This window comes from Streptococcus cristatus, assembly GCF_003943505.1.
Lineage (GTDB): Bacteria > Bacillota > Bacilli > Lactobacillales > Streptococcaceae > Streptococcus > Streptococcus cristatus_E.
The window spans coordinates 1-175,718 of sequence record NZ_RJPS01000005.1; the positions used below are offsets into that span (position 1 = coordinate 1).

General features: G+C 41.4%; 167 protein-coding genes, 2 tRNA genes, 1 pseudogene, 1 riboswitch and 1 other annotated feature. Of the genes and pseudogenes, 24 read left to right on the forward strand and 146 right to left on the reverse strand.

All coding sequences use genetic code 11. The annotated features are described in order from the left end of the window. The 4 genes from D8792_RS05375 to D8792_RS05390 form a co-directional block, all read right to left on the reverse strand. On the reverse strand, positions 1-827 hold an 827-nt coding region (locus D8792_RS05375), incomplete at its 3' end, for a type I pullulanase (RefSeq protein ID WP_312023817.1). A 14-nt stretch (positions 828-841) separates the two neighbouring features. Beyond that, complete coding sequence (locus D8792_RS05380) at positions 842-1,801, reverse strand: diacylglycerol kinase family lipid kinase (protein WP_125373208.1); 960 nt, start codon at positions 1,799-1,801, stop codon at positions 842-844. An 8-nt stretch (positions 1,802-1,809) separates the two neighbouring features. Next, a complete protein-coding gene (ligA, locus tag D8792_RS05385; protein WP_125373209.1) occupies positions 1,810-3,768 on the reverse strand; it encodes an NAD-dependent DNA ligase LigA in 1,959 nt (652 codons plus the stop codon). A gap of 101 nt (positions 3,769-3,869) precedes the next feature. Further along, positions 3,870-4,385: a QueT transporter family protein gene (locus tag D8792_RS05390; protein ID WP_125373210.1), complete on the reverse strand. Its 516-nt coding sequence runs from the start codon at positions 4,383-4,385 to the stop codon at positions 3,870-3,872. After that, positions 4,383-4,505: riboswitch (PreQ1 riboswitch) on the reverse strand. It overlaps the preceding gene by 3 nt. A gap of 28 nt (positions 4,506-4,533) precedes the next feature. Between D8792_RS05390 and D8792_RS05395 the strand changes: the two genes are divergently transcribed. Then, positions 4,534-4,974, forward strand: a complete 441-nt coding sequence (locus D8792_RS05395) for a GtrA family protein (RefSeq protein WP_125373211.1) — start codon at positions 4,534-4,536, stop codon at positions 4,972-4,974. Between the two features lie 70 nt (positions 4,975-5,044). Here the strand turns inward: D8792_RS05395 and D8792_RS05400 are convergent, their stop codons facing one another. The 17 genes from D8792_RS05400 to D8792_RS05480 form a co-directional block, all read right to left on the reverse strand. Next, the gene (locus D8792_RS05400; RefSeq protein ID WP_125373212.1) at positions 5,045-5,752 is read right to left on the reverse strand and encodes a B3/B4 domain-containing protein; all 708 of its coding nucleotides are present in this window, start codon (positions 5,750-5,752) and stop codon (positions 5,045-5,047) included. Between the two features lie 8 nt (positions 5,753-5,760). Then, on the reverse strand, positions 5,761-6,210 hold the full coding sequence (locus tag D8792_RS05405; RefSeq protein ID WP_125373213.1) for a MarR family winged helix-turn-helix transcriptional regulator: 450 nt from the start codon (positions 6,208-6,210) through the stop codon (positions 5,761-5,763). A gap of 418 nt (positions 6,211-6,628) precedes the next feature. Then, positions 6,629-7,453 carry a hypothetical protein gene (locus D8792_RS05410; RefSeq protein WP_125373214.1) on the reverse strand — a complete coding sequence of 275 codons (825 nt, stop codon included), beginning with the start codon at positions 7,451-7,453 and terminating at the stop codon, positions 6,629-6,631. A 78-nt stretch (positions 7,454-7,531) separates the two neighbouring features. Next, entirely contained in the window at positions 7,532-8,602 is a 1,071-nt protein-coding gene (locus D8792_RS05415; protein ID WP_125373215.1) for a hypothetical protein, read from the reverse strand. A 330-nt stretch (positions 8,603-8,932) separates the two neighbouring features. Continuing rightward, positions 8,933-9,853: a YihY/virulence factor BrkB family protein gene (locus tag D8792_RS05420; protein ID WP_125373216.1), complete on the reverse strand. Its 921-nt coding sequence runs from the start codon at positions 9,851-9,853 to the stop codon at positions 8,933-8,935. Positions 9,854-9,900: 47 nt separating this feature from the next. Further along, positions 9,901-10,758: a methionyl aminopeptidase gene (locus D8792_RS05425; protein ID WP_015604495.1), complete on the reverse strand. Its 858-nt coding sequence runs from the start codon at positions 10,756-10,758 to the stop codon at positions 9,901-9,903. Between the two features lie 14 nt (positions 10,759-10,772). Beyond that, positions 10,773-12,050 carry a CBS-HotDog domain-containing transcription factor SpxR gene (spxR, locus tag D8792_RS05430; RefSeq protein ID WP_125373217.1) on the reverse strand — a complete coding sequence of 426 codons (1,278 nt, stop codon included), beginning with the start codon at positions 12,048-12,050 and terminating at the stop codon, positions 10,773-10,775. Beyond that, the gene (locus D8792_RS05435; protein WP_125373218.1) at positions 12,043-12,594 is read right to left on the reverse strand and encodes a GNAT family N-acetyltransferase; all 552 of its coding nucleotides are present in this window, start codon (positions 12,592-12,594) and stop codon (positions 12,043-12,045) included. Before D8792_RS05435 ends, spxR begins: the two co-directional genes overlap by 8 nt. 33 nt (positions 12,595-12,627) lie before the next feature. Further along, positions 12,628-13,887 (reverse strand): UDP-N-acetylglucosamine 1-carboxyvinyltransferase, encoded by a 1,260-nt coding sequence (gene murA / locus D8792_RS05440; protein ID WP_125373219.1) that lies wholly within the window; start codon positions 13,885-13,887, stop codon positions 12,628-12,630. A 103-nt stretch (positions 13,888-13,990) separates the two neighbouring features. Then, on the reverse strand, positions 13,991-15,181 hold the full coding sequence (metK, locus tag D8792_RS05445) for a methionine adenosyltransferase (RefSeq protein ID WP_125373220.1): 1,191 nt from the start codon (positions 15,179-15,181) through the stop codon (positions 13,991-13,993). Positions 15,182-15,356: 175 nt separating this feature from the next. Further along, entirely contained in the window at positions 15,357-15,971 is a 615-nt protein-coding gene (locus D8792_RS05450) for a tetratricopeptide repeat protein (RefSeq protein ID WP_125373221.1), read from the reverse strand. 33 nt (positions 15,972-16,004) lie between these two features. Then, positions 16,005-16,472, reverse strand: a complete 468-nt coding sequence (locus D8792_RS05455) for a deoxycytidylate deaminase (protein ID WP_125373337.1) — start codon at positions 16,470-16,472, stop codon at positions 16,005-16,007. Positions 16,473-16,583: 111 nt separating this feature from the next. Next, positions 16,584-16,943 (reverse strand): 50S ribosomal protein L20, encoded by a 360-nt coding sequence (gene rplT, locus D8792_RS05460; RefSeq protein ID WP_003003310.1) that lies wholly within the window; start codon positions 16,941-16,943, stop codon positions 16,584-16,586. Between the two features lie 46 nt (positions 16,944-16,989). Next, a complete protein-coding gene (gene rpmI, locus D8792_RS05465; protein ID WP_015604488.1) occupies positions 16,990-17,190 on the reverse strand; it encodes a 50S ribosomal protein L35 in 201 nt (66 codons plus the stop codon). A 33-nt stretch (positions 17,191-17,223) separates the two neighbouring features. Next, positions 17,224-17,754, reverse strand: a complete 531-nt coding sequence (gene infC / locus D8792_RS05470) for a translation initiation factor IF-3 (protein WP_125373222.1) — start codon at positions 17,752-17,754, stop codon at positions 17,224-17,226. 16 nt (positions 17,755-17,770) lie between these two features. Next, positions 17,771-17,901, reverse strand: a sequence feature (ribosomal protein L20 leader region). A gap of 26 nt (positions 17,902-17,927) precedes the next feature. Next, on the reverse strand, positions 17,928-18,605 hold the full coding sequence (gene cmk, locus D8792_RS05475) for a (d)CMP kinase (RefSeq protein WP_125373223.1): 678 nt from the start codon (positions 18,603-18,605) through the stop codon (positions 17,928-17,930). Positions 18,606-18,614: 9 nt separating this feature from the next. Further along, positions 18,615-19,073, reverse strand: a complete 459-nt coding sequence (locus tag D8792_RS05480; protein ID WP_125373224.1) for an SAG1386/EF1546 family surface-associated protein — start codon at positions 19,071-19,073, stop codon at positions 18,615-18,617. Between the two features lie 45 nt (positions 19,074-19,118). Between D8792_RS05480 and D8792_RS05485 the strand changes: the two genes are divergently transcribed. Next, positions 19,119-19,316 (forward strand): ferredoxin, encoded by a 198-nt coding sequence (locus tag D8792_RS05485; RefSeq protein WP_306452468.1) that lies wholly within the window; start codon positions 19,119-19,121, stop codon positions 19,314-19,316. Here D8792_RS05485 and D8792_RS05490 read toward each other — a convergent pair. From D8792_RS05490 to pcrA, 20 genes are all read right to left on the reverse strand, one after another. After that, positions 19,313-19,801: an EbsA family protein gene (locus D8792_RS05490; RefSeq protein ID WP_045499491.1), complete on the reverse strand. Its 489-nt coding sequence runs from the start codon at positions 19,799-19,801 to the stop codon at positions 19,313-19,315. The two genes, D8792_RS05485 and D8792_RS05490, sit on opposite strands and share 4 nt — an antisense overlap. A gap of 70 nt (positions 19,802-19,871) precedes the next feature. Further along, a complete protein-coding gene (locus D8792_RS05495; protein WP_185758410.1) occupies positions 19,872-22,328 on the reverse strand; it encodes an LTA synthase family protein in 2,457 nt (818 codons plus the stop codon). Between the two features lie 12 nt (positions 22,329-22,340). Further along, a complete protein-coding gene (locus D8792_RS05500) occupies positions 22,341-24,137 on the reverse strand; it encodes a rhamnan synthesis F family protein (protein WP_125373226.1) in 1,797 nt (598 codons plus the stop codon). Further along, positions 24,134-25,168 (reverse strand): glycosyltransferase family 2 protein, encoded by a 1,035-nt coding sequence (locus D8792_RS05505; RefSeq protein ID WP_125373227.1) that lies wholly within the window; start codon positions 25,166-25,168, stop codon positions 24,134-24,136. Before D8792_RS05505 ends, D8792_RS05500 begins: the two co-directional genes overlap by 4 nt. 19 nt (positions 25,169-25,187) lie before the next feature. Further along, positions 25,188-26,390, reverse strand: a complete 1,203-nt coding sequence (locus tag D8792_RS05510) for an ABC transporter ATP-binding protein (protein WP_125373228.1) — start codon at positions 26,388-26,390, stop codon at positions 25,188-25,190. Continuing rightward, entirely contained in the window at positions 26,390-27,199 is an 810-nt protein-coding gene (locus D8792_RS05515) for an ABC transporter permease (protein WP_125373229.1), read from the reverse strand. The genes D8792_RS05510 and D8792_RS05515 overlap by 1 nt, the downstream gene beginning before the upstream one ends. A gap of 5 nt (positions 27,200-27,204) precedes the next feature. Continuing rightward, the gene (locus tag D8792_RS05520; protein WP_125373230.1) at positions 27,205-28,140 is read right to left on the reverse strand and encodes a glycosyltransferase family 2 protein; all 936 of its coding nucleotides are present in this window, start codon (positions 28,138-28,140) and stop codon (positions 27,205-27,207) included. Then, complete coding sequence (gene cps2T / locus D8792_RS05525) at positions 28,137-29,285, reverse strand: beta 1-4 rhamnosyltransferase Cps2T (protein ID WP_125373231.1); 1,149 nt, start codon at positions 29,283-29,285, stop codon at positions 28,137-28,139. The genes D8792_RS05520 and cps2T overlap by 4 nt, the downstream gene beginning before the upstream one ends. Positions 29,286-29,422: 137 nt before the next feature. Further along, positions 29,423-30,277 (reverse strand): dTDP-4-dehydrorhamnose reductase, encoded by an 855-nt coding sequence (rfbD, locus tag D8792_RS05530; protein ID WP_125373232.1) that lies wholly within the window; start codon positions 30,275-30,277, stop codon positions 29,423-29,425. A 72-nt stretch (positions 30,278-30,349) separates the two neighbouring features. Continuing rightward, complete coding sequence (locus D8792_RS05535) at positions 30,350-31,276, reverse strand: glycosyltransferase family 2 protein (RefSeq protein ID WP_125373233.1); 927 nt, start codon at positions 31,274-31,276, stop codon at positions 30,350-30,352. A gap of 37 nt (positions 31,277-31,313) precedes the next feature. Then, the gene (locus D8792_RS05540) at positions 31,314-31,982 is read right to left on the reverse strand and encodes an excalibur calcium-binding domain-containing protein (protein WP_125373234.1); all 669 of its coding nucleotides are present in this window, start codon (positions 31,980-31,982) and stop codon (positions 31,314-31,316) included. 14 nt (positions 31,983-31,996) lie between these two features. Next, positions 31,997-33,538 (reverse strand): DUF2142 domain-containing protein, encoded by a 1,542-nt coding sequence (locus D8792_RS05545; protein WP_260470231.1) that lies wholly within the window; start codon positions 33,536-33,538, stop codon positions 31,997-31,999. A gap of 22 nt (positions 33,539-33,560) precedes the next feature. Then, positions 33,561-34,565 carry a glycosyltransferase family 2 protein gene (locus tag D8792_RS05550; protein ID WP_125373236.1) on the reverse strand — a complete coding sequence of 335 codons (1,005 nt, stop codon included), beginning with the start codon at positions 34,563-34,565 and terminating at the stop codon, positions 33,561-33,563. Next, complete coding sequence (locus tag D8792_RS05555; RefSeq protein WP_125373237.1) at positions 34,555-35,838, reverse strand: lipopolysaccharide biosynthesis protein; 1,284 nt, start codon at positions 35,836-35,838, stop codon at positions 34,555-34,557. Before D8792_RS05555 ends, D8792_RS05550 begins: the two co-directional genes overlap by 11 nt. Continuing rightward, positions 35,822-36,163, reverse strand: coding sequence for a DUF2304 domain-containing protein (locus D8792_RS05560; protein ID WP_005590613.1), 342 nt, complete (start codon positions 36,161-36,163; stop codon positions 35,822-35,824). The genes D8792_RS05555 and D8792_RS05560 overlap by 17 nt, the downstream gene beginning before the upstream one ends. 4 nt (positions 36,164-36,167) lie before the next feature. Then, the gene (locus D8792_RS05565) at positions 36,168-36,863 is read right to left on the reverse strand and encodes a glycosyltransferase family 2 protein (protein ID WP_005590614.1); all 696 of its coding nucleotides are present in this window, start codon (positions 36,861-36,863) and stop codon (positions 36,168-36,170) included. A 257-nt stretch (positions 36,864-37,120) separates the two neighbouring features. After that, positions 37,121-38,140 carry a UDP-glucose 4-epimerase GalE gene (gene galE / locus D8792_RS05570; RefSeq protein ID WP_005590615.1) on the reverse strand — a complete coding sequence of 340 codons (1,020 nt, stop codon included), beginning with the start codon at positions 38,138-38,140 and terminating at the stop codon, positions 37,121-37,123. A gap of 123 nt (positions 38,141-38,263) precedes the next feature. Further along, positions 38,264-39,544, reverse strand: a complete 1,281-nt coding sequence (locus D8792_RS05575; RefSeq protein WP_048791636.1) for an O-acetylhomoserine aminocarboxypropyltransferase/cysteine synthase family protein — start codon at positions 39,542-39,544, stop codon at positions 38,264-38,266. A gap of 98 nt (positions 39,545-39,642) precedes the next feature. After that, positions 39,643-40,041, reverse strand: coding sequence for an NUDIX hydrolase (locus tag D8792_RS05580; protein ID WP_125373238.1), 399 nt, complete (start codon positions 40,039-40,041; stop codon positions 39,643-39,645). Then, positions 40,038-42,326 (reverse strand): DNA helicase PcrA, encoded by a 2,289-nt coding sequence (gene pcrA / locus D8792_RS05585; RefSeq protein ID WP_005590619.1) that lies wholly within the window; start codon positions 42,324-42,326, stop codon positions 40,038-40,040. The genes D8792_RS05580 and pcrA overlap by 4 nt, the downstream gene beginning before the upstream one ends. A 147-nt stretch (positions 42,327-42,473) precedes the next feature. Between pcrA and D8792_RS05590 the strand changes: the two genes are divergently transcribed. Continuing rightward, positions 42,474-43,676: a cation diffusion facilitator family transporter gene (locus tag D8792_RS05590; protein WP_125373239.1), complete on the forward strand. Its 1,203-nt coding sequence runs from the start codon at positions 42,474-42,476 to the stop codon at positions 43,674-43,676. Here the strand turns inward: D8792_RS05590 and D8792_RS05595 are convergent. The 10 genes from D8792_RS05595 to D8792_RS05640 form a co-directional block, all read right to left on the reverse strand. Next, complete coding sequence (locus tag D8792_RS05595; RefSeq protein WP_125373240.1) at positions 43,673-44,521, reverse strand: amino acid ABC transporter substrate-binding protein; 849 nt, start codon at positions 44,519-44,521, stop codon at positions 43,673-43,675. The two genes, D8792_RS05590 and D8792_RS05595, sit on opposite strands and share 4 nt — an antisense overlap. An 11-nt stretch (positions 44,522-44,532) precedes the next feature. Further along, complete coding sequence (locus D8792_RS05600) at positions 44,533-45,162, reverse strand: amino acid ABC transporter ATP-binding protein (protein ID WP_125373241.1); 630 nt, start codon at positions 45,160-45,162, stop codon at positions 44,533-44,535. Between the two features lie 8 nt (positions 45,163-45,170). Continuing rightward, on the reverse strand, positions 45,171-45,812 hold the full coding sequence (locus D8792_RS05605) for an amino acid ABC transporter permease (protein WP_125373242.1): 642 nt from the start codon (positions 45,810-45,812) through the stop codon (positions 45,171-45,173). Positions 45,813-45,998: 186 nt separating this feature from the next. Beyond that, positions 45,999-46,070: transfer RNA gene (locus D8792_RS05610), tRNA-Arg, on the reverse strand. Positions 46,071-46,110: 40 nt separating this feature from the next. Continuing rightward, entirely contained in the window at positions 46,111-46,458 is a 348-nt protein-coding gene (rplS, locus tag D8792_RS05615; protein WP_005590628.1) for a 50S ribosomal protein L19, read from the reverse strand. A 118-nt stretch (positions 46,459-46,576) separates the two neighbouring features. Continuing rightward, positions 46,577-46,903, reverse strand: a complete 327-nt coding sequence (gene crcB, locus D8792_RS05620; protein WP_185758406.1) for a fluoride efflux transporter CrcB — start codon at positions 46,901-46,903, stop codon at positions 46,577-46,579. Next, positions 46,900-47,274, reverse strand: a complete 375-nt coding sequence (gene crcB, locus D8792_RS05625) for a fluoride efflux transporter CrcB (protein ID WP_125373244.1) — start codon at positions 47,272-47,274, stop codon at positions 46,900-46,902. The genes crcB (D8792_RS05620) and crcB (D8792_RS05625) overlap by 4 nt, the downstream gene beginning before the upstream one ends. Then, complete coding sequence (locus D8792_RS05630; protein WP_125373245.1) at positions 47,271-47,537, reverse strand: chorismate mutase; 267 nt, start codon at positions 47,535-47,537, stop codon at positions 47,271-47,273. The genes crcB (D8792_RS05625) and D8792_RS05630 overlap by 4 nt, the downstream gene beginning before the upstream one ends. Positions 47,538-47,691: 154 nt before the next feature. After that, the gene (gene sufB / locus D8792_RS05635) at positions 47,692-49,074 is read right to left on the reverse strand and encodes a Fe-S cluster assembly protein SufB (RefSeq protein WP_125373246.1); all 1,383 of its coding nucleotides are present in this window, start codon (positions 49,072-49,074) and stop codon (positions 47,692-47,694) included. A 123-nt stretch (positions 49,075-49,197) separates the two neighbouring features. Further along, positions 49,198-49,638, reverse strand: coding sequence for a flavodoxin (locus D8792_RS05640; protein WP_037586414.1), 441 nt, complete (start codon positions 49,636-49,638; stop codon positions 49,198-49,200). Between the two features lie 105 nt (positions 49,639-49,743). On the opposite strand from D8792_RS05640, the gene D8792_RS05645 reads away from it, so the two are divergent. Next, positions 49,744-50,679 (forward strand): DHH family phosphoesterase, encoded by a 936-nt coding sequence (locus D8792_RS05645; protein ID WP_125373247.1) that lies wholly within the window; start codon positions 49,744-49,746, stop codon positions 50,677-50,679. Positions 50,680-50,784: 105 nt separating this feature from the next. After that, positions 50,785-51,027 (forward strand): type B 50S ribosomal protein L31, encoded by a 243-nt coding sequence (locus D8792_RS05650; RefSeq protein WP_048763695.1) that lies wholly within the window; start codon positions 50,785-50,787, stop codon positions 51,025-51,027. Between the two features lie 156 nt (positions 51,028-51,183). Here the strand turns inward: D8792_RS05650 and D8792_RS05655 are convergent, their stop codons facing one another. From D8792_RS05655 to cdaA, 6 genes are all read right to left on the reverse strand, one after another. Next, a complete protein-coding gene (locus D8792_RS05655) occupies positions 51,184-51,339 on the reverse strand; it encodes a hypothetical protein (RefSeq protein WP_045499399.1) in 156 nt (51 codons plus the stop codon). A gap of 11 nt (positions 51,340-51,350) precedes the next feature. Beyond that, a complete protein-coding gene (obgE, locus tag D8792_RS05660) occupies positions 51,351-52,661 on the reverse strand; it encodes a GTPase ObgE (RefSeq protein ID WP_125373248.1) in 1,311 nt (436 codons plus the stop codon). A 52-nt stretch (positions 52,662-52,713) separates the two neighbouring features. Beyond that, positions 52,714-52,842: a DUF4044 domain-containing protein gene (locus tag D8792_RS05665; RefSeq protein ID WP_065426516.1), complete on the reverse strand. Its 129-nt coding sequence runs from the start codon at positions 52,840-52,842 to the stop codon at positions 52,714-52,716. 195 nt (positions 52,843-53,037) lie between these two features. Further along, a complete protein-coding gene (gene glmM, locus D8792_RS05670) occupies positions 53,038-54,390 on the reverse strand; it encodes a phosphoglucosamine mutase (protein WP_125373249.1) in 1,353 nt (450 codons plus the stop codon). 29 nt (positions 54,391-54,419) lie between these two features. Beyond that, positions 54,420-55,169 carry a CdaR family protein gene (locus tag D8792_RS05675; RefSeq protein WP_125373250.1) on the reverse strand — a complete coding sequence of 250 codons (750 nt, stop codon included), beginning with the start codon at positions 55,167-55,169 and terminating at the stop codon, positions 54,420-54,422. Next, entirely contained in the window at positions 55,156-56,013 is an 858-nt protein-coding gene (gene cdaA, locus D8792_RS05680) for a diadenylate cyclase CdaA (protein ID WP_125373251.1), read from the reverse strand. The genes D8792_RS05675 and cdaA overlap by 14 nt, the downstream gene beginning before the upstream one ends. Positions 56,014-56,120: 107 nt before the next feature. Here cdaA and murT point away from each other — a divergent pair, with 107 nt between their 5' ends. From murT to D8792_RS05695, 3 genes are read left to right on the forward strand one after another with little or no spacing between them, the layout of a single operon-like run. Beyond that, positions 56,121-57,464, forward strand: coding sequence for a lipid II isoglutaminyl synthase subunit MurT (murT, locus tag D8792_RS05685; protein WP_125373252.1), 1,344 nt, complete (start codon positions 56,121-56,123; stop codon positions 57,462-57,464). Beyond that, positions 57,464-58,249, forward strand: a complete 786-nt coding sequence (gene gatD / locus D8792_RS05690) for a lipid II isoglutaminyl synthase subunit GatD (protein ID WP_125373253.1) — start codon at positions 57,464-57,466, stop codon at positions 58,247-58,249. The genes murT and gatD overlap by 1 nt, the downstream gene beginning before the upstream one ends. 14 nt (positions 58,250-58,263) lie before the next feature. Beyond that, on the forward strand, positions 58,264-58,521 hold the full coding sequence (locus tag D8792_RS05695) for a LapA family protein (RefSeq protein ID WP_125373254.1): 258 nt from the start codon (positions 58,264-58,266) through the stop codon (positions 58,519-58,521). Positions 58,522-58,547: 26 nt separating this feature from the next. Here the strand turns inward: D8792_RS05695 and lepB are convergent, their stop codons facing one another. From lepB to D8792_RS05775, 16 genes are all read right to left on the reverse strand, one after another. Next, positions 58,548-59,105: a signal peptidase I gene (gene lepB / locus D8792_RS05700; RefSeq protein ID WP_125373255.1), complete on the reverse strand. Its 558-nt coding sequence runs from the start codon at positions 59,103-59,105 to the stop codon at positions 58,548-58,550. Positions 59,106-59,257: 152 nt separating this feature from the next. Continuing rightward, complete coding sequence (gene thrS / locus D8792_RS05705) at positions 59,258-61,207, reverse strand: threonine--tRNA ligase (RefSeq protein ID WP_125373256.1); 1,950 nt, start codon at positions 61,205-61,207, stop codon at positions 59,258-59,260. Further along, on the reverse strand, positions 61,200-61,844 hold the full coding sequence (locus D8792_RS05710) for a nucleoside/nucleotide kinase family protein (protein WP_125373257.1): 645 nt from the start codon (positions 61,842-61,844) through the stop codon (positions 61,200-61,202). Before D8792_RS05710 ends, thrS begins: the two co-directional genes overlap by 8 nt. A gap of 266 nt (positions 61,845-62,110) precedes the next feature. Beyond that, on the reverse strand, positions 62,111-62,476 hold the full coding sequence (locus D8792_RS05715) for a hypothetical protein (protein ID WP_125373258.1): 366 nt from the start codon (positions 62,474-62,476) through the stop codon (positions 62,111-62,113). Positions 62,477-62,512: 36 nt separating this feature from the next. Beyond that, positions 62,513-63,826 carry a glycosyltransferase family 4 protein gene (locus tag D8792_RS05720; protein WP_125373259.1) on the reverse strand — a complete coding sequence of 438 codons (1,314 nt, stop codon included), beginning with the start codon at positions 63,824-63,826 and terminating at the stop codon, positions 62,513-62,515. A 1-nt stretch (position 63,827) separates the two neighbouring features. After that, on the reverse strand, positions 63,828-64,826 hold the full coding sequence (locus D8792_RS05725; protein WP_125373260.1) for an LTA glycolipid anchor biosynthesis glycosyltransferase, IagA/BgsA family: 999 nt from the start codon (positions 64,824-64,826) through the stop codon (positions 63,828-63,830). Positions 64,827-64,965: 139 nt separating this feature from the next. After that, the gene (gene addA, locus D8792_RS05730) at positions 64,966-68,637 is read right to left on the reverse strand and encodes a helicase-exonuclease AddAB subunit AddA (protein ID WP_125373261.1); all 3,672 of its coding nucleotides are present in this window, start codon (positions 68,635-68,637) and stop codon (positions 64,966-64,968) included. Beyond that, positions 68,634-71,918, reverse strand: a complete 3,285-nt coding sequence (gene rexB / locus D8792_RS05735; protein WP_125373262.1) for an ATP-dependent nuclease subunit B — start codon at positions 71,916-71,918, stop codon at positions 68,634-68,636. Before rexB ends, addA begins: the two co-directional genes overlap by 4 nt. Positions 71,919-72,060: 142 nt before the next feature. Further along, positions 72,061-73,257, reverse strand: coding sequence for an elongation factor Tu (gene tuf / locus D8792_RS05740; protein ID WP_005590656.1), 1,197 nt, complete (start codon positions 73,255-73,257; stop codon positions 72,061-72,063). A 122-nt stretch (positions 73,258-73,379) separates the two neighbouring features. After that, positions 73,380-74,378, reverse strand: a complete 999-nt coding sequence (locus D8792_RS05745) for an anti sigma factor C-terminal domain-containing protein (RefSeq protein WP_125373263.1) — start codon at positions 74,376-74,378, stop codon at positions 73,380-73,382. Beyond that, positions 74,365-74,835: an RNA polymerase sigma factor gene (locus tag D8792_RS05750; protein WP_185758412.1), complete on the reverse strand. Its 471-nt coding sequence runs from the start codon at positions 74,833-74,835 to the stop codon at positions 74,365-74,367. Before D8792_RS05750 ends, D8792_RS05745 begins: the two co-directional genes overlap by 14 nt. Before the next feature lie 279 nt (positions 74,836-75,114). Then, complete coding sequence (locus tag D8792_RS05755) at positions 75,115-76,059, reverse strand: DUF805 domain-containing protein (protein WP_125373265.1); 945 nt, start codon at positions 76,057-76,059, stop codon at positions 75,115-75,117. A 106-nt stretch (positions 76,060-76,165) separates the two neighbouring features. Beyond that, positions 76,166-78,406: a DNA internalization-related competence protein ComEC/Rec2 gene (locus D8792_RS05760; RefSeq protein WP_125373266.1), complete on the reverse strand. Its 2,241-nt coding sequence runs from the start codon at positions 78,404-78,406 to the stop codon at positions 76,166-76,168. Further along, a complete protein-coding gene (locus D8792_RS05765) occupies positions 78,387-79,082 on the reverse strand; it encodes a helix-hairpin-helix domain-containing protein (protein WP_125373267.1) in 696 nt (231 codons plus the stop codon). The genes D8792_RS05760 and D8792_RS05765 overlap by 20 nt, the downstream gene beginning before the upstream one ends. A gap of 147 nt (positions 79,083-79,229) precedes the next feature. Then, a complete protein-coding gene (locus tag D8792_RS05770) occupies positions 79,230-79,778 on the reverse strand; it encodes an HXXEE domain-containing protein (protein WP_185758407.1) in 549 nt (182 codons plus the stop codon). A 73-nt stretch (positions 79,779-79,851) separates the two neighbouring features. Then, entirely contained in the window at positions 79,852-80,592 is a 741-nt protein-coding gene (locus tag D8792_RS05775; RefSeq protein ID WP_125373269.1) for a lysophospholipid acyltransferase family protein, read from the reverse strand. A 157-nt stretch (positions 80,593-80,749) separates the two neighbouring features. Between D8792_RS05775 and D8792_RS05780 the strand changes: the two genes are divergently transcribed. The 3 genes from D8792_RS05780 to D8792_RS05790 all read left to right on the forward strand — a co-directional run bounded on the left by D8792_RS05780 (position 80,750) and on the right by D8792_RS05790 (position 84,181). Further along, positions 80,750-83,089, forward strand: a complete 2,340-nt coding sequence (locus D8792_RS05780; protein ID WP_125373270.1) for a cation-translocating P-type ATPase — start codon at positions 80,750-80,752, stop codon at positions 83,087-83,089. A 92-nt stretch (positions 83,090-83,181) separates the two neighbouring features. After that, on the forward strand, positions 83,182-83,928 hold the full coding sequence (locus tag D8792_RS05785; protein WP_125373271.1) for a tRNA1(Val) (adenine(37)-N6)-methyltransferase: 747 nt from the start codon (positions 83,182-83,184) through the stop codon (positions 83,926-83,928). Then, on the forward strand, positions 83,918-84,181 hold the full coding sequence (locus tag D8792_RS05790) for a GIY-YIG nuclease family protein (protein WP_125373272.1): 264 nt from the start codon (positions 83,918-83,920) through the stop codon (positions 84,179-84,181). Before D8792_RS05785 ends, D8792_RS05790 begins: the two co-directional genes overlap by 11 nt. 34 nt (positions 84,182-84,215) lie before the next feature. Here D8792_RS05790 and lacD read toward each other — a convergent pair whose 3' ends face one another. The 10 genes from lacD to cshA form a co-directional block, all read right to left on the reverse strand. Beyond that, on the reverse strand, positions 84,216-85,196 hold the full coding sequence (gene lacD / locus D8792_RS05795; RefSeq protein WP_125373273.1) for a tagatose-bisphosphate aldolase: 981 nt from the start codon (positions 85,194-85,196) through the stop codon (positions 84,216-84,218). A 1-nt stretch (position 85,197) separates the two neighbouring features. Beyond that, complete coding sequence (locus D8792_RS05800; RefSeq protein ID WP_125373274.1) at positions 85,198-86,127, reverse strand: tagatose-6-phosphate kinase; 930 nt, start codon at positions 86,125-86,127, stop codon at positions 85,198-85,200. A 10-nt stretch (positions 86,128-86,137) separates the two neighbouring features. Then, positions 86,138-86,653: a galactose-6-phosphate isomerase subunit LacB gene (gene lacB / locus D8792_RS05805; RefSeq protein ID WP_001216921.1), complete on the reverse strand. Its 516-nt coding sequence runs from the start codon at positions 86,651-86,653 to the stop codon at positions 86,138-86,140. Positions 86,654-86,683: 30 nt separating this feature from the next. After that, positions 86,684-87,109, reverse strand: a complete 426-nt coding sequence (gene lacA, locus D8792_RS05810) for a galactose-6-phosphate isomerase subunit LacA (protein ID WP_125373275.1) — start codon at positions 87,107-87,109, stop codon at positions 86,684-86,686. Positions 87,110-87,254: 145 nt separating this feature from the next. Further along, entirely contained in the window at positions 87,255-88,151 is an 897-nt protein-coding gene (locus D8792_RS05815; protein WP_125373276.1) for an aldose 1-epimerase family protein, read from the reverse strand. 164 nt (positions 88,152-88,315) lie between these two features. Further along, a complete protein-coding gene (locus tag D8792_RS05820; protein WP_125373277.1) occupies positions 88,316-89,791 on the reverse strand; it encodes a PTS galactitol transporter subunit IIC in 1,476 nt (491 codons plus the stop codon). 52 nt (positions 89,792-89,843) lie between these two features. After that, positions 89,844-90,149 (reverse strand): PTS sugar transporter subunit IIB, encoded by a 306-nt coding sequence (locus tag D8792_RS05825; protein WP_005590672.1) that lies wholly within the window; start codon positions 90,147-90,149, stop codon positions 89,844-89,846. A gap of 20 nt (positions 90,150-90,169) precedes the next feature. Then, positions 90,170-90,646, reverse strand: coding sequence for a PTS sugar transporter subunit IIA (locus D8792_RS05830; RefSeq protein ID WP_048791647.1), 477 nt, complete (start codon positions 90,644-90,646; stop codon positions 90,170-90,172). A 326-nt stretch (positions 90,647-90,972) separates the two neighbouring features. Next, entirely contained in the window at positions 90,973-91,719 is a 747-nt protein-coding gene (locus D8792_RS05835) for a DeoR/GlpR family DNA-binding transcription regulator (protein WP_048791648.1), read from the reverse strand. Between the two features lie 283 nt (positions 91,720-92,002). Beyond that, entirely contained in the window at positions 92,003-93,577 is a 1,575-nt protein-coding gene (cshA, locus tag D8792_RS05840) for a degradosome RNA helicase CshA (RefSeq protein WP_125373278.1), read from the reverse strand. Between the two features lie 356 nt (positions 93,578-93,933). On the opposite strand from cshA, the gene D8792_RS05855 reads away from it, so the two are divergent. Then, positions 93,934-94,314, forward strand: coding sequence for a hypothetical protein (locus tag D8792_RS05855; RefSeq protein WP_125373279.1), 381 nt, complete (start codon positions 93,934-93,936; stop codon positions 94,312-94,314). A 96-nt stretch (positions 94,315-94,410) separates the two neighbouring features. On the opposite strand, the gene pyk is transcribed toward D8792_RS05855, so the two are convergent. The 6 genes from pyk to ftsW all read right to left on the reverse strand — a co-directional run bounded on the left by pyk (position 94,411) and on the right by ftsW (position 105,862). Beyond that, positions 94,411-95,916 (reverse strand): pyruvate kinase, encoded by a 1,506-nt coding sequence (pyk, locus tag D8792_RS05860; protein WP_125373280.1) that lies wholly within the window; start codon positions 95,914-95,916, stop codon positions 94,411-94,413. A gap of 52 nt (positions 95,917-95,968) precedes the next feature. Then, positions 95,969-96,979 (reverse strand): 6-phosphofructokinase, encoded by a 1,011-nt coding sequence (gene pfkA, locus D8792_RS05865; RefSeq protein ID WP_125373281.1) that lies wholly within the window; start codon positions 96,977-96,979, stop codon positions 95,969-95,971. A gap of 85 nt (positions 96,980-97,064) precedes the next feature. Further along, a complete protein-coding gene (locus tag D8792_RS05870) occupies positions 97,065-100,175 on the reverse strand; it encodes a DNA polymerase III subunit alpha (protein WP_125373282.1) in 3,111 nt (1,036 codons plus the stop codon). A 324-nt stretch (positions 100,176-100,499) separates the two neighbouring features. After that, on the reverse strand, positions 100,500-101,504 hold the full coding sequence (gene ccpA, locus D8792_RS05875; RefSeq protein ID WP_005590686.1) for a catabolite control protein A: 1,005 nt from the start codon (positions 101,502-101,504) through the stop codon (positions 100,500-100,502). A gap of 249 nt (positions 101,505-101,753) precedes the next feature. After that, complete coding sequence (ppc, locus tag D8792_RS05880) at positions 101,754-104,600, reverse strand: phosphoenolpyruvate carboxylase (RefSeq protein ID WP_125373283.1); 2,847 nt, start codon at positions 104,598-104,600, stop codon at positions 101,754-101,756. A 47-nt stretch (positions 104,601-104,647) separates the two neighbouring features. Further along, on the reverse strand, positions 104,648-105,862 hold the full coding sequence (ftsW, locus tag D8792_RS05885; protein WP_125373284.1) for a cell division peptidoglycan polymerase FtsW: 1,215 nt from the start codon (positions 105,860-105,862) through the stop codon (positions 104,648-104,650). A 228-nt stretch (positions 105,863-106,090) separates the two neighbouring features. Here ftsW and D8792_RS05890 point away from each other — a divergent pair, with 228 nt between their 5' ends. The 5 genes from D8792_RS05890 to lysS all read left to right on the forward strand — a co-directional run bounded on the left by D8792_RS05890 (position 106,091) and on the right by lysS (position 110,647). Continuing rightward, positions 106,091-106,936: a glycoside hydrolase family 25 protein gene (locus D8792_RS05890; protein ID WP_125373285.1), complete on the forward strand. Its 846-nt coding sequence runs from the start codon at positions 106,091-106,093 to the stop codon at positions 106,934-106,936. Positions 106,937-107,069: 133 nt separating this feature from the next. Beyond that, the gene (locus D8792_RS05895; RefSeq protein ID WP_125373286.1) at positions 107,070-107,912 is read left to right on the forward strand and encodes a DUF368 domain-containing protein; all 843 of its coding nucleotides are present in this window, start codon (positions 107,070-107,072) and stop codon (positions 107,910-107,912) included. Next, on the forward strand, positions 107,912-108,388 hold the full coding sequence (locus D8792_RS05900) for an aminoacyl-tRNA deacylase (protein ID WP_125373287.1): 477 nt from the start codon (positions 107,912-107,914) through the stop codon (positions 108,386-108,388). The genes D8792_RS05895 and D8792_RS05900 overlap by 1 nt, the downstream gene beginning before the upstream one ends. A 34-nt stretch (positions 108,389-108,422) precedes the next feature. Continuing rightward, positions 108,423-109,064, forward strand: a complete 642-nt coding sequence (locus tag D8792_RS05905; RefSeq protein WP_125373288.1) for a histidine phosphatase family protein — start codon at positions 108,423-108,425, stop codon at positions 109,062-109,064. 92 nt (positions 109,065-109,156) lie between these two features. Beyond that, positions 109,157-110,647 carry a lysine--tRNA ligase gene (gene lysS / locus D8792_RS05910; protein ID WP_125373289.1) on the forward strand — a complete coding sequence of 497 codons (1,491 nt, stop codon included), beginning with the start codon at positions 109,157-109,159 and terminating at the stop codon, positions 110,645-110,647. 96 nt (positions 110,648-110,743) lie between these two features. Here lysS and D8792_RS05915 read toward each other — a convergent pair whose 3' ends face one another. Genes D8792_RS05915 through D8792_RS05925 form a run of 3 tightly spaced genes read right to left on the reverse strand, consistent with a single transcriptional unit; the run spans position 110,744 to position 113,833 of the window. Then, positions 110,744-112,000 (reverse strand): ABC transporter permease, encoded by a 1,257-nt coding sequence (locus tag D8792_RS05915; protein WP_005590694.1) that lies wholly within the window; start codon positions 111,998-112,000, stop codon positions 110,744-110,746. Further along, on the reverse strand, positions 112,000-112,698 hold the full coding sequence (locus tag D8792_RS05920; RefSeq protein ID WP_125373290.1) for an ABC transporter ATP-binding protein: 699 nt from the start codon (positions 112,696-112,698) through the stop codon (positions 112,000-112,002). The genes D8792_RS05915 and D8792_RS05920 overlap by 1 nt, the downstream gene beginning before the upstream one ends. Beyond that, entirely contained in the window at positions 112,682-113,833 is a 1,152-nt protein-coding gene (locus D8792_RS05925; RefSeq protein WP_125373291.1) for an efflux RND transporter periplasmic adaptor subunit, read from the reverse strand. Before D8792_RS05925 ends, D8792_RS05920 begins: the two co-directional genes overlap by 17 nt. 212 nt (positions 113,834-114,045) lie before the next feature. Here D8792_RS05925 and gorA point away from each other — a divergent pair, with 212 nt between their 5' ends. Together gorA and D8792_RS05935 are read left to right on the forward strand one after the other, a co-directional pair. Further along, positions 114,046-115,395 carry a glutathione-disulfide reductase gene (gene gorA / locus D8792_RS05930; RefSeq protein ID WP_125373292.1) on the forward strand — a complete coding sequence of 450 codons (1,350 nt, stop codon included), beginning with the start codon at positions 114,046-114,048 and terminating at the stop codon, positions 115,393-115,395. A 644-nt stretch (positions 115,396-116,039) separates the two neighbouring features. Further along, a complete protein-coding gene (locus D8792_RS05935) occupies positions 116,040-116,585 on the forward strand; it encodes a biotin transporter BioY (RefSeq protein WP_125373293.1) in 546 nt (181 codons plus the stop codon). 20 nt (positions 116,586-116,605) lie between these two features. Here the strand turns inward: D8792_RS05935 and D8792_RS05940 are convergent, their stop codons facing one another. Beyond that, a complete protein-coding gene (locus tag D8792_RS05940; RefSeq protein ID WP_005590703.1) occupies positions 116,606-116,821 on the reverse strand; it encodes a YdbC family protein in 216 nt (71 codons plus the stop codon). 89 nt (positions 116,822-116,910) lie between these two features. On the opposite strand from D8792_RS05940, the gene D8792_RS05945 reads away from it, so the two are divergent. Next, the gene (locus tag D8792_RS05945; RefSeq protein ID WP_125373294.1) at positions 116,911-117,267 is read left to right on the forward strand and encodes a hypothetical protein; all 357 of its coding nucleotides are present in this window, start codon (positions 116,911-116,913) and stop codon (positions 117,265-117,267) included. A 146-nt stretch (positions 117,268-117,413) separates the two neighbouring features. On the opposite strand, the gene D8792_RS05950 is transcribed toward D8792_RS05945, so the two are convergent. The 23 genes from D8792_RS05950 to D8792_RS06070 all read right to left on the reverse strand — a co-directional run bounded on the left by D8792_RS05950 (position 117,414) and on the right by D8792_RS06070 (position 141,805). Further along, positions 117,414-118,700, reverse strand: coding sequence for a peptidase U32 family protein (locus D8792_RS05950; RefSeq protein WP_125373295.1), 1,287 nt, complete (start codon positions 118,698-118,700; stop codon positions 117,414-117,416). Positions 118,701-118,908: 208 nt separating this feature from the next. Continuing rightward, on the reverse strand, positions 118,909-120,615 hold the full coding sequence (locus tag D8792_RS05955; RefSeq protein WP_125373296.1) for a C69 family dipeptidase: 1,707 nt from the start codon (positions 120,613-120,615) through the stop codon (positions 118,909-118,911). A gap of 324 nt (positions 120,616-120,939) precedes the next feature. After that, positions 120,940-121,803 carry an SAM-dependent methyltransferase TehB gene (gene tehB, locus D8792_RS05960; protein ID WP_125373297.1) on the reverse strand — a complete coding sequence of 288 codons (864 nt, stop codon included), beginning with the start codon at positions 121,801-121,803 and terminating at the stop codon, positions 120,940-120,942. 193 nt (positions 121,804-121,996) lie between these two features. After that, positions 121,997-123,163 (reverse strand): hypothetical protein, encoded by a 1,167-nt coding sequence (locus D8792_RS05965; RefSeq protein ID WP_260470239.1) that lies wholly within the window; start codon positions 123,161-123,163, stop codon positions 121,997-121,999. Then, positions 123,069-124,031: a hypothetical protein gene (locus D8792_RS05970; protein WP_125373299.1), complete on the reverse strand. Its 963-nt coding sequence runs from the start codon at positions 124,029-124,031 to the stop codon at positions 123,069-123,071. Before D8792_RS05970 ends, D8792_RS05965 begins: the two co-directional genes overlap by 95 nt. Before the next feature lie 176 nt (positions 124,032-124,207). Then, positions 124,208-124,675: an SsrA-binding protein SmpB gene (gene smpB / locus D8792_RS05980; RefSeq protein ID WP_125373300.1), complete on the reverse strand. Its 468-nt coding sequence runs from the start codon at positions 124,673-124,675 to the stop codon at positions 124,208-124,210. Then, complete coding sequence (gene rnr / locus D8792_RS05985; protein ID WP_125373301.1) at positions 124,638-126,986, reverse strand: ribonuclease R; 2,349 nt, start codon at positions 126,984-126,986, stop codon at positions 124,638-124,640. Before rnr ends, smpB begins: the two co-directional genes overlap by 38 nt. 83 nt (positions 126,987-127,069) lie before the next feature. Further along, on the reverse strand, positions 127,070-127,303 hold the full coding sequence (gene secG / locus D8792_RS05990; RefSeq protein ID WP_005590722.1) for a preprotein translocase subunit SecG: 234 nt from the start codon (positions 127,301-127,303) through the stop codon (positions 127,070-127,072). 41 nt (positions 127,304-127,344) lie between these two features. Beyond that, positions 127,345-127,494: a 50S ribosomal protein L33 gene (rpmG, locus tag D8792_RS05995; RefSeq protein ID WP_005590723.1), complete on the reverse strand. Its 150-nt coding sequence runs from the start codon at positions 127,492-127,494 to the stop codon at positions 127,345-127,347. Further along, positions 127,494-128,696 carry a multidrug efflux MFS transporter gene (locus D8792_RS06000; protein ID WP_185758413.1) on the reverse strand — a complete coding sequence of 401 codons (1,203 nt, stop codon included), beginning with the start codon at positions 128,694-128,696 and terminating at the stop codon, positions 127,494-127,496. Before D8792_RS06000 ends, rpmG begins: the two co-directional genes overlap by 1 nt. A gap of 4 nt (positions 128,697-128,700) precedes the next feature. Further along, on the reverse strand, positions 128,701-129,294 hold the full coding sequence (gene coaE, locus D8792_RS06005; protein WP_125373303.1) for a dephospho-CoA kinase: 594 nt from the start codon (positions 129,292-129,294) through the stop codon (positions 128,701-128,703). A 5-nt stretch (positions 129,295-129,299) separates the two neighbouring features. After that, complete coding sequence (gene mutM / locus D8792_RS06010) at positions 129,300-130,124, reverse strand: DNA-formamidopyrimidine glycosylase (protein ID WP_125373304.1); 825 nt, start codon at positions 130,122-130,124, stop codon at positions 129,300-129,302. A 24-nt stretch (positions 130,125-130,148) separates the two neighbouring features. After that, entirely contained in the window at positions 130,149-130,298 is a 150-nt protein-coding gene (locus tag D8792_RS06015; RefSeq protein WP_125373338.1) for a helix-turn-helix domain-containing protein, read from the reverse strand. Between the two features lie 2 nt (positions 130,299-130,300). Further along, positions 130,301-133,258, reverse strand: coding sequence for a type I restriction endonuclease subunit R (locus D8792_RS06020; RefSeq protein WP_125373305.1), 2,958 nt, complete (start codon positions 133,256-133,258; stop codon positions 130,301-130,303). 9 nt (positions 133,259-133,267) lie between these two features. Further along, entirely contained in the window at positions 133,268-134,173 is a 906-nt protein-coding gene (locus D8792_RS06025; RefSeq protein WP_125373306.1) for a Fic family protein, read from the reverse strand. 641 nt (positions 134,174-134,814) lie between these two features. After that, positions 134,815-135,660, reverse strand: a complete 846-nt coding sequence (locus D8792_RS06035) for a DUF6731 family protein (RefSeq protein WP_125373307.1) — start codon at positions 135,658-135,660, stop codon at positions 134,815-134,817. Next, positions 135,661-136,917: a restriction endonuclease subunit S gene (locus tag D8792_RS06040; protein WP_185758408.1), complete on the reverse strand. Its 1,257-nt coding sequence runs from the start codon at positions 136,915-136,917 to the stop codon at positions 135,661-135,663. Further along, a complete protein-coding gene (locus tag D8792_RS06045) occupies positions 136,910-139,018 on the reverse strand; it encodes a type I restriction-modification system subunit M (protein ID WP_125373309.1) in 2,109 nt (702 codons plus the stop codon). Before D8792_RS06045 ends, D8792_RS06040 begins: the two co-directional genes overlap by 8 nt. A gap of 159 nt (positions 139,019-139,177) precedes the next feature. Continuing rightward, positions 139,178-140,077 (reverse strand): GTPase Era, encoded by a 900-nt coding sequence (era, locus tag D8792_RS06050; protein WP_125373310.1) that lies wholly within the window; start codon positions 140,075-140,077, stop codon positions 139,178-139,180. Positions 140,078-140,092: 15 nt separating this feature from the next. Continuing rightward, positions 140,093-140,497, reverse strand: coding sequence for a diacylglycerol kinase family protein (locus tag D8792_RS11705; protein ID WP_125373311.1), 405 nt, complete (start codon positions 140,495-140,497; stop codon positions 140,093-140,095). Further along, the gene (ybeY, locus tag D8792_RS06060; protein WP_125373312.1) at positions 140,478-140,975 is read right to left on the reverse strand and encodes an rRNA maturation RNase YbeY; all 498 of its coding nucleotides are present in this window, start codon (positions 140,973-140,975) and stop codon (positions 140,478-140,480) included. Before ybeY ends, D8792_RS11705 begins: the two co-directional genes overlap by 20 nt. A gap of 138 nt (positions 140,976-141,113) precedes the next feature. Further along, positions 141,114-141,186: transfer RNA gene (locus tag D8792_RS06065), tRNA-Thr, on the reverse strand. 49 nt (positions 141,187-141,235) lie between these two features. Continuing rightward, complete coding sequence (locus D8792_RS06070; RefSeq protein ID WP_125373313.1) at positions 141,236-141,805, reverse strand: GNAT family N-acetyltransferase; 570 nt, start codon at positions 141,803-141,805, stop codon at positions 141,236-141,238. Positions 141,806-141,980: 175 nt separating this feature from the next. Between D8792_RS06070 and ald the strand changes: the two genes are divergently transcribed. After that, the gene (ald, locus tag D8792_RS06075; protein ID WP_125373314.1) at positions 141,981-143,093 is read left to right on the forward strand and encodes an alanine dehydrogenase; all 1,113 of its coding nucleotides are present in this window, start codon (positions 141,981-141,983) and stop codon (positions 143,091-143,093) included. 188 nt (positions 143,094-143,281) lie between these two features. Here the strand turns inward: ald and D8792_RS06080 are convergent, their stop codons facing one another. The 17 genes from D8792_RS06080 to nagB all read right to left on the reverse strand — a co-directional run bounded on the left by D8792_RS06080 (position 143,282) and on the right by nagB (position 159,162). Next, positions 143,282-143,842, reverse strand: coding sequence for a DUF3267 domain-containing protein (locus D8792_RS06080; protein WP_125373315.1), 561 nt, complete (start codon positions 143,840-143,842; stop codon positions 143,282-143,284). Positions 143,843-143,855: 13 nt separating this feature from the next. Next, positions 143,856-144,548 carry an ABC transporter permease gene (locus D8792_RS06085; RefSeq protein ID WP_125373316.1) on the reverse strand — a complete coding sequence of 231 codons (693 nt, stop codon included), beginning with the start codon at positions 144,546-144,548 and terminating at the stop codon, positions 143,856-143,858. Continuing rightward, positions 144,541-145,374: an ABC transporter ATP-binding protein gene (locus D8792_RS06090; protein WP_125373317.1), complete on the reverse strand. Its 834-nt coding sequence runs from the start codon at positions 145,372-145,374 to the stop codon at positions 144,541-144,543. The genes D8792_RS06085 and D8792_RS06090 overlap by 8 nt, the downstream gene beginning before the upstream one ends. A 19-nt stretch (positions 145,375-145,393) precedes the next feature. Continuing rightward, entirely contained in the window at positions 145,394-145,555 is a 162-nt protein-coding gene (locus D8792_RS06095) for a hypothetical protein (RefSeq protein WP_260470241.1), read from the reverse strand. 28 nt (positions 145,556-145,583) lie between these two features. Continuing rightward, entirely contained in the window at positions 145,584-146,327 is a 744-nt protein-coding gene (locus D8792_RS06100) for a DUF3169 family protein (protein ID WP_125373318.1), read from the reverse strand. A 15-nt stretch (positions 146,328-146,342) separates the two neighbouring features. Further along, complete coding sequence (locus D8792_RS06105; protein WP_125373319.1) at positions 146,343-146,696, reverse strand: PspC domain-containing protein; 354 nt, start codon at positions 146,694-146,696, stop codon at positions 146,343-146,345. 168 nt (positions 146,697-146,864) lie between these two features. After that, entirely contained in the window at positions 146,865-147,071 is a 207-nt protein-coding gene (locus D8792_RS06110) for a helix-turn-helix transcriptional regulator (protein WP_005590740.1), read from the reverse strand. 11 nt (positions 147,072-147,082) lie between these two features. Then, on the reverse strand, positions 147,083-147,277 hold the full coding sequence (locus D8792_RS11710) for an aspartyl-tRNA synthetase (protein WP_231089324.1): 195 nt from the start codon (positions 147,275-147,277) through the stop codon (positions 147,083-147,085). A 296-nt stretch (positions 147,278-147,573) separates the two neighbouring features. Then, entirely contained in the window at positions 147,574-150,192 is a 2,619-nt protein-coding gene (gene alaS / locus D8792_RS06120) for an alanine--tRNA ligase (protein WP_125373321.1), read from the reverse strand. Between the two features lie 35 nt (positions 150,193-150,227). Then, the gene (locus tag D8792_RS06125) at positions 150,228-150,809 is read right to left on the reverse strand and encodes an LURP-one-related/scramblase family protein (RefSeq protein ID WP_185758409.1); all 582 of its coding nucleotides are present in this window, start codon (positions 150,807-150,809) and stop codon (positions 150,228-150,230) included. A 138-nt stretch (positions 150,810-150,947) separates the two neighbouring features. After that, complete coding sequence (prsA, locus tag D8792_RS06130) at positions 150,948-152,024, reverse strand: peptidylprolyl isomerase PrsA (protein ID WP_125373322.1); 1,077 nt, start codon at positions 152,022-152,024, stop codon at positions 150,948-150,950. Positions 152,025-152,134: 110 nt separating this feature from the next. Further along, entirely contained in the window at positions 152,135-152,818 is a 684-nt protein-coding gene (locus tag D8792_RS06135) for an O-methyltransferase (protein ID WP_125373323.1), read from the reverse strand. 1 nt (position 152,819) lies between these two features. Beyond that, complete coding sequence (pepF, locus tag D8792_RS06140; protein ID WP_125373324.1) at positions 152,820-154,622, reverse strand: oligoendopeptidase F; 1,803 nt, start codon at positions 154,620-154,622, stop codon at positions 152,820-152,822. Positions 154,623-154,642: 20 nt separating this feature from the next. Continuing rightward, positions 154,643-155,602 carry a competence protein CoiA gene (locus D8792_RS06145; protein ID WP_125373325.1) on the reverse strand — a complete coding sequence of 320 codons (960 nt, stop codon included), beginning with the start codon at positions 155,600-155,602 and terminating at the stop codon, positions 154,643-154,645. A 158-nt stretch (positions 155,603-155,760) separates the two neighbouring features. Further along, positions 155,761-156,927, reverse strand: a complete 1,167-nt coding sequence (locus D8792_RS06150) for an MFS transporter (protein ID WP_185758414.1) — start codon at positions 156,925-156,927, stop codon at positions 155,761-155,763. A gap of 87 nt (positions 156,928-157,014) precedes the next feature. Then, entirely contained in the window at positions 157,015-158,349 is a 1,335-nt protein-coding gene (locus D8792_RS06155; RefSeq protein WP_125373327.1) for a D-alanyl-D-alanine carboxypeptidase, read from the reverse strand. 105 nt (positions 158,350-158,454) lie between these two features. Beyond that, positions 158,455-159,162, reverse strand: a complete 708-nt coding sequence (gene nagB, locus D8792_RS06160; protein ID WP_125373328.1) for a glucosamine-6-phosphate deaminase — start codon at positions 159,160-159,162, stop codon at positions 158,455-158,457. 317 nt (positions 159,163-159,479) lie between these two features. On the opposite strand from nagB, the gene queA reads away from it, so the two are divergent. Further along, on the forward strand, positions 159,480-160,508 hold the full coding sequence (queA, locus tag D8792_RS06165) for a tRNA preQ1(34) S-adenosylmethionine ribosyltransferase-isomerase QueA (RefSeq protein WP_048764477.1): 1,029 nt from the start codon (positions 159,480-159,482) through the stop codon (positions 160,506-160,508). A 13-nt stretch (positions 160,509-160,521) separates the two neighbouring features. Further along, the gene (locus tag D8792_RS06170) at positions 160,522-160,992 is read left to right on the forward strand and encodes an arginine repressor (RefSeq protein ID WP_005590761.1); all 471 of its coding nucleotides are present in this window, start codon (positions 160,522-160,524) and stop codon (positions 160,990-160,992) included. 90 nt (positions 160,993-161,082) lie between these two features. On the opposite strand, the gene D8792_RS06175 is transcribed toward D8792_RS06170, so the two are convergent. From D8792_RS06175 to D8792_RS06230, 12 genes are all read right to left on the reverse strand, one after another. Then, a complete protein-coding gene (locus tag D8792_RS06175; RefSeq protein WP_125373329.1) occupies positions 161,083-162,417 on the reverse strand; it encodes a dipeptidase in 1,335 nt (444 codons plus the stop codon). Between the two features lie 20 nt (positions 162,418-162,437). Beyond that, on the reverse strand, positions 162,438-163,952 hold the full coding sequence (locus tag D8792_RS06180; RefSeq protein WP_125373330.1) for a YfcC family protein: 1,515 nt from the start codon (positions 163,950-163,952) through the stop codon (positions 162,438-162,440). Positions 163,953-164,164: 212 nt separating this feature from the next. Continuing rightward, positions 164,165-165,112, reverse strand: a complete 948-nt coding sequence (arcC, locus tag D8792_RS06185) for a carbamate kinase (protein WP_045499180.1) — start codon at positions 165,110-165,112, stop codon at positions 164,165-164,167. A gap of 159 nt (positions 165,113-165,271) precedes the next feature. Next, positions 165,272-166,288 carry an ornithine carbamoyltransferase gene (gene argF, locus D8792_RS06190; RefSeq protein ID WP_005590765.1) on the reverse strand — a complete coding sequence of 339 codons (1,017 nt, stop codon included), beginning with the start codon at positions 166,286-166,288 and terminating at the stop codon, positions 165,272-165,274. Between the two features lie 57 nt (positions 166,289-166,345). Beyond that, positions 166,346-167,575, reverse strand: coding sequence for an arginine deiminase (arcA, locus tag D8792_RS06195; RefSeq protein WP_005590767.1), 1,230 nt, complete (start codon positions 167,573-167,575; stop codon positions 166,346-166,348). Between the two features lie 304 nt (positions 167,576-167,879). After that, the gene (locus tag D8792_RS06200) at positions 167,880-168,566 is read right to left on the reverse strand and encodes a Crp/Fnr family transcriptional regulator (protein ID WP_125373331.1); all 687 of its coding nucleotides are present in this window, start codon (positions 168,564-168,566) and stop codon (positions 167,880-167,882) included. Between the two features lie 296 nt (positions 168,567-168,862). Next, a complete protein-coding gene (locus D8792_RS06205; protein ID WP_125373332.1) occupies positions 168,863-169,642 on the reverse strand; it encodes a YhfC family intramembrane metalloprotease in 780 nt (259 codons plus the stop codon). Between the two features lie 195 nt (positions 169,643-169,837). After that, a complete protein-coding gene (locus D8792_RS06210) occupies positions 169,838-170,890 on the reverse strand; it encodes a serine hydrolase (RefSeq protein ID WP_125373333.1) in 1,053 nt (350 codons plus the stop codon). Between the two features lie 113 nt (positions 170,891-171,003). Further along, positions 171,004-171,609 carry a superoxide dismutase SodA gene (gene sodA / locus D8792_RS06215; RefSeq protein WP_125373334.1) on the reverse strand — a complete coding sequence of 202 codons (606 nt, stop codon included), beginning with the start codon at positions 171,607-171,609 and terminating at the stop codon, positions 171,004-171,006. 91 nt (positions 171,610-171,700) lie between these two features. Continuing rightward, complete coding sequence (gene holA / locus D8792_RS06220) at positions 171,701-172,738, reverse strand: DNA polymerase III subunit delta (RefSeq protein WP_125373335.1); 1,038 nt, start codon at positions 172,736-172,738, stop codon at positions 171,701-171,703. Positions 172,739-172,844: 106 nt separating this feature from the next. Continuing rightward, positions 172,845-173,021, reverse strand: a complete 177-nt coding sequence (locus D8792_RS06225; protein WP_125373336.1) for an XRE family transcriptional regulator — start codon at positions 173,019-173,021, stop codon at positions 172,845-172,847. Between the two features lie 70 nt (positions 173,022-173,091). Next, positions 173,092-173,568, reverse strand: coding sequence for a glycosyltransferase family protein (locus tag D8792_RS06230; protein ID WP_514132994.1), 477 nt, complete (start codon positions 173,566-173,568; stop codon positions 173,092-173,094). A 79-nt stretch (positions 173,569-173,647) separates the two neighbouring features. On the opposite strand from D8792_RS06230, the pseudogene D8792_RS06235 reads away from it, so the two are divergent. After that, positions 173,648-174,205: pseudogene (locus D8792_RS06235) on the forward strand (transposase); the annotation flags it as partial. Positions 174,206-174,481: 276 nt separating this feature from the next. Here the strand turns inward: D8792_RS06235 and D8792_RS06240 are convergent. Then, a partial coding sequence (locus D8792_RS06240) for an LPXTG cell wall anchor domain-containing protein (RefSeq protein ID WP_312023816.1) occupies positions 174,482-175,718 on the reverse strand: 1,237 nt, incomplete at its 5' end.

The window sequence follows — 175,718 nt, forward strand, 5'->3', positions numbered from 1 at the left end:
CGGATATGCATCTCATAGATGACAGCCTGATTTGGGTTATCTAAACGCCAGGTTGCCTCCTTGCCTTGACATACCTTAAAACCAGCAACAGTCTTGTCCTGTTCGGCAACAATAGCTGAGCGCTTGCCATCTGGACTGGTAGCGATTGTATAAGGATCGCGCGTCAAAAAATGCTGGTTTTCAAAATGAACATGATACTGGTAGGCCTTGCCAGCTAAATCTTCTGGCACTTCCACCGACCAAACTCCGATTGTATTTTTAGCATGATCGTGCGAGTAAATCTCTCCCTTTTCCATAGGGAATTCTTTATAAACAGCTGCTTGATTATCGGAAGTTTCATAGACTAGCAATTCAACTTTTTTGGCTGTCGGAGCCCAAACTTTAAACTCATTTACTTGCCCCCGCAGACGATGCCCAAGCCAACCTTGGTAGCCCCAGCATTCATCAAAATAATCCGACCGCATGGCCACATCGAAATTATGAGGACGTCGCCGCGAATATTGGTGGCTCGTCGTCGCCGCTTGCAAGGAATAGTAGACCTGATGATCTCCTTCAATCAACCACACCTCTGTAGGCAAATGAACTGGTAATAAATCAATGTGATAATCGCAAGATTGGCTGGACCAGTCTGAACGCTTGACAATCACATGAGCCTGACTGAGAGGCTCCCAACTTTCAAAAGATAATTCTCCCTGAATACCAAAATAATCAAGTTTGGAAAAAGGAGCTTCTTTTCCCCACTGATCTGTCTGCCACTGCCACAAATCATAAGAAAAGTAATCTCCCTTAGGATTGTGGTAATGGACAATGACTTTATAGTCTAGCATTTTCATTTATCTCTTCATTCTAATTTTTCTAAGGAAAGAGCGCTCTCATCGATTTCATCTATATTGGCGAAAAACTCCAGATGATTGTGCAAAACTTCCAATTCTACTGGTGTATCTCCTCCGTACTCACCGTCCAGATTCAACATAAAGGGTGCTTTTTTATCCAATACTTCTAGCTTCAATTTGCTGGTTTTCAGATATTCAACATTGGCATCCGTCACATGTTGGCCACCATTAATTGCCTGTATGATGAGACTAAGCATATCAAACAACTTAGCCGTTTTTACAAGAATCAAGGTGAAATTTCCATCATCCAGTTTGGTATCTGGTGCTAGCTTTTCAAAGCCTCCGATAGAATTGGTCAAGGCCGCAAAGACAAGCGAAATCTTACCCTCAAAAACACCATGGTCATGCTCAATCCGTACCTTACGCGATTTGGAGCGTGGCAGCATTTTGGCTCCTTCGGCTACATAAGCCAGATAGCCTAGACGGGTCTTGACTTCACTAGGGACACTATAAGTCAGCTCAGTCAGCGTACCTGCCGCCGCAATATTGATAAAGTATTTGCTGCCATAAGCCCGGCCGATATCCATCTGAATCGTCTGGTTCTTTTCTATAATGCGGGCTGCCGCTACAGGATCTCCCATGGGAATCTTCAGAGCACGCGCATAATCATTGGTTGTACCAGTTGGGATGAAAGCCAGCTTAGGGCGCACATCTAGGCCCGCAACCCCGTTCACTACTTCATTGATAGTCCCATCTCCACCGGCTGCTATGACCAAATCAAAACCTGCTCTTGCTGCTCTTTCAGCTTCTCGCTGAGCAGAGAAAGGCTCTGGAGTCGTCTGGTAAGCACTGGTCTCATAGCCAACATCTTCCAAGACATCCAAGACTTCGGCAATATTTTTTTTGATAATTTCCTGCCCAGAAGTTGGGTTATAAATCAATCTTGCTTTTTTTATATTATTTTCCATACTCAGCCTCACAAGCTATCTAGCCAGTCCTCGTCCCGAATCTCGATTCCAAGTTCTTGGGCTTTGGTCAATTTGCTGCCTGCGTCGCTGCCTGCCACCACCAAATCTGTCTTTTTAGACACACTTCCAGCGACATTTGCACCCAAGCTCAGCAATTTTTCTTTAGCTTGATTCCGTGTTAATTTTTGTAATTTTCCGGTCAATACGACTGTTTTGCCAGCGAGAGCGGCATCAGCTGCCACTTTCTCCCCTAGATAGTCTAGGTTGACGCCAGCTTCTTGCAATTCCCGCAAGAGAAGCTGACTGCCTTCCTGCTCAAAGTAAGAATGCAGACTCTGAGCGATAACTGCACCCAAGCTGTCAATAGAAGAAATTTCCTCTTGACTGGCCTGAGACAGCTTGATCATATCGTGGAATTTCTCCATCAAAATCCGACTAGCCTTGCTTCCCACATGACGGATTCCCAGACCAAAAAGCAATTTCTCTGCTGAGTTTTCCTTGGAAGCTTGAATGGCAGTATACAATTTATTCGCTGATTTTTCCTTAAAGCCGTCCAAGGTCAGCAAATCTTCTACAGAAAGTCGGTAAATTCCAGCCACATCCTTGACCAAGGCCTTATCAAAGACCTTTTCGACCACTGCTGGACCAAGACCAGTAATATTCATGGCATCTCGGCTGGCAAAGTGAATCAAGCCCTCCTTGATCTGGGCTGGACAGAGGGGATTGATGCAGCGCAGAGCCACTTCGTCCTCGAAATGCACCAGCTCACTCTCACAGCTCGGACAGTGACTTGGTATTTCCAGAGTCTCCTCCGAGACACGCTTGGACTCAACCACTCGCAAGACAGCAGGAATAATATCCCCCGCCTTATAGACGATAACGGTGTCTTTCTGACGAATATCTTTCTCCGCAATATAATCCACATTGTGCAAGGTTGCTCGGCTAACGGTCGTTCCCGCTAGCTGAACTGGTGTCAGATTGGCTGTCGGAGTCACAACTCCTGTCCGACCCACTGTCCAGTCAACAGACAGAAGCTGGGCTTCCTTTTCCTCAGCAGGAAACTTATAGGCAATGGCCCACTTGGGAGCCTTGACAGTAAATCCAAGCTCCTCTTGCACAGCCAAGTCATTAACCTTGATGACAATACCGTCAATCTCATAAGGCAGACTGTCCCGCTCCTGAGCAATCTTTTCGATAAACTTCCAAACGCCATCAATCGAATCGGCTAGAAAATGAATCGGATTGACTGAGAAGCCCAAAGCCGCTAGCTTATTCAAAACTGCCTCCTGGCTGCCAGCCTGAGTCGGACTGGCTTCTTGATAGAGGAAGGTTGCTAGATTACGCTTGGCCACAACTGCTGTATCCAACTGCCGCAAGGTTCCTGCTGCCGCATTTCGAGGATTGGCAAACTCAGGCTCACCATTCTCCTGCCGCAGCTGATTGACCGCATCAAAGGAAGCCTTGGGCATGTAGCACTCTCCGCGAACCGTAATATCCAGCGGCTCTTTCAAGGTCAGAGGAATATCCTTGACTCGCTTAAGGTTTTCCGTGATATTTTCACCGACAGAACCGTCCCCCCGAGTCGCCCCTGCTACCAAGATTCCCTTTTCATAGGTCAGGGAAATAGAAAGCCCATCAATCTTGAGTTCACAAATATAGGAAACCTGAGGAAATTCCTTGCGGATTCGCTGGTCAAAAGCCATTAATTCTTCACGTGAAAAAGCATCCTGCAAACTAAAGAGAGGATACTGGTGTGGATATTTTTCAAATCCTTCTAAAATCTTCCCACCCACCCGATGGGTCGGGCTATCAGGCAGGATATCAGTTGGATACTTTTCTTCTAATTCCACTAACTCGCGATAGAGTCTGTCATACTCGCTGTCCGATACACTTGGCCTGTCTGCCGTATAGTATTCATGAGCATATCGGTTGAGCAATTTTACTAATTCTGACATTCTTTCTTTCATACTTCTATTTTATCACAAATACACAAAATCTTCCTCTATTTGTCCCGAATTCTCACTAAAAAAGAGGACATAAAAAGAGCGAAATTCCGCTCTCTGCTGTCTTATTTTGTCAAATCAATCCTTTTCGCAATCTGGTTAATAATGATAGCTCCAACTATCAAGGAAGCAAATTCTCCAATAGCCGTTGTGAACCAAGTCAGGAAGAATGGCAAGCCCTGTAAAAAATACAACTCTGCTGCAATCGTCACCATCGAAATTGAGAAGAAAATGGCAAAATAGAAGTGATCCAAGCGAAGCAAATCTTTAATCAGGTATTGATCCTTATAGCGACTGAAAAGGTAGACACCTAATGATAGGAAGACTAAAGTTGACCAACCGCCGACAAAGACGTCAATGATTCCAAAGCTATATAGATTGGCAATCATACAGCCGATGGTCACTCCCAGGATGTATTTACGATTGTAAAAGGCCATAAAGTTCATCATTTCAGAAATTCTGAACTGGTAAGCACCATAGCTGATAGCATTTAAAGGGGGCGTAATCGTAAGGGCCACATAAATAGCAGCAACAATGGCAATGTGTGTCAAATCACGAACTGATAAGTTTTCTTGTTTCATGTTTTCTCCTTTAGCGCATGAGCGCGTGTAATATGCTTGGCGAAAGAAGTTAAGCGCCAAGGGTTGCCTCAGACGGAAAAGCTATCTCCTTCAAATCGACAACCTCACTAGTATAGCATAAATCCTAGAAATGTGATAGACTATGCTTATGAAAACTTTGATTAAAAAATTCTTTGACAATGAAGTCCTATCCTACCTCTTCTTTGGTGTCGCCACAACTGTCGTCTCCGTTGTCAGTCGGATGCTCTGCTATGAATTAACGGGCAAGGAACTACTGGCTACGATAATTGGTGATATTCTGGGAATTCTCTTTGCCTTTGTGACCAACGATACCATCGTTTTCAAGCAAAAGAGACAGGGCTGGCCAGTNAGATTGGTCAAATTTTTCACAGCCCGCCTGGCTACTATGGCCTTGAATTTACTGCTAACTTTTGTCTTTGTCACTAGCTTCCCGCAGATTATCGGTCAATTCGTCCACAACGATATTAAGATGGTCAACACCATTGAAACTTTGATTGCTCAAGTGCTGATTATCGTTCTCAACTACATCTTTAGCAAGATTTTTGTCTTTAAAAACAAGGCAAAATAAGAATAGAACAGCCTATTTCCCCAAACAAAAACATCTGGACCAGATATTTCTGATCCAGATATTTTTATTTTTAGACTTCCAAGCTGGGATTTTCAGCTGTCAGGTGGGTAATATCACCCTTAACCCCAAAATAGTCCTCAATCAGAGTCTGAAGTTCTGTCATGGCTGCTTGGGCACGTGCAGCCTGCTCTCCATTGATGGCCTCAATGACCAAGATGGCGTCCTTGGTCTCTTCTGTCAGCATGGTTCGTTGCGCTTCTCGCCAGTTAAGGCAACGGCAGACCGCCCCCTCATCATCATAGTAGATGATTTCTTCCGGTAAAGCTGGTGCATCAGTCTCAGCTCCTAGTGGGAAAAATGCTTCGCCGCCCTTGGCTTTTCCTAGATAAAGACCACCGACAATCTTGTCNAAATCCTCACCGCCACAAGGAACAGCATAAGAGAGGGAAACACTATTATAAATATCGACTAAAGGATTGATTGGGTTGAATTCCCGCCCCTGACTAACCCGCTTGAGTAGGGCTTCGATAGAGGAACGCGCTCCTTTTTTGGTCTTGAATTGGCTGAAAGCCTGCCGCCACTCCTGAATGACCTCATTCTGAGTGAAATTCTCATCTGGAATAAAGTCTGCTGCTCGCTTTGCGCCCTTATCCAGCAGGGATTTGAAATAAGGATCCTTACTTTCATCCACACTATTATCCAGCCCCTTGACCACTAAAACACTAATCTGAGCTTCTGGAAACAAAGTCCAAAATTCATTTTCAACTGTAACTTTCATGTTCTACCTCAATAATTTCTTTTCTGGCCTTTTTTGACCAGCTCCCAGTCCTTGGTAATATTCTTTCGGACGCGAACCAGCAACTTCTCTAACTCTTTCCGCTCGTTTTCTGAAAATTTTTCCAACGAAACCTGCTCCGAATATTCGTTTTCCGCTATGATAAAAGGATAAAGTGTTACCCCCTTCTCAGTGACGAACCATTCCTTGTTCTTGCGGTTATTGGCAGCTGGCCGCTGTTCCACTAAGCCTTTACTTTCTAGCTTCTTGACTGAACGAGCCACCGTTGAGCGATCCACCTTGAGCAAATCAGACAGCTCCTCCTGGATAATCCCAGGATTCTCCGCAATCCGCACCAGATAGAGATACTGCCCCCGCGCCAAATCTATGTCACGAAACTCAATATTAGCGATGGAGTCCAAAGCCCGAGCAATGATTCCAATCTCACGTAAAATTGACATACCTCCTCCTTCTGAAGATAGTATAACAGAATTTTATTGCAAATGCAATAAAATTATTTAAAAATACTTATCTTAGAAAAATTCTGTGAAGAATTAAAGCTTCACATAAAGTTCTTTCCTCATTTCCCTTATCTGCACCATCCAAATAAGAGGCTATGAAAAAGTCTTAGCCTCAATTTTTGTTAGAAATAGATACTGGGAAGGTTAGCCGATTGCTTGTTAAGCAACCTCTTGATATATTTTGATAAAGGTCAGTACAATCGCTAGCTAGATTCTCTCGAGTATAGTCTTCACCTTTAAAATCCATTAGCGCAGCCTTATTGCTCACATCATGTAATCCTACCATATCAAATCGGCATGAGAAGAGCATAGATAAACCACCTGAAGGCAACTCAGGTGGAAAGCTTGGGATAGATATTTATTTACTAATGCCACGTTGCTTCTTAACATGTTCCTTGTACATTTTTGACTTTTTCCCGTACCATTCTTCAATGGTATAACCATATTCTTCACGGTATTTCTCTTGGTTTTTATTGACTGCATTCAAGTTCTCTAGCGTTACTAAATAGGATTTAAGAAATGAAACCATAAAAAGGCCAAATAAAATAGGTGAAATTGGCAATAAAGCAAGCAAGAGGTGCGCTAGGAAATGATTAAGCCCGTGGGTAAAGAGGTTGATTCCATACATCAACAACCATAAGAATAAAATAACATTCAAAAATTTTTTAATATTTAGAGAAGCAAAAAAGTCTTTTCTAGCGCGCTGCTTTGTTACAAAAATATAGATAAAGTAAATCAGTGATAAGACAAAACCTATCCAGTAAACGATACGAATTACAACTAGAGGGATAAAATACAAGTTGGCTATAAACCAACTATAATAAAAAATCACAAATAGAATCAACTGAAGAATCTGAGTCAATAAATAAGCTTTAATGCGATTTCTTTTGGAAATAATATAAAAACTAATAAAACAGAGCAAACTAAACAAGAATAGAAAACCAAAGAAACTATCTGGGGGAATGAGCCCTTTTTCCACTGATGTTAACTGTGTAACCATTGAGGTCAGTGGTATAGCTGGGTCATGCCCAGCTTCACTAGCCAATCGGAGCACTCCCTTTGGAAAGTATGAGCCCCAAATAAGCAAAAACACATACAAAGGCATTTCGAAAATCATTAATAATGGATTCCATTTACGTGTTGTTTCTAGTGCATCATTAATATCTTTTTGTATCTTATCCATTTATTTTCTCCCATAGGTATTTCATTTGGTAAGAATCCTCCTTTATTTGACTTTGAAAGGATAGAGATGGTCATCCTCTTATTCTCCTTTTTCAACCAATATTCTACGTTGTTTGTTCAGTTCGCGGTCTTTAGCAACATCGTAATACAAGTCAAACTCTTCTTTGCTATTAACTGAATGCTCTTGATCATCCTTACTGAGTTCAGCTGGAATCGTCAGCCCTTCGTAAAGATTCGTATTGTCTGGGACAAAAAGCTGATACAAATCAAGAAACTGTGGAACATCTCCATAAACCTCATAGTTATATATCTTGGAATCAATTAAGAGATAAAACTGTGAATCTTTCTCACTTAATAATTGATAAACTTTTGGCGCAACTGTCTCCAAAACGCTTCCCTGCAATGCATCCTGATGAAAGGAAAGTTGATTTTGATAAAACTTATCGAATACAGTAGTTGTTCCAAACATTATTGTCATTTCTTCCATTTTGTCCTTTAAAGGACCTAAATCTACCGACGGCGATTTAGGAAACTGTTGTATTTTTGCATCTTCCCAATCAATTTGCTTGGTTTCTAAATTCAGCCATAATTGTTTTTTCTGTGATAGCTCCCATCCTCGTTTGTATACTTGTAACGCTATATAATCCTTACCATCCTTTTCGATAATACCACCAGTTTTCTCAGGTATATAATCAGGGTTATAGTCCTCTACAAGTTTATAAATATCGAGCTGACTCCCTTCCAATTTTCGATCACCTATTCGATAAATGGACATGGCATAATAAACGTCAGGATCCTCTTTAGGTAATTTTTGTGTTCCTCTATAGGTAGAATTATGGAAATAATCACGAACAATATAGCGTTGATTGGAGGCCCCATGAACGCCTAAAAAATTCTCAGCCACCTCTGGATTGTATTTGGCAAACAACCGGTCTTCTTCTGGATTCAGCGACTTCCAATGAACGGCAACTCCCCTGCCATCCTCTAAAAACTCATAAGAATCAATTTCCCATTTTCCTGTATAGTAACCCATATTTTCATATTTTTCGCGTTCTTGCTTGGCCTGCTCTGATTGTTGATAACTATGATAGCCCCATAGAAGCAGAACACCCAGCAAGACAGATCCAACTATTGTTAGTACTTTTTTCATTTTTCCCCCCTTATTTACCATATTGCTGTTCGAAATACTTTTGAAAGTCTGTTAATGAATTACTTCCCTTAACATGATTAAGACTATTAGTAAGTTTTTGAATTTGTTTTGGAATTATTATCAAACCTATTCAAAAGAAAAATGTCATTATCCCATTATACCACAAAAAAAGAGAGCGTCTTTCGCTCCCCTTACTCCTCTGGTCATTCCAATTTGAAACTCATATCTGTCTTCTGCAACACCCCCTAAACAGCTAATAGAAAGGCTAGGCTATTATCAGATGGAGAATAGAAATGTATAAATTATACTTTAATTCTCCTCTTTCACCTATTATACATCTGTATCCTTATCTGCTTGTCCTTCGTCATCAAATCTCAAAATAAACTCACCACTACGGCTTTCAAAGTGCGATACGAAACGACTTTGGATGCTTGCATTGAGGACAGCACCGACGATTAGCACCTTGGCAATCAGGATAAACCAAAACATGATAATCACAACCACCACTGAGCCGACAAAACGCACATCTAAAAAGCGATCTAGGTAAGCTTCAATATAAACAGTAAAAAGGTTCATGAGGCTATAAATGATGACAAGAACCAAGGTAGCACCTGGTAGCACATAGCGGATTTTGGGAATTTTAACATTGGGTAAAGAAAAATAAAGCAGAATCAGCGAAAGAAAGAGCATCAGATAAATCGTAGGCTCTGTCATGGTCAGCAACTGCTGGTAGAGGCCACGGTCAAACTGCCAGTAATTATAAAGAATCCCAACCAGCATTCGACCGAATAGGGTCAAACCGAGCGACAAGCCTAGTAGGACTTGCAAACCTAGACTCATGATAAAAGCAAAGATCCGCTCCCAGATAAGACCCCTCCCTTGCTTCGTACCATAACATTTATTAAAAGCCTTTTGCAGAAAAGTCATACTCTGGGAAAAAGTCCAGAGGGCAGATAGGATAGAAATACTCAGCAAACCTGTCGATGGCTTGGTCAGCACATCTCGGACAACCTTGGCGATCGTCAGATACAATGACTCCGGCAGTAAGTCTTTCAGCACAACTAAAAGCTCATCTGGCCGAATCTGAAAATAGGGCAGAATATTTGCCGCAATCAATAACAAGGGAAAAATCGAAATCAGAAAATAATAGGCCACAGCAATACTGGTAATATCTGCCTCCGACGCCTGATAAAAATGGAAAAAAGCTCTGAGAAATTCATTTTCTCTCATCTTCTTGATGAATCCTGTCACATCTCTCTCCTATTCAAAAAGGCTGGGACAAGCCCAGCCCTCTATGCTTAATAAGTCCCTTCTTCTCCCTGGCTGGTTAGAATCACAGGACCATCTTTGGTAATGACAAATTGGTGCTCATATTGGCAAGAAAGACCGCCATCTAGGGTTTTATGCGCCCATCCTGTTTCAAAGTCCGTGTCAATTTCCCATGTACCTGTATTGATCATTGGCTCGACAGTCAGAACCATTCCCTCTCGCAGGCGCAAACCGCGTCCTGCACGGCCATAATGTGGTACCATTGGCTCTTCATGCATGGTTGGGCCAACTCCGTGACCAACTAAATCACGCACCACTCCGTAGCCATGGCTTTCAGCGTATTCTTGAATAGCTGCACCAATGTCTCCAATGCGATTGCCAACTTTTGCAGCTGCAATTCCTCGGTAGAGACATTCCTTGGTCACATCCATGAGCTGCTGCGCTTCTGGACTAATCTGACCAACTGCATAAGCCCAGCAAGAATCTGCGACACCGCCACGGAAGTTTTCTGTGTATTGCTTCATCTGCTCAACATTGTCAAAGTCCAACTTAGAGACATCCAGCTCAGCCTTGTCTACTAAACCGACAACCATGTCAACACTAATGATATCACCCTCGACTAACTTTTGATGGCGAGGAAAGGCATGGGCCACCTCATCATTGAGGGAACAACAAGTCGCATAAGGATAATCCATAACGCTGCCCTCTACGCCAATCTGAAGGGGCAAAGCATTGTCTTCTTTACAGCGCTTGCGGACATATTCTTCAATGTCCCACATGTCAATACCTGGCTTGATCAAGTCTCTCAGACCGATATGAACAGAAGCCAGAAAATCTCCGCTCTTGTCCATTAAATCAATTTCACGTTGTGATTTTATAGTAATCATTATTAACCTCTTTACTAAGTAATTTTTACAGTAATCGTTGCTTTGGCAACGATGAGCGAATCTAAGTAGATATCATAGTCAATCACTGCTGTCCGCCGCGTCTGATGAATAATATGTGGCCGAATCTGCAGGACATCATCAATCTGAACAGCCTGAAAGAAATGAATCATCATCTGATCGACGATTAAGCTCTGACTATTCGTCGTCATCAACTGCTGCGTAATCCGAGTGATAATTTCCGTCAGGACGCCATTAGCTAAGACCCTGTTTTGCTCCAGCATGAAAGGCTCGACAGTGAAAGAAAAAATATCCTCTTGGCGATGAAGCTTCTGGCCTACCTGCTCACTGAAGGTCGGTAGACTGGAAATCTGTGAGCGGCTCATTTTTTCCATAATATCCCGACGTGTAATCACTCCAAGGAGAGTCTGATTGCCACGCACTACCGGAATCATCTCAAAATCCTCTGCAATCATGCGCTGACTGATATTGGCAATATTTGCTGAAAGACCAGTCATGAAGATTTTGCGAGTCATCACCTTGTCCAAGGTGGTCAAAGGAGATTTATCTCCCGCATCCCGCATCGTCACGACACCAACCAGCATTTGATGCTGATTGACGACTGGAAAACGACTGGTGCGATTACGACGAACCAAGTCCAGATAGTCACGAACGGTATCTGTGTCATGCAAGAAACCATATTCGTGACTGGCTCTATAAACCTGCTCTACCGTCAAAATATCAGTTTTAATCTGGATATTGGACAGGGCGCGGTTAATCATGGTCGCCACGGTATAGGTATCGTGCTTGGTCCTTAGGACGGGAATTTCAATACGATTGGCCAGTTTTAAAACCTCTGGATCAACTTCAAAACCTCCCGTTACCAGCACGGCATTCTCATTTTCAAGAGCCAAAATCTGAATCTGCGTCCGATCTCCGACAATCAGAAGACCGCCTTCGTTTAAGTAACGTAGGATATTTTGCTCGGTCATAGCTCCGATTGAGAACTTGTTAAATTCTTTTTCTAGTCCTTTTTCNCCGGCAAGCACCTCTGAGCCAGTAATATCCGCAATTTCCTTGTAGGTCAGNTGCTCTAAAACAACNTTTTTCGACTTCACNCGGANAGTCCCACTTCTGGGTCTNGTNTCGACAATTCCTCTATTTTCAGCTTCCTTNATCGCTCGGTAGGCAGTTCCGTCGCTGACNCCCAAGTAATTTGAAATACTCCGAACNCTGACNCGCTTGCCAATTGGAAGATCTTCAAGATAAGCCAAAATTTCCTGGTGTTTACTCATTGAAATCTCCTTTTTCGTAGCGATATTCGGTGTAATCTCTCATCTTTCTCGTATAGCGGTCGCTCCCCTTAAACTGGCGGAAGAGCTTAAAACCAGCTTTCAGTGCAACTTTCTGACTAGCCAGATTCTCTTCATGCGTAATGATAGTCAGACGATTAAAATCGAATTTCGTAAAGGAAAGAAAAACCAATTCGCGGACAACTTCAGTCATCAAGCCCTGTCCCCAGTAGTCTTTCCTCAAAAAATATCCTAGTTCAGCTTCTTTTTTTATTTCGTCCATTTTCTCAAATTTAATGGAACCAATCATTTCATTCGTTTCCTTATCGCAAATTGCCCAAATTCCCAAAGGATTTTTCATAAAATAATTGGCGATGACATATTCACTTTCCTGTAAGCTACTTTCAGTCGGAAAAATAAACTCGGTATTATCCGGATTGGAAGCAATTTTATAAAGGGATTTTGCATCTCCAAAAAGAATCGGGCGTAAAAACGAATGCTCCGTTTCAATAAAAGAAAAAGCTGCTAACTGTGTCCACAAATTCATATGCTTCCTCTATAAAAAATAAGCGATGAACGCTTATTCTTCGATGAGCTGGATGTCAGCACCCAGACTTCTTAATTTTTCAATAATATTGGAATAACCGCGTAAAATAAATTCAATATTGGTAATCTCTGTTCGACCTTGAGCCATCAGACCAGCAATCACCAAGGCTGCACCTGCACGCAAATCCGTTGCTTTGACAGAAGCACCTTGAAGCTGATTGGGTCCTTCATAGACGATTTGATTGCTAGTGGTTGAGATTTTACCAGCCATTTTTGCCAATTCAGCGACATGGTTGACTCGTTTCTCATAGATGGTATCAACGATTTTTCCATGACCATGAGCGGTCAGCAAGAGCGGAGTGATCGGCTGCTGCAAATCAGTGGCAAAACCAGGATAAGGAGAAGTCTTGATGTTAATAGCCTTTAAATCCTTCTGCCCTTCTACAAAGATGCTGTCTTCTGAAATGGTCATGCGCACACCCATTTCTTCTAGCTTAGCAATGAAACTTTCCAAATGTTCATAAAGAACATTATTGATCTGGACACCTTGTCCAATGGCTGCCGCCAAAGAAATATAGGTCCCAGCTTCAATCCGATCTGGAATAACCTGATGGCGTGTGCCATGAAGGCTGTCTACACCTTCAATCGTGATAATGTCAGTCCCAGCCCCACGAATATGAGCTCCCATATTATTAAGCAGGGTAGCTACATCGATGATTTCTGGCTCACGTGCCGCATTTTCAATCACCGTCCGCCCCTCAGCCTTGACTGCTGCCAACATCGTATTAATCGTGGCACCGACACTAACGGTATCCATGTAGATACTAGCTCCAGCCAAGCGCTTGCCACCCGTTGACAATTTCATATAATTGCCTTCCATGGTCATATGAGCTCCCATCGCTTCAAAAGCCTTGAGATGGAGATCAATCGGACGAGGACCAAGGTCACAGCCCCCAGGAAGGCCAACTGTCGCTTCTCCAAAGCGGCCTAGCAAACTTCCATAGAAATAGTAAGACGCTCGTAGACTATTGATTTTACCAGATGGCATCGGCATATTATTGATGTTTCTAGGATCAACTTCTAAGCAATCGCCAGACCGCTTGATAGTCGCTCCCATGATTTCCATGATTTCGATGAGGCTATCAACATCCGAAATCGCCGGTACACCATCTAAAGTAACAATATTATCAGCTAAAATAATAGCTGGGATAAGGGCCACAACACTATTTTTAGCACCATTAATAGTCACCTCTCCTTTTAAAGGGCGACCACCATTAATTACAATTTTTTTCATGTTTTAAAATTTAGCTCTTTCACGGTATTACTCTTTATTATATCATAGTTTTATCCATTTTCCTAGACAAAAAAGCCCTCAGTTTAAACCGAGAGCTANTATTTTATTGCAAAGCCGCTTGGAGAGCAGCTACCTTGTCTGTGCGTTCCCAAGGAAGATCGATGTCTGTTCGACCCATATGGCCGTAAGCAGCAGTTTGCCGATAGATTGGTCGTTTCAAATCCAACATTTGGATAATACCTGCCGGACGCAAATCAAAGATTTGGCGGACAGCATTCTGAAGTCTGCTTTCAGAAACTAAGCCAGTTCCAAAAGTATCAATGCGAACTGAAACTGGATGAGCAACTCCAATAGCATAGGCCAACTGCACTTCTACTTTTTTAGCCAAGCCAGCAGCTACAATATTTTTAGCAATATAACGCGCCGCGTAAGAGGCAGAGCGATCGACCTTGGTTGCATCCTTACCAGAGAAGGCGCCACCTCCATGGCGAGAATAGCCACCATAGGTATCCACAATAATCTTACGGCCTGTCAAGCCAGAGTCTCCTTGAGGACCACCGATAACAAAGCGTCCAGTAGGATTGATAAAGACCTTAGTCTGACCATCCAAGTATTCACTTGGAATCACTTGAGCAATGACCTTTTGGATGACATCCTGATGAATCTGTTCATTGCTGACTTCAGGATCATGCTGGGTAGAAATAACTACTGTATCCACACGCAATGGACGGTCATTTTCATCATATTCGACCGTAACCTGAGATTTGGCATCTGGTCGCAGATAAGACAATTCACCTGATTTGCGCAGTTCTGCCAAACGACGCACCAGTTTGTGACTGAGAGAAATAGGCAATGGCATGAGCTCTGGCGTTTCATCCACCGCAAAGCCAAACATAAGGCCTTGGTCACCCGCCCCAATCAAATCCAGCGGATCTTTTTGAGCATTTCCTCGAACCTCAAATGCTTCATTGACCCCTTGAGCAATATCTGGTGACTGTTCCACCAAAGATGGATGGACGCCAACTGTCTCTGCAGAAAAGCCATACTCTGTATTGGTGTAGCCAATCTCTGCAATGGTATCACGAACCACCCGATTGATATCTACATAGGCTGTAGTGGAAATTTCTCCAAAAACATGCACGGATCCTGTATAAACAGCCGTTTCAGCAGCCACATGGGCATCTGGATCCTGACTCAAGACAGCATCCAAAATAGCATCGGAAATTTGGTCTGCAATCTTATCGGGATGTCCCTCCGATACAGATTCAGACGTGAAAAGTTTACGTTCTGACATAGAAATGTCCCCCCTTAAATAAATTGTTATAGAGTTACAAAGCACTGATAGAAATAACTACCACCTTATCGGGACTATATAACTTTCTCATTATACCACTTTTCCCCAAAAAATTCAGAATTTTTTTAATAGAAAAAGCTATAATCAGAAACTATAGCTTTATTGCAATGATAAACTATGGGCAGCTTACTAACAACTCTTCAACTTCCGCCTTACCGGTAGCATCACCAGCTTGGTCAAAAAGTCTGATAGCAGCCTCAAAGTTGGATCTTGCTGCTTGTAGATTTCCCAAAGCTTGAGCAATTTCACCCAAGCCTCGGCAACTACATGCATGATTTACCACATCATCCGACTCCATAGAATAGATATGTGACTTTTTCATAAAATCCTGAGCTTGAGCCAACCTGCCTAATTTAAGATTTAGATAGCCTAGCTCATAGAGATTAACTGATTGACGATAATGGTCATCTGGGAAATACTTCGCTAGGAAAGCAGCTTCTTTTTCAATCCACTCTAAAGCTTGACAAAAATCTCCCGCAGATCTAGCAACATAACCTAGCTGATGATAAGCGATATGCTCATTTTCTCTATCACTTTCTTCCTGAGCCTGAATCAGATAAGCCTCTAAATTTGCAAAAGCGTTCTGATAATCCTGCCTTTCTACAGCTAGATAGGTCCGTAAATTCCAGCGGCTAAAGGAATCTTTTTCCAGCTGCTGCTCTAGTTCTTCGGCCTTATTTAACTGTCCTTCAAAGAAATATTGCCAAGCGGCTGCCAATTTATCATTCATCTACCTTCTCCTTTTACTTCCAGAACTTCTCGCCTATACCAACTCCGTCTGAGCAATGGCCTCTTTCACATCTTCTATCGGCAAATGTACCAGTTCCACTTGTTTTTCCTTGTAAAGGTACTGAGCATAATCATCTATCCGATATTGGTTGATGTAGACCACGCGCTTACAGCCAACCTGAAGCAGTTGCTTGGTACAGTTTAAACAGGGAAAATGAGTCACATAAGCCGTAAATCCCTTAGGAACGCCCCTCTCAGCTCCCTGCAAAATAGCATTGACCTCTGCATGCAAGGTTCGCACGCAATGACCATCGATGACCAAACACTCATGATCAATACAGTGCTCTGTTCCTGAAACGGAGCCATTGTAGCCGGTCGATATGACCTTATTATCCTTGACTAAGACAGCTCCGACCTTGGCGCGTTTGCAAGTCGAACGATTGGCAATCAAAAGTGCCTGTGCCGCAAAATATTCATCCCAAGCTAACCGATTTGACATCATCATTCACTCCTCCATCCATTCTCACTATATTATACTAATTATACTAAAACACTTGGAGATTGTCATCCTGACAAGAAAAAAGTTGAAACGATGTTTCAACTTTTTGTATTCTTATTTAGCAAGTTTAGCTTTAGCTGCATCTGCAAGAGCTGTGAAAGCTGCTGCATCATTAACAGCCAAGTCAGCAAGCATTTTACGGTTAACTTCGATCTCAGCCAATTTCAAACCATGCATCAATTGTGAGTATGAAAGTCCGTTCATACGAGCTGCCGCATTGATACGAGTGATCCACAATTTGCGGAAGTCACGTTTTTTCTGACGACGGTCACGGTATGCATAGTAGTAAGAGTTCATTACTTGCTCTTTTGCAGTACGGAACAAGATGTGTTTTGCTCCATAGTAACCTTTAGCTAATTTTAAAATACGTTTACGACGTTTGCGTGATACAACGCCACCTTTAACACGTGCCATGTTTTATTTCCTCCAAATATTTCCTAGATAATTGTCACAAAATCTCTTATTTAAGACCTGTAAGCATTGCTTTGATACGTTTGAAATCTCCTGCAGAAACCATTGATGCTTTACGAAGATGACGACGTTGTTTCTTAGTTTTTCCGTGGAAACGGTGAGAAGTGTAAGCACGGAAACGCTTCAAGCCACCAGAACCTGTACGTTTGAAACGTTTAGCTGATGCGCGGTGTGTTTTTTGTTTTGGCATGATAAAATCTCCTTTTTCTAACTTTTTGACAGTTTATTTTTTGTCACTAATCGGTGCCATTTGCATGAACATTTGACGTCCATCCATCTTAGGCTTTTGCTCAATGATTGCAACATCTTGAGTTGCTTCAGCAAAGTCTGCCAAGACCTTAGCCCCGATTTCTTTGTGGGTAATCATCCGGCCTTTAAAGCGAATGGATACCTTAACTTTATTTCCTTTTTCAAGGAACTTGCGTGCGTTACGAAGTTTTGTATCAAAGTCCCCTTTATCAATGGTAGGACTGAGACGTACTTCTTTCACAGTGACAACGCTTTGTTTTTTACGTTGTTCTTTCTGCTTTTTCTGATACTCAAACTTGAACTTGCCATAGTCCATAATTTTCGCAACAGGTGGTTTAGCTTGTGGCTGAATCAGGACCAAATCGACATTCGCTTTATCCGCAAGAGATTGCGCTTCGCTAAGCGGTTTAATACCTAATTGTTCGCCGTCAAGACCGATCAACCGAACTTCACGCACACGAATTTCATCATTGATGAATAAGTCTTGTTTTGCTATGGTTTTCACCTCTTTTTTTATTTTTCGAGAAAAACAAGTGCGGACCTGCTAACGCAAACCCGCACTACATGATAGTATTTCATCACTGAAACTGAATCCTGTAGAGCCAGACAACGTTAGTCGCAAGGCGAGAAGTTCTCACTTCTGCTTTTCTCAACTCTACTATCATACCAAGTTTCTTTTTATTTGTCAATGATTTTTTTCGCTTTTTCTTCAATAAATTTGACAACTTCTACAATTCCAATGCCTGTCGTATCAAAATGAATGGAGTCAGCCGCTGGCTTCAAGGGTGATACTTCGCGATGACTATCCTTGTAGTCCCGCTCCGCTATTTCCTTTTTGAGAGTTTCCAAATCAGCTGGAATCCCTTTTTCAAGATTCTCCTTGTAGCGGCGCTCTGCTCTTTCCTCAACCGAAGCCACTAGAAAAATTTTCAGTTCCGCATTGGGCAAAACGACGGTTCCAATATCCCGTCCATCCATAACGATACCGCCTTGCGCGGCAATCAACTGCTGGAGGGCCACTAATTTTTCCCGAACCTGCGGAATAGCAGCAACCCAAGAAACATTGTTGGTCACTTCATTTTCTCGAATCGGATGAGTAACATCAACATCTCCTACAAACACTAGCTGCTCACCATTTTCAGAACGACCAAAACTAATCGAATAAGTCTCGAGCAAGGCTACGATCTCATCTACATCATTTTCAGTCAGATGATTTCGCAGAGCCAGATAAGTGGCTGCGCGGTACATGGCACCCGTATCCAAATAGGTATAATTAAAATCTTTGGCAATAATCTTTGCAACAGTGGATTTTCCACTTGAAGCAGGTCCATCAATCGCAATCTGAATCTGTTTCATAACCCGCTCCTACTGAATCTTAACAATATCACCTGGGTTAGCATACCAAGAACCAGTAGACATGTGCGACGGATTTAATTGCTCCAATTTTGCAATAGAGATACCTGCACGCGCTGCAATCGCAGCCTCTCCTTCACCAGGCTGAACAGTCAAGGTACCTTCTGAAGACTGAGTTGGCTTTTCTTCTGATTCACTTGGTTGCTCTGATGGAGCTGGTTGTTCCGCACTACTACTTGAAGATGCAGCTGCATTAGAAGTACCATAAAATCCATCCATAACGGTCTTTTTATTACTTCCGCCAGTAGAGAGGTAGGCGAAAAATAGTGCCATAGCAATGACCATCACTAGAAAAACAGCTGCTATTATTGTCAGCCAGCGATCAACTTTACTCGCCTGACTTTTCTTTCTGCGATTCAATTTCTCTGCTCCATTATCATATACATCTGCTTCCCATGGTTCTTTTTCCATGACTTCCTCCTTGAGTTTTTCTAAAAATCTTATTACAATATGAGTATGAAAGTTACACTCATTCCCGAACGTTGCATTGCTTGCGGACTCTGCCAGACCTACTCAGATCTCTTTGATTATCATGATAATGGCATTGTCAAATTTTATCAAGACGACCAGCTCTTAGAAAAAGAGGTTGAGAGTCAGCCTGAGATTCTCGAGGCTATCAAAAACTGTCCAACCCGAGCTTTACTAAAAGACTAATTTTTCTTAGATTGGTCACCATAGTAGACCTCAAAATAATCTAGAAGAGTCAGATTATCTACTAATTCCACTTCGCCTTTAAAATGCTCATTTAAAGCTAGGGCGTTAACAAAATATTTTTTTGGCCACTTCCGCATACAGAAAGTTCTGCTGCGACTCTTCCCTGTAAAATGAAGGGTGATAGACGTTTTTGTAACTTCTAGCTTCTCAATCGTTGAAATATCAATCTTAATTGGCGTGAAAGGATTTGCCGTAATAATGCGCAAAATACCGTCATCATAAATCGTGAAATATCTATGCACACCGATAGCCAGTAAGACCATAAACAAAAAGAATGAAAAGAGGACAAGAGTCGGAACACTGGAGCTTTCGTACATCAAGGCCAGTCCTATAAAAATTGGAATGACTGACAAAGACCAATAAATCACCAACACCGACATTTCTGGTTGCCAATGATAGCGTACTTTCCCAAAAATCTTTATCATATCTTCACCCCCTTACTACTAGTTTAGCATAAAATAATAAAAAATAGAATTGGTAAACCTATTCTATTTTTTATTTTGCTGGTACAGCAAAGAAATCCTTCGAAAGATATCCTTTCCCACCAATCATATCATATTCGATCAATTTCAAATCATCTGCAATTTCCTGAGCTGATGAATCCAGTGCCTTCTTGTCCACACTAGCCTTATGAAGAACCTCCGTCAATAAAGCGTAGTAAGGAGATACTTTCGAATTGGTCTGCTCAAGTAGCAAGGCTGAAAAATCACTAGAATTGACCAAAGGATAGTTCAATTTAGGTGTCTCATAATTGCTCCAGATAAAGTAATCCGTCAAATATTGATTTTCAGGATGATCCTTAAAAGCTGATTGAGGATATAGACCTGGCAAGTGATCACCATAAAAGACTACTGTTATCTTTTTATCAATTTTAGAAAGCTTATCTAGAAACTCCTTGGTCGCATTGTCTGTGTGGTAGAGCAAGCGAGTATAGTTTATTAACTTGTTATTCTCATTGGCTGTAAAGCCCTCCCCTTGTGCCATAAGATTTGAGGGCTCGCTTTCTGACCAAGGTGCATGATTCTGCATTGTTATGACTGAAAAAAACTGATTTTGTTCTTTCTTTAAGTTATCTATCACTAGCTGATAAGTAGAAGCATCGCTATAATTCTCTCCTTGTCTATAAACAGATAATCCACTAGTTCCTAAAGAAATAAATTTATCATATCCTAATGTCTTATAAATAATATCTCTAGAGTAATTCGTTGGAGCAGCTAAATGTATGGCAATACGATTCTTCGATTCAAATTGATCACTAATTGCAGGAAATACATTCATTCTAGGAACAATTTCTGTATAGAGAACCGATATACTTGGTGAAAGATTATAGTATGGAAGTCCTGAAATTGTTTGAAACTCCATATTTGCAGTTCTGCCACCATAACCGTCTGATTGCATCAAACCACTTGTCGTTCGTGACTTGACATCACGAATATTTGGAATCGGATTTGTTGTAATTGATATGCCTGAAAGCCTTTCAGGATCAGAAAAACTCTCACTCAAAACATAAACTACAGTTTGCTCGCTTATTAGGTTTGACCTAGTAGTATTTATTGAATCTGCTAATTGTTTATACTTTTCTTCCACAGAACGAATCTTAGACTGACTATAACCATTCGGCTGTGTCATCACATTTTCTGACATCTGCGAGAACCATACGAATGACAATGATCGTAATTGAGAATTAATCGTATTGCCATACCAAGTTAGATCATGGTAATTATTCAAAATAGAAATCACAGGGATATTTTCTGCAACTCTTCCATCTTTTTTAGACGAAAAGATTCCTGTAACTGTAGCAAAAAAACTGCAGATTAGTAAAATTAAAGCCAGTCTATGTTTGAAATTCTGGATTAATTTATTTGGTAAAATATATTTTCTAACAGCAAGATAGAATATTGTTACTATAGAAACGCTAAGTAAAATATACATTCCATAATGTCCATCTGCATAGCTTAGCAAGGTTCTCGGTGTCTTCAACCAAGCTAAGTCACTAGGAAGAATTGGCTCCTGCCTAAATTGAAATTTCAAACTATTTGCAATAGTTGTAACAACTCCCAAAAATATACAAATGATTGTCGGGAATAAAAAACTATTACAAATTAAATAAATTAATAAAAATAAAGCAAAAAAGATAATAATCTGAAAAAGTGTTGCTCCTGTAAATAAGCGTAAATCTAATATGATTACATCAGCTTTGAGACTATCTTGAATTGTGTAATTGAAGATAAGCGCAAAAAGTGCACTAAATGTAAATGCTACTGAAAAACTAGAACGATTGTTAATAACATCTCTCATACCTTTCACAAGTACGAAGCTTGGAATTGTAGAGACTAGCACAATGTAGATAACAAAACCAATTAATCGAAAAATATATTGCTCACTATTTGTATTCGTAAATTCTAAGAATAATGAAAGCTTATCCATTACCGCTGGCAATTTAGAATCTGTTAAACACATTATAATAAATAACTGGGAAACGACTAATGTCTCCATAAAACTTAAGTTCTGATAATTAATATTAAAAGTTTTAAATGGTTCCTGCTTACCTTTTTTCAGAATATATTTGTTAATAATTCCAAAAGCTAGTATGGGAATTATTAAATATAAACTATTAGTTTGCCATAAATGATTCTTGTCAATATCCCATATTTTATAAGAAAAATCGTTCAAGTTTCTTGTGATTTCTAACAGATAAGAAAACAGTATGTAGATAAAAAAGACAACTACAATAGCGATAAATGTTTCTTTTCGTAGAAATTTTGAAATATAGCGTCCTAGCAACCAGCATGCAATTCCACTAATAATCATTTCAAAAATTAGGAACGGGGAATTGATAGTAAATATTCTAAAAGCTGAGGAGACATTAATATTAACAACTGTCACATCTAAGATTAAACAACTAATTAAAATAAAACAAATCTGTTCATAATAGTCACCTAAAAATTTCAGTTCTTTTTTCAACTAACTTCTTCCCTCTTTATCTGATAAATTATTTCTTGTTCCATTTATCTTTATTAATATTTTTTTTATAATATACTTTATCGCACTACCTGGCCCTCGATAAATATATTTTAAGGCGCCTTTGATTCCCCCGATATTATCAAAGTTAATATAAGTATTAGGTAAAGTATCTGGACGAATATTTAAAACAGTGTTATCTACAAATGGTGTGATATAAATATCATTTTTAGAAATAGCATAATCAAACCTTTGTGACCAAGCTAAATAAACAAGAATTCTCTCGATAGAATGTAAAATAGTATGTTGCGGAAGAGGTTCCGAAGGAATATCCTCATCTTGTAGATTTAAATCAAAGAGTGGTTTCAAGGCATCATACTTGAACCAAATGAATGTTCCATAACTCATAATAAAGGTATTTAATTTATTGAAGTCAATGGAACGATTAATGTTCATTCTCTCCCAAAGAATATTCATATCGTCAGCAAATTTATTTTCATTCCATGGATCCACAATCTTAGTATATCGGAAAAAAGTCGGGATATCTGCAATCACTAATCCTAAACGCTCATCATTTTCCAAACTAGCCATGATCAAATCAGCCGGTTTTAGTAACATGTCAAATAGCTCATTTCTCCATGAATCTCCTACCCAGTATGGATATTCTGGAGATTTTTTAGTATGGAAATGCCCGATATAATCATAGGTACTCAATTCTTCTCTCAATTTAAGCATTGGGATAATATCTCGACCTTTATTTCCAGTAATATATACTTTCCCTGGTTGATTACGTTTTGATAAAACAGTTTCAATTTCTAATTTTTTCTTTTCTGAATCCGTAGTTAGGAAGAGGTCATAAGTAAAGTGAAAATTTTCAAATTGCTTTAAAAAGTCTTCTAGTAAGTCAACATAGTAGGTATGAAGATGTACAGCAATTTTTTTAGTGTCTGAATATGTCTGTGAACTTTCCTCAATAACTTTGCGATCAAGTAAATAAGGTGGAGTTGGTAAACTCATATCTGACATGTGAGATAAGATAAATTCTACTGGATAGTTCGTTCTTTTCTCGATTTCCTTAAGCAAATAAGGAGCTAGATGCTGAGTTAAATCAAATGTTTTAACCTTGATGAACGGCACTCCTGCATCAAGCAAAACATGGGGATAATGAATAGTGAAATTGCTATGGAAAAACTTGTCATTTAATGGAATCGTATTGAGAATAGATTCATAGTTAAATCCAGCATCCATGAATTTCTTGGTATAAAGAGTTTCATAATTATCAATTACCTTTTGAACATCTTCGAAACTCTCAACTGATTTCCAGAATTTTTGGAAAACACTAGATTCAACTAAGCGTTTTTTAAATGAAATAAAGTAAGATTGCAAATGTTCATGAATATAAATATCACCGGCTTTGATTCCTTGATGATTAGTCATACCCCAAAAATCTACATTGGGGTTTGATTCATAGTTATCATAGATCGGTGCCATGTCCCAGAGTGGACCAAAACAAGTGTCATTCATAACAGTGACAGAATCATACTGTTTTAAGTTATCAAATCCAACAAATTTCATACCATCATGCCAAGCAGCAAAATCGTAACCTTTATTCTCACGTTGGATAAAATCATCAATCAGGTGTTTATCACGAAGTTTTTGTACTTCACTTTCACTAAGAAGACTATTTGAAATAAAAACTAATTTATCAAACAATGGTCTCATATGTTCAAGTTGATAAAATACATGCCGACTAATATGATCATATTTATTAAAATGAACATAAAGCAATAGACGTTTCATTTACTTCTCCTAAAGAAATTAATAATTTTAGTTAGTATTGTCCATCTTCTCGAAGTAACAACACTGTTATATTGGTTTTGTAAGTCATCATATAAAATCTGTAAACGATTCAACTCATTTTGAAACTCTTGACTCTCTTTCTTCAAAACTTCAATATACTCATTTTGATCATGAGAAATTCGCGACACCTGATTCAGTCTTAAATCTAAGTCTTCTATCTGACGATCTTTTTTAAAAACTAAGACATCCAAATCACGATCCTTAACAAGCGCTAAGTGTGAGATTCTTTGAATATCCTGATCTGGATACTTGTTGAGATATTTAATTTGAGAATCCAAGATACCTGTGAACCGCTTTTCAGCAGTCTCCAATGTCATAGGTTTTGAATCGGACCCTAAATTCATACGATACACAGTGGTGGAATCACTCAAAAAAGAAATTTTAGTGCGTTTGAATAATTCAAGTTGTAACTCAAATGTATCGTCTGCGGCTGTATCGCTAATTTGAGCAGATACATCTTGCATAAGTGCGGTATCAACCAACCAGGTTGAAGCCATCGTCATACCTTTCATAACAAGCATCTCTTCATAGGAATCAATCAAAGGAAGCGCCTTATTAGCAAAGGCATTTTTTTGGATAAGATTCCCGTCTAAGTCTACCATATCAAATTCAGTATTTGACCAAAGTGAATCAATTGAAGCATCCAACAAATCAACTTGCTTTTGAAGTTTTAATGGGTCAATCCAAAAATCATCACTATCACATCTTGCGATATATTGACCTTCAGCTTCTCGGCAAATTTTTTTCCAAGTTTTAGTAATGCCAAGGTTCACTTCATTACGAAAAGTTCTAACTTTTTCAGGAAACTTATTTTGATATTCTTGAATAATCTCATACGAATGATCTGTTGAAGCATCATCAATGATAATAATCTCGAAATCAAAATTTGTTTTCTGATTGAGAAAGCTATCTATAGCCTCTCGTACCCAATCCCCCTTATTATAATTGGTACAAATAATTGATACTTTCATTCAAACTTCCCTTTTTCTCTTAAGAAAAACTCCACTTCCCATTTCTTTGAATAATACCAGTTGCAGAATCTTTAGCTGACTCATCATCTTCATCAATATCATCCCTATTTAGAACAATAACTGGAATCTCATCAGTCGGAAGAAAGGCTAAAACTTGATTATTCTCATCCCTCACAGTAATTTCAAGTTTTAACTTAATATCGTTTAGTCCTGCTAGTGAACACTGATAGTTTACCTTAACATCACCCTTACCACTTGTTAAATTATCCATCGTATTATCATTATAAATCCAAATATTACGATCAATATCTGTAAATGAGATAGCAATATAAGTTGGCACAGCTTCTAGCAAGGTATACGTAAAATCAAATGAAATTGGTTCATTTGGTGTAGCTCTTTTAGAAGACAATAGTGATAACTTCAAATTTTCAACAACTGAACCACTTCTTTCAATTCCCGGTTGATCTGAAGTGATTACTTGTTCTGTATTATCAAAGCTATATTGATTGGCAACATCTCTAGGCTCACCTTTGGCTTTAATGTAACCATCTTCAATTAAAATAGCCTTATTACAATATTTCTTGACAGCTCCCATATCATGGGTAACCAGAATAGTTGTTTTACCAGAATTCTTTCTTTCTAAGAAATAATCATTACACTTACGCTGAAAGGCTTCGTCCCCCACAGCCAGAACCTCATCCAAAATCAGAATATCCCCTTGAGCCTTGATTGCAACTGAAAAGGCCAAGCGAACCTGCATCCCGCTAGAATAATTTTTGAGTTTTTGATTCATAAACTCACCCAGCTCAGCAAATTCTACGATGTCGTCATACATGGCATCTACTTCTTCAGTTGAGAAGCCTAGCATGGCACCATTCATGTAGACATTTTCACGACCGGTCAGTTCTGGATTAAAGCCAACACCTAACTCAATAAAGGAAACCAACTTGCCATCAATGGTCACTGTCCCCTTTTCGGGAATATAAATCTCTGAAATGATTTTCAAAAGGGTTGATTTTCCTGAACCATTACGGCCGACAATTCCATAAAAATCTCCCTTTTCCACTTCAAAGGAAATATCCTTTAGGACATGTTGTTCTTTGTAACCTTTGATTCCTCGAAAGCGGTTAACTAGGCTTGTTCTTAAACTTTGTGTTGACTCTGTTGGCAGTTTAAAAAACTTACTGACATGGTCAACTTTTACTGCAATATTATTTGACATTATAGAATCTCCGCAAATCTCTTAGCATTTTTATTAAAGATATAATATCCAAGTCCAAATATCACTACTGGCAATAAATAAGGAATCAGACCAATCCATGGATTTTCAATCAAATCCCATCCTCGCATGCTCCCTGAATAAATTGCAAAGTGTCGTAAATCTTGAATAATTTGTGCAATAGGATTTAGCATCATTAATTTTGCAAAAGTAACTTGTCCTCTCTGAAGAATAAAAGTTAATGAATAAATGATTGGTGTCGCATACAGGCCTGCCTGCAAAACTACTTCCCAAATTGGACCAATATCGCGATATTTTACAAAGAGCGTAGAGAGCATAAAGGCAAAACCAGCCGACATTAAAACCAGCTCTAAAAATAAAGGAATGATGACTAACCATCCAAAACTAAATGAGACACCATTAATCAACGCAAAAACAAAAACCACCAATAAATTAATTGCATAGTTTATTGCCGCACCTGCAATAGCAGAATAGACAATAATCGACTTAGAAAAATTCAACTTTCGTAACAAGTCCCCTCTAGACACAATAGACATCATGCCCATATTGGTTGCTTCTGAGAAAAAGTTCCACGTCACCATCCCTAAGAGAAGCGATACCGCGTAATGAGGGGTACCATCATCGAAACGTAAAAAACGTACAAAAACTAAATACATAACTGTAAATAGCAGTAGAGGTTTCAAAATAGACCATAAGTGGCCAATAAGAGAGCCTTGATAACGTAATTTAAAATCTGTTTTAATCATCTCTCTCAAGAGAATCCAGTTTTTTTGGCTAAAATAATCTAGCATGCATATTACTCCTTATAAGCAAATTTTGTGAGAATGAGTGTCGTGAAAACCAAAGTATGAAAGGCACGATTTTTTCTGTAGCCATACTTTCGAATGCGTCGCAGTCGCTCTGCAAAAGGGGCTTCCATGATTGTCACAAAATTTTCAATAATTTCTCTATTTTCAGTTGTCAGAGGCTGGCTGAGAAGGTTGCGAGCCTGAGTCTGACTGTCTTTTATCAATTTCCAATATTTAGCAAATAGACGGCTAGGATGAATCCAGTTCTTCATTCGCTTGCGTAAAGTTCGGGCTCCTAACACATTATTGGAATGTTGGCGGTAGAGTTCACCTGGCTGATCTAGATAAACGAGTTGCCCAAAAGCCGAAGCCAACAAGCCCAGATACCAATCGTGCATAAGCAGTTCATGTTCCTCCTGCCCTGTCCACAAATCAGCCAGAGCGCGGTTGATCATCGAAACGCCACCTGTCACCGTATTTTCTGTCAATTCTTGAATCAATTCTGTATTGGCATGGTCAGACTGCGTCCGAATCATACTTTCGTGAACAACATTTAGCTCCTGATCCACCACTTTTAAATCCATATAAACCAACAAAGGTACGGAAGCATCATAGTTTTCTGCTGCCGCCAACTGAATCGCCAACTTATCCGGCAACCAGACATCATCCTGATCGCTAAAAAAGTAAACATCCGAATCCTGATATTTAAGCAAGCTATGAAAACTCTTAATGACACCCAAATTTTGAGTTTCTTCTGGATTGATAAAGAAGATCCGGTCGTCTTGTTGGCAAAAATCCTCAATAATCGCTCGCGTTCCATCACTAGAGCCATCATCTCGAATCAAGAGCTGCCAGTCCTTATAAGTTTGGGCTTGAATACTTTCAATCTGCTCTGCCAGAAATTGCTCCCCATTATAGGTAGACAGAAGAATAGTCACTTTCATGATAAAAATAGCTCCTCGTATTCACCTACAATTTTTTCCCATGTGTAGTTTTCTTTCATATTTTCTTTGGCCGCCTGGCCTAGCTCAGAAAAGTCGATCTGACCATCCACTTGGTCAATCAGCTGAGCCAACTGCCCCTTCTCTTTTTGCCAATACAAAGCTGTTTCTTGGGCTACTTGATGGTTGAAGTCCACATCCAGCACCAGATTGGCATCTGTCTGAGCCAGTGCTTCCAGAAGCCCGGGATTAGTTCCACCGACTTCGTGACCATGCAAATAGGCAAAGGCTTGATTGCGGATGTATTTGAGTAATTCCTGATCATAAACAGTCCCGACAAACTTAATCCGAGAATCCTTGTCAAAACCGGTTTTCTGCTTGAGCTCTTCAAAATAGGGATTGCCTTCATGATTGCAGATAATCAGCAAGTCACGTTGGGTTTTGGATTTCATAAATTCCCGAATGATGGTCTTGTAGTTGTTTTCTGGGACAAAACGTCCAACAATCAAATAATATTCCTTTTCTCTGCTCTGCCATTTCTCAAAAAAATCACGCACGCAAGCATCCTGAGAGTCAAGAGAAGATAGCTGGAGGTCTGTCCCATAAGCAATGAAAGCCGTCTTAGACCAAGGATAGGACCGTTTTATATAGCTTTCAATGCCTTGGTTGTCCGCAATGACCAGATCAGCATGCTTGGTCATAACCTTTTCAGAATATTTAAGATAGGCTTGAACTGGCTTAGGCCACTTAGCTCGCTTCCATTCCAGACCATCTGGATTGATAAAGAAAGTCCCGCCTGCTTTATGAATTTTATGCGCAAAAGGCGCCACAAAGGCTCCGATTGTATTGCCTAAAATATAAAAAACTGGACGCTCAATCTGCTGCTCTTGCACTATCTTTAAAGAATAATTGATGGCCATCATATCATAGGCGATCACTCGAGCCGGCCCCAACTTAGGAGCCTTAATGGTGAAGCAATCCACTCCCTTGTAATCAAAATGATGAAAAGCTTCATCATCCGACAAACAAGCTACATGATACTGGATTTGGGAAGAAACCTTATTTTCTACTAATTTTTCAACAAAGGTTTCAAATCCGCCATATTTAGCAGGAAGTCCTCGACTCCCGATGATGAAGACATGTCTCATGCTTTTCCTCAATTCAAAGATTTACAATCTAGTCTATTATATCATTTTCTTGGTGATTTGTGGAACTTTCAACTAGGCTTAATAAAGTAATGAAGCCTTAAATAGACTAGTTCGAAGCGAACTAGTCTATCAACGCCTTATTTCCTTACTTCCTGCTTGTAAAACTCTTTCAAAGCATCCTGCCAAGTTGGAATGACAAAGCCTGTAGCCTTGGCCTTGGCCAGACTCATAGTTGAGTTGAAAGGTCGCTTAGCCTTAGCTGGGAATTTGCTAGAATCAACTGGCTGGACTTCCACATCCGTATATTTGAGAATTTCCACTGCAAAGTCATACCAAGTTGTATCCTCTGCCGCATCATTAGACAGATGGTAATAACCAAATTCCTTTTGATTCTCAGCCAGATAGGTCATAAATTCAGCCAGCGTACGAGTCCAAGTCGGACGGCCATGCTGGTCATTAACTACGGTCAGAGTTTTATGTGTCTTAGCAAGGTTTTGCATGGTAAAGACAAAGTTTTTACCGTAGTTCCCAAAGACCCAGGCAGTACGGATAATGTAGAAACGGCTGGAATATTTCTCAACTAGCTCCTCACCCATGCGTTTGGTACGGCCATACTCGGTCTGTGGATCTGGTCGATCGTCTACTTCCCATTCCTCTCCGACAGGCTTTTGTCCGTCAAAGACATAGTCTGTTGAGATGTAGACCAAGGTTGCTCCATGTGCTTCTGCAGCTTTTGCCACATTTTCGGTCCCGGTCACATTGATGGCATAGTCCAGCTCTTTTCCTTCGTCCTCAGCCGCATCAACTGCAGTATAGGCTGCGCAGTGATAGACCAAGCTTGGCTTGACTTCCGCAAAGACCTTGTCCACCATTTGGGAATTGGTAATATCCATTTCTGCCACATCAACAGCCACATACTCTTCGTTGCGCTCATCCAAAAGATAGCGGAGCTCTGTTCCCAACTGTCCATTCGCACCTGTAATTAAAATCATTTGTTTTTCCTTTCAGATCATAAATATTCGATGGATTTATTATACCAAAAAAAGCAGAAAAAATCTGCTTCTTTACATACTCTTCTCCTTAATCACATAAACAGGGCGTTTCTTTGTTTCCATGAAGATTTTGCCGATGTANTTGCCNANNATACCGATGGTCAACANCTGGAAGCCACCAAGAAGGAGAATAACGGTCATGAGGGATGGCCAGCCAGATGTGGGATCACCAAAAACCAAGGTACGGATAATAATTACTGCCATCAGGATGAAGGCTAAAATCCAAGACAGGATACCTCCTAAAAAGGCGATGTTGAGCGGCGCATCAGAGAAATTGACAATACCTTCTAAAGAATAGTTGAATAGAGACCAAAAATTCCAGGAGGTCTTACCAGCCACTCGTTCGACATTTTTGTATTCCAAGTATTCGGTGTTGAAGCCAACCCAGGCAAAAATTCCTTTGGAGAAGCGATTGTACTCTGAAACCTCCAAAATGGCTGCTACCATCTGACGGCGCATCAGTCGGAAGTCCCGCGCACCATCTACCATCTCTACCTGACTAATCTTGTTAATCAACTTGTAGAACAAATTGGCAAAAAAGCTTCGGATAGGTGGTTCTCCCTCGCGAGTCGTGCGACGGGTTCCTACGCAGTCTAGTTCGGGATTCGTGTCCAGCATGGCCTTCATCTCAACCAGGAGCTCGGGCGGATCCTGCAAATCCACATCCATGACCGTCACAAATTCCCCACTCGCCTCTTGCAAACCAGCATAGAGGGCAGCTTCTTTGCCGAAATTACGAGAAAAGGACAGATAGTGAACATTTGCACAGCGACTGCTGAGCTCACGCAAAACAGCCAAGGTCCGGTCCGTTGATCCGTCATTGACAAAAATATATTCAAACTGGTCACGGATTTGATATTTCACCGCTTCCATGGCTTCATGAAATAGAGGAATAGACTCTTCTTCATTGAAGCAAGGAACAATCACTGAAATTGTCATATTCTTCCTTTCCTACACACATAGACAATAAATCATCTCATTTTTCGCACGCTACTCCATCTCCGTCTTTATCTAACTTGCTACTATAACCCGGTTGCCCACGATAAATAGGGGTAACTCCTGCTCTCCTAGCAGCTTCACAATTAGGATAAATTCCACTTTCTGATATTGTACCTGAGTGATTTTCTACAGAAGAGTTATTAGATGAATGAGAAACTGGTTTGCCCAGCCCGATAGCATTCCAACTTATCCCTTCATAACGCCATCCTACTTGAACCAAATAGTCCTTCTCTCCTTCAGATAAAGTATAATGATGACTACCAGCTTTTGCATTAGGATTATATAATCTATACAACGGATGCTGACCTGAAGATTTCCATGAAACTCCTTCATATCTCCAACCAGCTCGTATTAAGAAATCTCGTTCATTTGCATTCAGAGTATAGTGATGATCACCCGCATTTGGATTGTACATTCTGTAAACATCTTGACCTTCCAGAGGAGCAATCCAACCGATTCCCTCATAGTGCCACCCTACACCTACTAGCATCTCTTTTTCATTCCAACTTGCTGTATAAAAATGTTCTCCACTATTTGGATTATACATTCTATACATTTCTACTCCACCATCGTTTGCACTTACTGACAAAACGTTTATAAACACCATAGATAGCAATACAGCAATAAAAATATAAACTTTTTTCATTTATAACTCCTTAACTAGGCTTTGACACCATAATATTCTAAAATTGTCAATACTATTGACATAACAATAAATAATAACGCAATGAATAATACGAGACTATCCCTCCTCTCTTCTTCCTCATTAGTCAAGACGACAGGTGTAGGAACATAGAAGTGCGAAACATTTAATGCTAATCCCATTGAAAGTATGACTCCAATAAAATATCGTCCTTGAATGCCATTAAAACTCATTTCCGTTACTTTTCCCCACATCAGATAGGCTGTCATCAAAATTCCCAATGTTATACCGAAACCTACTAACAATGTTCCAAACTTACTAATAGTAGGTAATGGATTATATTGCGGAATCATAAATATGATACAAGCAATAAAAGGAAGATAAAACCACATAAGATTTCCTAAACCATAGCTTAACCAACCAAATGTAAATAGGGACGGGAGTAAATTTGGAATTAAATTAATTATCTCTTTGAAAGAAAATAGCGAAAATGTTTTTAAGTGGGCGAAAGTGTACTTTAATTTTTCAACTGGATTCGCAACTTCATTTACCTGAGTTATATTAATTCCACTAGATAAACGTAACCATAGGAAACTAATTATTGCAACGAAAACAATTGCAGTAAATATATACAAGTATGTATGACGGCTTTTAAATTTATTTTTAGGAATGAATAATAATAAGCCAACAAGCAAGACATAAGGAAGTTTTATAGTTGCCATTAATAAACATAGAGATGCAAAAATACAAATATCTTTCATATCCACTTTATTCTGACCTACCAAACTACAAAATATTCCCAACAGTAAGAAAGTTAAACCATTCGCCATTCCATCAGTACTAAAAGACGAAGCTAAATAAACCGCCATCGGTATCATGGCTATTGTAGAGAATAATAATTCTTTTCCGTTAGATTTTTTTATAGCCAATCTTACCAATAATGAATACACAATTAAGTTAGAGAGTCTTCCCAAAACTATAGATGCAAATACACTTAGTCCCAGAATTTTTGCTATTAAAATACCTACTACTTGAGGTAAGTATGGAACAAAAGAGGAAGCATTCGTCGCAACAAATTGCGGATAATAGGCTTTATCTGATGATGTTCGCACCTTATCTAATCCCGATTTTATTAGAGGTGTTTTCATAACTTTATCCGCTATAACCACATCTTTAGAAACCTGAAATTCCTTTGGTTTACTAGGTAAATAAAGATGTCCTTCAGATATATACAAAGCCCGCGAATAGTGAGCATTCTCATCTGGAGCGTCCAAAACTGGAGTTATGAAAGCAAAGATACTCCCCATCAAGATAATCATTGTACATATTTTATTATGTATTTTCCCATCTACACAAACAGCTAAACTACCAATTAGCCCCGTTATGATTAATAATGTTTTAGGTATAAAAATAATCGAGCCACCTAGATAAACATATATAGCTAAAACCATGAGCCATAATAGCAACAAATATTTCCATCTTTTTTTTACATTAACAGCTATCGCTAAGCAATATTGTTGTGCAAAATGAAGGAAGTATTTAAAATATCCATCAAACATATATCTACTCATCCTTTTATCTTTAACTGACTTTATGTTTCATAACCAGTAATAAACTAAAACATCTATATTTCAAAATTTTCAAAAATAATGGAACCACATATGCTAATGTAGAATTTATATTTACTTTTTGGATTCCTTGTTTAATATATTTATTTTTTTCCCAATTTTTCCCAAAATATTTTTCCATAAATAAAATGATGTCTTTAAAATCTTGTTTCGTTGCCTGAGGGTATTTTAACAAACGATAAGTATGCCCTACACATAAATGTTCCAAGGCTAGATATTGTAATTCTTCCCTATACATTTCAAATTCATCACCAAATAAAGAGAAAAGATATTCTAAAGCATCATAAATATCAAAAATATTAGACTTACTTGAATTCATGATAGAATTAGAAGTATTCACCGTATATTTATATAAATATTTTTGTATATATGAAACATCCGAACATTTTGAAGTAACAAAAGGCATAAGAGCGATGTCTTCAAAAATCTTTCCNTTTGGAAAACGATACGACTCTATAAGTGAGCTTTTGTAGATTCTAGTCCACGATGCATGCTTTGTAAGCATAAAAACATGAATATTATTGATAGTAGCAGTAGAATCATAGAAAGGATTAACTTTTAAATGTTTTAGTGTTTTTTCAGTGTTATCAAACAGATCAATATCAAAATAAATAACATCCTTTCCTTTGGCAAACATAAACTCCTTTAAATAGTTTTTATAGATACTATCATCTGGATCAATAAATGTTATGTAGTCACTAGACTTGGTCTGTTCAAGACCATAGTTTCTAGCATCTGATACCCCCCCGTTCTCTTTTGAAAACAATTCAATAAATGGATATTTTTCAACATATTCTCTAATAATATTTTCTGAATTATCGGTACTGCCATCATTGATACAGAGTACTCGCAATGAACACTTTTCTATTTCCTCCTGATGGACAATACTATCTAAACACCTTCTCAAATATTTTTCAGTGTTATAAACAGGAATAATCACCGTTAAATCATATTTCATTTTTACTTCCTTTATCTCTACTTGCTAAAAAATAAATACTTGCAATTCCAAATAAATAAACTAACATAACAATAAAAAAACTAATTGCGGCACCAAGCATACCTTTTTGATAAATAAATGGTTCTGTGATCAATTTAGTAAGTATCAAAAGAATAATATACAAGCCAACTAAAAGATGCTGTTTCCGTATAATCGTTAAAATATTCTCAAAAACAATTGCTAAAGCATATAAAACTCCTGAGAATATCAGAATAGTAAAAGGAAGTACATAATTGTTTAAATCCACTCCAAATATTAGACTAAGTACAGGCACACCAAATAAATAGGCTATAAATGTGACGAACAAACCGCCTAAAGATAGAAATCCTAATAATCTTTTTATAATTAACGAGAATTCTTTATATTCTTTTTTATTCCATAAAATGGCTAATTTTGTAATCAGGGGTCTAACAATTAAAATAATAAGACTCATAAAGAAGACAGGCATAAACAGAATATTAAAATCACGTTGCATGCCAGTTTGTAAAAAGCCCTGATTAAGACCTTTTTCAATGATTATTTTAGGCTCATTTAAAATATATAACAAAATAAATCCATTTACAAATAGTGGCCAACAAGCTAACAATATATCCTTTATATCTTTTTTATAGCGAGTAGACAACAATTCTCGGACTTGAATTTTTTCGAAATAAGCTACAAAACGCATCTCGTAGAAAAAAATGAGTAGCCCATTCCACATAACTAAAGAAAGCAAAGCAAGCAGAACAGACTCAGATAGTAGCAATGTTATTAGTAATACTAGAACACTCGTAGAATATCGAATAAACATTGTTTTTCCAGCAATGTCCATACGCTCTCTTTGTTGAAACAATCCTTGAAATAAATCTGATACTGCATCCCACATGCGATAAAGAATCATAAGAAAGGTCAATAGAAGAGTCTCTAATGAATAACGGCCTTCACCAATTATATATAAATATGGAAACAAGGTAAGTATCATTATCGTAATTGTGAGGATACGAGTCTGAAAATAACCTATAAAACTATGCCGCTGCTTTACATCCGTTCCTTGATAATTTCGAACTTGAAATAAACCGATAACTATCCATAGTGTTCCGATGGAATTAGCTAGGCTAAATTGATCTGCTACTTTAGCAGAACTCAATCTTGTGATAATTAAAAGATATAATACAGATACCCCAGATGCTGCTAAATTTCCCAACAAATTCCAAAAATATATTTCTTTATCCGATGGATCAGTGCGTATCTTCATCTTTATTCCTCAATGCAATTATCTGTACTAAATTTTTAAATTTTGTATCTAATTTTGATAACTTTAAAGTTAATTGAAACTGATTAATCAACAATAAAAAAATAATGAATAAAAAGATAAAGTTAACGGCTGAAACTATTCCTAAGGCATTCGCAATTTTTTCTGCTAATTTTGGAAAAATACTGAAAACTAATAAAACTATCGAGAAAAATATCCAAAATAAGGCATCATTAATTTGAACTTGTGATTTTCTGATACTACGCAAAATGAAACTACATGTCAAAATAGATACAATAGTTAATACAACTTGAAACCAAATCGTCATTATTTTAACCTCTCTTTCTAAAGTTTTGGATAATCAAAATAGATGCAAACATATGTATCATATACTGAATGGAACGCGAAAATGTCAAATAACTTTCACCTGCTTGGCGTTCTCTCATCCGTACCTGAGCTTCCGCGACCTTTACTCCATGACGGATCAAATAGGAAACTGTATCTGGTTCTGGTCCATAATTGATATTAAGTGCAAATTCTTTAATCAAATTCTCAGAAAACATCCGCATCCCTGATGTAGGATCGTTAATCGTTTTACCTGTTGTTAATTTAATTGCTCCACTAATCAATGTATTCCCTAACATTCTGAGAGAATTTTCGCGTTTTTCTGTAACAAAACGCGAACCAATCACCATTTCATATCCCGAATCAATCATTTCTTCTAAAACAGATATATATTCAGGTAAGTGTTGACCGTCAGCATCAAACTGCACTGCTTTTTTATATCCTTTTTCATAAGCATATCGAAGCCCCGTCTGAAAAGCACCTGCCAACCCCAAATTTACTGGTAAATCAACAATATTATAGCCTTTAGCATGAGAAATTGCTGATGTTTGATCTTTCGAACCGTCATTAATAATAACATAATCATACTGAGAATAATTTTGAATGATATTATCTACAACACTAACAATTGATGCTTCTTCATTATAAGCAGGAATAATAATTAACAAATCTGAAGATTTCACTGATTTGTATCTCCTTAAAATAGTTTACACCTATTATACAATATATATGCCTCATTTTCTACTGTATAAATGATTATAGTAGTCTCAATCATAAACCAATTTAGAATACTCAAAGACTAAGATTTCTTTATATCTAACTTTATAAGTCAAAATAAGATAAAAATACGAACAAACTCAGATTAGTGTTCACTAATTTTAAGAGTTTATTCGCATTTATCTATCAATATAGAAGAAACTAGATTTTCACTTGAAGCACCCTAATCATCAAAGCCATTCGGATGCTTACTCTGCCAACGCCAAGCGTCTTGACACATTCGCTCAATATCAAACTCGGCTTCCCATCCTAGTTCATCTTTAGCTTTTTTGGAATCTGCATAGCAAGAAGCTATATCACCTGCACGCCGTTCTGTAATCTCATACGGAATTTTCTTTCCGACTGCTTTTTCCATATTTTTTATAATTTCTAGAACAGAATAGCCTTTTCCTGTCCCAAGATTATAAATATTTAGTCCAGACTTTCCCTCTAGCTTCTGAAGCGCAGCAACATGCCCTCTTGCCAAATCTACAACATGAATATAATCTCTAACTCCTGTCCCATCAACTGTAGGGTAGTCGTTACCGAATACTCGTACTGATGGCAGTTTCCCTACTGCAACCTGAGTTACATAAGGAAGAAGGTTATTTGGGATTCCATTCGGATTCTCCCCTAAATCTCCACTTTCATGTGCACCAATAGGGTTAAAATAACGAAGAATCACCACATTCCAACTTATATCGGCTTTATAAATATCTGTCAAAATTTCTTCTGTCATTAATTTTGTTCGGCCATATGGGTTTGTAACTGAAAGTGGAAAATCTTCTAAAATTGGAACTGTGTGAGGATCCCCATACACCGTCGCTGAAGAACTAAAAATAATATTTTTACAATTAACCTCTTCCATCACTTTTAAAAGCGTTAAAACACCTGTGATATTATTCTTATAATATGTAAGAGGTATTTCCGTAGACTCTCCCACTGCCTTTAATGCGGCAAAATGAATAACTCCTGTAGGTCTTTCTTTCGTAAAAATTTCGAGCAGCTTTTCCTCATCACAGACATCTGCTATATAAAATGGAATGTTTTTCCCAACAATTTTTTCAACAATTTCAATGCTTTTTTTGTTGCTATTGATTAAATTATCAACTACCACTACTTCATGACCAGCATTAACTAGTTCAATAACAGTATGAGTACCTATAAAACCTGCCCCACCTGTAACTAAAATTTTATGTCTCATTTAAATCAACCTTCACTAATTAAAATATACTGACATTATCTCACAAAAAATCATTATATTCAAAAAAAAATAGAATATTTAAAAATTCAATTTCTAAATATTCTAAATTATAGCTATTATTTGTTAAATAGATTCCAAAGCTATTCTCAAATCCTCTATCAAGTCATCCACATTTTCCAAGCCGATAGAGAGACGGATTTGATTTGGTGTAATGCCTGCTGCCAGTTGAGCCTCTGGCGACATCTGACCATGAGTCGTTGTAGCTGGATGGACGACCAGGGACTTAGCATCTGCTACATTGGCCAAGTCAGAGAAAATCTCTAGGCTGTCAATAACCTTACGAGCTTCTTTCTCACCACCTTTGACATTAAAGGTGAAAATTGAGCCCACGCCTTTAGGGAAATATTTTTCTGCCAAAGCATGATAAGGACTGTCAGCAAGCTTCGGATAATTGACCTGCTCGACCTTAGGATGCCCTGCTAAGAATTCCACAATCTTCTCGGCATTGGACACATGGCGTTCTACACGCAAAGAGAGAGTTTCCAACCCCTGCAGGAAGAGAAAGGCATTGAAGGGAGACATGGCTGCACCCGTATCGCGCAAGAGCTGGGTCCGAACAGCAGTAACAAAGGCTGCTGCTCCGACATCGCGCGTATAACTGATATCATGATAGCTCGGGTCCGGGTCCACGAACTGCGGAAACTTGCAAGAAGCTTCCCAGTCAAAACGACCGCTGTCCACAATCACACCGCCAATGCTTGTTCCGTGACCACCTATAAACTTGGTCGCAGAATGTACTGCAATGTCCACTCCATGAGAAAAGACATTGATTAGATAAGGTGTAGCAAAGGTATTGTCAGAAATCAGCGGAATCTTGTGAGCATGAACCAGCTCGGCCAAATCATCAAAGTCAGGGATATTAATCAGCGGATTGCCTAAACTTTCAATCAAAACCAACTTGGTATTGTCCTGAATGGCTGCTTCTACTTCAGCCAGATTTTCAATATCCACAAAAGTCGTGGTAATGCCATAGCGAGGCAGGGTTTCCTTGAGCAGATTAAAGGTACCGCCGTAGATGGTAGAGGCTGCTACTACATGGTCGCCAGTATGGGCCAAAGCTAGAATGGTGTAGGTAACAGCTGCCATACCAGAAGCTGTCGCTAGAGCTCCGACTCCACCCTCCAAAGCCGCAATCCGCTCCTCAAAAGCAGACAGGGTCGGATTGGTAATCCGAGTGTAGATATTGCCCGGTTTGCGTAGGGCAAAAAGATCTTCTCCCTCCTGAGTATCGTCAAACACATAGGAAGTTGTCTGGTAAATAGGCAGAGCCCGTGATTTGGTTGTCGGGTCCACTGTTTGTCCGGCATGAAGCTGCAGAGTTTCAAATTTAAATTCACGTGTCATAAGGTCACCTCACTATAGTTATGTGATAAGTCTACCATTAAACGCCCCGCTTGACTAATAGAATTTCCTTATCAAAAGAAATAAAGAGAAGCTATATCTTATAGCTTCTCAGATATCATCTCAAAAGTCGCCTGATTGCTGGGCCAGTACAGCTGCGACGAAACTTTGTCTAACGCTACCCACTGAGCTCCAACATGCTCATCAGAAATCTGGATTGCCTTCTGTTCAGTCAGAACTAGAAAGAGATTTTTGTGGATGGTCAGATTTTCATCAATCTTTACCATAAAATCTCCAAGACTAGTCAGATTTGAACGATGTAAGAGCAAGCCAGTCTCTTCTTTTATTTCACGAAGACAGGCTTCTTCTGGACTCTCACCACTCTCAATCCCACCAGTAATGGGCTGCCAAAAGGAAACTTTCTCAGCTTCCACTTTTAAGAGCAAGATTTCTCGTTCCTCTGGATGATAAATCCAGGCTTCAATCGACTGCCTCATCATGATTTTTTCTCAATCGGTGCTATGCTGGCCAGCACTTTCTTCAGGCCGACTTCTGGGAAACTAATCTTGAGCTCTTGACTGTTGCCGCTGCCAGATACTGCCAAAACTGTTCCATCGCCCCATTTCTTATGGTGGGCAATATCCCCGATAGCCCAAGCAACTTCTGGCTTAGATGGCTGGCTCTGACTGCTCTTTCCAAAAGGCAGGCTGTTTGTAGAAATCGAACTAGGTGCCGCTTGACGCTTCCTCTCCTGCAGGGCTTGAGCCAGACTCATGCCCTGACCGAATTTGCTAGTATCGCTATTGGTATAGCTAACCTTAAAGGAGCTGTTTGCCGGTCGAGCCAGTCCCTGATAGTTTAGCAAGTCTGAACTGATTTCTCTCAAGAAACGGGTCGGCTGATTGTAGTTGGTACGGCCGTAGAGCAAGCGGGAGTTAGCATTGGTCAGATAGAGAATCTTCTCTGCTCGGGTGATGCCGACATAGGCCAGACGGCGCTCCTCTTCCAGCTCATCCTCATCTTCAGATGCCCGGCTCAGAGGGAAGACATTTTCCTCCATACCAACCAGAAAGACGACTGGAAATTCCAATCCCTTTGCCGCGTGGAGCGTCATCAAAGTCACTTCAGAACTCTCCATATCTCCATCATCTGTGTCCGCAATCAAGGCTAGGTCATTGAGAAAACGGCTAAGCTTGTCCAGACCTGTCTCATCAGCAGGATTGTCTGGATTTTCGTCAAAGTTCTTGGTTACAGACAGGAATTCTTCGATATTTTCAATCCGAGCTTGGCTCTCCAAGGTTGCCTGAGCTGCCAAAGCTGCAGCGTAACCTGTTTTTTTCAGAACAAGCTCGACTAGTTCAGTCACGCTATAGTCATCCAAACGATCCCGCAAATCGAGTATCAGATTGGCAAACTCATAAACTGCCTGAGCTGCCTTGCCCTTGACTGGTGATAGCATGATATTAGCTGACGCCTCCAGCAAAGAGATTTCTTGACTAGCCGCAAAATCCCGAATTTTCTCCACCGTTCCCGGCCCGACACCACGTTTGGGCTCATTGACCACGCGCTCGTAGCTGATATTGTCACTAGGATTGGCGATGAGATTAAGGTAAGAAATAACATCGCGGATTTCTTTACGGCTATAGAACTTGGTGCCCCCAACCATGGTATAGGGGATATTAGCCTTAAGCAGGGCTTCTTCCACCGTCCGTGACTGGGCATTAGTCCGGTAAAGGACCGCAAAATCCTTATGACTGTAACCTTCTCGGCTCAGTTGATCAATAGTTCGAGCGACAAAGAGAGCCTCGTCCTGCTCGTCATTAGCCCGATAGTAGACAATTTCTTCACCGTCTTCATTTTGAGTCCAGAGATTCTTAGGACGGCGGTTGCGGTTGTTTCGGATGACTTCATTAGCCGCCTGAAGGATGGTTTTAGTCGAGCGATAGTTTTCCTCTAATAGGACTACCTTAGCTTCTGGATAATCCTTTTCGAAGTCTAGGATATTCTGCATATCGGCTCCCCGCCAGCCATAGATAGACTGGTCAGCATCTCCGACAACACAGATATTCTTGAAGCGAGAAGCCAAGAGCTTGACCAGCTGGTACTGGGCATGGTTAGTATCCTGATACTCGTCTACATGGATGTACTGGTAACGTTGCTGGTAGTAGGTCAGGACATCTGGATTCTGGTCAAAAAGCCGCAGGGTCAGCATGATCAAATCGTCAAAATCCATGGCTTCAGACTGGCGCAATTCCTTTTGATAGGCCGTGTAGCACTTGGCCACAATCTCTGTGTATATATCACCAGCTAGATTCGCATAGGCCACCTCGTCAATCAGGTCGTTCTTAGCATTGGAAATAGTACCTAGAATGGCGCGCTCGTTCCACTTTTTAGGATCCAGATTGAGGTTTTTGAGAATCCGTTTCATCAGAGTCCGCTGCTCGCCTGGATCAACGATAGTAAAGTTGCGGTTGTAGCCAATATGATCTGCTTCTCGCCGCAGGATGCGCACACACATGGAGTGGAAGGTAGCGATTAAGCAGTCTTGGGTGGCTGGATTGAGCGCTGCTGCTCGTTCTTTCATCTCCCGCGCTGCCTTATTGGTAAAGGTAATGGCTAGGATATTCCAAGGATTGACCATCTTCTCATCAATCAAATAGGCGATGCGGTGGGTCAGGACTCGAGTTTTTCCTGAACCAGCCCCCGCCATAATCAACAAGGGGCCTTCCGTCGTCTGGACCGCTTCGGCCTGACGGTCATTCATACCGTTTAATAAGGGATTCATCTTCTATCCTTTCAATACAAAATCAAACTGAAAATCAATGCTTCCATTATATCAAAATTCGAGCGAATTTGTTATCGAAAAGGCAACTGTCCTCAATTGAAATTCAAGTGTGAAAAAGCTATAATAGTAGTCTAGAAAGGAGCAGCCATGAACAATCATCCAAGTGACAATCTCAAACTTGCCGAACGAGGCGCCCTCCTAGCAATTGCCACCTACATTGGCTTATCCGTTACAAAGATCATTGCAGGTACGGCACTGACATCCTCCAGTTTGACGGCGGATGGTTTCAACAACGTATCCGATATCGTTGCCAATATAGCAGTCTTAATCGGTTTGCGCATGGCAAGAAAACCAGCGGATAAGGACCACCGCTTCGGCCATTGGAAGATTGAAGATCTGGCCAGCTTAATTACTTCTTTCATCATGTTTTTTGTCGGTTTCAATGTCCTCATTGATACGGCTCAAAAAATCATTAACAAGGAAGAAACCTTGATTGATCCTGTGGGAGCCATCGTCGGGATTGTATCGGCCATCATCATGTTTGGCGTTTATCTTTACAATAAAAACCTAGCCAAAAGGGTAAAATCCAAAGCTCTGGATGCGGCTGCCAAGGACAATCTCTCGGACGCCATCACTTCTCTGGGCACATCGGTTGCTATTATTGCCAGCTCCCTGAAGTTTCCCATCGTTGATAGGCTAGCAGCCATCATTATTACTTTTTTCATTCTGAAAACAGCCTATGATATTTTCATGGAGTCCTCCTTCAGCCTATCAGACGGCTTTGATCAGGACCTTTTAGACGACTATAAGCGTGCCATTCTGGAAATTCCTAAAATCACACGCGTCAAATCCCAGCGTGGTCGGACCTATGGCAGCAATATTTATCTAGATATTATACTGGAAATGAATCCTGACCTCTCCGTCTTTGAAAGCCACGAAATTGCTGATCAGGTGGAGGACATGCTCAAGGAAGACTTTGGTGTCTTCGACATTGATATTCACATTGAGCCAGCCCCTATTCCTGAAGATGAGATTCTGGATAATGTCTGGCAAAAGCTCCTGATGCGTGAGCAATTAGTCGACCAAGGCAGTCAATTGGATGCACTTCTTTCTTCCGATTTTGTCTACATTTCCCAAGATGGTCGCCAGCTGAACAAAGAGGAATTTCAACTAGAAAGAGCCCAAACTTCTCCTATCAAAAATTTAGAAATTACATCCGTCAGCCAAAAAACCAAGCTGATTCGCTATCAAATCGGGGATGTCATCCATACTAGCCTCTGGCGCCGCCACGAAGTCTGGCAAAATATCTTCCACCAAGAAACACGAAAAAAACAACTAGCAGAAAACTAGTTGTTTTTATATGCTTTCACTTGGTCTGTTGCAATATCCTCTCCAAACCACTTTTCAGCGATTTTCTGGAATTCTCCCTCTTGGTATAATTTTCCGAAAGCAGCATTTACTTTTTCAACTAAAGTACGGTCCGCCTTTCTAGCTCCGACCGCAAAGTCCTCGCTTTCAAATCCAACTGAAAAGACTGAATACTGATCTAAAATTCCTTCTTCTGTCAGATAATAATTGGCATAAACGCGGTCAATCAAGAGTCCATCAATCCGGTCGTTTTGCAAGTCAATCAAAGCCTCGTTGAAGCTTTGGTACTGGGTCGCCGTCTGATTTTTGACAAAGGTTTTCAATATTTCAGGATTGCTTTCAAAAGCTACATAGCCAGAAGATCCCGTTTGGGCACCCAATACTTTTCCTGCCATGTCACTGGCCTGTGAGATATGAGAGGACTTTTTGCTGACCAAAACCTGCTCATTTTTCATATAAGGAATGGTAAATTGCACCTTTTCCATTCGCTCATCCGTTGCGGAATAGCCATTCCAGATAAGGTCAATCGTGCCGTTGGTCAACTCTGTTTCTTTCATATCCCAATCAATCGGCTGCCATTTCACCTCAATCCCATATTCCTTAAAAACAGCATTGGCCAGATCAATGTCAAACCCTGCGTAAGTGCCATCTTTTTGCTCAAATCCCATAGGGACAAAGGTATTATCAAAGCCGATTGTAATCTGTTTTTTCTCCTCGTACTTACTCCAGTTATCCAAGCTGGGATCACTGACATTGGAACTACAAGCACTAAGCAGAAAGGTTAGGATCAGGGTCAGACAGGTCAAAAGAATATTCTTTAGTTTCATTCGGACCTCCCTTATTTTGGTATGACTTTGAGAATAGAATCCGCAATATTTTCCGCAAACTGCAAATCATGTGTGACCACAATCTGTGTCATTCCCATTTCACGATTTTGAAGGATGAGTTTTTCTACTTCCAAGCGTAAGGCAGGATCCAAGGCAGAAGTCGGCTCATCATATCCGATAATCTCTGGGTTGATCATCATAGCACGAGCCAAAGCGACCCTCTGTTTTTGCCCGCCTGACAGCAAATAAGGATAGGCATTGGCATGCTCGGACAAGCCTAAGCGGGCCAATAAATCCTGCGCCTTCTCTTCAGCTTCTTCTTTGGAAACATTCATTGTATGTATAGGTGATAGAGTCAAATTTTCCAAGACAGACAAATGAGGAAAGAGCTGAAAATCTTGAAAGACAAAGCCTAGAAGATTACGCTTTTCAAGCTCTGCGACATCCAAAATCTCTCCATTATAAATTACTTGTCCTGAATCAATTGTCTCCAAGCCTGCCAGCATACGCAGAAGGGTTGTCTTCCCTCCGCCCGAAGGTCCAACAATGGCCAATACTTGCTTTTCAGGCACAATCAAATTAAAATCCTTTAGAATCTGCTTATCACCAAATTTTTTACTAATATTTCGTAATTCTAACATAATAGCACCTACTTATAATAACTAAATTTCTTTTCGACCTGCTTGGCAATCAAGGTAGCCAAACCGATTAAAAGTAAGTAAATCAAGCCTGCAACAAACATTGGTGCCAGACTGGCATCTCGGTTGGCCGCTGTTCGACTAGCCAAAATCAAATCTGAAATGCCTAAAGCATAAACCAAAGAGGTATCTTTCACCAAAGTCATGACTTCATTAAATACGCTTGGTAGCACAATTTTTACGACCTGCGGCAAAATAATCAGGCGAATCGTCTGAACTGGAGTAAACTTCAAAACCTTCGCAGCTTCATACTGTCCAGTCGGAATGGAAGAAATACCGCCACGGAAGATATCCGCAAAATAAGCGGCGTAGTTTAGTGTAAAGGCAATAATCGCTGCAGGAATCCGATCCAGCCGAATGCCGATACTTGGCAAAACATAGTAAATAAAGATTAACTGCAATAATAGCGGCGTCCCACGCATAATCCAAATGTAAATATGAAGCAGCCATTGCAGGGGCTTTAAGCGAATTTGCATCGAAAAAGTCAGCATAATTCCCAAAGGAATCGAAAAAACCAAGACCAAAGCAAACACCTGCAAGGTAGTTGCCGCTCCACTTAGAAGACTAGGTAAAATTTCCAAAATATAGCTCATTCTCTTCCTCCTAAATAAATATTTTACCATTATAACAGGATCTCAAGAAAATACAAGCAGATATTGCAAAAAAGTTATAGCACAAAAATCGAAGTCGAATAAAAAAGATTTTTGAAACTTTTGGGGCGGATTTAGGGTGAATAGAACAAAAACCCTTGTAAATCAAGGGTTTTAAGTATGGTTTCATGTCCCCTGCCGGAATCGAACCAGCAACTACTCCTTAGGAGGGAGTTGTTATATCCATTGAACTAAGGGGACTAGAGAAAAACTCTGCCAAGTGACAGAGTCATTTCTGATATTAACGACGGATTTCTTTGATACGCGCTGCCTTACCTTGCAATGCACGAAGGTAGTACAATTTAGCACGACGAACTTTACCGTAACGAACGACTTCAATCTTGTCAACACGTGGAGTGTGGATTGGGAAAGTACGTTCAACACCTACACCGTTAGAGATTTTACGAACAGTGTAGTTTTCTGAGATGCCAGCACCTTTGCGAGCGATAACGACACCTTCAAAGATCTGGATACGTTCGCGAGTTCCTTCGACAACTTTCGCGTGAACGCGGACAGTGTCACCAGGACGGAATGCAGGGATATCTGAGCGAAGTTGACCTTCAGTCAAGCTTTGGATTAATGGATTCATTTTTTCTCCTATCTTACTAATCTTGTAGTTCTAGACAACAGCGGATTAGCCGTTTTTTTAGTGCATCCATTTATGCACAAAGTATATTATATCAAAATTTAAAAAAATGTAAAGATTTTTAGATAAAAATTCCTAAAAGAATGGCTAAAAATCCTATAAGGTAAGTCAGCATCAGATAGAGGCTAAATTTCTTCTTATCTGAGAACAGCTCTGCTAATTCAGCATNAAAAGTGGAAAGAGTTGTNAAACCGCCACAAAAACCTGTTGCCAAAATACTATACAGCTGCTTATCTTGGATATGATTATAAAAATACCCAATCAAAAAGGCTCCTAATATATTAGCCATCAAGGTGCCTACTGGCAAAGCAGCCCTGCTATTGACCTTAGAAAAAAAGTAACGGACAAGAGCTCCTAGACCGCAAGCAATGAGCAAAAACCAAATCATGCGGTCACCTTCCCTCCAGCCCATAAAGCAATGCAAAGGCTGCCGCCGATACTCAAAGCAAGATATAGGAGCAATTCTGGATAACGGCCTAAATCCAACAATTTGAGCGAATCTAATAGAAGACTAGAAAAAGTCGTCAAGCCGCCACAAAATCCCGTCGACAAAGCCAATAACAAACGCTTGGAAACTTGCTTACGACTGAGATAGCCTTTAACCAAATAGACTAAGAAGAAAGTCCCCAAATAGTTGACTAAAAGTGTCGCTAGCGGAAAATGTCCCGTAAATGTGAAAAAGGATGAGCATTGATAACGAAGTAAACCGCCTAGCATAGCTCCCAAGAAGATTGCTAAAGAATTTTTTACTTCACTCATCGAATTTGTTTCTCCTGAAAAGCACGTGAATGCTTTAGGATGTCCGCAAAGGTCGCAAGAATCGTTTCTTGATAGTCCTTATTTTCAATCTTGTTCGCAACTCTAGCAAAGATCCTTTCTTCTCTCTTAGGATCTGCGACAGCCTTCCCAGTCGATTTTTTAAAAGCCACAACTTGGCCGACCAAATTCATACGCTGCTCTAGTAAGGCAACGAGTGCGTCATCTACTTGGTCAATTTCCTGTCTGATTTCTTCTAACGTCATCTCATTCCTCCTCATATTCTATCTATCATATCAAAAAATAGTAAAATGTTCTAGTTTTATCCTAAATAAAAAAGGTCCACTGGTCCTTAAATTAAAAGAAAACTCGCTTAAGCGAGTTTTTATCTGCAACCTAAAAATACTCATTAGGGTATTTTTAGCCAACGGACCCTTCCATGCTCATGTTGATGAGTTGGTTGAGTTCGACGGCGTATTCCATTGGTAGTTCTTTGGTAATGGGTTCCATAAAGCCGTTGATAATCATTGCTGTGGCTTCTTCTTCGCTGATACCACGGCTCATCAGGTAGTAGAGCTGGTCCTCAGACACTTTAGAAACCTTAGCTTCATGCTCTAACGCGACATTGGAATTATGGATTTCGTTAAAAGGAATAGTATCAGAACTAGACTCACCATCCATCAGAATGGTATCGCACTCAATATGAGATTTGGAACCAGCACTATTCTTACCAAAGCGAACCTGACCACGATAGTCTGTCTTACCTCCATCCTTGGCCACTGATTTAGAAATTAAGGTACTGGAAGTCTTGGGCGCATTATGAAAAACCTTACAACCAGCATCTAAGTGCTGGCCATAGTTAGCAAAAGACATAGAGAGGACAGAAGTTCTTGCATTGCGACCATTAAGAATGCTACAAGGATATTTCATATTGACCTTGCTGCCTAAGTTCCCATCAATCCACTCTAAGGTGCCGCCCTCTTCAACAATTCCTCGCTCCGTTACAAGATTATAGACATTGTCCGACCAGTTTTGAATGGTTGTATAGCGGAAAAAGGCATCCTTTTTGACAATGATTTCGACATTTGCCGCATGAAGGCTATTAGTCGTATAAGTTGGTGCTGTGCAGCCCTCGATGTACTGGATAGAACCGCCCTCCTCGATAATCATCAAGGAGCGTTCAAACTGGCCGGCATTTTCACCATTGATTCGAAAATAGGTCTGAACAGGAACTTGGCACTGGACGTTCTTGGGCACATAGATAAAGGTTCCGCCGGACCAAACTGCACTATTAAGCGCAGAAAATTTATGCTCAGCATTTGAAATCACAGTACCAAAATACTGCTTGACCAAGTCCGGATATTCCTGCACAGCCGTATCCGTATCAGTAAAGATAATCCCCAACTTGGCAAATTCTTCTTTCATATTATGGTAAACCACTTCAGATTCATACTGAGCCACAGCTCCAGATAGAAAGCGCTTCTCGGCTTCTGGAATTCCCAAGCGATCAAAGGTTTTCTTAATCTCCTCTGGAACTTCATCCCAACTACGAGCCCGATCTCCGCTTAGTTTCTGGTAGTAGATAATATCATCAAATCGAATACCTGATAAATCAGGGCCAAAGTCGGGCATGGGTAACTTATGAAATAGTTCCAAAGAGCGGAGGCGATAATCCAACATCCACTGGGGCTCATTTTTTATTTCGGAGATTTCTCGAACAACTTCTTCAGTCAGGCCCTTACCAGTTGAAAAGAGTGGCTTGACATCATCATGAAAGCCAAAGGCATAGTCGCGTTCTTTCATAGGAACTCCTCCTTTATCTAAGGGATAACGCTTACCTATATTATACTCCTAATCATGAGAATTGTCAGAAAATAATACTTTAACAAAAGAAAAACGACCACAGCCGCTTTCCATATTGTTATTTTAAACTTTACTTACCAACTCTTCCGCAAATGCTTCCAAGCGCTCAATATCATCTTCTTCTGCAGAAAGATCTACTTTGACACATTCTGAACCTTTCACTGCTCCTGTAGCCGCAAAAACAGCATCAAAATCATCAACAGCCTTGCAGAATTCATCATAAAAAGTATCGCCTGAACCGACCACTCCGTAGACCTTGCCAGACAAGTCCAATCCAGACAAGTCTTCGTAAAAGTCCATCATCTCATCAGGTAGCTCACCATCCCCATAGGTATAGGTCGCTACAATCGTAATATCCGCTTCCAAGAAATCTTCTGCATCGACAGTGGTACACTCGTCCACTTCAACTTCTACATCTAGTTCTCTTAGCTTATCCGCCACAATATCGGCAATTTCCTCGGTGTTTCCAGTCATACTGGCAAATACAATTTTCGCTAAGGTCATAGTTCCCTCCAAATTATAATCTTCATTCATTATAACACATCTTTTTTATTTTAAAAATAAAAATTCTTGTGCTACAATAACTAGAGAAAGTTTAAGAGGTCTACAATGAGTATCTATAGCAAAATTCTGAAAAAAATTAAAGAATACGATAAAATTATCATCCACCGCCACATGCGCCCTGACCCAGATGCGATTGGCAGTCAAGTCGGTTTACAAAAGCTTCTCCAACTCAACTTTCCTGAAAAATCCATCAAAGTGACAGGTTATGACGAACCAACCCTTACTTGGCTAGCCAAGATGGATGAGGTGGCCGATTCTGACTATGAGCAAGCCCTGGTAATCGTGTGCGATACAGCCAACACTCCTCGTATTGATGATCAACGCTACAGCATGAGCGACTTTTTGATTAAAATCGACCATCATCCCAACGATGATGCCTACGGAGATTTGCTGCTGGTTGATACAGATGCTAGTAGCACGAGCGAAATTATCGCTCTTTTTGCCTTCGAAAATCACTTAGAAGTAAATGACTATATCGCTAAACTTCTTTATGCTGGCATTGTTGGGGATACAGGTCGCTTCCTCTACCCAACGACTACTGCACGCACATTTGAAGTAGCTGGCAAACTTCGCCAATACGCTTTTAATTTCTCAGAGATTTCTCGAAAAATGGACTCCATCACGCATCAAGTTGCCAAACTGCAAGGTTATGTTTATGATAATTTAGAAATTGATGAGAATGGTGCTGCGCGCGTTATCCTATCTCAGCAGTTATTGAAAGACAATCGATTGACCGATGCTGATACTTCAGCAATTGTAGGTGCACCCGGACGGATCGAAGATGTCCAGATGTGGGCCATCTTTGTCGAGCAGCCTGACGGCCATTATCGTGTGCGGATGCGCAGTAAATTTACTCCAATCAATGAAATTGCCAAGCAACATGATGGAGGTGGCCATCCGCTTGCCAGCGGTGCCAATGCTTATTCCAAAGATGAGGTCGACTTGATTTATCAAAAATTAAAAGAAAGAGCAAAAAAGTAAGAAAATCATCCAAAAGACTTGTCAAATCATTTAGAATTTGATAAACTATCAAAGTAACTAATCTATGGCTCGCAAAGAGTCCATGGCAGAAAGGATTTTTTTAAAATGAGAAAAGACATTCACCCAGAATACCGTCAAGTTGTATTTATGGACACTACTACTGGCTACAAGTTCCTTAGCGGTTCAACTAAACGTTCAAACGAAACTGTTGAATTCGAAGGCGAAACTTACCCATTGATCCGTGTCGAAATTTCATCAGACTCACACCCATTCTACACTGGACGTCAAAAGTTCACTCAAGCAGATGGACGTGTGGATCGTTTCAACAAAAAATACGGTCTCAAATAAGAACCATATTAACATTAAAAAGAATGTTGATACAAAGCCATTTCCGAGAAATCGGATTGGCTTTTTTTGTTTTTCCAATAGAAAATCCTTCGAAATGTAGAATGAGGCAGCATGACTACTGTCACTCATTCCTTCATCTCAAAGGATCGGTTTCAACTATTGATTTTCTTTCAATTTTTCTCGCTCAAGGCGAAGTTTGCGATTTGGATTTAGCCGGTTGAAGAGTTCTTCCAGCTTTTTTGCATTCCAAACATCTGCTGCCGAGACAAAGTTGCCATTTTCGTCTCGGAAAGATATTGGCTTATCACCCATTACATATCTCCTTAGTCAACAAATTCAAACTCAAACTTACCGATGCGCACCAAATCTCCGTCCTTGGCACCACGCGCACGAAGCGCCTCGTCAACGCCCATACCACGCAACTGACGAGAGAATTTCATGATGGACTCATCACGGTCAAAGTTAGTCATTGTAAAGAGTTTTTCTAGTTTATCACCTGAAAGCACCCATGTAGCATCATCATCACGGGAGATTTCGAAGGCTGGCGCTTCTTCATCAAAGCCATAATAAGCCTCGTCTTCCATATCAGATTCTTCATAAAGTAGAAACTCAGGTGTCTTATCCAGCAACTCAGCTGTCGCATCCAAGAGCGTTGCAAGCCCCTGCTTGGTCAGACTAGAAATAGGGAAAATCTGCGGCAACTCTTCAAATTCATCATAGTTGGCAGCCAGTTTTTGCTTGAATTCTTTCAAGTTTTCTGCGCTATCAGGCATATCCATCTTATTGGCTACGATGATCTGCGGCCGTTCCATCAAGCGCAAATTATAGGATTCTAGCTCTTTATTGATCGCAAGGTAATCTTCATAAGGATCGCGACCCTCACTGGCAGACATATCAATAACGTGCAAAATGACCCGTGTCCGCTCGATATGTCGAAGAAACTGGGTGCCTAGACCCACGCCCTGACTGGCTCCTTCGATCAACCCTGGCAGATCGGCTACAGCAAAAGATTCCCCAGACTGAGTCCGAACCATGCCCAGATTAGGAACAATCGTGGTAAAGTGATAAGCTCCAATTTTCGGCTTAGCTGATGTAATCACACTCAGAAGGGTTGATTTCCCAACCGAAGGAAAACCAACCAGACCAACATCGGCCAGCACTTTTAGCTCCAGCAGTAATTCTCTTTCCTGACCAGGCTCCCCATTTTCAGAAATTTCCGGAGCAGGATTTTTAGGTGTAGCAAAGCGAATATTGCCACGACCGCCACGACCGCCATGCGCTACGACGAAACGTTGACCGTGTTCAATCAAATCCGTAATGACCTTGCCAGTTTCAGCATCACGAACGGTCGTCCCCTGCGGTACACGGACAATCAAATCCTCCGCTCCTCGGCCATGCATTCCCTTAGTCATTCCTTTTTCACCTGATTGAGCCTTGAAATGACGGTTGTAACGGAAATCCATCAAGGTGCGCAGTCCTTCATCCACGACAAAAATCACATCACCACCACGACCACCATCGCCGCCCCAAGGTCCACCATTGGGTACATATTTTTCTCGGCGAAAGGCTACCATGCCATCGCCGCCCTTGCCAGCCTTGACCTGAATCTTGGCTGTATCTAAAAACATACTCATATAAATTCTCGCTTCTTTTTTACTCTAAAAAAACGCCTTGCAGCGTTTAGGATTAGAAGATTACGCCGATAGCTTGTGCAAAAATTGCACCAATCGTTACAAGTAACATGATTACCACGACCAGCATTGTCAATTTTTCAAATCCAGTTTTTTTACGTTGTCCGTTATCTCCAAAAGCCACTTTATTACCTCAATTCCTAGATTACTCCCTATATTTTAACACGATTAGCATACTTTTTCAAATATTTACGAGATGAAAAAGAAAAAGAGAGGTTTTACTCCATTAGCCAAAAAATCCTAAAGGATATTTATGAAAATAATTTAAAAAGATTGAAGAACTCACTCCAAATAGGAGGCTTCTCCAATCTTTTGACTTTTATTCGATACCAATTTCAGCACGGACAACATTCGCAATTGTGTCCACATAGTAGTCCACTTCTTCGTGAGTTGGCGCTTCAGCCATGACACGCAGAAGCGGTTCTGTTCCGCTTGGACGGACAAGGATACGGCCGTTTCCTGCCATTTCAGTTTCCATTTTTTCAATAATGTCTCTGATGGCTGGTACTTCCATTGCCTTATCCTTCATAGCATTTTCGACACGGATATTGACCAATTTTTGTGGGTAAATGGTCACTTCTGATGCAAGTTCAGACAAACTCTTACCAGTTTCTTTCATCACTTTGGTTAATTGCACCGCTGACAATTGACCATCACCAGTGGTATTATAATCCATGATAATGACATGTCCAGATTGCTCGCCACCTAGATTATAACCGTTCTTGCGCATTTCTTCTACCACATAGCGGTCACCAACGGCAGTCACTACTTTATTGATGCCTTCGTGCTCCAAGGCTTTATGGAAACCAAGGTTGGACATAACGGTAGTCACAATTGTATTTTGAGCCAATTGGCCTTTTTCAGAAAGATACTTGCCGATGATGTACATAATCTTGTCACCATCTACAATATCGCCATTTTCATCAACAGCAATCAAACGGTCACTATCACCATCAAAAGCGAGACCAATCGCTGCACCTGATTCATGGACCGTTTCCTGTAAGCCTTCTGGATGAGTAGAGCCTACATTTAAGTTAATGTTGAGGCCATCTGGATTTTCTCCGATAACAGTCAGCTGGGCACCCAAATCAGCAAAAATTTGACGGGCGCTAGTTGAAGCAGCACCATTTGCTGTATCAAGAGCAACGTGCATTCCTTCAAGATCTAAACCTGTTGAAACGATATATTGTTGGTACTTACGCAAGCCTTCAGGATAGTCCACGACTTTCCCTAATCCCTCAGCACTTGGACGTGGAAGGGTATCTTCTGCTGCGTCCAGCAAAGCTTCGATTTCAAGTTCGCGTTCATCATCCAGTTTATAACCATCGCCGCCAAAGAATTTAATGCCGTTATCAAGAGCAGGATTGTGACTAGCTGAAATCATGACACCCGCGCTAGCTTTTTCGGATTTGACCAAGTAGGCAACACCCGGAGTAGCGATCACACCAAGTTTGTAGACGTGAATCCCCACAGAAAGCAGACCTGCAATCAAGGCACTCTCCAACATTTCTCCTGAAATACGTGTATCACGGCCAACAAATACCCGAGGAACTTCACTTTCGTGTTGACTCAGAACATATCCACCAAAACGACCCAGTTTAAAGGCCAATTCCGGCGTTAATTCCACATTAGCTTCTCCACGAACACCATCGGTTCCAAAATATTTACCCATTTTTAAAATTTTCCTTTCAAATCTTGCATTTATTTACTAGATGAATTCGAACTTGAGCTCGATTTTGAGCTTGACGAATTCGAATGTGTCGTTTTGGTCGTAACTTTCATCGTTGTTTCAAACGGTGTCACAACACTTGGCAAAACATTCCCATTGGCATCCATGGCCTGTAAGGAAGCTGCCCCACTGTAATTTCCTGAAATAGTGACGTTGCTTGGTAAGACTGCTGCGACATGATTAACTTTTTCCAAAGTTTCTTCATCGCTTGTCACTGTGACTTCTTCGTGCTCCAAGCTCACATTTGTGATAGAAATATCTTCTGCAACCTGACTGGCTGTGATGAGATACTTCACTGGCACTTTCTTGCTTGCTTTTTTACCTATCTTGACTGAAATTTTTTGCGGATTGACCGTAGCAGACAGGCCGCTTGGTAGATTTTCGACTTTCAGCTGCACTTCGACTGTTCCTTCTGATGCATTAGATAAATCCGCTACCACATGGAACTTCCGTGTACTCTCCTGCATTTCGCTACTTAAAGCCACTCTATTAGAACCCGTCAAAACAACACTAGCCTCGGAAGTAAAGCCGCTAATGAAGTACCGTTCACTATCATACTTGATATCAATCGGGACATTAGAAATCGTATTACTATAAGTTTCCGAGGTCACTTGGCGAATACTGATACTATTTTGAAAACTACTAGACGTCGCATAAATAAACAAAACCAAAGCAAAAAATAAGGAGGAAATAATATAGAGAATTTTTTTACTTTGTTTCATTCTTCCATCCTCCTAGCAAACGATTCTTTAGGCTCATTTTCTCATGCTTGTCTGATAAGAGAACTTCCCGCAGTTGTGATTCGAACTCGCTCAAACTCAAGTCATGCTTGAAGACTCCATTATGTGTCGTAGAAATACCGCCTGTCTCCTCAGACACGACAAAAGTAAAGGCATCTGAAACTTCTGAAAGGCCAATCGCAGCCCGGTGACGAGTCCCAAATTCCTTGGAAATACCTGTGCTTTCTGTAAGTGGCAAATAGGCACACGAAGCAGCAATCTTGTTATCTTTGATAATAACTGCCCCATCGTGCAGCGGCGTATTGGGAATGAAAATATTGATCAACAGTTCCCCAGAGATATCCGCATCCAGTGGGATTCCCGTTGCAATGTATTCCTGCAACGTTCGAGCGCCCTGAATAGCTACCAAGGCACCGATCTTACGCGGACTCATGTAAGCTACTGCCTTAACAAAGGCTTGAATCAATTTCTCCTCACTGCTGACTGGAGCAGCAGAAAAAATCTCAGTTGCTCTACCCAGCTTTTCAAGACCAGTCCGAATCTCAGGCGAGAAAATCACCACTGCCGCAATGACCCCGTAGGTAATAACCTGATTGATCAACCATGAAATGGTCGTCAAACCAATGATATTCGCTAAAAACTGTGCCAAGATGAAGAAGAGCACTCCCCGAACCAGAATCATAATTTTGGTCCCGGCAATTGCTTTAGTAAAATGATATAAAATCCAGGTAACTAAAGCAATATCAATAATGTTGATTAAAATATTCCAAGGATTACTGAATACATTAGACCAGTATTGGAGATTGGTTAATTGTTGAAAGTTCATTGCATAGTGGCCCTCCCAGTCAAAAACAAACAGTTCTCAACCATTATATCACTTTTAAGGATATTTTTCTGTAACCTTCTTTACTTTTTTATGATAAAATATTTCTTATGAAGATAAATACAGCATTGGGCCTCCTAGCAGGCAAGTCCTCCCACTTTGTTCTCAGCAAAATGGGACGCGGCTCGACTCTGCCAGGGAAAGTTGCCCTCACATTTGACAAAAACATTCTGCAAAACTTGGCCAAGAACTACGAAGTTGTGGTTATTACTGGAACCAACGGAAAGACTCTGACTACAGCTTTGACTGTGGGCATTCTCAAGGAAGCTTTCGGAGAAGTGGTGACCAATCCTAGCGGTGCCAATATGATTACCGGGATTACCACAACCTTCCTGACAGCTAAAAAAGGCAAATCTGGCAAAAATATCGCTGTGCTGGAAATAGATGAAGCCAGCCTGTCTCGGATTTGTGATTACATCAAGCCTAGCCTCTTCGTCTTTACCAACATTTTCCGAGACCAGATGGACCGCTATGGTGAGATCTACACGACCTACCAGATGATTCTGGATGCTGCAGCTAAAGTACCTGAAGCGACTGTACTGATGAATGGTGACAGTCCGCTCTTTAACTCGGTCAGCCTGAAAAATCCTGTCCGCTACTATGGTTTCGACACGGAGAAAAGCCAGGCTAAGCTAGCTCACTACAATACAGAGGGCATCCTCTGTCCTAAGTGCGAGCATATCCTCAAGTACGAGTTCAATACTTATGCAAATCTCGGAGCTTACATCTGTGAGGACTGTGGCTTCAAGCGCCCTAAGCTAGACTACAGTCTGACCGCTCTCAAAGCACTTGAGCACAATCGCTCTGCCTTTACCATTGATGGACAAGACTATCAGATCAATATCGGTGGTCTCTACAATATCTATAATGCCTTGGCCGCTGTGTCAGTTGCTCAGTTCTTCGGAGTTGAGCCGGCTACTATCAAGGCTGGCTTTGACAAGAGCCGGGCTGTCTTTGGCCGTCAGGAAACTTTCAAAATTGGCGATAAGGAATGTACCTTGGTCTTGATCAAAAATCCAGTCGGTGCGACCCAGGCCTTGGAAATGATTGAGCTGGCACCTTTTGACTTTAGTCTATCTGTCCTGCTCAATGCTAACTATGCGGACGGCATTGATACCAGCTGGATCTGGGATGCCGATTTTGAGAAAATTTTAGAGATGGATATTCCTCGGGTCCTCGCAGGTGGAGTTCGCCATTCTGAGATTGCTCGTCGACTGCGAGTAACAGGCTATCCAGCAGATCAGATTACCGAAGTCAAAGATTTGGAAGCAGTCTTTAAGTTGATTGAAGAGCAAGAAACCAAGCACGCCTATATCCTAGCTACTTATACCGCTATGCTGGAATTCCGCGAGTTGCTGGCAGAACGACAAGTAATCAGAAAGGAGATGAACTAATGGTTTATAGATCCCTCGTTTCTCCTGCAAACCAGGATTATCACTATGACTTAAAAATCGCTCATCTCTACGGCGACCTTATGAATACCTACGGCGACAATGGCAATGTTCTCATGCTCAAGTATGTAGCTGAAAAGCTAGGTGCTAGGGTTGAGGTTGATATCGTTTCTCTAGAAGATGACTTTGACAAGGATAGCTACGACATCGTCTTCTTTGGCGGAGGTCAAGACTATGAGCAAACGATCGTGGCTCGTGACCTGCCAGCTAAAAAAGAAGCTTTGGAAAGCTTTATCAATGAAAATGGCGTTGTACTAGCTATCTGCGGTGGATTCCAACTCTTAGGCCAATACTATATCGAGGCTTCTGGCCGTCGAATCGAAGGTCTGGGCATCATGGGCCACTACACCCTCAACCAGACCAAAAACCGCTATATCGGTGACATTAAGATTCATAATGATGAATTCGATGAAACCTACTACGGCTTTGAAAACCACCAAGGACGTACTTTCCTCTCCGACGATGAAAAACCGCTGGGTAAAGTCGTTTATGGAAATGGCAACAATCAAGAAGACGGTAATGAAGGCGTCCACTATAAGAATGTCTTTGGTTCCTACTTCCATGGTCCCATCTTGTCTCGCAATGCGAATCTGGCCTACCGTCTGGTGACCACTGCTCTGAAAAACAAGTATGGCTCAGATATTAAACTGGCTGCTTATGAAGATATCCTTGCACAAGAAATCCCAGAAGAATACGGAGATATCAAAAGCAAGGCTGAGTTTGAATAAATAGGAGAATCGTTATGAAAGAAAAATTCCACTATATCCTGCTCTTGATTACCATTTTATTGGTTGCCAGTATTTCCTTAGCCAATATGCAAAGCGTCAATGTTAGTTTTATCCTCTTCAGCTTCAAACTTCCCTTGATCATATTGATTTTGGTCTCTGTTCTCCTAGGCTCTGTCACGACCTTTCTCATCAGCATGCCCAAGAACTTCTCGCTAAAAAATGAGCTCAAGAAAACCAAAGAAGCTCTGAAAACATCTCAAAAAGAAAACTAGGCTGGAAATTCCAGCCTAGTTTTTTACTACTTTGTTTCAACAAAACCAAATTTATCTAAAGGAGAGATACGGAATTCTATAATTCCCTTAATCTGCTCCTTTTTGATCAGACCAAATTCTCGACTGTCTTTCGTATTTTCCCGTCGATCATTCAAGATGAGAAAAGAATTTTTAGGGATGGTATCAGAAGTCGCTCCTTTTAAGTCAACAACAGAAAAATCGTGGGTATAATAGCCCGTGCTGGCAGCTGAAGCCAGATATTTCTCTCGCATCTTTTCGATATATTGCTCTGATTGCACCTGATTGTTCAGATACAGCAAGTTATCCATATAGGTCACCTTGTCATTTTCCATAGCAATAACACGGCCGACATATTCTTTTCCATCGACCTCATAGAGGGCAAATTCCCCACGAGCAAGCTTGGCTGTCTTATCCGCCAAGACCAAATCATTTTCCGCTAAGAAAGAATTGGCATCTTGCTTGGTGATACGATAAGGTGTATAGACAAACAAGCGTAGCCCCACCAGAATGGCAATAAATACCGTCACAATGATAATATTTCTCAGTAAATCTCTCTTTAACATCTCTCTCCCCTGTCCTTTTATTCCATTATATCATTTTTCATGGGATTAGACAAAACACTGAGATGAGAGAGGGTTACGTTTAACAAAATTGTAAAAAATGAAAAGGCAAAGCCTATTGAGGAGCTTCCTCGATCGAATTTGCCTTTCTAATTTTAATCTTCTTTAGCCACGCGTGATTTGTTAGCAATATCAGCCAGGATAGTTTGAACAAATTCATCAACTGAAACAGTTTGTGTTTCTTTTTGTCCATAGCGACGAACGTTAACGGTTCCGTCTTCTACTTCCTTGTCACCAACGATCAATTGGTAAGGAATCTTGCTNGTTTGAGAAGCACGGATCTTGAACTGCATTTTTTCATTGCGTTCGTCCACATCAGCACGGACACCGCGGTCACGAAGTTTCTTAGCCACTTCCCATGCGTAGTCCACGTGTTTTTCGTTAGAAACGGGGATGAGGGTTACTTGATGTGGTGCAAGCCATGTTGGGAAGGCACCCTTGTAGTTCTCAATCAAGATAGCTGTAAAGCGTTCCATGGTTGAGATAACCCCACGGTGAATCATAACTGGACGGTGCTCTTCGCCATCAGCTCCGATGTATTTGAGGTCGAAACGTTCTGGAAGCAAGAAGTCAAGCTGGATAGTAGAAAGTGTTTCTTCTTTTCCTAGGGCAGTCTTCACTTGGATATCGAGTTTCGGACCATAGAAGGCAGCTTCACCTTCGGCTTCAAAATAGTCAACACCCATTTCATCAAGGGCTGCACGAAGCATAGTTTGAGCATTTTCCCACATTTCATCGTTGTCAAAGTACTTGTGAGTATCTTGAGGGTCGCGAAGAGAGAGGCGGAAGCGATATTCAGTCAAGTTAAAGTCTTCGTAAACGTCGATAATCAACTGAAGGGCACGTTGGAATTCTTCTTGGATTTGTTCTGGAGTAACAAAGAGGTGACCGTCGTTGAGAGACATTTCACGCACACGTTGAAGACCAGTTAGGGCACCAGATTTTTCGTAACGGTGCATCATACCGATTTCAGCGATACGGATTGGCAATTCACGGTATGAGTGAACATGGTGTTTGTAGACCTGGATGTGGTGTGGGCAGTTCATTGGACGAAGAACGAATTCTTCCCCGTCACCCATGTCCATAGTTGGGAACATGTCTTCTTGGTAATGATCCCAGTGACCAGAAGTCTTGTAAAGTTCTACTGAAGCAAGTGGTGGAGTGTAAACGTGTTGGTAGCCAGAAGCCAACTCCTTGTCGACAATGTAGCGTTCCAATTCACGACGGATAGTCGCACCATTTGGCAACCAGAATGGAAGTCCTTGTCCGACTTCTTGTGAAATCATGAAGAGGTCGAGCTCTTTACCAAGTTTGCGGTGGTCGCGTTCTTTGGCTTCTTCACGCATTTGAAGATAGTTCTTCAAGTCTTTTTTGTCAAACCAAGCTGTACCGTAGATACGTTGCATCATCGCATTGTCGCTATTTCCACGCCAGTAAGCACCTGCTACATGGAGAAGGTGGAAGATTTGGATGCGACCTGTTGAAGGAACGTGAGGTCCACGGCAGAGGTCCACGTATTCGCCCTGACGGTAGATGGTCAAACCACCCTCGTCTTCAGAGTGTTCTTCAATCAATTCCAACTTGTAAGGATCGTTTTTAAAAATTTCACGCGCCTCATCCTTGGTCACTTCCTCACGGATGGATAGGAAGTTTTCTTTGACAATCTTCTTCATTTCTTCTTCGATACGAGGCAGGTCTTCGTTGGAGATTTGGCCAGCTTGATTGTCCGTATCGTAGTAGAAACCATCTTCGATGGCTGGGCCAACCCCTAGATGAATGTCTGGAAAAAGGCGGCGAGCTGCTTGGGCAAACAAGTGAGCAGCTGAGTGGCGCAAGATTGGCAGAGCATCTTCATGGTCAGGTGTCACGATTTCAATAGAACCATCTTCAGTGATGGCACGAGTCGTATCAATCAATTTGCCGTTAAATTTACCAGCCAAGGCCTTTTTAGCTAGGGAATTGCTGATGGATTGAGCAATATCAAAAGTTGTAACGCCAGATTCGAATTCACGAACAGCGCCATCTGGGAAAGTAATCTTAATCATGGTTTTCTCCTTTAATATCTATTCTATTTTTATTGGACAATTTAAAGATTCGAGCAATCTCTTCCGCAGTCTGCTTTTCTGATTGACGACCATCTGTCATGAGACTAGAATAACCTAATTTCATCGCTTCCTGCCGAACCATTTGAGCAAAAAGAATGTCTCGCTGCATCCAGTTTTCAAAAGCTTGCTCAGGATTGGTAGTTCCCTCTAAGACATAAGGAACCCATTCTCTCTGTTTATAGTGCTTTTTCTGAAAATCAGCTGTCGGAGTCAAGCATAGATAGGAAGACGCTGGGCATTCAAGCTCCTTTACCAAGTGAGGCAAAAGTCCTGCCCCCTCCACCAAGAGAGGTCTATCTTGATTTTTTATCAAGTAAGATTTCACATAAGGAAAAATCTCTTCATAAAAGCGCCATTCTTCATCTGCCATCTCTTCTGGACTTCTCATCCAGATTTGTTCTGGACTTCTGTCCTGTCTCAGAAGGCAAATCGGCTGTGAATCTGTACTTGCTTGACTCATCATCTCGTCTACCAAATCATCCAATTTGATATGAAGTAGTTGATACTGTCTAACAAGAAGTGAAGCAATTGTTGACTTCCCACTACAAGGCGATCCGCCAATCATATAAAGCATCATTCTTCCTCCTTCTGACAAAATAAAAACGACATCCTAAAAAGGACGTCGCAACGTGGTTCCACCTTCATTTATGCAAGTCAAAAAGACTTACACCTCTGATTGGCTCTAACGTAGCCACCGTTTTATGTTTTCATAAAAGCCAGTAGAGTAGTCCCAACTGCATCCTCTGCGCGATTTCCAGCTCCACGCGCTCTCTAAAAGATTTCCTGCAGGTGATATGTCTCTAAAAATTATTATAGCACGATTGAAAAAATTTGCAAGAACTTTTATTGGTTTTCAGCTCTGCTATTTTTCCTAGTAAATCTATAAATCAAATGCCCCAAGCCATTTCCAGCTAGTGAGAAAAGGAAATAGGCGGCATGATAAAGAGGAATCCACTCTCCAAAGGTGAAAATAGTCAGGAAAAATAAGAGGGCAACCAAGAAAGAAAAGCGCAAAGAAAACCCATATAAAGCTGCATAGAGCAGGGACACCAACAAGGTTGCCAGGGGAGAGTAGATGAGAACATTTCCAACTACTAGCCCCTTACTTAACATGGAATCCATGGGCAAATACCGTAACAGTATATAAAAGACAAAATAGAAAAAGAAAAGGGGGAGCAAAAAGAAAATTTCTTTTTTATGGACTTTCATAAGAGCACCTCCGTTCATTAGGTCTTATAAGGAAGTTTATTCCCAATATTTCCGAATATTCTTTATCTGCTTCTTAGATGCTTTTATCATCCTAGTTGAGCTGTTTACCGGCAGTGACATGATTTTTCCTGGCAAATAGACAATGGTCTTGGCTAAGCGTTTGGCCATCGTTTCTTCAGGATTGAGATCATTATGAAAATCCTTGCTAATGGTCAAATCCAAATAGAATTCATAGACACGGCGACCAAAATTCTCAGCGGAAATCTCGTATAATTTATCGGCTAGCTTTTTCTCGTCCATATCTGGTGTTGCCAAAATGGCTTCTAAAATAGCCCCTGCTAAATCTCGATTTTCATAATAGAGTGTACCAAAAGTTTTATCGCTGATGACATTGTCCAGATAAGGATTGCCATGGGCGATGATGGGGGTACCGCTGGCTAGGCTTTCCAGATAAGTCAGCCCCTGCGTCTCACTGGTTGAGGCCGAAATAAAGAAATCTGCTGCTTTATAGTAGAGAGCAGTATCGCTCGGTGCAATCATCCCTGTAAAAATGACAGCATCCTCAATATGGAGCTGGGCTACCAAGGCTTTCAAGTCCTCAGCATAAGGCCCATCTCCGACAATGACCAACTTCACCTTGGCATTTTCTTCCAAAACCATTGGCAGTGCTTCAACAATCGCCTGGATATTTTTCTCGTAGGAAATTCTGGATAAACTGAGCAACATGATTTCGTCTTCTGCTATGCCCAGCTTAAAGCGCAGTTTCTTGATGTCTTCCCGTGAGAGTTCTGGGCGGTCAAACTTGGCCAAGTCGATTCCTGTTGGAATAACCCGTTTTTCCGCCTTGATTTTATAACCAACCAAAAGGTCATAGACAATCTCAGAAGGACAAACGACACCATCCAAATCGCTCATGAAACCACGCACGATGTACTTGACCATACTCGGACGAATCACCATGCCCTTGGCAAGATAGTGCACATAGTCCTCATATTGGGTATGGTAAGTGTGAACCACTGGAATCCGCAGTTCCTTGGCAATCCAGATGCCCAAAAGACCCAGCGAAAACTCTGTCTGAGTATGGATGATATCTAACTGGTACTGGCGAGCAATTTCTAAGGCATTTGAAAAACCACGATAAGCCACGCGCCGATCCTTAAATGCGAAGAAAGGCACGCTGGGAATACGGATAATCTGCCAATCTTCATAACGGTTGACATCCTTGTCCGTCGTAGTGAAAATAAAGACTTTATGACCTAGTTTCTCTAGCTCAGTCTTGAGGGTGCGAATGCTCGTCGCCACCCCGGAAACCTGAGGAAAATAGGTATCTGTAAAAAGACCAATCCGCATATCACATCTCCAAAACTGTTTGGTAAGCCTTGACTAACTGAAGTGCGACATCATCGATAGAGCGACTCTCCGCAACACGATAGCCTGCCTCGCGTTTATCCACTTTTCCGTCAAGAACCTTACGAAGCGATTCAACAAACTCATCTACATTATGACAAAGCTCCGCCGACTCTTCATCAATCCAGCCATTATAAACAGGAATATCACGCAGGACCACGTGTTGCCCGCTGGCTAACGCTTCTAGGACCACTATCCCTTCTGTCTCCTCATAAGACGGGAAAAAGAAGGCGTCACTGCCTGACATAGCTCCTTGGAAGACTGCACCTTTGAAATAACCCGGAAATTCCACGTTTTCTGGATGATTATAGAGGACAAGATCTCGAATCTTGCGCGGAATAAGCCAAAGATTGATAGAACCCAGCCAGATAAAGCGGACATCTGGCATTCTGCGAGCTACTTCGACAAAGTCTTCGATTCCTTTTCGTCTGAAATAAAGGCCGGCACAGATTACGACTTTCTGCCCCTCTGCAATCTGAAAATGTTTTTTAAAGACTGCTTCCTTGCGTTCATCTTTCTTGTATTTCGACAGGTCAATGCCGTTTGAGACAGCCATAATGGGCGTCGTCACACCGTAGGATTGAATCAATTTTTTTGAATACTCAGACGGAGTAATGATAAAATCCGCCATTTTATACATGTGCGCTAGATATTTGCCAAACAAGGGCGCAAAAAGATTAGAACCAATAAAAGAATTTTCAAAGTCTTCTTTTGTCGAATGTCCGTGCATGATCACTTTTTTGCCTCCCCTCTTAGCTGCGTGAAGAAGAAGCAAACTACGAGGTCCGTAAGTGTTGATGTGCACGACATCATAATCTCCTAAAACATCTGTGGTATAAGGAATTCCTGCCAGATCCAATGCATGCATTTGATGCTGCAAGGCACGGCCGATGCCTGACTTTTCTAAAACAGACTTTCCTTCTAGATATAGTAATACTTTCATATCTTCTATTATACCAAAAGAAGCAAAAAAAGAAACGCCAAGGGAAGATTAGCAGTTAAATAATGCACTCAACCTTCCCACAAGCATTTCCTGCAGCAATATCCTTTCTTAGTGGAACTCTATTCAGTTTCTAATCAGACTAGTCCACCTTGACCAGCTGTAGCTCCGCTCCTCCCAGTAGAATCAAATACTTGTCTACTTGGCTAAGACAATAGGAACGACTGAGGGCTTCGGCATAGAGGTCCAGCTGAGCTCGGTAGCGCTCCACCAAGTCTGCCGGATTATGATAGCGGTCAGTCTTATAGTCAAAGAGGATAATGCGATCATCAAAGAGCAGGTAGCCATCCAAGATTCCCCGAACAACAAAGTCTTGACCACTGGCTGGATCCTGCTTGAGCATAGCAAAAGGTGCTTCCCTATGGAGACAATTGGCCTGCTGCTGGATTAGCTGACCCAGTTCTGTAGCGAAAAAGGCCTCAATCTTAGCTAAATCAATCCCTTTCTTAACTGCCGCATCTACCTGAACCTGAGCCAAGGCTTGACGAATGCTAGTCTTAGTGACAGGCTGATCCAGCGGAATCCGTTGCATGAGTTCATGAACAGCAGAGCCGATTTGAACTCCTGTGATTTGCTTCTTCTTGCCAAAATTAGGCAGTTCAAAAGTCAGCTGGGGCTGATAACTTCGAGGCGCATCCATAATGTCCAGCCCTTCTGAGTCCATAACTGGTTCATAGAACTTCTTGATTTGACTGGGCGTGCGGACACTAGGCAATTCAATAGCCGCTTGATAGAGGCTGTTGAGCCGATCTACATTCTCCAAGATATCCAGAGCTCGGCGGATATCCTCTGACTGACGGTTGCCCGTCAAATCATCTACCGGAATAGGATCAGCCTGCTCCACTACTCCAATCTGCTCGTCTGTCAGCTCTTGATCGGTCACAAAACGGGTCTGATAAGCCAAATTTTCCCCCTCAAACACAGACTGAATAGCATAGAGCCAATCCTGAAAATTGGTCAGCTGGCTACGAAGGCCGCTAGATAAGCGACCATTTTGGCTAGTCCCCCACTTGCGCTCTTGGAGCTTAGCTTGATTGCCCTTTCCGACCAGATAGAGCTTGGTCTCAGCCCGCGTCATGGCCACATAGAGCAGACGCATCTGCTCAGACAAGCTAGCCAGCTTGAGTTCTTCGGCATTCTGCTGATAAGGTAGGGTCTCCATGGAAATGCGGATCTGCTTGGGCGCATGAGGATCCTGAGCCTCAACATCTACATCAGCCACATATTTGATTCCGATGCCTTTTTGTCGGCTGAGGATAATATCAGAGCTACTATCCTGACGATTGAAGGTTTTGTCCATATTGAGCAGAAAGACATACTTAAACTCCAGGCCCTTACTCTTATGGATAGTCATTAGCTGGACAGCATTTTTCGGAGCAGCTAGAGGGACACTAGCCAAATCGTGCTCATTTTTCAAAATTCGGTCAATCATGCTGATAAAGCGGGATAGCCCCTTGAAACTCGACTTTTCATAGTCGTTGGCCCGCAAGGATAAGGCATAGAGATTGGCCTGACGCTGCTCACCGTTGGGCAGGACCCCTACCATATCGTAGTAAAAACGATCCTGATAAATCTTCCAGATTAAATCATAGAGGGAATGGGTCTTGGAATAGCTGCGCCAGTCATTAAGAGTTTCCTGAAAGTGCTGCAGTTTCTTGCGCAATTCACCATGGATGAGTTGAGGTTCCAGACCTTGATTAGCCAGAGTATTCTTCAGCTTTTCGTAGAGATTTTCCATGGACTTGGTACTGGAGGCTTGCAAGGCTAGCCGAGCTAATTCGTCCTCATCAAAGTCAAACATCGGCGACTTTAGGAGAGCGGTCAGGGCATAATCGTTGAGAGGATTGTTAATGGTCCGCAAGGTATCCAGCATCACCATAACCTCTACCGACTGGAGATAATTGGTCTCGCCATCATCAGGCACAATCGGGATATGATGCCGGTCAAACTCTGCCAAAATCAGATCATTGCGGGTCCGCGAAGCTGTCAGCAAGGTCATATCCTTGAAATCCACTCCTTCTTGGTTATGAAGACGGATGATTTCCTTGATTACCAAGGCCACTTCACCAGCTGAAATACTAGGCAGACCTTGGTCAGAATCCTCTTCTTCGCTATCAGCGCTACCATCATAAATCAAAAACTCCGCCTGATTGGCTGGATTAGGCTCCCGTTTAGCTGGATTTCCCGCCACCAAGTAGTGGTGCTCATTGTAGTCAATCTCGCCAACTTCCTCGTCCATGAGTCGTTTAAAGACATCATTAGTGGCTTCCAGTACCTCGATGTGACTGCGGAAATTTTCCTTGAGAATAATCAGCTTGCCCTGACTAGGATCGGCCTGATAGAGTTTAAATTTATCGTTAAAAATCTGCGGATCGGCCTGACGGAATCGATAGATGGACTGCTTAATGTCGCCGACCATAAAGCGATTATTTCCTCGAGCCAACAATTCCAGCATTCGCTCCTGAGTATGGTTGGTATCTTGGTACTCATCGACCATGACCTCATGGTACTTATCCTGATAAAAATGCCGTACTTCTGGATAATTTTCTAAAATCTCAATAGCAAAATGGCTGATATCACCAAATTCAAAGGCATTTTCTGCTACCTTGCGCTCCAAATAAGTTTGCGAGAAATCTCGGACAAAACCGCGTAACAAATCCAGTAGAGGAAGAGCTTCCGCCTGATGCTGCTCCATAAAGTTCAGATGATAGAGGCGGACATCCAACTCTTTAATTCGCTCTATCAAGGGCTTGCGGGCTTCATTATAGGCTTGGGCCAGCTCTTTTTTAAGTTCGTCCGCATTCTTGCCGACTCGGGCAGTAAAAGCCTGATGGTTAGACGTCTTGGCTAATTCTAAAAAGCGCTGAATCAGGTCTAGCAACTGCTCAGATCCGGTCTGCTCCGTCAGCTCAGCCAAGATATCTAAGGCTGCCTGAACATTTTCCTGATACTTAGCTCCAGCAAAAACTTGACCTTCATGAGCCAGATGGCTCTGGAAAAAATCTTCCAAATCCAGCAGAGACTGCCTAGCTCCAGAGAATATTCTCTCCCGCTCTGCTCTAAAATCACTGGTTTCATAACCTAGAAGAAAGGTCTCTTCCAACCATTTTCGCGGATTGCTGGTAGACTGGAGAAAGCTATAAATACTATAAATCTGCTGGCGGAAACCAGCAATGTCCTTGCGCTTACCAGTGAAATTTTTGACCAAGCGACTGAATAATTCCTGTCGATCACTCTCATAGTAGGTATCGAAAAGCTGGTCAAAGACTTCATTTTGCAGAATGAGCTGCTCACTGGCCGACTGTAAAATCCGAAAATGCGGGGCCAGCCCCAGCAAATAGCCGTATTTATTTACCACTTTCTGGGTAAAGGCATCCATGGTGCCAATATCCGCATTGGCAATCTCAGCCAACTGCTGGGCCAGATGCTGGCGGAGTTCCTGATCTGAAGTCTCCTTGAGTACCAGACTCAGCTCCTTTTCCAGCCGCTCCTTAAGCTCACCTGCCGCCTTAACAGTAAAGGTTGAGATGAAGAGTTGACTGACCTCCACACCCCTGAGAATCTGGTCAATAATCCGCTGAACCATAACATAGGTCTTACCAGATCCAGCCGAAGCTGAGACGAGAATATTCTGACCAGAGGAGTAGATGGCCTGGATCTGCTCTGGTGTACGCTTTTGTGGCTTGTCAGAGGCAGCTTCCTCAGCCTGCTTGACTAGGATATCCTGCTCGCTTAAAAAGGGAATCCGTCTCATTTGTCCAACTCCTCCTTGATTTTTTCTAGCCAGGCTTGACGCAGCTTCTCGCCTGTCGGCCGTTTATCATACTGGCCCAGGTTTAACTTGGTCAGCTGTCTAGCCTGCCCCAGATGGAGATTGGCCTCAAAGCCTGTAATGGCCTTAAACTGGTCCACGTAAGGGGCAATACTACGTCCATTTTCTGTATAAGGATTGATGGCAAAACGACCAGCTAAAATACCTTCTGCTGCTTGCTGATAGAGATAGGTATTATAAGCCAAAATCACTTCCAATTCTTCCTTAGTTAGCAGATTGACCTTGCTTTTCTCGTAGTTAGCGCTCAAGTCCTTGGCCTGATCAGCCAGAAAGAGGCCTTTGTAAACTTGACTTTTCATGACTTGTTTCACAGCCTCGTCCAGTGCCTTGGTCTCCTTGAGGCTGGCTAGGGGCTCCGTCATCTGTAGGTACATGGCTCCGAAAGTTCCCTTGTCTTCTTGGTATTCTGGCATTTCTCGGATAGCCGCTAGGTAAGTCGGCAACTGAGAGTTAAGCCCATTAAAGAACTTCTCAAAGCTGAATTTGGTATCGCCTGACTTGTAATCCACAACTCCCAGACTCCCCGTCTCCGTCAGCCGATCAATCCGGTCCACCTTGCTGCTCACCTGAAGAGCTCTGCCATTGTCCAAAAGCAAGAAAGGCCGATCATGACCAAAGTCAGTCTCCTCACCGATGACCTCCAGCCCATCCGACTGAGCCAAGATACGGCCAGTAGCCCGAGCCGTGTCCAATAGCAAACGGCGGGCGAACTGGGTCTCGCCATTTTCACCATAGATAGACTCAAACTCATCCTCCCAGCTAGTCTCCTCCATAGCCCGCTGCAAGCGAGTGTCGAAGTCCTGCTCCAGCTGCTCCTTCATAACCTTTTCAAAGATTCGGTGGAGGAAAATCCCGTGACTGCGTGCATCCGGCTGAATCGTCCACTCCTCCTGCAACCGCAAGACATACTTAAGAAAATAGGCATACTGGTTTTTAAAGTATTCATTGAGGGCAGAAGCTGACAGTTTCAAAGGCTTCTCTGATGGATAAAGTGCTTGGAGGGTTTCCGACTTGAGAGGCTCCGTCTTCAGCTCCTTACTGATCTGGGGAATGGAAATCCCTTCAGCTGCCAATTTCTTGCGCAAGACTCGGATGGCTACTGCCCAAAAAGTCTGCTCCTCCGGCGTCCATTCGTGGTCAATATCCTCCTGATAGAGATCAATCACGCGCGCCAACAGAGCCCGATAAGTCCCAATATCGTCACTGCTAGCCTGTGGTTGCTTACTGATGATAGGTAGGGAAATAGGCGCTATTTCCAGCTCCGTCAAATAGGAAGACATGGCATCCTCTACTTCATTGATTAAGACAGGAGCAGACAGAACCAAATCCTCTGTCGCTGAATTAAGCAAGGATAGCGCTGCAAAGCGGTTTTTCTTGAGATTTTCACTGCTGGCTACCTGCAACTCAGCCTCGTCCCCAGTCGCTTGATTTAATCTCTGCCGTTCCTCGTCACTGAGCAGACTTTTATTTTGCGCTAACTTGGGCAAGCGCTCCTGCGTCAGCCCGATAGCATAGACATAAGGCGCAGCCATGGGCTCAATCAAGTCATAGGACTGAACGGTCACCACATCCACTGTCGCTGGTACAACTCTGTACTTGGCCAGAAGCATACCAGACAGGATTAGAGCCAAGAAATCATCTAGCTTGAGCTTGCTACCATCAAACACCTGTGCAAGCTGCTCCAAGACATGACAAAAAGTCTTCCAGACTTCCTCCTGTCGTTCCACTTCCTGCTGGCTTGCACCTTCCAGCAGACCAGTCAGATTAGCATCCAAGCGAACTTCTTTGATAAAGTTGGTAAATTTAGCCAAGAGACCAGTCGCTGTCTGACTACGAGATTTGAAAAAGTCTAACAGAGGCGTGATAAGGTTGCGACGCATGGTATTGAGCCGCTTCAGGTCAAATTTCTCCTGACGGTTAATGGTAAAATCTCTCCCTAGCTTGGCTGCCCCTTTAATCTCGGCAAAGCGAAGGTACTGCTCAAAACTATCCAGCTCCTCATGACTCAAACCGCCATACAGGCCGGTTTTTAAAAGATTGAGTAAATCTTCCGTCTGAAAATTATAGCGTTTCAAGCGCTCCAACGACTCTAAAAACTGAACCAAAGGATGCTGGGACATGGACTCAGACCTCCCCAAATAAAAGGGAATCTGATACTGGTCAAAGATGGTCTTCAGTTGGAGCTGGTAGGCCTCCACATCCCCCAAAAGCAGTCGGATATCCTTGTAGCGGGCGCCATCATGGAGCCGCTGACGGATGGACTTGGCCACATATTCCAGTTCTTCTTTTTGATTGCGCACCGACCAAATCTCTAGGTGAGAGCGATCCTCCTCAGTCAATTCCACATGCGTTTCAGAAAAATCATAGCGACTCTCTAAAATCTTAGAAATCTTGCCAAAGGCATCATCCGACTGAGTAGAATCTCCCGCTAGATACTCTGGCTTGACCTCATAAGTTTGAGCCAGCTTGAGCAAAAATTCGACGCTGGCCTGATAAAGATTGCCCTCACGAAAGGCTGTCCGGTAGGCTTTTTGACTGGCATAAACACCAATGACAATCTCCACTCCCTTGTGGTGCAGCAAATCTACTAGATATTCCTCCTCTGCTGAGAAACGGGTAAAGCCATCTATAACCAACGCAAGATTAGCCAATTCACCATCCAAATCACCAGCTAGAATATGCTGAGCGAAAATCGTGAGTTTAGAGGTCGCATCATAATTTCCTGCCTGAAAAGCAGCAGACAAAGCCGTGAAAATCTTGAGCAAATCCTCGCGCTTCTCTGGCTCTTCTAGATAGTTCAAATCCGCAAAAGTCATCTGGGCTGTCTGAAGCTCATGATAAAGGTCTAGCAATTGCTGGATAAATTGTGCATCCTTCTTAATCCGCCCATAAACCTTGAGCTCTCGGTCATCCATTTCCGATAAAATCCGATAAAATAGCATACCTAGACCAATATCATCCAAGGCCTGTCCTTCCTGAACATTATTGAGGACAAAATAACGAGCCATCTGGGCAAAACGTGTCACCGTAATAGCAAAGGAAGCGTGATTTTCCAATGCCTCCAAAACTGCTCGCTCCTTTTCAAAAGAAAGCGAGTTGGGAGCTATATAAAAGACCCGCTTGCCGTCCGCTGCTAAGTCCTGAGCTTGCTTAGCCAAATGCGCCGTCAAAGGACTGCGGATATCCGTATAAAGTAATTTCATACCGTCTCTTTTCAACAACAAAATATCATAGAATGATTATATCATGTTTGCGAGAAAAAGGCTTTGTCTAAAAGAAAAAGCCCCGCCGAAGCGAGACTTTTCGTGTCTGATTTTATAATTGTTATCTGGGAACGAAATCGAATTAAGCTTCGATTTCAGTAACCATACCTGAACCAACAGTACGTCCACCTTCACGGATAGAGAAAGTAGTACCTTGTTCAACGGCGATTGGGTGGATCAACTCAACGTCGATAGTTACGTTATCACCAGGCATTACCATTTCAGTACCTGCTGGAAGTTCGATTGAACCTGTAACGTCAGTTGTACGGAAGTAGAACTGTGGACGGTAGTTGTTGAAGAATGGAGTGTGACGTCCACCTTCTTCTTTAGTAAGGATGTAAACTTCACCCTTGAATTTAGTGTGTGGGTTGATTGAACCTGGTTTAGCGATAACCTGACCACGTTCGATTTCATCACGTTGGATACCACGAAGAAGCACACCTACGTTGTCCCCTGCAAGACCTTCGTCAAGCTGTTTACGGAACATTTCAACACCAGTAACAACTGCTTTTTGGATTTCTTCTTTGATACCAACGATTTCGATTTCATCGTTGACACGAACAGTACCACGGTCGATACGTCCTGAAGCAACTGTACCACGACCAGTGATTGAGAATACGTCTTCAACTGGAAGAAGAAGAGGTTTGTCAGTATCACGTTCTGGTTCTGGGATGTACTCATCAACAGTGTTCATTAATTCCATGATGATGTCTTCGTACTTAGTATCACCTTCAAGAGCTTTAAGAGCTGAACCTTGGATAACTGGAAGATCGTCACCTGGGAAGTCGTATTCTGACAAGAGGTCACGGATTTCCATTTCAACCAATTCAAGCAACTCTTCGTCGTCAACCAAGTCGATCTTGTTCATGAAGACGATAAGGTGTTTAACACCAACCTGACGTGAAAGAAGGATGTGCTCACGAGTTTGTGGCATCGGTCCGTCAGTTGAAGCTACTACAAGGATAGCTCCGTCCATTTGAGCGGCACCAGTGATCATGTTTTTAACGTAGTCCGCGTGTCCTGGAGCGTCGATGTGGGCATAGTGACGTTTTTCAGTTTCGTACTCAACGTGTGCAGTGTTGATAGTGATACCGCGTTCGCGTTCTTCTGGAGCAGCATCGATAGACGCATAGTCTTTTGGTTGGTTAACTGATGAAGGCAAGCGACGTGCCAATACAGTTGTGATAGCTGCTGTCAAAGTAGTTTTACCGTGGTCAACGTGTCCGATAGTACCAATGTTAACGTGTGGTTTACTACGATCGTATTTTTCTTTTGCCATTTGAGTAAAAGCCTCCAATAAAATATATTTTATAGATAGACAGTAGGCAATACAGTCTAACTTTCCTTACTATTTTATCAAATTTTACTGAAAATGCAAGCCTTTTACACATTTTTTGTCAATTATTCCTTATCGAGCTTATAGTAAGGCTGATTGGGAACGGAAGCACCGATACTCGAAGCATAAATCCACTCTTTTCCTTCTAATTGAGTGAAATTTTCTGCTTTTCCTGTCAAGATGACACCGGAGAAAGTCAATTGATCCCTATTTTCTGCTTCACGAATATCTAACTGACCAAATTTCTTTAGATAGGCCTCAACATCATTATACATGTTGTACCCACTAAGACTTGGGAAAAGATTTTTATCTGTCTTTTTCAGATAATCCAAGAAAGTCTGCTGCTCTTTCTTAGCCTCTTTTGCCTTCTTCTTAAAATCTAAGTCATAAGTAAAGAGAAGACTAGCGTTAGCTCCATAGGTGAACTGGGGATCGGAAAACAGTTCAATACCTTTTTCACCATCTTCTGACTGGCTGCCAATCCAGTACCAGTTAATCTTGAGATTGTTCGGTATCATCTGCTGGATTTCCTTATAGGTATAAGCTTTATCAAAAGTCAAAGCTACTTCCACCAATTGATTTGGCATTTCTTTGACAGAAGCCAACTCCTTAGGCATAGAATTACTATCCTTTGTCCCTTTGGCATTGATATTATAGAAGACCGGATATTTTTGACGTAGGGTTCGCGTATAGGTCCCTGAGAGAGACAAATAAGTCCCTTCCGCAGTCGGATCTCTAAAAGCACCTATGAGTGAATAGTTTCCCTCATAGGAAGGATAAGCTACCTTCACTCCATCTAAATCCTTGAAACGATCAGAATGTAAGGTTCCTGAAAACAAAGAATTTTGAGTGTAGTAAAGACTGTCATAGTCAACATTAGGGTAGGCGATTTCCGATATAACTTCATACTCTTTTTGCAAATTTCGACCATTACTCGAGGCTAATTCTATCAATCCCTTCCCTAGTAAAAGCAATAAAGCTAAGGAGACAAGGCTACTGATGACAACCGTCTTCCAAAGTCGTTTTCTTTTACTTTTCTTCGCTAAAATTTCAAATGTTTCCATTTTTATATCCTTTCTTTTCCAATTTACGGCGGAGCTTAATTCGGCTACGCATGAGTTGTACTTTCACTTTACTTACAGAATACGACATAATTTGAGCGATTTCCTTTACTGTAAAATTTTGGAAATAATAAAGATCTAGAAGCATTGCTTCCTTAGTCGGGAGCTCTTCTATCGTCGACCTTAATAGCTCATAATAGTCGTTTTCAAATGGTTGAATCACATCTTGTTTGAAAAATTCCTTTTGCAAAATTTCTAAATAATGCCGATCGCGCCTATAGCGATCGATATAGCGACGGATGGAAACCCGATACATCCAAGCTCGCATCTTCTCTGCCGGGATGACCAGATCAGTCTCTAACATTTTGACAAAAACATCCTGCACCACATCTTCTGCCTCGGCCTTAGAAGCTCCTGACTTTTGCAAGTAGAAAACAATCTCTCTGGCAAAACCAATCAAGATGTTTTCGTATTCATCCAGTTTGATAATCTCACCTCCCCACAACTTCTCCTAAAATCTCTCTTTATTTGCACTTCTTTAAAAAGAATAACAAAAAAGCCTTTCTATCCCAAATCTCACAGCTGCTACTTCTCATTTGAAACTGCTTTTCTCTACTTAATACTTTTCTATTCGTCCCCCTTTCTACTAGTATAACGAATCAAAAGTTATTTTGGTTACAAAAATTTTAAACATGACAAAGAAACCCTAGATAGATGGAAACTATCTAGGGTCGATATATTATAGATTTTCTTGAGAAATTGACTCTGAGTTAGTGATTTGTTCAGAAGCCGTTCCCAGAGCCTGTTCTGCAGTTTCAGCTTGAGACTGATGAGCTTCTACTGAATGAACTGATTCAGCTGGTTCTGAAACTGAGGCTGAGAATGCTGATTGAGTTGACTCTTGAGTTTGGGCTTGGCTAGCAGCAAACGGTTGAGTTGGCTGGTTCACTTGATTCTGACCAAAAGGTTGCTGAGGCTGACCAAATTCTGGATTTTGAACTGGTGCTTGTTGCTGAGCAAATGGTTGCTCTTGGCTAGCAGGCTGACTAAACTGTTGGCTTTGAGCTGGCTGTTGAACTTGACCAAATTGTTGGTTTTGTGTTGGCTGTTGTTGTCCTTGGAATCCAGGCTGAGCAAACTGTTGGTTTTGAACCGGTTGTTGTGCTTGACCAAATTGCCGACCTTGGAATCCTTGTTGACCATATGGAGCCCCATTAACTGGCTGAGCTGGTTTGCTAGCTTGACAAAGCAAGACAATCAGAGCAATACCACATGGCAGAGAAACCAAAGCAGCCAAAATATTCAACACTGGAATGAAGTAAGCTAGTGAAGGCCCTACAGTGAGAAAAATAAATGCCCAATGGAAGCCGGCATCACGAAGACGACGAACAGTGATGGCAAGATTAGGAACGATTGTTGCAAGCCAATAGATGGCAAGTAGGAACATTATGAACACAGCCAAACCAGCGCCAGCCATAGCTCCAGATAAATCGGGTTCATAATCGTATAGCCTTGCATAATAAACTTCACTAAAAAGCGGAATGAGAAAACCGAAAAGGGCGATCAACGAAAATGGTAAGGTAATCAAAAAATTACATAGGACAACCCACCAGTAATCCGAACGGCTTGAACGACCACTAAAGTCTGCATAACGAGTCCAAAATTTTTTATAAGCAGAAAACATAGAAATCTCCTCTAAATTTTTATTAACAGGGTTCATTGTATCATAATTTTAGCTCGAAATCAAGGTAAGTTAATCCTAGCTCCGTCTCAGAGCAAGGAAACAGGGGTTACTTTACCGTCTCAATCTGCCATGAATCCCAGCCACTGAAGCGAATGGCTCCTTGTTCATCTGTCCGGAAAATCTGTGTCTGAATGTTCTTAAATCTGTCCAGAGTTTCCTGATGAGGATGCTTATAGCGGTTATTCTTGCCGGCAGAAATGAGGCCAATTTTAGGCTGAAGCTGATGTAAAAATTCTGGGCTAGAAGAGCCCTTAGAACCGTGGTGGCCTGCTTTTAAGACATCCACCTTGAGTTGCGGAAAACGACCCATCAAAGCTGCTTCGCCATTTTCCTCTAAGTCTCCCGTAAATAAAAAGCTGGTTCCAAAAAACTTCCCGTATAAGATAACTGAGTCATCATTGCTACCGTCGCCCGTATCCTCAGGATAGAGAACTTGCAGAGCACTATCAAAAATCGGAAGGCTATCTCCTACTTCTACCGCATGGACTCTCGTCTGCATCCGCTCCAGTTTCTCCACAAAATCCGACTGGGTCAAGCTTCCCTTAGATACATAAATTTCCTTTATAGAAAAATGCTTGGCTACTTCCAGCATATCGCCCATATGATCGGTATCGGTGTGGGTCAAAACCAGTACATCCAAGTGACTCAGTCCCCGACTTTTTAGATAAGGAATCAAAGTCTTTTCTGCATTTGTCGAAGAAACCCGCTTCTGCCAAGCTTCTTTCTTGCCAATCTCCACTCGCCCACCCACATCAATCAGAACAGATTTTCCCCGCCAATCGCGCAAGAAAATGCTATCTCCCTGTCCAATATCAATGATGGTGATTTCATTTTGCAAGGGATGCTTTGTGAGGAAAAAGAGCAGAGCAAGAGCCAAGCTGAGAAGGACCAAAACTCTCTTCTGTCTACGAAAATCATAGAGCAAGCCAAGAGTGATAAGCATGCCTAGCATCATCCAAATAGATGGCTGGCCAAAAACCACTGGCCGTGAGGAAATAGACGCCGTCCAACGAATCAACTCTTCCAGCAGTTCAAATAAGGCATTGACCTGAGTAATTTTCAAAAGAGGCGATAGAGCAAAAATAAAGGTCAGGGCTGGAAGCATAAAAAGATCAAAAATGACTGAGAATAGAAAAGTCAGCAGAATAGACCAGAGCTGAAATTCAGAAAAACAGAAAATCAGGATCGGCAAAATCCCCAGTGAAATAGTCAGACTTTCTGCCAGCACCTTTCGTACGGGAGGTAAATGCTCAAAATCCATGACCGAAATGAGAAAAGCATAGGCACAGGAAAGAACGCCACCCGTCGTCAATAGAAAATTGGGCATGAGAATGGCTAAGAGCATGATCGTTAAAGCAAAGTTATCCAGCTTAGTCACACCAAACTGCGAGAGCAGCTTTTGTACTAAACTCCTCAAGACTGATACTGAAAAGCCCGTCAAACCTGCATAGATAAAGGATAAGGGTAGTTGTATCCAATCGACGGTTTCCCTTTTTAAACCAGATTTCAGGAGAAGCCTGCGAAAACCATCCATGAAATAGCCGACCTGCATGCCAGATAAGGCAAATAGATGGATAATCCCCAGACTGGAATAAAGTTCATTCATCTCAGCAAAATCTGTATCCAAATCACCAAACAAGAGTCCAGTCATATAGTGTCTCATGGGGCTAGGAAAATTTTCCTTGATATAAACCAGAGCCTTTCTGCGCCAGACCAACAGCCAATCCCAAGGATTAAGACTGCTAAAATGCTGACTGGACTTGATTTGATTGATTTTCAAAATCCTGTAAATCCCCTGCGTTTTCAGATAAACCCGATAGTCAAAACCCGAAAAATTGCGCTGGTCTTCTGCTAAACTAAGCTCTCCATCAATCTCCAAAAGGAGTTGATCGCTCAGCTTTTGAAAAGCGAGTTTTTCCTGTTCTGACTGGATTTTATAAAAGGCCTGATAAGTTCGACTATTGGAATAGCCGCGAAAAGAAAGCGAGTCGCCATTGACTTTAATTGTATCTGGCTTCATCACAATGGTAGAAATGGTTTCCGGCTCATCTTGAAAGGCTTGATTAGCCACTTCTCTCCTAAATAGGAAAAATCCTGCAAAGAGACTCAAGAACACCAAAACAAGCAGAATATTTCTAGTCGAATAAAGCCAAAAGAGCCGAACAAGGAGAACTGCCAAACCTAGATAGGCTGGTAGACTACTAGTGTAAATCGCAAAGTAGGTTAGCACCAGCAAAATACAAAAATAGATGGGTTTGATGGGAAATTTATTTATCCACTGTGACATAGTCTTTTAACTTTTCTAAGGTTTTTGCACCGATTCCTGAGACATTTTTCAGCTCATCTACTGACTTAAACTTGCCATTGGCTTCCCGATAAGCGATGATGTCTTGCGCTTTCTTTTGACCGATGCCTGAAACTGTCTGAAGTTCAGCTTCGGTCGCTGTATTGAGATTGACCAAGTCAGACTTCCCTTTTGCCGTTTCTCCATTTCCAGCGGGCGTCTGACTAGTTTGCGTCACATCTGACCCTTCTTCACCGACTTTAGCTACATAGACAACTGCCTCGTCTGTTAATTTTTGAGCTTGGTTGATGGATTTTGACTCGGCATCTGGCAGTAGACCTCCCGCTTTTTGTAAGGCATCGTGTACACGCGCTCCTGCCCGCAACTGATAAACTCCTGGATTTTTGACAGCTCCTTTGACATCAACTGTTACTTCCTTCTCAGATTCCTCTGACTCCATATCCTTTTCTGAGTTGATTTTTTCTTGATTGATATTTCTTTTTTCTGTATCGGTTTCAGATGAAGCTGATGTGACCACTTCCTGAGCCAGTGCACTGACCTGATTCTGTGGCTGAGCGTTGCCCTTCAGCAAGAAAAAGCCAGCCAAGACGACCCCCAATAAGGAAAGTCCAACAAAAATTTTGTATTCCTTTAATTTCTCAACTATTTCTTCAAACATAATTTTTTCTCCTTTATTTTTTTATTCGTAAAAAATTCAAAAGAATATGACAAACAGAGAGAATTTTCAGCTTATCAAATTTTAAAATCTTTATTTTGCAAGAAGTAGTAGATAGAAAGGACATTGATGAAAATAGAAGCTGTAATATCAATCTGCTTTGCTTATCCTGTATATCCAAGCTTCTAACTTTTGAGCTCTGCTATGTAAAAAAACCAGATTTGCCAAAAGAAAAGCCATCACAAGCACGCTTAGAATCAGAAGCAGCAGCCAAGAAACTGACTGCTGACTCAGATAAAGGACAAAGACTAAGATGAGTATAGGAAAAGTCGTCAAAGCTGTGAAGCCGCCCGGTACCCAGCGACGAAAGCGAAACACTTGCATGATATGGCCCAGCAAATGGAGAGTATGACAGAAGCCAATAGCCAGAGCCAGCTCGGGAATGCGAAATAGAATGGCAAGCAGCAAGAGAATAAAAGCCAGTAGAAATTCCTCTGCAATCATTAGAGCTATACTTTCAGCAGAAAGATAACTTCCTCTCCTAGCAATGAACATCTCCTTTTGATAGCCTTGATGATCTTGATTCTGAGAAATCCAAGGCCGAATCAGGATAATCTCATCAAACTCGTGCAGCATAAAAAGTGACAAAGTTACAAAAGATAAAAAGGCAAGAGACATGGCATCCTCCTTATAAAACATACCAACATTATAACTCACTCACATACAAAAAATCAGCTCCCAAGCAAGATTGCTCAGCAAGCTGATTCGTATCTTATTCTCTATGCTTCTCTGGATCCCAGACAAAGCTTGCGAGGAAACTAAAAATGAAGGTCAGAATACCAATCAAGGCAGCTGGAATAAAGGCCAATGCTCGTAAAATCCGCCAGAAGATATTAGGTTTTTTACCTGTCTGATAAGACGCCACTTCTGCATCCAAGCGGTCAAACTCTGCCTGAATCCGACGAGCTACTTCCTCAACTCCTTCATCATTCATCTTTTTGATATCAGAAATATCAATCAGATTACCAAAGTTCATATCTACGCGTTCCCCAGCTGCCAAGCCTTTGAGGCTCATGGGACCAGCGTAGACTACTGGCATGATACGGACTTTAGCCATCTTAGCAATCACTGCTACTCCTCCCTTAACATCCGTAGAATGGCGGCTGCCGCTTGGGAACATAATCAGAGAGCGATTGCTCTTTTTCAGCATATTGACAGGGTACTTGATAGCTGACGGGCCAGGATTTTCCCGGTCGATAGGAAAGGCACCGCACATGCGAATCCACCAGCCGAACACCCGATTTTCAAAGAGCTGTTTCTTGGCCATGAAAATGAACTGCTTGGGCTTGGTCGCAAAAGCCATGTAAACTGGATCCCACCATGTTCGGTGAGGGGCCACCAAGATATAATTTTCATCTTTTGAAGGAATCTTTTCTTTATTGTGGTAATGCGCATTGCCGTTCAAGGTCCACAGGATAAAAATCACTAAACCTCGCAAATAGGTATAAAACATAAACTCTCCTTATTTCAAACTGTGATTGTACTTGAAATTTATTACATCCTTTCCCATTATACCCTATCCCATTATAGTCTGCAATATTTTTCCAAACTTTGGCTGTAACAGCTGATTCGGATAGCTATTTCCATAAAAAAATGGTATCATTAATCTCATGAACAAGAATGAATTAATCGGTTTAAACCAAACCCAAGTAGATGAAAAGATTTCGCAGGGCTTGACCAATGATTTTACAAGTGACACCAGCACCAGTAACTGGCAAATCGTTAAGCGGAATGTTTTCACCCTTTTTAATGCCCTTAACTTTGTTATTGCTCTAGCCTTGGTCTCTGTCCAAGCCTGGAGCAATCTGGTCTTCTTCGCTGTTATCAGCTTTAATGCTGTCACTGGTATTATTACGGAACTGCGAGCCAAACGCATGATTGACAAGCTCAATCTGGTCAGCCGAGAGCTAGTCACAGTCATCCGCGACGGCCAGGAAGTCAAGATTCAACCAGAAGAAATTGTACTGGGTGACCTAATCAAGCTGTCAGCCGGCGAGCAAATTCCCAGTGATGCCCGTGTAGTAGAGGGTGTTGCCGAGGCCAATGAAGCCATGCTGACAGGTGAGAGTGACCTAGTGCTCAAGGAAGAAGGCGCTGAGCTGCTGTCTGGTAGCTTTCTGGCCAGTGGGCAGATCTATGCTGAGGTGCACCATGTCGGCGCAGATAACTACGCCAACAAGCTCATGACTGAAGCTAAAACACTCAAGCCTATCAACTCGCGCATTCTTTACAATCTTGGAAAAATCTCCCGCTTTACCGGAAAAATTATCATTCCTTTCGGAATGGCTCTCTTCTTTGAAGCCCTAATGATAAAGGGATTGCCTGTCAAAAACTCTGTCATTACCAGCTCGACAGCTCTTTTGGGCATGCTTCCTAAGGGAATCGCCCTGCTGACAGTCACGTCACTCCTGACAGCTGTCATCAAGCTAGGTATGCGCAAGGTTCTTGTTCAGGAAATGTATTCTGTTGAGACGCTGGCTCGGGTGGATACTCTCTGTCTGGACAAGACCGGGACAATTACCCAAGGTAAGATGACTGTTGAAGCCTTGCATAGTCTGTCAGACAAGTTTTCTGATGAGACCGTCAATCAAATCTTAGCAGCCTACATCCAAACCAGCGAGGATAATAACCCAACTGCCCAGGCTATCCGCAAGGGCTACGGCCACCTGGAGCACAACTACACTAGCGACAATGTCATCCCATTTTCTAGTGACCGAAAATGGGGCGCTATGCATTTATCAAGTGTCGGAACTATCTTTCTGGGGGCACCCGAAATGCTGCTGGACAGCAATCCTGCAACGGTTGGAGAGGCTCAAAAACGCGGATCGCGGGTTTTGGTGCTGGCTCACAGCGACCAAGTGCTAGACAAACACAGCATCCAACTGCCTGAAGATATGACCACTCTGGCTGTTCTGGAAATCACTGACCCTATTCGTGAGGGAGCAGCCGAGACACTGGACTACCTGCGCTCTCAGGATGTTGATTTGAAAATCATCTCTGGTGACAATCCAGTGACCGTTTCCCATATTGCGAGCCAGGCTGGATTTGCCAACTACGACAGCTACATCGACTGCTCTAAAATCAGCGATCAAGAACTGGTTGAGCAAGCAGAAGAAACAGCCATCTTTGGCCGTGTTTCTCCCCATCAGAAGAAGCTGCTCATCCAGACTCTTAAGGCCGCTGGTCGGACAACAGCCATGACCGGAGATGGGGTTAATGATATCTTAGCCTTGCGTGAAGCAGACTGCTCCATCGTCATGGCGGAGGGCGACCCCGCAACTCGGCAAATTGCCAACTTGGTTCTTCTTAATTCCGACTTCAACGATGTCCCTGAGATTCTTTTTGAAGGCCGCCGAGTTGTTAACAATATCGGCCGGATTGCTCCGATTTTCTTCATCAAGACCATCTATTCCTTCATCCTGGCTATCATCTGTATCGCCAGTATCCTGCTCGGAAAACCTGAATACCTCTTGATTTTCCCATTCATCCCGATTCAGATTACCTTGATTGACCAGTTTGTCGAAGGTTTCCCACCCTTTGTCCTCACCTTTGAGCGCAATATTAAGCCAGTTGAAAAGCACTTCCTCAAACGCTCCCTGCAGCTAGCTCTGCCAAGTTCCCTCATGATTATCTTCAGCGTGCTATTTGTCCGTATCTGGGGCAGCAGCCATGGCTGGAGCGACATAGAAATGTCCACCCTGACCTACTACTTGCTAGGCAGCATCAGCTTCTTGTCAGTCATTCGGGCCTGCCTGCCACTCAACCTCTGGCGCGCTCTTCTGATCATTTTTTCAGTCGCAGGCTTCTATCTATCCGCCTTTGTCCTGCAACACCTTTTGGAAATTGCGACGCTGACAGCCGCAACCTTGCCAGTCTATCTGATTCTCATGGTTTTCTTTATCGGAATTTTCATCGCTTGTACTATCAAGCAAAAATATGAATTCAACTAAAATTCGCACCTGACTGTTTCTGTCAGGTGTTTTTTCCTATAAAATTTCTCTTTCTTCTTTGGAATAGCACTTAATCATGCTATAATGTTGGTATGACAGAAGCAAAATTAAAAGACGGAGAAAGAGTTAATCAACTCTTTTCCACTGATATAAAAATCATTCAAAATAGCGAGGTTTTTAGCTATTCAGTCGATAGTGTCCTGCTTTCTCGCTTTCCAAAATTACCCAACCGAGGGCTAATCGTCGATCTCTGCGCTGGAAACGGGGCTGTTGGTCTCTTTGCTAGCACACGGACTCAGGCCCAGATTTTAGCAGTGGAAATTCAGGAGCGTTTGGCAGATATGGCCCAGCGTTCCATTGAACTAAATGACCTTGCTCAACAGATGCAAGTTATCCATGACGACTTGAAAAATCTAGGAAACTACATCTCTGGCAGTAAGGTTGACATCATTCTCTGTAATCCTCCCTATTTCAAGGTCGATGAACATTCCAATCTTAACGGCAGTGAGCATTATCTGCTAGCGCGTCACGAAGTTGCTACGAATTTAGAAGAAATTTGCACGATTGCCCAGCGAGTTCTCAAGTCCAATGGCCGCTTAGCAATGGTTCACCGTCCTGACCGATTTTTGGATATTTTAGAAACCATGAAAAACCATAATCTAGCGCCCAAGCGCATCCAGTTTGTCTATCCCAAGCAGGGGAGAGAAGCAAATATGCTCTTAATCGAGGCTATCAAAGATGGTTCACCAGACGGCCTGAAAATCCTCCCTCCCCTCTTTATCCACGAGCAAGACGGCAGCTATACACCAGAAATTCAAGAGATTTACTATGGAAAATAAAGCCTATATGTATGTCCTTGAATGCGGAGACGGCACCCTCTATACAGGCTATACAACTGATGTAGAAGCCCGCCTCAAAACACATCAGTCTGGAAAAGGAGCCAAGTACACTCGCGCCCGATTGCCCGTCACACTCATCTATCAAGAGGAACATCCCGACAAATCTGCAGCCATGTCGGCTGAAGCCCACTTCAAAAAGAAGAAACGAGCTGAAAAACTAGCTTATATAGAAGAAAAACGTAGCAAGTCCTAAAACTTACTACGTTTTTTGAATTCTAAAATCAAGATTAGATGCGTTCCTTCCAAGAAGTCGCAGTCTTTTGAAGAACCTTGTTGAGCTCATCAATGTTTTGAAAACCAGTTGTACGAAGCCACTTACGAGCTGCTTCTTCACCGTCTTTGATGTAAGCTTCAACTGATCCTGCCCAGGTTGCACGGCCGCAAAGAACACCATTAAAGTTTGCACCTGATTCATGGGCAAAGACAAGTGTTTCTTGGAAGAGTTTAGCCGACACTCCAGCACTCAAGTAAATGTATGGCAAGTTAGTCGCTTCATCTTGTACTTTGAAGAAAGCTGCTGCTTCTTCGCGAGTATGCACGATTTCACCATCTCCAAATCCTTCAACGTATTTGACGTTGACTGGAACTTCCACTTTCAAGACGTCGATATTAAAGCGTGGATCTGAGAAGACTTTCATAGCACTGATAACCTTGTGTGGTTTTACTTTCGCGTATTCTGCAGAACCTGCGTCAGCAATCTTTTCATCGTAAGCAAGGATTTCAAGGAAGAATGGAATATCTTCCGCCACACACTCAGAACCGATGCGTTCGATGTAGGCTTGTTTTTGTTGGTTTAGTTCGTCAGAACTGTCTACATCGTAGTAAAGCAAGAACTTCACAGCGTCTGCACCTTGTTCTTTGATGCGTTTAGCAGACCAAACATCCAAGCAGTCTGGCAAGCGTTTAGTGCTAGTTGTGTCGTATCCAGTTTTTTCATAAGCAAGGAGAAGACCAGCATTTGGTGCAAGAGCTTTTGTAGCTGGAAGTCCATATTCAGGGTCTAGAAGCATAGAAGAAGCGTATTTAGTCAATTCATCTGCCACCAAGACTTTGAGTTCTTCCATTTGAGCCACTGTTGGCTCCTCTGTTTGATATTGAGCCATGAGGCGTTTCAAAGCACCACGTTGGTCAAAGGCAAGAGCTGAGATAATGCCATTCTCATCTGAAAGTTTTTTTAAGCATGCACGTTTGTTTTCTGTTAAAGCCATTTTATACCTCTTTTACTATTAATTGATCATATAGAGCTTGATAGTTGGCCATATTGACATGACCTGTCATTTTTTCTTGAGCATTGAGCATACCAAGGACATTAGCCTTGATTAGGAGTTTTTGATCCGATTCCTTATGAAGAAGTCCTGATGAAATACCTGCAACAGTAGAATCTCCAGATCCAACAGGATTAACTACTTGGATTCTAGGAATATCTACCTTGTAGAAAGTATCACCATGTTTGGCAAAAGCTCCATTAGCACCAAGTGAAACGATAATCCACTCAATCCCTGCAAATAATGACTCTTGAAGAACTTCTTTTAATTCATCCAAATCCTCAGAAACTTCCTTCCCAAGAAGCTGAGACAATTCTTCATTATTTGGTTTGATTACTGTTGGTTTGTGCGGTGATTCAAGGACAGCCTGAAGAGCCGCACCTGAGCAGTCTAGAACAACTGGTTTCCCTGCTTTATTAGCAAGTTCTACCAAGTTTGCATAGTAGTCAACTGGAAGACCTGCTGGCAGACTACCAGAGATAGCCACTACTTCCACAGTGTCAAGGAGATCCTCGAAATGAGCCAAGAAATCTTGCCCTTCTTGTTCCAGAACTTCAGGCCCTTTTTCTAGGATTTCTGTTTGGTTGTTACCGTGTAGAATAGCGATACAGTTACGAGTCTCTCCTTGGATGGAGAAGAAACGTTTACTTACTTTATCGTCAATGTTTTCTACTAGAAAATCACCAAGTTTACCACCGACCAAACCAGTAGCAGCAACAGAATCACCAAATTCTGAAAGAACTCGTGTAACATTGAGACCTTTACCACCAGCTGTCTTGGTCACATCCACCACACGGTTGACAGTGTCAATTTTCAATTCATCCAAAGGATAGGAAATATCAATGGATGGATTCATTGTGACAGTTAAAATCATGCGTCACCTCTTAGTCGTGGTACTCACCGCGATCCCATTTTTCAAGGAATTCTGTAAAGAAGTTTGCATCTGCTTGATGAGCATTGTGAGTTTCAACGTGCTCGATTTTAGCAATTAATTTTTTATTTTCTTCTGATGGTTTGTATTCAGCATTGATGAAAGCTTCAATAATATCGCACATGAGCAATTCACCAGTGATTTTACCACCAAAACCAATAACGTTGGCGTTCAATTGTTCTTTAGCGTAAAGAGCTGTTGTCATATCACGAACTAAGGCAGAACGGACACCAGGAACTTTGTTGACAGCGTTGTTGATACCAACACCAGTACCACAAATACATACCCCAAGATCAGCTTGACCGCTTGTAACGGCTTCACCAACTTTTTTACCAAAAATTGGGTAGTGAGTACGTGTATGATCATAGGTACCAAAGTCAATGACTTCATATCCTTTTGATTTCAAAAATTCTGAAACCGCCATTTTTTCATCTGTTACGATGTGGTCACATCCAATTGCAATTCTCATTTTTATCTTACCTTTCTTACTGTAATCTAATTAGCACATTTTGTTTAACATATCGACACGGATTTGGTGACGTCCACCGTCGTATTTACCGTTAACAAAACCTTTAGCAATATTTTTAGCCAATTCATCACCGACAAGTTGTGCACCCATAGTAATCATACGAGAGTTGTTGTGGCCGCGAGTCATATAAGCTGAACGTTCATCAGAAACTTCAGCAGCAACCATTCCTTTGATCTTAGTTGCAACCATAAATGGACCAGCTCCATAAGCATCAATCACGATACCAAGATTCTGTTCTTCTTTGTTTACTTCTGCAGCAACAGCAAGAGTCACATCAACAAAGTCTTGACCTTCAGCCGTAACATCCACTACGTGGAAGTTTTCTTTTTCCAAGAAGTCTTTCACAACTTCTTTCAATCTCAAGCCTGCAGCATCTGCACCAATGATAATAGACATATTAAGTCCTCCTTTAATTTTCTATATAATGAACTAAAATGTTTTAAAACATTAAACGTTATTTAATTTACAAGTTTATAATACAACATTTTATGTTCGATGTCAACATTATATGTTTGTTTTTGAACATTTTTAAAATTATTCTTTAAAAAATAGTAATATCAAATCCAATTTCTTCTTTTTCCCCTGCTGGGAGTAGACGGACATTTTTCTTGCTTTCTAAATAATCCTCCTCTTCTAACGAGGTCGACAAGCCTGACCAAGGTTCCAAGGCTATAAATGGTCCTTTGTTAATTGTTGACCAGAGAATTAGATTTGGAAATTCTTGAAAATCCAATCGCAATCCTTTTTCATGCTTCCGAGAACGAAGGGCAACAGTCCGTGATTTCAGCTCATCAAGAGTCACTGCATCTTGAGCAAAGAGAGCATAGTCCAAATCTAGTTCTTTTTGATGGTCTAGGAAGCTTGTGCGTTCCAGAAAGTTCAACATTCCAGTTTCAGGATAAGAGAGAGGAACACTGCAGGTTTCTTCCTGTTCAAACTCCAAATAGTAATCCTCATAATTTTCATCATCAAATAAAGGGCAGTTAAATCCCGGATGACCTCCGATGAAGTACGGCATAGCGCCACTATCTCCACGATTTTCTACGATATACTGGGTACGAAGCTTCTTACCAGTTAAGCTATAGCGAATCGATAAGCGGAAATGATAGGGATAGTTTTGAAACATCTCCTCTGTGTCCTCAATAGCAAAAGTCACACTCGTATCCGTTTGTTCTACTAATTCAAATTCTTTCTTGCGAACGAGCCCATGCCGAGGAATGACTCCACTCGCTTCTTGATCATCTTTTAAAACATAGTGAGCGGTGTCATTGCGCAAACTTCCGCAAATGGGGAAAAGAACTGGAGCTTGACCGCTCCAATAAGTTGCATCACCCTGCCAGAGATATTCCACGCCATCCTTATCCTTAATTGAAGAAAGCGCTCCTCCCAATTGCTTAAACTGCACTGTCAATTCATCATTTTCTAGCGTAATCACCATCCAATTCTCCTCTCTACTTCAGAGAAAAAGGCAGGCTTCTGACTTCTCTCTGCTTAGCCTTTTCTATTCATTACATAGGAAAAGCTAGATTATCAACATTCCCATTTGGAAATGGACAATCTAGCTTCCCTAGTCTTACAATATTTAACAATAGTTAACGGATATTATTTTGCTTTTGCTGCATATTCCGCATTCCGTTTGATCATTTGCTTTCTGTACCAAGCAAAGATTCCAATATAAGCACCAAGGAAGACAATAGCACCAATGATTGCTTTGATATCACCTGTAGTAGTATTACCAATAGTCCAACCCAAGAGTTTTTCGATTGGTCCTTCAAGTGTTGAGTGAGTAATCAATTGAGTTTGGCTAACTCCTTCAGGGAAAGCACCCACACCCTTAGCAAGTTCTGTCGCAAATGGTGCAATCAGTGTACCTGAGAGAAGGAAAAGTGGTAACAAGAGAGTTCCAAAGACAATCATACGAAGCAATTTACCACGAGTAACAACCAGAAGGGCAGGTGTCACACCCATCGCAATGATACCAGCCAATGGCAAGATACCGTTCCCTACATTAGAAAGCAGAACTGCTTCAATCAACATGATTGGTGCAAGCACGTTAGCGCAGGCCCAGATTTCTGCACGACCAGCGATAAATGGCCAGTCAAGACCGATGTTGAATTTACGTCCTTGAAGACGTTTTGTTGCTACGTTTGTAATACCTTGTGAAAGTGGTTCAACGGCTGCGATAAACCATGATCCGATAAGTGAGAAGAGCTCCAAGCAGACACCGGCAGTCAAACCAAGAGACAACCATCCTTTGATAACAAGTGACCATTTTGCTGCTTCGGCAACGTCAGACACTGGGTGCGGAGTTCCCATGATACCGATAACTATACCAAGAAGGAAACCGATGAAGAATTTAGATCCCCAGAAACCGATTTTCTTATTCAAAGCGGCAGCATCAAAGTCATATTTGTCCAACCCAGGGAAGAATTTGTCAAAAATCTTATCCAAAACCATGATAACAGGGTTCATCATGTAGTTCATGTGAGTTGAAGTCATTGGTGATGAACTTGGCGCATTCAACAAATCATCAAAAGTTGGTTTCATCAAGTCAGAGTTGATAATCTTTAAGACACCAACCAAGACAACTGCTAAAGTTGCAATCAAGAGTGACACAGCAGGACTTACATGGCTCTTATCTGCATACCATTTGATGAGCAAGCCAGTAATTGACAAGTGCCAGATATCAAAGATATCCACGTCCAATGTATCTGTTTTTTTCATAGCTAACATTGCCACATTGACAATGAGCATGATGAGCAAGAAATACAAGGTCCATGGAGAACCCCAAGTGATGGTTGCAAGTGGCGCCCAACCAACGTCTGTGATATTCAACTGGATACCAGTGTTTTCAACGAATTTAGCAAGTGATGCTGAGAAAGCTCCGTTGAGCATACCGATGATGGCACCGATACCAGTAAGAGCGATGGCAAGTTTGATACCACCTTCAAGCGCTTTGGAGAATTTCACTCCAAATAGTAAGGCCAATACTGTCAAGATGATCAGCATGATGATAGGACCACCCATTTCCAAGACTGGCTTGAAAATCTTATTGGCTAGGTCAATAATGACATCCATAATAATTCCTCCCTTTTTTTGTTATATGAATGTTAACAAGATAAAGAATAGATTAACTTAGTCCGTGTTCTTTAATAGCTGCTTCAATATTGTCAAACACTGGAGCGCTCATTGCAGGAATACGGAACAAAATTGGTCCAGCTTCGATAACTGGAATTCCTGGTTCAAAACCAAGATCTGTTGCAGCGATTGGCGTGAAGATATCATAACCTTGCATTAGATCTTCATTGACATCCTTAACCATCACGGCATCACAATGCACATCATAACCGCGGTTTGACAACTCTTCCTCAAGAGCACTCTTAATTTGGTGACTTGAGTTTACCCCTGCTCCGCAGGCTGCTAAAATTTTAATCATAATAAAATCCTCCGATTTATTTATTTAATAACTTTTGAAATATATTGGAACAACTCTTCTTTTGAGTTCAAAGAAGCTAAACCAGCTAGATTTCCTTCACTAGTGAAGAAATCCATTAACTGTGCTAAGATATTGGTCTGGCTTGAGCTAGAGTTGTTGATAATAAAGAACAAGAGAGACACTTCAACGGTTTGCGTAGGAGAAATCATATTGTGGAAGGTTACAGGCTGATCTAGCTTAACAACTACCACATTTTCAGTCAAATTATGCGCAATATCCGTATGAGGTATGGCAACATTCGGCAAGTCCTTTCCTAAAAATTCCATATCCAATCCAGTTGGAAACGCCTTTTCTCTTTCAAGTAAAGCGTTTCGATAAGAAGAAGTTACAACTTCTCTTTCTTCTAGCAAATCAGCTACTTGATGAAAAAGATCTTCTTGATTTTCCGCATGTAAAGAAAACACTAGATTTTCATCAAATAATTGGACAAGCGCCATTTTATCATCTCTCCTTTTGTTTCTTTTTGTTCGTTTAATTAATTATATCATTATGTGATAGCGCTGTCAATAGTTTGTTTTGTTATTTTTTGTTTATTTATCTAATAACTTAAAAATTTAATGTTCATATGAAGATAGAACATTTCGTCATTCTGCATGGCTGAAGAATAATACGAGTCATAAAAATATCCTAGCAAGTCTAAGTTGATATACAAGAACTTTTCGTCCACTGTAAAATACAATTATTCATCTGCAATAAAAAATAAAAGCTACGAAATTCGCAGCTTTCAGAATTTTAAATCAACATTCATGACAACACGATCAAATCAGAGAACCTTGGTGTAAGAACTATATTTCGCTCTCACTTTCGGAGAGATATGGTCATCCGTTACAATCGCGTCAATATTGTCCAAACGGTAAAAACTATAGAAAGAATAGCTATCAAATTTGCTATTATCTGCCACGATATATTTTTCAATTGCATTGTTAAGAATGATGGCATTCCCATTTCCTTCTTCTTCATTGGCAGTCGTCACATTGTGACCGTCAATTCCGTTCACTCCAATAAAGGCCTTGGACACCTTAATTTCTTGCAGAAGTTTATTAGCAAACTGCCCCACAAAAGTCTGAGTCTTGACCCGATAACGTCCTCCGATCAAAATCAAATCAAAATTAGGGTAATCCTTCAACTTTTCGAAAATAGGGAGAGAATTGGTCACAATGCTGATATTTTTCCCCTCTAAATAATCGCCTATAAAATCTGTTGTGGTACCTGATCCGATAAAAACAGTGTCCCCTTCAGCAATCAGATCCGCACATTTTTTAGCAATCAGCTTCTTTTCCTCGATATTTAACATCGTTTTTTCAGAATGCGAAGCTTCATTCAAGCTATCTTTCACCTTTTTATGAGCTCCACCATGCACCCGAATCAAAAGTCCTTGCTTCTCAAGATCAATCAAATCTCGCCGAATGGTCATATCTGTCACATTCAGCAATTCTTTCAGATTTTTAACGGACACAACTCCTGTCTGGTCCAGCTCTTGCAAAATCACCTTATGACGACTTTCTTTCATGCACAATCCTCCTTGTGGTTGATGTCTAGAGACTTCTCATAAAGTCTATTTTTCTTGTCAGGTTCCTTAGACACTTCAAATCACCTTAATGTCCATGTACCCTTTCTTACTTCATTATACTACAATTTTCTCATATAAACAAAAAAATGTATACTTTTTTTCAAAAAAATCGAATATTGTTTGATTATGCGTTTTCATTGTGCCTTTTTCAAACAAATCATGGAAGATATCGAGATTCTCCTCAATCAAAAAATCCAATGTCTAATGACATCGGATTTTCTGTTTATTTATCGCCTTTATTACGGATAACAAAGCCGGTTTTCTTTTCGCTGGAAGTGCGTTGTGGGCGTTTATTTCCTCTGCTTTCGAAGTCGCGACTGTTCTTATTTGACTTACGTTTAAAGTCACGGCGGCTGCCCTCTCGATCTTCGCCTCCACCACGGCGATCACGGCCTTGGTCGCCTCGACGACCGTTGCCACGACCACTCTTCCCTTTTCCGCCAAAGCCGCCGCCAGACGGTTTAAATGGCAATGGTTTTTCACGGGCAATTTCTACTTCAGGAAGGGCATCTGGATCCTGCACCGTCAAGCTGAGGATATACATAGCCAGCTCTTCTGGGCTGAATTCTGCTGCCAGCTTGCGAGCATCCTTGCTAAATTTCTCAAAGTTAGAACGGATGCTTTCATCCGCAAAATCGCGTTCAATCTTCTTAAGGGCAACTTTTTTCTTAGCTTGGAAAGCTTCCTCTGCAGTCGCTGGCTTAAGGCCTTTCATACGCTTCTTGGTCAGATTTTCGATAATCTGAAGATAGCCCATTTCATTTGGCGCTACGAACGTGATAGACTGACCTGACTTACCAGCACGACCAGTCCGACCAATCCGGTGAACATAACTTTCTGGATCCTGAGGAATATCATAGTTGTAGACATGGGTTACACCAGAAATGTCCAATCCACGCGCAGCCACATCTGTCGCCACTAAAACATCCAAATTGCCGTTTTTAAAGTCGCGTAGAACGCGGAGGCGCTTGCCTTGGTCCAAATCACCATGGATACCCTCTGCTCGGAAACCGCGGATTTTCAGACCACGAGTCAGCTCATCCACCCGGCGCTTGGTCCGACCAAAGACGATTGATAGCTCAGGCTGCTCCACATCCATCAGGCGGGTCATGGTATCAAATTTTTCATTTTCTTTGACACGGATATAATATTGATCCACCAGCTCCGTCGTCAGCTCCTTAGCAGCAATCTTGACATGCTCAGGCTCCTTCATGAACTTGACACCGATACGCTTGATAGCATCCGGCATGGTCGCTGAAAAAAGCAAGGTCTGACGCTCTTCTGGCACACGAGAAATGATAGACTCAATATCCTCCAAAAAGCCCATGTTAAGCATTTCATCCGCTTCGTCCAAGATTAAGGTTTCAATCTGATTCAGCTTAAGCGCCTTGCGTTTGATCAAATCCAAGAGACGACCAGGTGTTCCTACGACGATATGAGCACCAGATTTGAGGGCCTTGATTTGCTTTTCGATGCTGGAGCCACCGTAGACAGAGCGTACCTTGACACCCTTGCTGCGGCCAAAACGGAAAAGCTCTTCCTGACTCTGCACAGCCAATTCACGGGTTGGAGCAATAACCAAAGCCTGCACAGCAGGATTATCTGTATCAATNTTCTCCAGAGTTGGGAAGCCAAAGGCNGCTGTCTTTCCTGTCCCNGTCTGGGCCTGACCAATGACATCCTTACCTGCCATAGCAAGTGGAATGGTCTTCTCTTGAATAGGACTTGCTTCTACAAAGCCAGCTTTTTCAATCTCTGCTAGTAATTCAGCAGATAAATGTAATTCATTAAATTTCAATGTTCTTCTTCTTTCTAAAGGCGGTGCGAAGCCGCCTTATAAGGCTTTTGATACTCAACTATCGAAACATCCCAAGTGATTTCGCTTGCTAAATCTCGATTTCCTGAGAGTATTCGCTCTTCTCTTCATAAATATGGTCTCTCAAGTCCAGGCACTAAAAAAGCGCCGACTCGGTCGCTAGTTCCCACTGAATAGAAAAACTGTATTTCTGCAACTAACCTAGTATACCACAAAATCACCTAAAAAGATAGGACTTAGCTGTAAAATATTTTATTAGAGCTTTCTTTTGTAAAAAATGAAAACTTGAAAATCATTTTCAAAAACATTATAATCTACAAAGAAGAAAGGAGACAGGTATGAATAAATTTTTACGAGTGATTTTCATTTTACTGATCTTAGCTATGCTGGGCGCAGCTATGATCCAGATTTCCCAGCCCCAGCTCTTGAGCAATGAGTCAATCTATGGTCTAGCTCCCTACTGGCAGCGAGAAATTGGTTTCTGGAATCTGGCTATTCTGCCTTTAGTCATTGCCGCTAACATAAAGTATGATTGGTTTTATCTACGTATGACCCTGCTAGCACTGATTCTAGGTGGACTGTGCTTTTGTACCAACCATCTGCTAGGCTATCTTGAAGAAGCAAATCAAGCAAACCTACTGGGCTGGATTGAGAATTATCTGCTAGTCTGCTACTGGATAATCGGTTGGGTATTAGAATCTAGAAAAGAGAAAAAGTGATATAGAGAATATCCATTACGAAATCAATTAAAAATTCTAGAACAAAAAATAAACCGATAGAATGGATCCATCGGTTTTTGCATACTATGAAATAAATTAACGTACTGTACGGATACGCATTGTATTTGTACGAACAGCTTCGCCAAGTGGTACACCTGCAACGATAACGATATCGTCACCAGACTCAACAAGGCCTGCTTCAACTGCTTTACGTTCAGCAATTTCGAACATATCATCGGTTGATGAAGGTGCTTCTGTCAACATTGGGATAACACCCCAGTTCAACATCAAGCCACGTTCTGTCAATTCATCGAATGTCAATGCCAAGATATCAGCATTTGGACGGTATTTAGAGATCAAACGAGCAGTGTGACCAGTCTTAGTCAAAGTAACAACCAATTTGATATTCATTGAGTTAGTAGCATCTTTAACAGCTGAAGCCATAACTTCTGTCTTAGAGTTACGTTCGAAAGTATCTGAGTTCAAACGTCCGTATTCGTTAAGAAGAGTTTGAGCGTTCTTATCGATTGTAGCCATTGTAGTTACTGACTCAAGTGGGTATTTACCGTTTGCAGACTCACCTGAAAGCATTGTAGCGTCAGTTCCGTCGATAACAGCGTTAAATACGTCTGATACTTCTGAACGAGTTGCACGTGGTTTTTCAGTCATTGTTTCAAGCATGTTTGTTGCTGTAATAACAACTTTACCAGCTGCATTGACCTTAGTGATGATCATTTTTTGGTAAACTGGAACCATTTCGAATGGTACTTCGATACCCATGTCACCACGAGCGATCATGATACCATCAGCAGCTTCGATGATTTCATCCAAGTTGTCGATACCTTGTTGGTTTTCGATTTTAGCGAACAATTGAACATGTCCGTTACCAGTTTCTTCACAGATTGCACGAACTTCGTTGACGTCTTTTGCAGTACGTACGAATGAAATCGCGATGAAGTTGATACCTTGTTCAAGACCGAAGCGGATATCGTCATTATCGCGCTCAGCAAGAGCTGGGAAAGGAATTTTAGTGTTAGGGATGTTTACACCTTTTTGTTTAGCGATAACACCGTCATTTTCAACTTCAACTACAAATTCACGGCTTGCATCGTCTTTTTCTACAACGCGAAGACCAAGTTTACCATCGTCAACCAATACTTGGCGACCTACTTCAACATCATCGTAGATATCAAGTCCACCAGCAACGTTCAAAGCAATCACATCGCGAGTTGATTTGATTCCTTGTTTTGTCGCAACGCGGATCTTTTCGCCAGTTTTGTATGAGTACTCTTTTGCGTCACCTTCGAACAGTTCTGTACGGATTTCTGGACCTTTAGTGTCAAGAAGGAAACCAACTTTTTTACCAGCGATTTCTTCCGCACGTTTAACAGTTGCCATACGCTCACCTTGTTCTTGGTGGTCACCGTGTGAGAAGTTGAAACGGAAAGTGTTTGCCCCTGCTTCAATCAATTTTGCAATATTTTGAGCTGAAGCTTCAACGTCCAGTTTTTCACCCCAGTATCCGTCTTCACCGAATTTTTTACCGCCACGGATTTCTACCGCAGGACCTAAAGTTGCAACAATTTTTACGCGTTTGTTCATGATATTAAGAAACTCCTTCTACTATTTGGGGATTTCACCCCTGATTGACCAATTAAATATTAATGCTGCGATTGAGCTCTGCTAAGCCGATATCAGCTTTGTGTGGATTGTTGACAACGATTTTGCCATCTGCAGTCAGGCTAAAGAGTGCGCCTTCTTCAGCAGTTCCCAAGATTGGGCTTTCCACCATTTCTTCATTACGGATACCTACGGCAACACCACCGATACCTTCTTTAAGTAGTTTAACGGCATGCGCTCCCATACGAGAAGCCAATACACGGTCGCGAGCAGTTGGTGAACCACCACGTTGGATGTGACCAAGTTCAGTCACACGGAGATCGCTAGTATCACCAGCTTCTTTCAGCTTTTTACCAAACTCATCTGCTGACATAACACCTTCAGCAAGAACAATGATATTATGCTTCTTACCTTTTTCATAGCCACGTTTGATGCTGGCAACGATATCTTCAATCTTGAAGCCTTCTTCAGGAATGATAATTTCATCTGCACCTGTAGCAATACCTGCCCAAAGTGCGATATCTCCAGCGTTACGTCCCATTACTTCAACAACGAAAGTACGACGGTGACTGGATGATGTATCACGGATCTTGTCGATCGCGTCCATTGCAGTTGTAACAGCAGTATCAAAACCGATAGTGAAATCTGTTCCGACAATGTCATTGTCAATAGTTCCAGGTACACCGACAGCTGGGAAGCCATGCTCTGTTAAGCGCATCGCACCATGGTAAGAACCATCTCCACCGATAACAACTACACCTTCAATACCGTGTTTCTTCAGTTGTTCGATTCCCTTTAATTGCCCTTCAAGTTTTGCAAACTCAGGGTAGCGTGCTGAATGAAGGAAAGTTCCTCCACGAGAAATAATGTCTCCAACTGAAGTTGCATCAAGTGGATAAATATCTCCAGCAACCATTCCAGCGTAGCCGCCATAAATCCCATAAACTTCCATTCCTTCGGAAATTGCTTTACGAACGACTGCACGAATAGCAGCATTCATACCAGGGGCATCTCCACCACTGGTCAAAACAGCAATACGTTTCATTTCGTAATGTGCTCCTTTATCTTTTTAACATTCTTATAGAATTATACCACAATCAGAATAAAAATTCTCTTATTTTCCTGATTTTTTACCGAAAAACCGTTTTCATGCTATAATTTTCTAGTTCAGCTTGAAGTTGGTCTGATTTTTGAACTTGAAAGCCTGATGCAGGAACCGTTTTCTTCTCATTCTCATAGCGTAGCACCACGGGAATATCCCCTGGGTATCGCTGCAGGATCTCCGCAATCTGCCTGTCGTGACTAGTATCAGCTAATTGGATCCAAAAGCGTTCTGAGCTTGCTTTCTCCACCTCTGCTAGAACCATCTGTAGTCGGCCATCCCTCTCCTGAATTTTTCCAGTCAGATAGTAATAGCCTTTTTCTTGGATTAGTTGAGCAAAGCGGCGGTAAACCTCTGGAAATAAAGTGACATCTAACTTTTTCTTGGTATCCGTCACTTGCATAAAGGCCATATTTTCACCATTTTTGGTGCGAATAACCTTGATAGACTGGACTTCTACTAAAATGGTCGCCTTACTATTATCGGCCAACTCTTCAATCCAGACAAAAGGATGGTAGGCTTTCTTAGCTAGGCTAATAAGTGGATGGTCACTAAGGCCAATTCCAATCAAGGCTTGCTCCTGCTCAAATTTTTCTGCAGCAGTAAAATCCTCAACATCCGTCCATGAATAGCTAGTATCAGCAAATAAACTCCCCAACTCATCTGCAAAGACAAAAAGATTCGGTAGATTATGCAAAATCTTCTGTCGATTGGGCTCAAAAATATCAAAGAGTCCCAATTGCACCAAGGGACTTAAAAGTGGCAACTTATGATAACTCTGAGGCAGGCGTAAAATGAAATCTTCCACACTGCTAAAGGGATTTTTTTTACGCTCTTCTATGATCCAGAAAACAAAATCCCTTGGCAAGCCCTTGATATTTTTCAAACCAAGATAGATTTTTCGCTCCTGAAACTTATCTTTATAGGGAATGTTATGGATAGTCAAGGGAGCTAGCTCGAAGCCAAATCCGAGTGCATCTGTGATATAGTCCGAGCTAGAATAATTAAGCATGACATCAAAGAAGATGTCTGGATAATGAGCCTTGAAATAAGCCAGCTGAAAAGCTAGGGCCGAGTAAGCATAGGCGTGGCTACGGTTGAAGCCATAGCCGGCAAATTTCTCCATGACCGCAAAGACCTCCTTAGCCTTGGCCTCTGAGTGCCCCAGTTTGACGGCTCCCCTGATAAATTCTTCCTCCATTTTATGCATTTCAGCAGCATTTTTCTTGCCCATCGCCCGCCGTAAAATATCGGCCTTCCCCAGGCTAAAACCACCAAAACGCTGGGCGACCTGCATGACCTGCTCTTGGTAAAGCATGATGCCATAGGTTGGAGCCAAGATATCCTCCAAGCTCGGATCAATCATCTCCACGCGCTCGCGACCATGCTTGCGCTTGACAAAGTTATCAATATAGTCACTAGCACCGGGACGATTGAGAGATGTGGTAGCCACTACTTCTTCAAACTGGACGGGTTGGACTCTTTTCAAAAGACTGATAGCACCTGCTTGTTCAAACTGGAAAATACCCTTGGTATTGCCTGCTGCAAAGAGGCGTAGAGTTTCCTCGTCTTCCAAGTCAATACGAGCAATATCAATATCAACTCCATATTTGTCTAGAGCTGCTTCTTTCATCCGCTGGACAAAGGTTAAATTGCGCAAGCCTAAAAAGTCCATCTTAAGCAGTCCATTACTTTCCACACCGTGGGCATCGTACTGGGTGAGATACATATCCTCCCCGTATTTTAAGGGAATTTGATTGGTCAAATCATCGTCACTCATGACGACCCCAGCAGCATGGATTGAAGTCTGACGTGGATTTCCTTCGATTTTTTTGGCAATTTCAAAGGCCTTCTGATATTCTAGTTTGCTATTGATAATCTGGCGAAAGGCTATATTTCGCTCATAAGCAGTGGTTAAGTTGTCTCGAAAGCCGATTTTTTTGGTCATATTGGTCAGCTCGTACTCTGGCAAACCAAAGCGCTTAAAAACATCTCGGATAGCCTGCTTAGCCCCAAAGGTTGAGTAGGTCACAATCTGAGCCGCATGCATGCTACCGTAGCGATCTCGGACATAGCGTATAAACTCCGGCCGATACACATCGGGAATATCAATATCAATATCGGGCATGGTATAGCGTTCTAGGTTTAGGAAACGTTCAAAAAGCAGGTTCTTTTCTACTGGGTCAATGCCTGTAATCTCCAAAGCATAGGCCACCAAACTGCCAACCGCAGATCCACGTCCCATCCCCATGTAATAACCTTGACTGCGGCCAAAGCGCAGCAAATCCCAGACAATAAGGAAATAATCATCAAAACCCATCTGATGAATAACATCCAGCTCCTGATCCAGCCTTACTTGATAGACTTCCCCTGCATGCCCCCGCTTGGCCAATCCCATCTCAGCCAATTCTCGCAGCTCCTCTACAGCAGGTCGCTCAGGATTAAAGCGCGGAAGCTTAAACTCGGTGTTAATTTCATAATGAACATCAGCTATCAATCGCTCTAAGTTGGTCAAACTCTCTGGAAAGTTTTCAACGAAAGCTTCTTCTAAAGAGGCTGGGGCTAATAAAAACTCATGGCTCGACAGGTGACCGACCTCTCGCAAACTGATATTGTCCCGAATCGCCCTCAACATTTGCAAGGTTTCTAAATCTCCCTGCTCAAAGTAGCGAACCGTATGCAAGGGCAGGACTGGCCTAGTCAATTCCTGCCTTGGCGTATCTGGAAAGACCCCAACATAAAAGTCCAAACCCAGATCTAGCTGATCCACACCTTCAAAGATTGGTACAATCAGAGCCAGCCCCTTAAAAAGATGTTGAAAGTCTTCCCAATTTTGACGATTCATCATTTTCAGAGTTGAAATCTTCATCAAATTACGATAGCCCCGACTATCCAAAGCCAAGAGTCTCAGATTGAGAGGATTTCCATCTTTAAAAACTTCCATCTCTAGACCTAGCAAGGGTTGAAGTTCTGCCGCTTTTGCCTCCTCTAGAAAATGATAAGCTCCATAAAGATTGTCCACATCCATCATACCCAGACTTTTGTAGCCCAAGTCCTTGGCCCGTTGAACATATTTTTTGATAGAGACTAAACTATCCATAAAGCTATAAACAGTCTTGGTATCTAGTTGCGTAATCACAAAATTCTCCTTGATACAGCTACGATAAATGATGCCTACTAGTAAAAAGAAGACAGAAAAAATGCGTTTCCACTTCTTTATTTTTACATTTTATCTGAAAATCTATGCCAAATCTTGGCTAACTCCTGACCTCTTCATTCCTATCAGTTAAGCATATTGGACAAGCAATGATTTTCAACATTCCTGCTTCTATTATACCTAAATTTCTGTAAAGAAGAAACTCAGAATCTCTTATATCCGGCAACTGTGTTTAACTAAAACAAAAAATGAGACAGAACTAAATTCTTTCAAAATTTAATTCCGTCCCATCCCGTATCAATTTTATTATTTACGAGTTGATTTACGTTCATTGATCGTATGAGCTAGGAGGACTTCACGCTCTTCCAACTCTTCTTTATGCATAATCTTCGTCAGCATCCGCATACTAATCGCACCGATGTCATACAGAGGTTGTCCGATAGTAGACAGATTAGGGCGAGTAAAGCGAGCAATTTGCGAATCATCGCTAGTAATGATTTCAAAGTCTTCAGGAATACGAACACCTCGATCAGCCAAACCATTAAGCAAACCTGCTGCCAACTCATCTCCGGTCACAAAAGCCGCCGTTGCCTTTGAAGCAATCAGACGTTCAGCTAGATGATAACCATCATCGTAGCTATACTTAGACTCGAAGACCAAGCCTTCGCTGTATGAAATTTTCTTGCCCTTCAGAGCTTCTTTGTAGCCAGACAAGCGGATTTTACCATTGATATCATCTACCAAAGGACCGCTGACAAAAGCAATTTTCTTGTTGCGCTTAGCCAATAGTTCCACAGCATCAACCGTTGCCTGTTTATAATCAATATTGACACTTGGTAACTGATGTTCTACATCCACCGTGCCCGCTAGAACCACTGGTGTCCGTGAACGTGAAAACTCTGAGCGAATTTTCTCTGTCAGATGGTAGCCCATAAAAATAATACCATCTACTTGCTTAGAGAAAAGGGTATTAACAACCGAAACTTCCTTGTCATCATCTTCATCGCTGTTTGCCAGGACGATATTGTACTTATACATTTCGGCAATATCATCAATCCCTTTGGCTAAAGTAGAGAAGTAACTATTCGTGATATTAGGAATTACAACACCAACTGTGGTCGTCTTTTTGCTAGCCAAACCGCGGGCAACTGCATTAGGACGATAGTCAAGACGTTCAATCACTTCCAATACTTTTTTGCGTGTATTTTCTTTTACATTCTTGTTACCATTTACAACTCGGCTGACTGTCGCCATTGAAACTCCCGCTTCACGGGCGACATCATAAATGGTTACTGTGTCGTCTGTGTTCATATAGTTTCCTTTCTTTTGTTGAAAATATCGTTTTCATTTTTCTACACTTATCATTGTATCACTAATTGTAAACACTTTCAAGTATTTTAGCGCACAGATATGAAAACTTTCCTGACAGGAAACTTTTTCATCTTTTCTTTACATAAATCACAGAAAATGAAGCTCTTTATTCAAAAACGAGGCTTAGTCAACAAAAAATCGGCTCAAAAGCCGATTTCTTGATTTATATCGTTTGAAACTTCTTAGGGATCAACCAGAATTTCGTAGCCCTGTCGCAATTCCGTTGATGGTAATGTGAATCAAGCGTTCTTGTTCTGGTGAAAGTTCTCCTCGGCGCTGACGCTTGATCAGCTCAAGCTGAATATAGTTCAAAACATTGAAATAAGGCATCCGATAGTTCAAACTATCCTTGAGATAGACATTTTCTGCTAAGAGCTCGTCATGGCCTTCAATCGCCAAGATAACATCCTTGGTCAGCTGCCATTCGTCGAGGATGGTATTGAAAATATCCCGCACATCTTGATCTTCACAAAGCTGCGCATACTCAAAGGCGATATTCATATTGGACTTAGACAGGACCATATCAACATTTGACAAAAGGGACTGGAAGAATGGCCATCTCTTGTACATAAACTGTAGGAAGGCTAGATTCTTTTCAGGATCTTCATCGATAAATTCCTTGAAGCTGGAGCCGACACCATACCAACCAGGGAACATAACCCGACTTTGAGACCAAGAGAAGACCCAAGGAATGGCTCTTAGGCCACCGATTTCAGTGATGGTTTTACGGGCGGCTGGACGAGATCCGATATTAAAGCTAGAAATGGCCTTAATAGGACTAGACTCAAAGAAATAGTCGTAGAAACGTTCGTCACCAAAGACTAAATCTCGATAGATTTGGTAGCTTCGGTTCACTACTCGATCCATCACTCGCTCGTACTCGTTAGTTGTGGCACTGTCACTCTTCTTAGAGCTTATCATGCGGTTAATAGCAGCAGAGACGAGCATTTCCAGATTATAGTAAGCAGCATCCTTGTTGCCGTATTTATTGCCGATGACCTCACCCTGCTCTGTCAGGCGAATACGATCATTGATACTCCGCAATGGTTGTGAAGTGATTGCCTCATAGGTTGGGCCACCGCCACGACCGACAGTTCCTCCGCGACCATGGAAGAAGGTAATCTTGACGCCAAACTTGTCGCCAATAGCTGTCAGTTGTTGCTGAGCCTTGTAGAGTGTCCAGCATGATGATAAATAACCACCATCCTTGTTACTGTCTGAGTAGCCCAGCATGATTTCTTGGTAGTTATTTTTAGAAGCAATCCATTTTTGAGCAATTGGCAGAGACAGATATTTCTCCATAGTATCGCAGGAGTTATCCAAGTCCTCAATCGTTTCAAACAGAGGAACAATCTGCACACGCGCACCTTCTTCATCGATCAAGCCGACTTCCTTGAGCATAATTGCCAACTCTAGTAAGTCTGATACGCTAGTGGAATGGGAAATAATATTTTGCTTGATAACATCTTCGCCAATCGCATCCTTAAGCTGACGAGCCGTCTTGAAAATCTCCAATTCTTTTTGTAGAAGTTCAGATTTAGGTGCATGAGTGGCTGACAGAATCCGTGGATCCTCCAAAAGTTGCTTAAGGAGAACCTGGCATTTTTCTTCTTCTGATAAGCTACTATAGTCTTTTACGATATTAGCAGAAGCCAAGAGTTCCGCCACACAAGCCTCATGGACACTAGAATCCTGACGCATATCAATGCTGGCCAAGAAGAAACCAAAAATGTCTACTGCTTGTAGCAATTCAGTAAGTTCTCCAGTCACCAGAGCTTGTCCATTGTGTTCCAGCAAAGAATCACGAATAACAAGAAGATCTTCCTTAAACTCTTGTGCATTTTTATAAGACGGAAGTTGTTCTTTTCGTAATTCATCCAAACTACCACTAAGTCTAGACTGGATATAATTTGGAATGATTTCTCTACCATTATGGCTGACTGAAGTGGCTGAATTTGCATGCAGGACTGCTTCAGCTTTATCAGCCAAACGATGCCCTTCACCAGAGAAATTACCTTCTTTCAGATAAAGTAAGGTCTGAATCAACTTGGACTGAATATAATGAAAGGCGCGGCGATAAGGCTCATTTTCCCGATAAACAGACTTGTCGCTTGACAAAGCTGCCATCTTGGCTACAGCTTCACTTGTTTTTGAAAGATTAGTAGACAGGGAGAAGTTACGATAGAGCGTATAAACCTTGTCAATGTAGTAATTCAGAATAACTTCGCTCTGTACCGTTGCAGACAATTTCAGAGTTTCAGCGGTTACAAATGGATTCCCATCACGGTCACCACCAATCCACATTCCCATGGTGATGGGCTTTGGATTTTCCAAATGGATTCCTTTTTCTTCTGCTAAGCGTTTATACTCTAGCATCAGGTTCGTGATTGCTTGAAGAAAAGAACTATTATAGTATTCCATAACGTTAGTGATTTCATTGGTAACCTTAAGTTTCTTTTCCCGAATCATGTCGGTCTGCATCATCAGCTCGATATAACGACGAAGATTGGCTAACCATTTCTTTTCGTTCACCAGACCAGCTTTAACATCGCGATGCTGACGCAAAAGTGTATGAATGTGATTTGTCAAATCCAACATGGTCTTGCGCTGAACCTGAGTCGGATGAGCAGTCAAAACAGGAACAACATTTAGATTTTCCAAAATTTCCTGCGCATTTTCTCGTGTTGAAACCAAATCAATCGTCGTTGAAAGCTTACCAAGGTAGTCTTGATCGATATTATTTTGATGATTGATCTCATAAGCCAAGTCAACATCTTCAGAAATATTGATGAGCAGAGGCAAAATAGCAAAATAGCGTGAGATATAGACCATATCATCCGTAGATAATTCTTCTACCACTGCTTTCAGCTCTTGGTATTTAGATTGAACTGCTAGTTCTTCAATCATGGAGATTTTAGCAAAAGTGTCAGGACTGAGAATATCCCGGGTAATATCTACCAACAAGTCCGTTAAAATAGAAACTTCTTCTCGAATCATTTCTTTATTGCTATAATTTTCTAATTTTGTAAATGACATTATTTACACCTTTCTATTGTTGAAGAGCTAACATACAAGAAGATCTTTTAGGATTGACTTACTTCTAGTTCCTGATACATGGCGTTTCGTCGCTCATTAGCATCAATATTTAAAACAAAGGCAATGGCAACTGATAGAACCAATAAACTGTTTCCCCCCTGAGATAAGAATGGGAAGGTTACACCGGTTGAAGGAATCAAGCCCGAAATACCACCAATATTGACAAAGGTTTGCATCAGAATCATACCGCCAATTCCCAAAGCCATCATAGAATTAAATGGATCCTTAGCCCTTGTACCTACGAGAATAATTCGTAAAATCAAGAAAAAGAGCAGGGCTAAAATTAAAGTAGCTCCAAAGAATCCAACTTCCTCAATAACAATCGAGAAAACAAAGTCTGTATGAGCCTCTGGTAGATAACCTCGTTTTTCAATGGAGTTTCCTAAACCTAAGCCAAACCAACCACCATTACTCATGGCATAGTAAGAATTGGCCAACTGGTGACCTGAGCCAGACAAATCGTCGAAAGGGTTGAAAAAGGCACTGAAACGCTTTGCGACATACCCAAAAATAGGAATTTGCTCAACACGCTTGACACCTATCAGCCAAATACTCGCTAAAACTGCTGCTGACCCTCCTACAACAGCGCCAAGCATGGTCGAGAACCATCTGTAAGCAATTCCGCTGGTGGAAATTACAATCAAAACTGTCAAGAGCAAGATAGTCGCATTGCCTAAGTCGGGCATGATAACCACAAGACCAATCAAGAAAGCAACAATAACCCGCCAGTCAGTAACGGCACGCGGAATCAACTGATTAAAGGTGATTGCTTGATAATCATATACTTCTATTTGCTCTTGTTTCTTAGAAAACTGTAGGGCCAAATACCAGACCAAAATAATCTTCAGGTATTCTGCCGGCTGAGCAGTAACTGGGCCTATTTTGAGCCAACCATGTGCCCCATTGATCGTTCCTGTGATAAAGCGTGAGAGTAAAAGCAGAATAATTTCAGCTATGATAACAAACGTAATCACTCCTGGCCTCTTCAGAAAATCCAGCTTCATTCGGTAAATAATCCCAATCATCACCAAGCTGAAGAGCCAAAAACCTGCTTGAGTGGCGACCATTCGAAAACTATTGAGCCCATTTTGAATGAGGATGGGGCTCGTCGTGGAATAAACGACAATCAAGCCAATGCCAGATAACAGCATGTACGGAATCAAAATTGAGTAATTCAATAAATGCTTTTTGTCAATTTTCATATTTCACCATTTAATTTCTAAAAATTCAACCTTCATTATACCACCTTTTGACTCGAAAAAAAAGCATTAGGGTGGCCTCAATAGATATTTACTTATTTATCGCCTCAAATATCCAATTATTTCAAATTGTTTTATCTTCTATTGCAATCAGATTACATTTTCGTATTTCGCTGGAAATATAGATAAATACTTTGCTTTTCTATTTATTTTACGTTACAATGAAACAGTATGAGAAAAAGGATTAAACCGCTTGCACTCTTGCTATTCTTTGCTTGCTTTATTCTATATATTGTCATAAGCAAACACCATCTTGATGTGCAAATTAAACAAGCCCAAACAAAAAAAACTCAAGTCAGTCAGGTGACAACCAAGAAAAAAAAGGAGGAAACTCCTTCAGACGAACCTGAGGAAGAATTGCTTAATAAGCCTATCGTTGACCTTTCCGGTTGGCAATTGCCCAGCGAAATAGACTATGATACCTTATCAACAAATATTTCTGGAGCTATCATTCGCGTGCATAGTGGAGCTCAAGCAAAAAAAGAAAATGTTGCCACTCATTTAAATGGACTTGACAAATCATTTGCTACCCATATCCAAGAGTTTCAAAAACGGGGGATTCCTGTAGCTGTCTATGCTTATATAGCGGCAGGCAATATCAAAGAAATGGAAAAAGAAGCTGAAAGCTTCTACAAGGCCTCTTCGAAATATAAACCTACCTTTTACTGGCTTGATGTTGAAGACAAGACCATGGGCGACATGAACGCAGGAATCGAGGCCTTTCGTGCCAAGCTTGAAAGTCTTGGAGCTCAAAATATTGGTATCTACATTGGTACCTATTTCATGGAAGAGCATAGTATCTCAACTGAGAAATTTACTGCCGTTTGGATTCCAACTTATGGTTATAATGACGGCTACTATAACGCTGCTCCAAATACTGAACAGCCCTATGACCTACATCAATACACCTCAGAAGGTAAATTGGAAGGTTTCCCACATAACTTAGACCTTAATCAGCTCTCTCCTGTACAGGATAAGAAAGAGACTTATAAGAAATTATTTTCAACACCAAAATAAAAAGGATGCAAGATAACTGTTAGGAAATCTTGTATCTTTTTTTCTCTGTACAAGATATTTTTCTTGCTTTTTTCAGAAAAGTATGTAGCTTTATGGTACAATAGTCTAATGAAAAAACTTGTAGGGAGATATTATGATTTCATGGATTGCTAGAGTTTTAAAAGGAATGATTATCGCGCTTGGTTTCATCTTGCCTGGTGTGTCTGGCGGTGTATTAGCCGCGATTTTGGGGATTTATGAGCGAATGATTCGCTTTTTAGCCCATATCAAAGAAAATTTTATCGAGAATGTTCTCTACTTCACTCCTGTGGCTATTGGGATGGTTTTAGGGATCGCGGCCTTCTCCTATCCAGTTAATCTCTTGCTGGATAATTACAAGGTTATCGTTCTCTGGGGTTTTGCTGGAGCCATCATCGGTACCATTCCCAGCCTGATCAAAGAATCCGTCAAGGAATCCGACAGAGATCGAGCTGATACTGTTACCTTCTGGCTTAGTTTTATTTTGTCGGGCGTTTTCCTCTATTCACTGAATGGAATGGTGGGTACACTGCCAGCTAACTTCTTATCCTTTGTTTTAGCAGGTGCCCTTATCGCTTTAGGAATCTTGATTCCGGGACTCAGCCCTTCAAATCTGCTATTGATTCTAGGGCTCTATACTCCCATGCTGACAGGATTTAAACGCCTGGATTTATTTGGCACTTTCCTACCAATCGGTATCGGTGGCGCTCTGGCTCTGATTCTCTTTTCAAAAGCCATGGACTATATTTTGAAACATTATCATTCCCGCGTTTACCATTTTATCATTGGCATTGTATTGTCCAGCACCTTGCTCATTGTTCTCCCTCAAAGTGGCAACAGCGAGAGCATTAGTTATGCAGGNGTATCCATTTTCACACTCGTTCTTGCCGCCTTTTTCTTTGGACTAGGNATNTGGCTAGGAATTTGGATGTCCCAANTAGAAGAGAAATATAAATAATGGCNAAAAAGACAAAACTCAAAAAAACANTGGTNGAGCAAATTTTAAACAAGGCAAAAATNGANCACCAAGGNTTGCAGATTAATGCTTTAGATGATAGCCTGACAGAGGAATTTGACCGCTCGCAAATTTATAAAACACTGGCTTTAAACGGGGATAAAACAGGAACAGTCATTGGCATTCTCCCCATCACCGAACACCTGTCGGAAAAGAAATTAGCAAAAATTTCAGGAAATAAAAAAGTCAGTATGATTCCGCAGAAAGATTTAGAAAAAACGACTGGTTATATCCATGGTGCCAATAATCCTGTCGGAATTCGCCAAAAGCACTCCTTCCCAATTTTCATTGACCAAACGGCTCTGAGTCGCGAAAATATTATTGTTTCTGCTGGTGAAGTAGGCCGCAGCATCCAGATCAAGGCTCAGGACTTAGCTGACTTTGTTCAAGCACAGTTCGCGGACTTGAAAGAAGACTAGGCTATTCGCTTCAAAAGGAAAAAAGGATCTTGATATGAAATTGTATTTTATCCGACATGGAAAAACCGAATGGAATCTAGAAATGCGTTTCCAAGGGGCAAGCGGAGATTCTCCACTTCTTGAAACATCCATTGACGAGCTCAAGCGCTTGGGCAAACATTTATCGAACGTTCAATTCGATAAAATCTACTCTAGCGATTTGCCTCGCGCTTACCGTTCTGCAGAAATCATCCAAAGTGAAAACCAGCATCAAATTGATATCATTCCAACTCCTGAACTAAGAGAGTGGGCTCTTGGAAAACTAGAAGGAGCCAAAATTGCTACTGTAGAAGCCACTTATCCTCAGCAGATGTGGGCTTTTCGCCACGATCTATCCCAGTTTGATCACCAACTATTTGACGCAGAATCCGTCGCTCAAGCCACCAATCGGACAATTGCCTTAGTGAAGTCTCTCAAAGGGAAAGATTTTCAAAATGTATTGATTGTCGGACATGGTGCCAACCTAACTGCCAGCATTCGTCGCCTGCTCGGTTACGAAACCTCTTTGCTCCGTAAGGACGGAGGTTTGGCTAACGCTAGCGTCACCATTTTGGAAACAGACGATTTTGACTCTTTCAAGTTACTTACTTGGAACAACTTAGATTACATGCTAACAGATGAAACTGCGAATCTTTAAACATCGCAGTTTTTCTATTTTTATCGATAATTATTGCTGAATTTCCTTTTGTTTTGTGATAAAATAAAAGGGAAAGCCTTAGGAGGAAGAAAATGACTACTGAACATATTGAAGAATTAAATGACCAGCAGATTATTCGTCGTGAAAAAATGGCTGCGCTGGCTGAGCAAGGAATTGATCCTTTCGGAAAACGTTTTGAGCGTACTGCTAACTCTGCTCAACTCAAAGAAAAGTACAGCGACAAATCCAAAGAAGAATTACATGAATTGAACGAAAAAGCAACCATTGCTGGCCGTCTCATGACCAAACGCGGAAAAGGGAAAGTCGGCTTCGCCCACATCCAAGACCGTGAAGGCCAAATCCAGATTTACGTTCGTAAGGACGAAGTTGGTGAAGAAAACTATGAGATTTTCAAAAAAGCTGACTTGGGTGACTTCTTGGGAATTGAAGGTGATGTGATGCGCACAGATATGGGAGAACTCTCTATCAAAGCAACGCATATTACTCACCTTTCAAAAGCTCTGCGTCCCCTTCCAGAGAAATTCCACGGTTTGACAGATGTCGAAACCATCTACCGCAAACGTTATTTGGATTTGATTTCCAACCGTGAAAGCTTTGAGCGCTTTGTCACTCGCTCAAAAATCATCTCAGAAATCCGCCGTTACTTGGATGGCCAAGGCTTCCTTGAAGTTGAAACACCTGTTCTCCACAACGAAGCAGGCGGTGCTGCTGCTCGTCCATTCATTACTCACCACAATGCTCAAAACATTGACATGGTGCTACGGATTGCAACTGAGCTTCACTTGAAACGCCTTATCGTTGGTGGTATGGAACGCGTCTATGAAATTGGTCGTATCTTCCGTAACGAAGGGATGGACGCCACTCATAATCCTGAGTTCACTTCTATCGAAGTCTACCAAGCCTATGCGGACTTCCAAGATATCATGGACTTGACAGAAGGCATTATCCAACACGCTGCTAAAGCAGTTAAGGGTGATGGTCCAGTCAACTACCAAGGTACTGAGATCAAGATCAACGAACCATTTAAACGTGTTCATATGGTGGATGCCATCAAGGAAATCACTGGCGTAGACTTCTGGCAAGATATGAGCTTTGAAGAAGCTGCTGCTTTGGCACAGGAAAAGAAAGTGCCGCTTGAAAAGCACTTCACCGAAGTAGGCCACGTTATCAATGCTTTCTTTGAAGAATTTGTTGAAGAAACCTTGATTCAGCCAACCTTTGTCTATGGTCACCCTGTCGCTGTGTCACCTCTGGCTAAGAAAAACCCAGAAGACCCACGCTTCACGGACCGCTTTGAGCTCTTCATCATGACCAAAGAATATGCCAACGCCTTCACTGAGCTGAACGATCCAATCGATCAATTATCACGTTTTGAAGCTCAGGCAAAAGCTAAAGAACTGGGCGATGACGAAGCAACTGGCATCGACTATGATTACGTTGAAGCACTGGAATACGGTATGCCACCAACTGGAGGCCTCGGAATCGGTATCGACCGTCTCGTAATGTTGCTCACAGATGTGACTACGATTCGCGATGTATTGCTTTTCCCAACAATGAAGTAATCTCAAATTTACACAATTTTAAAAACAAATCCCGCTGGAATTCCATCGGGATTTTTTGCATGACAAAAAGTCTGGTTTCCCAGACTTTTGATAACATTATTCATATCTCAACGCTTCAATTGGATCTAGTTTAGAGGCTTTATTAGCCGGCAAGATACCAAAGACAATACCAACCATGGCTGAGAAGACAAGGCTTCCAACTGCTGCAGTAACAGAGACAACCGGTGGGCCTCCAAATACGTTTTCAGGCACGACTGCAGCTAGCAGAGCATTGATTCCATAGGCAAGGCTAAGACCAAGCAGGCCACCGATAAGGGTCAACACCATGGATTCAATCAAGAACTGCGTGAGAATATTTCCACGCGTTGCTCCAAGAGCTTTTCGCAAACCAATTTCCCGTGTCCGCTCTGTAACGGATACTAGCATGATATTCATCACACCGATACCACCAACAAAAAGGGAAATTCCTGCAATAGCTCCGATAACACCGGTCATCGTTCCTGTGATTTGATTGTACTGCTCCAGCAAGGTATCCATATTTAGGATTTGATATTCTCCTTGACGAGCCCCTGAAAGAGCAGTCAATTCTTTGGCCGCTTCTACACCAACTTCATTGATGCGATCCACTTCTGGTACATAGATATAGACAGTTGCAATTTCATCTGTATGAAATTCAGATGCCACCTGTGTATTAGCCATCAGGGCGCTACCTGAGCTCATACTCATGCTCTGACCAGCATTGGGATCCTTATAGATACCAACAACCCGATAGTTACTGTCACCGACTGAAACTATTTTATTCAGGGCTTCTGCACTACTTCCAAACAGGCTGGTTGCCACTGTTTCATCAATCATCATCACATTAGAAAAACTTTGATAGTCACTAGGCAGGAGAGTCCGTCCAGCTAAAATCTCATATTTTCTAATTTTAAAGAATGTAGCATTCACGCCCGTAATGTTGACCTTATCAGACTTCTTGTTCTGATAAGAAAAGTCAGCTGTCGAACCGTTGGTCACATAATAGCCCTTGACTCCGTCAATCTTCAATAGTTCCTTAACCCAAGATTCTTGGACAACAGGTGGTTCCTCTAGTATCTCACTATCTGCATCTTGACCACCATTGACCTCCATCAAATTAACTCCCATCGTATAATTATTTTTAGTGGGAGAATAAAGCAAGCTGACATACTTCTGTTCTTTTGTGATGCTCTTGGTGACTCCCTGTTGCATTCCATTTCCCAGTGCCAAGATGACGACAACAGACGCAACACCGATGATAATCCCAATCATGGTCAGAAAAGCCCGCATCTTATGCCCAAGAATGGAACTAATGGCAAATTTAAAATTTTGCATTAATCACGTTCCTCCTTCTCAGCACTATCTGAAGAGATGACTCCATCACGAATGACAATCTGACGCTTAGCATAGGCAGCAATTTCAGGTTCATGAGTAACCATGATAATCGTTTTTCCTTCAGCGTTCAACTCCGTCAAGAGTTCCATAATTTGCTCGCCAGTTTTGGTATCGAGGGCTCCTGTCGGCTCGTCGGCAAGAATAATCGAAGGATTGTTTACCAAGGCACGCGCAATGGCAACACGTTGCTTCTGCCCCCCAGACAGCTCTGACGGCAAGTGGGTCATACGAGTACCCAAATCTACTTTTTCTAAATACTGCTTAGCTAAATTTTTGCGACTTCCTTGTGACACCCCCGCATAAATCAACGGTAGTTCTACATTTTGAAGGGCATTTAATTTAGATAAGAGGAAAAATTGCTGAAAAACGAAGCCGATTTGATTATTTCGCACCTTGGCTAACTTCTTATCACCCAAGTTTGCAACATCTTCATTTCCTAAAAAATACTCGCCAGTAGACGGACGATCCAACATCCCGATAATATTCATCAGGGTGGACTTCCCGGAACCAGACGGCCCCATGATAGCCACAAACTCGCCCTCTTCAACTGTCAAATTGATATTTTTTAAAACTTTAAGTTCTTGATCACCATTCCGATAGGTTTTATTAATATTCCGTAGATCAATGAGTTTTTTCATCCGCTTTCACCTCTTGACCATCTTTCAAGCTATCTGTTGGATTGGTGATAACTTTACTGTCTTTTGTCAAACCAGATGAGATTTCTTGATTTTCAGCATCAGCATTCCCTAAGGTCACTTCCACTTTCTTTGCTTTACCTTTTTCAACAGTCCAAACGTAGTTCTTGTCTCCGTCTGAGATAATACTGCTTGCTGGTACAAGAATCCCTTTTGTATTGTTTTTCACTTCAACGCTGACAGAGAAACCTTGCTTCAAATCACCAATTTCACTTGTAATATCGACGGTAAATGGATATTTTGCAGAGGAAGCCGCGCCACCTGTATTGGTTGATGAAGCTTGCTGTCCGTCCTTAGGATAGTTGGAAATATAGCTAATTTTACCTGTCCATTTTTTGTCAGGATATACTTTAGAAGTAATGCTTACTTCTTGTCCAACTGACAAATTAGCCAGATTGTACTCAGAGAGTTCTCCCTTGATTTGAAGACTACCGTTGCTGACGATGTGCACCAAGGTTTGGTTGGTTCCTGTTGTTGATTTGGATACATCGCGGTTTACTTCCACTACTGTCCCCTCAACAGTGCTCGTAACAGTCGCTGCATTTAACAGAGCTTGAGACTTGTTCATATTGTCCACAGCATCTGAACGTGCATCACGCAAATCAGCCAGTTGAGAATCGACGGTACGTTGGGCAGAAGCAAGGGATTTACTATCCGTCTCTTCATCACCAGTTTTTTCTACTGTTGTCCCATTTGTCTGTAAGTCATTAATCTGACGGTCAGCCTTATTGACAGCACGAACTGCGGCATCATAGTTTGCTTGAGCTTCTGTGCTCTTATATTGAACAAGTGCTTGGCCTACAGCTACTTGGTCGCCAACATTGACTAGGACGGACTCCAAGTCGCCCTTGGTAGCATCATAATAAACATATTGCTCTGAGTTAGCCGTTACAGTTCCCGTCAACAGGACAGATGAGGCTATGCTACCTTCTTTTGCCTGCTGCACAATTGGTGTAACTTCCTTAGGTTCTGTTGTAGAACTAAGATTGCTCAGGACTATTGCAGAAATTGCTCCCAATACAACTACAACAGCAACTCCGATAATACTAAATAGCTGCCATTTTTTCAGCTTTTTCATCTATTTTCCTCCTCTTGATGAAAACCATTTTTCTTTTATACTACATTATATCATAACCTATCATATTGTGATAGGAAAAGGGACAAAATCCCTAAAAGACCATTTTTCCTCTAAAAAAGCTGCAGGATCTCTAAATCATAGCAGATTTTTGCATTCATTTTCTAAAAAAGGTACAATTACTTCATATTGATTAAAGGAGCGTCTATCTAACTATGAAAGAATTCGATATTATTGCAATTGGCGGTGGCAGCGGGGGCATTGCTACCATGAATCGGGCTGGTGAGCATGGCGCTAAAGCAGCTGTCATTGAAGAAAAGAAATTAGGGGGAACCTGTGTCAATGTCGGTTGTGTCCCTAAAAAAATCATGTGGTACGGTGCTCAGATTGCTGAGGCCATCCAACACTACGGACCAGACTATGGCTTTACTTCAGAAAATCAGCAATTTGACTTTGCCACCTTGCGAAAAAACCGAGAAGCCTACATTGACCGCGCTCGCTCATCCTATGATGGAAGCTTCAAACGCAACGGCGTTGAACTGATCGAAGGTCGCGCTCATTTCGTTGATAAGCACACAGTCGAAGTCAATGGAGAGCTGATTCGCGCCAAACACATCGTGATTGCAACCGGTGCTCATGCAGCCATCCCTCAGATTCCCGGTGCCGAATACGGTGAGACTTCTGATGATGTCTTTGCTTGGGAAGAACTTCCCAAGTCTGTTGCCGTTGTCGGAGCAGGCTATATCGCTGTAGAGCTTGCTGGTGTCCTCCATACTCTAGGTGTCAAGACGGATCTCTTTGTCCGCCGCGACCGTCCCCTCCGCAATTTCGATAGTTATCTGATTGATGGACTGGTGGCAGAGATGGAAAAATCTGGTCCTAGTCTCCATGCTCACAAGATACCCGAACGAGTGGAAAAACTTCCTGATGGTCAACTACAACTCTACTTCCAAGACGGCAGTAGCCATATTGCTGAGCGGATCATTTGGGCTATTGGCCGTAAGCCAAATGTCCAAGGCCTCAATCTTGATGCTGCAGGGGTTACCCTAAATGACCGCGGCTTCATCGCTGTAGATGAATACCAAAATACTGTCGTACCTGGCATCTATGCCTTAGGCGATGTGACGGGCGAAAAAGAGCTGACGCCAGTAGCAATCAAGGCTGGACGCACCCTGTCTGAGCGCCTCTTTAACGGCAAGACAGATGCCAAAATGGATTACTCAACGATTCCTACTGTCGTCTTCTCCCATCCCGCTATTGGAACAGTGGGGCTGACGGAGGAAGAAGCTGTTCGAGATTATGGTGTTGAGCAAATTCATGTCTACACCTCTAGCTTTACCTCTATGTACTCAGCTGTCACCCAGCACCGCCAGCAAGCCAAGTTTAAACTTATCACTGCTGGTCACGATGAAAAAGTTGTCGGCCTCCACGGTATTGGCTATGGCGTAGATGAGATGATCCAAGGCTTCGCTGTTGCTATTAAGATGGGAGCTACCAAAGCCGACTTTGACGCGACTGTTGCCATTCACCCAACTGGCTCCGAAGAATTTGTCACCATGCGCTAAAAGCTTCTTCTTTGGCCTTTCTAAAGCTCATTATTATAATAAAATAAAGAAGAGAAGGCAACCATAACTTATCCTTTCATTTTTGATTTTTATCTTACATTTTTGTAAGAAAGAAGTCTTAGGCCATTTGGTTAGAGCTAGTCACACTATCTGGCTTTGTTCTTTGACTTCTTACTTTATTTTAAAGTACAAAATTCAATTATCATTCAAGAAATTCTAAATTATTTCTAAAAAAGAGGAAGATTTATGTAAAGAATCTTCCTCTTTTTTATTTAGTTGGTTCACTTCTTCTAGACAAGCTTATAAATTGTAACTTGTCTAGATAATCCTATTTTATTAAAATATTCATGACTCCCTAGCCATCTTTTACCCTTTCTGCTATTCAAGAAACCGTATTTTTGATATGATAGTAAGAAATACTAAGAGAAAGGGGATTGGAAATGAGCAAAACGAAAAAATTATTAGCTGCTCTGGGAATTATTTTCTTTAATATTTTTGGGTTAATCGCCTTTATCTTCCTCCTCATTCGGAGCCGCAAAAAGCGGAAATAAACAAACAACTGTCTAGTCTGATGTNAAAAGACTTGACTTTTTTTTATTTTGATTTANAATAGTTACCATAATTTTAAAAAGAGGTTTACTATTATGAACAANAACAAAGCTTTTCTTCTTGCCCTCCCAGCTATCGGAGCCGCTTTCCTAGCTGTACTCTCCCAGCTTAGTTTCTCTATTGGGACCATTCCCATCACGCTGCAGACCTTTGCTGTAGGTTTAATTGCAACCATTTTCAAAACACGCGAAGCTGTCTTGTCTGTTCTGCTCTATTTGCTGCTGGGAGCTATTGGGCTACCGGTCTTCGCTGGAGGAAGCGGTGGATTTCAGGCTCTCTTTGGTCCAAGCGCAGGCTATCTTTGGGCATATCTGCTCTTTGCGCTGATTACTTCCAGTTTGATAAGTAAGGATAGCAAGTTTTACACGATCTTTTTGGCTAACCTGCTCGGAGATGCACTGGTTTTTGTCGGTGGCGTAATCGGACTTCATTTTCTGGCTAACATGGAATTTTCTAAAGCCATTGCTGTTGGTGTCACACCATTCATTCTTCCAGATCTTTTAAAACTTGTAGCCATCACGCTCATCAGCATTCCTATATTTAGAAGCCTAGCTTTTCATCCCTATTTTTTAGAGAAATAGAAAAACGGATAGAGTTTTCTCTATCCGTTTTTAAATGCATCCAAAAGAACTTGAAACTCTTCATTGGAAAGGGTAATTCCCTTGCCCATCTTGCTGTGGTCAGGACTCCAAGTTCGGATATCGTACTTGGCAGGCGCACCGTTAAAACTTACGCGGTTGAGCTCCTTGGTCCAGCCTTTTTCATTTTCCGATAAAACGAGCAATTTCTCCTCGATTTCAAATTTAAAATCTGCCATACTTTACCTCTTTTCTACTTTCTATCTCATTATTCGTAAAAGATTTTACTTTTTTACTTATTTTATTATATAATATATTGTAACAAGTTATGGAGATTTTATCTATGAAAAAATATCTCGAAATGATTTTACAAAAGACGAATGAGTTCATTAACTATAAAAAGACAGATAAGGAAGAGGACGACAAGAGTCATATCCTACATACAATTGACTTGGCTCTGCGGAAAAATTCTGGTGTCCATGTTATTTTTCTGGATAAAAATTTTACTGGAGATATTGTCAAATATGACCGTGACCGCCAGCAGTTGATTGTCAAAAATTTCAAAAAAAGCATGACGACCATCATCCGTGTGCCTGATATCCATCGCATCAGTCTAGTTCCCAATAACATCCGTGAAGCCCAAAAGAAAGATATTCGGCTCGAAAGTCGCAAATTCAAAAAATAACTCTTCAAATCAAAAGCGATTTGAAGAGTTTTATTTTTTAAAAGCAATAGCAGAATTTTTAGAATAAGGTCTTCCACTATCTATTCGTATCCACCATGTAGGCAATATCTACTTGATAAGCACAATTCTCCAACTTTCGCGCCTGATTAAGCCCGAACAGTCACACTAGTGCCATCTTCTTTATACAAATTGATTAAACCTTCCTTGCGGGCACGAACCATGTCACCAGGTTGGACTGGCTGCGGAACTGTAATCGTCAGTAATTCCATTGGGTTTGGCGCACGGTCAATCTTATTTCCTTTTTCATCATGGAGGTCAGTAATGTAGGTTTCAAAATGACGGAAACCAGGTCCATAGAATTCCACTTGATCGCCTTCATGGATAACATTCCGCTGGCGAATGGTCGCAGTTTGTGTAGCCTCATCATAAGCAACTACTTCTGCTACAAATTTGTATTCTGGAATCTTACGACGGGCTCCAAAAAGCTGCTCATTCTCAGTTGGCGTATGGTAGTAAAAACCAGTTGCCAGCTCACGTTGAGCTACTTTCCACATTTCATCTACTAGATCTTGCTTAATAGATTCAAACTTTTCTGGACTTTCCAAATAAGCATCCACGGCTGCTTTGTAGCAGTTGGTCACTGTAGAAACGTAGTGAATGGATTTCATCCGACCTTCGATTTTCAAACTATCGACACCATTTTCAATCATATCAGGAATATGATCAATCATGGACATATCAACAGCTGACATAGAGAATTCTTCTGGAATTTCACCCTTCAAACTCTTGCGTTCTTGTCCGAAAGGCATGTCATACAAATCGTATTTCCAGCGACAAGATTGCGAACAACCGCCTCGGTTGGCATCACGCATACTCATGTGATTGGAAAGGGTACAACGGCCAGAGTAAGAAATACACATCGCTCCATGAACGAAGGCTTCGATTTCTACATCGGTACGCTTGCGAATCTCAGCTAGCTCAGCCATGGAAACCTCACGTGCCAAAACGACCCGTGTCAAACCAAGATTTTTCCAAAACTCAAGCGTCTCATAGTTGGTTGCACTAGCCTGAGTTGACAAATGAATCTCCAGACCAGGTGCTTCAGAAGCTGCAATCGCAATCAAGGCTGGGTCAGAAACAATAACGGCCGCAATCCCGATGTCTCGCAAACGACGGAACCATTCTCCAGCTCCAGCCTCATTTCCTTCGTGCATGACCATATTGGCCGCTACATAGACCTTGGCACCATGCTCAGCCGCAAATTGGACACCTTCTTCCATTTGCTCAAAAGTAAAGTTCCCCGCACGGCTGCGCAAACCATAGGCTTGACCACCAATAAAAACAGCATCTGCCCCATAGCGAACAGCTACTTTTAACTTTTCTAACGTACCAGCTGGTGACAGCACCTCTGGACGTTTTAATTTTTTTATCATCTTTTCTCCTATTTGCAATATAAAAGTATTGATGTTTAACCCTATCTATTTTATAGCAATTTACCGCTAAAAGCAAGATGAAGCCTAGTTTTTTGACAATTCTAATCTTCCATCCTCATCTCCTTACTAAGTATTTTAGGATATAGGTTTATTATCTGAGAGAGGAAAAAAGCCAGAAGTCTTAAACTTCTAGCTTCTCTTTCAAAATTTATTCTTCCTCCTTCTTCTTATTAAATTGTTTGTATCCGAAGAATCCACCAACTAGCACAACCAATACGCCTATGACAATCCAAGTAGTTTGACTTGAGCTATCTTTCTTCGTATCGCTAGCTTTGTCCGCTGATTTTCCTTTTTCTGCTTCTGCTAGGAGGTTTGCTTTATTATAGCCTGTATAGACAAGATCTGCATCTTTACCTTTTTCCTTCTTAATCTTTTCTTCCATCTCTGCTTCGACTGCTTTGATTTCCTTAAAGATTTTTTCTGAGCGTTCCAAGGCTTCCTTCGTCACTTCTGGTCCAGCGGCTTTGGCTTGTTCATCTGTGTAGTTTGCATATTTGGCGTCGCGTTCGGTCTGTTCTTTATCCCATTCAGCTTCTTTTGCTTTCCATTTTTCTTGGATACTATTACCAAAGATTTCTGGATATTTCATAACCATTTGGTCAATATGCCAAACAGTCCAATACCAAGATTTTCCGTCATATTTAGTAGAACGGTTCTTGAAAGCTTCGTAAGTATCTTCTACATTACCATAGAATGGTACATATGGTGTGTTGCGACTTTGTGCCAGACCCAGCCACATAACACCGCCAAAGGCATTTGGTAGGTTTGGTTTGATTTGATAAACGTGGGCGTCGATTACGTTTTCGTTACCTAGCGCATATTTGTAAACATTACCATCGATCTTCTTACCGACTTCAACTAAGTCATCTGCTTTATATTGTGGCAAAGTTTCAAAACGATCCCGTTGCTCAGCAATTACATCATGAACAGTGTATTTCTTATTTGGATCAGTTGGTTCGCGCAAGAGATCAAAAGCTTCATCGTCATAATTTACTTTTGCTTGTGGATCCATCCACTTGATACCTGCATAGGTCCGTGAACGGTTACGTTCCATGTATTCATCAGGTCCGTAAGATTTAGCAATCATAAAGTTGCCATCTTTGTCAGTCTTATAGTTGTCTGCTTTTTTAGCTACTTCTTCCACATCTTTAGAAGCAATGACATTTTCCTTATCGTTCAAGTCAACGTGACCAAGATAGTAAGTGTTCGCAAAGACAGCATACTTATTCGTTGGGAATTTGATGGCTACATATTGGTGACCAGACAGGATTTCCATGTACCATAGCTCATTCTTATCTGCTGCAACGATGATATTTCCTTCTGCTGATCCTTTTTCGTCCAGAACTTTCGCAACTGTCTCAATAACTTCACGTGCTGTTTTTGCACGAGGCAAAGCAAGGTCAACTAATGATGCTTCTGGAAGACCATCTTTTACAAGTGGATCTTCTTTTAGCACTTTATCATTTGGTGTTGCTGAAACGGTCGCTGTCATAGCTACACCAAGTTCATTAAAGCCATGCGCAGCGAAGTTTCCGTTACTTCCGTTGTCACGATCAGAGTCGTAGACAGCTGTGTATTTCATTTCATTCGCCAAATGCGGATAGGTAAAGCCATTTGATTCATCTTCTATCTTATCGCCATCTTTATAGGTCTTAGCTGGCACAACTACATAGTTTTGATTGTGCCTACCGCCGTCAGGGGCGTATGGATAGTCCTCTGTCCGACCAAATAGAGTAGAGCCATCTGCTGTTAGGTCTTTACCGACAATAAAAGCAGAACACGCTTGTGCCACATGAACAGGCAAAAGAGCAACTAACATTGCAAGGAACATTAGTCTGAGCAGTATTTTCTTCATAGTCTATCTCCTTTTGACTATCTGCGGGGCTGGAATCAACTCCCAGTCTAAACAACATAAACCGTAATACCTTAACATTCCTATTTTAGTATACTCTCTTTCTAAATTTTTTGCAAGCGTTTACACAAGATTGTGTATATTTTTTATCTAATCTATATTTCCTCTACTTTTTTATCAAATCAGAGCAGATAAACAAAAAAATAGCCCCATCTTATTTAGAGGAACGGCTATTATTTTTTGTCTTATCAGAAAATATCCCGCTATAAAATATTTATAAGCAATTCACTAAAGATTTTGGCAGAGCCGACTTGAGCTTCAAAGAATTTATCTCACTTTTTTAGCCAGCATAGTCGCAAAGCGGAGCTGAATTCGATTGCCGTTTTCATCACGGCGATGGAGATGGCCAGGATTTTCATTGTACTTGACCAGCTCCCAGTCTTTATAATACTCCGTAAGCTCCCCTTCCTTAAAAGTAAATGGGAAGGGAACAGAGCAAGGGAAATCCTCTGTATCCATAGCACAGACGATGAGATTGTAGCCACCAAGTGCTGTCTGCTCCTGCATATTGCGGATAATATCTGGAATCCGCTCTGCCTGCAGGAACATCAGAACAACGGTGGAAACGATCAAATCATAAGTCTGAGTCAGACTAGCTGAGTTGATATCATAAGTCCCCACTGGCAGATCCAAATCTTCCTGCTCGACAATGCTCCGTAAGATCTCCAGTGCCAGCTCATTCTGATCTACGGCCGTTACTTCAAAGCCCTGCTTAGCAAGAAAGAGTGCATTGCGACCTTGACCGCAGCCTAGATCTAAGGCCCGCCCTGGCCGTACCGTCTGCATAGCTTCCAAAACCTCTGAGTGCACTGGATTGCTACCGTATTTCTTAGGGAAATAATCCTCAGGCCGACAGTAAAACTCCAAGTACCACTCCAAATCATCTGTCAAGGCTTCAACACGGTGCCATGCTTGGGGTTGGGCAAAAGGATTGTCCTGACCAGCTTCAAAGATGTGCTCAGCTAGCTCCTTACCTTCCTCTGACATCTCGACAAACTTAAGACGTCCCTTGAGAACAGTAATTTTGCCCCAAGTTCCCTCTTTGGTATTGTGCTTTCTCTTTACAGCTTCTGGCATTGTCTCAGCCGTCCACAACGGCATGCGTTTATAAGCTAGCAATTCTTCTGTCATAAATAATCCTTTCTCTAAAAGCAAACTACGAATAATCTAACTGTCTTTATCATACTCGAAAAGTACAGACTTGACAAGTGGCAAATTGAACAGCTTTCCCTGCAAAAAGAAAGAACTGGTCCATCAGCCAGTTCTTTCTCATATAGGAAGTCTACTTTCTTTTACTTTTCAGCATCTATCTCTTTACGACTCATCAGTATACCCTTTCTTGTAAAATTGATTTATTCTGTTTTTGTTTCATTAATTCCTTATCCTTACTCTCATCATAAAACTGATTGAATTCCTCTTTAGAGTTAAAAGGATGTTCCAATCCGTCTTTACTGATACTTGCTGGAATTACACCTTCATATAAGTCTGTATTCGAAGGAACTAACAGACTATAAAACTCTAGATAGTCTTTAACGCTCTTATCAAGTATATAAAGTTGAGAGTTCGTTTTTTCCAATAATGCCGCTGCCTTTGGGTCTGTTTGCGCCATCAAGATATTTCGAATCCAACTTGTATCCACAGCTTCGCCTAAAGGATATGTAATAGGAAATTTAAAATTTCCCAACTTTTCGTCAAATTGTTGCGTATTTAGTTTAAAATTAAAGGTGGGACTTTGGTATTGTGCTGTCTTATTATCTTCCCATTCAATTTTTCGAGTATCAAGATTGTACCAAAGAGTTTGAAACTTATCATGTTCCCCAGACTCAGAGGCATAAATAGACAAATAATTATTTCCATCAATGACAGTTAATGTTTCCTCTATTCCTCTAGGTAAATATCGAGAATTATAGTCTGAAACTAATTTATACAAATCTTCTTTATAACCTTCTAACTGTTGATTCTTAATATGGTAAATGGATAAGGTATAATAGTTACCTTCATTTTTTTTATCAATAATATTCGGCATTGAAGGAAGTTTGATATTTTCTCGAACAATATAGTTGGGATTATGCGCACCACGTGTCACATGCGTTGGATTCTCTGAGGTTGCCGGTAGAGTAGCATACTTGCGAACTAAAGCATCTTCCTCTGGATTTTCTGATTTCCAATGAACCGCTACCCCTGTACCATTTTCAAGAAAAGAATAATCATCAATTGTAAAAGTCCCTGTATAATAATTTAAGGATTCATAAGTTTCTCTTTCTTCCTTGGCTTTTTGAAGCTGATCTTGTTTTAAATGACACTGCCAAGCAAATATGGCAAGTCCCAAGACTGCTAAAGCAAGAAGACTTAACAATAATTTTCTTATCATTTTTTTACCTTTCTTCTTATTGTTTCTATTTCTCTTTTTGTGGATGAGTTTCAACCCACTGCTTGAAATCATTAAAAGATCGAATCTGTGTTTTCTCTCCAGTTGTTTCATCTGTGGCATAAAGTTCCATCACTTCCTGTCCTTCGGGCGCAAACCAATGAATTAAATCATTAAACCATTCTTCCTCATTGTATTGGTCTGGACGGAAATAGATTTTATTCATTTCTTTCATCTTTTTCGCAATTTCAGGATAAATCTTAGCAAAATTAGTACTTGAAACTTCTACATAATCACCTATTTTATACGATGGTATTATGTAGCCAGGAACATACTCCATACCATACTTTAATAGTGTGTTATTAATCTGATCCCCTATTCCACTTCTTACAAGATCCATAGTCTTATATATTGTTCCTCTCATATAAGTTCTAGTATCCTTCTGATCTAAAAGTAGATTAATCTCTTTTTCTGACATCTCTTTTTCAATTTTTCCTGACTCCAATGCTAGAATAAAATATTTGATTTTCTCCGGTTTCCCTTTTTCATACGAGTGCATACTAAAAGTTAGAAATTCTTTTCCGTTCCTTGTAAATTGTGCTCGAATTTGCTTAAGCCTATAAGTATTCTCTTGTCCTAACAAATCGTAGACATTGACTTCCTTACTAGTTATTTTAGATGGATCCTGCAAATTATAAATCTTGATTTTGAAATATTCCTCTTTACTAACTTTAGACGACGTTAAGCCATCCTCTTCAGTAAGAATATTATACTTGAAATCTGTTATATAATTCTGTCCATAATTGAAAAAACCATCATTTCTGCTAGTAACCAATACATATTTGTTTTGACTGAACAACTCTATTTGATCAACATTATAGTCTTCTTTATCATACTCTTTTTTTCTCCCACTTACTAAAAAAGCGAAAAGAACTACTAAAGTCAGAAGAAGTCCTCCAAGAAATATGAAAAATTTTTTATTGAGTTTCATTTGCTTACCACCAGTTTTTAATTCATCTAGCCATTTATTTTGTTAGTCCTCGGAGCCATTCCACTTTTTTCATCAATCATTCACCAAAAGTGGTCATCCTCAAACCTCATCCTTTCCATTATAGCATAAATCCAAAATCAGAGTTGAATGTTAAAAAAGACCGGTCGCCCAGTCTTTCATCTTGTATTAAAATTCTTCATCTGTCTTGCGATGTCGCGGTTTTGCTCGCGGCGTTTGATGGACTCGCGCTTGTCATAGTCGTGCTTCCCTTTGGCTAGGCCCAGAAGCAGCTTGGCATAGCCGTCCTTGAGATAGACCTTGAGCGGCACCAGCGTCATACCATTTCCCTTGGTCTCCTGCTCCAGCTTTTGGATCTGCTTCTTATGCAGCAGCAGTTTTCTGCGACGCTCAGGTTCTTGGTTCCAGATATTGCCCTCTTCATAAGGGGCGATATGGACATTGCTGAGCCAGGCCTCACCGTTCTTGATTTGGGCAAAGCCGTCTTTGAGATTGATGCGGGCGGCACGGACGCTCTTGATTTCCGTCCCCGTCAGCACCATGCCGGCTTCGATGGTGTCTACGATGGTGTAGTCGTGTCTGGCCTTTTTATTTTGCGCGACGACCTTTCCTTCTCCCTTTGCCATGCTTGGCTCCTTTCTTGACTAGTTCCTTGTAAAATGCCTTCTGGCTCTTGCCTTTCTTGGACTTCTTATCTTTCTTATCTCTATAGCCTTTTTCTTTGGATGAATGGCTGCGCTTGTCATCTTCACGGCGTCTCTTTCTGCCTGACTGGCCTCTGCCACTCTTGCTAGTCTTTTCTACCAGGTCAAATTCACTAGGCAGGTATTCAAAGTCAATCTCGCCCGTAGCCTTATCCGCTCGGACCAACTTGATACGAATCTGCTGACCGACCTTAAAGACCACACCAGACTTTTCTCCTTGCAGGGTCATCGTCCGCTCATTGTAGCTATAAAACTCTGGCAAGTTTGTGACATGAATCAAGCCTTCAACCGTATTGGGCAGTTCGACGAAGAGTCCAAACTTGACCACGCTTGAGACCACGCCGTCAAATTCTTCTCCAACAAATTCTTCCATGTACTCAGCCTTCTTCATGGCTTCGACTTCACGCTCGGCATCAATAGCCCGACGCTCCCGGCTGGAAGACTGACTAGCAATCTCTGGAATCACTTGCTCAAAATGCTCTGCTATTTCTTTAGACTTGCCATAATCACGCACCATCCGGTGAACCAGAAGGTCTGGATAGCGTCGAATCGGACTGGTGAAATGCGTATAAAACTCTGCTGCCAGTCCATAGTGGCCGTGATTGTGCTCAGAATAGCGAGCCTGCTGCATGGAGCGCAAAAGCATCATAGACAGGACATCCTCATAAGGCTGGTCTTTGACCGCCTCCATAATATCCTGCAGAGCCTGCTGACTCATGGAGCTAGCCGTCCCATATATCCGAATGCCAAAGCTAGAGGCGTAGTCGATGAACTTCTGCACCTTCTCCGCCTTAGGCTCCTCGTGGATCCGGTAGATAAAGGGCAGATTTAACTTAGCAAAATGCTCAGCCACCGTCTCATTCGCCACCAGCATAACGGACTCAATCATACGCTCAGCAATCCCCCGCTGACGCAGGACAATATCCACTGGCCGACCTTCCTTGTTGACCATGATTTTGGCTTCTTTGGTGTCAAAGTTGAGCGCTCCGCGTTTAAAGCGCATGCTTTCCAGAATCTCATGCAGACGAACCATACTGTCAATACTAGGCACAATGGCCTTGAACTGCGCAGCCTTTTCCTCATCTCCTGCGATGATGTCGTTGACATCGCTATAAGTCATGCGGAAGGTCGTCTTGATAACAGTCTGGGTGATGGTATGCTTGACCACGCGCCCCTTGGCATCTATCTCCATGATAGCCGACTGGGTCAGCCGGTCCACATTGGGATTGAGGGAACAGATACCGTTGGACAGACGCTCCGGCAGCATAGGCACCACGCGGTCAGTCACATAGACAGAGGTTGCACGATTGAGGGCTTCTTTGTCCAGCTCAGAGCCTTCTTTGACATAGTAGGATACATCTGCGATATGGACTCCTAGCTCAAAGTTGCCATTTTTCATGCGCTTGATATGGACCGCATCGTCCAAGTCCTTGGCGTCTGCTCCATCGATGGTGAAGGTAATCTCTTCGCGCAAGTCCAAACGTCCTTCCAAATCACTCTCAGTAGGTGCATCTGGAACTCGCTCGGCTTCTTCCAAGACCTTTTCTGGAAATTCGGAGACAATATCCATGGACTCCAGCACTTCCAGTACATCAATGCCTGGGTCGTTGACATGACCGACGACATCAACCAGACTAGCCACAAAGAAATCGTGTTTCTTGGTAGGATATTTGTCAATAGCAACCTTGAGTATCTCTGTACCATCCAAAACCAAGGCTGGTTTTTTGACATAAATAGGCTGGCGGATTTTCTGATTTTTCGAGCGGATATAGCCGGCATACTTGGGCTTTTCCTCATCCAAAACCAGCTGACCAACCGCTGACGTCAGGCTGTGTTCTAAAATGTCAATAATCTTAGCCTCAGCTGACGTTCCCTTGATACGATCTGCCACCTTAGTAATGACCACTTCTACTGTATCGCCATCAATGGCATGATTGATATCATTACGGCTGACAAAAAGATCATCCTCTTCTTCATTCAGGGTGACAAAGCCAAAGCCATTCTTGTGGGCATGAAAAACACCCTTGAGCGTCAGACGCTCCTGCTTTTTCTCCTCATAAAGCTCAATCAGCCCCTCGTTATCAAAGCGAAGCTGATACTTTCTTTCCATCTGGGAGATGGTCTTGACCAAGCTACTAAAGTCCTTGGAAGACTCTTTCCCCAAAGCAGCCGCCAGCTCATGTACGCTAGCCTGCTGCCTGTCTTTTAAATATTCTATAATTTCTGCTTTCATACTTTCTTTCTATACTATGAGGGGCTCTTGATATTCCCCCTTTTAAACTTTAAAAAAAGGCCAAGACATAGTCAGAGCCCATTTTATTTACTAGATAATACTGCCAAAATCAAGGCAATCAGCAACCAGACAAAGATCAGAAATCCGGTCAGACGCTGCATTACAGCTTCAAATCCACGTGCTTTAGACCGCTCAAAAAGGTCATTGGCACTAGAATCAAACACGTTACTAGATTGGTTTTTAGTCGGTTGCATGAAGATAGCAATGACAATAAAACCTGATAAAATGACTAAAATCGTTAATAATAGGCTATACATAAATAAAACTCCTTAAAATCCTTTCTATTTTATCATAAAATCTATTTAGATTCAAGATGTAAGGTTACTTTTCTTTCCTTGGGGCAGTACTTCAATACCTCAATCTTATCAGGATGAGTCTTACTATTCTTACTAGTCAGATAATTCTGACTGCCGCAACTGGAGCATTTTAAATGAATTTTAACGCGCACTAGATTTCCTTCTTTTTCAATAAATTTCCAAAACAAAAAAGGTTGATAAGGAGACTCAGTCCCACTAAGCCTGCTGTAGCATAAAAAACTGAATGATAGCCTGCTGTCGCTGCAATAGCCGAACCTGACATGGGGCCGATGACGCCACCCAGATAAAAGAAAATCTGGTTGTAGCTAAAGATTCGAGAAATTCCAAACTTAGGCGTAATTTTGCTCAATAGAGCATTGACCCCCGGCACCAAAGCTCCGGTCCCTAAACCAAACAAGAAACGGTAAAAACCGAGTTGGAGCGAAGAGCCTGCATGAGCACAAAGCAGGTAAATGATAATGGAATAAAACTGAGCCAGAACGAGCAAGCGATGATTGCCCATGCGATCCCCCATGCGACCTAAAATACTCGAGCTCAGCATACTGGACAGTCCCATACTCGAAACAATCAGGCCAGATACAAAAATCAGATTGTCCGTTTGACCTAACTCCCGAATATAAAGGGAAAGAATCGGACCGATAGACTGGGCTGCAAACTGGATCACAAAGCTAGTCAGAAAAAGAGTGGGCAAGAGCTTGGGATATCTAATCTGACGAATCAGTTCTCCAAAGCCAATCTCCTCTTCCTTGGTGACTGGTCTAAAATCTTCTCGGATGAAAGCAGCCGTCATCAGAGTCGCAATCAGAAAGAAAAAGCCAATCAGTAGAAAGACATTGCGGATGCCAAAGACTTCAGCAATCACTCCGCCAATCAAGGGTCCCATGAGATTGCCCGCAACGACACCTGTTGCCAAAGTTCCCAGCGCATAACCAGTCTTGTCCTTAGGAGCCTGACTGGCAATCAGAGCTGTGCTGTTGGGCACATAACCCGCAAAAACGCCGTTGAGAAAGCGTAAGACCAAGAGCCAAAAAATATTAGGCACAAAGGCAATGCCGCCCATGGTAAAGACCATAGCCGTAGCAGCCCGAATCATCATCGGCTTACGGCCATAGCGGTCAGCCAGACTGCCCCAGACAGGAGAGAGAAAGGCCGCTGAAACAGCCGAAAGGGCAATACCCAGACCAGCATAGTACTCCACTTCGTGACCACGCGCTCCTAGCTGCTCCACAAAAAGGGGCATAAAAGGAGTGACTAGAGAAATGCTGGCACCTGTTAGAAAATTCCCAAACCAGGCGACTTTCAGATTATGTTTCCAATTTACTTGTACCGTGATAGAATCATCTTCTTTCTGTTTTTAAAAGTTGGTCAACTTGAGCCAAAGTGTCCACCAGATCGCCATTATTCTCAATCAGCACATCCGCCCTCTTTCGCTTTTCTTGGAGAGATAGCTGAGCTGCTATGCGTTTTTCTGCCTCTTCCCGACTGAGAGCATTTCGAGCCATAAGACGGATGAGCTGAGTCTCTTCACTCACATCCACCAACCAGATTTGGTCAAACCAGTTATCATATTCTAACTCAAACAGCAAGGGAAGATCCATGAAAAAGACATCTTCCGTCTCTGCCAACAAGTCTCGTCTGCGAGCCAGTTCCTCTCGGATAATTTCGTTCTGAAGCTGGCTAGACTGCGCCAAGAGATCTGGATTCCCAAAAATCATGGCACCCAGCTTGGGGCGGTCCAAGCGACCATCTTCCTGTAAGATAGCTGTGCCAAAGGTAGATAAAAGAGCTTGATATAGTCGTCCTCCCGGCTCCTGTAGCTCATGCACCACTTGATCCGCATCGATGACTTGGTAGCCCTGCTGCCGCAAAAACTCTGTTACTGTTGACTTACCCGAAGCAATGCCGCCGGTGATACCAATAATTCTTACCACTACAGCTACCTCGCTTTCTGACAATGAGGACAGAGATGAGTACCACGTCCTCCCAGCTTGATTTTCTCAATCGGACTGCCACAGCGAGCACAAGGCTGACCAGTCTTTCCATAGACCTGCAGAAAATCCTGCATCGTGCCATCCTCACCCAAAGCATTTCGGTAGGTCCGAATGGTCGAGCCCCTCTTTTCAATCCCCAGCTGCAAAACTTCTATAATCTGCTCACGCAGCCGCTTCACTTCTGCAGGCTTTAAACTAGCTGCTGGCCTTGCCGGATGAATCCGCGACCGCCAAAGTGCCTCATCCACATAGATATTACCCAGCCCAACGACCAAGGTCTGCTCCAGCAAATAGGGTTTGATGGGCTTCTTGGAACGACTCAAAGCTGCTGCAAAAGGCGCCAAGAGAAAGTCCGCCTCTGTTGGCTCAGGACCAAGCTTTCTGGCAGCAAAATAAGCCTCCAGCTGGTCCTTTCTCAACAGCTCCATAGTCCCAAACTTGCGAACATCCTCATAAACAAGGGTACCACTATCTGTCATCTCGAAAAAGACATGAGCATGCTTTCGCTCAGGCACCGCATCCGGATAAAAAAGATACTTGCCTTCCATTCGCAGATGGGAAACCAACACTCCACCCGTCAGGTAAAAGAGCAAATACTTGCCCCGACGGCCAATCTTTTCAATGGTCTGACCTGGCAAGTCGTGGACAAAGGCATCTACTCCCGTTCCAATCATCTTGGCATAGCGGACCTGCACCTGCCTAATCGTCTTACCAACAACCAGACGCTCCAGACCACGCCGAACCGTTTCCACTTCAGGTAATTCAGGCATAAAGCTCCTTTCTTATTCTATTTATTAGTCAGAAATATACTCTAAAATATCAGCAGGCTGACAATCCAACGTTTCACAGATAGCCAGCAAGGTTGCAAAGCGAATACCTTTAGCCTTTCCTGTTTTGAGAATGGATAAAATTGCTTGTGTAATTTTTGTTGTTCCTAATAGAATTTTTAATCACTACTCTTTTTAAAACTTTGGTAAACATCATCAATAAAAATCTTTGCAATACGCTTTTTGAAATCTTCATTACTCAATAGCACTCCAAAGAAATCTTGATTTTGGGTGTAACCATCAGTTAAAGCTTTATCAATTTCATCCTCAAATGAAAATTCGAAATCTTCGCGAGAGTTTACTAAAGCTGATTGCTTCAATTTAGGATTCTTCTTCATCAATTCCCTAATTGAGACTGCCCCGCTAACAGCAATTTGATCATCAATATCTAAATCAAGCTGCTCATTAATTTCTTCAATAATTTCAGACAATTTTTTCTCTTGTTCTTCAGAAACATTTGATAAATTCGGCTTATTCAGTGTCACCGAATAATTTCCCTCTAACTCTGCCACAGTGTAAAAACCGGTTTGTTTGTGTTTCATATAATCTACAACAATCTTATCAGCAATAGTGAAATCATTCCCTCCCAATCGGACATCAATCATTTTCACAAGATCCTGCAGATAATTGTAGCGTTCATGAAGCAATTCATTTTGATAAGCTGTAGCCTGAATCAAGAAGGTATACATACGTAAAAATCCACGAATAACTTTGCGGATATTTACTTGTTCTTTTTCATCAAAACGCTGAACTCGTGCATACCCGTTTGACAGTAGAGCGAGCATCTTTTGTTTATCGCGGCTGGAACGTTTCTCTTGATATAAGAATTGATTGTAGGTATGAACATCATCATTATCTACTATTCCATAACTTTCAATTTTAGCATCTAAATCAAATACATCGCTCGGAGTAATCGTTTCAGTCAAAATTGTTTCTCGGTAGTAGGGAGCAAAAGCCCTATTGATATCCTCATAGGTATTTTTAAAATCAAGAATAAAGGTCTTTTTGTGATAGCCTTTTACAATACGATTCAAACGAGATAAAGTCTGTACTGCTGCCACATCGCGCAACTTTTTATCTACATACATAGCCAATAACTTAGGCTGGTCAAAGCCCGTTTGATATTTATTTGCGACAATTAGCACTTGATAATCATCAGTATCAAACTTACTCTTGAGCTTATCTTCACTAAAGCCATTCATAGAAGATTCACTAAATTCCGCTCCATCAACGCTCAACCTTCCTGAAAAAGCGACGACCGTTCCGATACTAGTGATATGATGCTCTTTTAAATATTTCTTAAAAGCTTGTTGGTATTTGACAGCTGCTTCACGTCCTGAAGTTACAATCATTGCCTTTCCATGTCCACCTAAATCAGCCATGATGTCATGAGTAATAAAATGGTCCATGATAATTTCGACTTTTTGATGAATATTTTCATCAGACAGCTCCACAAATTTAGCAATTTTCCGCTTTGCCACTGTCGTTTTGAGTTCAGGATCCTCTTCGACCGCCTTATTTAGCTTGTAGTATGTTTTATAAGTGGTGTAATTATTGAGAACATCTAAAATAAAACCTTCCTCAATAGCCTGCTTCATACTGTACAAGTCAAAAGGACCCTTTGAACCATCTGGTCTAGTAGAGCCAAACAACTGCAATGTAGTAGCTTTAGGTGTCGCTGTAAATGCAATAATAGAAATATTGTCTTGTTTCCCTGTACGGGCAATTTCCTGTTCAATAGCATCGCCGACAGACACTTCTTGTGGCTCATCCATTGTGCCGTTCTCTATATCCGTTTCAGTCAATACCTGACTGACTGCACTCATATAGGAGCCAGTCGTAGAACTATGCGCCTCATCAATCAAAATGGCAAATTTCTTTTCTACTGTTACACCCGCAGACATCCAGTTTGATTTATTTATTTGTGCAAACTTATGGATAGTGGTCGCAACAATTTTTGTATTCCCAGCAAGAGCATCTGCTAAGTCGTTAGAAGTGGCCTTATCATCCATAACCTTAATCACACCCGGCTGATGCTCAATAGAACGAATAGCATCTTGAAGTTGACGGTCAACAACGATACGGTCAGTAACAACCAAAACAGTATCAACGATATTTTGATTTTCTTCATCATGAAGACTAACTAAGCTGTGTGCCAACCAAGCAATCGTATTTGTTTTACCCGACCCCGCTGAATGCTGAATCAGATAGTTTCTATCAGTATGGTTGACTCGCATATCTTCTATAATACGATTAACTGCTCGTCTCTGCTGATAACGCGGAAAAATGATGTCCTTTTTATCAGGCGTTAAAAAGATAAAACGTTCAATCAACTGGAGGATACTTTCTTTCTTCAGCAAATCTCGCCATAGATATTCTGTTTCTGGCCCCTGATCATTCTGGGGATTCCCTGCTCCTTGGTCAATCCCTTCACCCTTTCCTTTATTAAAAGGCAAGAAGTAGGTATCTGATCCCTTAAGCTGAGTTGTCATATAGACTTCCATCCAGTCAACCGCAAAACTAACTAACACTCCTGCATTAAATCGAAAAAGACGATTTTTATCATCACGTCCTTTTAACTGCTTAATAGCATCCTGAACAGACTGGCCGCTTGAGTTTAGTTTCAACTCAATAGCAAACAAGGCTAAGCCATTAAGAAAGATGACTAAGTCAATACGTTCTTGGTCCTTATAGACCACTTCTTCCATTACTGTCAAGCGATTTAAATTATACTGATGGATAGCCTTTTCATTAAAGTCTGTTGCTGGTCTGCGGTACATAAGACGAAGTTTTTTATTCTCAATATACACTCCATCTTTTAAGGCAAATAGAAGACCACCTTTAATAATTTCTTGATTAATCAAATTGAGAATAGTCTCTCTGTCAAAACGCTTCAAGAGTTTTTCGACAGTTTCTTCTTGGGTTGACATCAGAAATTCCCATAAAATATCTATATCCATAGCTAACCTTTGATTATAAGCAGCCTGAGCACGCTGAATATAGCCATTATATTGAATGAGATCTTTTAAAATCCATTGCTGAAAATCATAACGCTCAGTAATATCTAAATTTGCCATCTACTCTCCTTATCCTTCATCATCAAGAGATAGAATCTCCAAATACATATCCAATCTTTCATTGATATATTTGGCAAATAAATCCTCCATTGCCGATAAACTTCCTTTTGAGTGAAAGTCATCAAATGCTTGGTAATAGGCCAATCTATCCGTAAATTTTATATCAATCGGTGGATAGCCCGCCTTCATCAACTCCAAATTCACCAAGAGCCTCCCCGTTCGGCCATTGCCGTCAATAAACGGATGGATACTCTCAAAGGCAATATGAAACTGAGCTAGCTTGGTCACCATATTTTCCTGACTTACTGCATAGTCCACTAGGAGCTTTTCCATCAATGGAGCAATCATATACGGCTGAGCCGGTTCATTGGCTGCTCCCATGATGCGCACCGGGACTCTCCGATAAATGCCTCGGTCATTTTTTTTATCCGCTAATACTAGATAATGAATATCCTTTATCATCTGTTCTGACAAAGGCTGGTTCTCCTCAACAAGCCTTTGAACATACTGAAAAGCCTCCTGATGACCGATTGCCTCCATATGATCTTTTAAAGGCTTTTGGTCAATAGTCAATCCACGCAGGACCAAATCTGTCTCACGCAAGGTCAGTGTATTGCCCTCAATAGCATTTGAGTTATAGGTATATTCGACTGCAAACTCTTCATTCAGCCGCTCCAACTCTCCATCCGTCAAAGGACGAAGTTTTGATAACTGCATCATCTTTTCATCAATCAAAGGCAAGAGACTCTCTGCTTTCTTATAACGGCCATCCGCTGGCTTTCTGGCATCTGAGGGAATCCTCCACAAACGCCCTTCTTGGACAGCACCCGTAATCTTTCCCTGACTGCACAGAGACCGAACTCGACGATCAGAAATACCCCAGAGATTAGCTGCCTGCCTCACTGTCATATACATGAGCACTCCTCACTTTCTCCCTCTATTATAACATAGTTCGGAACAATACGAGGGTTAACGGAACAATATTTGTAGATTAACGGAAGGATAATAAACGGAAATAATATGTAGGCCTACACATTAGTCTTATAAAACTCACTATTCCCAATTATGTCCCCATTACTTACAAATATCTAATTAGTCTTTCTTTTTTCCTTTTCACTATCTAAACTTAAACATAGAATCTTTCTAAAAGTTAATACTAAACTACATAGCGATAAAATGAAATACAATAAACTTCCGATAAAGATGCTCATACCCACATGTACAATATTTACTGAGTTATTTTGTTCAAGAGATATAAAAATAGAAGGAAAAATTAATAATAGTACTGATAAAATCGACAGATCAAAAAGTTGTTTCATTATTAGCAAGTCTAAATTCAGAGTTTTTAGTTTTTTGATAAATGGATTGTCCGATAAAAATGAAGTAATACTAAATGAAGCTATAAGTACACCTGATATAAAAATAAGGACATTTTGAATAGATGATAGAAAATCTGCATAATTCTGAAAAACGGACAATTTGATTGGACATATCAAAAAATACAAAGCTACTAACAAAGAAAGGAAAAAAAATATTTTTTCTCGTGTTTTCTAATTTTAGTAATCATTCAAATACTCTTCCCTTACTTTATAAGCTCTTTCAAGTTTATCATAAAAGACATTGTTATCAACTTCATCTAGATAATATTTTTCATAATAGTTTAACTTATGAGTTACTAAATCAATTATCTCTGAGTCACCATAAACAGACATAGTTCGGATCTTCATATTCTGGTTATCTTTATACGAACACAATTCGTCTATAGCGCGTTTAATTCTATTTTTATTTAAACTAACTCCCTTTATTCTCATTTCCATACTTTGTGCCGACATCTCTTTAGCAAATTCAACACCACTATTAATATCCTTTACTTGCTCTGAGAATAACGATAAATTTTCTGGAATAGCAATTGAAAAAACAACGTCATGGATATGTCGCATGTTATTTAGATTTTCAATAGCATTTTTATCCTTTATAATATTAAATTCGAATTCTCTATAATCAATACCAACCTTTAAGGCTATGAATTTTCTTAATTCTTCTATTGTAGTTTGAGATTTACCACGTTTCTGAACTAAAATGCTATTGTTGAAATCATATAAAAATTGAGCGTCATTAGCTATTCCTTCGGTATCTTCTTTTTCTACTATATCTCTATTTTGAGTCTGAATATCATCTATCTGAATATCTTGATTCAAATCAACTTTTGTAATAGTAAATAATAAATAAGTATCCGTTTTTCGAATATCGCTACGTAAATAATAAGATAGATTTCCAATAGATTCTGTACTAAGTGGTGTCGTTGGATTAATCTCAGCAAAAAAAGCATTAATCTTTGAAACGGCATTTTCTTTAGAAACAACTTTATAAAACAGACACTTGAATTCGCGTTCTACAACCATCTACACCCTCCTCTTCCCTGTCACATAATCATAAATAAGAGTTTGTCGTTGTTTGTTAATATTATCAATTTGCTTGTTTTTTATTTGAATTAGTTGATCAATTTGAACTGTTTTCTTATCTAGAAAATCGGCAATTTTTTGTTGCTCAACAAGACTTGTTGGAAAAGCAATTTTCATATTTTTTATATATTCCCAACTTGCTCTAGGCATTTTACTACCATAAGTAGAAGTATTAACTTCTTCAATAAAACTATCACTTTGAATAGCATAGTAGAGAAAATTCATGTCTAATTCTGAAGATTGAAACACAAGAAATTCTGAGCTAGCTGTTGAAGGGAAGGTAGCTCGCCAATATTTTCTCAAATATGGTCTAAGCTTTCCAAATAAAACATCTCCAATTTCGACTACAATATTTTCACTCTTATCAACTTGTATACCAGTTTCAACAAATTTCCCAGTTTGACTTTCTATATTTTCTAATCCGATATAAGGTACAGAAGAGTTTGTTATTCTTTTTTCACTTCGAGTAGTTACTAAATATCTTATTTTAGAAATCTCCCACCCTTCAGGCACCTGCCCAATCCAGTCGATACCTGAATCTTTCATTGGGACTATTTTATCCAATCCTTTTGTGACGGTCTCATAAATCAAGCTAGCGCCGTAGTCTTTGAGTTTTTGAATTTGCTCCTCCAGTAGTGCTTTAGCTTTATCTAATTGGACGGTTTTCTTGTCTAGAAAATCAGCAATTTTTTGTTGTTCTTTGATATCAAATAGAAGAACAGTGATATTTGAAACTAACTGTAAGTTCAGTCCATCCCTATCCTCGCCTTTTAAACCTCTTATGTAAGAGTACCCAGCTTTAAAAAAGTAATATAAATACTGATTATTTAGCCTGTTACCATCGACTATAAACGAGGCCAAAGATTGATTTGATGCCGTTTCAATAGCTAAAATTGCTACAGTACCTTTTGTTTTTCCTTGCCCATTCATAGCAAGCATTACCGTGCCAATAGGCAACAGTTTTGTCGAAGACTTCTTCAATGCTAAATTTGTTATAGTTTCAGCAGTATATTTTACAATTTCCTGATTAACTTCACCAGATGACATCCAATTTATATCCCCGTTCCAAAATAACAAATTATTTCTATCGGGAGTCGCACCTGCAGATATTTTTGAAAAATACTTAACTTTCCCACTCTCCCACTCTTCTGGTATCTGCCCAATCCAGTCAATGCCACTCTCTTTCATCCTAGTCATGTTTGAGCTCCTCCAAGAGGGTTTGTAGTTCTTCTTCAAGCTCATAGAACTCTGCCAAGAGCTTCTCTGCACTTTCTGGGGCTTGGTATTGGTAGAAATAACGATTAAAAGGAATCTCGGCTCCATAGCCTTTTTCCTCATCAAACCAGTAGTGGGCGTCAGGTACATGGGGATAGACCTCACGCGCAAAGTAGGCTTCAACATCCTCGGTAAATTTGACGATTTCCGTGTCCTTGGTTGTCTTATCATAGACAATACCATCTGCTATCTCGCCAAACTTATCCTTCTTGGTCGTTGTGATAATTTCTGCTGTCTTATCCATCTCGCTCATAACAAGCGAAATAGCATTGACATTAGCTGGTGTCACCTTCACCTCAGATAATAGCTCTCTGATTACCTGACTAAATTCCTCAAAATTAGGGTAGCTATCATCAGTGATTCCAAGCCGGAGAGCATTTAATAACTGCTCCTGCTTAGTTTTCCCCGCTACTAAGTCTTGTATTTTCTTCTCATCTTTGGCTGTGCGAGGCTCCATTTCAAGCAGTTCCTGATATTGGTATTCATCATAAAGCTTGGCTACAAAAGGTACACTTTTAACCTTTTCGATGGTATCTTCAGTAATTCTGCCTCGACGTTGCAGAGGCTGCATAACGATATACTCTTTATAAAGAAATTCTTTGTTATCAAATATTTTCACATGGTCGTTTTCTTCAAAGTTATGGTACCACTGGATAATCTGCCGGATATTGTCCTCAGAAAGTTCACGACGCTTTTGTCCCAGAGACTTTCTCAATGGTACAAACTCTTCGGTCGCATCGATAAACTGTACCTTATTCCGACGCTTAGGAGCTTTACTTTTATTATAGATCCAAATATAGATGCCAATTCCTGTATTGTAGAAAAATTGACCAGGGAGTGCGATGATAGCTTCTATCAAGTCATTCTCTAAGATATAACGCCTAATCTGACTTTCTCCAGATGTTGTTCCACCTGAAAAAAGCGGAGACCCGTTAGAAATAATAGCTGCACGTCCATTTTTTTCTAGTTTAGCCAAGCCATGCAAGTGGAAAAGCAACTGAGCATCACCTGTTGTCGGAGTATTGACAAACCGGCCTTGTCTGCCATTGGTTGCCTCAAAGAGTTCTTGATCTTTTTTGACAGCCTGTTCTACACCATCATCAGCGTCCTTTCCTCCCCAAGACTGGCCAAAGGGAGGATTGGCAATGACAAAATTCATCTTTTTGCCCGCAAAGGGATCACCATCTTTAAGAGTATCTGTCTTCACAAAGTAGTCAGAGTTTTCCTGCCGAATCAGCATATCTGCCCTTCCGATACCATAAGTTTCTGAGAGATATTCCTGACCAAAGAGAAGAACATTCACTTCAGAATTCAAACGTCGAATATAACTTTTGGCTGTAGCCAGCATACCTCCTGTACCAGCAGCCATGTCTAGAATTTTGACTATTCTCTTATCTACAAACAGCTCCTCATCTGCTTCAACGAGCAGTAAGTTGACCATCAAAGCAATGACCTCCCGAGGTGTATAGTGAGATCCTGCTTCCTCATTTTCAGAGAAACGGCGAATGATGTCTTCAAACATATAGCCCATTCGCATAGAATCCACTGTACTCGGGGATAGATCAATTTTGGAGAATTTCTTAATGACAGTGAATAGGCGTCCTGTCTGTGCCAAGGTATGGACCTGCTCCTTAAACTTAAGGTTTTCAATAATGTCCTTTACTCGTCTGGAATAACCATCTAAATAAGCGAGAAAGTTTTCTTCGATTGCATCAGGATCATTTTGCAAATTTTCAAGAGTAAAAGGGCTTGTATTATAGTATTTATATCCTGATATATCTTCAAGAATCTGTTCCGGTGTTTTTTTGTCTTTCTTGTAGGCTGCAATCACTTGATTCTTAGTTGGCAGTAAAGCTGCTTCTAATCTAGCTAATACAAACATGGGAATAATCACATCACGATATTTATCTGCACGATAGGCTCCCCGAAGTGTATTCGCAATAGACCAAACTGTGTTGACATCGCTAGAAATATTAACATCATTTTTCTGAAAAAGAGGAAGTTTCGATTTTAATTTTGACATATATTTACTATATTTCTAATTTTTATTCTTATTTTAGTATCTTTTTGGCGGAAAAAAATGTAGATCACCACTCGTTTGTAGTAAAAAGAGATAACAAAACGTTATGCTCTCTTTCACTGCTATTTCAAACATAATTTTTCCAAGCTTGCTTAAAAAACCTCAATACTCCTTCTCATTATAGCCAAAGTCCGCTAAGTCCAGCTTCTTGTCCCGCCAGTTTTTCTTGACCTTGACCCAGGTTTCGAGGAAAACCTTGTCCCCCAGCATGAGCTCGATATCACGCCGAGCCATAGAACCAATTTTCTTAAGCATGGAGCCGCCTTTACCGATGATAATGCCTTTTTGGCTGTCTCGCTCGACCATGATCGTCGCTCGGATATGGACCTTGTCCGTCTCCTCGTCTCGCTTCATGCTGTCAACAACTACCGCGACTGAATGGGGAATTTCTTCACGAGTCAGGTGTAGAACCTTTTCACGGATCATTTCTGAAACCAAGAAGCGCTCTGGATGGTCGGTAATTTGGTCTTCTGGGAAATATTGGAAACCTTCCTCCAGATTTTCACTAAGAATATCAACCAGACGGGAAACATTGTTACCCTGCAAGGCTGAAATTGGCACGATTTCTTTGAAATCCATCTGCTGACGGAAATCATCAATTTGCGCCAAGAGCTGATCCGGATGGACTTTATCAATCTTATTGACCACCAAAATAACTGGCACCTTAGCCGCTTTCAGGCGTTCGATAATCATGTCATCGCCCTTACCACGCGGCTCATCAGCCGGTACCATGAAGAGAACCGTGTCCACCTCACGCAGCGTGCTATAAGCTGCTTCCACCATGAAATCACCCAGAGCCGTCTTAGGCTTATGGATTCCCGGCGTGTCGATAAAGACAATCTGCTCCTTATCCGTCGTGTAAATCCCCATAATCTTGTTGCGGGTCGTCTGAGCCTTATCGCTCATGATGGCAATTTTTTGCCCCATGACATGATTCAAAAAAGTTGATTTACCGACATTTGGTCGGCCTAAAATGGCTACAAAGCCTGATTTAAAAGTCATTGTTCTATTCCTTCTCTAAAAAATAATATCCCACAGTTTTGGCAGAAAGATAATCAAACCTGTGATAACTGCAAAACCAGAAACCACCAAAACTGCACCAGCTGCCATATCCTTGGCATTCTTTGCCCGCATAGAAAAGTGATAATCACTAGCCAGATCCACAACATTTTCAACAGCTGAATTCATGATCTCAAAAGCGATTACCAAAAAAATACTTAGCAGCAAGAAAAGCCACTCCGTCGCTGAAATCCGAAAAATCAGACCTGCAATGATGGCAGCTAAAGCTGAAAGAACATGGCTCCGCATATTCTTTTCTTCCTTAAAAGCTGTGAAAATCCCCGTCAGAGCGAACTCTAAACTTGATATGACATCTCGATTTTTCCACTTGCGCTTGTTATTTTTATTCTCTTGTAAGTCCATAAGCTGTCAAAATTTCTTCCTGTAAGCCAAACATTTCTGCTTCTTCTTCTGGCGTATAATGATCATAGCCGTTGATATGCAGAAAACCATGCACCGCCAAAAAGCCCATCTCCCGCTCAAAGCTGTGGCCATATTCTTCTGCCTGCTCCCGCGCCTTGTCCACCGAAATGAAGAGCTCGCCAATATAAGCATCAAAATCCTCCAGCATCTCAGCCAGCTCAGGATCATCCGCCAAATCTTCCTCGTCAAAGGCAATATCCAGCTCTGGCTTGTATTCCAAGCTGATGACATCTGTCGGCCGATCTGTGTCTCGGTATTCCAAGTTGAGCTCATGGCTGCGCTCATTGGTCACAAAGGTCACAGCCATTTCCTTATTTTCTTTGCCCGTTTTCTGAGCCGCAAACTCCAAGATTTCCTGAGTCTGCTTGATGATTTCTTGAGAAACCTGACCGGTTTCATCCACCATTTCGATATACATATTTTACCTGCCTTGCTAATATTACTTTTATTATACCATATTTGGGCGCCTATGAGAGCATAAGCATTGTATTTGAACTAGGAGAAATCCTGATTTAAAACCAAAAAAGGCTGAGAAAATCTCAACCTTTCTATCGAGTGCTAATTGCCGGGATCGAACCGGCGACCTCATCCTTACCATGGATGCGCTCTGCCTACTGAGCTAAATCAGCATTACCTATCTACTATATCATGTAGACAGGTACTTGTCAATATTCTTTCTCATTTTTTTGCGAAATATTGGTCCCTAGTCAGATAGTAATGCACCCGTGTCACTATGCGCCCTTCCTCATGCTTATCTAGTGATGCGTAAGGCTCTTCGTGGGAAAAGATCATGCCTGACTTTTGCATGACACGGCCGGAGGCTGGATTATCCGCATCGTGCAGCGCTGCAAGTTTGTTCATCCCGATTTCCTCAAAAGCCAGCTCAAGCACCGCTCGATTGGCCTCCGTCGTATAGCCCTGATTCCAGTATTTTTTATGGATCACATAGCCGATAGCTGCCGTTTTCAAATCCAAGCGAATCTTATGCAGGTCAATCGTTCCGATAAAATCACCAGTCTCTTTTAGCTCGATGCCCCAGCGCCCCAAAGGATTAGCTAGGTAAAACAAGGCAATATTATTACGGGTTTCTTCTAGATTTTTGTTAGCCTCAAAGGTATAGCGGACATTCTCCTCGTCTGAAGCATATTCAAACATGGCTGGTGCGTCCTCTAAAGTCACCGGGCGCAAGATCAATCGTTCCGTCTCAATTCTGGAATGCTGGCTTAGCTTAATATAAATATTTTCCATCTCTTCCTCCTGATTTTTCTTATCAGAATAGCATAATTCCCTGCCTAAAACAATCCTTTTTTTCTTGCTTTTTACGACAGTTTCCTTTAAAATGAAAACATCACAATAATTGACCTAGGTTCCTTTGTAGTCCTGTATTCGGAGATCCTAGCGTTAGAAAAAGGAGTAAAGCTCTATGTTAATCGGAATTCCAAGAGAAATTAAAAATAATGAAAACCGCGTTGCCCTGGCGCCAGCTGGTGTGCACAGTCTTGTAGGAAAAGGCCATCAGGTGCTGATCGAGACAAATGCTGGACTTGGATCTGGCTTTGCAGATGCAGACTATGAAAAGCAAGGTGCAAAAATCGTTGCCACTGCTGCTGAAGCTTGGGCAGCTGAGTTGGTTGTTAAGGTTAAAGAACCGCTGGAAACTGAATACCAGTTCTTGCGTGATGACCTTCTACTCTTCACTTACCTGCACATGGCCGCTGCTCCCGAATTAGCCCAAGCTATGGTAGCTGCTAAAACTACCGGGGTAGCCTACGAGACTGTACGTGACGGACAAGGACAACTACCACTCTTAGTACCCATGAGTGAGGTTGCTGGCCGCATGGCGGTTCAAATCGGAGCTCATTTCCTAACCAAGCAAACAGGTGGCTCTGGCGTTCTCCTTGGCGGTGTACCCGGAGTGCCAAAAGGTAAAGTTACCATTATCGGAGGCGGTGTTGTAGGAACTCATGCAGCCCGTATCGCTCTGGGACTAGGCGCTCAGGTTACGATTCTCGATATTAGCGCCAAACGTCTATCCGTTCTAGAAGAAGTCTTTGGCAACCAAATTCAAACTCTCATGTCCAACCCATTTAACATTGAGGCAAGCGTCCGCGAAGCTGATGTCGTGATTGGAGCTGTGCTCATTCCTGGTGCTAAAGCACCAAAACTGGTAACTGACGATATGGTGAAGCAAATGCGCCCTGGTTCTGTTATTGTTGACGTGGCTGTTGACCAAGGTGGTGTTATCGAGACTGCTGACCGCGTGACAACCCACGATGAGCCAGTCTATGAGAAACACGGTGTTCTCCACTATGCGGTAGCCAATATCCCTGGTGCCGTAGCCCGCACTTCTACTATCGCCCTGACCAATGTTACTCTTCCTTATATCGAAGCACTGGCTGAGAAAGGCTTCAGACAAGCTATTGCAGACGATGCTGGATTGCGTGAAGGTGTCACAACCTATCACGGTCACATCACTAGCCGACCAGTTGCAGAAGGCTTGAATCTTGATTACACTTCTATTGACGAACTTGTCTAATCATTTTTCTCTTATATACAAAACCCGAAGGAACTTCTAGTCCTTCGGGTTTCATTTGTTTTAAACTTGAAATTAGTATCATACTGCAATTCATTTAGACAAGATCAACATTGCTCCACATCTTTAAATTATCAAGTCTGTTACTCTTTAATAGACATTTTAAAAAAAGTATATAACACTTGTGATTGCTAGCCCTGACTAGGCTCTTCTTTCTGGTAAAAGTTCATCCCAACCTCAGTATCCTCGACCAGAATATCATCAGTCTGGCCCAACAGCAGCAAAGCGATGTAAAAGTCACCAACACATCCTGCTGCATGAATACTAGCCAGAGGCATGTAGAGAGTTGAACTGAGCAAGCCCAGCATGGCCAATAAGGTCAGAAGTAGGCTAATCAAAACAAAAGGTGCCAAACCAATGACCAAGAAGTCCTTACGATTATAAAAGGTTCCTGGACTAGTCGCATAGGCCATCCCTTTTTTAAAACCAAACTTGACCTTGGCCTTCCCTTTACCAAAAAGCTTGAAGAAGAAACCGTGGATGTACTCATGGATGACGACAAGGATAAAGGCAAAAACTAAAAAATAGGCAAGATCTAGACCCGAAAAATCATAATGGTCTGCACGAAAAATTAGCTGGGTCAATTTCGCAAAAAGCATGGAGAAAGGAAAAATCAGTAAGAGCCCTGCTACATTTAGACCGATTACATATTTCTTTTCTTCCATAAAATTGATTTTTTTAATGAGTTTCATAAAATCTCCTCCATCATTTTCGACCTTTACTCAAGACATAGGTGCTTGCACTGATAAAAATAAGAAGCCAAATCACCAAATTAGAGAAATCTTCAATTTTAAAAGAATAGTCTCCTGTTTCAAAGAAGTTGATAAAAGGATTCATAAAAGTAAACCGTAGAATGTGCTGTATTGTTTTATCAAAACTAGCAAATAGAGGTACGAAACTAATCAGAAACAGCGGAAATAAACTATAAACCTGAGCTTGTGATTGTGTCTTGGAAATACCACCAATAAAAAGATTGATTAAAAGGATAATAACAATAATTAAGAGATTGATCAAAAGATAGATAGGCCATTTGCCAGAGAGATCTACATGCAAATAATATGGGAAAAAAAGCAAGGCAAAGACTGTAAATAGGAAGGGATAAACCAACATGGATAAGAGGTATTCAGTAGAACGAACCCCGCTCAACATCAAGGTTTTTAGATTGCGCTTTTCCTTGTCCTCTGCCATCATAATAGATACCATGTAGCCGCCACTCATGGCAAAAGTCATAGGCAGGATCATCTTCAATAGTCCTTGGCCTGCATTGCCATTCTTATTTAAAATCATATTGTACAAAAAGAGGAGGCCAAAGGGCAGCAAGACGGATATAAGCAAAGAAGAGTTTGTCAATAAAATCTGAGTACGCAGCCATGTGAGAGCTTTAATTTTTTTATACATCTAATTTTTCTCCTGTTAATTGAATAAAGATTTCTTCTAATGTAGGTTCGCAAGAATGTACTGTAATGGCCAATTTTAGGTCTTTTGTAGCTAAATCAGAGAAGGAAATTTGCTCGATTTCTCCATTTTCATAGCTAATTTTAACTTTCTTGGCTGCGTTATATTTCTGAATAATAGCTTTCGGCTTTCCATACTCTACTAATACTCCCTTATTTAGTAAGGCCAGTCGATCACAAAGGGCACTAGCTTCATACATATCATGCGTCGTCAGAAAAATAGTTGTTCCTTTTTTCTTCAGCTCAAGCAAAAGCTCATGAATCACCTTGGAAGTACGAGGATCAAGCCCACTCGTTGGTTCATCTAAGAATAAAATTTCAGGATCATTTAAAAGAGCCCTAGCTAGAAACATCCGTTGCTTCATACCTGTCGAAAGTTTCTCTGCTACAATATTTTTGCTTTCTAACAAACCAACCTGCTCTAAAACTTCATCTATCCGCTCATTTTTTAAATCGTATAATTTCGCATATATCTGCAGGTTTTTATAGAGAGTCATCTTTTCATAAAAGCCACTTGTATCAGATACCAGACCAATTTTCACCAAATCCTGAGCATTAATAGTATCTGAAGCCTTACCAAGGATTTTACTTTGACCATCGTCGGCATCAAGCTGGCCTGTTAGTATATTAATTAACGTTGTTTTTCCTGATCCAGATGGTCCTAAAAATCCGAAAATTTCTCCTTGATCGATATGAAAATTAATCTGTTCTAAAGCTTTTTTATCTCCAAAACTTTTAGAAATATTCTCTACTTGAATCACTTGTGACATAAGGCCTCTTCTCACTTTCTTACTTATAATAACGTTTAACGATTTTGTACTGGCTGACAGTAACATAAAGATAGATGACCGATACCGCAATCCAAGCCAAAATCGTATCCAGTTGGAATAGGAGATTTAGCAGTATCAGTCCAATATAGATACTAGGAAAGATAAAACTCACTAATTTCAAATGAACTCCTTTTGGGCCGACAAACAGCTTATTTGAAATATCTTTTAACTGCTTGATAGGAGTCCACATTGATATAGACAAAAATAATGGTTAAGACAATCATGCCAGATACGACCTGCATCGGTGTCCCAGCTCCGACAAGAAAGAGAAGGATATAGAGACCTGGAATGAGCCGCTGATTGAGATTAAAGAGAGTTAAAAAGCTTTGCTCATAATGAGCCTGCAACTCCCCTTCATCATAGGACAGCGCATAGTCCTTCATCTCCTCAATGGTTGGCATAGCAGATAATTTATATTGACGAACCTTCTGAGTGGTTTTCAATACAAGAATTTGACCTAAAATCAAAGCAAGAAACAGTGCAATATCATAAAATGGAATGTGAATCGTCGTTTCTGACCTTAGTATCGGACCAAGGTAGCTCACTCCTACAAAGAGGGTTAATAGAGTCAGAGCATACGAGATATTATATAAAATCGTCGCATATTCTAGTGTTTTGAAAGTTTGACGATAGAGCTCATAGCTTTTGTCATCATCTTCTTCTCTCTGGTAAGCCCCGTGAAATTTATGCGTCTGATAGAGCAAGAAAAAGGTTACGGGATAGAGAATAAACAAACTCGCTCGACCAATGTTCTTCAGCAGTTCAACATTTAAGACGGTCGGCCAAGAGAAATACTCAAAATGAGCCATTATAAAACCGACTACTCCTCCTCCTAATATAGCAGCAAGAATGAAGATGCCGATATTTCTCAATATTCTTTTCTTTGTTGACATTGTTTTCTCCTATTCTTAAATAAGCGCAGTCAGCCAAGCCATGACTTGGCTAATAAAGTCAGAGGCAATTTCCAGTATTTCACGGCCAAATAAAGGTAAAATAATCAGCACTGTCATCAGAAAAATAAAGTGATTTCTGACTTTTTTGTTCATTTTATTCCACAAATAATCCCTTTGCAACCATCCTGCCAGATAGGCATAGCCCAAGGCTACAAAAATCCCTAACTCAGTTGATGCTAGCACTACAACTGCGAACATCAGACGAATATAAGCTACCTTTATCCCAAAATAATCCGCCAAACCTGCACAGACACCAGCAATTTTTGCTTGTTCTTCGTTAACTTTAAAGTTTTCCATAAATTCTTGCATTGTTTTTCTCCTTGTTTTACTTTCCGTCACTTGCGGAAAAGCACTAATATACTTACACAGCTTATTAAGATTAGCTCAAGTACTACCTTGATACAGAACTTGCTTGCTAGTCTTCATGACAAGATGGCTAGCATAAACTATCTCCAGCAACTGATTTTTCCCAACTACCTACTCTTCCTCCACTAAGCGAAAGACATTTTCGACACTTTCGTTGAAAATTTGAGCAATTTTGAGAGCAATGACCACGGAGGGCGTATATTCATCCCGCTCCAGCAAGCTAATCGTTTGCCGCGACACGCCGGCTTTCTTGGCTAAGTCAGTTTGATTCAGCCCGTCTCTGGCCCTCAGCTCTTTGAGTCGATTTTTCAGCTTCATGACAACACCTCTCAGTCTTCTTTCAGTTCAACAGACTTGATATCGTCAATGCGCATGAGCTTGATTCTTGTTTGACCTTTTTTATTGGTCTTACTCAACTTAACCCAATCGTCATCAGCATCAACTACCTCCCAGCAATCTGTCCCGAAAACTTCACCAATGATGATCGGTTTTTTCCCAATCATTTCTTTAAAAAAACGTGACATTTCTCCACTCCTTTCTTTATTTCTCTCTAAACGTTTCAACTTCCTTTTCACCTTGTTCAATTCACTGGATGACATCAGCCACAAACCAGAAAATATTGGAAGTAGACACCAAAACAGTATCTCCATTAGTCCCTCCTTTTATCTTTTCTTCTTAACTTAAATACATTGTAACAGATTCTTTTCTTTTTGACAAGTATATTTGTCAAAAAAATAAAGATTTTTGTCATAAAGACTTAGATCCTTTACAAAAAAGAAGTAAAAAAGACCAGGACTGAATCCTGATCTCAAAAAGCATACTACAATTTACCTGCTACTGCATCCAACAAGTCTTGGATTTTGGCTTGGTTGCTTCCTCCTGCCATGGCCATGTCTGGTTTACCACCACCACGTCCATCGACGATTGGTGCTAATTCTTTGATAAGATTTCCTGCATGAAGGTCTTTAGTCTTGCTAGCTACGAGAACATTGACCTTGTCACCGATAGCTGCGACTAGGACAAGAAGGTCAGAGTAGTCTTTTTGTTTCCAGTTATCCGCAAAGGTACGAAGGGCACCTGCGTCTGATACAGAAACTTGGCTAGCAATGTAACGGTGGCCGTTGACTTCCTTCACATCCTTGAAGACATCACCAGCAGCTGCGGCTGCGGCTTTTTCCTTCAATTCTGCATTTTCTTTTTGCAATTGACGGAGTTGCTCTTGAAGACCTTCGACCTTGTGAGGTACTTCCTTGAGTTGAGGTGCTTTCAAAGTCGCTGCCACTGCTTTAAGGGCATCTTCTTGATCACGGTAGGCTTCAAAGGCTTCCTTGCCAGTCACGGCCAAGATACGGCGAGTTCCTGAGCCAATTCCTTCTTCTTTGACAATTTTGAAGAGGCCAATCTCAGAAGTATTGCCAACGTGGGTACCACCACAAAGTTCGACAGAGTAATCGCCGATGGTTACAACTCGGACTTCCTTGCCGTATTTTTCACCAAAGAGGGCCATAGCTCCCATTTCTTTAGCGGTGTCAATATCTGTCTCAACAGTTTCTACTGCGATTGCTTCCCAGATTTTTTCGTTGACTTGCTGTTCAATGGCGCGCAATTCTTCAGGAGTTACTGCTTGGAAGTGCGTAAAGTCAAAGCGAAGGAATTCGACTTCGTTAAGGGATCCTGCTTGGGTTGCATGGTTTCCAAGGATATTGTGAAGAGCTGCATGGAGCAAGTGAGTCGCTGTGTGGTTTTTCATGACACGAAGACGACGATTGGTGTCGATGCTAAGTGTGTATTCTTGGTTCAAGGCAAGCGGAGCATGAACTTCGACTGTATGCAGCGGTTGGCCATTTGGTGCTTTCTGAACATCTGTTACAGTCGCCACGATGTTTCCAGCAGCGTCCAAGATTTGTCCGTGGTCAGCTACTTGTCCACCCATTTCAGCGTAGAATGGAGTCTCAGCAAAAATGAGAGAGGCAGTTCCTTCAGAGACAGCTTCTACTTCTGCATTGTCCGCTACGATAGCCACCAATTTAGAAGACAATTGTGATGCTTCATAGTTAAAGATGCTCTCAACAGTAATGTTTTGAAGGGTTTCATTTTGCATACCCATTGAGCCACCCTTAACAGCTGACGCACGCGCGCGTTCTTGCTGTTCTTTCATGGCTGCTTCAAAACCTTCACGGTCTACAGTCATACCAGCTTCTTCAGCAATTTCTTCAGTCAATTCCACTGGGAATCCGTAAGTATCATAGAGTTTGAAGACATCTTGACCAGCAATCACTGATTGACCTTTTTCTTTCAAGTCTGCTACGATACCTTGGGCAAAGTGTTGACCTGAGTGAAGGGTACGAGCAAATGACTCTTCCTCGCTCTTAACGATTTTTTCGATAAAGTCACGTTTTTCAAGCACTTCTGGGTAGTAGCTTTCCATGATTTTTCCAACTGTTGGAACGAGTTTGTAAAGGAAAGGCTCGTTGATGCCCAATTTTTGGCCGTGCATGGAAGCACGACGGAGAAGACGACGAAGGACATAGCCACGGCCTTCATTTCCAGGAAGAGCCCCATCACCAATGGCAAAGGAAAGCGAACGAATATGGTCCGCAATGACCTTGAAGCTCATGTTGTCGCCATCTTGGTCGTAGACCTTACCAGACAATTTCTCTACTTCACGAATGATTGGCATGAAGAGGTCAGTTTCAAAGTTTGTCTTAGCCCCTTGGATAACTGCCACCAAACGCTCCAAACCAGCGCCCGTATCAATGTTCTTATGTGGCAATTCCTTGTATTCGCTACGAGGAACAGCAGGGTCTGCGTTAAATTGTGACAAAACGATGTTCCAGATTTCGATGTAACGGTCGTTTTCGATATCTTCAGCAAGGAGACGAAGACCGATATTTTCTGGGTCAAAAGCTTCACCACGGTCAAAGAAAATCTCAGTATCAGGTCCAGAAGGTCCCGCACCGATTTCCCAGAAATTGTCCTCGATTGGAATCAAGTGACTTGGGTCCACTCCCACTTCAATCCAGCGGTTGTAGGAATCCTTATCTTCTGGATAGTAGGTCATGTAAAGTTTCTCAGCTGGGAAGTCAAACCATTCAGGACTGGTCAAAAGCTCATAAGCCCAAGTGATGGCCTCATCACGGAAGTAATCTCCGATAGAGAAGTTCCCCAACATCTCAAACATGGTATGGTGACGAGCTGTTTTTCCGACATTTTCGATATCGTTGGTACGGATGGCCTTTTGCGCATTGGTAATCCGTGGATTTTCAGGAATAATGGTCCCGTCAAAGTATTTTTTAAGAGTAGCTACCCCAGAGTTGATCCAGAGCAAAGTTGGGTCGTTAACTGGAACTAGACTGACTGATGGTTCTACAGAGTGACCTTTGGTTGCCCAGAAATCCAGCCACATTTGACGAACCTGAGCACTTGACATTTGTTTCATTTATGTTTTCTCCTTAATTTTTCTAAATATTTATATTATGATGAAGAGCTTTCCAGCATCTCCACATAATCAATAGCGACGCAGAGGGAAATGACTAAATCTGAATAAGCCTCATCATAGACGCTCACCTGATAAGTCGAGGTTAGATGGAAAAGCTCCTTGGTAATCTCAGCCACGACTTGATCGCGGTCATCTAGTAATCGGAAATTCAGATCCCAGATATTGCCCTCGATACGAAGGCCTAAATCATCAAACTCATACTTATCACGGAAGAAAGTCAGTTTCTTGCGAATATAAAAGCTTGTCCCGTCACTGAGCTTGATTTCAAACCGAGGCAAAAATGTTAGAAAGATTTTGCTGATTTGGCTAACTGTCTGTCCTTGGGAATCATAGATGGTGAAACTCTTAGGAATCTGGAAAAATGATCCTTCTACTTGGTAATCTACATTACCTCGATCATCCTTGATATCAAAACGTTCACCGCCTAGACGCAATTTTTGTTTGACAAAATAGGTCTTCATCGCTTTACCTCCAGAGTCAAGATAAAAGACAAGTTCCTTGTCTGAAGGGCGAAAAACCGCGGTACCACCTTCATTCAATGAACTTGTCATTCTCATTAGCTATTTAGTTTGAAACATGAGTAGCATGATTTTTCCTCTCACATGGCTCGCAGCACCGCCAATTCTCTGAGCTGAGATCTAGAAAATCAATTCTCAATAGTTTTATTATACTGACTTCTTGGCTTTTCGTCAAGCTTATTCTGCTGCAGGAGCTGGTTTTTCTTCAGTATGAGCAGCTTCTGACTTGCTTTCTTCGGAGCTTGAAGCCTCAGATTTTGCTTCTTCCGAGCTAGAAGATTGTGATTTCTTTTCTTCTGAACTAGAAGACTGAGACTTACTTTCTTCTTTAGACGATGAGCTAGAAGTATCTCCTTCTACATATTGGGCAAAGACATTTTGGAAAGCTGGATCCTTCACTTTCAGATTCGCTTCCTTCAATTCTTTAGAAATAACAGAGCGAATAAAGCTTGCATCGTTTTGTTTTTGAGTCAGGATTCCCTCTTTTAGTTGTTTCTTGTAATCTGTCCATTTTGCAGATTTTTGAGTTTTCTTCACCAATTTAACAATGTAGTAACTTGCTGAATAGTTCTGCCTACCTCGTACAGTTATCACATCAGAAACGCCATTTTCTTCCAAGGCAAAAGTAGCTTTCTTAACTGCATCTGGAATCGTTGTAGAGGTTGAGTCGAATTTCACCTCACCACCCTTATCTTTGGTGTCCTTATCAGTTGAGTTTTCCTTGGCCAGCTGACCAAAGTCTGCTCCCTCAGCCTTAGCTTTTTCAAGCACTTCCTTAGCCTTTTCTTCACTGTCCACCTTGATAATCTGAGCCGTTACTTCTGGTGTGTAAGTTTCAAAGAAAGCCTTGTAGTTGTCATCTGTCAGCTCTTTTTCAGCTGCTTTCTTAACAGCGTATTCGACCAATTTATTTGCGCGGATCTGGTCTCTGTAGGCATCTTCTGTCATTCCGCTTTGAGCAAGAACATTTTGGAAGGCAGAACCATAAGCGGATTTCATTTTTTCAAAGGCTTCTTCAACCTCTTTATCCGTTACTTTTTTGCCATACTTTTCTTCAAAAACTTGCTTAATGGCCATTTGAAGCAAAACTTGTTGAGAGGCACCATTATTTTTTACTTGATCGTAAAATTCACTGACTGTGATTGTCTCACCTTTCATTGTCACAATATCTTTATCTTTTGCTGTTTGTGAACATGCTGCTAAAGCCACTACAGAAAAGAGAGTTACTGCTCCTGTAAGGATTTTTTTCTTCATTATTTTATCTACTCCTTCAATAAATTCACTTTGTCTATTGTACCACAAATCTAACTTGATATCTTAATTTTTCCTAAAAATTTTTGGAAATTAAGAAAAAATCAAAGATGTCATTTTTTTCTAATCATAAGCAGTCCATCTCCCAAGGGAAGCAGACTCGCAGTCAAATCTGGACTATCCAAAGTTGCGTCAAATAGGTTGTGCAATCCTCGGTAAATAGCTCGCTGGCCACGCTTAATTTCCTCAAAAGGCTTGGCAACATCGCCGCCTTGGAAGACATCATCAATGAGGACCAGACCACCAGGATTGAGGCGCTTGAGGACCTGAGGCAGAAAGACTACATACTTGGACTTGGCAGAGTCCATAAAGACAAGGTCGTAGGAATCCTCTAACGTCTCAAGCAAATCCACTGCATCCCCTTCCAGCAGGGTGATCTGCTGACGACTATCATACTTAGCAAAATTAGCCTTGGCGAGCTCAATCATCTCTGGATTACGATCAATTGTCGTAATCTGAGCCTGAGGAGCATGCTCCGCCATCAAAAGGGCCGAAAAACCAATAGCCGTCCCGATTTCTAAAATCTTCTCAGGCTGCAGGCTTTCGAGTAGCAGGCGGAAGTAAGCCACTGTCTCATGGGGAATCACAGGAACATTTTCAGCTTTGGCAAAATCCTCCAGTTCCTTGAGGCCGCCAGTGACTGGCTGGAGACGCTGTCTCATAAAGTCAACGATTTCTTCTTTGACCACTGGCCGACGCATATTAGGATTAGAGTTTTGGTTGTAAGTCTCGACCATCTTATGCCAGTCCCAACTTTTCTACCAAGGCTTCAAATTCGTCCAGACGACGTTCAAAGACAGCAAAAGCAGCATTTAGGTAGTCTTCTTTTTCCATATCCACACCTGCTTTTTTGATGACATTAAGTGGATAGTCAGAGTTCCCAGCTTTGAGATAGTCCAGATACTTGTCCTTGTCTTCCTGACTGCCATGGACAATCTTTTCAGCCAAGGCAGAAGCCGCTGAAAATCCTGTCGAATATTGGAAAACATAGTAATCATAGTAGAAGTGCGGAATCCGAGCCCATTCGTACTGAATCTGCGGATTATCCTCTTTAGTCAGACCATAGTATTTTTCGTTCAAGTCAGCATAGAGTTCATTGAGAAACTCGCTGGTCAAAACTTGACCTTCTTGGTCAGCCTTGTGGATCGCATGCTCAAATTCAGCAAACTGGGTTTGACGGAAGACCGTACCTCGGAAGCCATCCAAGAAGTGATTGAGGATCGCAAAGCGGGTCGCATCGTCTTCTACTTCTTCCAAGAGCTTCTCGGTCAGGATATTTTCATTGGTCGTTGAAGCAATCTCAGCTAAGAAGATAGAATAGTCTCCATAGACATAAGGCTGGGTCTCACGAGTATAACTGGAATGCATACTGTGGCCTGTCTCGTGCACCAAGGTAAAGAGATTATCCAGCGTATCCTGCCAGTTGAGCAACATAAAGGCATTGGTATCATAAGAACCGCCTGAGTATGCTCCTGAGCGCTTGCCTTGATTTTCATGAACATCAATCCAGCGCTCTGAAAAAGCTGTCTTCACTCGGCTCAAATAATCCTCACCCAGAATAGCCAGGACTTCCTCAGACTTAGCCAAGGCTTCCTCGTAAGTGAACTTGTAGTCTGTCTCTGACAAAGGTGTGTACATATCATACATCTTCAAATCAGAAATGCCTAAAATCTTCGCTCGTAAAGCGATATAACGCTGCAAAAGAGGCAAATGCTTATTGACAGCTGAAACTAAGCTGTCATAGACACTTTCTGGAATAAAGTCAGATGACAAGGCCGCTTCACGGGCAGATGAGAACTTGCGGACTTTCGCATTGTAATTGTGAACCTTGACATTGGTCTGCAAAGTCTTAGCGTAGGTATGCTGATACTGCTCGTAGACGCTGTAGAGTGCCTCGTAAGCTTCCTTGCGGACCTCTCGGTTCTTAGACTCAACCAAGGTGATATAGTTACCGTGGCTGAGCTGAACTTCATTTCCATCTTCGTCATGCACCATCGGAAAGACGATATCTGCATTATCTAAGATAGCAAAAGTTTCGCCCGCTGCACCAAAGATTTCACCAGCACCGGCCAATAGCTCCTCTTCGCGCTGTGTCAAGATGTGGGCTTTCTTTTTCAAAAGCTTGTCAAAATAATGTTGGTAAAGTTGCAAACCTGGCTGCTCAGCCAAGAAAGCTTGGTACTGGTCTTCTGTAATCGCCATAAACTCGGGCTCATAGAAGGCAAAACTTTGACCAAACTCACTGTAAATAGTCATACCCTTAGCCTGATATTCTTGGTATTTGGCCACGCGAGTATCCTGGTCGTTCTTCATATGAGCATAAGAATAAAGCTTTTCAATCCGGCGCATCAAGTCCAACTGCACTTCAGTCGTTTTTAAGAGACTGTCCGCTGAATCCAGCAAATGCCCAGCCAGACCAGCTGCTTTCTTCACTTCTTCAGAAACCTGCGCCAATTCTGCTTCAAAGGCTTCATCTGTTGGGAAAATGGTTGTCAAATCCCAAGTATATTTTTCTTCAATTTCATTTCGTTGTTTTGCCATAGAAATTTCCTCCATCTTTTCTATTTTATCATAAAAGTGGGGGAAATCCTCGCATAAAATACTGGTGGATAGATTATTTGAAGCTGCTTATTTTTTTCAGCCTGATAATAGCGATGAAAGTGCTGGTAATAGGACGTCAAGTCTCTTGTTATTTGGCAAAAGGAGCTGGCTTGTACAGGCCGAACCTGCGGATAAAAATCCTCAGCTGACTTGGTCAGAAGATTGTCTCCTTTTTGATAGAGCTGGGCTTGGAGCTTCATCCATCGAGGCTGCTGGTAATAAAGCTGCTGACGAACATAGCGACAAATCTCTGGGTCCTGCCGCGCCAGATAACTTTCTAGCCCCTGCTTTTGAAAGGGACTGCGGAGGACAGATAAAAGGCAGCCTTGACCAAAAGGAAAGGATTTGACCTTGTACTGAGCTCGTCCATGCAAGTCCTCGTGAATGAGATATTTAAGTCGAAGCTCCTGCTTTTTCTCATCCAATTCCCAAAGATGAAAGCCCATATTTTGACTGAAATAAAGAAAGTCCTTTTGCAGTTTCGTCAGCGACTGTTTTAACCATAATTTCTTGCCCAAAAGCCAGAGGACCTGATAGCCATGTTGACGATAGGACCGCGTCCGTTCCTCAAGTCTTTCCTGACTGAGAGGACTGCATTGAACCTCCAGCGCTATGCGACCAGCTATCAAAAGGTCAGCAATCTGCCTTATCTNAGGTAAAAAGGCCTCCACCTGAATNTCTTGNCTTTGCTTNCCCCAGCTATAAAGGNCAGCTTTCAAGTTCAAATGCTCCGNACTTTCATTTTCTGCATANAATGAGCAATTTTCAAGAGAAATATGAGCAAAATGCGGTCGCATGACCCTTCCTTTTTTGAAGCGGACCGCTCCCGAACAGGCAGGACAAAAGAGTTGTTCGCCTAGGGACGGCTGGCTTTCTATCGCATTCAGTAAAATCCCCTCTTCATTTTTCGCAAGCAACATGAGTATTTCCCTTTCAAAACAATATCTTTTATATCTTTATTCGTAATTAAAACACCAAAGAGAGGGCTTGTGAAATGGAACGAAGTATTATTTATTCTCTCACTTATGTAATTTCCCCAAACAAAAACGAGCTGAAAAAATTTCAGACTCGTTTTTTCTTATCCAAATAAATTCTGATTCTTTTTTTCAGGAACTTTCAAAAAGAGAGCAAGAAAGAGCACCAGTCCGATAATGACTGTCAACATAAGATTCATCCTGTCATAACCAAAGTGATCCAAGATGGAGCCTGACATATTCTGAATGAAAATCGTGCCCAAATTTCTCCCTGTCTGGAGCAGCGCAAAGGCTGTCACCAAATATTTTTCATCCACCAGATTTGCTACGATGCGCAGACTAAGCATGGTCAGTACCATACCAGAGGCATGCTTGGAAAGCAGGGTGACTGCAATTTTCGAACCCAAGCCAAAGTTCAAAGCATAAACCGCATACTGGAGGAGCATCATGCCCAAGCAGATATAGAGCAACTTTTTGACAGCTATCTTATCCATGAAAAGATAGGAATAAAAGATTAAGGGCGCCTCGCACAGCACAGAAACTGCGACAACAGTTGTTGCCCAATCAACACTCAAGCCGCTGGATTCTAGCATGGACGGAATATAGGTATGCCCTGTATTGCCCACACCTGAGTAAAGAGCGACAAGAATGAGATAAAAAAGATAGGTTCTGTTTTTAAGAATGGCTGAAAAGAGCGAATTTCCTCTTTTTTCAGTCTTTTTAGTCAACCTATCCCGCTTAGGATTCATACCAAGAACCCCTATAATACCCAGCAACATAGTCCCAATAAAGACCAGATAAATAGCTTGGGGAGAAATATTCTTATAAATCAAACCTGCCAGCTGCGAACCAAAGGCATAACCGATTGTCCCCCAAATTCGAATTTTCCCGTATTTATAAGGGCTCTGGGTCGCCAGTACATCCATCACGGTGCCCACCCCATTGATGAGCATCAAGACAAAACTGTACCAGATGGCTAAAAGCCATAGATCATCAGCCTCCATGAAAAAGATGTCTCCCAGAATAATCAGGAAAAAACTAATAAGCGAAACTCTCTTGATACCAAGCGTATCAGTTAACAGCCCCATGATTGGCTGAGCCAGCATGGAAGAAAAGAAAGAAGCTGATACGACGATAGATACTTGACCAGCCGTGTATCCCTTATCCAGCATATAAACGGATATCAAGGTCGAAAACAATGAATTGGATAGAAAATAAAAATTATACATCAAAAAATAAGCCAAATAGCTATTAGAAAACTTTTTTCCCATCATCAAAACCTCTCCAAAAATAGAATAAAACCCAGTTTTTAGAAACTGAGCTTTATTTCAGCTTGCAAGCTAAATGCAATCAATTATTTATTTTTTTCTAGTTCTTGCTTTAGCTTTTCTCGATTTCCGATTCTCGATATAGAAAATCAGGATAATAATGACAATTGGCAAGGCAATTAACCAGCGGTTGCTTAGCAAGTCACTATACCAAGTTTTATTATTTTCTTTCTTAGTGACTTCTTCTTTGGCAGACTGGGTAACAGAAGCATCTACTTCCTCCACTTTCATCTCATCAGAGATCTTTGGAGAGAGCGTGTATAGATTATTTCCGGCCTTCAAGACACCATTCTCAACTACAGGCTTTGCCTTCGCATCTTTTTTGATTGTCGCATAAAAATCTTCTGGCAGATTGTAAGTTTTTCCATCAATCTCCTGCTTCCCTTTAGAGAACAGTTTCTTGTACTCGTAGTCAGCATAAGATTTTTCGATCAAGGCATTTCCAAATGGATGGCGATAATATTCACCATCTTGGTCAGCCCAGTCACCAACGCCCATGATAACGCCAATCACGCGCTGGTTTCCGCGCTTGACAGTTGCAATGTAGTTGAAGGCACCGTTCGGACTTGAACCCGTCTTCAGACCATCTACTCCCTCCAGAGCGTAGCGAGCACCCGGCAATGAGTAATTATAAGTCTCAAATGTTTCTTCATAAGGTGTGCCAGCCTTGACAGTTACTTTAGCCTGATTGGTATAGTTTAAAATATCTGGATAGTTCTTTACAAAATTATAAGCTAAAATCCCTAAATCACGCGCAGTTGTTTGGTTACTAGCGTAGTTATTATATCTCTGAGGAGTATAGTAACCTTTGAAGGAAACTGCCGCAGCACCACTGGCATTAAACCATTTGGTGTTGGTCATGCCTAGTTCCTGCGCTTTGGCGTTCATCTTATCCAAGAAAGCATCGGGATCGTTATCTGACAGGTAATTTGCCAGCATCACTGTTGTTGCGTTAGAAGAGGGTACAACTGTCATGGTAATCAGCTCAGAAACAGTATAACTGACCCCAGCCACGATTTTATTATTGGAAATTTCATAAATTCCCGCAACCGCCTGATCTTGCGGTGTCGCCTTAATCACCGTATCTAAACTGAGTTTTCCCTCTTTAATGGCTTCAAAAACCAAGTACAAGGTCATGATCTTACTCATGCTAGCTGGATCGCGAACCTCATCAATGTTATCCTGCCACAGTATATCGCCCGTATTTCCGTCAATCATCAAAGATGACTTAGGACGATTGATTGCTTGTACATTTTCATTGGGATACATTTTTCGTGCCATATCTACCAATTCATCTGCCGCAGCAGAAAGCGGTGATAGAAAGGCAGACAAAATCAATCCAAACACCAAAAACTTCTTCTTCACATTTATCCTCCAAAAAAATCATTCCTAACTAGTATATCATATTTTTAATCATGTTTTTGATAAATATAAAAAATCCTACCTAAAAATTAGATAGGAAATAGATTGTTAAGCTTCTAATAAACTTAGAGCTTCTTTGTCTGCAATAATCACGACATCTTCATGGCCTTGAAGGGCGCTAGCTGGCACAGTTTCTGTCACCTCTCCTCGGACTGTTCCTGCGATGGCTTGAGCTTTAGAAGCGCCATAGGCAAAGAGGATGATTGATTTTGCATCTAAGATATTCCGAATTCCCATTGAGATGGCTTGAGTCGGTACGTCCTCTAGTTTCTCAAAGAAGCGAGCGTTCGCTTGGATAGTTGACTGCTCCAAATCGACAATATGGACAGTGCTATCAAAACTAGTTCCTGGTTCATTAAAGCCAATATGACCATTGGTTCCAATTCCCAAAATTTGCAAATCCACTGGATGATCAGCCAAGACTTGATTGTAGCGTTTCACTTCTGCTTCCACATCTTCTGCTGCACCGTTTGGCAAAAAGCTTTCTTTGAAAGGCTTTTTATTAAATAGCTGCTCATTCATAAAGTAACGGTAAGACTGGGGATTATCTTCTGAAAGTCCCACATACTCATCCAAGTTTACACTGGTCAACTCTGATAAATCTAGGTCACTGGCAATGATTTGCTTGTAAAACTCAATCGGGCTACTTCCTGTTGCCAACCCCAATGTTTTGGCCCCCTGAGCTAGCTTTTCTTTCAAGATTTCTAAAGCTACCTTTGCGCCTTCTACTTGATTCTCAACACGAATAACTTTCATTCTATTCTCCTATTTTTCTTGATTGATTCCTTATTTTATTATATGGTATAGACCAATTTTTGTCAAGTAGATTCTACTTAATTTTTTCAAATTTTACTGAGAGACTTAACGTCAAATCATGGTATAATAAAAGCATGCTATTACCAATGCTTATAATCTTTTTACTGGGAATTGCCCTTTTTACCGCTGGGCTTTTCTTAAAAAAACATCTCGGTGGGCAACTAATTTTTTTATGCTTGGGAATTTTCTTTATCAGTATTCCCTTTTTACTTGCCGCCTACTATATTTGGATCATGAGAACTATTTAAGGAGATAGAATGAATACTGCTGATTTTGATTTTCACTTGCCGGAAGAACTGATTGCTCAAACCCCTCTGGAGAAGCGAGACTCTTCTCGCCTGCTCATTGTAGATCGGGAAACTGGCCAGTTTAGTGACCAACATTTTGACAATATTATTGACCAACTTGAGCCAGGTGATGCCTTGGTTATGAATAATACCCGTGTCCTACCAGCTCGCCTTTATGGAACCAAACCTGAAACTGGCGGTCATGTAGAACTCCTACTCTTGAAAAATACCCAAGGAGACTTCTGGGAAGTCCTAGCCAAGCCTGCCAAACGACTCAGAGTCGGAACGCGTGTTTCTTTCGGTGATGGCCGTTTGACTGCCACTGTTACTGAAGAGCTAGAACACGGCGGACGGATCGTTCGCTTTGATTATCAGGGCATTTTCTTAGAAGTCCTAGAAAGTTTGGGTGAAATGCCCCTGCCGCCTTATATCCACGAGAAGCTAGAAGACCGTGAACGCTACCAGACAGTCTATGCCAAAGAAAATGGCTCCGCTGCCGCTCCAACCGCTGGCCTCCATTTCACAGAGGAATTGCTGGATAAAATTGCGGCAAAAGGCGTTAAGCTCGTCTACCTGACCCTGCATGTGGGGCTTGGAACCTTCCGACCTGTATCAGTTGACAACTTGGAAGAGCATGAGATGCATTCCGAATTTTATAGTTTGTCTGAAGAAGCAGCTGAGACCCTGCGCCAAGTCAAGGCAAGCGGCCACCGCATCGTTGCTGTCGGTACCACTTCTATCCGAACACTGGAAACAATCGGCAGCAAATTCGATGGTCAAATCCAAGCAGACTCCGGCTGGACCAATATCTTTATCAAACCGGGCTATCAGTGGAAGATTGTCGATGCTTTTTCAACCAACTTCCACTTGCCAAAATCAACCCTTGTCATGCTGGTATCAGCTTTTGCTGGACGTCAACTGACACTGCAAGCCTATGAGCATGCTATCGCTGAGCGCTACCGCTTCTTCAGCTTTGGCGACGCTATGTTTATCAAATAATACAGGTGAATCTATGAATAAAATCGAAAGTAGGCATCGCCTCATTCGCTCCCTCATCATGGAAAAAAGAGTCCATACCCAGCAGGAACTCCAAGAACTACTGGAAGCAAATGGCGTCATTGTCACCCAGTCTACTCTCTCTCGTGACATGAAAACTCTCAATCTAGTCAAAGTGACCGAAAATGACAAATCCTACTATGTCATTAACAGCATCGCCCCTTCTCGTTGGGAAAAAAGACTGCGCTTCTATATGGAAGATGCCCTCGTCATGCTCCGCCCCGTTCAGCATCAAGTCGTCATGAAAACCTTACCCGGACTAGCCCAATCTTTTGGTGCCATTTTAGACGCTCTGGAATTACCCCAGATTGTTGCTACAGTCTGCGGAGACGATGTCTGCCTGATCATCTGCGAAGATAATCAAGCTGCTATCGAATGCTTTGATAAACTCAAAGAATTCGCACCCCCATTTTTCTTTAGTAAATAACAAAAGAGTTGGAAAATCCAACTCTTTTTCGTGTTGATTCACAGTTTTTACTNGGAAAAATCCGCAACACTGATATCTATCCTAGCAATTTTACTCTCCTGCCAAGCGGAAAATAGTCTCAGCATAGATATCCATCGCACGATAGAGATCTTCCAAAGACGCTCGTTCATTGGCCTGATGTTCCGTCTGCTCTACTCCTGGGAAAAGAGCGCCAAAGGCCACACAATTTGGCATAGTCCGAGCAAAAGTTGCCCCACCAGAGGACATAGCTGGACTAGTATCGCCAGTCTTTTCTTGATAGATAGTCATCAGCGTGCTGACTAGTTCACTATCTTTAGGTACATAAAGCGGAGCCAGATAGTCAAACTCTTCATAGTCCAGCTGGTAGCGCCCAGCAATCTCTGCTAGTTTTGCCACTAGCTGATCTTTATCCGCCAAGACAGGAATCCGAATATCAATACGGATTTCAGACTTTTCTGAGTTCAGTGTCAGACCTGCAATGTTAAAGGATAGTCTGCCAGACGGTTCATCCGAAATGTCACCAAATAAACGGCTGCCAGTCGCATCCTCTCCCACTGCTTCTGCAATAAAGGCTAGAGCAGGATGAGATTGTAAAGGCTGTAAAACTGTCGCTAGCCGAACAATAGCATTGATACCTTCAGCTGCATCCTTGGCATGCTTAGGTAGACCGAGAACAGTGACTTGCTGGTCATTTTGCTCGTAGTCAAAAGCAGCTGCCTGCAAACCTGCCACGATCGGCTCCAAAAGTTCTCCTTGATAGCTAGCCTTGCCAGGCACAACATTAAAGGCTGCTCCTGCTTCTAAATCCAGCTGATCAGAGCCAGGACCGTGTAACTTGACCTGTAGGAGGCCTTTCTCAGCATAGGTCAGAGGGAAGGAAGAATCTGGCGCAAAGCCGAGCGTCGCTGTTTCTTCGAGTTCATTGTACCGCCCCATACAGCGCCAAAGTGTCTCTTCGTCCGTACCAAAGATAAACCGAACCCGCTTTTTAAATTTTACTCCGCTATCTAGCAGAGCCTTGACCGCGTAAAGAGCAGCCATTGATGGTCCCTTATCATCTTGGACACCACGTCCGAAGATCCAGCCGTCTTTGATAGTTGCCTCAAATGGCGGGGTCTGCCAATCCGCTTCATCACCTGATGGAACAACATCCAAATGACAGAGAACGGCCAGGAGCTCTGCTCCCTGACCGATTTCTGCATATCCGTAATAACCTTTAGGGTCAAGATAGGTAGTGAAACCTAAACTTCGACAAATCCCTAAAGTTTTTTCTAGGACATCTTGAATTGCTTGTCCAAAAGGTGTTCCATTTTCTCCCTCGTTAAGTACCGAAGGGTAGGAAATCAAAGTCTTTAATGATGTAAGAAACTCATCTTTAACTTGATTTGTTATATATGTTTTCATGGAATCACCTCACTCACTCTTTATAGGAATGGAATGAACGTTCCAAGGAGAAGAAGGGCGATAGTCACTACAATGATAGCAACTACAAGTTTGCCCATGAATTTCCACCAAGTACCGATGTTGATACGTCCAAGCGCAAGAGCTCCCATCACAATACCAGATGTTGGTGCAATCAAGTTCAAGACACCTGAAGCAGATTGGTAAGCAGTGATGATCAAGCTAGGACGCACATTGACAAATTCTCCGAGCGGAGCCATGATACCCATAGTCGCGCTGGCAAGACCAGATGAAGATGGGATCAAGAATGACATAGGCAGATAGAAGATATAAGTCAAAACGATAAAGACTTGTGAAGACAGACCGCTCAGGCCTTCTTTACCCCAGTTGAGGATAGTATCAGTAATCATACCATCGTTCATGATAACTTGGATACCACGGGCAATTGCCACGATCAAGGCTACACTGAGCAAGTCAGCAGCACCATTCATGAAGGCAGAGATAATCTTGTCTTCTTTAAGACCATAAACAACACCGATAAGGATACCCATAAAGGCGAAGAGCATTGCGCCTTCTGGGAAGTACCAAGTACCCAAAGCAGCTGTAGATGAACCAACAATCTTACCGATAACTGGAAGACCAGTCAACCAAGTATTTAAGTCTCCAAAGAGAGTAATACCTAAGTCACTCCATGGAATGAAACTCAAGACCATCAAGACGAAGGTCAATACAAAGAGAACAAAGACATGTTTTTGTTTCTTAGTAAGAGTTGAGTTGACACTTTCTTCGTCTTCACCAACATTGAAGAATTTCATATCTTCATCACGTGTTGCATAAGTAAGAGACTTAGTTGGATCTTTTTGGATCTTATCAGCATACTTGTAAACGAACCAAGTGCTAAGACCAGTTAAAGCAAACCAGAAAATCAAACGAAGGATAATCCCTTCACCAAGACCTACACCTGCAGTTGATGAAGCAATACCTGTCGCAAATGGGTTCAAGGTAGATGCCAAACATCCTATTTGTGAACCGAGCAAGATAATGGCAACCCCAGTCAAGCTATCAAATCCAACAGCCATCATAACTGGCACAAGAAGAGGATAGAAGGCCATGGTTTCTTCACCCATACCATAAGTTGTACCACCGAGGGCAAACAAAGGCATGAGAACCAAAATCAACATCTTTTCGCGGCCCTTGTATTTCTTCACAATAGAAGCAATACCAGTGTCTAGCATACCAGTTTCATTGACAACACCAAGGAAACCACCAACCATGAGGATGAAGAAGGCTACATCGATCGCTGCACTTGTTTCCTTAATCAGCGAGCCTTCCTCTGGATGAGTACCTAGCATAGCCCGAATCGGTGCCATGAGAACATCCCAAATCCCTTGCGGATTTTGAGGTTGGGCTTTGTAAACACCATCCACAAAGGCACCCGCAGGGATGATCCAAGTCAACACTGCCATAATAGCAATGATTATCAACAAGACGGTGTAAGATGAAGGCATCTTAAACCCTTTTTTAGCTTTTTCACTCATTTGTTTTTCCTCCTAATGTCTAACAAAGTGCAAAAAACCAACCACTTTCTTAAATAAATATTTAAGAAAAACGCTTTCTATTTATATTTATTTTACCACATTAAGGTCTAAAAAACTAGTATTTTTTGAAAATATCGCATTTATTTTCAAGAAATATTCCTAACTTGATATAAAGACGTTAGAAATACCATATATTTTACTAGTAAAATAGCTTATTCTTTTTCAATAATTGTTCCGCTTTCAGATTCAATCAAAGCGCCAAGATTTTCAAGGGAAGTAATAACTGCTTTTCCTTCTGGACGGCCGTTGACAAAAGCGATAGCTGCTTCTACTTTTGGAAGCATGCTTCCTGGGGCAAATTGGTCTTGTTTGATATATTCTTCCAGCTGAGCAACATTCACATGTTCCAACTTTTCTTGGTCTGGTTTGTTATAGTTGACAAAGACGTAATCTACACCAGTCAAGACGATGAAGAGGTCAGCTTCGACTAATTCCGCCAAGCGTTGAGAAGCAAAATCCTTATCAATAACAGCTTCAACACCAGCCAAATGACCGTTGTCTTCCTTGATGACTGGAATTCCGCCACCACCAGCAGCAACGACCACTTGACCAGCATTCAAGAGGGTACGAATTGTTTCGATTTCCTTGATGTCAACAGGTTTTGGTGAAGCAACAACCTTGCGCCAGCCACGACCAGCATCTTCTTTGAAAGTTGCTCCGCTCTTTTCAGCTTCTGCTTTTGCTTCTTCTTCTGAATAGAAAGGACCAATGGGTTTGCTCAAGTTGACAAAAGCTGGGTCATTCTTATCGACAACAACTTGTGTCACAACTGAAGCTACATCTTTTTCGATGCCTTCATCCAAGAGAGCATTTTGCAAGGCATTTTGCAGCCAGAAACCGATGCTACCTTCTGTCATAGCAACAAGTGAATCGAGTGGGAAAGCAGGGTTCTTTTCAGAATCAGCCGCCAAGTGTTGGAGCAAAAGATTTCCAACTTGAGGACCATTACCGTGAGTGATGATCAAATCATCCCCATTTTTGATCAATTTTACAAGGTGCTTGGCTGTTTCCACCAAAGCTTCCTGTTGAGCTTTTGCTGATGGGTCAGAAGAAAGAATAGCATTTCCTCCCAAAGCTACTACAATTTTACGATTTGCCATAAGTTCTCCTTTATCACATTCAATCGAATGCGCTTAGATTTCAGTTTAATAATTTTTCAAATACTTTATAAGAAATAACAGATTTCCATCATATAAAAGAGGACTGGACTAAAGCTATTAGTCGCAGCCCTCATAGCTGTTGGTATTACGGTTTATAAATTATACTTTTGGAATGTAAAGGTTGCCGAGTGTAGCAGCCATAACAGCTTTGATTGTGTGCATACGGTTTTCTGCTTGGTCAAAGTGGCGAGCGTATTTGCTACGGAAGACTTCGTCTGTTACTTCCATTTCTTCTACGCCAAATTTTTCAGCGACATCTTTACCGTAGACAGTATTTGTATCGTGGAATGCTGGCAAGCAGTGCAAGAAGATCAAGTCTTCATTATCAGCTTTCTTCACCAATTCCATGTTAACTTGGTAAGGTTTCAAAAGTGCAACGCGTTCTGCGAATTTATCTTCTTCACCCATAGATACCCAAACGTCTGTGTAAAGTACATCTGCACCTTTAACAGCTTCGTCTGCATCTTCCGTGATGAGGATGTGGGCGCCACTTTCTTTAGCAAAGCCTTCTGCCAATTCAACAATTTCTTTTTCTGGGAAGAGTTCTTTTGGTGAGAAGATGTGAACGTTAACGCCAAGGATAGCTCCTGTCACCAGCAAGCTGTTGGCAACGTTGTTACGTCCATCACCACAGTAAACCAATGTCAAGCCTTCCAAACGACCGAAGTTTTCTTGAACTGTCAAGTAGTCAGCAAGCATTTGAGTTGGGTGCCATTCGTCAGTCAAACCATTCCATACTGGAACACCTGAGAATTCTGCCAATTCTTCTACCATGCGTTGGCTGAAACCGCGGAATTCAATCCCGTCAAACATACGTCCCAATACTTTAGCTGTATCTTCTGTAGATTCTTTCTTACCAAGCTGAATATCGTTAGCACCAAGGTATTCTGGATGTGCACCAAGGTCGATAGCTGCTGTAGTAAAGGCTGCACGCGTGCGAGTAGATGTTTTTTCAAACAAGAGAGCGATATTCTTACCAGCAAGATAGTGGTGCTGAATATTGCGTTTCTTCAAGTCTTTCAAATGAGCTGAAAGTCCGATTAGGTATTCTAATTCTGCACGAGTAAAGTCTTTTTCTGCAAGGAAGCTACGTCCTTGGAATACTGAATGTGTCATTCTGTTATTTCCTCTTTCTAGTTATTAAATTTCTATTGATAAATTGTCGAACACGAATTAAACTTCTTCACGTTCAAATGGCATAGACATACAACGAGGTCCACCACGGCCCCGAACCAATTCACTTCCGCGAATCTTGATCAAGCGAAGCCCGTATTCTTCCAAAATCTTGTTGGTTACAGTATTGCGGTCATAAACCACTACCACACCAGGAGCGATAGTCAAGGTGTTAGAACCGTCATTCCATTGTTCACGTCCAGCTGCTACGATATTGCCGCCACCGCAACGAATCAAATGAACTTTTTCTACGCCAAGGTTTTGAGCCAGAAGTTCAGCCAAGTCACCTTTTTCTTCAACGATCTTCAGTTTTTCGTTTTCATAAGTAACGGAGTAAACGCGAAGGTCGCCTTCGATTTCTGGGTGAATGGTGAACTTGTCATAGTCAACCATAGTGAAGACAGTATCTAAGTGCATGAATTTACGGTTGTTAGCAAATTCAAATGCCAATACTTTCTTGAAGCCAACATTCTTCTTGAAGATGTTCACCAAAAGTTTTTCGATAGATGCTGCATCTGTACGTTGAGAAATACCAACTGCCAATACATCTTTAGAAAGAACTAGTTCGTCCCCACCTTCAATACGGGTATCTTCTTCACGGTTGTAAACCAATTCCACTTTTCCAGCATATTCTGGGTGATATTTGAAAATGTATTTACCGTAAAGTGTTTCACGGTTACGAGTATCTGCAAACATATGGTTGAGCGATACGGCATTACCAATTGTAGCAAATGGGTCGCGTGTGAAGTAAAGGTTTGGCATTGGATCAATCGCAAATGGATAATCTGATTCTACCAAGTCAGTCAGACCTTTCGCTTCATCAGGGATTTCTGGCAATTCAGCTTTTTGAACCCCTGCCATTGTTTTTTCAACCAACTCTTGGTTGTCCTTGATACCATGCAGCAATTCACGAATAGCTTTCTTCGTTTCGCGTCCACGAATATTTGCTTCTTCCAAATATTCTTCGATGAACTGTTCACGAATTTCTGGAGAAATCAAGGATTCAGCAGCCAATTTTTCGAGATAAAGAACTTCAATTCCTTCATCACGAAGAGCTTGAGCGAATGCATCGTGTTCTTTTTGAGCATCTTCCAAGAAAGGAATGTCATCAAAAAGAAGACGTTCTAGGTAGTCCGGTAGCAAGTTTTCCAGCTCTTTGCCCGGACGGTGCAACATAACTTTTTTCAGTTTCCCAATTTCTGAGAAAACATGAATTGGATGTGTAGACATCAATTGTCCTCCTTTTCGTTGAGGTTTGGTTTCCCAATCCCTTTTATGCTATTATTCTATCATGGATTGGAAAGGCTTACACCTAAAATCTTACATCGCGAATGCCAAATNCTTTGCGTTTTTTATAAAACATTATNATATTTATTTATTTTAAAGCGTTNTCTTTGCATATTTTGGTTNTTCTATTATTTTTAGGAATATATATTTTTTTGTAAAAAATATATGTTCAATTAATATTAGAATATGATCAGAAAAANNTTTTAAATGTGTAAAAATGTTTGAAAAAAACCAATCCAATGATTGATCAGCTTCCTTCAAAATACCTCATAAAGTATTCCTTATTCTTAAATGTCAACTTTTTATGCTCGTAGTCAATCACTTCTTCTTCTCTTAGTTTTTTTAGAACCTGATTGACTGTTTCACGTGTGGTGGCTCCTAGCTTGGCCAACTCTTTCATACTCAATGGAAATGGAAGTGTATCCTGCTCTTTGCACAAATCCATGCATAAAATAGATAGAGACTGGGTTACACGGTCCGTCGCACTTGCCGAGACGACATTGCGCAAGCGTAATTCCTGAAATTCTAAAATCTGCGATAAACGCTTGGTGATAAATAGTAGCTGATCCACGTTCTTTTTAGAATAGTCCTCAAATAAGTCCATCGGAATGCTGAAGTACTCGACATTGGTGACCGCGCTAGCTGTATAATGATAACGCTCGTCGAAAAACATGCCTCCATAGGGAAACACGCTATTCATTTTAACATAGTCCATATATGAAAAAGTATCAGTGGAATCGTACTGCTCGATACGAACATAGCCTCGATGCAGGAGGAAAAGACGATCCCTGCGATCCCCCGAAAAGAAGATAATCTGTCCCTTAGGGATCTTGCGAAATTGAATCTCAATAGCAATCTTATCAAAAATTTCCACAGGAAAATGTGCAAATGCTGGATGCTGTCTAATAATCTGATAATGTTCCTTATTGATCATAATAACCCTTCTTGCTCACTACTAGTATTATAGCATAAATCCGCTTCCAAAAACAGAAATTATCAAACTAGTTTATTTTAGTAAAAAGAATAATATAAAAGTAAATCAGTAGCAATTGAGCTGTACTCACTTGCTCCGAAAATTCGTTTTAAACATTCTCTCAGAACTTTTTAAATACTCCTGCCAAGCACATTAAGAATCTTTTTCCAACGAAAGAGAGGCTAGGAATTTTTTGTCCTAACCTCTCCTTACTATCCAATCTCGTTTANNCTCTTACCTNCTTTACTTGAGCCTNATTAAGCATTTTTACTCTTGGTATTAAAAATTGATANCGATAGAAACNTCTTAGTCAAANATACCAGAGCAAGAAATTCTACCAAAATAATCACTTCAACCAGAATCGGCTGATTCAACCAGCCAACCTGAACCAGAGCAGGAGCTAAATCAATCAAAGCATGAAAGCCCAGAGCCGCAAGAAAATAGCTCATTTTTTTGTCTTTGACAGCCGTCCAAACCCAGAAAGTCAAGAATACTTGGATCGCAAGTGCTAAAATCCGCTCGAAAGCCAGTAAGTAAATTTGACCTGCCTGTAGTTTTTGTACATAAGAAATCGTCACTTGGGGTAATTTCGCTAGCAAGGTGCTGTCCCCTTGGCTGACTAGTTGAGCGAGGACAAACAGACTCAAGAGACCTGAAATACCTATGAAAAGAGCTTCGATCCCGCCGTGTCCTAAACCATAGGCCAGACTATCACCGATAGTTAGTGGACGCTTCTTTTGCAAATATCGAAAAATCACATAGCGCGCTGTCTCCTCAAAGATAGCCGCCGTTGCAATGCCATACAAAACATAGAGCAAGGGAGCATTTTTCATTAGAGTAATCGTTCCATCAGCCTGAGGCTGTAAAACCAATCGATGTAGGAGATTTTCGAAAATCTGACTAGACAGATAAAATCCAACCCCTCCCAAGAGGAAAACAAGCAGGGAAATCTGCTTGGTCTTTTTAAAATAAATTACCGGAATGACTACAGCGGCTAAAATCAGCACCATAGCAATCAAAATATGCGTTTGAAGCATGAAATCGTCTCCTCAACTATTAAAAGTTTTACTAGAATTATACCTTTTTCCTCCCAGATGTCAATCCTCTAAAAAAGCTGGGCAGGAACTCACATTCAGAACAAATTGCGAGGATCTACTCGCATTCTACAACTATTTTCTATAAAGCAGGCTCATTCAGCAGGTTCGTTGCAGAACCTAGTTGTTGGGCCAATTTTAATTCATGTTGACCCGGTGCCACTCATTGATGATATAGGCAATTTGACCGACCTGATCAATACCTACTCCACTAATCTCCTCACTGGCTTCTGTGCTGCCACCTAGATAGGCTGTATAAAGTGCCACAATATAGGGCTTCTCCTCCATAACAATAGCATCAACATTGAGAGCCTCTCTAACATAACCAGGCTTTTGGTAAATTGTCAAATCGTATAAATAGCGTTTGTAATATTCGCCGGGGAAGGACACACCGATAAAATAAAGAATATCCTTGTATTTTTCTTGATTATTCCACAGATACTCTAGAACTTGAATATAGTAGTCCGTTGTTGTTTTATTCTCTCTGCTGATCGTCTTGATTTTAGCTTTTGACCGGCCATACCTTCCAAACATGCTGTAGGCCTTATCCATACCACCTAATCGCTCTGCTAGCGCATAAGCAGGCGTATTCTCAGAGTAAACCAATGAATACTCCTGCATATCTGGGATAGACATGGCGCCATTGAAGGCCGCTACATAGTTATCATGCTCTCCTTTGTATTCATAGCTGGTGTTGGTAATATCAAACCGCTCTTCCAGTGATAATTTTCCTGCTGCCACCTCATCAACAACCAACATATTAAGGGGAAGTTTATAGGTAGATCCCGCTGTCATAGGCTGGGTATCATTCATAGCATAGGTTTGCCCGGTCGTCAGGTCTTTATAAGAAAAAGCAATCTGAGAGGGATCGATTTCCATATCATTCATATAAGCTTGGACAACTTGCGGCAAGGTCATATTGGCATAATCGTAAACCAAGCCAAAGGCTTCCATGGTCGGAAGGTCTTGCTCCATCACCTCTTGCTTCTCTTCCATTGTCTTGCTAGGACGCGCAGTCGCCTCAGTTCTTGTCTCTTCTCCTTCTATAGACTGTGAAGAAGCAATTACTTGACCTGCTTCTGCTATCTTTTTATCAGCTCGCTGCGGTTCCACCAAAAGACCCAAATAACAAATAAATAAGAAAACTCCACCGAACCAGCAAGCCAGTTTCTTTATGTCATTTTTAATCAAAGTATTTCTCCTAATATTTTAGTATTATAAAAGATTCTCATTAAAATAACAAGTAGAAAGGTCCATTTAAGGGCATTTAAAAACGAATCATTGCGATCCGTTTTATAATTCTATTATTTAGCTGCTGCGTAGAGTTCATCCACTTTATTCCAGTTGATCACTGAGAAGAAAGCCTTGATGTAGTCAGGACGAACGTTGCGGTATTTCACGTAGTAAGCATGTTCCCAAACGTCCAAGCCTAAGATTGGTGTCTTGCCTTCTGAAATTGGTGTATCTTGGTTTGCTGTTGAAGTTACTTCAAGTTTCCCTTCTTTGTTGACAACCAACCATGCCCAACCAGAACCGAAACGAGTTGTTGCTGCTGCAGTGAAGGCTGCTTGGAATTTTTCGAATGAACCAAATGTCGCATCGATTGCTGCTGCAAGTTCTGCTGAAGGAGCTGTCTTTTCAGGCGTCATCAATTCCCAGAAAAGAGCGTGGTTCAAGTGTCCACCACCGTTGTTGATCACTGCTTGACGAATATCAGCCGGAATAGACTCAACATCTGCCAAGAGTTTTTCTAAGTCTTCACCAATTTCAGGATGTTTTTCAAGCGCAGCATTTACGTTATTCACGTAAGTTTGATGGTGCTTATCATGGTGAAGGTGCATTGTTTCCTCATCGATGTAAGGTTCCAAAGCGTCGTATGCATAAGGTAGATCTGGTAAAATAATTGCCATTTACTTGTCCTCATTTTCTTTATTATTATACAAATCATAACGCAAAAACGCACATTTTTCAACTATTTTGCTTATAAATTTTGCTAAGCTTTTAGAAGTTTCCTGTTGCGATTTTCAGCAAGGCAAGGTCAAAAAGGTAGTCTTTGTCATAGAGGCCAGACTTGATTTGATAGTCCGCTTCAATCAAACAGGTCAGGGTTCTTTTCAGAAAGCTGAGGCTAAGCCCGCGCGCATCCTTAAGCGCAAACTTGACCTGGAAAGGATTCATCTTGCGGCCTAGATAGTCTGATAAATCCGACACGATTTGGCTCTCGGATCGGCCATTATCCGCCAAAATCTTAACCTGAGTAAACATTCGAAACTGGCCTAACATGATGGCAATCAGCTTGATTTCATCTTCACCCTGCAAGGTTAGATCGCGCACCAAACTCCGTGCCGCATCAATTTGTTTCTGTAAAATCAGTTGGGTCAAATCAAAAATGTTGTCCTGCAAGGTTTTGGGAATGGCCTCAGCGATGTCTTCTAAGCTGATTTGCCCCGACTCCTTATAAGACTTCAGAAAAGCCACGTTTTTACTGATTTCGCTAAAATGAAAGCCTGATTTGATCAACAAGTGGTCAAAAGCCTTCGGAGCAAAGTCCAGACCTTCAAGCTGTGCCTGTTTGGTAAAATACTGACGTAAGTCTGCTTCCTTAATCTCAGCCGCTTCAAAGATCTGTCCGTCGCGTTTTAGTATCTTGACTAGTCGGCGTTTGCTGTCTAGCTTGCCTTCCGCGAAAATGACCAATTTGGTCGTGCTACTAGGATTTTCCAAATACTGCTCAAAGGACTTGAGCTCTTCATCCGATAAATAGCGCTTTTTTGCTGTCGTTAGATCCGCAAAATGATCTAAAATAATAATCTTTTCATCCGCAAAAAAAGGTAGGCTGACTAAATCCAGTTCCACATCTGGATAAGGCGTTTCTTTCATATCAAACAGCATCACATTCAAATCTGCTGGATCGTAGTGAATCTGCTTCAGAAACTCATCTTTTAAGAGCTCAAATTGCCCCAAGTCATCACCCGTCAAAATCGTTAAGCGTGGGAGATTTTCGGGAGTGATTTTCCTAATTCTTTCAATTGCTAACATAGTGGCACTCCCTTCTATTTTCTTGATTCTTAATCATGTATAAATTGTAACAAAAAACAGCAGGAAAGTCTGCTGTTTTTCATCATTCTAGCCAGAATATTAAGTGCTAAAAGAATTGTCCCAACTGCATGATAATCGTAACCAAGAGGTTGATAAGAAAGAGAATGCCACCTAGAACTGCAATCATACTAAACTCTTGCTTCTCTCTTTTCAACGGTTTCCTACGATTATCTAGTTGCTCTTTGATCTGTTCCTGCAGAATTCCCTTTTTCTTCTCTGGCATGATTGTCCTCCCTTACTAAATCTGCATAAAGGAACTTGCCCTCATCGAAAGCAAGTTCTCATGTATCTGGTTAAAGAATGGCCTTATATTGCTCCAAACTAGCCTGATTAGCAGCCTGTTTCTGTCTAGCAAGTGCTGCTTCCATCTCTGATGAGTGGGCAAGGACACTTTGAATCTTATCCACCATGCCTGAGACATTTTCTGGCAAATAAATGTGATCATCCGCAATAAATCGACGACTATGGCAAGTATTTTTGAAGCTGAGAATCAGCATGTTATTCTCAAAAGCTGTGCGACAAGCATTGAGGATTTCATCGCTGATATTGATATCCAGATACAAGTCACATCTATCAAACAGCTCTGCAACCTTGGCCGGACGAATATTTGGATAAAGCGAAACATTCGGATAACGATTGAGCCCCATCAAATGGCCAGACATTTCTGTGATGGCTCCAATATGGAAATGTACAGTTGGCAGCTGAGTCAAGAGCTGCTCTATTTGCTCAAGCTGATCACTATTGGTCAAAATCAAGGCTTCTGGACTCATATTATTAAGACGCTGGTAATCATAAATATAACCAATATTGTGGAAATAGATTTTTTCTTCAAGGTAAGGCTCAGCTACCTCACTCGCTAAACAATCTTTTTGTGCGGTCAAGAAAACCTCTCCAATGCTTGAAGAGGTTCGTTACTATGTTCAAGAATTGCTTCGTCTTTCTGAACGCAGACAAGTTGTCTTAAACGACATGGTAGCTCTAGCTCAGCCTTTACCAGAGTATGACATCTTACGGTCAATTCCTGGCATCGCAGAAAACACAGCGACATCTATCATTGGCGAATTGGGAGATATTCGTCGCTTTCAGTCTACCAATCAAATCAACGCTTTTATTGGCATTGACCTGAGACACTATGAATCTGGGAACTTTCTCGCTAAGGAACACATCACTAAACGAGGTAATCCCTATGCCAGAAAAATCTTGTTCAAGTGCATTCACAACATCGCTTCAACTAGTCATACCAATCCCTGCCATATCGCTGACTTTTATGAGAAACGAAAAAGACAATCGACAATAGCTTCAACTAAGCCACATACGATTGCCTCTATACATCGTCTCATTCGAACAATGTATTACCTCATTACGCATAACAAGCTTTACGATTATTCTTTGACCCAAAATCGATAAGGCTGTCTATGCCGTATTATGGTAACACCTTGTTTCAAAAAATACCAGATGAGGTGTTTTTTAGCATGCCCTTTTATGGATCAAAAAGTGTCAAAAATAAGACAGTAACCTCAGAATAGCTACTGTCTTATCTCTTTTTTTACTTAAAGCCTTGATAGACTTGACAAATGGTAGAAAAGAGTCCAAAAACCCCAGATAGCCTTGAGCCATCCGGGGTTCTTATTTTCATCGCTAAAATGATATCAACAAAATTTCATTGTAGCCGATTTTTGGAACTTAGTCTTCTAAATCCATTTCAGAAGCTGCTGATCTCTTCTTCTTACCAAGAAGAGAGACAGTTGCCAAGGCGGCTACTCCTAATCCAAGACCAGCAAATTGGTTACTTGCAGTTCCTGTATTTGGTAAAGCCTTAGCGTTTGGAGTAACTTTGACTTGTCCTGGTTGTGCAGGCTGTGGCTTAGGTGCTTGAGAGTGATTTGTAGCACTTGAGATTGAAGCACTGTCAGACAAGCTAGCTGAGGTACTTGCGCTGTTGCTCAAGCTTGTGCTTGCTGACTCTGATGCACTGATTGAAGCACTTGCACTGTTGCTTAAGCTTGCTGAAGTTGAGGCATCACCTGAACCATTGCTTGTGCTTGTTGAGCCTGAACCGCTACCTGAGTTGTTGCTTGCACTGATTGATGCAGAAATACTGTCACTCAAGCTTGTGCTTGTTGAGACTGACTCACTTGCGCTGATTGATGCTGAAGTACTATCGCTCAATGATACACTTACTGACTTGCTGAGTGAAACTGATTCACTTGCACTTACAGATTCAAGGTAGCTAGGAAGGTTAAACTCTGGTTTAGACTCGCTTTCTGGTTCACCTTTACTATGGCTGAATGAGTTAGATTGTTGTGACGCACTTGTACTCAAACTGCTTGAAGTGCTATCGCTAAGTGATGTAGATGTACTTACGCTGTTACTCAAGCTTACTGAAGTACTTGTTGAAACTGAAGTACTACTTGAGTTGTTGCTTGCTGATTCAGATGCACTAATTGAAGCTGATACGCTGTTGCTTACGCTTGTGCTTGCTGATTCTGATGCACTGATTGAAGCAGAAATGCTGTTGCTCATGCTTGTTGATGCTGAAGCTGAAGCACTACGTGATGTAGACTCGCTGTTGCTCATGCTTGTGCTTACTGATTGGCTTGCACTGATTGAAGCTGACACGCTGTTGCTCATGCTTGTGCTTGCTGATTGGCTTGCACTGATTGAGGCAGATACGCTGTTACTCAAGCTTGTGCTTGCTGATTGGCTTGCACTGATTGAAGCAGAAATGCTGTTGCTCATGCTTGTTGATGCTGAAGCTGAAGCACTACGTGATGTAGACTCGCTGTTGCTCATGCTTGTGCTTACTGATTGGCTTGCACTGATTGAAGCTGACACGCTGTTGCTCATGCTTGTGCTTGCTGATTGGCTTGCACTGATTGAGGCAGATACGCTGTTACTCAAGCTTGTGCTTGCTGATTGG

Excerpts from the sequence above, each read along its gene's own strand:
- D8792_RS06105 (WP_125373319.1), bottom strand. The coding sequence starts at position 146,696 with ATGCAAGAATTTATGGAAAACTTTAAAGTTAACGAAGAACAAGCAAAA.
- D8792_RS05760 (WP_125373266.1), bottom strand. The coding sequence starts at position 78,406 with ATGTCACAGTGGATAAATAAATTTCCCATCAAACCCATCTATTTTTGT.
- rexB (WP_125373262.1), bottom strand. The coding sequence starts at position 71,918 with ATGAAATTACTTTATACGGATATCCGCAGTCCTTTGACGGCGCATTTG.
- murT (WP_125373252.1), top strand. The coding sequence starts at position 56,121 with ATGAAGATAAATACAGCATTGGGCCTCCTAGCAGGCAAGTCCTCCCAC.
- D8792_RS05965 (WP_260470239.1), bottom strand. The coding sequence starts at position 123,163 with ATGCCACAGATGAAACAACTGGAGAGAAAACACAGATTCGATCTTTTA.
- ligA (WP_125373209.1), bottom strand. The coding sequence starts at position 3,768 with ATGAAAGAAAGAATGTCAGAATTAGTAAAATTGCTCAACCGATATGCT.
- ftsW (WP_125373284.1), bottom strand. The coding sequence starts at position 105,862 with ATGAAAATTGACAAAAAGCATTTATTGAATTACTCAATTTTGATTCCG.
- D8792_RS05575 (WP_048791636.1), bottom strand. The coding sequence starts at position 39,544 with ATGACACGTGAATTTAAATTTGAAACTCTGCAGCTTCATGCCGGACAA.
- D8792_RS05540 (WP_125373234.1), bottom strand. The coding sequence starts at position 31,982 with ATGAAAAAAGTTTATATTTTTATTGCTGTATTGCTATCTATGGTGTTT.
- rpmI (WP_015604488.1), bottom strand. The coding sequence starts at position 17,190 with ATGCCAAAACAAAAAACACACCGCGCATCAGCTAAACGTTTCAAACGT.
- D8792_RS06020 (WP_125373305.1), bottom strand. The coding sequence starts at position 133,258 with ATGGCAAATTTAGATATTACTGAGCGTTATGATTTTCAGCAATGGATT.
- D8792_RS05480 (WP_125373224.1), bottom strand. The coding sequence starts at position 19,073 with ATGGAAAAAGAACCATGGGAAGCAGATGTATATGATAATGGAGCAGAG.
- D8792_RS05560 (WP_005590613.1), bottom strand. The coding sequence starts at position 36,163 with ATGACGATTTGGTTTCAAGTTGTATTAACTATTGTATCTATTTTGACA.
- argF (WP_005590765.1), bottom strand. The coding sequence starts at position 166,288 with ATGACACATTCAGTATTCCAAGGACGTAGCTTCCTTGCAGAAAAAGAC.
- D8792_RS05915 (WP_005590694.1), bottom strand. The coding sequence starts at position 112,000 with ATGCAAAATTTTAAATTTGCCATTAGTTCCATTCTTGGGCATAAGATG.
- D8792_RS05650 (WP_048763695.1), top strand. The coding sequence starts at position 50,785 with ATGAGAAAAGACATTCACCCAGAATACCGTCAAGTTGTATTTATGGAC.
- sodA (WP_125373334.1), bottom strand. The coding sequence starts at position 171,609 with ATGGCAATTATTTTACCAGATCTACCTTATGCATACGACGCTTTGGAA.
- sufB (WP_125373246.1), bottom strand. The coding sequence starts at position 49,074 with ATGAAAGAACGCGACTATGCCTTTGGCTTTCATGATGATGTCAAGCCA.
- alaS (WP_125373321.1), bottom strand. The coding sequence starts at position 150,192 with ATGAAACAAATGTCAAGTGCTCAGGTTCGTCAAATGTGGCTGGATTTC.
- D8792_RS05855 (WP_125373279.1), top strand. The coding sequence starts at position 93,934 with ATGAATAAATTTTTACGAGTGATTTTCATTTTACTGATCTTAGCTATG.
- pyk (WP_125373280.1), bottom strand. The coding sequence starts at position 95,916 with ATGAACAAACGCGTAAAAATTGTTGCAACTTTAGGTCCTGCGGTAGAA.
- D8792_RS06180 (WP_125373330.1), bottom strand. The coding sequence starts at position 163,952 with ATGAGTGAAAAAGCTAAAAAAGGGTTTAAGATGCCTTCATCTTACACC.
- D8792_RS06035 (WP_125373307.1), bottom strand. The coding sequence starts at position 135,660 with ATGGTTGTAGAACGCGAATTCAAGTGTCTGTTTTATAAAGTTGTTTCT.
- D8792_RS05725 (WP_125373260.1), bottom strand. The coding sequence starts at position 64,826 with ATGAAAGTATTACTATATCTAGAAGGAAAGTCTGTTTTAGAAAAGTCA.
- D8792_RS05485 (WP_306452468.1), top strand. The coding sequence starts at position 19,119 with ATGAAAGTTACACTCATTCCCGAACGTTGCATTGCTTGCGGACTCTGC.
- rplT (WP_003003310.1), bottom strand. The coding sequence starts at position 16,943 with ATGGCACGTGTTAAAGGTGGCGTTGTATCACGCAAACGTCGTAAACGT.
- murA (WP_125373219.1), bottom strand. The coding sequence starts at position 13,887 with ATGAAAAAAATTGTAATTAATGGTGGTCGCCCTTTAAAAGGAGAGGTG.
- D8792_RS05605 (WP_125373242.1), bottom strand. The coding sequence starts at position 45,812 with ATGAGCTATATTTTGGAAATTTTACCTAGTCTTCTAAGTGGAGCGGCA.
- era (WP_125373310.1), bottom strand. The coding sequence starts at position 140,077 with ATGACTTTTAAATCAGGCTTTGTAGCCATTTTAGGCCGACCAAATGTC.
- D8792_RS05745 (WP_125373263.1), bottom strand. The coding sequence starts at position 74,378 with ATGGAAACATTTGAAATTTTAGCGAAGAAAAGTAAAAGAAAACGACTT.
- D8792_RS05425 (WP_015604495.1), bottom strand. The coding sequence starts at position 10,758 with ATGATTACTATAAAATCACAACGTGAAATTGATTTAATGGACAAGAGC.
- ybeY (WP_125373312.1), bottom strand. The coding sequence starts at position 140,975 with ATGTATATCGAAATGGTGGATGAAACCGGTCAGGTTTCTCAAGAAATC.
- D8792_RS05405 (WP_125373213.1), bottom strand. The coding sequence starts at position 6,210 with ATGTCAATTTTACGTGAGATTGGAATCATTGCTCGGGCTTTGGACTCC.
- queA (WP_048764477.1), top strand. The coding sequence starts at position 159,480 with ATGAATACTGCTGATTTTGATTTTCACTTGCCGGAAGAACTGATTGCT.
- D8792_RS05770 (WP_185758407.1), bottom strand. The coding sequence starts at position 79,778 with ATGTTTTATAAGGAGGATGCCATGTCTCTTGCCTTTTTATCTTTTGTA.
- D8792_RS05790 (WP_125373272.1), top strand. The coding sequence starts at position 83,918 with ATGGAAAATAAAGCCTATATGTATGTCCTTGAATGCGGAGACGGCACC.
- D8792_RS05600 (WP_125373241.1), bottom strand. The coding sequence starts at position 45,162 with ATGTTAGAATTACGAAATATTAGTAAAAAATTTGGTGATAAGCAGATT.
- lepB (WP_125373255.1), bottom strand. The coding sequence starts at position 59,105 with ATGTTAAAGAGAGATTTACTGAGAAATATTATCATTGTGACGGTATTT.
- galE (WP_005590615.1), bottom strand. The coding sequence starts at position 38,140 with ATGAGACATAAAATTTTAGTTACAGGTGGGGCAGGTTTTATAGGTACT.
- D8792_RS11710 (WP_231089324.1), bottom strand. The coding sequence starts at position 147,277 with ATGTCACGTTTTTTTAAAGAAATGATTGGGAAAAAACCGATCATCATT.
- D8792_RS05890 (WP_125373285.1), top strand. The coding sequence starts at position 106,091 with ATGAGAAAAAGGATTAAACCGCTTGCACTCTTGCTATTCTTTGCTTGC.
- cdaA (WP_125373251.1), bottom strand. The coding sequence starts at position 56,013 with ATGAACTTTCAACAATTAACCAATCTCCAATACTGGTCTAATGTATTC.
- D8792_RS06170 (WP_005590761.1), top strand. The coding sequence starts at position 160,522 with ATGAATAAAATCGAAAGTAGGCATCGCCTCATTCGCTCCCTCATCATG.
- D8792_RS05655 (WP_045499399.1), bottom strand. The coding sequence starts at position 51,339 with ATGGGTGATAAGCCAATATCTTTCCGAGACGAAAATGGCAACTTTGTC.
- D8792_RS05925 (WP_125373291.1), bottom strand. The coding sequence starts at position 113,833 with ATGAAAAAGCTGAAAAAATGGCAGCTATTTAGTATTATCGGAGTTGCT.
- D8792_RS05820 (WP_125373277.1), bottom strand. The coding sequence starts at position 89,791 with ATGGATGTCATTATTGACCTAGCCAATAAGATTTTCAAGCCAGTCTTG.
- D8792_RS06070 (WP_125373313.1), bottom strand. The coding sequence starts at position 141,805 with ATGGAAAATATTTATATTAAGCTAAGCCAGCATTCCAGAATTGAGACG.
- D8792_RS05490 (WP_045499491.1), bottom strand. The coding sequence starts at position 19,801 with ATGATAAAGATTTTTGGGAAAGTACGCTATCATTGGCAACCAGAAATG.
- D8792_RS06025 (WP_125373306.1), bottom strand. The coding sequence starts at position 134,173 with ATGTATATGACAGTGAGGCAGGCAGCTAATCTCTGGGGTATTTCTGAT.
- D8792_RS06040 (WP_185758408.1), bottom strand. The coding sequence starts at position 136,917 with ATGACTAGGATGAAAGAGAGTGGCATTGACTGGATTGGGCAGATACCA.
- pfkA (WP_125373281.1), bottom strand. The coding sequence starts at position 96,979 with ATGAAACGTATTGCTGTTTTGACCAGTGGTGGAGATGCCCCTGGTATG.
- D8792_RS06125 (WP_185758409.1), bottom strand. The coding sequence starts at position 150,809 with ATGAGAATGACAAGTTCATTGAATGAAGGTGGTACCGCGGTTTTTCGC.
- ald (WP_125373314.1), top strand. The coding sequence starts at position 141,981 with ATGTTAATCGGAATTCCAAGAGAAATTAAAAATAATGAAAACCGCGTT.
- D8792_RS05950 (WP_125373295.1), bottom strand. The coding sequence starts at position 118,700 with ATGATAAAAAAATTAAAACGTCCAGAGGTGCTGTCACCAGCTGGTACG.
- lysS (WP_125373289.1), top strand. The coding sequence starts at position 109,157 with ATGACTACTGAACATATTGAAGAATTAAATGACCAGCAGATTATTCGT.
- metK (WP_125373220.1), bottom strand. The coding sequence starts at position 15,181 with ATGTCAGAACGTAAACTTTTCACGTCTGAATCTGTATCGGAGGGACAT.
- lacD (WP_125373273.1), bottom strand. The coding sequence starts at position 85,196 with ATGGCTTTAACAGAAAACAAACGTGCATGCTTAAAAAAACTTTCAGAT.
- D8792_RS05710 (WP_125373257.1), bottom strand. The coding sequence starts at position 61,844 with ATGATGCTTTATATGATTGGCGGATCGCCTTGTAGTGGGAAGTCAACA.
- D8792_RS05755 (WP_125373265.1), bottom strand. The coding sequence starts at position 76,059 with ATGTTTTCTGCTTATAAAAAATTTTGGACTCGTTATGCAGACTTTAGT.
- D8792_RS05590 (WP_125373239.1), top strand. The coding sequence starts at position 42,474 with ATGAACAATCATCCAAGTGACAATCTCAAACTTGCCGAACGAGGCGCC.
- smpB (WP_125373300.1), bottom strand. The coding sequence starts at position 124,675 with ATGGCAAAGGGAGAAGGAAAGGTCGTCGCGCAAAATAAAAAGGCCAGA.
- D8792_RS05410 (WP_125373214.1), bottom strand. The coding sequence starts at position 7,453 with ATGGATAAGATACAAAAAGATATTAATGATGCACTAGAAACAACACGT.
- D8792_RS05455 (WP_125373337.1), bottom strand. The coding sequence starts at position 16,472 with ATGATGTCAAATCGGTTAGCTTGGGATGAATATTTTGCGGCACAGGCA.
- tehB (WP_125373297.1), bottom strand. The coding sequence starts at position 121,803 with ATGACAGAAGAATTGCTAGCTTATAAACGCATGCCGTTGTGGACGGCT.
- D8792_RS05515 (WP_125373229.1), bottom strand. The coding sequence starts at position 27,199 with ATGCTAGATTATTTTAGCCAAAAAAACTGGATTCTCTTGAGAGAGATG.
- D8792_RS05505 (WP_125373227.1), bottom strand. The coding sequence starts at position 25,168 with ATGAAAGTATCAATTATTTGTACCAATTATAATAAGGGGGATTGGGTA.
- D8792_RS05450 (WP_125373221.1), bottom strand. The coding sequence starts at position 15,971 with ATGAATGATAAATTGGCAGCCGCTTGGCAATATTTCTTTGAAGGACAG.
- D8792_RS05645 (WP_125373247.1), top strand. The coding sequence starts at position 49,744 with ATGAGTATCTATAGCAAAATTCTGAAAAAAATTAAAGAATACGATAAA.
- D8792_RS05945 (WP_125373294.1), top strand. The coding sequence starts at position 116,911 with ATGGAGATTTTATCTATGAAAAAATATCTCGAAATGATTTTACAAAAG.
- D8792_RS06230 (WP_514132994.1), bottom strand. The coding sequence starts at position 173,568 with ATGAGTCCAGAAGCCTTGATTTTGACCAATAGTGATCAGCTTGAGCAA.
- lacB (WP_001216921.1), bottom strand. The coding sequence starts at position 86,653 with ATGAGAATTGCAATTGGATGTGACCACATCGTAACAGATGAAAAAATG.
- D8792_RS06150 (WP_185758414.1), bottom strand. The coding sequence starts at position 156,927 with ATGGGAAAAAAGTTTTCTAATAGCTATTTGGCTTATTTTTTGATGTAT.
- D8792_RS05835 (WP_048791648.1), bottom strand. The coding sequence starts at position 91,719 with ATGAAAGAAAGTCGTCATAAGGTGATTTTGCAAGAGCTGGACCAGACA.
- D8792_RS05780 (WP_125373270.1), top strand. The coding sequence starts at position 80,750 with ATGAACAAGAATGAATTAATCGGTTTAAACCAAACCCAAGTAGATGAA.
- obgE (WP_125373248.1), bottom strand. The coding sequence starts at position 52,661 with ATGAGTATGTTTTTAGATACAGCCAAGATTCAGGTCAAGGCTGGCAAG.
- D8792_RS05940 (WP_005590703.1), bottom strand. The coding sequence starts at position 116,821 with ATGGCAGATTTTAAATTTGAAATCGAGGAGAAATTGCTCGTTTTATCG.
- D8792_RS05630 (WP_125373245.1), bottom strand. The coding sequence starts at position 47,537 with ATGACGTTAGAAGAAATCAGACAGGAAATTGACCAAGTAGATGACGCA.
- D8792_RS06045 (WP_125373309.1), bottom strand. The coding sequence starts at position 139,018 with ATGTCAAAATTAAAATCGAAACTTCCTCTTTTTCAGAAAAATGATGTT.
- D8792_RS06110 (WP_005590740.1), bottom strand. The coding sequence starts at position 147,071 with ATGAAGCTGAAAAATCGACTCAAAGAGCTGAGGGCCAGAGACGGGCTG.
- prsA (WP_125373322.1), bottom strand. The coding sequence starts at position 152,024 with ATGAAGAAAAAAATCCTTACAGGAGCAGTAACTCTCTTTTCTGTAGTG.
- D8792_RS05415 (WP_125373215.1), bottom strand. The coding sequence starts at position 8,602 with ATGAAAAAAGTACTAACAATAGTTGGATCTGTCTTGCTGGGTGTTCTG.
- D8792_RS06175 (WP_125373329.1), bottom strand. The coding sequence starts at position 162,417 with ATGAAAACATATATAACAAATCAAGTTAAAGATGAGTTTCTTACATCA.
- D8792_RS05510 (WP_125373228.1), bottom strand. The coding sequence starts at position 26,390 with ATGTCAAATAATATTGCAGTAAAAGTTGACCATGTCAGTAAGTTTTTT.
- D8792_RS06090 (WP_125373317.1), bottom strand. The coding sequence starts at position 145,374 with ATGTCACAAGTGATTCAAGTAGAGAATATTTCTAAAAGTTTTGGAGAT.
- crcB (WP_125373244.1), bottom strand. The coding sequence starts at position 47,274 with ATGAGTGAAGTAAAAAATTCTTTAGCAATCTTCTTGGGAGCTATGCTA.
- arcA (WP_005590767.1), bottom strand. The coding sequence starts at position 167,575 with ATGTCTACACATCCAATTCATGTTTTCTCAGAAATTGGGAAACTGAAA.
- D8792_RS05640 (WP_037586414.1), bottom strand. The coding sequence starts at position 49,638 with ATGACCTTAGCGAAAATTGTATTTGCCAGTATGACTGGAAACACCGAG.
- D8792_RS05765 (WP_125373267.1), bottom strand. The coding sequence starts at position 79,082 with ATGTTTGAAGAAATAGTTGAGAAATTAAAGGAATACAAAATTTTTGTT.
- cps2T (WP_125373231.1), bottom strand. The coding sequence starts at position 29,285 with ATGAGACATGTCTTCATCATCGGGAGTCGAGGACTTCCTGCTAAATAT.
- D8792_RS05830 (WP_048791647.1), bottom strand. The coding sequence starts at position 90,646 with ATGGCGCTTGTCCAATTATTTGATGAAAATCTAGTGTTTTCTTTACAT.
- nagB (WP_125373328.1), bottom strand. The coding sequence starts at position 159,162 with ATGAAAGTTATTCGTGTTGAGAATCAAGTAGAAGGCGCAAAGGTAGCT.
- D8792_RS06100 (WP_125373318.1), bottom strand. The coding sequence starts at position 146,327 with ATGTCAACAAAGAAAAGAATATTGAGAAATATCGGCATCTTCATTCTT.
- D8792_RS05815 (WP_125373276.1), bottom strand. The coding sequence starts at position 88,151 with ATGGTGATTACGCTAGAAAATGATGAATTGACAGTGCAGTTTAAGCAA.
- cmk (WP_125373223.1), bottom strand. The coding sequence starts at position 18,605 with ATGAAACAGATTCAGATTGCGATTGATGGACCTGCTTCAAGTGGAAAA.
- D8792_RS05905 (WP_125373288.1), top strand. The coding sequence starts at position 108,423 with ATGAAATTGTATTTTATCCGACATGGAAAAACCGAATGGAATCTAGAA.
- D8792_RS05825 (WP_005590672.1), bottom strand. The coding sequence starts at position 90,149 with ATGATTAAAATTTTAGCAGCCTGCGGAGCAGGGGTAAACTCAAGTCAC.
- D8792_RS05580 (WP_125373238.1), bottom strand. The coding sequence starts at position 40,041 with ATGATGAGGCAGTCGATTGAAGCCTGGATTTATCATCCAGAGGAACGA.
- ccpA (WP_005590686.1), bottom strand. The coding sequence starts at position 101,504 with ATGAACACAGACGACACAGTAACCATTTATGATGTCGCCCGTGAAGCG.
- glmM (WP_125373249.1), bottom strand. The coding sequence starts at position 54,390 with ATGGGTAAATATTTTGGAACCGATGGTGTTCGTGGAGAAGCTAATGTG.
- D8792_RS05545 (WP_260470231.1), bottom strand. The coding sequence starts at position 33,538 with ATGTTTGATGGATATTTTAAATACTTCCTTCATTTTGCACAACAATAT.
- D8792_RS05695 (WP_125373254.1), top strand. The coding sequence starts at position 58,264 with ATGAAAGAAAAATTCCACTATATCCTGCTCTTGATTACCATTTTATTG.
- rfbD (WP_125373232.1), bottom strand. The coding sequence starts at position 30,277 with ATGATTTTAATTACAGGTGCGAATGGACAGTTGGGAACAGAGCTCCGC.
- D8792_RS05675 (WP_125373250.1), bottom strand. The coding sequence starts at position 55,169 with ATGAAACAAAGTAAAAAAATTCTCTATATTATTTCCTCCTTATTTTTT.
- rnr (WP_125373301.1), bottom strand. The coding sequence starts at position 126,986 with ATGAAAGCAGAAATTATAGAATATTTAAAAGACAGGCAGCAGGCTAGC.
- D8792_RS06135 (WP_125373323.1), bottom strand. The coding sequence starts at position 152,818 with ATGGTCGAGACTTACAACCAAAACTCTAATCCTAATATGCGTCGGCCA.
- D8792_RS06200 (WP_125373331.1), bottom strand. The coding sequence starts at position 168,566 with ATGATCAATAAGGAACATTATCAGATTATTAGACAGCATCCAGCATTT.
- D8792_RS06225 (WP_125373336.1), bottom strand. The coding sequence starts at position 173,021 with ATGCCAGAGAAGAAAAAGGGAATTCTGCAGGAACAGATCAAAGAGCAA.
- D8792_RS05520 (WP_125373230.1), bottom strand. The coding sequence starts at position 28,140 with ATGAAAGTGACTATTCTTCTGTCTACCTATAATGGGGAGCAATTTCTG.
- D8792_RS05955 (WP_125373296.1), bottom strand. The coding sequence starts at position 120,615 with ATGAAGAAAATACTGCTCAGACTAATGTTCCTTGCAATGTTAGTTGCT.
- D8792_RS05800 (WP_125373274.1), bottom strand. The coding sequence starts at position 86,127 with ATGATTTTAACTGTCACAATGAATCCATCCATTGATATTTCCTATCCT.
- lacA (WP_125373275.1), bottom strand. The coding sequence starts at position 87,109 with ATGTCTATTATCATTGGTGCAGATGCTGCAGGCTTGAGATTGAAAGAA.
- addA (WP_125373261.1), bottom strand. The coding sequence starts at position 68,637 with ATGAGACGGATTCCCTTTTTAAGCGAGCAGGATATCCTAGTCAAGCAG.
- D8792_RS05785 (WP_125373271.1), top strand. The coding sequence starts at position 83,182 with ATGACAGAAGCAAAATTAAAAGACGGAGAAAGAGTTAATCAACTCTTT.
- rplS (WP_005590628.1), bottom strand. The coding sequence starts at position 46,458 with ATGAATCCATTAATCCAAAGCTTGACTGAAGGTCAACTTCGCTCAGAT.
- D8792_RS05595 (WP_125373240.1), bottom strand. The coding sequence starts at position 44,521 with ATGAAACTAAAGAATATTCTTTTGACCTGTCTGACCCTGATCCTAACC.
- D8792_RS05390 (WP_125373210.1), bottom strand. The coding sequence starts at position 4,385 with ATGAAACAAGAAAACTTATCAGTTCGTGATTTGACACACATTGCCATT.
- gatD (WP_125373253.1), top strand. The coding sequence starts at position 57,464 with ATGGTTTATAGATCCCTCGTTTCTCCTGCAAACCAGGATTATCACTAT.
- arcC (WP_045499180.1), bottom strand. The coding sequence starts at position 165,112 with ATGGCAAATCGTAAAATTGTAGTAGCTTTGGGAGGAAATGCTATTCTT.
- D8792_RS05435 (WP_125373218.1), bottom strand. The coding sequence starts at position 12,594 with ATGAATTTGTGGACACAGTTAGCAGCTTTTTCTTTTATTGAAACGGAG.
- mutM (WP_125373304.1), bottom strand. The coding sequence starts at position 130,124 with ATGCCTGAATTACCTGAAGTGGAAACGGTTCGGCGTGGTCTGGAGCGT.
- D8792_RS05715 (WP_125373258.1), bottom strand. The coding sequence starts at position 62,476 with ATGAAAGTCCATAAAAAAGAAATTTTCTTTTTGCTCCCCCTTTTCTTT.
- D8792_RS05555 (WP_125373237.1), bottom strand. The coding sequence starts at position 35,838 with ATGAAGATACGCACTGATCCATCGGATAAAGAAATATATTTTTGGAAT.
- D8792_RS11705 (WP_125373311.1), bottom strand. The coding sequence starts at position 140,497 with ATGGACTTACAAGAGAATAAAAATAACAAGCGCAAGTGGAAAAATCGA.
- D8792_RS06080 (WP_125373315.1), bottom strand. The coding sequence starts at position 143,842 with ATGAAACTCATTAAAAAAATCAATTTTATGGAAGAAAAGAAATATGTA.
- gorA (WP_125373292.1), top strand. The coding sequence starts at position 114,046 with ATGAAAGAATTCGATATTATTGCAATTGGCGGTGGCAGCGGGGGCATT.
- tuf (WP_005590656.1), bottom strand. The coding sequence starts at position 73,257 with ATGGCAAAAGAAAAATACGATCGTAGTAAACCACACGTTAACATTGGT.
- pcrA (WP_005590619.1), bottom strand. The coding sequence starts at position 42,326 with ATGAATCCCTTATTAAACGGTATGAATGACCGTCAGGCCGAAGCGGTC.
- D8792_RS05720 (WP_125373259.1), bottom strand. The coding sequence starts at position 63,826 with ATGCGGATTGGTCTTTTTACAGATACCTATTTTCCTCAGGTTTCCGGG.
- D8792_RS05920 (WP_125373290.1), bottom strand. The coding sequence starts at position 112,698 with ATGAAAAAACTCATTGATCTACGGAATATTAATAAAACCTATCGGAAT.
- D8792_RS05775 (WP_125373269.1), bottom strand. The coding sequence starts at position 80,592 with ATGTTTTATACCTATTTGCGAGGTTTAGTGATTTTTATCCTGTGGACC.
- D8792_RS05970 (WP_125373299.1), bottom strand. The coding sequence starts at position 124,031 with ATGAAACTCAATAAAAAATTTTTCATATTTCTTGGAGGACTTCTTCTG.
- secG (WP_005590722.1), bottom strand. The coding sequence starts at position 127,303 with ATGTATAGCCTATTATTAACGATTTTAGTCATTTTATCAGGTTTTATT.
- holA (WP_125373335.1), bottom strand. The coding sequence starts at position 172,738 with ATGTTAGCAATTGAAAGAATTAGGAAAATCACTCCCGAAAATCTCCCA.
- pepF (WP_125373324.1), bottom strand. The coding sequence starts at position 154,622 with ATGGCAAAACAACGAAATGAAATTGAAGAAAAATATACTTGGGATTTG.
- D8792_RS06085 (WP_125373316.1), bottom strand. The coding sequence starts at position 144,548 with ATGTATAAAAAAATTAAAGCTCTCACATGGCTGCGTACTCAGATTTTA.
- ppc (WP_125373283.1), bottom strand. The coding sequence starts at position 104,600 with ATGTCATTTACAAAATTAGAAAATTATAGCAATAAAGAAATGATTCGA.
- D8792_RS05500 (WP_125373226.1), bottom strand. The coding sequence starts at position 24,137 with ATGAAACGTCTATTGCTTTATGTTCATTTTAATAAATATGATCATATT.
- D8792_RS05380 (WP_125373208.1), bottom strand. The coding sequence starts at position 1,801 with ATGGAAAATAATATAAAAAAAGCAAGATTGATTTATAACCCAACTTCT.